The following is a 221,667-nucleotide window of genomic DNA, read 5'->3' as shown; positions in this document are numbered from 1 at the left end:
ATCGGCACCACGTCGTTGTCGATCGTCTTCGGCAGGCCGACAACGGTCAGGTCGTAGTCGTGCTCGTGCAGGTACGCCGCGAGGTCGGCCGCGGTCGTGTTGGTGTCGTCGCCGCCGATCGTGTGCAGGACGTCGACGCCGTCGGCGACCAGCCGCTCGGCCGCCACCTGCAGGGCGTTCTGCCCGTCGGCGATCAGGCCGCGCTTGACCAGGTCGGCCGTGTTGGTCAGCTTGACCCGGCTGTTGCCGATCGGGCTGCCGCCGAACTGGTGCAGCAGGCCGGCCTTGGCGCGCACCTCGGGCGTCACGTCGACGTACCGGCCGCTGAGCAGGCCGTGGTACCCGTTCAGGTATCCGATGATCTCCACGTCCGGCGCCACGGCGGTGTAGCGCTGGATCAGTCCGCCGACGGCGGACGACAGGCAGGGCGCGAGCCCACCCGCGGTGAGAAGGGCAACTCTGCGGACGGGCTTGTCGGCAGCCATGGGTCGGGTCCTTCCGAAGGTCGCTGAAGTCGCTCACAGCGTAGTGAGGCAGACCACTTCCGGCGCTGGTCGGGGCCCACCAGGCGGACAGGGGCGACCGAAGTACCCGGCGCGTCCGACTTTGGTCTTCGATGCCGCCACGGGTCTACCGCCCGGTCGGCAGTGCCCGGGAGACTGCGGAGATGGGTCTGCAGCTGCGTGGCATCTCGTACGTTCCCGCGACCGATCCGGACGTCGTCCGGGGTGATCTGCGGGCGATCGCCGAGGAGCTGCACTGCGACACGGTGATGCTGATCGAGTCCGATCCCGAGCGGCACCGGGTGGCCGCGTCGTACGCGCTGGAGCTCGGGCTCGACGTCTGGATCCGCCCGTACGTCGAGGACCGGCCGCACCGGGAGGTCCTCGCACACCTGGCCCGGACGGCGGTGATGGCCGAGGACCTGCGGACGCGCTACCCAGGTCGCGTCACGTTGCTGGTCGGCAGCGAGTTCTCGCTGAGCGCGCCGGGGATGATCCCGGGCCCGCGGATCTTCCTGCGGATCCAGGTGCTGATCCGGTGGCGGCGCTTCTTCGACCGCCGGATCACCCGCAAGCTGGGCGTCCTGCTGAAGGCCGCGCTGGCGACCGCGCGGGAGTCGTTCCACGGGCCGGTCAGCTACGCGGCCGGCTACTGGGAGCAGGTCGACTGGTCCGGCTTCGACGTGGTCGGGGTGAACCTGTACCGCTTGGGCACCGACTCCGCGGCGTACGAGCGACGGCTTGATGCATTGGTCGAGGAGTCGAGCAAGCCGGTGGTGATCACGGAGTTCGGCTGCGGCTCGTTCGTCGGGGCGGACCGGCGCGGGCCGGGGTCGTTCCTGATCGTCAACTGGTTCGCCACGCCGCCGCGGGTCAAGGAGGGGTACCAGCGCGACGAGGCGACCCAGGCGGCGTACCTGGGCGAACTGATCGACCTGTACGACGAACGCGGCGTGCACGGGTGCTTCGTCTTCACCTACGCGATGCAGGACTTCCCGCACTGGTCCGACCCGCTGTTCGACCTGGACATGGCCGGGTTCGGGGTGGTGAAGGTCCCGGTCCGCGACACCGACCGGCGCGAGCCGAAGGAGTCGTTCGCGACGGTGGCCGGTCGGTACGCCGGCTCAGCGCAGCGGGACGGCGCGGGGCGGGACCGGGGTTGAGACGACGAACGAGCTGTTGGTCGAGCCATGCACGTTGAGCTTGTCCAGCAGGCCTTCCAGGGCGTCGATCGCGGGGACCTGGACGCGGATCAGGAAGCAGTCCTCGCCGGAGATCCGGTGGCACTCGACGATCTCGGGAGTCGCCTGGGCGAGCTCGATGATCCGCGGAATCTGCCCGGGCCCCGGCTTGAGCCGCACCCAGGCGGCCACCGGCAGACCGAGCGCGGCGGGATCCAGGTCGAGCCGGTAGCCGCGGATCACCCCCGACTCCTCCAGCCGCGTGACCCGCTCGCGCACGGTCGGCGCGGAGACCCCGAGCCGGCGCGCGAGCTCGGTCGTCCGCAGCCGCGGATCGGCGGTCAGCTCGGTCAGCAGCTGGGTGTTCAACTCATCCATCATCTTTGAAGCCTATCCGCCTTCGTTTCCGCAAGTCATTACGCCCTTTCACCTGCAAAACAGCATGTTGGTGGATGCTAATACTTTCTACCGTAGTCCCCGTGAAGAACTTGCTCGCCCCTGCCGCCACTGCCGTGACCGTCGTCCTGTGGGCCTCCGCCTTCGTCGCCATCCGCCACGCCGGCACGGAGTTTTCCGCCGGTCCCCTCTCCCTGGCCCGCCTCCTGGTCGGCAGCGTCCTGCTCGGCGTCTTCCTGCTCGTCCGCAGCAGCCCGCGGCCCGCCGTGCGCCGCTGGCCGGCCAAGAACGACTGGCCGCTGCTGCTGGCCTGCGGGCTGCTCTGGTTCGGCGTCTACAACCTCACCCTGAACGAGGCCGAACGCCGCCTCGACGCCGGCACCGCGGCGATGCTCGTCCACGTCGCACCCCTGCTGATCGCCCTGCTCGCCGGGCTCACGCTCGGCGAAGGCTTCCCCCGGCCGCTGGTGATCGGCAGCCTGGTCGCGTTCGGCGGCGTGGTGGTGATCGGCACGTCGACGTCCACCGGCCGCACGGAGACCTGGGGCGTCGTCCTCTGCGTCACCGCCGCCATCTCGTACGCCGTCGGCGTGGTCACCCAGAAGCCGCTGCTCAGCCGCCTCCCCGCCGCCGAGGTCACCTGGCTCGCCTGCACGATCGGCGCGGTCGTCTGCCTGCCGTTCGCACCGACCCTGATCGACGAGCTCCGGACCGCGAGCGCCGCGACGATCTGGTGGGTCGTCTACCTCGGCGCCTTCCCGACCGCCCTCGGCTTCACCACCTGGGCCTTCGCGCTGCGCCGCTCCACCGCCGGCCGCATGGGCGTCACCGTGTACGCCGTACCGGTCGTTGCCATCGGCCTCGGCTGGCTCTTCCTCGGCGAAACCCCGGCCGGCCTGGCGCTGGCCGGTGGCGCGCTCTGCCTCGTCGGCGTCGCGATCTCGCGCCGCAAGGACACCACTTCCCGAGTCAAGGAGACAGCACGATGAAGTTCGGACTCTTCGTCCCGCAGGGCTGGCGGATGGACCTCGTCGAGCTGAGCGACCCGATCGACCAGTGGGAGGCGATGACCGCGGTCGCCCGCGCGGCCGACGCCGGCCCCTGGGACTCGATCTGGCTGTTCGACCACTTCCACACCGTGCCCGAACCGGTCCGCGAAACCGTCTTCGAAGCCTGGACGGCCACCGCCGCGCTGGCACGCGACACGCACCGGGTGAAGCTCGGCCAGATGGTCGGCTGCAACGGGTACCGCAACCCCGCCCTCTACGCGAAGATGGCCGCGACCGTCGACGTGGCCAGCCACGGTCGCCTGTACGCCGGCATCGGCGCCGGCTGGTCGGAGCACGAGTGGACGGCGTACGGGTATCCCTGGACCAGCCTCAAGGACCGGATGGGCTCGTTCGCCGAGTCCGTCGAGCTGATCCACCGGCTGTGGACCGAGGACGACGTCGTCTTCCAGGGCGAGTACCACTCGGTCGACAAGCCGTTCGTCGAACCGCGGCGCAAGCCACCGCTGTGGATCGGCGGCGGGGGCGAGAAGGTGACGCTCAAGCTGGTCGCGCAGTACGCCGACGCCTGCAACTTCGGCACCGGCGTCGTCGACACGATCAAGCACAAGCTCGCCGTCCTGCGCCGGCACTGCGACGCGGTCGGTCGGGACTACGACACGATCGTGAAGTCGACCAGCATCAACGTGTTCCCGGTCGAGGCCGGCGCCGACCCCGTCACCGCGACGGCGAAGGCTCGGGGGCGCTACACGCTGGAGGAGTTCGGCGCGATCGGCAACGGCGGTGGGCTCGAAGGGCTGCGGGCCGAACTGGTGACCGCCAAGGAGCTGCGGGTCCAGCTGGAGCAGCTGGCGGAGATCGGGATCGAGTACGTGATCGCGTACATCCCCGGCGTCGCGTACGACCGCGAACCGCTGCAGCGGTTCGCGGAGGACGTCGTACCGGCGTTCAGTTAGGGCTTGATGCCGCGGAGGTGGGCGTGGACGCCGCCGTACACCTCGGTCTTGGGCAGGAGGGCCTTCGGGACCTTGGTGACGACGCTGTAGTTGGCGTCGACGACGTTGGCCAGCGGGACCTCGCTGATCTGGCTCAGCAGCTGGTACGCGTCCAGCTTGTCCAGGCCGTACAGCTCGCCGAGCCAGCCGACCATGTCGACCTGGCCGGCGCGCCAGGCGTCCTCCAGCGGGCGGCTCGACCCGACGACGGCCAGGTGGTCGTCGGTCTCGAGCCGCGGCCAGGCCGGGCCGGGGGTCTTGATCAGGTCGACCAGCATGACCACGTTCATCGCGCCTTCGACCGCCGTACCGCAGGACTCGCCCTCGCCCTGGCGGTAGTGGCCGTCGCCGACCGAGAACAGGGCACCTTCGACGTTGACGCGCAGGTAGCACGTCGTACCGGCCTTCATCTCGGGCGTGTCCATGTTGCCGCCGAAGTAGTCCGGTACGAGGGAGGAGCGGACCTCGAAGGCCGCCGGGGCGACCCCGACCGTGCCCAGCATCGTGTTGACCGGGAGCGCGAGCTCGAAGTCGCTGCCCTGGGCCTGGAAACCGACGGTCTGGTTGGCGGCGTCGACCTCGTAGATCCAGGTCCGCTCCGGCAGCGGGTCCTGCAGCGTGGCCGTCTTGTCCGTGCTGGTCAGGCCGCCGAAGAACGGGATGGTCGCCGACGCGCCCCAGCTGCGCGCCGGGGTCAGCTCGACGAAGTGCAGCGCGAGGGTGTCACCGGGCTCGGCGCCCTCGACGTAGAACGGACCGGTCTGCGGGTTCACGAACGGCATGTTCAGGCTGGCACTGGCCAGGTCCTCGGTGCTGCGCAGGCGGCCCGAGAACGCGTCCTCGGTCCAGAGCCGTAACAGGGTGCCGGGGCTGACCCGGCGTACCGGGGCGGCACCGCCGAAGGTCCAGGTGAGCTGCTCGGCCTCGGGGGAGAACTCGACGATGTCCACGCGGAAAAGCTACGCCTGGTGATCGCTCCTTCGCGACTGATCAGCGGGTTCTCAGCCGTTTCTCAAACTGACGGCCTAGGCTCGTGCGACGGAGCAACTTGACGGATTCGAGCGGGGAGCGAGCGATGCGGGTACTGGTGGTGGACGACGACCGGGCGGTCCGGGACTCGCTGCGCCGTTCGCTGGAGTTCAACGACTTCGAGGTCGTGACGGCCTCCGACGGCGCCGAGGCGCTCGCCGTGATCGGCAACGTCGAGCCCGACGTGGTCGTGATGGACGTGATGATGCCGCGCCTCGACGGGCTCGAGACGACCAAGGCGTTGCGGGCCGCAGGCAACAACGTGCCGATCCTCGTGCTGACCGCGCGGGACGCGGTGGCCGACCGGGTCGACGGACTCGACGCCGGCGGCGACGACTACCTGACGAAGCCGTTCGCGCTGGAGGAGCTGCTCGCGCGCCTGCGCGCCCTGCTCCGGCGCAGCGCGACGCCCGGTGAAGGCGGACCGCGCGGCGAGGTGCTGCAGTACGCCGACCTCGTGGTCGACGTGGACGCGCACGAGGTCCACCGCGGCGACGTGGCGATCCAGCTGACCCGCACCGAGTTCTCGCTACTGGAGCTGCTGATCCGCAACCCGCGCAGGGTTCTCGAGCGCGCCGTCATCCTGGACGCGGTCTGGGGCTACGACTTCCCGACCACCGCCAACTCCCTCGAGGTCTACGTCGGCTACCTGCGCCGCAAGACCGAGGTCAACGGACTGCCCCGCCTGATCCACACCGTCCGCGGGATCGGCTACGTCCTGAGGGACACGCCACCGTGAGCTCGCAACCTCCTGACTTCCCGTCGTACGGCGGGAGTGGGCGCATTCCGCCGACGCCGAGTCCTCGGCCGTCCTCCGGGCAGGGCGGGCCGGGCGGGCCCGGCTCGGGTCAGCCCGGCTCGGGTCAGCCCAGCTCGGGTCAGCCCGGACCAGGTCAGCCCGGGTCGGGTGCGTCGGGCCAGGGTCAGCCCGGCTCCGCACAAGCTGGACCGGGTCAGCCCGGCCAGGGGCAACCCGGCTCGGGGCAACCCGGCTCGGGTGGGCCCGGCTCAGGTGCGCCCGGCGCCGGCAGCGCCGTACCGAACGCCCCGAAGGCCTGGCTCAACGGCAACGGGACGCGGATGGCGGCGACCGCTGCCCGGACGCAGAGCTGGTGGCAGGAGAAGCTGCACCGGCTGAGCCTGCACGCCCGCGTCACGCTGCTCGCCGCGGTGGCCGTCGGCTTCGCGGTCGCGCTGGTGAGCATCTCGGCGTACGTGACGGTGCGCCAGCAGATGTACCAGAACCTCGACAACAGCCTGGTCGACCGCGCCGGACAGGCGGCCAACCGTGGCATCCTCACCAACCTGGCGAACCTGCAGGAGGTCTCGCCGGAGGCCCTTGGACTGAGCGACATCAAGCTCGGCCTGCTGGGCGCGGACGGCCAGCAGTTCGGCTCCGACCCTCAGTACCTGCCGCCGATGGGACAGGCCGAGCACGACGTCGCGGTCGCACAGGACAACGAGGCCAGCATCCGTACCGTCGGTGTCCGCAACAGCGGACACGTCCGCGTCATCGCCGTACCGACGCAGTTCTGTCCGTACAAGGGCGTCAGGTGCAGCCCCGACGAGGTCGAACCAGGCGCGCTGGTGGTGGCCCAGTCGCTCGCCCCGATCGACCAGACCCTGCACAACCTCGGGATCGTGCTGTGGGCGTTCGGGCTGGTCGGCGTGATCGGCGCGGCGCTCGCGGGCAACGCGATCGCCCAGTCCGGACTCAGGCCTCTGGTGCGGTTGACAGGTGCGGCCGAGCACGTCGCCCGGACCGAGGAGCTGCGCCCGATCCCGGTGACCGGGTCGGACGAGATCTCCCGGCTCGCGCTCGCGTTCAACGCGATGCTGCAGGCCTTGGCGCGCTCCCAGGACCGGCAACGCCGGCTCGTCGGCGACGCCGGTCACGAGCTGCGGACACCGCTGACGAGCATCAGGACCAACCTCGACCTGCTCGCGCAGGCCGACAAGCGCGGCGGGCTGCGACCGGACGACCGGCAGCAGCTGCTGGACGACGTACGGGCGCAGATGGACGAGCTGACCACGCTGATCGGCGACCTGACCGAGCTGGCGCGCGACACCCCGCAGGTCCGCGACGCCGAGCTGATCGAGCTGTCGAACGTGGTCGAGGACGCCGTACTGAAGGTACGCCGGCGCGCGCCGGGCCTGGAGTGGGACGTGCAGCTGGCGCCGTTCCCGGTCTGGGGCGACGAGCGGCTGCTCGGTCGCGCCGTGACGAACCTGCTCGACAACGCCGCGAAGTACAGCACCCCCGACGCGTCTCCCGCCGACGACGAGCCACCGTCCCGCGTGATCGTGCGCCTGCGCGACGGCGTACTGACCGTGACCGACAGCGGCCCCGGCATCGCCGAGGCCGACCTGCCGCACGTCTTCGAGCGCTTCTACCGCTCCAGCGAAGCCCGCAGCCGCCCCGGCTCCGGCCTCGGCCTGGCCATCGTCAAGCACGCCGCCGAGCAGCACGGCGGCATGATCTACGCCCGCAACGCCCCCGGCGGCGGAGCCCAGTTCACCCTCTGGCTCCCCCACGCCGCCACCCAGTCCCGCTAAACACCCGCCCCCCAGGCGAGGGGACTCGCCCCAGGCGAGGGGACCCTCCAGGCGAGGGACCCGCCCCAGGAGAGCACCTCTCCCGGGGATGCTGCTCACAACACTCCTCTTTCCGGCCGGAGCGACCTCAGCCCGCGCGGACCTCTCCGGCCGCATCGCCGCCGACCTCAGCCGCGCGTCTCCTCACCCATCGAAAGAAGGAAAGGAGAGGACGGCGAGTGTTCCGCCCGAGCTCAGCACCCCGAACGAACCCTTCTTCACAGGTTCGTCACAGGTTCCTCAGCGGAAGCTCAAGGAGTTCTTTGGCTGCTCTGACGGGATCTTCAGGGCTCTCTCAGGTCCGGCGCCCATGGTTGACCCATGACCGAGAACCAGCCGCACCAGCCGCAGGACCAGCCCGGGAACGACACCCCGGCGCAGGGTTCGACGTACGGGAACCAGGCTCCGCAGGGGACGCCACCGTCGTACGGCGCGAGTCCGCAGGAGCGTACTCAGCAGCTGCCGACGACGGGCTACGGCCAGCACTCGCAGCAGCAGTACGCGCCGCAGGGCCAGGGGCGCTACCAGAGCGGTCAGTTCGGTACGTCCGGGGCGCATCAGGGGGCGTCGCCGGGTACCAACTGGCCGCCGCCGTTCGGCCCCCAGCAGCCGGCTGAGCCGGAGCCTCCGAAGCCCAAGCGGCGCGGACTGGCTGTGGTGGCGCTCACCGCGCTGCTGGTCGGGACCGCCGGCGGCGTGGGTGGTGCGGCTGTGTACTCGGCGACGAACGACTCCAGCACGACCTCGTCGGTGACCGCCCCGCTGAACGGCGGGCAGGCCGCCCCGGTGGCAGCGCCGAACGGCTCGGTGCAGCAGGCCGCGGGCAAGGTCCTGCCGAGCGTCGTGAAGATCGCCTTCACCACCTCGCAGGGCTCCGGTACCGGCTCGGGGATCGTGATCAGCAAGGACGGCCTGATCGCCACCAACAACCACGTGGTGGCCGGTGCCGGTCAGGGCGGCAAGCTGAGCGTCATCCTGAACGACGGCCGCGCGGTCTCCGCGACCGTGGTGGGCACCGACCCGCTGACCGACCTCGCGGTGATCCGCGCCGACGCCAAGGACCTGACGCCTGCCGCTCTCGGCAGCAGCGGCAACCTGGCGGTCGGGCAGGGTGTGGTCGCGATCGGTTCGCCGTTCGGCCTCGACGCCACCGTGACGAGTGGGATCGTCTCGGCGCTCAACCGCCCGGTCACCTCGGGCGGCGAAGAGCAGGACAGTACGACGGTCTTCCCAGCCATTCAGACGGACGCCGCGATCAATCCGGGTAACTCCGGCGGCGCTCTGATCGACCTCGCCGGCCAGGTGGTCGGAATCAACAGCGCGATCAAAACCGCCGGAGGATCGGGACAATCCGAAGGCGGAAACATCGGCCTGGGCTTCGCAATCCCGATCGACCAGGCCAAGCCGATCATCGACGAGCTGGTGGCCAAGGGCAAGGCCACACATGCGCGGCTCGGAGTGCAGGTCGGCGACGCGCAGTCCTCCGACGGGCTCACACAAGGAGCAACCCTCGGCGAGGTGACGTCCGGCGGTGCGGCGGACAAGGCCGGCCTGAAACGCGGTGACGTGGTCACCGCGATCGACGGCAAGGCGATTGCGTCAGGGGACGCGTTGGTCGCCGCGGTCCGTTCGCACCGCCCGGACGATGAAGTGACGATCACCTACAACCGCTCCGGCCAGAACGGCCAGACGGCCAAGGCGAAGCTCGGCTCCGACAACGGCAACCCCACGGGGTGAACTCCGGTGCCGGGGGCCCCTCCTCCCCCGGCACCCGATCCACGAACCGGGACTCCGGCCGCCCACCGAGCGGCCGGAGTCCCGTTCTGCTGTTCGAGGCGGGTTTCCGACATGTCGTGGCAGTCGGCGGGCGCAGCACCTACGGTGGAGAAACGAAAGGTCACTGCGTATTGGACTGAGGAGCGCCCATGAACCGACGGATCGGCACCGTGTTCGCGAGTGCGATGGCAGCCGGGGTGCTGCTCGCGTCGGCCGGGTTGGTGGCTCAGGCCGGCCAGTCCTCGGTCCAAGCAGCCTGTACGGCGGCCGCCTGGGCCGAGGGCATCAGCTACGCGGCCGGCGCCAAGGTGAGCTACCAGAACCGTTCGTACGCCGCGCGCTCCGCGCACACCGCCCCGCCCGGCTCCGGCTGGAACCCGCTCGCGGCCCCCTCTCTCTGGCTCGACCAAGGCGCCTGCGACAGCACCCCACCGACGACCCCGCCCACCACGCCACCCACGACCCCACCGACCACCCCGCCGGGCCAGGCCGCCTGCGCAGTGAAGTCCCGCCCAGCAGGCAAGGTCCTGCACGGCTACTGGGAGAACTGGGACGGCGCCTCCAACGGCGTCCACCCGCCGTTCGGCTGGACGCCGATCACCGACGCCCGGATCGGCCAGCACGGCTACAACGTGATCAACGCGGCATTCCCGGTGATCCTGTCCGACGGCACCGTGAAGTGGGAGGACGGGATGGACGCGACCGTGAAGGTCGCGACGCCTGAGGAGATGTGTCAGGCGAAGGCCGCCGGGCAGACCATCCTGCTGTCGATCGGCGGCGCGACCGCCGGGATCGACCTCAGCTCGTCCGCCGTCGCCGACCGGTTCGTGGCGACCGTCGTACCGATCCTCAAGCAGTACAACTTCGACGGGATCGACATCGACATCGAGACCGGCCTGTCCGGCAGCGGCAACATCAACCAGCTGTCGCCCTCGCAGGCCAACCTGATCCGGATCATCGACGGCGTGCTGGCCCAGATGCCGTCGAACTTCGGCCTGACGATGGCGCCGGAGACGGCGTACGTGACCGGCGGCAGCGTCACCTACGGCTCGATCTGGGGCTCGTACCTCCCGATCATCAAGAAGTACGCCGACAACGGCCGCCTGTGGTGGCTGAACATGCAGTACTACAACGGCAGCATGTACGGCTGCTCCGGCGACTCGTACTCCGCGGGCACCGTGCAGGGCTTCGTCGCCCAGACCACCTGCCTCAACAACGGCCTGGTCATCCAGGGCGTGACGATCCGCGTCCCGTACGACAAGCAGGTGCCCGGCCTCCCCGCGCAGAACGGCGCCGGCGGCGGCTACCTGGCGCCGTCCCTGGTCACCCAGTCCTGGAACAGCTTCAACGGCCAGCTCAAGGGCCTGATGACCTGGTCGATCAACTGGGACGGCTCGAAGAACTGGACCTTCGGCGACAACGTCAAGGCACTCCAGGGCCGCTGACGGCTAATTGTGTCGCGGGCGGACCGACGGACACGTACGGTCCGCCCATGACGTTTTCTCGCGAACGGCCGCCATTTGTCGCTGACGAACGGACCCAGTTGGTCGGCTGGCTGGATCAGCAGCGGGCACTGGTCCGGTTCAAGTGCGAAGGGCTGGCCGAGGCCGACGAGAAGCGGGTGGTGCTGCCGACGTCGCCGATGATGACGGCGGCCGGGCTGGTCTCGCACATGCGGTGGACCGAGCACTGCTGGTTCGAGGTGGTGTTCCTGAACGGCTCGGCGGCGGAGAACCCGCAGTTCGACGAGTCGTTGCCCGAGGACGCGGACATGATGCCGGAGGCGCCGCTGCGGCAGCTGCTGGACGAGTTCGAGGCGCAGTGCGAGCGGTCCAACGCGATCATCGCGGCGCACTCGCTGGACGAGACCGGCAAGCATCCCGGGTTCAAGGCCGGGCAGGCGACGCTGCGCTGGATGGTGCTGCACATGATCGAGGAGACCGCGCGCCACGTCGGCCACCTCGACACGATCCGCGAGCTGCTCGACGGTGAGAAGGGGTATTACTAGTCGAGTGACGATCGACGTACGGCGAAGTGGCGACCGGTTCCTGACCGAGGAGGACTGGCTGGAGTCGCGGCACTCGTTCTCATTCGGGCCGTACTACGACCCGCGCAACGTCGGGTTCGGCGCGCTGCTCGTGCACAACGACGAAGTAGTTGCCCCCGGCACCGGGTTCGACACGCACCCGCACCAGGACCTGGAGATCGTCACCTGGGTCCTGCGCGGCGCGCTCGTGCACCAGGACTCCGAGGGTCACAGCGGCATCGTCTACCCGGGGCTCGCGCAGCGGATGAGCGCGGGCAGCGGGATCCGGCACTCGGAGAAGAACGACGCGGGCGAGCCGGTCCGCTACATCCAGATGTGGGTCCGCCCGGACGAGCTCGACCTGACGCCGTCGTACCAGCAGGCGGAGGTCGAGCTCCGCACCGGCGAGCTGATCCCGATCGCGTCCGGCCTCCCGAAGCACGCGAGCACCACAGCAGTGAAGATCAACCAGCAGGCCGCCGGAATGTCGGTCGCCCGGCTCAACCCGTACGACGCCGTGCAGCTGCCCGTCGCGCCGTACGTGCACGTCTTCGTTGCCCTCGGCACCGTCACGCTCGAAGGTGCCGGTGAGCTCCACGAGGCCGATGCCGCCCGCATCGTCGCCGCCGACGGCCAAAAGCTCAGCGCCGGCGCCGAGCCGGCCGAGATCCTGGTCTGGGAGATGCGCTAAGCGGTCTGCTGCGACATCGTCCAGACATGCTGCAGCGGCCCGCCGTTCTCGGCGAAGCCCTCGACGAACTGGCTCATGTGCTGCTGCCAGCGCTGGTCGACCGGGTCGTTCGCGAGCTGGGCCACGGCGGCCTCGAAGTCGTCGCACTCGACCAGGTGGAACAGGTCGCGGCCGCTGCGCCAGATGCTCCAGTCGGTGATTCCGGCGTTGTTCATCACCACGATCAGCTCGGGCCAGACCCGGGCGTGCTCGATCGCGTAGGACTCTTCGGTACCGGCGATCAGCCGGCTGTGCAGGGCGAGGCGGGTCACAACCGGGGAGAATACGCCCCGCAGTGATCGAACCGTTACCCGGTTCGCCGGCGATCGCCTCGACGTGACCTGGCGGTACTGGCAGGTTGAGTGCCTTCCGGTCACCGATTCCCCGCAGGAGCCCGCATGGCCGATCGCACCGCCCCCTGGCCGGCCGGTACGCCGAACTGGGTGGACCTGGCCGCAACCGACGCCCGCGCCGCGACCGAGTTCTACGCCGGCCTGTTCGGTTGGCGGTGCGAGCACCAGGTCAGTCGCGACTACTGGATCTGCCGCGTCGACGGCGAGGACGTCGGCGGCATCGGCGGCAAGCACCCGGGCACCGAGGCCCTGCCGAGCCGCTGGACGACGTACCTGGCGACCGAGCACGTCGACCGGACCGCGGCCGCGATCACCGAGGCCGGCGGACGGCTGTTGCTCGACCCGACCGACGTCTCCCTGCACGGCCGGATGGCGATCGCGACCGACCCGAACGACGCGATCTTCGGCCTCTGGCAGGCCACCGACCACATCGGCACCGGCCGTGGTTCCGAGCCCGGCATGCTGGTGTGGAGCGAGGCCCTCAGTCACGGGTACGACGAAGCGAAGGCCTTCTACACCAAGGTCTTCGGCTACCGCCTGGAAGAGATCGGTACGACGAAGGACTTCGGCCCCGGCGACCAGTACGTCGACGCCCGCTACGCCGCCCTCTACGCCGCCGGTCGCCCGGTCGCCGGGACCGGCGAGTTCCACCCGGACACACCCGCCGAGACCCCGGCGCACTGGCTCCCGTACTTCGCGACCGCCGACCTCGACGACACCGTCGCCCGCGCCCGGCGCACCGGCGGCCGACTCGCCAACGCGCCGCTCGACACCGACTTCGGGCGGGTCGCCGTACTGACCGATCCGGAGTCCGCGGTGTTCGCGGTGATCCAACTGGCGGTCTGAACCAACCGGACGGCCCACCTGCGCGTCGTACTGCTGTGGCCCGTCTGAGTATTTCCCCCCTCGTGGCAGGCTGGGCACACGCCGAAGACTGTTCGGAGTGTCAAACCGTCGCCGTGCGAGAGTGGAGATCGTGAAGCGAACTGCCATCGTTTGTCTGAGTGCCCTGCTGGTCACTGCTGGTTGTTCCGACAGCAAGTCCGGCGACGGCGGGAAGGCCGACCCGAACGACGAGAAGCAGGCCTCCGCCGAGGTGGTCAAGGCGTTCGCGGCCGGCTGGGTGAAGGCCTGGGCGCCGGACGGCAAGCCGACCGAGGCCGCCGCGCTGACCGACAACCCGGCCACCTTCGGCCCCCGGCTCGACGACGTCGACACCGCGCTGGTCGCGCAGTCGGCGACCGTCACGCCGCAGGGTGAGCCGAACTGCGCCGACGACAGCAACTGCACCCAGGACCTGGCCGTCGAGGCGGTGCTGCGCGGCATCGGCACGATGAAGTGGACCAGTACGGCGGCCGTCGTGAAGACCGGCGACGCCTGGAAGGTCAAGGCCTCCGGCGACACGATCTACCCCGGTCTCGGCGAGGCCAACTACCTCAAGCGGGTCCGTAGTGTGCCGGCCCGGGCGTCGATCCTGGACCGGACCGGCAAGCCGCTGACCACGAACCGCCCGGTCGTCATCGTCGGGGTCGCCTCGGGCAACAAGGCGACCGCGGCGACGTACGCGGCCTTCACCAAGAACCTCGACGTCGACGGCACCAAGCTGTGGAACCGCGCGAAGGCTGCCCCGGCCGGTCAGTTCATCGACGCGATCACGATCCGCGCCGAGGAGTGGGACAAGCTCCGCCCGAAGATGGGCAACCTGCCCGGCGTGCTGACCATGGGCGGCACCCAGTCGCTGCCGGAGAGCTCGACCTTCGCCCGCTCGGTGATCGGCACGATGAAGACCGCGACGGCGGAGACCCTGAAGAACGCGGGCCCGGCCGCCTCCAGCCAGGACCAGGTCGGCACCACCGGCCTGCAGTACTCGATGCAGCAGCAGCTGGCCGGCACGCCCGGCGGCCAGGTGAACCTGCGCGACGGCAAGACCAAGATGGTGATCAAGGAGGTGTTCAAGCAGGAGGGCAAGGCCGGTACGTCGGTCCGCACCACGCTGGACACCAACCTGCAGCGCGCCGCCGAGGCCGCCCTGGCCACGAGCAAGCTGCCCGCGTCGCTGGTCGCCGTCCAGGCTTCGACCGGTCAGATCCTGGCCGCCGCGAACGGTCCGACCGCGACCAACTACAACCGCGCGTTCCAGGGCCACTACGCGCCCGGTTCGACGTTCAAGATCGTCACCTCGGCCGCGCTGATGGGCGCCGGGCTGACCCAGGCCTCGCCGCTGCCGTGCACGAACACGATCAACGTCTTCGGCAAGTCGTTCAAGAACTACGACGGCCTCGCGCCGTACGGCAACGGCACGATGGAGAAGGCGTTCAACCAGTCCTGCAACACCGCGTTCATCTCCCAGCACGGGCGGCTGGCCAAGGACGGCATGACCAAGGCGGCGGCGATGTTCGGTCTCGGTCAGGAGTCGAAGACCGCGATCCCGTCGTACGTCGGTGAGGTCCCGGCGCCCAAGGACGACGTCGCCGAGGCCGCGTCGATGATCGGCCAGGGCACCGTGACGGCCAGCCCGCTGGGCGTCGCGCTGATCGGCGCCACGGTCAAGCACGGTACGGCGATGAAGCCCGTCCTGGTGATGGGCAAGGACCCGGCGGGGCCGGCGGCGGCACCGTTGCCCCCGGCCACGGCCAACGCGCTGCGCGCGATGATGCGGAGCACCGTCACCAACGGCACCGCGTCCGCACTGGCCAGCACCGGTGTCGCCTCCGGCAAGACCGGAACGGCCGAGGTGGTGTCGAACGGCAAGGTGATCACCAACGGCTGGATGGTCGGCTTCCGCGGTGACGTGGCGTTCGCGGTGATCGTCGAGGGCGGCGTCTCCGGCGGCAAGGCCGCCGGCCCGGTCCTGAAGAACTTCCTCACCCGCTTCAAGTAATCCCCGGATTCGTAGGACGACGGCCGCCTGGGAAACCCGGCGGCCGTCGTACGTTTAGAAGCTGAGGATCTCTTGGATCGCGGACTTGAGGTCCGAGCCGTCGAGCGTGACCAGCTCGAGGTCGGTCGGGAAGCCCGGCGAGTGGAACAGCCGCAGGTCCCGGTGCTTGCCCGCGGTCTCCAGTACGGTCCGGATGAAGCGTGCGTTGCCGAGCTCGTCGATCCGGCCGTTGGCGCAGACCTGGTCCAGCGCGGCGGTCAGGCCGGCCGTGGCGTCCGGAGTCATGTGGTCGCCGCGGCTCTCGACCAGCCGTAGCGCGATCTCGCGGAGCTGGTCGGCGGTGTAGCGCGGGAAGTCGATCCGGGTCGAGAAGCGGCTGCGCAGACCCGGGTTCGCCTCGAGGAACTCGGCCATCGGCTCGGAGTACCCGGCGACGATGACGACCAGGCGGTCGCGGTCGTCCTCCATCCGCTTCAGCAGCGTGTCGATCGCCTCGGTGCCGAAGTCGTTGGTGCTGGTGCCCTTCTTCTTCAGCGCGTAGGCCTCGTCGATGAACAGCACGCCGTCGAGCGCGGAGTCGACCACCTCGTTGGTCTTCACCGCGGTCTGGCCGATCCACTCCGCGACCAGGCCGGACCGGTCGGTCTCGATCACGGTGTCCGCGGCGAGCAGCCCGAGCGCGCAGTACAGGCGGGCCACGACGCGAGCGACCGTGGTCTTACCCGTCCCAGGCGGTCCCGCGAAGATCAGGTGGCCGCCCAGCTTGGCCGTGGGCAGGCCGCGTTCGGCGCGCATCAGGCCGGCCCGGACCTGCGCGGCGACGGCGGAGACCTGCTGCTTGACGTCCTGCATGCCGACGTTGCGGTCGAGCTCGTTGAGGATGCCCTGGACGGCGCCCCAGTCCGGCTGGCGGTGCAGCGCGGGCGCGGACGGCGAGCCGCGGCGGATCACCGGCGCGACGGGCGACGTCGTACTGGTGCGGGTTTCGGTACGCCGGGTGCTGAGCCGGACGTTGGAGTCGGCCAGCGCCTCGGCGACCTGGCGGTGGGAGTTGTCGCGCTCGTAGACCCACTCGAACTGGCGGATCGCGTTCTGCTCGCGCTCGGTGCCGCGGTAGACGAAGCCGAGGTAGTACTCCGCGTCGACGGCGACGAACGAGTTGAGCTGCTGGCCGGCCGCTTGGCGCAGGATCGTCTCGGCCTCGCTCCACTGCTCGACGGTCGCCAGCAGCATCCCGAGCCGCAGCTGCGCCTCGACGCCGAGGTGCCCGTCGGTGGGGATCCGGCGCAGGATGCCGATCGCGCTCTCGAACTCCGAGCGGTTCATCGCGACCGCGGCCTCGAGGAAGTTGCGGCGCAGGTCCTCGATCACCTGACCGGTGGCCTCGGCCGCTCCCGCCGCGTTGCCCGCGCCGAGCCGCCGCAGCGCCTCCGCGTGCCAGACGTGGTCGGTCGTCTCGAGCGAGTGGGTGAACCACCAGCCGGCCCGGAACGACGAGCTGAGCCGCCGCTTGTCGGCGTCCCGCTCCTCACCGAACCGCTTGACGCCCGCGACCAGTTTGTCGAGCGCGGTGTCGGCGTCGCCGCCGGCCGCGTGGAAGCCGAGCCAGGCGTCCGTCATCCCCGGGTCCAGCTCGACGGCCTTGGTGAAGTTCTCCAGCGCCGCCGGCTTGTCCACCGTCGCGGCCTTCTCGTCGGCCTTGGCAAAGCCCAGCTGCCGCGCCCCACGCACCCACAGACCGCGAGCACGCCGCCGCGCCAGCAGCCCCGCGGACTGCTCCGCCATACCCACACTCCCTCGTCAGCCGACCGGTTTGCATCCTCTCACCACGGTGGTTCCTAAGAGTTTCCGGCGGTCACTGTGTGGGTTCCTGAGAGTTCGCTGAACTCGCCTCGTCACGGGCTTTTCGTCACTTAGGGTGGTGCGATGGAGAGCCTGAACTGCCCCAAGTGCCGGGGCGCTATGCGGACGTACGAGCGCAGCAACGTCACCGTCGACCAGTGCACCGAGTGCCGCGGCATCTTTCTCGACCGGGGCGAGCTGGAGAAGCTGCTGGATGCCGAGCTGGCCTACAACGCGCCGCAGCAGACCCGCGCCCCCGAGCCACGCTACGAAGAGAAGCGGTACGAGGAGAAGCGGTACGACGACCGCCGCCACGACAGCGACCGCCGCTACGACGACCGCAACAAGTACGGCCAGCAGCGGAAGAAGAAGTCCTTCCTCGACGACCTGTTCGGCTGACCGGCTAGCGGTGCCGGCCGTGGAGCGCGGGTTCGCGCTCCTCCTCGGTCGTGCCGCCCCAGACGCCGTACATCTCGCCGACCATCAGCGCGTGCTCGCGGCACTGCAGCCTGACCGGGCAGGTGCCGCAGAGCGACTTCGCGAGCAGCTCGCGGGCGTGCTTGCGCAGCCCACGTTCGGACTCGGCGGAGAAGAACAGCTCGGGGTTCACGTCCCGGCACGCGGCGTGGTCGTGCCACGCCCAGTTCTCGATCATCGCCGACGGCAGGCCGTCGGGCGCCTTGGTGACCGCCCCGGCGGGCGGTTTACGCCTCATGAGGGCGTCCTCAGCAGCAGACGGTAGACACTCACCTTCAATCGGTACCCGCCTGCAAACGCTCACCCAGCGTGTTCCCGGCGGCTACGGACCGACCACCAGCCGCACGTTGGTGCTGCGCTGGCTGATCACCTTGATCGTCACCCCGACGTGCGGCACCTTCACGCCGTACGACGGCACCTTCGACGACCAGAACTCGTCGCGGTCGTCGAACGTCGGTACGGCGTCCGCCCCGGCGAAGTGGTTCTTCTTGCCGCTCACGGTCAGGTCGAACGAGTCGGACTTCTGCAGCCCGAACGTCGAGTCGTAGCTCTGCAGCGTGCTCTTCCAGAACCCGCCGGCCGGGTTCGGCCGCAGCGTCGGGTTCGCGTCGATCGGCAGCCACTGACCCTGGCCCGGGTGCACCGCGGTCTCGTTGTCGGACTGCGAGGTGTCCCAGTACGAGACCAGCAGGCCGTCCTGGTACGGGAAGTGCTCGACCCAGTTCGGTCGCGGGTTGCCGACGAAGTTGTACGGGCCGGTCTGCAGGTAGCGGTTGAACGAGCTGTACGTGTAGTTCGACGCCAGGTAGTAGTGGTCGTGCTCGGTGGTGACGGTCTGGCCGGCCGCCTGGAAGCCCTTCGCCGTCCAGCCCGCGGCGCCGCTCTCGGCACCGTCGGTGACCAGCGCCTGCCCGTTGGCGGTCAGCTTGATCTCGTCGGCGAAGAAGCCGAGCTCGTGCGTCGCGGCGTCGGTCGCGTACCGGAACCGCAGGTCGACCGTCTTCCCGGCGTACGCCGAAAGGTCGAACGTCGCGGGCTTCCAGCCGCCGGAGTTGCCGTCGATCCCGTTCGCCTCGGCCGCCTTGGTGATGCTGCCCGGGATCGCCTTGAAGCCCGAGCCGTCGTTCACCTCGACGTACGCGTAGTCGCAGGCGTCGGCGCCGCAGTCCTCGATCCGCCAGTTCGCCTGGAACGCCAGCGACGCCTTGCCGGCCGGCAGCGTCACCTTGCGGGTCAGCGTGTTGTCGAGCTTGTCGCCGGTCCCGCTCCACCACGACTTCGCGCCGGCCGCCGGAGCAACCAGCTGCTTGGTCAGCTTCTTCTTCGGCAGTGAGACGACCAGCCCCTGCGGCCGGGTCGAGTTGTACTCGTGCGGGCCGAGCTCGACCGTCTTGGTCTGACCGGCCTTGACCGTCACGTGGTCGAGCCAGCCGAGCTGCAGCTTGTCCCAGGTGCCGAGGTCCTGCGGCTTGAGCCCGATCCCGACGTCACCCTTCGCACCGGACCGCGACTGCGACATCACGCTCCACCAGTTCACCGGGTTCTGGCTCGGCCGGCCCGACGTGTCGTAGTGGTCCGGCAGGCCGAGGTCGTGACCGTACTCGTGCGCGAAGACGCTCAGGCCGCCGTTCTCCGGCTGGATCGTGTAGTCGCCGACCCACAGACCGGTGGTGCCGACCTGTACGCCGCCCAGCTTGTTGGTGGTCGGGCCGCTGGAGGTGTTCTGGTCGGCGTACCAGCGGTGGGACCAGATCGCGTCCTCGCCCTGGTGCGGATCGCCGTCGGCCTGGTCACCGCCCGCGTGCACGATCTGGAAGTGGTCGAGGTAGCCGTCCGGCTCGTTGAAGTTGCCGTCGGCATCGAAGTCGTAGCGGTCCCACTGGTCGTAGGACTGCAACGTGCTGCGGATGTCAGCGGCGGACTTGCCGGCCTTCTGCTGCAGCGTCACCCACTGAGCGACCGCGTCGGTGATCAGCGCCCAGGTGTTGCTGCAGATCGTGTCGGCGCACGGCGTACCGTTCGACCGGCCGTACCGGGCCTCGTTGTAGGGCACTTTCACCCAGTCCGAGACCGTGCCGTCGACGCTGTACCGGCCCGACGACTGCTTCTCGTAGTACGTCTTGACCGACTCGCCCTTGCCGAAGTACAGGTCGCGGTAGTGCTGCGCGGAGTAGTCGGCCTGCCAGACCGTCGAGTTGTCGGTCTTGCGGTCCGGCGCCGGGATCGCGTTGTGCACCGGTCCGTCGTACGTCGTCGGCCCGGCGGTGTCCGGGTCGGTGTCGCGGTCGGGGAAGTCCGGGTGCCGCTGGGTGCCGAACTCGGCCAGGATGACGAAGATCTTGTCGGTCTTCTCGCGCGCCAGCTCGACGTACTGGGCCTTGCGCTGCTCGGCGAACTTGATCCGGCCGAGGCCGTCCCGGCCCGCCGGACCGGCGATCTCCTGGCCGACCTTGACCACCTTGCTCGGGCCGCGCTGCTCGGCCTTGGCCGAACCGTTGAGCACGCCGTTCAGCGCCGCCTCGCGCAGCTCGCGGCGCTTGTCCTCGAGCGGGTTGGCCAGCTCGTCGGTGTGCGCGCCACGGCTGCCTTGGGAGGCGACGGGCCCGGCGCCCGGCGCCGTACCGGCGGTGTCGGCCGCGGCCGATCTCGGCGGCAGTTGCCCGATGCCGATCGCGACGGCCGCCGCGAGAACACCGACCGCCGTGGTGCGTACGGGTGAGACGCGCACGATTGCTCCTCCTGGTGGCCAAAGGCAACTACCTCGGCAGACACCCTATGAGTACTGTGCGTGACGGAGCGGGCTGTGAACCAACAGAGCGCTGACCGCAACACGATCGCCATCTGGCCGCCCGAGGACTATCGTCGGCGAAATGAGCACCCCGCCCCCGGTCACGTTGCGCACGATGACCGACGCCGAGTACGCCGCCTGGCAGGACCGCAACGCGCAGTCCTTCGCCGCCGGCATCGGCCCGCTGCGCGGCCTGGACGACGACGCCGCGATCGCGTTCGCCCGGGCCGAGGTCGACAAGCTGCTCCCGAACGGCCTCGGCACCGACAAGCACCTGCTCTGGTCGGCGTTCGCCGAGGACGGCACGTTGGTCGGCAGCCTGTGGATCAGCGTGCTGACCCCGGTCCCGTACATCTACGGCGTCGAGGTGACCGAAGCCCAGCGCGGCAAGGGCTACGGCCGCTCGATCATGGTCGCCGCCGAAGAGGAGTGCCGGCTCCGGGGCCACAGCCAGCTGGACCTGAACGTCTTCGGCAACAACGCCACGGCGATCAACCTGTACGAGTCGCTGGGCTTCGAGACCGTCAGCCAGATGATGCGCAAGCAGCTCTGAAGCCCGCCTTCAAATCTTCCCCGGACCAAGGAGCTCACGCCCGACTCAGCGCCCGACGCCAAGGTCCTTGATCGCGTCCAGGTGCTGCGGAATCCACCCGAGCTCTCGCCGCGCCCGCTCACCGGTCATCCGCTGATCCAGCGCGAACGCTGCGCGCCGGCGCGGTCACCTCGTGGCCGTGCTTCACCAGGGTCTCGATGACCACCGCGCCGATGTAGCCGGAACCACCGGTCAGGAACACCTTCATGCTTTCTCCTTTGCTCACTGTCCACGCTGCTGTTGTTCGGTGCCGGATCTCCAAGACCTGTTCGGTCGCTTGTGATACCCCTGAGGTATGACCGCGGACTGGTGGTTGCTGCACGTCGACATGGACCAGTTCATCGCGGCGGTGGAGATTCGGCGGCGGCCTGAGCTGCGCGGGCTGCCGGTGGTGGTCGGCGGGTCCGGCGATCCGCAGCAGGCCCGGCAGGTGGTGGCGACCGCGTCGTACGAGGCGCGCGCGTACGGCGTCGGGTCGGGGATGCCGTTGAAGGCGGCGTACAAGAAGTGCCCGGACGCGGTGTTCCTCCCGTCGGACCCGACCGCGTACGACGCGGCCTCGACCGAGGTCATGGACGTGCTGAGGTCGTTCCCGGTGATCGTCGAGGTGTGGGGCTGGGACGAGTGCTTCGTCGGTGCGACGACCGCCGACCCGGAGGCGCTGGCTCTGGAGATGCAAGCCGCGGTGCTGGAGCGGACCGGGCTGACCTGCTCGATCGGGATCGGTGACAACAAGGTGCGCGCCAAGCTCGCGACCGGGTTCGCGAAACCCGGTCCCGACCAGCGCGCCGGCGACGGCGGGACCTTCCGCCTCACGCAGGAGAACTGGGCCGACGTGATGCACCACCGCCCGGTGCGCGACCTGTGGGGCATCGGCGCCCGGATGTCGCAGAACCTGAACGACCTCGGCCTGCAGACCGTCGCCGATCTGGCCGCCGCGGACCTCGACGGACTGCGGGAACGCTTCGGCCCCAAGATGGGCTCCTGGTACGGCGCCCTCGGCCGCGGCCTCGGCGACACCGAGGTCACCGACGTACCGCGCGAACCCGTCTCCCGCAGCCACGAGGTCACTTACCCGGAGGACCTGTCCGACCCGGTCGAGATCCAGGACAAGGTCCGCGAGCTCGCCGAAGAGCTCACCCGCTCGGTCGTCGCCGAGGGCCGCTGGATCCAGCGGGTCCACGTGAAGGTCCGCTTCATCACGTTCTTCACGCCGATCAAGTCACGCAAGCTCCCCGCCCTGACGCAGGACCCGGCGGTCGTGGCTGACGCGGCACTGACCGTCCTGGCCAAGTTCGAACTACGCCGGCCGGTCCGGCTGCTCGGCGTACGGGCTGAGTTCGCACCGCCACCGGACTAGCCTTCACCCGGTGAGTACCCAACTCGGCCTGCTGCTGTCCGTCGGCCCGCTGGCACTGATCGTCCTCTCCGCCCTCGCGTTCCGCCTGCTCGGCCCTGGCCGCTCGTCGAAGCAGCCGACCGCTGCGGCCGTGGCGGCCGTGGCGGCCGTGGCGACGATCGACCCGGTTCGTCTCGACCTCGCCCGCTCGATCGCCGGCACGATGCTGGCCCCGCACCTGGTCCCCGACGACAACACCCTCACCCAGGTCCTGCTGCTGCGCGACAGCCGCAAACCCACCCATGCGGCGAAGCTCCTCAGGTCCCGCACCGGCGCCCCGCTGAGCGACACCCGCCGTCTGCTCGAACGCCTCCCCTGAGTTCCCGCGACGGCCGCCGGCACGCTCGTCCCGCCGAGGTTCGGCTGTTCGCGGCGAGCGCTCCCCGTACGACGCCGGCCGGCCACAGCGCGTTGCCGATCAGGTTTGCCGCCGACCTCGTTGAGTTCTCCCCCGTCGCTGCCCCGTCAAAAGTCCCCGGCGTCATCGGGAAGTAATCGGGTGGTTCGGTTGCTGTGGTTACTTGATCGTTCATCCATTACCGGGAGACACCTGATGACCAGCAAGGCTGAGGACGCCATCGGCGCCCTGCGGACCGGTTACGACACCCTCGCCGAGTTCGTCGGTGGGCTCCGGCCGGACGACCTCGTGCGCCCCTCCGGCGCGAGCGAGTGGAAGGTCGCCGACGTGCTGAGCCACCTCGGCAGCGGCGCCGAGATCGGCCTCGCCACGCTCGAAGGCGCGCTCGACGGCACCGGCCCCCGGGCGGGTGACTTCAACACGTCCGTCTGGGACCGCTGGAACGCGATGAGCCCCGCCGACCAGGCGGCCAACTTCCTCACCGCGACCGAGAAGCAGATCCAGCGCTACGAAGGACTGGACGACGACCAGCTCGCCAACCTGCGGATCGACTTCGGCTTCCTGCCGGAACCGGTCGACGTGGCGACCGCGGTGGGGATGCGGCTGACCGAGTTCGCCCTGCACAGCTGGGACGTCCGGGTCGGCTTCGACGCCGACGCGGCGCTCGCTCCCGAGTCCACCGAGATCCTGCTCGACAGCGTGGGCCGCCTCCTCAGCTGGGCCGGCAAGGCCGACCAGTACGACGGCAGCCTCGTGCTGACGGTGAACACCACCGCCCCCGACCGCACCTTCGGCCTCAGCATCGCCGACACCGCGGAGCTCACCGACACCCCGGCCTCCGCCGACGGCGTCCTGAACGCCCCCGCCGAGTACATCGTCCGCCTGATCACCGGCCGGAACGCCCCGGAGCACACCCCGGCATCCGTCACGCTGACCAGCGAAAAGATCACCCTCGCCCAACTCCGCCCGGTCTTCCCCGGCTTCTGACCCACCGTCGCGCGGACTGCCCACCGACCAGCCCGCGCGACGCGGTCAGTCACCCCAAGCCGTACGCACGCCGACCAGCCAGCGCGACGCGGCCAGTCACCAAGCCGTACGTACGCCGACCCATCTCGCCGACGCCCCGCTCGCGCCCGCGGTGGCCGGCCCCGCCGTGAAGTTCCCCCGCTGACGACCTCGCCTCACGCCAGCCCGAGCTCCGAGCCGAATTCCAGCTCCGGCTCCGGGCTCCGGGTTCCCGGGCTCGGGCTCGGGCTCCAGCTCCGGCTCCAGCTCCGGCTCCAGCTCCGGCTCCAGCTCCGGCTCCAGCTCCAGCTCCGGCTCGGGCTCGGGGCTCCAGCTCCAGCTCCGGCTCGGGCTCGGGCTCGGGCTCCGGCTCCGGCTCCGGCTCGGGTTCCGGCTCGGGTTCCGGCTCCGGTCGACACCGTCGCCGGGTTCACCCTCCGAAGTGTGGGTTCTACGACCTCATGCAGCCGGAGAACCCACAACTTGATCGGTTATCCCGCAAAAGGGCGGTCGCTCAGAAGGCGACTTGGCACCGGGCAAGGGATAGGCCGGCGATGAGTGGCGGCCCATCGGCGACGGGCAGCGACTGGCTGCTTGCCCCGTTCCGGTCACCGGCTACCTGACAGCCGGCCACCGAGCGCGGAAGGCAGCCGCCGGGCACCGGCGACTGGCGGGCTACATGTTGGCTGCGCCTACAAGTGGTACGTCCGTCGCGCCGTCTCGCCGAACACCTGATCGCGCTCGGCGGTACTCAGCCCGGCGGTCAACTGCTCGGCCGCGTCGACCACCTGACCGTACGTTGCCGCCAGCAAGCACACCGGCCAGTCCGAACCGAACATCACCCGGTCCGGCCCGAACGCCTCCAGCACCACCTCGGCGTACGGCTTCAGGTCCGCGACCTTCCAGTCCGTCCACGATGCCTCGGTCACCATCCCCGAGAGCTTGCAGGTCACGTTCGGCTCGGCCGCGAGATCCCGCAGCCCAGTGGCCCACGGCTCGAGGTCCCCGCCGACGACCGGCTTCGAGATGTGGTCGACCACGAAGCTCAGCTCGGGCAACGCACGGACCGTCTCGACCGCGGCCGGCAGCTGCGGCGCCTTCGTGAGCAGGTCGTAGACGAGCCCAGCCTCCGCCACCGCCGCCAGTCCACGCCGTACGTCGGACCGGTTGAGCCACTCGACCTCGGGCTCGTCGTGCACCTGGTGCCGAATCCCCTTCAACCATTGGCCGTCCGGACGCCCAAGCAGCCCGGCCAGTGCTTCCTCGACGTCGTCGGCCGTCAGGTCGACCCACCCGACCACGCCCGCCACCAGTTCGTTGCTGGAAGCAACAGCCAGGAACTCCGGCGTCTCGGCAGCCAGCCCAACCGTCTGCACCAGCACGGTCTGCGTGACGTCGGCCGCCGCGGCGAGCGGCGCCAGGTCGTCCACGAGGAAGTCGCGCCGGATCGGATCCATCTCCGGTCCGACCATCCAGCTCTGCTCGCGGACGCTCAGGTCCCAGACGTGGTGATGGGCGTCGACCCTGCTCATGCGACCACCTTCTCGGCGTGGATCAGGCGGATGACCTGCTGGCTCATCCGGTCGTAGTCGTGATTGTTGGCGACCTCGCCCTGGACCCGGTGGTCCCCCATCACGACGACCCGGTCGGCCAGCGTGATCATCTCGGGCAGGTCGGACGTGATCAGCAGGATCGCCAGCCCGTTCGCGGCCAGGTCCCAGATCAGCGTGTGGAAGGCGTCCTTGGTCCGGACGTCGATGCCGACGGTCGGTTCGTCGATGATCAGGATCTCGGTCTGCGCGGCGAGCCACTTCGCCAGCGAGACCTTCTGCTGGTTCCCGCCCGACAGCGTGCCGGCGAGCTGGGCCGGTGACGCGATCCGGATGCCGAGCTGCTCGACGTACTGGGCGACCAGCTCCGACTCCGCCTTGGCCGGGACGTATCCCAGGAGCTTGCGCAGCCGGTCCCAGACCGTGACGGCGATGTTGCGGCTGACGGACTGCTCGAGGAAGACGCCTTCTTCCTTACGGTTCTCGGTGACGTACCCGATCTTGTGGTTGTGCAGCGCGTCCCGCACGTTCTTGATCCGCACCTCCTGGCCCCGGACCCGCACCACGCCCGCCGTGATCCGGTCCAGCCCCAGCAACGCCTTCGCCAGCTCACTCCGCCCGGCGCCGACGAGCCCGTACAGCCCGACGATCTCCCCCGGCCGCACGGTCAGATCGACATCGGCATGACCGGTCGCCGTCCCGACGCCGTCCAGTTCCAGCAGCGGATCGACCGAGCGATCAACGGTCCTCGGCGGCAGGCTGAGGGCCTCGTGGACCCGGCCCACCATCAGGTCGACCACCTGGTCACGCGTCAGGTCGGACAGCGCACCGGACTCCAGCACCGACGAGCCGTCGCGCAGCACGGTGACGGTGTCGCAGATCTGGAAGACCTCTTCGAGCTTGTGGCTGACGAACAGCACCGCCCGCCCGTCGTTCTTCAGCTTGTCGACCACCCGGAACAACCGCTCGGCCTCGTTCGGCGTGATCGACGCGGTCGGCTCGTCGAGCAGCAGCACGCGACTCTCCACCGACAGCGCCTTCGCGATCTCCACCAGCTGGGCCTGCGCGACCGACAGCTCGGTCACCGGCTGATCCGGATCGATGTCGAGCTCCAGCTCCGCCAGCCACCGCGAAGCCTCCGAGCGGATCGCCGCACGATCCACCAGCCCGCGCGACGTCGGCAACTTCTGGAGCAGGATGTTCTCCCCGACGGTGAAGCCCGGGATCAGGTTGCGCTCCTGGTGCACCACACCGATGCCCGCCGACGCCGACTCGTGCGGCGACCCGAAGGTCACCTCCGACCCGTCGAGCAGCAGCCGGCCGCCGTCCGGCCGGTACAGCCCGGTGATCACCTTGATCAGCGTCGACTTGCCCGCGCCGTTCTCCCCGAGCAGCGCATGCACGGAGCCCGCCTCCAGCGAGAGCGTCACCGCGTCGAGCGCCCGGACACCCGGGAACATCTTGTCCACCTTCTCCGCCACGAACAACGTCATGAGACACCTCCGGCCACGGCCGCGTCAGGCGCCTTCACGACCGTACGACGAAGCTGACGCCGCGTCCGCACCTGTCCGAGCACCACCGACCCGAGCACGACCGACCCGACGACGAAGTTCACCCAGCTCGGCTCGAGCGAGAACTCGGCCCGGGCCGTGTCGACGAAGCGCACGATGAACGCCGCCAGCACGGTCCCCAGCACGACAGCGGACCCACCCGTGAGCAACGCACCGCCGATGATCGGCGCCGCGAACGACGGCAGCAGCCAGTCGCCACCGATGCTCTTGTTCACGCCCGGCGAGGACGCGACGGTCAGGATCGCCGCGACCCCGAGGATCGCCCCGGACAGCGTGTGCGCGAGGATCACCGACCGGTCGTTCGAGATCCCGGACAGCCGTGCGGCGATCGGGTTCCCACCCGAGGCCAGCAACTGCCGCCCAGGCACCGTCCGCCGCAGCATGAGGGCCAGCAGCCCCGCAACCGCCAGCGCCACCAGGAAGATCAGCGGCAGTACGCCGAACAACGCGTGCGACCCGAAGCTCTTCAGCCCCGTCGGATAGGCGTCGACCGTCCGCGTCCCGACCAGCCGGTACTGCACGCCGAGCAGCACCGTCATCGTCGCCAGCGTGACGATGAACCCGTTGATCCGCGTCAGCACGACGAGCAGCCCGTTCGCCAGGCCGGCCGCCGTCGCGAGCAGGAAGCCGAACAGCAGCGCCAACGGCACCGGGACTCCGTGGTCGGCCATCATCACTCCCATCGCGGCTGCTGCGAATCCCCCGACGGCGCCGACCGCCAGGTTCAGTTGGCCCACTGCGAGGACCACCATTTGAGCTAACCCGATCAGCACGGGCACGGCCAGGAACTGAAGCAGCACTCTGAGGGAATTTGCTGAGAGCAGGTCACCGTGCGACGCGATCACCAGACCGACGAAGAACACCCCGCAGATCACCAGCAGGGTCATCTCGGTCGACTTCACGAAACGCCTCATCGTTTTCGCACCTCCTGCCGCTCCGACAGCACGGTCCTGACCCGGTCGGTGCTCAAGGCAACGAGCAGGATCAGCCCGAGGTAGATGTTCAGGCTCTCCAGCCCGACCCCGAGCAGGTCGAGCCCCTTACGGATCACCGAGGTCAGCGCGGTCCCGAGCAGCGTGCCCCAGACCGAGATGAACCCGCCGGCCAGCAGCGTCCCGCCCAGGATCGGCCCGAGGAACGACGGCAGCATGAACTCCTCGCCGATCGTCGCCTTGATCGACCCAGTGCTGACCGCGAGCATGAAGCCGGCCAGCGCCGCCAGGCAGCCCGACATCGCGTGGGCGGTGATGACGCGCCGCGCGGTCGGGATCCCGGACAGCTCGGCCGCCTTCACCGACGTACCGGTCATCAGCAGCTCGCGGCCGAGCTTGGTCCGGCTGTAGATCCAGCCGACCACACCCATCGCGATCACCGCGAACAACGCGAGCTGCGGGACGGCCGGCGAGCCGCAGACGTTGCCGATGCAGATGTCGGCGAGCGAGTAGTTGCGCATCTCCCGCATGCCGTCCGGCTTGGTCACGAAGGCCGCGTTGTCGGTCAGCCCGGTGTAGACCAGCGGAATCAGGCCGAGCAGCAGGAAGTCCAGCGCCAGGGTCACCACGAACGAGTTGACCCCGGTCTTCGCGATCACCCAGCCGGCCAGCGCGCCGATGGCCGCGCCGGCGATCAGGCCGACCAGCAGACCGGCGTACAGGCTGAAGTGCCACAGGTCGTACGAGATGCCGGTGATCATCATCGAGAACGCGGCCATCCGGCCGACGGCCAGGTTCATGTGCCCGATCGACAGCACGCACAGCTGCGCCAGCCCGACCACGGTGAACATGGCGATGTCCCGCAGCAGCGGGAAGATCACCAGCTGCTGGTTGAAGAACGCAGGACGCAGTACGCCGAACAGCACCGCCAGCAGCACCACCAGCACGAGCAGACCGACCCGCTGGTTGGCCCACCAGGGAGTCCGACCACCCCGGGGAGCTACCGGCGGCTGGTCCGGCTCCTGGAGCGCCGCGGTGGCGGTCTCCGAGACCGGTGCGCTCACGAGACCCGCCGGTCGTCGATGGCGTCCCGGTCCCAGTCGATGCCCAGGCCCGGGGAGTCCGGCGCGACAGCGTGCCCGTCGGAGATCTCCATCTCGGTCCGCGTGATCGCCCGCAGCTGCGGGATGTGCTCGACGTACCGCCCGTTCGGTACGGCGGCCGTGAGGCTGACGTGCAGCTCCATCAGGAAGTGCGGGCAGACCTCCAGGTTGAAGGCCTCGGCCAGGTGCGCCACCTTCAGCCACGGCGTGATGCCACCGACCCGCGCGACGTCGACCTGGACGATCCCGGCCGCGCCTGAGGAAACGTACTCCCGGAACTGCGCGACCGAGTACATGGATTCGCCCACCGCAACAGGGATCGAGGTCGATGCGGCCAGCCGCACGTGCCCGCTGAGGTCGTCAGCGGGCAGCGGCTCCTCGAACCAGCTCAGGTCCAGCGGCTCGAACGCGGCAGCACGCCGCTTGGCCTCCGGGTACGTCATCGACTGGTTGGCGTCGACCATGATGTCCAGCGCAGGACCCACAGCATCCCGTACGGCGTGCAGCCGCTCCACGTCCTCGTGCAGCCGGGACTTGCCCACCTTGAGCTTCACCCCGGGCCAGCCGGCCTTCTGGGAGGCCAGCGCACCCGCCACCAGCTCGTCGGTCGACAGGTGCAGCCAGCCGCCCTCGGTGTCGTACAGCGGGACGTTCCGTCGGAAGCCACCGGCCAGCCGCCAGAGCGGCTCACCGGCCCGGCGGCAGCGCAGGTCCCACAGGGCGGTGTCCACGGCGGCCAGTGCGAGCGACGTGATCGCACCGACAGTGGTCGCCCGGGTGGACGCGAACAGGTCGTACCAGAGCCCCTCGACGTTGCGGGCGTCCGCACCGACCAGCCGCGGCAGCAGGTGGTCGCGCAGCATCGCCAGCACCGCCGTACCGCCGGTACCGATCGTGTACGAGTACCCGAGGCCGGAGCCCCCGTCGGAGGTCTCCAGCTCGACGAAGATCGTCTCCTGCTTCAGGAACGACTGGACCGCGTCGGTCCGGACCGTCTCGACCTCGAGATCGACCAGGAGGGCCTCGGCGCGTGTGATGGTCACTGGCAGCTCAGCTGGCTCTGGAACTCGGTCTGGAGCTCCTTGGTCTTGGCCTTGCGCTCGTCGTCGTAGGTGTCCACGTTGTCCTTGGTCACCACGAACGAGCCGGAGTCGACGATCACGCCGGGCGTCTTCATCGTGCACTGCTTGGAGCCCAGCAGCGCGAGCAGCCAGCCACCGACGTACGCCTGACCGACCGGGTTCTGCGCGACGGTCGCCGAGACGCCGCCGGACTTGATGCCGGACAGGATCTTGGCGTCGTCGTCGATCGCGACCACCTTGATCGGCAGCTTGCTGCCGGCCACCCCGTCGGCCGCGGCCACCGCCGGGTTGTACGCCGTGGTGACGATGCCCTTGATGTCCTTGCCCTTGGCCGCGAGCAGGTCGGCGACCGAGCGCTGCGCGGTCTGCAGGTCCTTGTCGATGTCGGTGACCACCGGCAGCTCGGTCACCTTGCCACCGGTCTCGGCGACCGCCTTCTTCACGCCGGCGATCCGGCGCTGGGTGTTGGAGTCGACGTTGTTGCCGGTCAGGTGCACGATCGTGCCCTCGCCGCCGATCGCGTCGATGGTCGCCTTGGCCGCCTTGTACGCCGCCGCCTCGACGTCGGTGGACAGGCAGAAGTCGGCCGAGTTGGTGTCACCGGCCGGGCAGGAGGCCAGCGAGCCGACCGCGAAGCCCTTGGACTTCAGGTCCTCGAAGGTGGTGTTGATGTCGGTCGGCGACACGCCGAAGATACCGAAAGCGTTGAAGCCCCGCGCGGCCAGCGAGCTGACCACGTTGTTCTGCTTGCTCTGGTCCCACTCGCCGGTCTCGTCGAAGGTGACGTCGCCGAGCTTGAACTCGGTCTTGTCCAGCTCCGCGGTGGCCTTCCACGGCTGGAAGTAGGGGTGCGCGCCTCCCGGGATGAGCGCCAGCTTCACGCTGGAGGCGTCCTTGAGCGTGACCGGACCGCCGGTGGAGCCGGCCGACGCGTCGTCGCCCGCCGTACCGCTGCCGGTGTCGCTGGTGTTCTTGGTGCTGCAGCCGGTGGCTGCCAGGGCGACGACGGCCAGGCCGGCAACGGCGGTCTTCCACGACGCGGGCCTGGGCAGGTACGTGGGCATTGGGCGCTCCCTCAAAGATCCTATAGGATATTGCGTAGCTGATGCTGCCGCTTCACACTGAAGGCGTCAAGACTTCCGGCGGTAACGAAACGCGTCAGGCAGAATGGGCTCGGGAGGAACAGTGACGGATGCGCATGTGGGTCTGGCGGGGCAGCTCACGCGCCTGCCACAACGACAGGTACTGAGCGACGACGTCTACGAGACGGTCAAGGGCCTGATCATGGACAGCGTGGTCGCGCCGGGCACCCGGCTGAACATCGACGCGCTGACCCGGGAGCTGGGCATCTCCCAGACCCCGATCCGCGAGTCGCTGGCCCGGCTGGAGTCCGACGGCCTGGTGATCAAGGAACCCCTGCGTGGGTACCGGGTCTCCTCCACGCTGACCCGGGCCGAGTTCGAGGACCTCTTCGAGTACCGGCTGCACATCGAGCCGTGGGCCGCCGGCCGGGCCGCGGAGCGGACGTCGGCCGAGGACCTGGTCCGGCTCAAGGACGAGATGCTCAGCTACACCGAGGTCCCGGAGCGGCCGGACTACGACTCGTACAAGGCGATGGCCGGGCACGACCAGCGCTTCCACGACCTGGTGCTGGAGCTGTCCGGCAACGAGACGGCCCGGCAGTCCTTCGCCCGGACGCACTGCCACCTGCACCTGTTCCGCCTGTACTACGGCGGCGGCATCGCCACCCAGGCGCTGCGCGAGCACAAGACCGTCGTCACCGCGGTCCGCAAGGGCGACCCCGAGCAGGCCGCCGCGGCGATGCGCGCGCACATCGAAGCCTCACGGGCCCGCCTGCGGCCCGTGTTCGACCAAGAATGAATCCGCTCTAAGGAGATTTCGTGGAACTGCTGCGCCTCGGCGCGGTCGGTGAGGAGCGCCCGTACGCGCGCGCCACCGACGGCACCACCTACGACCTGAGCTCCGTCACCGCCGACATCGACGGCGCCTTCCTGGCCGCCGACGGCATCGCCCGGGCCCGCGCCGCGCTGGAGGCCGGTTCGCTGCCGGCCGCAGACGTCGAGGGCCTGCGGACCGGCGCCCCGATCGCCAAGCCGGCCGCGGTGGTCTGCATCGGCCAGAACTACGCCGCCCACGCGGCCGAGTCCGGGGCCGAGCCGCCGAAGGAGCCGATCGTCTTCTTCAAGCACCCGAACACCGTCGTCGGCCCGTACGACGACGTCCTGGTCCCGCGCGACAGCCGCAAGACCGACTGGGAGGTCGAGCTCGCGGTCGTGATCGGCAAGACCGCCCGGTACCTGACGTCCGACGCGGAGGCACTGGCCTGCATCGCCGGCTACACGGTCTCCAACGACGTCTCCGAGCGCGCCTTCCAGCTGGAGGTGTCCGGCGGCCAGTGGTCGAAGGGCAAGTGCTGCGAGACCTTCAACCCGCTCGGCCCGGTGCTGGTGCCGGCCGACGAGGTCGGCGACCCGCAGGCGCTGGACCTGAAGTCGTTCGTCAACGGCGAGCCGCGGCAGGCCTCCAACACCCGCGACATGATCTTCTCGGTCGCCGCGCTGATCCGCGACCTGTCGCAGTACATGACGCTCGACCCGGGCGACATCGTCAACACCGGTACGCCGGAAGGCGTCGCGCTGTCCGGCCGCTTCCCGTACCTGGCGCCCGGCGACGTCGTCGAGTGCGAGATCCAAGGCCTCGGCCGGCAGCGCCAGGAGCTTCGCCAGGCCTGACCTTTGTCCGCCCCGCCGCCGTATTGCGGTGGCGGGGTGGCCCACCGGTACGGCATGGTCTGGCCATGACTTCGATGGTGAGAACGGTGACGTTCGACGCGGCCGACCCCTGGGGGCTGGCCGGCTTCTGGTTGCAGGTGTTCGACGTGGAGCGGCCGGACGACGACCACCCCGACGACCCGTACGCCGCGGTGAACACCGAGACCGTCAAGCTGCTGTTCGAGCGCAACAACGACCCGAAGCGGGCCAAGAACCGGGTGCACCTCGACCTGGAGCCCGACATCCCGCGCGACCAGGAGGTCGAGCGGCTGGTCGCACTGGGCGCGACGGTCGAGCACGACCACCGCGAGCCGAACGGCCTGGGCTTCGTGGTGATGCTCGACCCCGCCGGCAACGAGTTCTGCGTGCTCCGCTCGGCTGCCGAGCGCGCGGCGACTAGCTAGTCGCCGGCTGGCTCGGCGGCCGGCTCTGACTAGCTGACGATCTCCGGAGTCTGGCCGGAGAGGGTGACGCGCCAATCGCCGTCCCAGCCGTGCACGACGATGCCGTAGCCGTCGCGGCTCGCCGAGGCCCGGTGGTGCCCGCTCTCGACCGGCTGGACCTCCGCCTGCCAGCCGCGCTCGGTCAGCGTCGCCACAGCCGCCTCCACCTGGCCCACTGGGTCGACCACGGCCGGGTCGCCGTTCTCCACGGTGATCAGGCAGACCGACTGCGGCCCGTCGCCGTCCTCCAGCACGTGAGGGTTCACCGGGCCCACGTCGTGCGTGACGACGCCCTGCTGTCCCGGTACGGCGGCCGCCGCCACTGCGAGCAGCTCCTCGCGCAGGAGATCACGGGCCTCGGTCAGCGTCATCGGGTAGGTCCTTCCGGTTGTCTGGTGACGCCCGGGCGCGGCGCACGCCGTACCCGGGCTCCGTCGTTCACTCGGCCCCGGGCAGCTCGTCGAAGCTCATCGTCTGGGCGTTGGGATGCTGTGGCGAACGACGAACCGCGTCGAACCGGTTTGTCAGTGCAAGTTGAGTGACCAGGACGTGGCGTGTGCGGAAAGACCCACGGTCGCCAGCGGGCGGACGTCGACGTGCCGGAGCGACTCGGCCGGGGCCTCCAGCGCGTAGAGCACAGCCGCGCGGACCACCGCCGGGTGAACCACAGCAACGACCGTACGCCGGTCCGCATGGCCCGGGTCCTCGGTCAGGTCGCCCAGCCAGTCCGCAACCCGGGCGATCAGGTCGTTGGCCGACTCCCCGCCCGGCGGAGCCGTGTGGGGACGCTCCAGCCACGCCGAGACCGCCGCGGTCTCCGTGGCCAGCAGCTCCTCCAGGTCACGCCCGGTCCAGTCGCCGTACTCGCGGTCGCGCAGTGCGCCGACCACCACCGGCTGCAGGCCGATCGCCTCAGCAGTCAGGATCGCCGCCGGCTCCGGGCCGCAGTACGTCGTACCGGCGTCGACCCGCAGGTCGCGGGCCGCCTCCAGGCTGGCCTGGTCCGGCGCGGGCTCTCCACCGAGTACGAGCCCGCGCAGACCAGGCGTCAGCGCGTGCGCGACGAGCGTCAGGGTTGTCGTCACGCGGCGACGGTCTCCTTGGTGACCTTGGAGTTACAATCCACCAACGCAGCGTAACCGAATCCCAGCACGGTCCACAGCACCGCCTGCGTGCCGAGCGAGGCGAACCGGAACTGCCACAGCAGCGTCGCCGGGAACGACCCGGGCACCTCGTTGATCGACGGCAGGATGAGGTACGCCGCGACGATGGTCACCCCGAAGGCACCGCCGCCGGCTGCGAGCCGGATCCAGGGCGCGTCGCCGAAGCGCTGCGCCCAGCGGGACGCCGCGACCCCGGCCCAGACCGCGAGCAGGCCGATCACGAGCGTCAGCAGGTAGGTCACGGTGCGCTTGGTGATCGTTTCCGGGTCCCCGACGGCCGGCGGGTTCGGTGGGTACTTGAGGAACGGCACCAGCACGATCCCGACGAAGCCCGCCGCGGCCAGGCCGAGGGAGGCGTAGGAGTCGCCGTCGGTGCGGAGCCGGCGGCGGAGCAGCGCGAAACCGACGGCGAAGATGCCACCGAGCGCTACGCCGTACAGGCTGGTGGCGAGGAAGAGCCCGAAGCGCTGGCCGTCGCGGCTGACCAGCGGCGCCTCCTCTTCGGCGGCGGGGGCTTCAGCGGCGGGTTCCTCGCCGTGGGTGTGCGCGGCGCCGCCGGCCTCCTCGATCGCGATCGCGGCGTCGATGTGCGGTTCGCCCATCACGTACGCGAAGGTTCCGGCCAGCAGGCCGGCGAAGAGGCCGACGATCAGCCCGCGCACCAGGAGATTTCCGAAAGTACGCATGACGGTCCTGTCAGTTGTTCAAGCCCGAGCGGGTCGGGAACGGGGAGCGGAGAAACCGCAGGACGTCAGTGGCAGGGCACGCCGAGCAGGTGCCGGCCGTCGTGCATCAACTCGTGCAGGTACATGCCGGACTGCGAGATCGCGCCCTGGTCGAAGGCGACCAGGTAGGCCAGCATCAGCAGCACGCCGATGGTGAGCAGGGCGACCGCGAGCAGACGCGGGGAAACAGCCGGTACGGCGACCGAGCGGGCAGGAGCAGGCATCTGAGACCTCCTGGGGAATTGCGCGTCCCCATTGGAAAGGCTGCTGGTGCCCGAGCGTCCTGACTCACGAGCAGCTGCTCGCTCACAGTGGCGCGGCCGTACCGGTCTCTCACCGGTTTCCCTCATGGCACCGCAGGTTGACCTTTGAACGGTAGCGGCAGGGTTCGTGACGGGTCAACGGACGGCGGCGCGGCGGGTGATCTTCCCCACCTGTCGCGCCCGGCTCCCGCCTGACACCTAGCCTGACTGCATGCCGTCCACTCATCATCTGGTGGCCTTCGCCGTCACCGCGCTGATCGTCATCGTCGTACCGGGTCCGAGCGTGCTGTTCATCGTCGGCCGCGCGCTGGCCGTCGGCCGCCGTGAAGCGATGCTGACGATGCTCGGCAACACCCTCGGCGCCGCGTTCCTGCTGGTCGCCGTCTCGCTCGGGCTCGGGACGCTGATCGCGGCGAGCGCGATCGCGCTGACCGCGGTGAAGCTGGCCGGAGCGGCGTACCTGATCTACCTCGGCATCCACGCCTTCCGCACCCGCAAGTCCTTGGCGTCGGCCCTGGGCGCCGAGGCGCGACCGGCGAACACCCGCCGCGTCCTCCGCCAGGGCTTCCTGGTCGGCGTGACCAACGCGAAGACGGCGGTCTTCTTCGCCGCCGTCCTCCCGCAGTTCGTCGACCCCGCGGCCGGCGCGGCCACGCTGCAGATCCTGCTGCTGGGCCTGGTCTTCATCGCGATCGCCCTGCTCTCGGACACGGTCTGGGCGGTGGCCGCCGGCTCGGCCCGGGACTGGTTCGCCCGATCGCCCCGCCGCCTGGAGTTGGTCGGCGGCGCCGGCGGCCTGATGATCGTCGGCCTCGGCGCGAGCATCGCGGTCAGCGGCTCGAAGGACTAGTACACCCTTGTACGGCGGGCGGCCAGGACGCCGAGCAGGGCCAGCGCGGCGGGCAGCCCGAAGGCGGTCAGGAAGGCCGTCGTCGGCGAGTGCGGCTCGATGGCCGCGAAGAGTGAGCCGCCGATCGCCAGGACCGTTGCTGTCAGCAACGAGTCGCTGAGCTGCAGGGCCGAGCTGTTCGCGCCTTGCTGCTCGAGCGTGGAGTACTCGAGGACCAGCACCGACACGGTCGGGAACACCGTTCCCATGCCCAGTCCGGCGAGCGCCCAGCCGAGGATGCCGACGACCACCGGTACCCGGTCGTCGAGCGTCGCGGCCGCGATCGCGATGCCGAGCAGCAACGAGACCATGCCCGCCTGCAGGAACACGTGGTGCTCGAACGGCTGGTTCGGCCGACCCCGGTACCACGACGCCGCGGTCCAGCTCAGCGCGCTGACGGTCAGCACCAGGCCGGCGAACGCCGGCGACAGCCCGCGCTCCCGAGTCAGCATCAGCGGCAGGAACACCTCAGCGCCGAAGCCGGCCGCCGCGACCAGCCCGCGCAGCGCGATCACCGACGGCAGCCCGGCGCGGATCGTGAACGTCCCCTTCGGCAGCAGTTTCGGCGCGAACACGACCACCGCGGCCAGACCGACCGCGATCAGGATCAGCTGGACGGCCCCGTGCTGCTGACCGCCGTAGTGCAGCAGTCCGACGCCGAGCGCGGCGCCAACGGCGTACCAGGCCCGCTGGCTCCAGAGCTTCCCTGAGCGCGTCACGTGCTCACCCTTGGAGAGCCCCGGCCGCATGATCAGCGCCGCCGGAACAGCCAGGACCGGTACGGCGAGGAAGACGATCCGCCAGTTGGCGTGCTCGACGATCAGCCCGGCGATCGCGGGGCCGACCAGCGACGGGACGACCCACCCGGTCGCGAACGCGGCGAAGATCCGCGGCCTGAGCTCGGCCGGGTAGAGGTGCCCGACGACGACGTACAGGGCGACCGTGAGCAGACCGGCGCCGAACCCCTGGATCACCCGCCCGACGACCAGGACCTCCATCGTCGGCGCGAGACCGGCGATCACCAGGCCGGCCAGGAACCAGCCGGTGCCGTGCCAGAGCGGGCGAGTCGGGCCCTTGAGGTCCGACCAGGTGCCGGAGACAACCATCGCGACGACGCCCGAGGCGAGCGGTCCGCCGAAAGCCAGCGCGTACAGCGACAGGCCGTCGAGGGCCTGCGCGACGGTCGGCATCGCGGTCGTCACGGCGAGGGACTCGAACGCGACGAGCGTGATCAGCGCGACCATCCCGACGGTCAGCGCACGGTACTGCGGGGCGAGAACTCCGGGCGGGCGAGGCGCCGCGATCGACGTGGTCATGCCGAGAACTCTCTGACTTCAAGCACACTTGAAGTCAACTGCTCGGCTACAGAACAGCGGCCAGCACCAGCGCGAGGATCGGCGGCACCGCCTGGATCGCGGCGGACTTGGCCATCCGGCGGTCCGAGCCGATCAGGACGAGCCCGGCGCCGAGCATGCACGCGCACGAGAACAGCGCGATCGCGTGCCCGCGGTCGCCGCCGGCGATCAGACCACCGATCGCACCGGCCGCCAGGAACAGGTTGTAGAACCCCTGGTTGAACGCCCACGGCCGCGCCGCCTCGGCCTCCGCCTCGGTCCTGACCAGGAAACGCTGCTGCACGCTCGGCTTGCGGAAGAGCACGCTCTCCAGGGCGAAGAAGAGTACGTGGAGGATGCCGGCCAGGGCCACGAAGATCTGCGCGACGGTGTTCACCTGCGAACGGTACCGCCCGGATGCCTCCGGCAACGCGACGTCACGGGTGACGAGTTCGTGCCGATGCCCCGTACGGCGCGTTCGGCGGCTCGGCGCGCTACTTCCAGTCGGTCGCGAAGGCGCGGGCCGGGTTGGTGACGAAAATCTGCTCGACCACGTCCTCGCCGAGCCGGCGGGTGAGCCTCGGGCGGAGATTCGTCAACAGGTAGGGCATTCCCGGGCCCTCACCGGTCGCGAGCCGGGCCCGCGCGGTCGTCGTGTCACCACCGAGCAGCAGTTGATCGGCGTACCCGGCCTCGACGAGCGCGGCCAGACAGTCGACCATCCGCCAGTCGGTGGCGTGATTGGTCCGCGACGGCCCGTCGAAGGCGAGGAATGCGCCGCGCGCCGCCAGCTCCTGGTGGACCTGGTGGTCGGGAAAGCGGTTCAGATGCCCGAGCACGATCCGATCCGGAGCGACGCCGTGCTCTTCCAGACGATCCAGTACGACGCCCGCTCCGGTACCCAGCTCGTGGTGGATGCCGATCGGCGCTCCCGTCGCCCTTTGAGCCTCGGCCGCCGCGTCCAGCACCCACGAGGTGTGCTTGTCGAGCCCGTGGAACCCGCTGGCGATCTTGATCATTCCGGCGCGCACCTGACTGTCGCCGATGCCCTCGGTGAGCTCCTGCACGAACAGCTCGGCCAGGTCCTGCTCGGGTAGTTCGGCGTAGTGCTCGGCCCGGTGCAGTCCGGTCGCGGCGATCACCTTGACGTCCGACTCCTGGGACAGCCGCGGCAACAGGCCGGCCCGACGGCCTAGTCCGTGCGGCGTCCACTGGACGATCGTCCGTCCACCGGCCTCGGCGTAGAGCCTGGCCTCCTGCACGGCGGCGTCGTAGTCGTCGAGCTCTTGGCCCGGCAGCATGACGCTGCGGAAGAACAGGTGGTCATGAGCGTTGCAGACGCCGAGCTCCTCGGCTTCAACGTCACCCAGCACGGTCCGTACGACGGCCATCGGTTCTCCCCTCAGAACAAGACAAGGCCCAGGTTGCCACGGGCATCCTGGGCCTTGTCCATCGAGTTTGCCTGAGGTCAGCGACCGCGTCGGCCGCTGCCCGCACGGGTGCCGGCCGAGAAGGCCGCCGCACCAGCCGGACGGGCACTGGCGCCCGGAGTCGTGGTGCTGTAGCTCTTCGGCGCGCTGCCGGAACCACTCCGGCCGGCTGCGCCGCCGCGGGCTCCACCGGTGCTGCGCTTTCCGCCGGAGGCGCCACCGCGGGCTCCACCGCCGGAGCCGCCACGGCCACCACCGTTGCCCGCGCCACGAGCCGCCGGAGCGGACTGGCCCGGACCGGAGGCCGAGCGTCGGCCACGGCCGCCGCGTCCCCGTCCGGCGGACTCGCCACCGGAACGGCGTACCTGGTCGTTGTCCGGCTTGACCGTCGGCTCGACGTAGGTGCGCTCACCCGGTGCGAGCTCGGCCAGCAGCGGGTCACCGACCCGCAGCTTGGTGACCTTCGGCGCGATCCCGGCCTTGCGGGTCAGGTCGCGGACGTCGCTGACCTGGTCGTCGGTCATCAGCGTGATGACCGTGCCCTCGGCCCCGGCGCGCGCCGTCCGGCCGGAGCGGTGCAGGTACGCCTTGTGCTCGATCGGCGGGTCGGCGTGGATGACCAGCGAGATGTCGTCGACGTGGATGCCGCGGGCCGCGATGTCGGTGGCGACCAGCGTCCGGGCGGAGCCGTCGGAGAAGGCCTCCAGGTTCCGGGTGCGGGCGCCCTGGGACAGGTTGCCGTGCAGCTCGACCGCGGGCACACCCTGGGCGATCAGCTTCTTGGTGAGCGACTTGGCGCCGTACTTGGTCCGGGTGAAGACCAGCGTGCGGCCAGGGGCCGCGGCCAGGTCCACCAGCACCGGGAGCCGGCTGTCGGCCTGCAGGTGCAGGACGTGGTGGGTCATCTTCGAGACCGGCGACTGCGCCGAGTCGACGCTGTGCGTGGTCGGGTTGCGCATGAACCGCTTGACCAGCACGTCGACACCGGCGTCCAGCGTGGCCGAGAACAGCAGCCGCTGGGTGTTGGCCGGAGTTGCCTCCAGCAGCCGCCGTACGGCGGGCAGGAAGCCGAGGTCGGCCATGTGGTCGGCCTCGTCGAGCACGGTGATCTCGACCTGGTCGAGCTTGGCCTGACCGGCCTTGACGTGGTCCTCGAGCCGGCCGGGGCAGGCGACGACGATGTCGACGCCCTTGCGCAGCGCGGTGATCTGCGGGCCGTGGCCGACGCCGCCGAAGATGGTCATCGTGCGCAGCCCGAACGCGTCGGTCAGCGGCGTGATCGAGGCCTGGATCTGGGTGGCCAGCTCCCGCGTCGGCGCCAGGATCAGCGCGCGCGGCTGGTTCGGCCGGCGGCGGGTGCCGCTGGACGCGAGCCGGGCGATCAGCGGCAGCACGAACGCGTAGGTCTTGCCGGAACCGGTCCGGCCGCGACCGAGCACGTCCTTGCCGGCCAGCGAGTCCGGCAGCGTGGCGGCCTGGATCGGGAACGGCTTGGTGACACCGGTCTTGGCCAGCGCGGCGACCAGCTCGGCCGGCAGGCCGAGGTCGGTGAAGGTCAGGTCGTCCGGGACCACGAGCGGCTCGATCTCGTCGTACTGCTCGTTGCTGGTCTGGACGTTCTGCACCGCGGGGGTCTTCTTGCCGCCGCGGCGGCGCTCACCTTGTGTGCGGTTCTCGTTGCTCTGTGCGGTGTTCTGACCGGTCCGGGCAGCGCCGGCGGCCGGTGCGGATTGGTTGCCGCTGGCACCTGAACGGCGGCGGCGTCGAGGGCGCGCCGGTCCGTCCGGGCGAGCGGACGTTGTTTCGGGCGTGGGCATGGGGCGGCTGACCGCCATCTGGTACTCCAAGAAAGTCGAAAAGGGTCGTCCTGCCCGGCGCGGCATCACAGGCCGCGGCGCGTGGGGGTCGACTGCCAAATGGTCCGAGGCAGAACTGGGCGGACCGTCAACTACCAGCATACGGCATCGTGGTTCGCCTCCCCAGGGACTTCGAGCGTTGTACGGTCCTGGCTGTGACGACCGACACCTCCGCGCAGTTTCGTGCCGACCCGCCGTCGACCGGTGACGAACGCGCCATGCTGCAGGGATTTCTCGACTTCCACCGGGGCACGCTGCTCTGGAAGGTGTCCGCGCTGAGCGGCGAGGAGCTGGCCCGGCCGTCGGTCGACCCGTCGGGAATGACACTGATCGGACTGGTCCGGCACCTGACCGAGGTCGAGCGGTACTGGTTCCACCTGTCGCTGGACGGCCGCGTGGACGCGCTGAAGTTCTGGACCGACGAGCACCCGGACGGCGACTTCGACCTGGTGTCCCCCGCCGAGGCCGAAGCGGACCTCGCGACGTTCCACCAGGTGGTCGCGGAGTCGGACGCGATCGCCCGTGGCTACGAGCTGGACCACGTGTTCACCCGGCCGCGTGGTGGCGAGGAGTTGTCGGTGCGCTGGCTCTACATCCACATGGTCGAGGAGTACTCGCGGCACAACGGCCACGCCGACCTGCTGCGCGAGCGGATCGACGGTCTCGTCGGCGAGTGAGCTCGGCGGCCTACCTGATGCGGTGGCCGTGGAGGATCACGGCGGCCGGCGTCGCGAGCGTCTCGGGGTGCTCGCGCGGGTCCTCGTCGTACGTGACGAGGTTGCCACCGTCGTCGAGCAGGCCAAGGTAGTCCCAGGCCTTCGTTGTGGCCGCCGCCATCGCCTGGGTGACGTCGAGACCGTGCTGGGTGAGCAGCTCGATCTCCCGCGCGACCGAGCCGACGACATCCGATCCAGTCAGCACCGTCACGCCGTACCGCTCGGCCAGTTCGAGCATGCCGGTCAGGTACTTCGCGGTCGTGAGGCGGCGCTCCCGGCGCTCCAGGGTCTCGTTGGGACGCGCGTCGATCGAGGCGGACAGGGTCGGCGTCCAGGCGCCGCCACGGGCGCCAAGAATCTCCAGGTCCTGCTCGGTGATGCTGGTGCCGTGCTCGATCGAGTCGACTCCGACCCGGATCAGGTCGCTCACGATCGCGCTGTTGGTGTGCGCCGCGACCCGCCCACCCTTGGCGTGCACAGCGCCGACCACCTGCTCGACCAACTTGATCTCGTACGTCGGCTCGATGGCGCTGCCGCGGATCGGACCCTCCGGACCGACGGCGGGGAAGTCGGCGACCAGCTTGACCCAGGTCGCGCCGTCGTCCAGCTCGGCCTCGACGGCGGAGAGCAGCTCGTCGGCCTCGACCGGGTCGTGCATGCGGGGGAAGTACCGGCCTTTCGGCGCCAGGAACCGGCCCGCGGCGAGCACGATCGGCCGGTCCTCCCGGGGTGAGCGCGCCAGCTCGAGCGTGATCTCGCGCTGCCCGCCGACGTCGCGCACCGCGCTGACCCCTGCCTGGGCGAGCTGATCGAGGCGGGCGACGGCCTCGGCCTCACCGCCCGCGAGCAGCGGCCCTTGCTCGTCGGCGGCGACGGTCAGGTGACAGTGCGCGTCGACCAGTCCCGGGAGCGCGAACCGGCCGGGCAGTTTCTCCTGGTCCCCGGTGCCGAACCTCAGGCGGACGGACTTGTCCACAGGCAGCGAAACTCCGTCGAAGGTCCAGGTCGTCATCCTCGTATCTTCTCTGGCAAGAGGGCCCGAAGAGCCTTCTGAGCGGCCGTTCGAGGAGGCAAGATGCAGTCATGCGGGAGAAGGACCTGGACAAATGGGTCGGGCGGTACCGGCGCGCCTGGGAGTCGAACGACCCCAAGGACATCGGCGCGCTGTGGACCGAGGACGCCGTCTTCTTCCGGCGCCCCGACGAGGAGCCGGTGCACGGCCGGGACGCGATCGTGCGCGCCTGGCTGGAGGTCGCCGACGCCGCGGGCGAGACCACCTTCGAGTACGAGGTGCTCGGGTTCGGCGACGGGGTCGGGTTCGTCCGCGGCTGGACGACGTACCTGACCAACCCGCCGACCTTGTTCAGCAACCTGTGGGTGATCCGCCTGGACCGGAGCGGACGCGCCCACGAGTTCACCGAGTGGTGGATGCAAGCGCCGTGATCCGGCGTACTGTGGAGAACCGGCACGCAGGGTGCCACCGGTCCGCGGGAAGGGCTCAGCCCACCTGAGCGGTCGAGGTCGTGCACCACCGGGGTGCCTGATCAGCTCATGTGTGCTGACGGGTCTCCCGAGCCCACCTCCTTTCTCGCCTGACGACGCGGACAGCAGGCACACAGAGAGGAGGTCGCCATGCCGACCCGCCGTCTTCCCGATGACCCCAACCTCGAGCACCTGCGCAACCAGGCCAAGACCCTGCTGAAACAGGTCCGCGCCGGTGATCCCGAGGCGCTCGCGCTGGCCACCGAGTTTCATCCGGCGACATCCGAGCGATCCGCGGCCGAGCCGGTTCGTGGTCTTGCCGACGCGCAACTGGTGATCGCCCGGAGCTACGGCTTCCCCAGCTGGCCGCAGCTCGGCCGGCACCTGGGGATCGTCGAGCGGTACACGCGGTCACCGCACCGGGAGCCCACCGGTGGTCCGATCGAGACCCTCGGCCAGCGCGGCGACGAATTCCTCCGCCTGGCGGCGCTGCACTACGGGCAGGACGACCCTCAACGTTCCGACACAGCAGGTGCTCTCCTGGCCCGCTTCCCTGAAGTTGCCGTCAGCAACATCTTTACGATGGTGGTCGCCGGTGACGTCGGCGCTGTCCGCGCGGAGCTCGCCGGACGGCCGGAGCTGGCTCGGCACCAGGGCGGACCGTTCAGCTGGGAGCCACTGCTCTACCTGACGTACTCACGCCTGGAGGTCGCTCCCGAGGCTCCGCTGGAGATCGCTCGTCTGCTGCTGGAGCACGGCGCAGATCCCAATGCGGGTTTCCTCTGGGCGGGTCTGCCGTCGCCCTTTACTGCGCTCACCGGTGCGTTCGGCCGGGGCGAAGGAAATCAGCCTCCACACCAGAGCCGGTTGAAGTTGGCACGGCTGCTGCTGGAGGCCGGCGCCGATCCGAACGACAGCCAGACGATGTACAACTGCGGGCCCGGCTGCCCACCGCCGTACGACGACGACCATCTGCGGATCCTGCTGGAGTTCGGGCTGGGTCGGGGCGACGGTGGCCCGTGGCATCAACGCCTGACCGTGGCGCATCCGACGCCGCGCCAGTTGCTGGAGGACGAGCTGGTGTTCGCCTCGTCGGCGGGGCTGGTGGATCGGGTGCGCCTGGTGCTGGCGGCGGGAGTGGATCCGGACGGCCGAGGGACGGAGCATCCGGTCTTCTTCGGGCACCGAGCGTTCGAGCTGGCCGCGGTGCACGGGCACACCGCGATCGTCGAGCTGCTCCGGCGGGCTGGAGCGGCGCCGCTGGACGACGTTCACGAGCTCTTCCAGGCGGTGATGAGCGGTTCGGTGGGTGAGGTCGAGCCGGCGCTCGCGGCGCGGGCGGTCCGGCGCAATCCGTACCTGCCGAACCGTGCGGCTGAGCTTGGCCGGACGGAAGCCCTGCAGCCGTTGAAGGATCTCGGGTGGGACCTGCATCCGCGGGGCATGGCGACTCCGTTGCACCAGGCGGCGTTCCACGGACACTTGGCGACGGTGCGGAAGCTGATCGAGCTCGGCGCCGATCCCGCTGCACTGGATCCCAGTTATCAGAGCACTCCGCTGGGCTGGGCCGCGCACAGTCACCAGCAAGAGGTGGTCGACTACTTGACCGCCTTGGGTTCGCCCGGTCTACGGGCTGACGGCAAGGAACAGGAAGGCGCTGAAGACCATTAGGTGAGTGACTCCCTGCAGCAGGGTGGCCCGGCCGGTCGCCAGGGTGAGCTGACTGATCACGACCGTCAAGGCGAACAGCACCATCTCGGTGCCGCTGAGCCCGAGCACGAGCGGACCGTCGAGCCAGATCGACGCGAGCGCGATCGCCGGGATGGTCAGCCCGATGCTGGCCAGCGCGGAGCCGAGCGCGAGGTTGAGGCTGGTCTGCAGCCGGTTCCGCAACGCGGCCCGGACGGCGGCGACCGTCTCCGGCAACAGGACAAGGAGAGCGATGATCACACCGACCACGGCCACCGGAGCCCCGGCCGACGCGACCGCGTCCTCCAGCTTCGGCGACACGGTCTTCGCCAGCCCGACCACGGCGATCAGGCACAGGAACAACATCCCGAGGCTGACCAGCGCCACCCGCCCGCTCGGCGCGGCAGCATGCGTCTCCTCGTCGTCGTCCTCTCCCTCGACGATCTCGGCCACCACGTCGGCGCCGACCTCTGCATCAGCTTCTGGTACTTCACGCCTTGCCTGGGTGCGCGGTGCTGCCACGACGGCTTCGTTCTCGACCGGAAGGAAGTAGTCACGATGACGAATCGTCTGGACGAACACGAACACGCCGTACATCACCAGCGAGACGACTCCGGCGAACGCGAGCTGCGCGCTGCTGAAGGTCGCACCGGGCGTGCTGGTCGTGAACGTCGGCAGCACCAGGCTGAGCGTGACCAGCGCGGTGATCACCGCCAGGGCACTTCCCGACGCGTGCACCCGGAACTGCTGGGTCCGGTGCCGCAACGACCCGACGACGAGCGAGAGCCCGAGGATGCCGTTGCAGGTGATCATCACCGCGGCGAACACGGTGTCCCGCGCCAGCGACGCGGCCTTGTCACCACCCGACGCCATCAGCGTGACGATCAGCGCGACCTCGATCACCGTCACGGCGAGCGCGAGGATCAGCGTGCCGAACGGTTCGCCCACCTTGTGCGCGACCACCTCGGCGTGGTGCACCGCCGCGATCACCGCGGCCCCGAGCCCGGCGCACACGAGCACCAGCAGGACCGTCCCGAGATCCCGTCCCCAGGACAGCACCAGCACCACGAGCGCGAGTGGGGGCACGGCCAGACTCCAGCGCGGCAACCCATGGACCACGGAGTTCGTCATCCCCCGAGATTCTATTCGCTGAACAACAAACCAGTTGGCATCTACCGCCTCCGCCGTGATCCTTTTCGCATCGATCCGGTCGCCGAGGACACTCCGGGAGGTAACGACGTGCGGTCCCACTGGAAGGTTAAGACGGAGTTGGCGTCGTCGGCGTCCCAACGAACGGGACCGCCGGTGGTCCCGGCCGACAGGTAGGAGGAGCACAGTGACGGTAGAGATCAGGGACGCCCGTGCGGAGGACTGGCCGGCCGTCCTGCCGTTCTTCCGGGAGATCGTCGACGCCGGGGAGACCTACGCCTACGACCCGGCGCTGACCGACGCCCAGGCCCGCGACCTGTGGATGTCGCCGTCCAGTGCGCCCAAGAGCCGCACCACGGTCGCGGTCGATGCCGACGGCACCGTTCTCGGCAGTGCCAACATGTACCCGAACCGTCCTGGCGCCGGCGCCCACGTCTCCAGCGCCAGCTTCATGGTCGCCGGCGCAGCCCGAGGCAAAGGCGTCGGCAGAGCCCTCTGCCAGGACATGATCGCGTGGTCCACCACAGAAGGCTTCCGAGCCGTCCAGTTCAACGCCGTGGTCGAAACCAACACCTCAGCAGTCCGCCTCTGGCAGTCCCTCGGCTTCACCATCATCGGCACAGTCCCCGAAGCCTTCGACCACCCCACCCACGGCTACGTAGGCCTCCACGTCATGCACCGCCCGCTCGACTGGACCACCGCCGCCAAGCGTCTGTCCACCCAGCGGCAGCAGGATGACGCCGGCCGCGACGACCGGACCGGCCAGTTGACTCACCCAGCGAGCCCCGGCCGACCTGACGGAGACGCTGCGGCAGGTGTTCGGGGGTAGTCACACGCCCTAACCGGCGGACCACCTGCTGCACGGATCGTGCCGGTGGTCGGTGCCGTTCGACGAGCAGGGGCGCCTGGCTGGCTCGGTTGGTCAGAAGGAAGTCAGCTCCTCGGCGGTGAAGGCTCGGGGGACGCAGAACTCGTCGCCTCCGGGCAAGGCGCCACTCCGCACCTTGGGCAGTCAGGGGGTTCGCAGTGCCAGGGCGGTGCGGGATGCCTGGGCTGCAACGCCCGCGATGCTCGAGGTGATGAAGGAACCGCCGCCGGCCAGGTCGCCGACCACGTGGACGCGTGGGTCGGCCGGGACCACCCCGCCGGTCGGGTGGAGGGCGGCCAGACCGGCGTCCGCCAACGACCGGACCAGCTGCTGGGCCGTGCCGGAAAGCGCCTGCGCGGGCGAGTTCACGGCGTTGACGACGACGTGCGCGGTGCGTTGGCCTCCGGCGTCCCGCACCCGGAACCGGCCGTTCACGGGTTCGATCGCCTCGACGCCGGAAGAGACGGTGAGCTGACCGGAGTCCAGCAGCCGCATCAGGACGATCGCGTTCGCCGGGACCATGGGCGAGGCCACGCTCGTCGCCGTACGAAGATGACGCCGCAGCCAAGCGCGGTCAGGCTCGCGCAACAGACGCCAGGCGTACGGGCCGACGGTGTGTGCCGTTTCCTGCAGCACGCGGCGTCCGATCCGGGGGTCGTCGACCGCGGCGAGCTGCTGCCGGAGACGGTGGACCGGATCGTCCGTCCGAGTACTGCGAAGTTGGGCCACGAGGTCGCCGAAGTCCTCTCTCGCGTCGGCGAGTTCCGCGCGCAGCAAGCCGACAAGGTCGTCGAGCGCGAGATGCCCCCTGCTGCCGTGCAGGCCGGCCACCCGCTCGATGGTCACCTGGGTCGGGCGCCGGCCGTCCGGGCGCTGCCAGACGTACGGGAGCACTCCGCCGCGCGACAGGAGTGTGATCTCTCCCGGATACCGGTGTGCCGCGAGCGCGACGACGACGTCGACGGCGGTCAGTCCGCTGCCGACGACCGCAACGTTGTTGCCGGCGGCAATCTTGTCGAGCGTCTCGGCGAGTGGATAGGGATCAGCCGTGAAGCCCGCTCGACCGGTCAGCCCGTACGGGTCCGGGGGTGTTCCCCCGCCTGTGCACAGCGCCACCTGACCGGCCTCGTACTCCTGCCCGTCGTCCGTACGGAGGACCAGGCGGGTGCCGGAGCGGACGGCGACGTCCGTCACCCGCGCGGCGACGACGCGCACGGACCAACCCTGTTCACCCAGAGCCGCCACGGCCTTCTCCGCCGAGTGGACCAGGTACTCACCGTAGAGCGCGCGCGGGACCAGCGGCTGACCGAGGAGCGGGTCGAGGTGGTCGGCGCCGCGTTTCCCCAGCCAGGCCGCGAAGTGCCCGAAATCCCTGGCCCGGACCGACATGAGCGCCGGTGGCGTGTTCACGAGCACAGCATCCAGGTCCGGACCGTACGGCCGTCCACGCCACAGGTACGGCGACGGCTCGAAGACCGTGATGGTGCCGCCTACCGTGCCAGTGCCTTCGGTGACAGCGAGCGCATCCAGCAGGCTGACGGCCGCCGCGCCTCCCCCGACGATCGCGATGTCCATGATCTCCCTCTCAGTTGGTCGTGTGCCACCGAGCCTGTCTGTCCTTGCCGGGGCGTCCTATCCCCCGCTGACGGGCAATCCGCACGGAACAGCCCCCTCGAACGAGGGGTTCCACGCGGTGTGGACGACAGGGCAGACTGGATCCGAAGGCGCGAAGGACCGGCAGGCTGATCAGTCGAGGGGACGTGCATGACCGAACGACACCGACCGGTGCTCGCGGCCGCCGAACGCGCCACCGACGCACTGGACCTGTTCAGCCGCGTCTCGGCCGGGCTGCGGCGGCTGGTGCCCTTCCACTCGGCCGTCTGGACCGCCGCCGACCCGGAAACCGGCCTGATCACCGCACCGATGCTGGTGGAGAACCTGGGCACCGGCGAAGGCTGCGCCGCCTACTGGCACAGCGAGCTGCTGGACGAGAACGTCCTGCCGTTCCGCGACCTGGCCCGCGCCGCCGTACCAGCTGCGGGGTTGCGCGCGGCTACCGGCGATCTGCCCGCTCGCAGCGCCCGGTTCCGGCGTCTGCTGCAGGGCCAGGGTGTGTACGACGAACTGCGCGCCGTCCTGCGGATCGGCGACCGGCCGTGGGGCCTGGTGAGCCTGTTCCGCACCACCGACGCTTTCCATCCGCAGGAGACCGCGCTGCTCGCCGACCTGTCCCGCCCGCTGGCCGAGCGGCTGCGGACTCTCACCCGGCCGCCCGCGGCCGCGCGCAGGACGGACTCCCCGGCGCCCGGCCTGATCCTCTTCGACGAATCCGGCGAAGCCGTCTCGGCCAACGACGAGGCCCGGCACCACCTCGCACGGCTGCCGAAGGGGCCCTCGTTCCCCACTCAGCTCGGGCTGAAGCTCCCGATCTGGGTACTCGGTACGGCGCTCCAAGCCCGCGCCATCGCCGACGGCCGGGACCACGGCAGCGCCCGCGTGCGCATCCAGACCACGGACGGCCGCTGGCTGACCTGCCACGCCTCATGCCTCACCGGGCCCGGCGGCCGGCCCGGCCCGGCGGCCCTCGTCCTCGAGCCCGCGACCCCCGCCGACCTGGCGGTGCTGGTCGCCGAGGCGTACGGCCTGACCCCGCGAGAGCTCCAGATCACTCAGCTCACCGCTCGCGGGATGACCACCACCGAGATCGCCACCACGCTGTTCATCTCGCCGCACACGGTCCGCGACCACTTCAAGACGATCTTCACCAAAGCCGGCGTCTCAAGCCGGGGCGCGCTGGTCGCCCGCCTGTTCACCGACCACTACTGGCCCGCGCTGCCGGAACCGACACAGCTCGGGCGCCCCGGGCAACCACCTGCCCAGGCCCGGATCGGCTAGTGGAGCGGCTGCTCGATGGCAGCCGGACGGCGGAGCGGTGGGTCAGCTCGGCCGGCGGGCAGCAGCTCGCCTGGCCCGCTCACCCGGTCATCCGACTCAGTCGGGGACGCTCGGTCAGAAGGAGGCGAGTTCCTCCGCGGTGAAGGCTCTCAGGACACAGAACTCGTTGCCTTCAGGGTCGGACATGACGATCCAGGAGGCTTTGTCGTCCTGGCCGATGTCGACCTTCTTGCCGCCGAGGGACTCGATGCGGGCTACTTCGGCGGCCTGGTCCTCAGGGCGGAGGTCCATGTGGAGGCGGTTCTTGAGGGTCTTGGTCTCGTCGGCGGGGACCCGGAGGAACAGGATGTCGGGGACGATGCCGTCCTCGGCGCTGCCCGCCGGAGGCTCCAGGACCCACTCCTTCTCGTGCTCGGAGGTGATGCGCCAGCCCAGCACCTCGGCCCAGAAACGCGCCTGGGCGGCGGGGTCGATCGCGTCGTAGTTCACACACTGCACCCGGATTCCCATGGCGGAACCTTCTCATCCGGCAGGTCCGGCTCTCCTGAGGGGAGAGCGAGCCGGCCCAGCGCGCGTGTCCTCAGGCGAGGAAGAAGCGGTACGTGATGGGTAGCTCACAGAGGGGTGTGGAGAGAGGGGTGGCGTGTTTGGATCGGGGGATGGAGACGCGGGCGCGGCGGTTGTGGCGGGTGTTGGAGCCGGTTCATGCGGTGACGTACTTTGCGCCGGAGACTCGGCGGGCGACGGACGCGCTGGGGTTGCGGGGTGGGTGGATGAGTTACTTCGCCTGCCGGGCGGCGCCGTTGGGAGCGGTGGGGCCGGCGGTGGTGGCGGCTGCGTTCTACAACTTTCATCCGGAGATGGTGGCGCGGGCGATTCCGGACGCTTGGGGGTATGCGTCGCCGGAGCAGTTGGTCGACGTGCGGCTGGAGGCTGTGGACAAGGCAGTACGGCGGTTGCTGCCTGACGTGCTGACCAGTACGACGGTGCGGCGGGCGGCTGAGTTGGCGCGCGAGGCGGCCGAGGTGGCGCCGACGGCCGGACGGCCGCTGGCGGCGGCGAACGCCGTACTGGAGTGGGCTGATGAGCCGCACCTGGTGCTTTGGCAGGCGACGACGATCCTGCGGGAGTCGCGGGGTGACGGACATGTGGCGGCGTTGATCGCGGCCGGGCTCGGTCCGTGTCAGGCGAATCTGACGCTGACGGCGTCGGGTGGGCCGTCGAAGGACGTGTACCAGCAGAGTCGGCGGTGGAGTGATGCCGAGTGGGCCGCGGCCGAGGAGGACCTTCGGGAGCGCGGGCTGCTGAGTGACGACGGCGTACTGACGGAGCGCGGGCATGCCGTACGGCGTGAGGTGGAGGACACCACCGATCGGCTGGCCGAGCAGGGGTGGCGGGCGCTGGGTGACGAGAAGGCCGATGAGCTCGAGCGGGTGGTTCGGCCGATGAGCACATTGGTGATGTCGTCCGGGCTGATCCCGCCGGACAACCCGATGGCGCTCCGGTGGCCGGAGTCCGAGCTCGCCTGACCGCAGGGCTCAGCGCTTCGGCTGGCCTCGCCAGGTGACGTACAGGAGTGAGACGCCGAGGGCGGCGACGATGGGGCCGGCGACGGCCCAGAAGCTGCTGCCGGTCATCGAGCTGCCTTTGAGGTAGCCGAGGCCCTGGAGTGTCCAGACCGCACCGGCGACGGTCAGCAGCACACCGAAGGCGCTCGCGACGATCTTCTTCACAGCAGGACGACCTTTCGACCAGAGGAGGCGGCCGGGGATGCAGAACTCGCCGGACGAAGGGAGCCTAGCGGGCGAGCTTCGCGGCCATCAGTTGGATGGACGCCGACAGGTCCTCGCCGCTCGGCGCACGCTCGGGGTCGAACATCGTCAGAGCGACCACCCCGAGCAGCAGCGCCTGCAGGAACGAGCCGGTCTGCTGCGCGGTCGCCTCGTCTGCGCCCGACTTCGAGGCGGAGGCAGCGTCGCCGGTCGGTTCGGCGTCGAAGGCGCCGAAGAGTGTGGCCAGCCCCTCGCGCGCCTCGACCTGCATCGCCGAGACCGCCTGCAGCAGGTCGGGCAGCTGTGATCCCTGACTGAGGATCTCGAACTGCGTTGTCCACAGGGCCCGGCTCGCGGGGTTGGACAAGCTGTCACCGACCAGCGCCCAGATAGCGACAAACCGCTCCTCAGCCGCACCAGCCCGCTGCGATCCGCCACGCTCTTCACCGTCCTCGGGCGCGCCGTCCCCGGGCACGCCGGCCCGTCGTTCGCGGTCGTCGGCTGGATCCGCGCTCATCGTGCGGGCGAGTTCGTCGCCCCATTCACCGAGGGCCTGGCGCATTGCCTCGTTGAGGAGGGCGTCCTTGGAGCCGAAGTGGTAGCCGATCGCGGCCAGGCTGACGCCGGCGGCGGTGGCGATGTCCCGTGCGGTGGTCCGGGTGTAGCCCTTCTCCCGCAGGCAGGTCTTGGCGCCCTCGATCAAAGCCTCGCGATTGCCCATGCGGCGATCCTAGCGAGAAAGCTCGCACAGACGTCTTGCACAGTTGTCTAAGACTTTCGTACAGTCGAGGCATGACGACAATCCTGATCTCCGGCGCCAGCGTCGCCGGCCCGGCCCTGGCGTACTGGTTGCAGCGGTTCGGCCACAGCGTGACCGTGATCGAGAAGGCGCCCGCGCCCCGTCCCGGCGGGTACGCCGTGGACTTTCGCGGCGCGTCCCTCGAGGTGCTCGACCGGATGGGCCTGCTGGCCGCGGTCGAGGCGCGAGCCACCCGGATGGGCGGCATGGACTACGTGAACGAGTCCGGCAGGACCGTCGCCCGGACCTCGCCGACCGCGTTCAGCGGCGAGCTCGAGATCCTCCGCGGCGACCTGGTCGAGATCCTGTACGACGCCACGCGCGACGGCGTCGAGTACGTGTTCGGCGACTCGATCACCCGCCTGACCGAGGACGCGGACGGCGTCCTGGCCGAGTTCGAGCACGGCGCGCCGCGCCGGTTCGACCTGGTCGTCGGTGCCGACGGCCTGCACTCCACCGTCCGGCGGCTCGCGTTCGGGCCGGAGCAGAGCTTCCGCCACGATCTCGGGTACGCCGTCTCGGTCGTGACCGTGCCGAACCACCTCGATCTCGACCACACCGGCCGCCTGCTCAGCCTGCCCGGCAAGACCGTCGGCGCCTACTCCGCGCACGAGAACACCGAGGCGAAGGCGCTCTTCTACTTCGCCACCGAAGCGACCGAAGGCCCGGCCGTCGACCGCCGGGACACGGCAGCCCAGCGGCAGCTCGTCGAGGACACGTTCGCGGGCATCGGCTGGGAGGTCCCGCGCCTGCTCAGCGAACTGCGCACCGCCGACGACTTCTACTTCGACTCGATCAGCCAGATCAAGCTGGACAGCTACTCGCGCGGCCGGGTCGCGCTCGTCGGCGACGCCGGCTACTGCGCCTCACCGCTGTCCGGGATGGGCACCAGCCTCGGCATCGTCGGCGCGTACGTGCCGGCCGGCGAACTGCACACCGCGAAAGGTGACTACACGAGGGCGTTGGCGGCGTACGACGAACTGATGCGCCCGTTCGTCGCGGCGTGCCAGAAGCAGGCGGTCGACGGCGCCCGCTGGTTCATCCCCGGCAGCCGGGCGTTCCTTGCCCTGCGCAACCTCACGTTCCGGCTGATGCCGTACCTGCCGTGGCGCAGGCTGATCGACGAGCTGCCGTTGAAGGTCGGCAACGCCGTCGAGCTCAAGCGGTACGAAGCCCGTCTTCCGCTGCCTGCCGCACAGCGTCGGTGAGCGCGTCCAGGACCGGTGAGTCGAGCTTCCAGTACTGCCAGTACAGCGGTACGTCGACGTACTTGCCCTGGGCAACCTCCACCAGCGACCCGGCCGCCAGCTCGGCCTCGACCGCCTCTTCCTCGATCATCCCCCAGCCCAGCCCGAGCCGGATCGCCCGGACGAACGGGCCGGGCGCGGGGATCGAGTGCAGCGGCGGGTCGAGCCGGCGGCGGGTCACCTTGCGCATCAACCGGTGCTGCAGCATGTCCTTGGTGTTGAACACCAGCAGCGGCGCCTCCCCGAGCGCCTCGGCCAGTGGCCGACCCGTCAGCCAGCGTTCGGCGTACGACGGTGTGGCGATCGACAGGTACCGCATCCGCCCGAGCGGCATGACCCGGCACCCCTGCACCGGCCGCGGTTCTGCAGTGACGGCGGCGAGCACCGAGCCGGCGCGAAGCAGCTCGGCCGAGTGGTCCTGGTCCTCCTGACGCAGGTCGAACGCCGTCACCAGCTCCCGCGGTACGGCGAGCAGCGCCGGCAGGAACCAGCCGTTCAGCGAGTCCGCGTTGACCGCGATCGGCAGGCGCAGCCCCTCGACCGTGCCCTTCACCGCGGCGATCGCCTCGACCTCGAGCAGCGAGACCTGCCGGGCCAGCCGCAGCAGCGCGTCGCCCGCGGCCGTGGTCCGGGCGGGTTTCCCGCGCTGGATCAGGACCTGACCGACTCTGCTCTCCAGCGCCTTGATCCGCTGGCTGACCGCCGACGGCGTGATCCGCAGCCGCCGGGCCGCCAGGTCGAAGCTGCCCTCGTCGATCACGGCCGCGAAGGTGTCGAGCTGGGACGAGTCGATCTGCATGTGAAGTGATGCTAATGGCAGTGAAGAACCTTTAGCTGGTTTACCGGCACCGATCTTCCTACGGTCGAGAGGTGAACCTCCTGGCCGGCTTCGCCACGACCCTGTCCATGATCGTCGCCATCGGCGCGCAGAACGCCTTCGTCCTGCGCCAGGGGCTGCGCCGGGAGTTCGTCCTGCCGGTCGTCCTGATCTGCGCCCTGTCCGACGCACTGCTGATCACCAGCGGCATCGCCGGCCTCGGCGCGCTGCTCACCGGCAACCCCACCGCACTGACCATCACCAAGTACGCCGGTGCGCTCTTCCTCTTCGGGTACGCCGGAGTTGCGGCCCGTCGGGCGTTCCGGCCGAGCACGCTGACCGCCGCCGACCACGCCCCGGTGGCGCTCCGCAGCGTGCTGCTGACCTGCCTCGGGTTCACCTACCTCAACCCGCACGTCTACCTCGACACCGTCGTACTGCTCGGCTCCCTGGCCAACCAGCGCGGCACCGACGGACGCTGGCTCTACGGCATCGGCGCCGTCACCGGCAGCTTCTTCTGGTTCTTCTCGCTCGGCTACTTCGCTCGCAAGCTCGGCCCGGTGTTCGCCCGCGCCCGCGCCTGGCAGTTCCTCGACGGCGGCATCGCGCTCGTGATGACGGCCCTCGGCATCTGGATGGTGCTCCCCTGAGCTCCAACAATGGGTGGATGGACGTGACTGTGCTGTGCGACGCCGTGGCGGTTGCTGGAGTCCGCCGGCGTCGGGGCTGACGAGATCGACACGGTGATCCTTACGCATGTCCATACCGACCATGCGGGTTGTGGACGGCGGGTGTCGGTGGCCGGGCCTGACGCTGCTGCCGACACCAGGGCACACGCCTGGACATCAGTCGGTGCTCACCGACCGGGCACTGATCGCTGGGGACGTGCTGGGCGTGCCTGTCTCGGCCGCACACTTCAGCTGCGATCAGCGGTAGCCAGTGGTGTCGGCGGGCTTGCCGGGGTCCTGGACCTCGACGATGTACCGCCAGGCGTCCGGCTGGCTGCCGTCGACGTCCGTGAAGCCGTAGACCTTGGCGAGCTGACCGCTCGACAGGGACTGCTGGTTCCATCGCGCGACGTCCGGGTCGGCCGCGAGCGCGGCGACCGCTCGGCCGACGAACAGGGGACTCTCGGAGATCGCGAAGTGCGGCACCTTCTCGGTCGCGTCCCGCCAGCTCTCCTCGGTGACCTCGAAGCCTTCGAGCATCGCCTCCGACCGGAGCCAGCCCGGCGTGAGCGACAGCGCGGTGCCCCCGTGCGGCGCGAGCTCGTGCGCGAGAGCGAAGGCCATCCGGTTCACCGCCGCCTTGGCCAGGTCGTAGAAGAACGAGACCCGGTAGTTGGTCGCGTTGTACTCGTCGGTGCCGTCGGTCATCTCGATCACCAGACCGCCCGGTTGCTTGATCAGCAGCGGCATCGCGAAGTGACTGGTGATCGCATGCGTCTCGACCGCGAGCCGGAAGGTCCGCAGCCCGACGTCGAGCGACGACTCCCAGACGGACTTGTCCCACTCCATCGTGGTCAGGCCGAAGATGTCGTTGACCAGGACGTGCAGCGCGCCCTGCTCCCGCTCGATCCGGGCGATCAGGTCGCGGACCTGGTCCTGCTCGAGGTGGTCCACCTGGACCGGGATGCCGTGGCCGCCCGCCCGGTCGACCTGCTCGGCGGTCTCCTCGATGGTCTCCGGCCGCTGCATCTCGGACTGCTGGGCGCGCGTGGTCCGGCCGGTGACGTAGACGGTCGCGCCGGCTTCGCCCAGGGCGACCGCGGTCCCGCGCCCGGCGGCGCGGGTGCCTCCCGCGACGAGTGCGACCTTGCCTTCCAGCGGCTTGCTCATTCCCACCATCCTTTAACCATACGTTGTACGATTCCGCTACCATACGGCGTATGAATACTGCTGGCAAGCCGGGTCGGCCGCGGGCCGGGGCGGAGCGGCTGAGCCGGGACGCGATCCTGACGGCCGCGCTGCGGATCGTCGACGACGAGGGCGTCGAGGCGATGACGATGCGCCGGCTGGCCGGGACGCTCGGGGTGAACCCGATGTCGATCTACCACCACCTGCCGAACAAGGCGGCCGTGTTCGCCGGGCTTGCGGAGCTGGTGTTCGCCGGGCTCGACGCCGTGCAGCCGCGGCCCGGGGTGTCGTGGCAGGAGGAACTGAGGGACGCGGCGCGGGCTTACCGGGCCGCGCTGCAGGCGCACCCGAACCTGGCGCTCCAGGTGCTGTCGGATCCGTCAGCGGTGTCGGACGTCGTGGTGGTGACGGTCGAGCCGTTCTACCGGGCGCTCGACCGGGGCGGACTCGCGCCGCGGGCGATCTTCGAGACGGTGAACACGCTCATCGACTTCGTGCACGGGTTTCTGCTCGGCGAGCTGACGGTCCGGGCCGCGACCTTCGACCTGGCGCCCGATCTGGTCGACCGGGTGGAGAAACTGCCCGAGGACAAGGCGCCGACGTTGAGCCGGGTCGTGCTCGCCCTCGGGCGGGACGGACTGCACTACGACTTCGACAGCGGGTTCGAGTCGGCGTTGACGGTCTGGGTGAGCGGTGTCGAGTCGACCTTGCGCTGACCCACCTTCAGGCGGGAGATCGCGACGCCGAGCAGGCAGAGCGCGCCACCGGCGTACGCGAGCGCCGCGGGTGACTCGCCGAGCAGGAGCCAGCCGAGGAAGATCGTGAGCGGCGGCACCAGGTACGTCGTCGCGCCCATCCGGCCGGCGCTCGTCCGCGCCAGGGCGTAGGCCCAGGTGGTGAAGGCGAGCGCGGTCGGGAACGCGCCGAGGAACACGACCCACCAGATCGTCGACGGGCGCGCGTCGGCGGTCTCGCGGACCAGTGCCGGGGCGAACGGCAGGCAGCTGATCGCGCCGATCGTGCAAGCGAACCAGGTGACCTCGAGCGCGGGAAGCCTTGCGAGCAAGGGTTTCTGTGCCACGACGCCGATCGCGTACGCGATGGCGGCCGCGATGCAGAGGACGATTCCCCAGGTCTCGGCCTGACCGCTGGACGACGACGTGCCGATCAGCAGGACGCCGGCGAACGCGACCGCGCTGCCGATCACCAGACGCCGCGGGAAGCCTTCGCTCAGCAGCAGGCCGGCCAGTACGGCGATGAGCAACGGGCCGATGTTGACCAGCATCGCCGCCGTACCGGCGTCGAGACGTTGCTCGGCTTCGTTGAGCGCGACGTTGTAGACGCCGAACCAGAGCAGGCCGCAGACCAGCAGCAGCTTCCAGTCCCGCTTGGCCGGCCAGTGGCGGGGGCGGGTGAAGACGAGCGCGCCGAGCAGGACGCTGCCGACCAGGAGGCGCCCGAGGGACAGCGCGCCGGCGGAGAACTCGTGGCCGACGTGGCGGATCGCGACGAAGGCCGAGGCCCAGAGGACGACGGTGATCGCCGCTGCGCCTGCGGCCAGAGCGCCTTGCCGGCGGTCCGTCACTGCCGGCTCCAAGCTGTCGTGGTCATGGGCCGACCGTAAGTGCTCGATTGTTCGGCGGACACCGAATTCCCCTTCCGCTGGGTTCTTCTGGTGGAACGGGTCAGGGGGTCGTCGTGTGAGTTGACTCCTTCTCCGGTGGTGGGGGCAGGGCTTTCGGGGTGATGAGGGCGGTGAGCAGGACGGGGACGGTCAGGCCGGCGACCAGGACCGGCAGGCTGACCCAGACCGCGCCGAGCGCGAATCCGGCGTACACGGAGACCGCGAACACCTCGGCGAAGAAGCCGGACACCGAGGTGACGGTCGCCCGCGCGGGACCCTCGATGGCGTCCTGCAGACGAGCGTCCGCGACGACGATGACGAGCTGCATCACGCCGTACCCGAGCGCGATCGGAACGAACCCCGCCGCCGTCCCGCTCAACGATCCCCAGGAGATCAGGCCCGCCGTTGCTCCCAGCCCCACCGCGAACACCGCCGCCGGCAGCCGGTACGCCGGTCCGGCCAGCGCGCCACCGATCGCCTGTGCTGCGACGGTTCCCGCAATCAGCAGTGGAACCAGGGTGGTAGGCGCTCCTACTCCCCTGGCCAGCAAGGGGAAGTACTCGTCGAACGCCAGGAAGCCACCCAACAGAGCAACCAGTCCCACCGCCCGCCGAACCACCCGGCTGGTGGCAGCTTCCCCCAGCCCGGCACGCAACATCGCGAGATACCTCTGGAGCGCACCCCGCCAACCACCGTCCGCCTCTTCCGGATCGGTTTCGTCGGCTGAGACTGCTCGGACGGCTTCGGGGAGGGAGGCGGCTACTAGTAGTTGCGCTAGGCAACTGAGGACGCTGAGGAAGCCGACCAGGAGGTAACCACCCAAGGCGAACAAAGGGATCGCCAGCAGGGTGGCGGTCAGGTTGGCGACCAGGGCTGCCGATCTGGCCTTGCCGAGGAGGCTTGCGTACTTGCCGCTCGTGCCGCGCGCGGCCAGTTCGTCGTACACGAAGGCTTCGTAGGTGCCGGAGATCAGGGCGGAGCCTGCTCCCCAGAGGATGAAGCCGAGCGCGAAGGCGGCGTACGACGGCACGGTGATCCACGCCGCGTACCCCAGGCCGGTCAGGGCAGGGCCGAGCATCAGGAGTTTGCGGCGGGAGAAGACGTCGGCCAACGCACCGGACGGGATCTCCAGCAGGAACGCCGTCGCCGACCAGATGATGAACAGGGTCGAGATCTCGGTGGGCGTCAGCCCGTGATCCTCGAACAGCAACTGGTACAGCGGATACAGCGGGATCAGGTCCTGCAACGCCTCGTAGGCGACGATGCGGGCTGCAAGCCGATCTCGGAGGCGGTCAGGGCGTCAAAGGAAAGGGTTCGGATATCTCATGCTTAGAAAATACCCGCGTCCTCACTCGGCGAGAAGCTCTTTTGTTCCGGGTGTGGACAAGTGCAGAACCTGGTAGCGGGTCCCCGGCACGATCCCTGGTTCGCCGCTCCACAGCGTGAAGTGCACGAGCTCCCAGCGCGACGGATCCACGGCGATCGCGGAGCTGTGCACCCCGGGCAGCTCAGCGGTCGACCGCAGTGATTCGAGGGCCTCCGCCACCGGCCCGGCCGGATCCACGTCCGGCGGCAGGCCCCACGTGTTCCTCGTCGCGGCCACGGCGGGCTGGTCGGCGTCCGGCCCGGGCAGCGAGTCCACGCCCGTCCAGTGCCGCACACTCGGCCGCCCGAACGACTGGCAGATCCCGGTGAAGAACCCGCCGCCCCACAGGAACCGCGCCATCCCGGCCGAGTCGTTCCACAGGTAGAACGGCGCGTACTGGTTCACCGCCGCGCCGTTCGCCTGGTCCTGGATCAGGTACGCCTTCAGCCCGAGCCCGTCGAAGTCGTCGGTCGCCGCACCCCGCTCCACCACCCGGCGCCGGATGATCCCCATGTCGTAGTCCGCCGGCAAGGTCACCTCGTACTGCATCGCGTCCACGGCCCGCTCCCTCTCGGTCGACATCCCGAACATACTAGTAGGTACAGAGCTAATTGCCGCGCGCCCGTCCACACTTTCGGCCAGGCTTGCGCCATGACGAGTGATCGGATCTGGTCGAAGCTCCCCGCCGGGACCCGGGAGGCGCTGGTGGACGGCCTGAGCCCGTCCGACCTGCAGAGCGCGTTCCTCGACGTGAGCCGTGAGCGGGCCGCGAAGCTGACTCCGGCCCGGGTCCTCGACCGTTGGCGCAACGACCGCTTCGTTCAGCCGTCGCAGACCGATCCGCGGGCACTGGCCCGGACTCAGGCCCGGCTGTGGGACCTGCTGCCGGACCGGTTCGCCGGCGTCGAGCTGTCACCGGTCACACCGCTCGGCACGTGCTCGGTCGTGTCCAACATCCACCAGAACATGGTCCTGAGCACCATGCGGAACACCGAGGTCGCCAGTGACCCGACCAACGAGCTCGCGCTCGAGGCCGCCGTACGACGACGTGCTGGCGCTGAGCGCGTCGACCTGGCGACCTGCCAGCGGGTGGTGCGGGCTCAGGTGAACAACGCGCCGGGGATGTCCGCGCACTTCGAGCTGTTCGCGCTGGTCTCGTCGGCGCGGGACACCGGCTCGGGCCGCACGGAGGCGGAGCTGCTGCTGGATCACCTGCGCTACTGGTACGCCGTACTGGGTGAGAAGGCGGACCTCACGTTCACCATGTTCACGCCGAGCGCGGTCCGGGAGCGGATCGACGACACCGTACGGCCCGGGCTGCCGGTGGAGTTCGTGGAGGACACCGAGCGCACCAAGGGCGCCGGCTACTACGCCGGTACGGCGATCGGAGTGGGGGTCGGCGGCAACGAGCTGGGCGACGGTGGCTTCACCCGCTGGACCGCTGACCTGCTGGGCGACGCCAAGGAGCGCTGCCTGATCTCCTGTGTCTCCACCGAGGGCCTGACAGCGCTCAGCGCAGCTTGAGCAGCCCGGCGTCGGTCGGCGTGAAGCCGCACGCGTCCAGGTAGAAGCTCTTGAGGTGCGGCTCGAAGTCGACGTGCAGCCACTCGCACCCGGCAGCCCGCGCCTCGTCGGCCGCACGGGCGACCAGCTGCGAGCCGAGGCCCTTGCGGCCGTGGTCCGGGTGCACGGCGGTGTCCAGGACGAAGGCGTGGACACCGCCGTCCCAGCAGACCTGCACGAAGCCGATCAGCTCGTCGTTGTCGAAGGCACCTACCCAGGTAAGCGCGTGCCGCTCCAACCGGGCGGCCCAGGGATCAGCGGTGCCGGGCGGAGACCCGAAGGCCAGCGCATGGAGCGTCGACAGCGCCTGATCGTCGACAGGGAATCGCACGACTAGTTCCACTAACGCCCCTCGGTGCTGATCAGTACGACGGTGCTCTCGGCGGACAGGTCCAGCGAGTCGCGTGCGGCCCGCAGGCCGGCCAGCGTGGCAGCGCCGCTGGGTCCGGACGAGATGCCCAACGCTACAAGATCTTCCGAAGCCCGTAGGGCGTCGGCGTCTTCCACTGTGACCGCCGCGTGGAGTCCGTCGCGCAGGACCGGCCAGGCCAGGCTGGACGGCGTACCGCAGTTCAGGCCGGCCATGACCGTGCTGCTGGTTTCTACTGTCACCGGGTGACCGGCGAGCAGGCTGCTGGTGATGCAGGCGGCGCTGCTGGGCTCTACGCCGAGGACAGTGCCGCAGTGCGTGACTGCTGCCTGGGCTACTGAGCCGACCCCCATCGGTACGACGACCAGGTCGGCGGGCACGTCGATCTCGTGGAACAGGGTCGAGTAGCCGTCGACGATGTACTGCGGGACCACCTCGTAGCCGGGCCAGGCGGAGTCCTGGATCAGGAGGCGACCTGGAGTGATGGAGTCAGCCGCGGCGAGCACGGCGTCGTCGTACGAGGTGGGGAGGACGGTGACCTCGGCGCCCTCGAAGCGGATGGCGTCGGCGGCGGCTGCGCTGACCACGTCGGGGACGAAGACGTGGGAGCGCAGGCCGAGCATGCGGGCGCGGCGGGCGACCGCGCGGCCGTGGTTGCCGTCGGTGGCCGTGACCAGGACCTCGGTGTCGGGCTGGAGCGCGCGGTGGATCGCCCACCAGGCGCCGAGCGCCTTGAACGCGGGCAGGCCGAGTCGCTGCGACTCGTCCTTGACCAGCACGCGGCCGAGACCGAGCTCAGCAGCCAGGGCCGGTACGTCGTGCAGCGGTGTGGGCGCGTAGTCGGCCAGGCTCTGGTGGAACGCCAGGACGTCAGCAGGTGCGGGCGTCGTACGGCGTGAGCTCGACCGGTCGGACCGGTAGAGCACCGGCTAGGCGACCAGGGCGAACGTCTGCGCGGTGGTCGAGTACGACGACTGGGGGCCGGAGGTCCCGATCCGCTGCGGGGCGGACTCCTGAACCCGGATCGCCGCCGTCTGCAGACGGACCGGCAGCGTGGAGCGGACCGCGGTCGCCAGGTCGAACTGCACCTCGGCCAGCAGGTCGGACAGCTCCAGGTCGAGCGCCCGGCAGATCGCGGCCAGGATCTCCGACGAGGGCTCCTTGCGGCCGCGCTCGATCTCGGACAGGTACGGCACCGACACCTGGGCCACCTCGGCGAGTTCGCGCAGGGTGATGCCCCGCTCGCGCCGCAGCCGGCGGAAGACGTTCCCGATCACCTGGCGTAGCAGCACGTCTGGATCCTCCTCGGCTTCGTGGTCCTTGTACCGAGTGTGCCATCCCCGGCGGGTCTGCGGTGGGCAGATCTGCCACGGGCAGATTCCGGCGACGGGTGGCCCGGCCGGGGCCACGCTGGAGAGCATGAGCGAGAACCAGCGAACCACCGACCTCGACCAGCACATCTACCAGCGGCTGCTCTGGCAGCGCATCGTCGTCCTGCGCGACGAGATCAAGGACGAGAACGCCAACGCGCTGTGCGCCCAGCTCGTGCTGCTGAACGCCGAGGACCCGAAGGCGGAGATCTCCCTCTACATCAACTCCCCCGGCGGCTCGGTGTCGGCCGGGCTGGCGATCCTCGACACGATGAACTTCATCGGCAACGAGGTCTCGACGTACGCGATGGGGCTGGTCGCGTCGATGGGACAGGTACTGCTGGCCTGCGGTGCGCCGGGCAAGCGGTTCAGCCTGCCGCACGCGCGGATCATGATGCACCAGCCGTCCGGCGGGATGGGCGGCACGGCCAGCGACATCAAGACCCAGGCGGAGCAGTCGCTGCTGGCCAAGCAGCAGCTGGCCCAGCTGCTGAGCGAACGGACCGGGCAGTCGGTGGACCGGATCACCGAGGACTTCGACCGGGACCGGTGGTTCACGCCGGAGCAGGCGCTCGACTACGGCATCGTCGACCGGGTGCTGACTCAGGCGGTCAGTGTCTGATCGGCCGGCCGGTGGCTGATCCGGCCGGCCGTCGTACTGGCCGGAGCCCGCTCCCCCGAACTGCGGGCCCCGGCGGCTGCTAGGCCAAGGCCTGGTCGAGGTCCTTGACCAGGTCCTCGGGGTCTTCGAGGCCGATGCTGAGGCGGAGTAGGTCCTGGTCGGGCTTGGCGTCCTCAGCGACCAGGCGGTGGGTCAGAGCGGCCGGGTGCTGGATCAGCGTGTCCACACCGCCCAGAGACACCGCATGGGTGATCAGCTCGAGCCCGGCCAGTAGCTGGTCGGCCCGGCTCGTCCGGAAGGCCAGTACGGCGCCCGGCCCGCTCTGCTGACGCCCGACCAGCCCGTGCGGGTCGCACTCGGGCAGACCGGGGTAGTAGACCTTGTCCACAGCCGGGTGGGTGCTCAGCCAGTCAGCCACCTTCGCCGCACCGGCCTGCTGAGCGCGGACGCGGACCGGCAGCGTCTGCAGTCCCCGGTGCAGCTCGTACGCCGCCAGCGGGTAGAGCAGAGCTCCGGTCACCGCACGCATCTGGCGGATCCTGGCGACCCACTCCGCCGGCCCGGCGACCAGGCCGCCCATCAGGTCGCCGTGGCCGCCCAGGTACTTCGTCGCGGAGTGCAGCACGAGCGTGGCGCCGTGCTGCGCGGGCTGCTGGAGCACTGGGGTCGCGAAGGTGTTGTCCACAGCCACCGGTACGCCGGACGCCTGGCGGACCACGCCGGCGATGTCGACGAGCTCCACGGTCGGGTTGGCCGGGGTCTCGATCAGGACGAGCCCGGTGTCGGGGCGGAGCGCGTCGGCGATGGTCTCGGTGGTGGCCCAGCTGACCGTCGTACCGAGGAGGCCTGTGGACAACAGGTGGTCCGAGCCGCCGTACAGGGGACGGACGGCGACGACGTGCGGCTTGCCAGCGGCGACCGTGGCGAGCAGGACGGCGGCGAGGGCTGCCATGCCCGTGCTGAAAGCGACTGCGCCGTCGCAGGTCTCCAGCTCGGCCAGGGCGGTTTCGAGGCGCGCGACGTTCGGGTTCCAGAGGCGCTGGTAGACGAGGCTGCCCGCGCCGGGGTCGCCGCCGGCGGCCATCCGGTCGTACGCGGCGCCACCGGACTGCAGGTCGGTGAGCGGGTACGTCGTACTGAGGTCGATCGGGGGGACGTGCACCCCGAGGGCGGTCAGGTCGTCACGGCCGGCGTGCACGGCGCGGGTGTCCATCGTGGCCTCCTTCGGTCCGACTGCGGTGCGGCCAGGGTGGAATCTTCTGCGAGTTTGGGGCAAGAGTTCCGAAGAAAATTCGTCCACAGGCTTGTCCACACGCTGTGGATTCTGTGGATGGCCTTTACAGTGAGGTCATGCCGAAGGATCGCCGGACCCCCGGACCGGCCCCCCGGCCGATCCCCGCGGGGCTCGACGAGGTCGACCTGGAGCTCGTCCGGCTGCTCACCGCGGACGGCCGGATGCCGAACAACGCGCTCGCCGAGGCCACCGGGATCGCGCCGTCGACCTGCCTGGCGCGCGTGCGCGCGCTGCGCGACCGCGGGGTGATCCGCGGGTTCCACGCCGACGTCGACCTGGCCGCGCTCGGGCGGCCGCTGCAGGCGATGGTGGCGATCCGGATCGGCGCCCACTCCCGCGACGAGATCGACCGCTTCCGCGCGATGGTCCCGCGGCTCCCCGGCGTCCTGTCGCTCTTCCACGTCAGCGGCGCGAACGACTACCTGCTGCACGTGGCGGCCGAGTCGCCCGACGCGCTGCGCGACTTCGTGCTCGATCATCTGACGGCGGATCCCGCGGTGGTTCACGCGGAGACCAGCTTGATCTTCGAGCACGTCCGTCCGTGAACAGGCCTGTGGATAACTTGCCCTGTGGATAACTTCCGTCAGGTGAGGTCGGGGTCGATAGGTTCTTGGTCGACCTGGTCCCGTGCTGGGGGTCGGCGAGTCCCGAGGCGGTTCAGCGGGTGCCGCTTCACCCGTCGCGGCGGAACGGTCTGGTAGTCGCCCTGCGGCGAGGTCGGACGGGAGGTTGCTCGTCCATCGACGGCTGGGTTCCTCGACGACTGGTCCCTTGTGTGGCGACTGGTGTGTTGTACGGCGTCAGTGGCCCAACAAGAGAGCAGTCGCCGAGCAGGCGGGGATTGGTCGGCACTCCTGGTTCGCGCAGCTTCTGCTGGGCTACCCGGTTTGGGTGGACCCATTTGGTCGCCGTTGCTGTGGAGCAGGTGGTGGCCCCCGGGAGGGAGGGCTATGTGCAGCTGCCCCCGAAAGGACATGCGTGAGAGCCGGGTGCCGGGCTCAGGGGGCCGAGGGGCTGGGGGCCGAGGGGTTGAGGGCGAGGGGTTGGGGGCCGAGGGGCTCGTGGGTGGGGGGCTCGGGGTTAGGGGCCGAGGGATGGAGGCCCACGGGTCGAGCCAGCGGGCGTCCCCGCCATCGGAGGAAGGAGCCGACGGCGCCGCGGAGCCGAGGCGATGCGAGCAGGCGGCGGCCACGGGATCGGAGCCCCACGGGCCGGAACCAGCGGGTGTCCAGCCGCGGGAAGGGACCCGACGGCACCAGGGAGCCGAGGCGATGCGAGCAGGCGGGGACCACGGGATCGGAGCCCCACGAGCCGGAACCAGCCGGTGTCCAGCCGCGGGAAGGGACCCGACGGCACCAGGGAGCCGAGGCGATGCGAGCAGGCGGCGGCCACGGGATCGGAGCCCCACGGGCCGGAGCCAGCGGGGGTCCGACCATGGGATGTGAGCCCACGGCGCTGGGGCCGACCGCAGGTGGGGGGCGAGGGTGAGGGCAGCCGTGGTGTGACGGCTGCCTGGGAGTCGCCGGTACCGGGCTAGCGGGGTTTCAGGCCCCAGGCTTCGGCGAGGAGGGTGTGGGAGTGGCGGCGTTCGGCTGGGTCGTGGATCGAGGTGGTGATGATCAGTTCGTCGGCGCCGGCGGCGTTGGCTCGGCGGCCCAGATCTGCGGCTACCTGGTCGGGGGTGCCTACGGCGACGCCGTCGGTCCATTGGGAGACGGCGGCCTTCTCGTCCTCGGACCACGGGTAGGCGGCGGCCTCCTCGGGGGACGGGAGGGGGCCGGGGCGGCCGGAGCGGAGGTTGAGCATGGAGAGGGCGTTGGCCTGGGCGAGCTGCTGGGCGCGTTCCTCGGTGTCGGCGACGATGGCGGCGAGGGCGAGGATCGCGTGGGGCTCGGACTGGTGGGCCGACGGTTGGAAGATCTCCTTGTACTTGCCGATCACGCCGGCGGGGTCGAGCGTGCCGAAGTGGCCGGCGTAGGCGAAGCCGGTGCCGAGGATCGCGGCGGCCTGGCCGCCGTACGTGCTGGAGCCGAGGATCCACACCGGCGGGAGCGGCACGTCGGACGGCTGCGCACTGATCGGGGCGAAGGGGTGGTCGGCGGGGAAGCCCTCGGCGTACGCGCGCAGCTCGGCGTACTGGTCGGGGAAGTCGTCGGCGGCCAGTGCCTCGCGACTGCGGCGGAGTGCCAGGGCGGTGCGCTGGTCGGTGCCGGGTGCGCGGCCGATGCCCAGGTCGATCCGGCCGGGGTGCAGGCCGGCCAGGACGCGGAAGGTCTCGGCGACCTTCAGCGGGGAGTGGTTCGGCAGCATGATACCGCCGGAGCCGACGCGGATCGTCGAGGTGACGGCGGCGACGGCCGCGATCATCACCTCGGGCGTCGAGCTCGCGACGCTCGGGATGTTGTGGTGTTCGGCCAGCCAGAAGCGGCTGTAGCCGGCCGCCTCAGCGGTCTTCGCCAGTTCGAGCGTCTCGTGCAACGCCTCCGACGGCTTGGTCCCGGTCGGCACGGGAGACAGGTCGAGCACGGACAGCGGCATCACTTCACTCGTCACGTACAACCCCAACCGGCCGGCCCGCCGACCTATTCCACCGGCTCGCCGTCCACCGTCACATCCGTACAACCGTTGAACGTGTACGACGCCTCGCCGCCCGTGATCCGGTTGCCGGTGAAAACCAGCCCGCCGACGCTCTTCGCGCGCAGCACTTCGCCGTCGCCGGTCAGCTCGAACTCGTTGTCCTCGATCCGTACGCCGCGGTGCACCGGCTCGCCCTCGACCTGGTTGGTCGGGTCGAACCAGATCACCGGCGTCGCCGGCCGCAGGAACCGGTTGCCGCGTACGACGAGATCGCGGACCGGCCCCGACTCGTACCACTGGTGCGCGTCGGCCGCCACGTAGACGCTCGCCATGCTCATCCCGTCGAACACGTTGTCCTCGATCACGCTGCTCCCCCGCGTGGTCAGCAGCACGCCGCGGGTCGGGATGTTGCGGAACGTGTTGCCGGCGATCCGCACCGACGGCGTGTAGGTGACGTTCTCGACGACGTGGGCGCCGGGCGCGACACCAGCCGGTACGGCGCGGTCGAGCGTGATCGTCATCGTGGTCAGCGGTTTGCTGCTGTCGACGCCGGTCGGGCCGTCGACCGCGGTGACCGTCGCCTGACCGACGCCGGCCATCGTCAGCTTGTCGACCAGCTCGACGACGTCGCCGGGGTGGAACTGTGGAAAACCTGCCGTCTCGTTGTGCAGGTAGCGCAGGTCGAGCCGGTCGCCGGCGACGGCCGCGACCTCGACGTACGTGCCGTGCACGTTGATCGGGTCGTCGTGCGCGCCGTCGAACAGGTTGCCGGTGATCGTCACTGTGCCGCGCACGCCCGACATCTGCAGGATGTCCGCGAACGCCGCCGTGCTGCGGCCGATCGAGCGGTCGGCCCGGAACTCGTTGTCGGTCACGCTGATGTCGGTGCTGAGCTGGCCGACGATGCCGAAGCCGTGCAGGTAGCCGGCCTTCAGGTTTGTCACCGTGACCTGCGACGACTCCCAGATGAAGCCGGCCGCGGTGTCGCGGGTGGGTTCGCGCAGCTGGTAGACGAGGCCCTCGTCCTCAGGAACGACCGCGGAGTTGTAGTCGACGCGCACGCGGTGATCGCCGAGATCGGTCATCCCGGCGACATCTTCGAAGAGCGGGTTGGGCCCGCGCCAGGTGCGCTGGGCGACCGGGTCGTGGAGCTGGGAGTACCACATCTCGTCGGTGGTGTGGCGCCAGTACGGCGTACCGGTGGCTGGGCTGGTCTCGCCCACGAAGGTCAGTACGTCGCCGACCACGTAGGGGTTGCCCGGCGGGATGCTGAGCATCCGGTACCCCGGCCCCGCCTCCGAGACAGTGACGTCGACGACCTTCGGCGCCGAGTGGTCGAAGGCGAAGTTGCTGATCGTGACGCGCTCGGATCGAACCACGGCGAACAGCCCCAGCAGCCCGTGCAGCTGGAAGCTCGACCCGTCGCCGTCGATCGTGAGGTCCGCGAAATCCTCCACCAGGAAGGCGAAGCGCTTGAGGCGGTGGGCCTGATCGGCGCCGACGGTGTTGGAGATGTAGAACTCCCGCTCGACCGCGGCCTCCGGATAGAGCTGGTAGGTGCCCCGCGGGAACACCAGCCGGACCGGACCGTCCAAGGTCCTCGCATGGGCCAGCGCGGCAACGACCGCGGGAGTGCTGTCCTTCACGCCACCGCTGTCCGCACCGAAGGCGGTGATGTCGACCAGAGTCACAAGGGTCTAGCTAATCAGGCCGGGTACGGCGTCGCCGCGCGGGCGTCGCGGAGGGCGCGGGCCCACCAGGCGAGCTGGTCGAGCAGAGAACGAGCTGCCGCGGCGGTCGCGAGGTCGTCGAGCTCCTCGGGCTCGTTCGATCCCGGGAACTGCTGGAAGCTGAGGGTCTCGCGGACGGTGACGGCGTGCAGCTCACCGAAGACGAGCCGGAGCTGCTCGGCGGCGCGCAGCCCGCGCGAGCGGCCGCCGTACACGACGAAGCCGATCGGTTTGCCGTACCAGGGCTCGCGGACGGTGTCGATCGCGGTCTTCAGGTCGCCGGGGTAGGCGTGGTTGTACTCGGGCGCGAGGATGACGACCGCGTCGGCCTGCGCGATCCGCGGCCGCAGGTCGTCGGTGACCGAGAGGTCGACCAGGTCGAGCTTGAAGTCGTCCCTGCTCTCCACCTGACGGCTGAACCACGTCATCAGCGCCCGGCAGAACGGACTGGCCTCGGCGCTGCGGACGAGGAGGGCCAGACGGAGCGGGTGAACGGTCACGTCGTACGACGGTAGTACTTCAACAACGCTTGAGGTCAAGCCGCTCGATGGGACTGCCTCGTGTTCACGGCGGCGAAATGCCGTAAAATCGTCGATTTGTGGCGTCCAAGAGAAATGCTTCCGGAAGCCAACGCGGTGCATTTTATCACGAGGGGTTGGAATTGCAGAATCCGGTGCAGTCGGAACAGGTTCACCTGGCCACGTTCTACGCGGCGCTGGACCGTGAGCGCGCCCAGGCCGAAGCTCGCCGCGAGGGCGAGCAGGTGGCCGGGACGCGGAACGCGCAGGCCCTGCACCAGCGTGACGGCCGGGTCCGCGACCTCAACGCGCGGCTCGCTCGGCTGAACGCGGCCGAGGAAGGCCTGTACTTCGGCCGCCTCGACGACAGCGACGGCGAGGTCCTGCACCTGGGCCGGATCGGCCTGCACGACGAGGACTACGAACCGCTGCTGGTCGACTGGCGAGCGCCCGCCGCCCGCCCGTTCTACGTGGCGACCGCGGTGCACAACCAGGGCGTCGTACGGCGGCGGCACATCCAGAGCCGGCTGCGCAAGGTGGTCGACGTCCAGGACGAGCAGCTCGATCTCGGCCGGACCGCGGAGGGCGAGTCGCGGCTCGGCACCGGGGTGATGGGCGAGGCGGTGCTGCTGAAGGCGCTCGAGGCTCGTCGGACCGGGACGATGGAGTCGATCGTGCAGACGATCCAGGCCGACCAGGACCGGATCATCCGGTCCGAGCTGCCGGGCGTGCTGGTCGTCCAGGGTGGTCCGGGGACGGGAAAGACCGCCATCGCGTTGCACCGGGCCGCTTACCTTCTGTACACCCATCGCGACCAGCTGGAAAAGCGCGGAATTCTGGTCGTCGGTCCCAATCCGACATTCCTGAAGTTCATCGGGCAGGTGCTGCCGTCGCTCGGTGAGGACGGTGTTCGACTCGTCACACTGGCCGAGCTCTACCCCGGCCTGACCGCGACCCGGCCGGAGTCCGCGGAAGCGGGCGAGGTGAAGGGCCGGGCGGTGATGGCCGAGGTGATCGAGCAGGCGGTCGCGAACCGGCAGTGGGTGCCGAGCAAGCCGCTGGAGGTGACGGTCGACCGGACCGTGCTGCGGCTCGACCCGGCGACCGCCGAGGACGCGCGGACCAGGGCACGCGAGCGGCGGCTGACGCACAACCAGGCCCGGCCGTTCTTCCTGACCGAGATCGTGGACGCGCTCGTCGACCAGTACGCCGAGATCATCGGCGCCGACCCGCTCGGCGGCGAGAACCTGCTCGACGAGTACGACCTGGCCGAGCTGCGCAAAGAGGTCATCGCCGAACCGGCCGTCCAGGAGCTGCTGCACCGCCTCTGGCCGAATCTGAGTCCCCGCGAGCTGCTCGTCGACCTGTACGGCGACGAGCGGCGCCTGGCCGAGGCCGCTCCGCAGCTGAGCGAGCTGGACCGCGAGCACCTGCTCCGGTACGGCGACGACTGGAGCCCGGCCGACGTACCGCTGCTCGACGAGGCGGCCGAGCTGCTCGGCGACGACGGGCAGGAGGTGGCCCGGCTGAAGGCGGAGCGGGCGCGCGCCATCGCTTACGCGCAAGGCTCTCTCGACGTACTGAGTGGATCGGGTTCGACGGACTTCGACGAGGACGACGAGTCGGAGGTGCTGACCGCGCGGGACATCCTGGACGCCGAGACCCTGGCCGAGCGGTTCGAGGCGGACGACGACCGGACGCTGGCCGAGCGGGCCGCGGCCGATCGGCGGTGGACGTACGGGCACGTGATCGTCGACGAGGCGCAGGAGCTGTCCCCGATGGCGTGGCGCGCGATCGCGCGGCGGTGCCCGCTGCGGTCGATGACGCTGGTCGGCGATGTCGCGCAGACGAGTGCGGCCGGCGGCGGCACGAGCTGGCGGCAGGCACTCGCGTCGACCTTCGGCGACCGCTGGCGGCTGGCCGAGCTGACGATGAACTACCGGACGCCGGCCGAGGTGATGGAGCTCGCCGGGCACGTGCTGCAACTGGTGGACCCGACGGCGAAGGCGCCGGAGTCGGTGCGGTCGACCGGGGTGAAGCCGTGGCACGTCGACGTCGTACCGGCTGATCAGGCGGCGTACGTCAGCAAGGTCGCCGGCGAGGAGGTCCAGCACGGGCAGGTCGGCGTGATCACGTCGCGGCTCCGGCTGGAGCTCGTCCAGGAGGCGGTCGGCGATCTGGCCGACGTCACGGTCCTGACGGTCGCCGGCGCGAAGGGCCTCGAGTTCGACTCCGTCCTCGTGGTCGACCCCGAAGGCATCATGCTCGAGTCACCCCGCGGCCTGCGCGACCTGTACGTCGCGCTGACGCGGTGCACCCAACGCCTCGGCGTGATCGGCGAACTGCCCGAGGTACTGGCCGAGTCAGCTGCGTGGGACGTCAGGAGTTAGTGGTCGGCGCAGCACTTCTGCTGGTGCTCGGCCTCGAAGGGGATGAGGACGCCGCCGGCAGCCGGTTGGACCTGGAGGATGACCTGCCCTTCGCGGCGGAGGGGGCGGACGAAGTCGCGGGTGTCGATGATCGATTCGTCGGTGATGGTGAGGCCGCCTAGGGCCTCGACGTAGTCGATGCCGGCCTTGGCGCGGAGGTCCGCGGCGGTCTGTACGCCGTGCGCGTGCTCGCGGCCGGGCCACCGGACCAGGCGGCCGGTGCCCAGGGCGGTCTCGACCGCGGCGACGTACGCGCCGCGGACGAGGGTGCTCGGGCCGGCCAGGTCGGGGGCGGTCGCGCCGGGGTGGGTAAAGGCCGAGCCCGCGCCGTGGTCGGTGCACCAAGCGCGGACATGGTCCTCGAGCTCGTCCGTCGGCGCGGTGATCGAGACGGCGAGGTGCGGCGTCTCGCCCCCGGTGATCAGGTGCGTGCACGCGATCACCAGCATTTCGGGGGTCAACCCGCGAGATGCGCCCTTGGCCCCCCGAATTTCGGTGGGCCAAGGGTCCATTTCATGGGTTAACCCACGAAATGGCACCGGGGACGGCGCCGGGCCGAGCAGTTCGTGCAGAACGTGCTCGGCCGCGGCGGTGTCGCGGCTGCCCGCGTCGACGGCGATGATCACCTTTTGGGAAGGACCCAGATCGGGTTCGTGTAGAACCACAGGTCCGCCCACGGGTCGGCGTCGCCGACCACGTCGAGCTGCGGGCCCGCCGGGTCGATCCCCGCACCGAGGTAGCCCGGCTGGCTGCGGTTGCCGTCGGTGCCACGAATCCGCACGTAGAACGGCTCCTCGGCCCGGCCCAGCGGCAGGACCAGCTCGAAGGTGCCGCGCTTGCCCGAGGTGTCCCACTGCCGGACGACCTTCGTGTCCGGGGCGGTGAACGTGTCGCGGTTGCTGACCGTGCCCTTGACCGCACCGCGGATCGCGTCGACCCGGTTCAGCTTCGGGACGAAGTTCGACCAGTTCGGCATCGTCTGGGTGCTGATCCGGACGACCAGCTCGACCGCGCGGCCGCGCCGTACGGTCAGCGCACCGCCGAGCGGCTCGCCGTACCGCTGGCCGGCCTCGCGGACCTCGACCTCGACGCCCTTGGCGAGCATGCCGTGGTCGACCCACATCCGGCCGGCCCGCAGGCCTTCCATCACCGACAGGTAGTCGCGGCGGTCGGCGCCGACGTGGGTGCGGCTGTAGTAACCGGGGAAGAAGTCGGCGGCGGTCCGGTTGACCGTGCCGCTGTAGACCGGGTCCATGTAGCGCCCGTCGCGGTCGAACTGCGCCTGGTCCGAACCGTCGGGACGGCGGGAGGTCTCGTTCCAGTTCACGTGGCTGTCGGAGTTCGCGCTGACCCACCACGGCTTGCCCTCGGCGAGCAGGCTGTCCCACAGGCCGCCGACGGTCGCGGTCATCCAGTCGAAGCCGCCCCAGGTTCGGTACGACTCGGCCGGGTAGCCGGCGAACGAGTTCGCGCTCGGGGCGTTGCCGTAGAGGCCGCGGGCCCCGCCGGCGCCGATCGAGGCCGGCAGGCCACCGGCCTGGTGGCCCGGCGCGCCCTCGAAGCCGATCGCGATCCGCGGGTCGGCGTCGCGCCAGTTGCGGATCTCGTGCGGGCTGTCGATGCCGTTGCGGGCCGGGTGGTTGGCCAGGAACAGCGCGTCCTGCACCCGGCGGCGGTCGACCTGCTGGCCGAGCCACTGGATGCCGGAGACCGCGAGCTGCTCGTTGGCCGGGGTGTTGCCGCTCGCGTTCTTCACGCTGCCGTCGTAGCTGTTCTCGAACTGCTTGAGCACCTCGACCTCGCGGCTGCCCGGCGCGACGAACACGGTGCCGTGCTCGGCGGCCGGGATGTTCCACTCCAGGCCCTGGAAGATCAGCGTGTTCTTCAGCTCGGTCCGGGCCGCCTTGATCTGCGGGTTGACCAGGTCGACACCGATCCGGGCGTGGGTAGCGCCGCCGTGGTCGGTGATGACCAGCCAGTCCAGCCCGTACGCCGTGGCGTGGCGGGCCTGGTCGATGACGCGGTACATGCCGTCCGAGCTCAGCTGGGTGTGGATGTGGTGGTCGCCGGCCAGCCAGACGTTCGGGCGCTTGTGCTGCTGGAAGATCCAGCCCGGCACGTTCTTCGGCGCCGCGGCGGCGGCCGCCTGCGCGCCGGTGACGGCCAGCGCCGCCGTACCGCCGAGGATGCCTGCCGAGCGCAGCAGCGAGCGGCGGCTCACCTCCGACGGCGAGAGGTCGGTGTCCGGGATCGACTCGTCCAGCGCGGCCAGCGTCGCGGCGTCCAGCTCGGTGTTCGGGTGGTGGTGGTCGTGACCGTGCCCCTGGCCGTGACCGTGGCCGTGCCCCTGGCCGTGATCGTCGTGATCGTGGTCGTGGGTGTGTCCCATCGTGCGTCCTCTCGGATGGCGGAATCCGGCGTGATCATCGCCTGTGTTCATGACGTGTGGGTGTTCTCCCGATGAACCGTCGGCGCCGGTGGTTGCCCTGTCCCCCTTGTTTTGCGACCATGTCGCGTTTGCCGCTAATCCATGGACAGAACCCCACCTGACGGCTTCACTGGTGGTCGGGGGGAATCATGGGGAACTCGGCCGCACGTTTCACGGCAGGGAGCGCGTTCCTGGCCGCCGTCGCGGGGATGACGGCCGGCCTCGTCGCCGTACTGGTCACCGGGCTCGTCGTCCTGGCGATGCACGAGCCCGAGGCCGACGCCTCGCGGGTCCAGGCCGTCGCGCCCGCCCGGGTCGTCCAGCCGACCCCGATCGCGACCGTCCCGGTGACGCCCCGGCCCACCTCGACCGCCGCGTCGGTCAAGGCGTTCGGGGACGTCCGGGAGCTGCCGGACGGCCTGCTCTGCCGGGACCTGAAGCAGCGCGGCTACGGCTACGGCGCCACCGTCGAGTACTGGAAGACCCAGCAGCAGCCCCCCCGAATGGATGCCAACCGCAACGGAATCCCCTGCGAGCAGCTGTACGCCGGGACGGAGGTCGACGCGTTCTGGCGGCAGTGAGCCCCGCCGAGCCCTGGACAAACACGGAAAGTGATGGCTGCATGGTCCGCAGGGGGGAAGGTCATGCAGAGAACACAACAGAAAGTGATCAAACGCTTCACCGAGCAGGGCAGCGCGACCTTGGTCGCGCTCGGCGGGGTGGCCGTCGGCGTCATCGCGGTCCTGCTCGTCTGGCTGGTGGTGCTGACGATGAACAAGAACGAGCCCGCGCCGGACAGCAGCGCGCCGGCTCGCGACGCGGCCGCGCCTGCTCCGGCGTCGGCGCCGTCGGTCGCGGCACCTTCGGTCGCGGCACCGACGGCGACCGTGACGATGGTGCCACGGCCGAGTGCGTCAGCGGCGCGGCCTGGGGACGTGCGGGGGCTGGCGGGTGGGTTGTTCTGCCGTGATCTGAAGGCGCGGGGGTACAGCTACGTCGCGGCGATCGACTACTGGCGGGTGCAGGGGCAGCCGAACCAGATGGACGCCGACCGGAACGGGATTCCCTGCGAAACGGTGTACTCGCGGGCGGACGTCGGGCAGTACTGGCGGGGTCGGGAGGTGCGGACGGTGGCGTCGGTGCCGGTCGGGCTGCTGTGCCGCGACCTGGTGTCGATGGGGGCGTCGTACGGGGACTCCGTCACCTACTGGTGGTACTCGGGCATGCCGAGCAGGATGGATGCCGACGGCAACGGGATTCCCTGTGAGACGGTGTATCCCGCCGTGGTGGTCAACGCGTTCTGGCGGCAGTGAGGGTGCGGCTCGCGGTGGTCTTCGGTACGGCGGCCGCCGGGGTGACGGCGGCCGGGCTGCTGGCGTTGTCGGGGCTGGGATTGCTGGATCGGGCGGCGGTGGAAGCGCCTGCGAAGACGGCGGCGCCACAGGTGAGTGCCAGTACTGCGCCTGGACCGAGTGTCGCGGCGACGCCGGACGCGGAGGTCGGGGCGACGCCGAGTCCGAGCACGGTTGCGACGAGCCCGCACAAGAAGGTGACACCGAGCCCTGTGCGGCTCCCGCCGATCAGGTACGTGTTCCCGGTGCAGGGGTGCGTGGCGTCGGCGTCCCAGGCTCACCACGACTACCCGGCGGCGGACATCTTCGCCAAGGCCGGTTGCCGGTTCGTCGCGCCGGTGGACGGGCGGGTGGACGAGGTGACGCGGGTGGACCGGTGGGATCCGAAGACCAACGTCGGTGCGGACCGGGGTGGGCTCGCCGTGTCGGTCGTCGGGCGGGACGGGGTCCGGTACTACGGCTCGCACCTGTCGTCGATCGCTGCGGGGATCCGTCCAGGGGTCGAGGTCCGGGCGGGTCAGGTACTCGGCCTGACCGGCCGGACCGGCAGTGCGCGCTCGACGCCGGCGCATCTGCACTTCGGGATCAGCTGGCCGACCGCGGCCGGGCGGTGGTGGATCCGGCGCGGGGCGGTGCCGCCGCAGGGGTTCCTGAGCAGCTTGGACAGAGGGAAGCCGGCGACGCCTGCGGGAGTGGTCGGGAGAGCCAAGGCGGCGTACGGCGTGGATCGCGGGTGCCGCGAGTACTGCTAGCGAAGCGGCCGGCAGAAGGTACGGAGGTCGTCGAGGTCGCTCTGCGGCACGGCGATCCGGAACGCGTCGATCATGGCCGGACGGTGCCGACGGCGCCGGCGAGCAAATCGATGCCTTCAGCAACTGCTTGCTCGGTCAGGCTGCCGTAGCCGAAGACCAGGCCGGGTGGGCCCGGCGGGGTGAACCAGTACGGCGTGAGCGGGTACACGCCGACGTCCCGGGCGCGCGCCGCGTCGACGACGGCCTCGGCGGGCAGGTCGGGCGGGAGCCAGGTGAGCAGGTGGAGCCCGGCGGAGACGCCGACCGGTTCGAAGTCGGGGAGCCGGTCGGCCAGTTGCGTGACCAGGAGGTCGCGGAGGTTCCGGTACCGCGGGCGCATCCGGCGCAGGTGGCGGTCGAACTCGCCGCGGGCGACGAAGTCGGCGAAGGTCAGCTGGTCGAGGACCGACGAGCCGCGGTCGTCGGTCAGCTTCGCGGCGGCAAGCGGCTCGACCAAGGCGTCGGGGAGAACCAGCCAGCCGAGGCGGAGGCCGGGCGCGAGCGTCTTGCTCGCCGTACCGGCGTAGACGACGCGGTCGGGGGCGAGGCCCTGGATGGCACCGATCGGTTCGCGGTCGTAGCGGTACTCGGCGTCGTAGTCGTCCTCGAGGATCAGGGCGTTGCGGCGTACGGCCCACTCGACCAGCGCGGCGCGGGTCTCGGGCGACGCGACCGCGCCGATCGGCATCTGGTGCGCCGCGGTGACCAGCACGAGGTCCGCGCCGGATCGGTCAAGGGCCGCCACGTCCACGCCGGAGTCGAGGACCGGTACGCCGACCACCACCAGCCCGGCGGTGACGGCGACGTCGCGCAGGTCGTAGTCGGACGGGTCCTCGAGCGCGATCTTCCGGTAGCCGGCCGCGGCGAGGACCTGGAAGAGCAGCCGGGAGCCCTGGGCGAAACCGTGGCAGATCAGCATGTTCTCCGGCCGGGCCGACGTACCGCGGACGCGGTTGAGGTAGTCGGCCAGCGCCTCACGGAGGTCGGGCGCGCCCTGGCCGCTCAGGTAGGAGAAGGTGCGGTGCGGGGTCTCGTTCAGGACCCGGCGGACGGATCGCAGCCAGGCCGCGCGGGGGAACTGCGTGACGTCGGGACGGCTGTACTTGAAGTCGATCCTGGGCGGGCCGGCAGGCTTGTGGTTGGCGCGAGTCGACGGTTGCGCACGCGCTGTCTGCGCGACCTGGGTGTAGCCGCCGGTCCGGCTGACCAGGTAGCCCTCGGCGACGAGCTGCTGGTACGCCTCGACGACGACGCCGCGGGACAGGCCTAGGTCGTTCGCGAGCGCTCGCGACGACGGCAGTACGGCGTCCGCGCGCAGCAGGCCTTCGCGGATCCGCTCGCGGATCCCGGTCTCCAGCTGCTGGTGCAGCGGCACGGCGCTGCCGCGCTGGATCTCGACCAGCAGCTCACCGGTACCGGAACCGGTCCTCGAACGGCTCATGGAATTGGACCTTATCCGCGCTGCGGGGCGCTGTCAGGGTGATTGCACCAGCACTTGTGGACAAGGAGCCCTGCCATGATCACGACCGAGATCCAGCTGCCGGTGATGTTGCAGGCCGGCGATCCGGGATACGACGAAGCACGCACGGTGTGGAACGCGATGATCGAGCGGCGACCCGCGGTGATCGCCCGGTGCGCCTCGACCGCGGAGGTCGCGGCGGCGGTGCGGTACGGGCGGAGCCGGTCGCTGGAGATCGGGGTGCGCTGCGGCGGGCACAACATCGCCGGGCTGGCGGTTCCGGACGGCGGGCTGATGATCGACCTGACGCCGATGGGCGCCGTACGGGTTGATCCCGTACGGCGGTTGGCGTGGGTGCAGGGCGGGGCGTTGCTGGGTGAACTGGATCGGGCCGCGCAGGAGCACGGGCTGGCGACCACGGCCGGGAACGTCTCGCACACCGGGGTCGGCGGGCTGACGCTGGGCGGCGGGATGGGCTGGCTGGCTCGCCGGTACGGGTTGGCCTGCGACAACGTCGTCTCGTACGAGGTCGTCACCGCTGACGGGGAGGTCGTGCGGGCGGCGGCGGACGAGAACCCGGAGCTGTTCTGGGGGCTGCGTGGCGGCGGTGGGAACTTCGGGATCGTGACGTCGTTCGAGTTCCGGCTGCACGCGGTCGGGACGTCCACCGTGGTCGCCGACTTCGCGTTCTCGGCGGACGAGGGGTTCGCGGTGCTCGCGGGGTGGCGGGAGCTGAGCGCCACGGCGCCGCGAGAGGCGACGTTCACGGCGTACGTGGCCGGGGACGTGGTACGGGTCGGCTTCGTGTGGGTCGGGGATCCAGTCGCGGGTGCGTCGTTGCTGCCGGCCTTGCGTGGGTTGGGGTCCGTTGTCGAGGAGGACGTGCGGGAGATGTCGTACTTGACGCTCCAGACTCGGGACGACAACGTGCAGGGGCACCGGTACCGGCGGTACTGGAAGGGGCACTACTTCACGTCGCTGCCGGACGAGGCGCTGCGGGCGTTGCTGCGGAACCCGGGGATCGGCGCGAGCCTGCAGTCGTACGGCGGTGCGATCGCCGACGTACCGGACGCCGATGCGGCATTCGGTCACCGCGACACGGCGTTCGAGTTCGTCACCGCGACGCGGTGGGAGGATCCGGCCGATGACGCGGAGCGGATCGCGACGGTGCGCGCGTACGCCGCCGGGCTCGAGCCGTACGCGAGCGGTGCGTACGTGAACACGCTCAACGGAGAGCCCGTACGGCGTGCCTTCCCGGCGGCGAAGCTCGCGCGGCTGCGGGCGCTGAAGACGGTCTGGGACCCGGCGAACGTGTTCCACCTGAACCAGAACATCTCGCCCAGCTGAGCGCTACTTGTTCGCGTAGTACTCGGGCTTCATCTGGATCAGCTGGACGTAGTTGCCGTCGGGATCGGTGAGGGTCGCGAACTTGCCGATGCCGCGGTCCTCCGGCTCGACCAGCCACTCGACGTCCAGGGTGCGCAGGTGGTCGGCGCCGGCCTCGATGTCGTCGACGGCGAAGTTCACGATGAACCGGCCGGGCTCGGGCGCCGTCGCGGCGACGTCGTCGCGGTGCTCGATCACCAGGCCGAAGCCGCCGAGATCGAGGTTGCCGTAGCCGTCGACGCCGGCGTGGAAGGCGTCGCGGTACCAGGTCTTCAGCCGCTCGGGGTCGGAGCTGCCGAGCAGCATGCTGTTCAGAACGGGCCGGGCCATCGTGGTCTCCTCGGGTCGTGGGTCGGTCACACCGGGAACGTCGGAGACCAGGGCCGTGCTTCGACGGCGGTGCACGAAAGAACCGCCCACACCCGGCTTTGTGGGCCGTGGTGCGGGCGGTTCGTCGTACTCGTGGTTCGCACTGGGTCGATCAGGTCGTGCTGCGTCAACAGGGAGTGCGCAGTACGTCGGTTCGGTCTTCAGCGCGGGGCTACGTCCCACATGCGCTCGCCGGGCAGGGGGTCGGGGAGCCGGTCCACGGCGGGCATCGGGTCGTTGGTGACCCGCAGTCCGGCGAAGCGACGGCTCATGGCGTGGGCGTACCGCTCGGCCAACGCCGGTTCGGCGTTGTAGTCGGCGATCACGTGCTCACCGAACCAGACTCGGACGCGTCGGCGCTCGGACGTCTGGGTGGCGGTGGCGGTTGTCACTGGTCCTCCTGGCAGATCTGAGGGGTTGTCGGCCTTCGACGCGGAGCGAGCGCGATGACGGTTAGCCGTGTGTTCACCGTCACGTCAGGTGCAACGCACGACCTGGAGCCGAGGTCACGCTTCGGTCCCGATTTCTCAGAAAGAAAAGTGGATTTTCTGATCAGTTCGCTCGAACGAATGTTCCTTTGTCCGGAATTCACAGCTCAATTCGCTGAACCGCAATCGGAACAGGTGTTCGATTGTTGGGTGGGTCGGAATTCACAGCGATTCCTCAGGAACGACACGCCGAACTGTCAGCGGGGGTCCGTAGGCTGGAACGGTGACCATCGAAGAGACGGGGACCAGGGCGCTGGCCGTGCCCGAGCGGGACGTGCCGTTGAGCGGGATCGCGACGGTGCAGACCGAGCAGCTGATCGGCGACGTGGGGGACGCGCTGCGTCTGCTGGACGCCGTGGAGCGGGTTCGGGGACACGCGCACCCCTTGATCCTGGGGCTGCAGGACGCGGTCGGGATGAAGATGCCGGCGGCGCTCGTGCTCAGCGCGATCTCCAACGGGCGGGACTCGGCGGCGGCTGTCGCCGAGCAGGTCGGGACGACGACCGGCGAGGCCGAGCTGGCGATCGCCGAGCTGGCCGGGCTGGGGCTGGTGAAGACCGAGCCGGTGCTGATGGTGACGGGGATGGGCCAGGCGCGGTTGTCGCAGCTCGACGCGTTGACCGTGCGGGTGCTGGACGTGATCACCGGGATTCTCGGGCCGGCGGATGCCGCACAGTTGGTGCGGCTGCTGCACACGGTGGCCGACGGGCTGGAGACGGCCACGGTGACCGCGGCGGTCGGTCAGGTGGTTCCGCAGGCCCTGCACAACTGAGATGTCGAGAAGGCGAACGTGCTGCCGACGTACCAGGAAAACCAACTGGTAGGAGGCGGACATGTTCGGAAAGACGCAGGCGTTCAGCGGGTTCTCGGTGGACGACGTCCCGGCGGCCAAGGAGTTCTACACCGGGACGCTCGGGCTCGACGTCGACGAGGAGCACGGGATGCTGCAGCTCAAGATCGCGGGCGGGCATCCGGTGCTGGTCTACCCCAAGGACGATCACACGCCGGCCGCGTACACGACGCTCAACTTCCCGGTCGCGGACATCGCCGCGGCCGCGCGGGAGCTGGCCGCGCGCGGCGTGACGTTCGAGCGGTACGACGACGGCCAGGACGAGCTCGGCGTGCTGCGGACCGAAGGCCCGCCGATCGCCTGGTTCAAGGACCCGGCGGGCAACGTGCTCTCGATCATCGAGGAGTGATCAGGTCCCCGGGATCGGGTCGTCGTACTTGCCGAGACGCCCTTCGTAGCGGCGTCCGTCCTGGTACGGCCAGGCGTACGGGGTGCAGCCGTGCAGGCCGAGGGTCTGCTGCTGCATCACCGGCGCCGGCCGACCAGCGGCCGGGCAGAGCTCGTGGGCCTCGCCGAGGCGATGGCCGGTCTCGTGGTTCAGCATGTACTTGCGGTACTCGGTGAGCGAGGCGCCGTAGTTCGGGACGCCGTTCACCCAGCGCGCGATGTTCAGTACGACGCGCTGCCCGATCCGGCAACTCGTGTAGTGGTCGTAGCCGCCACCGCAGAGCACGTCCCTGGTCGCGGGCGTCACGAACATCAGCTTGAAGCCGGGATCCTGACCAGGCCCGACCTGCCGGAAACGCCACTTCCCGCCGGCCGTCCAGCCCTGCGGAGCGCCGTACGTCGTACGAACGAAACGGCCCAGCTCGGTCTTGTCGATGCCCTTGATGCCGTTCTCGAGGTCGATCTCGAAGGTGAGCAGGCGCCCCTCGGTGCCGATCGTCTCCGGAGAACCGGGAAGGACCGCGTACGACGCCCCGCCCCGCTCCGGGTAGGTGATCGTCGGAGCCGGCAGCGGGTCGGCGGGCTTGGCCGGAGTCTGTGGGCTGCCCTCGGCAGGCGTGCTGCCGGCCTCGCTCGACTGCGACACCGCGACCGGCGCGCGATCGGGCAGGTCGCGCCGCGCGAACGGGCTGGCCGGTAGTTCGAACAGGCCGACCACCACGAGTGCCGCGACGACACCCAGGCCGACGATCCTCACCGTGCGCATCTGCTGGGACTCCTCACCGCGCCCCAGGGGTGAGCGCGTCCTCACCTGTACTTGTCTGTTCGGGCAAAAACCCTTCTCCACCGGCGGGTGGACCACGGAAATCCCCCTGCTGGATTTGGTACAGCCGTGTTAGTTTGAGCGAGAAACAGCACGGGTGTGTCAAATACTTGGGAGTCAGTGATGAGACGTTGGGTGACAGGTCTGGCGACGGCCGCGGTGGTGGCCGCGTCCACACCGGCGACGGTCGCGTGGGGTGCCGGTACGACGAACGCCGAACTGCGCGCGGACGTGAACCGCGACGGGCTGGTGACGCGGGCGGACGAGGCCGGTGAGGGGTCGTGGTCCGGTCAGCGCGGGGCGATCTTCCTCGCGAACGTGGACGACGACGAGCGGCGCTGCTCCGTCGACCCGGCCACGCTCGAGGACCCCGGCCCGGCCGTCGACACGAAGCTTGCCGCGTGCAACGACTCGGCGGACGAGCGGATCAACGGGCCGCGGGACCTGAAGGACCTGGCCCCGCTGGACGTCCCCGCCGCGCGCGGACTGAGCCGGTCCGCGACCGGCCGGCTGGACGTCGTACCGGCGGACAAGGCGCGGATCTTCGCGGACGGTCAAGTAGCCGAGGAGTTGAGCGCCGACCAGCTGCGCCGTGGGGTGCGGCTCGGGCTGGAGGGGCGAGACGTCCTGCGCGACCGCGCGAAGTGGGACGGGACGATCACGGTCACGCTGACCGTCACCGATCACGGCCGGACCGCGACCGATGTCGTGAAGCTGCGGGTCGCGCCGCTGATGCTGCAGAACGATCTGCAACGGGCTGAGACCATCCTGGCGGGCAAGCCCAACCAGGGCGGCGGGGGCGAGTTCCCGTACCCGCCGGGTGTGCCGGGCGAGTGGGACGCGTTCGCGAAGACGCTCGGCAAGGCGACGCGGTCGAGCGGCGCGAAGCTCCAGTACGTGCAGGGCACGCCCAACGGCTGGAAGGACATGTGGTTGCAGGACACGTTCGAGCCGGCCACCGCGAGCATGCCGGCGGCCGGCGGTGCGCACACGATGCGCGTGCTGATCCGGTCGGGCAACGTGTGGGACTTCGGCACGCCGGAGGAGCCGCTGCCGACGCCGCGACCGGCTGGACGGCTGCTGTTCCGCGATCTGCGCGGGCCGGACGTCGGCGTCGTGCAGGAGCTGAGTCCGACCGCTTCGCCGGATGCCGACGACCTGCTCAACATGGGGGGCAACATCGAGACACTGCCGCCGTACGCCGGGTACCCGAACGGGCGGGTCCTGTACGGCGCGGGCGAGCGGAAGCCTGATCCTGGGTTCCTGGAGCTGGTGACCGGGCAGGGGTTCCAGGATCCGGTGCGGGTGGACACGTCCTGGCTCGCGATCGGGCACGCGGACGAGACGACGCACGTCGTACGGGCCGACAACGCGCGGGGATGGACGCTGGCGGTCGCGGATCCTCGGCTGGCCGAGAAGCTTCTCCGGGAGGCCCAGCGCGCGGGCGCCGGGAACGAGAAGCTGTTCGCCGACACCAACTCGCCGCGCAAGCCGACGGTCGACGAGATCCTTGCTGATGGCAAGCACTTGGCGAACAACCGCGCTGCCGCCGAGCACATCGACGAGCAGCTGGCGATTCTCGTGAAGGCGACCGGGTTGCGCTCCGACGAGCTCGTGCGGCTGCCGGTGTTCTTCGAGGCGCACCCGGAGCTGCCGGGGCTGCGGGCGATGACGCCGGGGCTGATGAACGGACTTTCGCTGACCGACCGGCAGTTCGCGGCGCCGGATCCGCACGGGCCGAAGGTGGGCGGGGTGGACGTCTTCAAGGCGACCGCGGAGCGCGCGCTCCGGCGTACCGGCGTACGGGTGCACTGGGTCGAGAACTTCTTCTGGTCGCACCTCGGCGGCGGTGAGGTGCACTGCGCGACCAACGCGCTGCGCGACACCCGCGGGAGCGACCGGTGGTGGTTGGATCAGGTGTGACTCTTTCGATCAGCACGCCGGACGGACGCATCGTCGGCTACAGCCTGTACGGCGATCCGGACGGCGTGCCGGTCGTCTTCCACGTCGGCACCCCGAGCACGCGGCAGAGGCGGCCGGACGTCGTACGGGCGACTGCGGACAGTGGGATCCGGCTGCTGACGTTCGACCGGCCCGGGTACGCCGAGTCGACGCGGCAGGTCGGGCGGAGGGTGGCCGACGTGGCCGCTGACGTGCGGTTGCTCGCCGATGCGCAGGGGTGGGAGCGGTTCGCGGTGGCCGGTGGGTCTGGTGGCGGGCCGCATGCGTTGGCTTGTGCGGCGTTGATGCCGGAGCGGGTGGTGCGGTGTGCGGTGGTGGGCGGGATCGCTCCCGCGCCGGCCGACGGGCCGGAGCCGACCGAGGAGGCGCTCAGGCCGGGGACGGAGCAGACCGCGCGGGAGATCATGGCGCTGATCGAGGCGGGTGGACCGGAGATCCCGCCGGGGCCGAACGAGCCCGCGGGTCCGCCGGCGTTGGAGGATCCCGCGGCGATGGCTCGGGTGCGGGCGACGTTCGTGGACAGTCACGACGGGTGGATCGACGACAACCTGGCGTTCGCCCGGGACTGGGGGTTCGCGCTGGGCGCGATCGCGGTGCCGGTGAGTCTGTGGTTCGGGTCGGCGGGTGAGCGGGACCGGCAGCAGGCTGCTCAGCTGGCGGCGGCGATTCCGTCGGCGGAGACCTTCGAGTACGTCGGCGGCCACATCCAGAACGACACGGAGTACCGGCGGATGCTGGCCTGGCTCAGCGCGTGATGCGGAGGCGTTGGGCCGGGTAGCGGCTCTCGACGAAGCCCAGGGAGCGGTAGAGCTGGTCGCCGTACTGGGTGGCGTGAAGCTCGATCTGGCCGGCCGGGGTCTCGTCGCGGAACCAGTCGAGCAGGGCGATCACGCAGGCGCGCGCCAGACCGCGGCGGCGGAACTCGGGGTCGGTGCTGACGTTGTAGAGGGTGCCTCGGGCGACGGAGAGGTCGTTGGGCCCTGGCGCGTGGGAGTTGAGGTGGCCGGTGGCACCGGCCACCACGCCGGCCGCCGGGTCGTCGACGACGAAGGTCGCGAAGCGCTCGGTCGCCGGGAGTTGCTCGGTGAAGTAGCGCAGGGCCACAGCTCGCCACGGTGCGTTCTCGTCGCCGACGTCCGTGCCCATCGCGTCGAGCATCAGCCCGCGCAGGCGGACGAGTGCTTCGGCGTCGTCGGGTGTGGCTCGGCGTACCTCGATGTCGGCCACGGGGACGATTCTGCCGAACTTTCCGGTCCCGGCCGGAATCGAACCAATGGGCGCTGATCAGGGGCGGCGCCCACCGCCCTGCCGCCGAGCACCGAGTGGAGCCATGTCCCCGACCGCAGCCAGAGCACGCCGAGCCAAGCCCCGCACCAGCCGCTCGCACCGCGCGTCGGGCGCGCTGGCGATCGCCGTCCTCGGAGTACTGATCCCCGGTACGGCGTACCTGGCGGCCGGTCGTAAACGGCTCGGCGCGGTGATCACCACGCTGAGCGTCCTGCTGTACGGCGCCGCGGCGTACGTCGTGCTGCTCCGGCGCGACGACGTGATCCAGTGGGCGCTCGACCCGAGCGTGCTGACCGGGATGATCGCCGGACTGGTTGTGGTCGGGCTGTTCCTGGTCGTCGTGCTCGTCACGTCGTACAAGATGCTGCGGCCGCTGCAGGCCGGCGTACTGGCTCGGTTGGGCGGTGCGCTCGTGGTCGGCCTGGTCTGTTTCTCGATCGCGTCCGGCTCGGCGCTCGGCGCGCAGAACCTGGTCGCGCAGCGCAGCCTGGTGACCAAGGTGTTCGCGGGCGAGAAGTCCAAGAGCGGAACCGCGCCGAAGATCGACCAGAAGGACCCGTGGGCGACGTTGCCCCGGATCAACCTGCTGCTGCTCGGCGCGGACGACGGCGAGGGCCGCAAGGGCGCGCGGGCCGACACGGTGATGGTGGCCAGTATCGACACCCACACCGGCGAGACCTCGCTGATCTCGATGACCCGGAACTTCATGCGGATGCCGTTCCCGAAGGACCACCCGCTGCACAAGGTGTTCCCGACCGGCTACTGGGACCCGTCGGACCCGCACGAGGAGCAGCCGGAGTACTACCTGGACGCGATGTACCGCAACGTCCCACCCAAGTACGGCGACCTGCTGGGCGAGAGCGACAACAAGGGCGCCGACGTGCTGAAGCTGTCGGTCGGTGAGGCGCTCGGGCTGAAGCTGCACTACTACGTGCAGATCAACCTGGCCGGGTTCGAGCAGATGGTGGGCGCGCTCGGCGGGATCACGGTGAACATCAACTACCCGGTCCCGGTCGGTGGCGACGACGACAAGCACATCCCGCCGGGCCGCTACCTGCAGCCGGGGCCGGACCGGAAGCTGAACGGGTTCGACGCGCTGTGGTTCGCGCGCGGCCGGTACCAGGTGCCCGGCGCCGACCTGGCCCGGCAGGCGCGGCAGCGCTGCACGATCAAGGCGATCGTCGAGCGCGCGACCCCGCAGAACGTGCTGACCCACTACCAGGAGATCGCGGCGGCCGGCGAGCAGCTGATCCGGACCGACATCCCGCAGACCCTGCTCGGCGATCTCGCCGGTCTCGGCGCGAAGGTGAAGACGGCGAAGATCCGCAACATCGACCTGGACAAGAAGAAGAACTTCCCCAGCGGCCAGAACCCCAACTACGCGGGCCTGCGCGCCATCGTCGAGAAGGCGCTGTCCGGTACGCCGGCAACGCCTCGGCCGACGACCCCGCCGGCGACGAAGCCGACCGGCAAGCCGTCTCCTTCGGGCGACCTGTCGGACTCCTGCGCGTACAACCCGACGAACTAGCTGGACAACGCCTCGCCCGGAGGACTCCCTCCGGGAGGAGAATGGGAAGGTGGTGAAGATGGTGGACGTCGCGCGGCGGGCCCGGGTGTCGGTGACGACGGTTTCGCACGTGCTGAACGACACCCGGTTCGTGGCGCCGGAGACGCGCGAGGCGGTGCTGGCGGCGGTCCGGGAGACCGGCTACGTGCCGAACACGGTGGCCCGGTCGCTGGTGATGTCTAAGACCGACACGATCGGGCTGGCGCTGTCCTCGATCTCGAACCCGTACTTCGGGGAGCTTGCGCACCACCTGCAGGCCGAGGCGGAACGGCGCGGCTACTCGATCCTGATCGCGGACACCCACGACGACCCGGACCGCGAGCAGCTGGTCGTGCGCGACCTGCACGAGCGCCGGGCCGACGGGATCATCATCGCCGTCTCGGCGCGGCCGGACGCGACGCTCGACTACCTGCGGCAGCGCAACGTTCCCGTCGTCCTGGTGGACCGGATGATCGGTTCGGAGCTGGACGAGGTCGGGACCGAGAACGTCGAGGCGACCGCGCGGCTGGTCGAGCACCTGACCGGGCTCGGGCACACCCGGATCGGCATCGTGGCCGGGCTGCCCGGCGTCGCGACGTCCGAGGAACGCATCGTCGGGTACCGGCTCGGCCTGGAGCGGGCCGGTCTCGCGTACGCCGCGGAGCTGCGCACCGACGGGGCCTCGGACGCCGTACCGGCGCAAGGCGCGACCGCGCGGCTGCTCGCGCTGGACGATCCGCCGACCGCGCTGATCGTCGCGAACAACCAGATGACGATCGGCGCGATGCGGGCGCTGCGGCAGGCCGGGGTGTCGGTGCCGGGCGACCTGGCGCTGGTCGCGTTCGACGACTTCGAGTGGGCCGACCTGTTCGAGCCGCGGCTGACGACGATTGCGCAGCCGCACGCCGAGCTCGCGACGCGCGCGCTGGAGCTGATCACGTCGCGGATCGCCGAGCCGGAGCTGCCGGCCCGCTCGATCCGGGTCGAGCCGAGGCTGGTCCACCGCAACTCGTGCGGCTGTCAGACCACCTGAACCTGGTACTTCGGCAGCTCGGGGTGCAGGAAACCCAACAGCTGCAGGGCTTCGGCCTCGGCGGCCAAGCGATCGTCAGCAACCAGTACGACGTCACCGCCGCCGTTGTCGTCGAGCAGCTCGATCACCAGCGTCGCGGTGTCGTCGGTGACCTCGACCTTCCACATCCCGCGGACGAACCCGTCGACGAGCAGCGTGGACGCGATGTAGTCGCCGTCGCACACGCGCACCCGCTGCTCGTTCGTCATCATCCGGGTCCGGTCGTGAAACCCCACGATCAGGTTGTCGAACTCCGGCAGGAACCGGACCGGCGCGGGCGTCTCCGGATCCGGCCGCGGTGCGGCGGGCAGGTCGAACAGCTCGCCCCCACGCTCGGTGCGGAAGGTCGCCAGCTGGGGCCGGAGCGAGTCCACGACCTCGCCCAGCCGGCTCAGTCCCGACCAGGCATGGATGTCGCGCAGCGTCGCCGGGCCGAAGGCGGCCAGGAAGACCAGGATCAGCGCTCCCGGATCCCGCTCCCCCGGCGGTACGCCGAGCCAGTCCTCGGCGAGGGCGAACGGGGTCTGACCGCGCTTACGTCCCCACAAACCGTCCGGCGGCGGGTGAACGACCGGCGCCAGGTACTGGAACGACCAGCCGAGGTCCGACGCCTGGTGGTTCGGCCAGCGCTCCTGCAGCCTTTTGCCGAGCTGCGACCGGGTCAACGTGGCACCGCGCAACGCCGACGATCCCAGCGCGGCCAGCTCGTCCGGGTCCACGCCCTCCGTGCGACGCCCCCAGATGGTGCGCTGGACGCGGGCGAGAACGGGATCGAGCACCGGGCGAAAGATCTGGAAGTCGGCGGCCGTGACCAGGTGCTGGGTGCAGCGCATCAGGCAGGACCGGACCACCTGCTTGCTGTGAAGGAGATCGGCCAGGTCGTCGGTTGTGAAGTCGGTGAGGCGGGCCCAGAGGCCGATGTACGGGTCTTTGGAGGTTTGGGCGTTGAGGCCTGCCAGGGCGTGGACTGCGTCGAGGGCCGGGACTTGGTGGCGGGCGAGCAGGAGTTGGCGGGCGAGGGTGGCTCGGTTGAGTGCTCGGCGGTCCAAGACGTCCATGGGGTCAGGCGTAGCGGACGCCGAGGCCGCCATCGACGGTCCAGTTGGCGCCGGTGACGAACGCTGCCGCGCCCGAGGCGAGGAAGCAGACGACTTCGGCGACGTTCTCCGGCGTACCGATGCGGCCGAGCGGGTGCACCGACAGAGCGGTGTCGCGGGCGCCGGGGATGGTGTCGAAGAACTCCTCGAGCAGGTCCGTGGCGATGAAGCCGGGGCTGACCGCGTTCACCCGGACCTCGTGCGGGGCGACGTCGAGGGCGAGGCTGCGGGTCATCCCGACCAGGCCGGACTTCGCCGCGGCGTACGGGAACATGCCGGCGGTGGTCAGGTTCGAGTGGATCGAGGCGATGTTGACGATCGCGCCGTGCCGGTGCGCGATCATCGCCGGCAGCACCTGGCGGGCCATCAGCCAGGCGCCCTTGAGGTCGACGTCGAAGACGCTGTCCCACTCGTCGACGGTCATCGCGGTCGCGTCGGCGTACGCGTTCTTGCCGGCGTTGTTGACCAGCACGGTGATCGCGCCGAGCGTGCCGGTCAGGTCGTCGACCGACGTACGGACCGAGCTCTCGTTGGTGATGTCGCCGACCACGGCGGCGACCTTCGCGCCGGTGGCGGCGATCTCCTCGGCGGTCGCGGCGAGCTCGTCGGGGAGGATGTCGAGCAACCCGACCGCGGCGTCCTCCTCGGCGGCCTTCAGGGCGATCGCCCGGCCGATCCCGCGGGCCGCTCCGGTCACCAGTACGACCTCGCCGGTCAGACGTCCAGCCACTCCAGCCTCCTCCATCGGTGTAGACGCAGCCTATGTGGAGGGGCTCAGGCTCGGTAGGTGCCTGCCTCGGCGGCTGCTGCCGCGTCGGTGGCCCAGCGGTCTGCCTCTTGCTCGGTCATCGGCTGTCTGCGGAGCGCCAGCTGGTGGAAGAGCGGGGAGGTCGCGGCCATCAGCACGCGGTCGGGATCGGTGGTGGCGGGGAGCTCGCCGCGGGCGATCGCGCGGGTGATGACGACGGCGCTGCGGCGGTAGCGGTCGTCCCAGAAGCGGGTCAGAGCTGCTGCGGCGGCTGGTGCGCGGAAGGCGGCGGCGATGACGGCGCTGGTGGGCGCCGTACCGGCCAGTGATGTGTGGAGCTCACGGTTCAAGGCGATCAGGTCCGTGGTGAGGGCTCCGGTGTCGGCGGGGGTCCAGGTGTCGTCGCGGCCGGACTCGAGGAGGTCGACGAGCAGACCGTCGACGGTCTTCCAGCGGCGGTAGATGGACGTACGGTGGACGCCGGAGCGGGCCGCGACGCCGTCGACGGTCAAGCCGTCGTAGCCGTGCTCGGTCAACTCCTGCTCGACCGCGGCCAGCACTTCCGCGCGCACCCGGGCACTGCGGCCGCCGGGGCGCCGGCCCTCGGGGAAGGGGGTTGCGTCCACCACCGCGTTCATGGTTTCATCTTAACGCAACATTCGTCGCCTTTAGGAGTAGCCCGTGATCCTCTGACCCGCCGATGTTCCGGTGGCCGCACCCGGCCGACCGTTTGAACCGCGCGTCAGGAGGACCCGTATGTCTACCCAGCTGTCCGTGCACGACCTCACCAAGTCCTACGACCACCGGGTCGTGCTCGACCAGATCGACTGCGCGTTCCCGCCCGGGCGGATCAGCGGACTGATCGGCGAGAACGGCTCCGGCAAGTCCACGCTGCTCCGGCTGCTCGCCGGCGTCGAGCCGCCCGACGACGGGTCGGTCACGCTCGTCGCCGACGGCGGGTTCGGCTTCCTCGCCCAGGAGAACCCGCTGCCGCTGCACCTCGACGTCGCCGCGGTCGCGGACCACGCGCTGGCCGACCTCCGCGCACTCGAGGCCCGGCTGCGCGAGCTCGAGGCATTGCTTGCTGAGGGCAACGATTCCTCGTTGACCGAGTACGGCGAGGCGCAGCAGGCGTTCGAGGCGCGCGAGGGGTACGACGCCGACGCGCGGCTGGCCAAGGCGATGCACGGCCTCGGGCTGTCCGACCTGCCCGGCGACCGCCGGCTGGCCGAGCTGTCCGGAGGCGAGCTCGCGCGGTTGCACCTGGCCGCCGTACTGGCTGCTTCGCCGGAGGTGCTGCTGCTGGACGAACCGACCAACCATCTGGATCTGTCAGGGACCGTCTGGCTGGAGGAGCACCTGCGGTCGAGGCCCGGTACGACGGTTGTCGTCTCACACGACCGGGCGTTCCTGGAGCGGGTCGCGTCGACGCTGTTCGAGGTGGACGGAGACACGCACCGGATCACCCGGTACGGCAACGGCTACGGCGGCTACCTCGCGGAGAAGGCGGCCGAACGGGCCCGGGCCGAGCAGACGCGGCAGCTGTGGGAGGACGAGGTCACGACGATGCGGGCGACCGTGGGGACGACCGCGGACCGAGTGGCGTACGGGCGACCGATGAAGGACAACAACAAGGTCGCCTACGACCGCGCGACCGGCCGGGTGAACGAGGCGGAGCGGAGCAAGATCCGCAACGCGAAGGAGCGGTTGCGGCGATTGGAGGCCGATCCGCCGCCGGTTCCGGCCAAGCCGTTGCGGTTCGCGGTATCGCTGCGGACGGCAGGTGGGGTCGAGGGCGAGCAGGCGGGTCCGGTCGGCGGGAACGCTGCGCAAGCGACGAGCGGCCCGCTGCTGGCGGCCGAGGGCGTCGCTGTCGAAGGGCGGCTGCGGCCTGTGTCGGTCGAGGTTCCGGTCGGTGGCCGGTTGCTGATCACCGGCGCGAACGGCGCGGGCAAGTCGACGCTGCTCGACGTGCTGGCGGGGCAACTGACGCCGGATCGCGGAACGATCGAGCGGCGCGGCCGGCTCGGCTACCTGGCGCAGGAAGTCGTCGAGGCTCGGCCGGACGAGTCACTGCGCAAGGCGCTCGCGCGGCATCGCGGTGCGGGGTCGTTGGGCTTGTTCCGGCGGGACCAGCTGCAGACCCGGGTCGGTGCGTTGTCGACCGGCCAACGGCGCCGGCTCGCGCTCGCGCGGCTGCTGACCTCCCAGTACGACGGGATGCTGCTCGACGAGCCGACCAACCACCTGTCGCTGGTCCTCGTGGAGGAGCTCGAGGCCGCGCTCGACAGCTATCCCGGTGCACTCGTCGTGGTCACCACGACCGTCGTTTCATCTCACGGTGGCGCGGCGACATCCACACGATCGAGGAGGATTCCCTTGTCAGTCAGTGAGTTCACGCAGGGCGTACCCGGTGCCGGCCCGTACGGCGTGGCGCTGCGCGGCGCGGAGGTGTGGACGACGCTCGTCCACGCCGGCGCGCTCGCGCGGCTCACCGACGGCGAGGTGCGCGAGATCGACCTCGGCGCGCCGGACAGCCGGCCGAGCGTGATCACCGCGACGCCCGACGGCCGGCTGTGGTTCACGCGCTCCGGCGACAACAGCCTGGGCTGGTACGACGGCGACGCCGGCGCGACGGTGAAGGTACCGAGCGGTTCGCCGTACGGGCTTTGTGTCGGGCCGGACGATGCCGTCTGGTTCACGGTGATGGACGCCGACGTGATCGGGCGGGTCGGCGCGGACGGTGCGGTGACCGAGTTCCCGATCGGGACCACGGGCGCGTTCCCGGCGCTGATCACGAGCTTCGGCGGGGACCTCTGGTTCACGCTCAACGCCGGCAACGCGATCGGGCGGATGACCGTGGACGGCGTGGTGACGACCTATCCCCTGCCGACGGACGCGGCCGGGGCGGTCGGGATCAGCGGCGGGCCGGACGGCGTGTGGTTCGTGGAGATCCTGGCCGGGCAGGTCGGGCGGATCGACGCCGACGGGGTGATCACCGAGGTGCCGTTGCCGGATCGCGAGGCCAAGCCGCACGCGGTCGTGGCGACGGCCGACGGCGGGTGCTGGGTGACGTTGTGGGGTTCGGGTTCGGTGGTGCGGCTCGATGCGGGCGGCGGCGTCCGGGAGACCGTTGCCCTCGGCGACGAAGCCGAGCCGCACGGGCTCGCGGTGGCTCCGGACGGGTCGGTGTGGGTGGCGCTGGAGCGGGGTTCCGTTGCTCACGTTCAGCCTCAGGAGTGAGGTGATTCACCCGTTGGAGGGAGGTGCTCCGCAGCGCCGAAGAGGAGTGTGGAGACATGACCACACTGGTGGCGGTGCGGACCCATCCCCGACTGCGGGATGTGCTTCTGGTCGGGCGGCCGGCGTTCTGGATCGTGTCGGTCGTGCCGTACTACGTAGGGATCCTGCTGGCCACGCACCGACTGGTTCCGCCGGTCGACGCCTGGCCGCGGCTCCTGCTCGGCGCGGTGGTGATGGGCCCGCTGCTCTGGCTGGCGGTGCTCGCGATCAACGACGCGTACGACCTGCCGGGTGACCTGCTCAACCCGCGCAAGTCCAAGTCCCCGCTGCTCGACGGGCGGGTGACGGTCGACGAGGCGAAGAGGCTCGCGGTGCTGGCCGGGCTTGCTTCGTTGGCGGTCGGCGCCTTCGTCGGGTGGGTGTTCACGGCCGGTGTGCTGTTCGCGCTGCTGCTCGGCTGGGCGTACAGCGTTCCACCGCTGCGGCTGAAGACCCGCGCCGGCTTCGACGTCGGCTCGAACTCGCTGGCCCTGGGCGCGTTCGGCCCACTCGCGGGCTGGGCCGCGGTCACTCCCGACCTCGGCGGCTTCCCCTGGGTGATGGCGCTGCAAGGGACCCTCGCCGCGATCGGGCTCTACCTGCCGACCACACTGGCCGACCTGCCCGCCGACCGCGCCGCGGGGTACCGGACGATCGCCGTCCGGCTCGGCGCGCGGACGACGTACCGGATCGGCTACGCGGCCTGGATCGCTGCGGCGACGCTGTCCGTCGTACTGGCGGCGCTCGATCACGTGATCCCGCGCGGCATGCTGGCCCTCGAGGTGGTGATGGTGCCGGTCCTGGTCGTCGCCTACCGCCGCCTGATCGGCCCGCACCAGACCTTCCGGCAGGTCATCGTGCTCGCGAGCCTGTTCCTGTTCCCCTGCGGGACGTTCGCGCTCACCTACACGGGCGTCCTCACATTCTGAGCGGCCGGCCCGTTCCATCGGTATGGACTGGACCCAGGACCTCAACGATGTCGGTTGCGCGCTGACCCCGCCGCTGCTGATGCCCGAGCAGTGCCGTGAGATCAGCGGCTGGTACGACGAGGTCGAGCGCTTCCGGACGACGATCGACATGGCCCGCTACCGCTTCGGCTCAGGCCAGTACCGGTACTTCGCCCATCCCCTGCCCGAGCTGGTGACCACCCTGCGGGCCTCGTTCTACGAGCAACTGCTGCCGGTCGCCCGCGACTGGGCGGACAAGCTCGGACAGCCGGCACCCTGGCCCGACTCGTTCGAGCAATGGCTCGACGACTGCCACCGCGCGGGGCAGGAACGGCCGACGCCGATCCTGCTCAAGTACCGCGCCGGTGACTGGAACGCGCTGCACCGAGACCTGTACGGCGACCTGGTGTTCCCGCTGCAGGTGGTGATCGGGCTGGACCGCGCCGGCGTCGACTACGAGGGCGGCGAGTTCCTGCTGGTCGAGCAGCGGCCGCGGGCTCAGTCGCGCGGGACGGTGACGACGTTGCCGCAGGGTCAGGGATTGATCTTCACGACCCGCGATCGGCCGGTCCGGTCGACGCGCGGCTGGTCGGCGGCGCCGGTGCGGCACGGAGTAAGCACCGTACGGTCAGGGCTTCGGCACACCCTGGGGCTGGTCTTGCACGAGGCTGCCTGACGCTGTCGGCCCGGAGAAGTGGTGGGAGATCCGCGCATGCATCGGCTTGCGGGTCAGGGCCGCCTGGAGCTCGGCGAGGTAGGACTCGAGGGGAACGGGGAGCTCGTCGTCGAGGGCGGCCATCGCCGTCGTTGTTGCCTTCCACTCGGCTTCGATGAGCGGGAGCAGCGCCTCGGTGCGCGGCGTGAGGTGGACGACGCGCTGCCGCGCGTCGGTCGGGCTGGGGCGCTGCGTGGCGAAGCCGGACTTGGTGAGCTGCGCGACGGTCTGGCTGGCGGCCGAGTGCGTCACGCCGACGGCGTCGGCCAGGGCCCGCACCGAAAGGGGGCCTTGGGCAACCAAGGTGCGGACGATCGGCGAGAAGCGCGGGCGGTAGTCGGCCAGGTCGAGCTCGCGGTAGAGCTGCGCGACGTCGCCGTCGAGCTGCTCCAGCAGGTGCCGCAGTTGGGTGCCGATCGCTCCGTCCATGCTGGGAGTCTAACAGCGCTGTTATAGTTGCTGCATGATCGCTCACGGGATGCTGGAGGTCGGCGACGGGCACCAGGTGTACTGGGAGGTCCGCGGCAATCCCGACGGGAAGCCGGCGGTCGTCGTGCACGGCGGGCCGGGGTCGGGCGCGGGCGCCTTCTGGCTCGACTACTTCGATCTGACCGAGTACAAGGTCGTGCTGCTCGACCAGCGAAACTGCGGCCGCAGTACGCCGGACGCGGGCGACGACGAGGTCGACCTCAGCACCAACACGACCTGGCACCTGATCGCGGACCTGGAGCAGCTGCGGCAAGAGCTCGGCATCGCCCAGTGGCTGGTGCTCGGGGCGTCGTGGGGCGCGACGCTTGGCCTCGCGTACGCCGAGCAGCACCCGTCGTCGGTCTCGGAGATCGTGCTGTTCAGCGTCACCAACACGACCCGGCGCGAGGTCGACTGGCTGACGCGCGAGATGGGCCGGGTGTTTCCCGAGGAGTGGCGGCGCTTCCGGGACGGCGTACCGGAGGGTGAGCGGGACGGGAATCTCGCGCTGGCGTACAGCCGGCTGCTGCACGACCCGGACCCGGCGGTGCGGGAGCGCGCGGCGCGGGACTGGTGCACCTGGGAGGACACGCACATGTCGACACGCGGGCAGGGGATCCAGCCTGACCTGCAGAACCGGGATCCCCGGTTCCGGTTGCGGTTCGCGCGGCTGGTGACGCACTACTGGGGGCACGCCGCGTGGCTGGACGAAGGCGTGCTCGCGCGGGAGGCGGGCAAGCTGGCCGGGATCCCCGGCGTACTGATCGTCGGACGGCTCGACTTCAGCAGCCCGGTCGAGGCCGCGTGGAACATGACGCAGGGCTGGCCGGACGCCGAGCTGACGATCGTCGAGGACGCCGGCCACGGCGCCGGCGCGACCGTCGGGGACCTGGTGAAACAGTCGGTGGCCCGCTTCGCCCAGCGCAGCTAGTCCAGCCGGCGTTTCTGCGGGTACGGCGTTTCGCCGCGGGTCAGTTCGTCGACGTACCGGGTGATCCACTTCGTCCGGGTCTCCGGCCGCTTGGACGTCTGGAGCCGGTAGAGGATGGCGAACCTGTTCTGCTGGGTGAGGATCGCGAACATCGCCTCGGCGGGCGGTGACGCGGCCAGCGCCTCGGCCAGGTCCGCGGGGACCTCGCGGGTCGTCGCTTCGCCGTACGCCGCGTCCCAGCGACCGTCGGACTTCGCGCGGTCGACCTCGGCGACGCCGGCCGGTCGCATCCGGCCCTCGTCGTGCAGCCGCTGGATGATGCCGACGTTGCGCTTCGACCAGTTGCTGCGCGGGCGCCGCGGCGTGTAGCGCTGCTTGAAGGTGCGCTCGTCCCGGCTGACGCGCTGGCCGTCGATCCAGCCGTGGCCCAGCGCCTCGTCCAGCGCCTGGTCGTAGGTCAGGCTCGTCGGGTCGGTGATCCCCTTCTTCGCCAGGACGAGCCAGATGCCGTCCGAGGTCCGGTGCTCGGCGGTGAGCCAGTCGTGCCAGGCGGCCGCGTCGGCGAAGGCGTGCTCTTCCATCGGTGTGCTCCTCATGAAGCTGCGGCGGTGTAGCGGGCGGCGAGAGCGGCGGCGGCAGCCTTCAGGTCGGGCGGGCCGACGAACTCGAGGTCGCAGTCGAACATGCCGAAGGTGGCGGCCAGGCCGGTCCAGGACCAGCCGGGCAGGATGAGTCGGCAGGTCGTCGGGGTGATCTCCTCGACCACGGCGTCGCGACCGGCCCAGCGGGCGATGTCGGAGGCCTTCGCCTGGAGGATCGCCTCGCCCTTGCACGGCCACTCCCCCCGTCCGGTGAAGCGGGACGAGATGTACGTCGCGACATCGGGCTCGGGCAGCTCACGCGGGGTGAAGCGCGGACCGGTCGGCGTCTTCGGCTGCATCCGGTCGACCCGGAACGTCCGCCAGTCCTTCCGGTCCAGGTCCCAGCCGACCAGGTACCAGCGCCCGCCCCAGGTGACCAGGTGGTGCGGCTCGACCTTGCGCGGTGGCACCCACTCCCCCTCCGCAGCGCCCGGCGACGCGTAGTCGAAGCGCAGCACCTCGCGCGCCCGGACCGCCGTACCGATGGCGATCAAGTGCTCCGAGTCCACCTTGGTCCGCTTCGAGTCGGCCCACCGATCGACGGTCGTGACCTGCAGCGCGTCGACGCGCTGCCGCAGCCGGGCCGGCATCACCTGGCGGACCGTGGCCAGCGCGCGCAACGCACCCTCCTCGATCCCGGTCACCGTCGTCGTCGCCGTCTGCAGCGCGACCGCGACGGCGATCGCCTGGTCGTCGTCGAACAGCAGCGGCGGCAGGTCGGCCCCGGCGTCGAGCCGGTAGCCGCCGTCCGGTCCCTTGCTCGCGCGGACCGGGTAGCCCAGGTCGCGCAACCGGTCGACGTCGCGGCGGACCGTGCGGGGACTCACCTCCAGCCGCTCGGCGAGCAGCGCACCCGGCCAGTCGCGGCGGGCCTGCAGCAGGGACAGCAGCGCGAGGAGTCGTGCGGAGGTCTCGGACATGACTTCAGATTGCCAGAAGTACCGGCCAGAACCTGTCCTCTTCTGCTGGAAATGTCCTCCCCAGCAGCCCCCGACGAAGGAGACCGACCGTGATCAGCACCGCTCAGCTCACCAAGGATTTCGTGGTGAGCCGTACCGAGACCGTGCACGCGGTCCGCGGCATCACCCTGGACGTCCAACCCGGCGAGCTCGTCGCCGTGCTCGGCCCGAACGGCGCCGGCAAGACCACCACCCTGCGGATGCTCACCACCCTGATCGCCCCGACCTCCGGCACCGCGACCGTCGCCGGGTACGACGTGACGTCCCACCCGTCGCAGGTCCGCCGGCAGATCGGGTACGTCGGCCAGGGCAACGGCGCCGGTCACCAGCACCGCGTCGGCGACGAGCTCTACGGCCAGGGCATCATCTACGGCCTCGACCGCCGGGCCGCGAAGCAGCGGGCCGCGGAACTGCTCGACGGTCTGGAGCTGAAGGACCTCGCCCAGCGCAAGGTGTCCGAGCTGTCCGGTGGTCAGCGCCGCCGGCTCGACGTCGCGATGGGCCTGGTGCACGCGCCCGGTCTGCTGTTCCTGGACGAGCCGTCCACCGGTCTCGACCCGCAGAACCGGGCCAACCTGTGGGACCACATCCTGCGGATGCGCGAGCAGTACGCGATGACGATCGTGCTCACCACGCACTACCTGGACGAGGCGGACTCGATGGCCGAACGCGTGGTCGTGGTCGACCACGGCGAGGTGATCGCCGACGACACGGCCGAGGCGCTCAAGACCCGGCTGGCGGGCGACCGGCTCGCGCTGACCGTTGCTCCCAGCAACCAAGCTGAGCTGCGGCGGCTGGCGGACAAGCTGCCCGGCGCGCGCGAGTTCGAGGTGTCCGACGACCAGGTCAGCCTGCGGGTGACCGACGGACCCGCCGCGCTGCCGATCCTGCTCGGCGCGGCGCAGCAGTACGGCGTACCGGTGGCTGCTGCTCAGGTCCACCGCCCGACGCTCGACGACGTGTTCCTCAACCTCACCGGTCGCAGCCTGCGCGACGCCAACGGAAAGGCCGCCTGATGACCACCTTGACTGTTCCTACCGTGACCGCACCCGCCGCCCGGGTGACCGATCGCAACCTGTTCCGCGACATCCGGATCGTGATGGTCCGCGAGCTCAAGCCGGTGCTGCGGGACCCGTTCTCGTTGCTGTTCGGGATGATCCAGCCGCTGATCTTCCTGGCATTGTTCGGACCGCTGCTGGCCGGGTCGATGGGCGGCACGCTGGACGGCGGCGTCTGGCAGTGGTTCGTGCCGGCGATCCTGGTGATGACCACACTGTTCGGCACGTCGGCAACCGGGTCGAACCTGCTCTTCGAGTTCCAGACCGGCGCGCACGAACGAATGCTGGTCACACCGCTGAGCCGCTCGTCACTGCTGATCGGCCGGGCCCTGAAGGAGATGGTGCCGCTGTTCGGCCAGGCCGTGATCGTGATCGCGGTGATGGTCCCCTTCGGCTTCGACCTCCACCTCGACGGCGCGATCGTCGGCCTGATCCTGCTCGCGGCCTTCGGCATCGGCCTCGGCTCGTTCAGCTACGCCCTGGCCATCGCCGTCCGCAAGCAGGACTGGATGTTCTGGGTCGTGCAGCAGACGTTCCTGTTCCCCCTGATGATCCTCTCCGGCATGCTGCTCCCCCTGGAAACCGGCCCGGAGTGGATGCGAGTGGCCTCGAAGTTCAACCCACTGTCGTACTTGGTCGAAGCCGAGCGGACGCTGTTCGCTGGGGATGTCTGGTCGTCGGCGGTGCTGTGGGGCTTCGTGGCAGCGATCGTCACCGGGGCGCTTGGGTTGACGGTGGGAATCCGCACGATGCTGAAGTCGGCCGACTGACGTCAGCGAAGCGCGGTCAGTTCGTCGAGGGCGCGATGGCCGCGCTGGACCACCCCTGGAACGACATCGTGGTACCCGTGACGGATGGGCCATTCGAGCTGGACGAGGATCTGGGTTGCTGCGAGGACCGCTGCCCCGTCCCAGCCGACCAGGTCGAGAATTCTCGTCCGCAGCCGTCTTCGGACACCGTCCAGCTGAGGATCCTCGAAGGTGTGCCACTGGAGGGTGTTGAGATCAGTCGCCCGCGTGCCGCTACCGGCGTTCCCGATGTCCACGACCGCCACCACCACTCCGTCACGGACCAGGACGTTGTCGGGCTTGAAGTCGGCATGGACCATGTCGGGTGCCTCTCGTGGTGGTGGAACGTCACCACACAGACGCCGCACGCGCTCGACCAGGACCGACACCACGGAGGAGTAGTTCGAGAGTTCGGCGACAGCCCTCGACAGACTCGGAGCCAGATCTCGACCGAACTCCTGACCGGCAGCGAGCCGCCAAGCGTACGACCAGTGGTCGTAGGGCTCGGAGGCTTGGCCGGCCTGGAGTTCGTTGATCTCCATCAACTGCTCGACGACGGACGGGGTCAGCTCTGGCGCGGGGGCCGCGTCGACGAACTCCATCAGATGCCAGACATGAGTGGCCGTGGCCCCCACCCCGAGGCACGCCGGGGTGGGGTAGCCGCGGGTCCGCATGTGCTCGATGATTCTTTGGGCTCGTAACACCTCGTCCAGCTGGTCGGGGTGTGCCCGGGGCCATGCTTTGAGCACTGCGTCCGGCCTTCCGGCCAACTGGATGCGCAAGGCCCCCACATCGAAGCCTCCGGGCAGACGACTGAGAGGTGTGGCCTCTGTCCCGACCACCCTGGCGATGTCGTCCAGTACCTCAGCCGGCAACTCCACGTTCGCCACCTAACCAGATCCTGCTGTTTTTCTCTGTTCTTTTCTTCAGCGCAGGTGGGCGGCTGTCACCTTGTTGAGGTGGATCAGGACGTCGTACGACGCGGCGAGGGCTACCGGGGAGTCGGGCCAGGGGTAGGCCGTGCCGATGTCTCGGGTGGGGCGCTCCTGCTGGAGCCAAGCCTTGGTGGTGCGCGGGAGGGTGCGTAGGTCGACGTAGTAGTCGCGGTAGGCGACCTTGTCGAGGGTGTGCTCGTTGTTGCCTGCCGCGGCGGGGGCGATCGTGAACTTGCGGATCGCGCCGTTCACGTCGTTGACGTCGCGGGCGTTGAACGAGCCGTGGTCGAAGCTCAGGCCGATCGGCACGTACCGCTTGCCGAGTTGCTCGCGGAGGAACTGGCCCTGGATCTTCGGGTACTCGGCCGGCATCGACGAGGTCAGGGCGACGTGCCCGTTGTGGGCGCCGAGCAGGACCTTGGCGCCGGTGTGGCGGGTCCACCAGACCGTGTTCGCGGCCATCGTCTCGTCGCGGAACAGCATCGCCGACGGCAGCACCTTCGGGTCCTCGATGTCGTACGAGACGAGCTTCGCGACCTGCCAGGCGGCGCGGGCATGCTGCGCGGCCCAGGTCTGTGCCTCGGTCTTCGGCAGCGACTCGACCGCGGCGAGCGCCTGGCGGGTCGCCGCCTCGGTCTTCTGCCGTTCCGCGAGCGGCTTCGCGACCAGCTCGGTGAGGAAGTCCGCGGCGTTCGCGTCGGACCGGATGCCGGCGTACGCGCTGGTGAGCTGCGGGACGAGCGACGGGCGGACCTTGCCGGCGTACGCCGTGACGAGGTCGAGCGTGGCGGGCGAGATGTAGCCGAGGTCGTCCCCGACGAAGTGCAGCTTGCGGGCGTGGGTCTGGTTGTAGGACCGCATCCACTCGATCAGGTCGAGGTACTCCTCGGCGTTCCAGAACTCGTACGACCCCTGGAACTCGTGCTGCATGATCGCCCGCGGGTCGCCGACGCCGTGCACGACGTACTGGTCGAGCGCGACGCCGGTGCTCCAGCTCGCCTCCAGCGCGAACGTGGTGAACCCGCGCTGCTCGACCAGCGCCCGGAAGACGCGGTGCTTGAGGGTGAAGAACTCGCTGGAGTTGTGCGTCGCCTCGCCGATGCCGACGACCTGCGCATCACCGACCATCCGGACCAGCGGCCGCAGGTCGTTCAGCTGACCGCTGGCCTTGGTGGAGAGCAACGGGTAGGCGGCACGGTTGAGCGCCGGGACCGGGTTCTGGGTGACTGCGTCGACCGCGCTGTGCGGCGGCGCGACCACGGCGGTTGCCGCGGGCAACGCGGCGGCGCTGAGCAGGGCGGCAGCCGTCAAGGCGGCGGCAACACGGCTGTTTCGCTTCATCGGAGGTCCTTCGGGAGAGTCGGAATCTGGTGGTTCCAACCCTTCCGTCCGCGGCCCTCCCACCCCATCCCGTCCGCGCCCGGATCGGTGGTGGAGCAGGCTCTACCCCTGGAGCTTGTTCAGGGTGTCGCGGAGGCCAGCTTCGGCCTCGTCGCCGAGCTTGGTGAAGGGGGCCTTGAGGAACGGCTCGGCCAGGCGGGCTAGGCCCTTGAAGGTGAAGTCGGCGCGGTAGGTGACGGTCGTGCGGTCGCCGTCGGCCTGGAAGGTCATCGTGTCCAGGGCGGTGATGGTCTTGTTCTGGCCGCGGATCTGGAACAGGCGGTTCGGGTCGAGCTGCCGCACGACGTACTCGAGCTCGGTCTGCTTGCCGTTGAACGTCGAGACGTTCTGGTACGTCGTACCGGGGCCGCCGTCGCCGGAGACGCGGGTGGTGCGGACCGTGCCGGGGTCCCACTCGGTGGTGTTCTCGAAGTCGGACAGGTAGCCGAAGACGGCCTCGACCGGCCGGTCCACGGTGACGGAACGCTCGACGGTGATCACCTTGCCCACGCTACCGGGCGCACAAGTTTTGCAGAATCTTCAGGCGATCGGACGGTCGGTCAGCCGGTCGTGATCGCGAGGATCGCGGGGACGGCGGCGTCCCAGGTCGGGGCGGGCAATTCGTGGCCGGCGCCGGGGAGGAGGACGAGGCGGGCGTCGGCGATCTCGCGGGCCAGCGCCTCGCCGTGGGCGGGTGGGAAGAGCGGGTCCTCGGTGCCGTGCAGCACGAGGACCGGGACCTTGATCTCGCCGAGCCGCGGGCGCATCGGCGGGGTGTCGTCGTCGGGCAGGCTCCAGTGGTTGGTGACCTGCGACTCGAGGTTGGCGGTGCGGGCGATCATCGCGCGGAGCAGCTTGCGGCGGGCGGGTTCGTCGTACGGGAGGGTGCCGCCGTACAGCTTCTCGTCGGTGACCAGCTGGTCGAGTGCGGCCTCGGGGTCGGACCAGTCGGTCGGCGGAGCCTGGGTGCTGAAGCTCTCGCGGATCCGGTCGGCCGGGGGCGGCAGGTCGTCGCCGAGCGGGCTGGTCGAGGCGAGCGTCAGGGTGCGGACGCGGTCGGGGAAGTCGAGGCCGAGCTGCAGGGTGATCCCGCCGCCCATCGAGAGGCCGACGAGGTGCGCCCGGTCGATGCCGAGCGCGTCCAGGATGCCGATCGGATCACGGACCAGGTCGGTTCCGTCGCACGCCGGCTTGCCGGGCGGGGAGGTCGCCGAGCGGCCGGTGTCGCGGTGGTCGTAACGGATCACGTACCGCGGCCCGGCTGCCAGCAGCTCGCAGAACGGGGTCTCCCAGTAGTCCATCGAGGCGGCTGCGCCGTGGATCAGCAGCACCGGCGGGTCGGCCGGGTCTCCGAAGGTCTCGACGCAGAGGTCGACACCGTTCACGGGCAGCAGCTGCTCGGTCATCCCAACTCACCCCACCACTCGTCGATCGATGGGGCTCAGTAGAGCACCTCCGTGGGTCGCTCACCGCCCGGCCGGCATCTGCCAGCCGGGGTTCGGCGCCCCACCCTGGTAGGCCTGGCCGCGGGCCGCCTCACCCTTCGTCACCACACCGGTGGCCAGCCCCAAGCCGAAGGCGATCACGCTCAGCGTGCAGGCGACGGCGCGCAGGTTGTTCGCCGGGTTCCACTTGGCCAGGTAGCTCGTCCACTCGGCGGCACCGGCGGCCGACAGCGGGTCGACCGCGGCGAGCTGGTCGTTCAGCGGGATGTTGATCGCAAAGCTGACCACCATCCCGACCAGGTAGAGGGCGCTGCCGGCCACGACCCACCACTTACCGGGGGTGTCCCGGACCAGGGTCAGCACCGGGAGGGCCAGGCAGAGCAGGGCGGTGCCGCAGAAGATCAGCAGGAACAGCGGGTTCTGGATGCGGACGTTCATCAGGTTCATCGCGGCGGCACCCTGGCCGGCCGGGAGTCGTTGCAGGGAGCTCATCACCGCCGTACCGAAGGCGAAGAACACGCCGGCCATCAGGGCGCTGCCGACCAGGCCCGTGAGCGTGAGGATCTTGGTCATGCCGACCACAGTCCCGTCCGCGCGACCTCGGCGGCCCAGTCGGAGAAGTCCCGCGGCGCCCGGCCGAGGATCTCCCGTACGGCGTCGTCGGAGACGTACTCCGACCGGTGGTGCCGGATCACCGCGAACAGGTCGCGCACCGACTCGGCGTCCTCGCGCGGCAGGCCGATCTTCATCAGCTCCCCGACGTGCTGCTCCGGGTCCAGGTCGACGTACCGGATGTCCCGGCCGGTCGCGGTGGACAGCACGGCCGCTACCTCGGCCATCGTCAGCGTGCGCGGGCCGGACAGCGTGTAGTGCTTGCCGGAGTGCGACTCGTCCAGCAGGACGGTAGCGATCACGTCGCCGAGGTCGTTGGTGTCGACCCATGCCTCGGCGCCGGTGCCGGCCGAGACCCGCAGCTCGCCGGCCAGCACGTGCTCGAGCAGGAAGTCCTCACTGAACCCCTGCATGAACCACGCGGGCCGGATGATCGTCCAGTCCGCGCCGCTGTCCCGTACGGCGTTCTCCAGCTCGACGCTGCTCTCGTAGACGGCGAAGTCGCGCCCCGGACTGCCGACGCCGCGACCGGACAGCAGCACCACCCGGCGAAGCCCTTCGGCGGCCGCCTGCTTGACGAAGCGCCCGGCCTGCTCGAGCCCGGTCGGCCCGACCGGCGGTGCCAGGTACGCCGTCCCGACGCCGGCCGCGGCGCCGGACCACGTGCTCTCGTCGTACCAGTCGAAGCGCGGCTCGCTGGACCGCGAGGCCAGCCGGACCGGGACGTCGCGCTGGTGGAGCCGATCCACCACGCGCCGGCCGGTCTTGCCCATACCACTCAGGATCAGAATCGGTGTCGTTGTCATGGCTTAAGTTCACCGGCTAGCACTGAGACAAACCATGGTTGTCGGGCGCATTCCGATGTCTGAGAGTCTCAGCTAGGGTGGCGGCATGGATGTTCTCGACGACCTGCTGGCCGGCACCCGGGCGCGCGGCGGGGTGTTCAACCTGACCGTGCTCGACCCGCCGTGGGGAGTGCACATCGTCGACGAGGCGCCGCTCGCGCTCGCCACGCTGATCCGCGGCGCGGCCTGGATCCTGCGCGACGGTCTGGACCCGGTGCGGATGAACCAGGGGGCCGTCGCCGTGCTGTGCGGGCCTGAGCCGTACGTCGTGGCGGACGCCCCGGAGACCGCGGCGCAGTTGCGGATCCATCCCGGCGGGATCTGCGAACCGTTGCCTGGGGCACCTATTGACTACAGCGCGCGACTCGGTGTCCGGACCCACGGTGGCCGGCCGGAGGGTGAGGCGATGGTTGTCAGTGGCACCTATCAGCTCGAGGGCGACGTGAGCCGGCGGTTGCTGACCGCGCTGCCGCCGGTGCTCGTCGTACCGGCCGAGGACGTCACCGGGCCGGTGATGGAGATGGTGCTCGGCGAGATCCAGCGCGACGAGCCGGGACAGCAGAGTGTGCTCGACCGGTGGCTCGACCTGGCGCTGATCACGACGCTGCGGGCGTGGTTCGCGCGGCCCGAGTCGCATGCGCCGGGGTGGTACCAGGCGCAGGCTGATCCTGTTGTGGGGCTGGCGTTGCGGTTGCTGCACGAGGATCCGGCGCACCCTTGGTCGGTGGTCGAGCTGGCCGACCGGACTGGGGTTTCGCGTGCCAGCTTGGCGCGACGTTTCACCGCTTTGGTGGGCGAAGCGCCGATGGCCTACCTGACTGGGTGGCGGATCACGCTTGCGGCTGATCTGCTGCGGGAGACGAACCAGACGGTGGAGTCGATCGCTCGCCGGGTGGGCTACGCGAACGCGTTCGCGCTGTCCGTTGCGTTCAAGCGGTTGCGCGGAACGAACCCGACGGCGCACCGCCGCGCTGCGCCCGCCGCCTGAGGGCCACTTTGTGCACCGGTCAGCCGAGAAATCGCGCTCCGGGCGGCTGAATGGTGCACAAGGTGGAATCTCGGCGGGGTGGGGCGGGGCGTGGGCGGGGTGGGCGGGGGGCGTGGGCGGGGCGGGGTTGGGGTGGGCGGGGTGGTTAGGCCGTGGTGGTGTCGATGAAGGCGAGGGCCTGGGGCCAGGCGAGGTGGAAGGCCTCGGCGTTGACCGGCTTGTCGTGGCGGTCGCGGTTGGTGAAACCGTGGTCGGCGCCGGGGTGGAAGAGCGCGACGGTGGCACCGGTCGGGCGGGTCTGGAGCGAGGTCTGCAGGGTCTCGAAGTCCGCGACCGGTACGGCGGCGTCGGCGCCGGGGTAGCTGACCAGGACCGGGGCGGTGATCGCGGCGGCGTCGGCGATCGCGTCGTACGTCTGGTTGGGGCGGAGCTGCGACGGGACGGTGGGGTGGAACGCCGTGACGTTGGCCAGGCGGTGGTCGCGGGCGCCGAGCAGGATCGCGAACCGGCCGCCGAGGCACCAGCCGCTGACGCCGGCCTTCGAGGCGCCGAGATCGCCTAGCAGGTGGTCCAGGAGCTGGGTCTGCTCGGCGAGTGCCGCGTCGTCGTCCATCCGCAGGAGCAGCTCGTGCAGTTCGTCGACGGTGGAGTCGTCGGTACTGCGGCCGTGGAACGGGTCCCAGGTCAGCGCGGTGATCCCGCGACCGGCGAGCTCGTCGGCCCAGTCGCGGATCTGCTCGCCGATCCCGGTGATCATCGGGAGCAGCAGCATGCCGGGGCCGTGCGCGCGGCCGGTGGAGAGGTAGGCGGTCAGACTTCCGACGGAAACGTAGTCACCCATGCGCGCAAACTACCGCGCGGGCGGCGCGCGGCGGCGCGGGCGGCGCGGGCGGCGCGGGCGGCGCGGGCGGAAGAGCGAGCGCAGAGCGGGAACGCAAGCGGGGTTGGGGTGAGCGGGGTGCGCGCGATGGGTCGGCCGCGGTGGGCCGGGTGCGCGCGATGGCGGGCGCGACGGGTCAGCCGCGATGGGCCGGGTGCGCGCGCTGGCGGGCGCGACGGGTCAGCCGCGGCGGGCGGCGAGCATGCGGAGTCCGGCGGCGTTGACCATGGCGAGGATGATCGCGGCGAAGACGACCAGGGCTACTTCTGCGGGGAGGAGGGCGATGCCGAGGCCGATCGCCAGGACGGGGAGGGCGAGGCCGGCGTACGCGATCAGGAAGAGGGCTGCGAGGACCTCGCCGCGGGACGTTGCGTCGGCGAGGCCGGCGGCGGTGGCGACCGCGGCGCGGAAGACCAGGCCTACGCCGGCGCCGGCGACGATGCCGCCGATCACGAACAGGGCGAGGCTGGGGATCACACCGCCGGCGGCGATGCCGACCAGGCCGACCGACATGGAGGCCAGGCCCAGTTGCAGCTGACGCGTCCGGGTGAGCCGGACGAAGACGACCTGGCTGGCCGCGCCGGCGATGAAGACCGCGAAGGTCACCACTCCGGCCAGCAGTCGCGACGTGTGGTGCAGTGTGCCCGCGAGGAACGTCGGGGCGAGCGACGTGAACAGCCCGAAGATCGCGAACGCCGCGAAGGCGCCTGCCGCGGTCGCGAAGAACAGCGGCTTCGCGGCCGCGGGCAGCGCGACCCGCTGCGGCCGGTACGCCGGACGCGTCTCGCGCCGCTCGACGGTCTCGGGCACGAGCGCGATCCCGACCGCGCTGATCACGAGCAGCACCAGGAACACCTCGTACGGGCGCTGCAGCGGGCTGCCGACGTACTGGGCGAGCAGTCCGCCGACCAGCGGACCGAAGGCGAGGCCGCCCAGGTTCACCATGCTGGAGATCAGCGCGGACCGGCTCGGGTCCTCCTCGGGCCGGGCGATCTTGCGCAGCTCGGACAGGTGCGCCGTCGCGGTCGCGGTCAGGATGCCGACGCCGATGCCGGACACGAACCGCGCGATCAGCAGCCCGGGGACCTCCGGCCAGAACAGGAAGATCAGCGCGGCGACCACCTCGGCCAGTACGGCGAGCAGCGCGACCCGGCGCCGCCCGAGCCAGTCGCTGACGTGGCCGGCGAGGTAGAGGCTGGCCATCACGCCGACCGCGTAGGCGGCGAAGATGACCGTGATCAGGAACGTCGGGAAGCCGTCGCGCTGCTGGTAGAGCGCGTACAGCGGCGTCGGCACGGTGGAGAACGCCATCGTGGTGAGGAAGGCGGCGGCGATCGTCCAGAACCCCGGGCCGTGGGTGAAACGGACCTTGGTGCCGACGGCGTCGACCGCCCGCGGCTCGGTGAGAGTTGTCATGTCTTCAGGTTGCCCCTGGAGATCTATCGAGGCAAACGAAGATTCTTGCGCACTCTTATCGTTAGTAGCGATAATCAGGGAATGGACTCGAGACAGCTGGAGTACTTCGTCGCGGTCGCCGAGGAGCTGAGCTTCACCCGCGCGGCGCAGCGGCTGTTCACCGTCCAGTCGACCGTGTCGGCGGCGGTCCGCGGGCTGGAGAACGACCTGAAGACGACGCTGTTCGACCGCTCGACGCGGCGGGTGAACCTGTCGCCGGCCGGCCAGGCCCTGCTCCCGGAGGCGAAGGCCGCGCTGGAGGCCCTCGACCGGGCGCGGGCCGTCGTCGAGGAAGCGTCGACCGGACTGCGCGGCAGCGTGCGGATCGGCACGATGACCCGGCTCGGACTGGTCGATCTGGCCGATCTGCTCGGCGCGTTCTACCAGCGCTATCCCCTGGTCGACGTCCAGGTGACGACCTCCCCGACCGGATCGACCGGCCTGGCGGACGACGTACGGCACGGACGGCTGGACGTCGCGCTGGTCGGGGCGAACCGGTCCGACCTGGTCGGGCTCGAGCCGCGTGAGCTGGCGACCGTCGGGTTCGTCGTGATGGTGCCGACGGCGCACCGGCTCGCGGGGCGGACCGGCGTACGGCTGGAGGAGCTGAAGGGTGAGCGGTTCGTCGACCTGCTGCCCGGGTTCGGGAACCGGACCAACGTCGACCGGGCCTTCGACGCGGCCGGGATGCCGCGGCGGGTGCAGGTCGAGGTGCCCGACCTGACGACCGTGCCGGAGTACGTCCGGGCGGGGTTGGGAGTGGCCGTCGTACCGGATCTCGGGCCGGACCACCCCGGCGTCACCCGGCTGCCGTTGACCGGGATCGAGCTGACCTGGACCCTGTCGGCGATCACGCTGAGTGGCCGGCCGCCGAGTCGCGCGGTGGCCGCGCTGCTCGACCTGATGGCGGACGGTGTTCGTCCGGGCGAGGGACGCTACTAGCGGAATGCCGGCAGACCTGTAGGCGTTCTGGTCTACAGCTTTTGGTGATGTATCACCGACAAGACACCCAGGACCTGGGCGCCTTTGCCAAGGATCGTCCGGCACGTTCCTGCCGGCGGAGGAAGGAAGTGCGTGATGGCAACTGTCTCGTTCAAGGGCGCGACCCGGGTCTACCCCGGGAACGACACCCCGTCGGTGAACCAGCTGGACCTCGACATCTCCGACGGCGAGTTCATGGTGCTGGTCGGCCCGTCCGGCTCGGGCAAGTCGACCGCGCTGCGCATGCTGGCCGGTCTGGAAGAGGTGAACGAGGGCGCGATCTCCATCGGCGACCGCGACGTCACGAACAGCCCGCCGAAGGAACGCGACATCGCGATGGTCTTCCAGAACTACGCGCTCTACCCGCACATGTCGGTCGCCGAGAACATGGGCTTCGCGCTGAAGATGCAGGGCATCCACAAGGACGACCGGGCCAAGCGCGTCGCCGAGGCGGCCAAGCTGCTCGGCCTCGAGGAGTACCTCGACCGCAAGCCGAAGGCGCTCTCGGGTGGTCAGCGTCAGCGCGTGGCGATGGGCCGCGCGATCGTACGGAACCCGCAGGTCTTCCTGATGGACGAGCCGCTGTCGAACCTCGACGCCAAGCTGCGCGTCCAGACCCGCACCCAGATCGCCGAGCTGCAGCACCGCCTCGGCGTCACCACCGTCTACGTGACCCACGACCAGATCGAGGCCATGACGATGGGCGACCGCGTCGCCGTGCTCAAGGACGGTCTCCTGCAGCAGGTCGACACGCCGCTGAACCTGTACGACGCGCCGAAGAACCTGTTCGTCGCGGGCTTCATGGGCTCGCCGGCGATGAACCTGATCGAGTCCGAGATCGTCGACGGCGGCGCGAAGATCGGCGACTTCGTCGTACCGGTGGAGCGTGCGCTGCTGACCAAGGCCGGTGCCGACAAGACCGTGTGGCTGGGCATCCGCCCGGAGTCGTTCCACATCGCCGACGAGGGCCTGCCGGTCCGCGTCTCGGTGATCGAGGAGCTCGGCTCGGACGCGTACATGTACGGCAACGCGGAGCACACCAGCACCCAGCAGCACATCATCGCGCGGGTCGGTACGCGGACGCTCGCGGAGACCGGTTCGCTGGTGCACCTCGCGCCGGAGCCCGGCAAGCTGCACCTGTTCTCCACGACCACCGAGGAACGCCTGAGCGCCTGACCTCGTTAACAGCTCGTAGTACGGCCTAACGGCTCGACACGTACTACGCCACTCGGCCCCGGAGCGGTTCGCCGCCCGGGGCCGTGGTGGTTCCAGGGCGCACGCGGAGGGACTCGCCCCGCTCGTAATTCTGTTGACCGCGCCTGAGCGGTGACCTTGGCTTGGGCTCGTGACGATCGAGCGCACCAATCCCCCGACCCTGCACCCGACCCCCGGCTACCACCACGTGACGACCGTCGAGGCGTCCCGCCTGGTCTTCCTCGCCGGCCAGTGCCCGCTGGACTCCACCGGCGAGCTCGCCGCCGAGGACCTGGAAGGTCAGACCGCCCAGGTCATCAGCAACATCCTCACCGCGCTCGAGACCGCCGGCGCTCGCCCCGAGGACGTCGTCCGGACGGTGATCTACGTCGCCAGCCAGGACCGCGACGACCTCGGCGCTGTCTGGGCCTGGCTCAACGACTCCCCCTTGGCGCCCGCCTTCACCACCGCCAGCACCCTGCTCGGCGTCGCCCAGCTCGGTTTCACCGGCCAGCTCGTCGAGATCGACGTGACCGCCGCCTTGTAGCCGGGGATGGGGTACCGAGCGACAGGACATCTTCAGCTCGCCGGCCCACCGCCCAACGGACTTACGCCTGATTCTGTCCGTCCCAGCGGCCCCGGGCGGGAGACGTCCTGTCGGTCGGTACCCGACCCACGTCCGGACACCCGCAGCAGGCCAGGCAGCGCCGCCGGCCATCCTCAAGTCCCACTTTGGGCACCGGTCAGCCATCGGGGAACCCTGGAAATGGCTGGGCTGTGCCCAAAGTCGCGCCTTGGGGCACCGGCTATCACGCTGTGGTGTCCCGATGTACTGGCCGAGTGCGGCTAGCCGGGGACCTGGGCGGTGAAGCGGGGGAAGGACCAGTAGTCGAGCTTCGGGTTGGTGAAGCCGGCTTGTTCGAGGCGGGCCGCGAAGGTGAGCGGGTCGATCGGGACGGCGCGGTCGTGGTCGTTCATGCTGCGGAAGTGGTTGCCGTCGAGGGCGTTCAGGCCGGCGAAGGTCGCGCCGGGGCGGAGGACTCGGTGGAGCTCGCGGAGGGCGGCGTCCTGGGTGCGGGGTGAGCGGAGATGCATCAGGGACAGGAAGACGGTGGCAGCCGTGAAGCGGTTGTCGTCGAAGGGGAGGTGCAGGGGGTCCACGTCGACGATCTCGGTGTGGGGAAGCTCGGCTGTGCGGGCGCGCAGGTCCGGGGTGAAGGCGGGGTCGAGCTGCGCGACCGTGAGGCGGGGAGCTGCGGCGCGGAGGGGCTCGGCGGCGTCGGCGGGGCCGGCGTCGAGGTGCAGCGGGTCGTTGCCCAGGGCAGCGACTTCGAGCAGCTGCGGGACCCAGTCGGCGACGATGCCGTGGCGGAAGTCGTCGCTGGTGTAGGTCTTGAGGAACGGCTCCCGGACCTGGACGCGCGCGCCGTTGGCCTCCGGGGTCGAGCAGGTCCAGCGCACCCCTTCGCCGCGGACCTCCAGGTCGACGTCGACGAAACCGGCCGCCTCCAGCCGGTCGGCCAGCGTGATCGGATCGACCGGCACGCAGATGTCGCCCTCGTGCAGCCGGAAGAACCCGGGCCCGGCCAGGCTGTCCGTCCCGAAGAACACGCCGCCCGGCCGAAGCACCCGGGCGATCTCGGCGAACACCTGGTCTTGCTGCTCGCGCGACGGGATGTGGTGCAGCATCGTGAAGCACGCCGCCGCGTCGTACCGGTCGTCCGGCTCGTCCAGCTGCGTCGCGTCGCCCTGCTTCGCGTGCACGCGCGGGTCGTCCTGGAACTGGTCGATCAGCGCGGCGGCCAGCTCCACGTCGTACTCGACGGCGGTGACCTCGAAGCTCTCCCGCAGCACCCGCGTCGCGGCGCCCGGGCCGGACCCGATCTCGAGCAGCCGTCCGCCGAGCGCGATCCGCTCCAGCGCCCACGGCACGACCGTGTTCCCGAGGTGGGTCATCCAGTAGTCCGACGAGCAGAGTTCGAGGTGCGCCTTGTTCATGGCTTCACCCTGCTCCGGCCGGGCGGACGCGACCAGCGGGTGAGCCTCAGATCACATGGTTCGGCTGGAGCAGGCCGGTCGGGTCGAGCTTCCGCCTGAGCGTCTTGAGGCGTTCGAGGTCGGCGGGCTCGTAGGCCTCGGCGATCTGGTCGGCGTCGAGCGGGCCCAAGCTGAAGTTGAGCTGCCGGCCGATCGACGTCCACGGCTCCAGGATGCCGCGGTGCAGCTTGGTGAAGTCCTGCTCGCCGGGTGAGAGCACGGTCAGCGCGTACTGCGCCTCGCGGCGACCGACCGCGTTCGGGATCGCGGGCGGACGGGACAGCGCACCGCCGAGGTGACGGATGCCGACGACGCACATCGCGCCCGCCTCCGGGCCGGCCAGCTTGGGGATCGTCGACAGCGCGACCGGGTCGAGGTCGGCGAGCAGGATGTTCTGGGCGCGGTAGCCGTGCGGCTGCTCGGGCTCGGCGAAGATGCGGCCGGACTCGGCGTACGGGATCTCGCCGAAGGTGTCCATCACCGGCTCCCCCAGCGCGCGCAGCGGCGCGATCAGCTGCTCGGCCTGGTCCAGGTCGCTGAGGATGCAGAGCTGGAGCTGCGCGATGTGCTTGCCGCGCAACGGCGCCGGGACCATCGGGATGTCCGGCAGGACCAGGACGCCGACCGCCGAGGTGACCTCCTCAGGTACGGTCGCGGTCCACTCACTCCAGGTCTGCAGTACGTCGGGAGTGGCCGCGAGGTCGTAGTACAGGCTGCCGCCCGCGACCGTCGCGACGTCGAACAGGTCGATCTCCAGCTCGGTCACGATGCCGAAGTTGCCGCCGCCACCGCGCAGCGCCCAGAACAGTTCCGCGTCCTCCGGCGTCACGGACCGCAGCTCACCGTCGGGCGTGACCAGGTCGATCCGACGTACGTGGTCGGCGGCGAAGCCGTACTTGCGCGCCATCAGCCCGAGCCCGCCGCCGAGCGTGTACGAGATCGCGCCGACGCCGGGGAAGCTGCCGGACAGCGGCGCCAGCCCGTACGGCGCGGTCGCGGCGGTCACCTGCTGCCAGGTCGCGCCCGCCTGGATCGTCGCGGTCTTCTGCTCCGGGTCGACAGTCACACCGGCGAAGGCGGTGGTGGCAACGAGCACGCCGTCGGTCGGCGTCGTGTGGCCGTGCCCGCTTGCCCGGACCGCGAGCCGCAGCTCGTGGTCGCGGGCGTAGCGCACCGCTTCCTGGATGTCGGCGGCGCTGGTCACGGCGAAGATCCGCGTCGGCCGGTGCGGATCGCGGCGCTGGAAGCCGCTGCGCTGGTTGTCGTAGCCGTCGGTTTCAGGGGTCCAAGTCTTCATGCCGCCGACCGTAGACGGCGTTCCGGACAGAAGTTGTCCTCAAGCTGTGGATATCTTTGTGGATATGAACGACCTGCCGGGACGACTGCTGCGGCTGCTGTCGCTGCTGCAGTCGCGCCGGGAGTGGTCGGGCGCCGAGCTCGCAGAGCGGCTGGGCGTCACGGACCGGACGATCCGCCGGGACGTCGACCGGCTGCGCTCGCTCGACTACCCGGTCGTCGGGACGACGGGGACGGCCGGTGGGTACCGCCTGGTGTCCGGGCGCGCGATGCCGCCGCTGGTGCTCTCGGACGACGAGGCGGTGGCCGTTGCGGTCGGTCTGGCCGGCGCGGGCAGCGGTGGGGTGACGGGGATGTACGACAGCTCGATGAGCGCGCTGGCGAAGCTGTCGCAGGTGCTGCCGCCGAGGCTTCGTCCACAGGTCGCGGCGGTCGGGGCGGCGTCGGTGGTCGCCCGCGCGGATCTGCCCCGGGTCGATCCCGGCCGGCTCGCGGTGCTCGCGGCCTGCTGCCGGGACCTGGAGATCGTTGCCTTCGGCTACGAATCACGGCACGGCGAAGCGACCAGCCGGCGGGTCGAGCCGCACCAGCTGGTCGCGCTGGTGGGGACCTGGTACCTGCTCGCCTTCGACCCGGACCGCGACGACTGGCGCAGCTTCCGGGTCGACCGGATCAGCGACGTCCGGCCGAGCCGGCATCGGTTCGTCCGACGGGAGATCCCGGCCGCCGACGCCGCGACGTACCTGGCCGAGTCGTTCGCGGCGGCGACGTACAAGCACTCGGCGGTGCTGCACGTCGAGCTGTCGGAGGTGGCGGTCCGGGAAGGCTTCTACGGCTGGTGGCTGCCGGGCACCGTCGTACCGACCGGGCCGGAGTCGTGCGTGCTCACGCTGAGCGCCGACTCGGCCCAGCTGCTGATCCAGTACGTCGCCGGAGTGGTTGCCCTAGGCGCCGACTTCACGCTGGAGGCGCCGCCGGAGACGGCCGCTCTCATCCGCTCCGTCGGCGCCCGCCTCGCGCCCTAGGCGGTGATCAGGCCGATGCCGAGCGTCAGGGCGCCGACGGCGAGCGCGGTGGCGCCGAGCCAGAGGACGGCGATGAACTTGTTCGGCTGGGTGACGTTCTTGCCGGCGGACGAGGCGAAGAAGCCGCCGGACATCAGGATCGCGGCGACCGGCAGCGCGAGCCGGCCGACCCACAGCCAGAAACCGCTGAGGCTGGTCAGGTCGACGTACAGCAGGCCGACCAGGCTGAGGATGACCAGCACCCCGGCGTGCGCGTGGCCGGCCCGGGCGAAGGCCTTCTGAAAGTCGGTCATCGGCACCTGGCCGCGGGCGATCTTGGTCAGGAACCAGCCGCCGAACTCGATCGTGACGATCGTCAGCAGGATGACCCCGGCGATCGTGCGGGACGGGTCGGACATGTTTTGGGCTCCTTCAGTGGGTTTCGACGAGCTCGCGCTGCGGCGCGGCGGACGGCGTACGGGCTGATCGGGCGGCCCAGACGGCGACCGCGATGTAGACGACCTGCTCGGGGATGCGTTGCCACAGCGGCGTCGCCTCCCCGTTGGCGAACGAGATCTGCTCGACGGCCTCGTAGATGTTGGCCGGGAGCAACGTCACGAACAGCGCGGCGAGCGACCAGCCGGCCGCCCAGCGGGTGGCGGTCAGGACCAGCCCGAGCGCACCCAGCAGCTCCAGTACGCCGGTCAGGTAGACCATCGCGTCGGCGTACGGGACGAACGGCGGGACGATCCGGACCATGTCCGCGTGGTTGGGCATCACGGTCACGCCGGCCGGGACGAAGTGGGCGCTCGCGGTCAGCACCAGCATCACCGCCAGCCCGTGGGCCGCGGCGACCGGCCAGCGGGTGAACCGGCGGACGCCGAGCGCGCCGAGCCCGCGGAAGACCAGCGTCGCGACGACGAGCACGACATCGATCAGCATCTTTGACTCTCCCCTCAGATGGATAGTCGGACTATCCGTTAATGGATACTGCTACTATCCATCACAGGTCGAGGGAAGGCAAGGCGGATATGCGGATCGCGGAGTTGAGCCGGCAGTCGGGTGTCCCGGTGCCGACGATCAAGTACTACCTGCGGGAGGCGTTGCTGCCGCCCGGTGAGCTGACGAGCCCGAACCAGGCGTCCTACGGCGAAGCGCACCTCCGCCGGCTGCGGCTGATCCGGGCGCTGATCGACCTCGGCCAGGTGCCGGTCGCGCGGGTGAAGGAAATCCTTGAGGGGCTGGACTCCGACTCGATGCCACTGCACGACCAGATCGGGCGCGCGCACCGCGCGATCACCCCGACCCGGACGCCGACCGCCGCCACCGAGGACCGTACGGCGGCCGCCGTACAGGTCGGCGAGCTGATCGCCAGGCGCGGCTGGAAGGTCGAGTCCGACGCCCCCGCGCTCACCACGCTGATCGAGACCGTCGCCGCCCTGCGCACCCTCGACCAGGACCACCTGGTCGACTTCCTCGACTCCTACGCCGACGCGGTCGAGAAGTTCACCGCCCTCGAGGTCGCCTCGGTCACCGCCCGCACCGACCCCGACCAGATCGCCGAGAGCGTCGTCATCGGCACCATCCTCGGCGAAACCCTGATCGCGTCGCTGCGCCTGCTGGCCCAGGAATCCATCTCCGCCGACCGCTGGCGCGACGCGACGGAATCGCTGTCTGACTGAACAGGGGACTCGAACGGTCTTCACCCGCATTCGAGGGTGCGCGGGTCCGCGATATGTTCAGCCGCGGCCGTTTGCCGCTCTGGTGGTCGAGGCGAACGTGGACCGACAGTGGCGCGATCGAGTCGAAGGGGCACTGACGGCCGGCCATTGCGCGGATCCAGACGGGCCGAGGTAGGAATATGGCGGAGCGATGATGCACCAGTCGACGGACCTCCACTGGCGACGCTGGCCGATTCCACGCCGCCGGAGTTCTGGCGAACTCTTCGTGCAGGAAGCCTCCGCGGTGCACTGGCATCAACGGGTGCGTTTGTGCGAACCCCCGAGTGCCCGACTGGCCCGAAGGGTCAACCTTCGTAGCAACCCAGGAGCCCTGACGCGACTCGTGCTTAAGCCACGTCGACCACACACGAGGAAGCGCCCCAAGGTGGACATCGTTGCGTTGGAACACTCGCCTGTATTCGCCCAGCACGGTCCGCGAGCGTCGAGACATCGACAGTCTCGTCTCCCAGCGCCCTTGGCTGGTTCGCTCCTACCTTGTGGCGGAACGATGAGACTCCTACCGTGCCCGCAGATCGGCGCCCACGAGCCCCTAGACTGTGAATTCTAGAGTCGGGTGCGGGGGTGACATTGGTGATTGCGGGCGACCTCGATCTGGGCCTCGAGCTGCGGACCGTTCTGGCATGGCTAAAGTCCGTGGAATGTCCCGACCTTGTCGACGAGGACGACGTCCCCGGCACTAGCGAGAACGAACGTCAGCGCCTGGCCGCGCTCGGCGGTCTGGCGAAGGCAATGTTGGACGAGCCGTCGCTGAGCGACGGTCTCGATGCGCTCTCGAGTATCCCGGAGCTCAAGGGGTGGATCTCACGGGGCCCCACACCGCCACCCGAGGTCATTGAGGCCGGTTTGCGGTTGTCGGGGAGTAGTGAGCATGTCGCGGCGCTTTACTCCTCGACAGTTGCCTCCGGCCACCGGCGGCGGCTGGGGACCTTCTTCACGCCTCCGGACGAAGTCACCCGCATGCTTGCCGCATGTGCTGAGGAGGGAATCACTCCGGCCACTGTGGTCGACGTCGGCGCTGGTGTTGGTATCTTCTCGGTCGCCGCTGCCAAGCAGTGGCCAGGCGCAACAATCGATGCCGTCGACGTCAACCCGGTCACGCTAGGGCTGTTAGGTGTTCGCGCGGCGGCTGAGTCTCTGCTCGCGACGTCTCCAGAGACGCCCGGGGTGCGCCTGCGTTTGGCTGACTTCGTCCGGTACGTAGGCACCGAGTATCCGACGTTACCCGGGCCGCGGCTTGTACTGGGAAACCCGCCCTACACCCGGCTGCAATTGCTGCCCCGTGATGATCGAGAGCGGCTCTTAGACGCAGCAAGTGGACTATGCGGGTCGCGTGCCTCCTTATCGGCCTTGATGACCGCGGCGGCGATCAACCAGCTTGCCCCCAAGGACGCCGTGTGTCTCCTGCTCCCGGCGCAATGGCTCGAGGCCGACTACGCCGATGGACTGCGCCGATGGATCTGGACGCAGACCAACCGGTCAGTGCGTCTGACGCTGTTCGCCACCAGGCTGTTCAAGGAAGCGCAGGTCGACGCCGTCTCGCTGCTGATCAGCCCCGAGAGGGACAGCGACCAGCCGATGATCACATCTCTGCCCGACGGCGGCCGGCATCAGGTGGATCGATCGATCCCGTGTCCCGCCCAGTGGCGTTCGCTCTTTCCAGACGAGAGCTCAACAGGCCCGGTCATGCAGCCCGCGAAAACTGTCCCACTCTCGACAGTGGCCCGGATCGTGCGCGGCACGGCCACCGGCGCCAACGCATTCTTCTTGTTGACCAACGAGCAGCTCACCGAGCGTCCGTTGCCGGCGAAGGTGCAGGTGCCACTGGTCCGACGCCTACGCGATCATCCTGGCGACAGCGTGGATGAGGCCGGATTGGCAGCCCTTCCCGAACGCGACCGCCGGTGGCTGTTCCTTGCCCAACGCTCCGATCTGAAGGATGCGGACGTCAAGGCGTACGTCGACTACGGCACGGACGAGGGGTACCCGAGCAGGTATCTGTGCGCCTACCGTCGCGAATGGTTCGACCTGTCGACCGAAGTGGTCGTCCCCGACGTAATCGTGGGTCCTTCATCGAAGACCAGCTTCCGGTTTGTGGTCAACGATGCGTCCGCTCACATCACTAACAATCTCTATGGCTTGTCCTGGAAGCCCGAGGTCCTATCGGGTACAAGAACCGCGGTACTGGCCTGGTTGCGCGGGCCTCAGGGTCAGGCGGCGATCCAGGCACGGGCCCGCAGCCACGGTGACCAGTTGAGCAAGATCGAACCACGTGCGCTCAACGCTCTGCCGATTCCCCACGATCTCGTGCGCGAACTACCGATCAACACCCCGTCCCCGCAGCCCACGCTGTGGACCTGATCGGGGTTATGGCTGCTGAGCTTGATCGCTGACCGGTAATCGAGCGGATCTACTCTACGCCGTGCCGAAGGTGTCGAAGTCCGGCAGCAGCACAAGGGCGGTGCGGGCGGCCTGGGTGACCGCTCGGTTGCGCTGCTCAACCGACATCGGCTCGGGTAGGTCGGTACCCTCCGTGCTGTCGCGACGTGCCTTCTCGAAATCGGCCTCCTGTCCCCAGATATCGGCCACCGCCGAGCCGACCGCGACTGCATACCGTTCCTTGCGCACCTCGGCGGTGTCGTCGCTCTTAGCCTTCACCACACGCGTGCGGTAGCCCGCCCAGTCCTTGAAGTCCTGGTTGAGAACCACGGTCGGCACTGTTTGGATGGACTTGTAGGCCGCATAAGCGGGGTCGTGCTGCGCCAACGCACTTCCAGGCATGTGCTCAAGCTTGCCGGCAACCTTGTCGCTGCCATCAAAGTTGTTTCGTCCACCCCAGATGAACGCCACTGACCCATCGGGCTCCAACTTCGGGGCACTCGTCCCGCGACGCTTCTCGGGAATCTCTGTCACGACCTCGACCTTGGTGGTCCAGTTCAGCACTTTGCTCGTGCCATCGTCACTGAACCAGGCCAGATCGAAGTCGATGCTGTAGGTGCCCGGGGTCGTGTCGGGTGCGACCAGCAACCCGACCCGCATGCGGCCTCGTCTCAGGTCGCCGAGAGTATATGTGCATTGGTCGAACGGGCCTGACGCGCGCGGCGTGATCTGGCCCCGGGTCGGAACGAAAGCGTCATGGGCGTTAGCCCGCAGGAACACTGATGCCCGGCCGCCGGGGATGACTGTGACCTCTTCGGGGCCCTCGAAGTAGGTCGGTTCATTGTAGAGATTCTCTAAAGGTGCAGGCGGAGTCGTCGGCTCCTCCTGAGGCCCACGGCCGGTTTCTCGGATGCCAGCAGCCTTGATCGAAATGGCCTTGTTGAGCTTCTTAAGGAAGGCGCTGCTGACACCCTTGCCTGCTGACTTCAGGGCTTGAGAGACCAGCTTCTCCTCCATCTCCTGCAGGTCAGGGTCGTTGTGGAGTTCGTCGGCCACGGCCCGCTCTAGCTCGCGGGCCTCGGTGCTGTGGCGAGTCTGGGTGCGAAAGGTGTCGAAAATCCGGGCGCGCGTTTTGAGGTCGAGTTCGTCGCAATCGATCTGGACCAGGATGCTCTTGGCCACCCGCTGCTTGTCGGGAACGAGCTGGATGAGCTTGGCCTGATCCCAGTTGTGATGGACCTGACCGTTGGTGGTGAACAAGACGACGTAACCCTTCGCGGCCCGGCGGCGACGGGCGTCGATGCCGTCGAAGAGCCACCAGCGCAGACGAACGCTGCCGACGCCTGGGACCTGGATGGTGGTCCAATCGGTCACGGCCAGGGTCTTGTCGTCAGACTTCCGGCCCGCCGCGCGTGCCAGGCGGCGTCCGAGTCCAGCAACGGTCGAGGGACCGCGACGGTTCACGGGCCGTACGTTGGCGTCGCCAGTACGGGCGTCCTGGAGTGCGTAAGGAAGCGTCGGAGCGAAGAGAATAGTCTCCCCGTAGGCGTAGATGGACTCCTCGTACTCCCAGTTCTGGGTGCCGATTCGGTCACCTTGGAAGTTAACGTGGGCAACGTAGGTGCCAGGCTCGAAGCCGGGGTAGTCAATCGCGAGAGCTGTATAGACGCGGCTATATTCATCGACGAGGTAGCGGAAGTACTCCAGCCGACGTGTCGGGGTGTCGACGAGCCGCACTACGGCGACCGAAATCTTGTCCTGCTCGTGCTCGCCGAGCATGCTGGGCTGTTTACGGCTGACCACGATGGTGGCGTCGCTGTACTGGGAGGTCGAGGATCCGCCCTTGCCAAAAACCCCGTGCAGCCAGGGAGTATCTAGTTTATTAGAGCCGTGGAGGGACAAGATCGTGCTAGGCATCTCCTCGCCGGTCAGCCCAATGCCTCGGTCACGGAAGGCGATGGTAGGCCGTCTGGCGGGGTCGTCGGAGTTCAGCAGACTGACCCGCAGGTTGTCTGCGACTACGGTCCGCTGTTCATCGGTCAGGGCGTCAACACCGTCGGGGGCATCGATTAGGACCTTAGCCGCCTCTCCCGGGCTACCCCATGAGCGGTCGGCACGGCCGTGAGCCGCCCGCAGGAGGTAGGCGTCGAACATGTTGGTAATACGCTCCATGAGGAGGGCGGCCGGCTCACCAGCCGAGGACACCGAGGACCAATTAACCGGGTTGTCGCCCAGATCTCGCTCCTTAACGCCTGGCAGTGCTGCACGCAAGGCGCCCTCAAGCCGGTCGACATCGGCGCCCGTGCGCGCTGCCAGCGCGAGGTCGACAATCTGGTCACCCATCAGTCTTCACTCCTTCCATGACCACCTGGTGGCCGAGGTCAGTCAGTTCGTAGCGTCCATCGACGAGTTCGGGACGCACCAGACCCCACTCGCGACCACGTGAGATGTAGCCCATACAGTTCGTGTCGGCCTGAGTTCCTGGCCATTGGGGAAACAGATCAGTCAGGTCGGCGCGGGTCGGCCGTCCTTCCAATGCACGCAGCACCTGGAGCCACGTGGCATGTTCCTGTGATGCCACAGCCTGTAGGTGGCGTAGCCATCGGCGCGCGGCCTCGGCTGACTGTGGTACCTGATGAGTTAGGCCGGTCGCTGCGAGCTCACGCAGCAGCTCCACCGCCTCGGGGGTGGGGCGAACCTCTGCCGGCTCGCCTGCGACTCCGATAAGGCCCATCAGGAAGGCCGGCCCCTGCCCAGAGCGTGGCGCGCCAACGGCCGTACTCAGGAACCGGTCCTCGGACGCTTTTGCCTTGGCGCCATCACGCGGGAACCCGACCGCCGCCTTCACTGCGGCGTGACTGTCGGCGTCCTGCTTGCGCAACCAACGGCCAGCCTTTTGGGCCCGCTCGCGCAACTGCTCGAAGTACTTCGTCCACTCCAACCCATCGGCGGCGTTGACCATCAAGTCAGCCAGAACCCATAGAGTCGGCAGGTCCCTGTTATGGAGGCCGAAGTTGTGCCCTTCTTGGACCAACCGCGGCGCAGTCGGCGGTGTTGCCTCCAGAGCGGCCTCCACCTGCCACTCGCTTCCGTCAGGCTCAGTTGCCATCCGCACCCGGGCCTGAATCGAGAGACCTTCCTCGGCAAGGCGGTCCCACACAGCCTCGGTGACGAACTCGTTGCGGTCGAAGTACGCCCCACGGCTAGCCAGAATCGCCTCGTCCATGTCGCGGACCAGCTGGGCGGGCAGCCGCAGCTTCAATAGCCGCGCGCCTTCACCCGTCCGATCGGCTTGACTGTCGCTCATATACGGGACTATACGCATCAGTGGTTCCATATACAAGCCATTGCCTCAATATACCGCCATATATGGCAATCTAAGGTTGTCTGAATTGCTAGCACTGCTCTTACGAGGGCCGAGCATCACAGTCTTGGTTAACGCGACCCACCACCTCCGGCGCGGAGGCCGAGGCGCCGGCAAGAAGAGAAGCTGCGCTTCGGCCAGGCTCTGGCGCCGGCAGTGATTTCGACGTGCTGCTCAATCAACTCGGTGCGTCTAGACAGATGTACTCAGCCGTCGTGGGCCATGTCGACGAAGCGGGAGTAGTGGCCCTGGAAGGCGACGACGACCTCGGCGGTGGGGCCGTTGCGGTGCTTGGCGACGATGAAGTCGGCCTCGCCGGGGCGGGTGGACTCGCGTTCGTAGGCGTCCTCGCGGTGCAGCAGGATGACCATGTCGGCGTCCTGCTCCAGCGAGCCTGACTCACGCAGGTCGGACGTCATCGGGCGTTTGTCGGATCGTTGCTCGGAGCCACGGTTGAGCTGGCAGATGGCGACGACGGGGAGCTCGAGCTCCTTGGCGAGCAGCTTGATCGAGCGGGAGAACTCCGAGACCTCGAGCTGGCGGGACTCGACCTTCTTGCCCGACGACATCAGCTGCAGGTAGTCGATCACGATCAGGCGCAGGTCGTGGCGCTGCTTGAGGCGGCGGGCCTTCGCGCGGATTTCCATCATCGTGAGGTTCGGGGAGTCGTCGATGAACAGCGGGGCCTCGGAGACCTCGCCCATCTTGCGGGCCAGGCGGGCCCAGTCCTCGTCGGTCATCTTGCCGTTGCGCATGTGGTGCAGCGGGACCTTCGCCTCGGCCGAGAGCAGCCGCATGGTGATCTCGTTGCGGCTCATCTCCAGCGAGAAGATGCACGAGGTCAGGCCGTGCTTGATCGACGCGGAGCGGGCGAAGTCCAGGCCCAGCGTCGAGTTGTGGGTCGGCACCATCGTCTTGCCGGCCAGGTACAGGTGGTCGGGGTTGTCGACCTCGACACAACGGACCGGGACGGAGGCGACGGGCTCGACGCGCTCGACCCGGCGGTCGGGCTCACCGAGCACGCCGGTGGTGACTCCGTGACCGGCGATCTCCCGCGGCGCTGACCGCGGCACCGCCGGGGTCAGACCCGCGTACGCCGACATGGCGCTGTGCAGGTCGAGTGTCGTGCAGACGACGGGCTGGCCGCCGTCCTCGACGACCCACTGGTGCTCGGCGTCGGCGACGATCGTCGTACCGTCGGAGAAGGTCAGCTGGTAGCAGGGCCGGTCGTCCATCACGTCGGTCGCGGCGACCACGCGGGTCGGACGGCCGTCGGCGTCGAGCAGCACGTCACCGGTGGCGACCTCGCCCATCGTCGTCCAGCCGGACGGCGTCGGCAGCGGGGTGTCCAGCGCGAGTGCCTTGCCCATCGCGGGACGCGCGGCGACGATGATCATCTGGCCCGGGTGCAGCCCGTTGGTCAGCTCGTCGAGGTCGGTGAAGCCGGTCGGGACGCCGATCATCGCGTCACCACGGGAGTCGATCGCCTCGATCTCGTCGAGGGCGCCTTCCATGATGTCCTTCAGCGGCGCGTAGTCCTCGGTGGTCCGCTTCTCGGTGACCTGGTAGATCTCGGCCTGGGCCTCGTCGACGACGTCGTCGACCTCGCCCTCCCCGGCGTACGCGAGCTGGACGATCTTGGTGCCGGCCTCGACCAGGCGGCGCAGGATCGCCTTCTCCCGGACGATGTGCGCGTAGTAGCTGGCGTTGGCGGCCAGCGGCACCGAGGCGACCAGGGTGTGCACGTACGGCGCACCGCCGATCCGGGCGATGTCGCCGCGCTTGGCCAGCTCGGCGGCGACCGTGATCGCGTCGGCCGGCTCGCCCCGGGCGTACAGGTCGGTGATCGCGTCGTAGACCGACTCGTGCGCCGGCCGGTAGAAGTCGGTGCCACGGACGGTCTCGATGCTGTCGGCGATCGCGTCCTTGCTCAGCATCATCGCGCCGAGCACGCACTGCTCGGCGCCCAGGTCCTGCGGCGGGGTGCGGTCGAAGCCCATCGCCGGGTTGCGTTCCTCGTTCCCGCTGTCCGGTCCTGCGCGGAACTCCGCAACGCTCACTGCCCCGACCTCCTCGTCCGCCCACCGACCCGCCCAACGGGTCGAACACGTGATCGAACCGTATCCGGCGTCGCCGACAGTTTTCACCGAACCACCCAAGCCCCCGAGTCGGGCGGACGGCGTCGGTCACGCGACGGTACGCCCGAACCGCCGTGAGCAGGTAGCCGAGTGTCCACAGGGGGTGTGGACCACCTGTGGGAAACCCCGGGAAGTCCTGTGCACAGGTTGGGAACAACCCTGTGGATATCTGTGGGGAAAGCTCTCGAACATCCCTCTGACCTGCGGTTTCGTGAACTCACAGGTGTGGAGAAGAAAAAGATTCGAGACAGTTCGGTCCGGTGCGTTGTGCACAGCCCTCGCCAGGCACAATGAGGCCTATGCGCCTTACCAGCAGCCAGGACCGGGAGATCCTCCGGCTGGCGGTGCCGGCCTTCTTCGCCCTGGTCTCCGAACCGCTGATGCTGCTGGCCGACTCGGCCATCGTCGGCCACCTCGGGACACCGCAGCTCGCCGCCCTGGGGATCGCGGGCACGATCCTGCAGACCCTGGTCGGCATCTGCGTGTTCCTCGCGTACGGGACGACGTCGGCCGTCGCGCGGCGGATCGGCGCCGGCGACCACAAGGGCGCGCTGGCCCAGGGCATCGACGGTCTCTGGCTCGCGCTGCTGCTGGGCGTCGTACTGGCTGTGGTCGGGATCCTGCTCGCCCCGGCCGCGATCGGCGCGTTCAACCCGTCGCCGGACGTCGCGGACCACGCGGTGGTCTACCTGCGGATCAGCTGCTTCGGCATCCCGTCGATGCTCCTGCTGCTCGCGGCGACCGGCGTACTGCGTGGTCTGCAGGACACCAAGACGCCGATGATCGTCGCGATCACGGCCAACCTGCTGAACATCGTGCTCAACCTGATCCTGGTCTACGGCCTCGACCTGGACATCGCCGGATCAGCACTCGGTACGGCGCTCGCCCAGACCGCCGCCGGCGTCGCGCTCGTCGTGGTCGTGGTCCGCGGGGCCCGGCGCGACGGCGCCAAGCTGCGGCCGGACTTCCCCGGCATCCGCGCCTCGGCCCACTCCGGCGTACCGCTGGTGGTCCGCACGCTCACGCTGCGCGTCGCGATCATCCTCGCCACCTTCGTCGCCACCTCACTCGGTACGACGTCCGTCGCGGCCCACCAGGTCGCGTTCACGCTCTGGTCGTTCCTGGCCCTCGCGCTGGACGCGATCGCGATCGCCGCGCAGGCGCTGACCGGCCGGTCGCTCGGCGCGGGCGACGTCGAGGGGACGCGCGCGATCACCCGCCGGATGATGTGGTGGGGACTCTGGTCGGGCGTGGTCGGCGGTCTCGCCCTGTGGGGCCTGCACACGATCTACGTGCCCTGGTTCACCGAGGACCCGGCCGTGCGGGACTCGCTGTCCGCGGTGCTGCTGGTCGCCGCGCTCTGGCAGCCGGTGAACGGCGTGGTGTTCGTGCTCGACGGCGTACTGATCGGCGCCGGCGACGGCCCGTACCTGGCAGTCGCCGGCGTGATCGCGCTCGTGCTCTACGTCCCGCTGGCGCTGAGCGTCATCTGGTTCGACGGCGGGGTCGTGGCGCTGTGGTGGGCCTTCGGCGGGTTCATGCTGCTCCGCCTGCTGACCCTGCTCACCCGCGAACGCCGGGACGCGTGGCTGGTCACCGGCGCGGTCCGCTGACCGCCCTCGGCTAGGAGATGCCGACCGCGTCGCGGACGCGGTCCAGCACGACCTTGGCGCGTGCCCGCGCCCGGACGGCGCCGGCCTCGAGCAGGTCGTCCAGGTCGCTGCCCGGTGCCATCAGTTCGTCGTACCGGGCACGGAGCGGGCCGATCTGGGTGTTGATCACCTCGAACAGCTCGTTCTTCAGGTCGCCCCAGCCCATCCCGCCGGCCTCGAGCCGCTTCCGGGTGTCGGCCAGCTGCTCCGGCGACGCGAACTGCTCGAAGATCAGGAACGCCGACGAGCTGTCCGGGTCCTTCGGCTCCTCGACCGGCGTGCTGTCGGTGGCGATCTTGCGGACCAGCTTCTTCAGCTGGTTCTCCGGCGCGAACAGCGGGAGCGTGTTGCCGTAGCTCTTGCTCATCTTGCGGCCGTCGATGCCCGGCAGCGTCTTGGCCGCGTCGTCCTCGGGCAGCACCAGCCGCGGCACCTTCAGGTTGTTCTCGCCGAAGAGGTGGTTGAACGTCCCGGCGATGTCCGCGGCGTACTCGACGTGCTGCGACTGGTCCTTGCCGACCGGTACGACGTCGGAGTCCATCAGCAGGATGTCGGCCGCCATCAGCACCGGGTAGTTGTACAGACCCATGTTGACGCCCGCGTCCAGGTCGGGCTTGCCGGCCTCCGCGTTCTTGTCCCGGGCCGCCTTGTACGCGTGCGCCCGGTTCATCAGGCCCTTCGCGGCCACCGTCGACAGCACCCAGTGCAGCTCGAACGTCTCCGGTACGTCGGACTGCCGGTACATCGTGATCCGGTCGGTGTCGAGACCGGCCGCGATCCACGTTGCCGCCACCGAGCGGGTGTAGTGCCGCAGCTGCTCGGCGTCCCGCAGCACGGTCAGCGCGTGGTAGTCGGCGATGAAGTACATCGCGTCGTAGGAGTCGGCCAGCTGCAGCGCCGGCCGGATCGCGCCGATCAGGTTGCCGAGGTGCGGGTCGCCGGTCGGCTTGATCCCGGTCAGCGACACCGGACGTGCGGATTCCATAGCCATATCTCTATTCTCCCAGAGCCTGTCGGCTGCTGGATCAGACGCTGCGCAGGTTCGGCTCGCGTTGGTCGTAGAAGAGCCCCTCCGGCGGCGGCACCGTCACGAGCGGGCGGGCGGTGTACTCGCTGTGCGCTCCACGGCAGCCCGCGAACGGGCCGTCCGGGTTGAGCAGCACGTGCATGTGCGGGTCCGCGTGGTCACGCCACCAGACCGACATCCCGGTCGCCGGGTCCAGCCGCAGGTGCTCCCAGGCGCGCCAGATCGAGTCCAGCCGGCTCAGCGCCTCAGCGTGCCGGAACCATTCGGGGCACCAGACGAAGGTCTGCCCGAGCCGCCGGGCGTACAGATAGACCAGCCGGTCCTCCACGAAGGCCGCGACGTGCGGGTAGTACAGCTCCATCACGTCGTCGTCGTCCATGGCTCCACTCCTTCGGGCTACCTGTCAGGCGAACGGTGCGACCACCTCGGTCGCACCGCTGGATTGCACACCCTATTCTCACCCGCGCCGGTCGTTGGGGTTGGGCGGGCTCCACTGCGCCTGACCCCACTGCTGCTGGGACGGCTCCGGGGCCTGCGGCTGGTTGGCGGGCGTTGCCGGCCAGGTCGCCTGGGCCGGGCCGAGCGGGTTGTGCTTGGCCTTCTGGCCGGCCGCGATCCACGGGTTCGACGCGCTGCCGGCCGGGCCCGCGGTCGACGCCGACCCCGGGTCGAACTGCGCCAGCGAAGCGCGCACCGACGCTGCGTCGGGCCGCGCCATCCACGGGACCGTCTTGACCATCGTGGCCGGCGTACCGGAGGCGAAGACCACCGCACGGCCGGGCGGCATCGAGGTCAGGTCGGAGACCTCCATGATCGCGTGCCGCTGGACCTGGCTGCTGTGCGAGCGCTTGCCGCCCTCGTACGAGACCGTGTTCGAGCTGATGTCGTACTCGCCGATCAGCTTGCTCAGCCGCTCCAGGAACGACGAGTCGGACACACCGCCGCCGTACACCCGGATGTTGGCCGAGGACCACAGCTTCTCGATCCCGTGCTCGCCCCAGCACTCCACGCCCTGCGCCCAGGACTGCAGGATCGTCATCAGCACGATGCCGCGGGAGCCGAAGTGGCTGTAGAGGTCGGGCAGGTTCTTCCAGCGGCAGACGTTCGCGGCCTCGTCGAGCACGCCGACCAGCGGAGTGGGCAGCCGGCCCATCGGGCAGGTCTTGGCGTACTCCTCGGCCGCCTCGACGATCGCGACGGTGAGGCCGGCGACCAGCGGGCCCGCCGTACCGGTGCCTTCCTTGGACAGGCTGTACAGGGTGCCACCGCCGCGGACGAACTCGTGCGGGTCGAACTGCGGCCGGTTGTCGGCCGGGCCGTTCGGATTCACCCAGCCGGCGACCTTGCGGTTCAGCAGGAACTGCACGTTCGGCTGGGCGGTGCCGAAGACACCGGCCCGCTGCTTGTCCGGCAGGCTGTAGAGGCTGGCCATCTGCTGCGCGGCCAGCTCGTAACCCGGCTCGTGGTCGAGGATCCGGGCCGGCTCGTCGTTCAGCTGGTCGCTGAGCCACAGGTAGACCTGGTTGATCGGCCGCTTGGCCAGCGCGGCCGCGAGCAGCAGGCCGGCCAGCAGGTCGGCCGCCACGGTGTCGAAGTAGGCGTCGGAGCGGGCGCCCTCCTGGCGCTGGCTGCTGACGATGTGGTCGGCGAACTGCCGGGCCTTCACCTCGTCGGTGACGTAGCTCAGCGGGTTCCACCACCAGGTCGGCTCCTCGTCGGCGACACCCTGGGGGTCGAACACCCAGACCTGCCCCTTCGCGCTGCGCGGGCCGCGGCTGGCGTCGACGATGTCGCGCTTGTTCGACGTGGCGATCACGGCACCCGGCGCGTCCAGGATGGCCGGTACGGCGCGGGTCGTGGTCTTACCGGTCCGGGGTCCCCAGATGTCGATGTGCATGTCCTCCCACGAGCCGAACAGCTCGAGGTCGTCCCGTACGGTCCGGCCGATGAAGATGCCCGGTCCCGCGTGTCCGGCGCCGAGCCGGTTCGCGGTCTCCTGGGCACCTTCGCGCAGCACCTTGCGCAGGTCCTTGCGGTTCGACATCAGGAACGCGTGCCGGTCGACCCGGGACTTGCTGCCACCACGCCGGCGCAGCAGCATGAACCCACCGACGCCGACCGCTGCGACGACCAGGATCTCCACGATCAGTACGGCGGTCGCGGCCCCCGGCCACTCGTAGTCGCCGGTGAACAGGTCGATCGGGACCGAGAACGGGTTGCCGCCCGGCTTCTTGTCACCGCTGATCGCGGCCCCGAGCGAGGCCGCGACCCAGGACCCGACCGAGATCAGCGCGACCAGGCCGATCAGGACGAACAGCGAGATCGCCTCGGGCGAGATCGAGCTGCCGCCGGTGCTCTTGCGTCCCTGTGCCATCAGTCGTCAACTCCGCTCCGGGCGACCACCCGGGTGGTGGGGTCGGGCGGAGGCAGCTGCGCCGGGTCGTCGAAGGTGTACTCGGCGACCACCTCCTCGGTCCCGTCGTCGGCGACCTCCACCTTGAGCGGGCGGCCGTCGGCGCCGGTCTTCCAGAGCTTGTTGGTGTCGTTGATCTCGCGCTCGACCGAGGTCAGCCCGACGTGCACCGGGATGCCCGGCCGGCCACCGACCTTGACCAGGAAGTTGCCTCGGCCGGGCGGTGCGGCCTCCTCGCCGGTGGCGGGGTCCCACGCGGGCGGGTCCTGCCAGCCGATGAGCATGTTCTGCTCCTCCTGCGACATCGGCACGACCTCGGTCAGGTTCTCCATCTCGGCCCGCGGCAGCCCGCCGCAGATGACCATCCCGGACCGCTCGACGAAGCCCTTGGCCTTCATCCGGTCCTCGGGGTGCTCCAGCGCCAGCAGGTCGGACATGGTGTGCGAGATCATCGCCATCCCGACACCACGCTGCCGGTTCAGCCGGGTCAGCGCGTCGACCCGGTCGACCAGACCGCGCCCGGCCCGCAGTACCCGCCAGAGCTCGTCGAGGATGACGAAGTAGTGCCGCCGGGGCTCGAGGCCCGCATCGGCCAGGGCCTGCGAGACCGCTACCGCACCGAACCCGTACGACCAGCAGGCCAGCAGTACGGCGGCCTGCAGGTTGGTCTCGGAGTCGTCGATGTTGGACACGTCGAAGACGACCGGGCGGTCCATCTGCATCGGGTTGTCGGTCTGCTCGGAGAAGATCTCGCCGAGCCGGCCGCCGCCGACCAGACCGATCAGCGAGGCCTCCAGGCCTTCGGTGATCTGCCGGTACCGGTCCAGGCTGCCGCGGTCCAGGGTGACGTTGCGGACCCGGTCCGGTGCGTCCTGGACGACCTTCAGCAGGTCGCGCAGCACCGGCGTTCCCTCGTGACGCTCGTCGAGCACCTTGAGGGCCTCGTCGATGATGGTCTCCTCGCGGTCCGTCGGCGGGGCCGAGCGCATGATCGAGATCAGCGCCGAGACCATCGTCTGCCGGCGGCCGTGCGCGTCGGCCTGGATCGCCTGCCGGGCCGAGCCGGTCAGCCGCAGCGCGGCCTTGCGGGACTCCCCCGGGTCGAGCACGTTCAGGTGGCCACGGCCGCGGCCGAGCTCGATCACCTGGCCGCCGAGCGCCTCGATCAGGTCCTTGTAGTCGGGCTTCAGGTCGCCGAGGACGAGCGGCATGACGCCGTACCCGGCCAGGCCGAGCGCCATCCGCCGGGTGATCGTCGACTTGCCCAGACCCGGCTTGCCGAGCACGAACATCGACGGGTTCGAGATCAGCTTGGCCCGCATGAACCAGCTGATCGGGTCGCAGCACATGGTCGCGCCGGACAGGATGTTGCGGCCGATCGGCACCCCGACCATCGGGCTGCCGGTGCCGGACGCGAACGGCCACATGCCGCACACCTGCACCGTCGTACCGCGCCACTCGGCCGGTGCCTGCAGGTACGTCGAGTAACCGCCGCCCATCCCCGGCCAGCCGCGCGGCATCGGGCGGCGGCCGCCGCGGCTCGGGTCGACCGGCTTCTTCTTCTTGCTCACGAGCTCTCCCGTCGACTCACAGCGCTTCCCGAAGACCGGCCGGGACCGACAGGTGGCTCTGCATCACGACACCGAGCGGCAGCCCGGCGACGAAGGCGGAGTCCTGCGACCCGTACGCCGGCCGCAGCAGCACGCGGGCGGTGGCACCGAGGTTGTCGATCGCGGCGACCATGTCCGGCAGTTGCTCGGCGGTCATCACCGTGCCGGTGACGACCATGCCGAAGTTGACCAGGCCGGCGCCGCGGGCCTCTTCCTGCGCGGTCCGGTCGGCGGCCCGCGCCTCGGCCATCGAGCGGGCCGACGGGCGGGTCGACGCGGTCGCGCGGAACGACGCGTTGCGCTTGTCGGCCTCGACCATCCGGGCCGCGGTGGCGGCGTCGAGCGGCCGGTACAGCAGGGTGACGCGCTTGCGGTCGATGTCCGGGTGCGGCCCGACCAGCTGCGACAGCACCGAGGAGAACACCTCGCCGCGCGGCGCCTGGGTCATCTGCCACGTCATCGACCAGGCGCTGTCGTGCCGGTACTTCTCCCAGAACGCCTGCGCGCCGGCCGGACCGACGTCGGTCCACTGCAGCTCGGGCGCGATGCCCTGACCACGCGCCTCGTCGATCAGCACCGCGGCGGCCGGGTCGTAGGCGATCCGGATGGTCTCGCACAGCTCCTGGGCGGCCACCGGGCGGGCGGCCCCCGCGCCGGTCGAGTTCAGGCTCTGGGTCAGCGCGGGCAACCGGGACGCGAGCTCGCGGCCCATGTCCTCCTCCTTGCGGCGCTTCCCGTTGCGGTCGGTGCCCTTGAAGGTCAGCGCCACCCGGGCCGACACCAGCGCCGAGCCCTCCGGGTAGGTCTGGATCACCTCGGCGAGCATCGCGCGGGCGATCGCCGGCGTACCGTCCTGCATGTTCTGCGAGACCTCACGGCGCAGCCGGATCCCGGTGTCCGGCGCGGTCTCCACGGTGACCGAGGCGGCGACGATGCCCGGCTCGTGGCCCAGCGACGCCAGCCACTGGCCCCAGTGCGCCACCCAGACGTCGATCTGATCCTCGTCGACCAGAGACGCGCCGTCCGGCTCGGCGTTGATCACCACGGTGAAGTGTCGGGTGCTCGGGTAGAACAGCAGCGCGAACGGCCGGCCGTAGGAGTCCTGGTACTCGCTGAGCTGGGAGGCCGCGGCGAGGCCTGGGAGCTGGAACTTGCCCCACGCCGTACGGCCGAGTGGTCCGGATCGGTAGACGTTGTGCCTGGCCATCTTCGCTCGCTGCCATCCAATTCGGGTCGAGAGCCTCTGCAGGGCGGAGTGCCCGTGCTTGTCCTTGGTCATCAGCAGCAGCAGCGCGGCACCGACGATCGTCAGCGAGACCAGCGCACCACCGATCCCGCTGGTCAGCGTGGCGATCATCGTGACCACGAGGCCCATCATCATGATCGCGGTGCCGAGCGTGCCCAGCCCGGCGATGCCCGCCGAGGCGGGCGCACGCCAGTTGCCGTACGTCCTCGGCGCCGTTCGTACGTTGTCAGCCGCTGCCACTTGGTCCCTCTTCGTCCGCTCCGCTGGTTGCTTCATTGATCACGGCGTCGTTGGTTTCCTTGACCTTCGCGGCGACCGCGGCGGCGGCCACCACCGCGAGGCCTACCGGACCGGCCGCGGCACCGGCCGCCGCGCCACCACCGGCGGCCGCGCCACCCGCTGCGCCACCCGCTGCGGCGCCACCACCCGCGGCCGCGCCACCACCGGCCGCTGCGCTACCACCAGCACCAGCACCGGCACCGGCACCTCCGCCGGCTCCAGCTCCGGCCCCAGCACCGCCTCCGGCACCGCCGCCCGCACCACCACCGGCACCGCCGCCTCCGCCGCCGCCTCCACCCCCGCCGCCGCCGCTACCGCTTGCCTGCCCGGAGTTCTGGGCCCCACGGGGCCCCGAGCTAGGCGCGGACGAGTTGCTGCTGCTGGAGCGGCCGACGTTGCGCGCACCGCTCGGGCCGTCGCTCTCGCTGGAGGCGCTCTTGGACGCCTGGTCGGTGAGCTTGTCCGCGCCGACCATCTTGGCCGCGATCCCACCGGCCCCGGCCGCACCCGCGGTCGCCGACACCATCGGCGCGATGAACCGCATCAGCGCGGGCATCGCGAACAGTGCGAGCACCAGCATCGTGACGCCGGTGACCATGTTCATGATCGCGGTCCCGGGATCCTGCTCGACGAAGGCGAGCGGACCGTTGCGCTCGCCCTCCTCGAAGGCAGCCCCGGTCAGCTTGATCGCGGTGGCGTAGATCAGCGCCGCCACCGGTTTGTACAGGATGAAGGCGACCAGCCAGCCCAGGATCCGTTTGAACCAGGCCTTGCCCATCTCGGTGTTGGTGGCCGCCGCCGCGAGCGGCAGCACCCCCAGCAGCAGGATCAGCATCGCGTAGCGGATCACCATCAGCACCACCTGGATCACCGACGCGAGCAACGTCAGGATCGCGATCGCGATCATCAGCCCGGGTCCGAGCAGGCCGCCCTGGGCGACCGACAGCCCCATCAGCACGATCATCGCGTCACCGAAGGCCTGCGGGTTCGCGGCATCGATCGAACAGGTCCAGCCGGTGGTCGCGTCGACGTCCAGCGCGGTCCCGACGATGCACTTGGAGAAGGTGTCGCCGATGCTGATCAGCAGCTGGGCGACGGCGATCGCCAGCGTGGACGCCACCACCAGCGTGATCAGGGACCTGAGCAGGTCCTTGGCCGAGTCGCCGCGCTGCGACCAGGCCAGCTGGGCACCGCCCACGATCAGGCCGACGATGGCGGCGAAGACCGCGAGCCAGCTGGTGCGCTCCCAGATCCAGCCGACCGTCGCACTGGCCGGCGCGCCCTGGGCGTCGCCGACGGCGGGGGTGTCGATGAAGACCCAGAAGGTGCCGATCGTCGCCATCACCTTGCCGACGGCCTCGGCCAGGGCACTGAGAATCGGATCGAAGATCAACTTAATCATCGCCTCGACTGCGGGGGTGAGGGCCTTCAGGAGGAAGTCCCGGATGCAGGCTTCCCACCCGTCGTCGCACAGGAGTGCCAGCATCTCAGCTCCCGGTCTTCGGTGAGACGAAGCGCAGGATGGCCGGCAGCGCGACGACGGCCAGCATCATCATCGCGACCCCCGTGATGACGGCCAGCGTCTTGTCCGGCGCGCCCGCCGGGGTACCGATCAGGAGGATGGCGGCCGCGTAGATGATCGCCGCGATCGGTTTGTAGAGGATGAACCCGGCCAGCCAGGCGACCGCCCGCTTGAACCACATCATCCCGGCCTCGGTGTTGGTGGCCGCCGCGGTCAGCGGCAGCACGCCGACGAGCAGGATCAGCATCCCGTACCGGATCACCATCAGCGCCAGCTGGATGATCGACGTGATCACCATCAGGATGCCCATCGTGATCACCAGCATCAGCTCGAGGTCCTGCTTGAGCGGATTGACCATGATCGTGCCGATCCGCGTGGAGAAGTCCGAACCGCCGACCGCCTCGTCGACGATCCACTCCGAGAACGCGTCGGCGATCTCGATCAACGCCGCCGCGAACGCGACCGCGCCGGTGGACACCACCACCATCGTGATCAGGCTCTTGACGATGTCGCGGACGGCCTCGCCGCGCTGCGCGAGCGCCATCCGGATCCCACCGATGATCACCGAGAGGGTGGCGACGAAGATCAGGATGAACAGCGTGCTGTCCTGGACGAACGAGACCGCGCTGTTGTTGCCGAACTGCGGGGTGTCGATGTCGATCCAGAGCGTGCCGACCGCCTTCATCACGCTCTCGACGGCCTTGATCACCACGGCCTTCAGCGCCTCGAAGAGGAAGTCGAACAGGCTGCCGATCACCCCGTCGAGCTGGGACCTCAGGTACGTCGCGATGCAGTCGCCCCAGTCCCAGGGCGCCCAGGAACAACCCAGCACGATCATCAGGCGCCTCCGAACCGGACGTAACCCTCGAGCGACTGCAGCACGTCCGGCGCGACCTCGCCGTTGAAGCTGCCGTCGGGCTGCAGCATCAGCTTCCAGTCGTTGTTCTGCCACAGCAGCGTCACCGGCAGGCCGGCCACCTTCTGGCTGTCCAGGCGGACCGCGACCGAGACGATCGCCCGGTTCGGCAGGTAGTCGACCACCTTGAAGCCGGCGAACTGCGAGGTCTGGGCGGTGTTGCGCGGCGTCGGTGAGGTGCGAGCCGCCTTCAGCGCCAGGTTGCGACCGTCGCCCGGAGCGATCCGGTTGCGCAGCACGGCTTCGGTGAGCTGGGGGTTGCGGATCTGGCCCAGTGTCACCATCGCGGCCAGTACGGCGCCGGTCGGCGAGTGGGCGAAGCAGGAGCGCAGCCCCTTGGCGTCCTCGAGCGCCGGTCCGCCCTGTGGCTGCAGGGGGATCAGCATGTTGGTCTCGAACTGCCAGCTGACCGCTTCCGGCGCCTCGCGCGGAATCCGCTGCGGCGGGTTCTTGGCCCGGCAGCCGCCGGTGCCGTTGGGCGTCGCCGGGACGGACGGCGTCCGCGTGGCCGTCGGCGGGTCAGGGGTCGCGGGCGGTTCGGTGGGCTGGTCCGTCGGGCCGTCGGTCGGCCCTTGCGTGGGCGTGACCGAAGGACTCTGCTGACCGGACGGCGCACCGTTGCCGTTACCGACCACCAGCCAGACCACGAGGCACACGACGACCGCCCCGATGACGATCCCCGAGGCGACGAACCCGCGGCTCTCCCAGATCGGGGCGTCGTCGCCGTCGTCCCCCGACCCGGAAGAGTCGCGTCCACTGAACCAGGCCATGGCGGATCAGCCCTTGGACGAACCGTGCAGAGCGGTGCGCGGTGTGGTCGTCATCAGACGATGGTGTTGACCAGCGCCGACGCCGTACCGATCACGATGCAGCCCGCGAGGACCCAGCCGAGGCGGGCCGCGTGCTCGCCGCCCTCACCGCGGCGCTGGCCGATCGCCATCATGGCGCCCGAGATGATGACACCGAGGATGCAGACCGCGATCGCGACCCCGGTCACCCAGTCGGTCACCGTCGAGACCTTCTTCTGGACGTCGCCCGGCAGTGCTTCACGGAGCGGGAGCAGCATCATGACCTTGGTAGCCAACAACAACATGAACAGAGCCTCTCAGTACGGGGCGGGGTAGTCCGCTGGATGTGACGCGCGAAGAGCGTAGATGGATTCGAGAACTTCGAAAACCTCGTCGGGGGTGTTGTCAGGCGTGGGATCTTCCCCCCTTCGCCACTCCTCGATCCAGGGAATGTCCCACACTCTGGGAACACCGCCGCCGACGATGTCGGCGAAGTCGTCCAGCACCCGTGGCAGCCGGCCGGGGGCGTCCGCGATCAGCACCAGGCCCAGGACGGCGATGCCCTGGACCACGCCGGAGGCCCACTCGATCGCCGCGCGCTGCGCCGCGCGCAGCCCCGACCCGTGCGTCCGAGCGACCAGCACGACCGGGGTCGGCACCGGCGGCGGCGGGACCGGCCAGCGGTGACCCGCCGCGCGCGTGCCCGGCAGCAGCTGCGACATGGTCGACTCGCCCGCGCCGCCGTGCACACCGACCCACCACAGGGTGTCCGCGGCGGGGATGGCGAACTTGGGCAGCCGCTGGTCCTCGGCGGGCGCGGGCACACCATGCTGAGGTGCCGACGGTCCCCGCGGACCCACCTCGGGGACAGGGCCAGGCGCGGACGGCTGCGGCCCGGCCGGCAGCGGTTGCTGCGTCGTCCACGGGTTGTGCTGCGGTTGCGTCATGACCCCTCCTCTCGCGGCGTGTCACAGGCTGTCGCCCACAGTATTGTCTCGCTAACGGGGTACACCGGTGTGACCCATCCACAGGCGAGGATGTTTCTACCCCCTTGTCGGGGTCAGTCGAGCCTGACCGGCTCGGGGCTTGGCATGCCTGGGCGGCTGCATGTGTAGCGGGGCGGTGGCCATGCTAGAACGAGACCCCGTGAAGCCGACGATCGAGGGAGTTCCGTGGCCTGGATGAGTGGTGACCGTGGCTGACAAGGGCATCCCTTCCTGGCCGAAGGTCACGATCCGGCTGTACGACGACCACAACGCCGAGGTGAAGATCGCCGGGCGCAGCCACCCGGTGAACCACCACGACCCGCGGCAGGCCGCGATCGCGCTGATCGCCGAGCGGGCCAGTCAGCTCGGCCGGCCCGTGAAGGCGACCGCGGTCGACTCCGACGGCTCGTCGTGGCCGCTGGTGGTCCACCCCGACGGCACGGTCGACGCGATCGAAGTGGCCCCGAAGGCCAAGCCGATCTGGCCGATCGTCGCGGCCGCCGCACTGGCCGTCGTCCTGATCGGCGGTACCGCGTTGTACCTGCTGGTCCTGCGGGAACCGGCCGCGCCGAAGCCGCCCGCGGCCAACCTGCTGCCGGAGCTGCCGGCACCGAAGATCGTGCCGGACCAGTTCATCGCCCGGCCGGCCCCGCCCGGCTGGACCACCAGCGCGAGCTGGACGATCGACATCGCCGAAGGCTCCGCACCGGCCGTGTCGCCCGACGGCAGCGAGGTCGCCGTCCTGACCGAGGACCAGAAGCTCGTCGTCCTGGACAGCAACGGCAAGGTGCTGTGGCAGGACGAGGTGCCGAGGGACGCGACCAATCCGGTCTATACCACCATCGACTCCAAGCCGGTGCTCGCCGTCTCGACGCCGAAGGTCCTGCGCTACTACCCCGGCGACGGACTCGAGCCGACCGAGATCGACCTGCCGGACAGCGCCGAGGTGCAGTTCTTCGGCAGCTCCCCGCTGATCACCTTCGGCGAGGGGGACGCGAGCGTGATCAGCAACGGCACCCTGCACACGGTGGAGGGCCGGCCGCGCTTCTCGACCGTACTGCTCGCCGAGGGCGACAAGGCGCTGATCGCCCGCTACGGCGGCCCGCTGTACTGGAGCCAGGCCGGCAAGGATCTGCAGCAACTGACCCTGAAGCCGCCGCCCGGTGGGACCGGGATCAACCACATCGCGATGGCCAGCGCCGGGCGCGCACTGGTCGTCTGGAACACCAAGAAGGCCGACGTGGTGATCCCGACGGTCAGCTCGACGGCCGACGGGTCGGTCGCCGCGGCCTGCCCGCAGGTGGACCAGAACCGGGTCGAGAACTGGCAGTGGGTACCGGACCAGACCGGCAAGGTCGCGGCGTACGGCGAGTGCGTGATCGACTTCACCGGCCGGAAGACCAGTCTTCTCGACGATTTCGAACCGCTGTCGATCACCGGTACGACGATCTACGCGAATGCCGACAACACGCTCTCGTCGATCGTTCCCGGTGGTGGCAAGCTGACCCCGCTGCCGAAGAACGCCGCACGGCCGTGGGGGGTCGCCGGAAACCGGGCGATCGTTGTGCACGGCACCGTTCTCTACGCGCTGGACAAGAAATGAACGCGCCGAGGCATGCCAGGCGGTGGGTGGCCGCCGGCGCGGTCGCGCTGATGGTTGCGGTGGTGCCGGTGTCCGCGGGGGCGGCGGGACTGGCCGACGAGCCGAGCCCGCCCAGTTGGCCGACGGTCGCTCCGCCCACCGATTCGTCCGGCCGGTCGGACCCGCAACCGGTCACCCGACCGACCGTCGAGATCGCCGAGACCGCCCAGGGCAGCGACCCCCGCCCGACTACCTGGCCGACCCCGGAACAGCAGTAGGGCCCGGGACACAGCAACGGCCCGGAACTCCGTGGAGTCCGGGCCGTGCTGGTGTTTCAGGTGTTGCGGGTGCGTCAGACCGCGACGACGTCGAGGCGGACCGTGGCGGCCACCTCGGGGTGCAGCTGGATCGAGACCTGGTGCTTGCCCGTGGTCTTGATCGGCGAGCCGATCGAGATCGCGCGCTTCTCGACCAGCGGGCCGCCGGCGGACTTGATCGCGCCGGCGACATCCGCCGGGGTGACCGATCCGAACAGGCGGCCGGTGTCGCCGGCCTTCACGTCCAGCGTGACGCCGAGCTGCTCGAGCTGGTTCTTGACCTCGCTCGCGTGCTCCTTGCCCTGGATCGCCCGGGCGTCACGCGCCCGCTTGATCGACGTGATCTGCTTCTCGGCCCCACGGGTCCAGCCAATGGCCAGGCCGCGCGGAACCAGGTAGTTGCGGCCGTAGCCGTCCTTCACCTCGACGATGTCGCCGGGGTTACCGAGGCCTTCGACCTCCTGCGCAAGGATGAGCTTCATGTCTCAGACCTCCCTCAGCGAGCCGTGCTCGTGTACGGCAGCAGGGCCACCTCACGAGCGTTCTTGATAGCGATGGCCACGTCGCGCTGGTGCTGCACGCAGTTCCCGGTCACCCGGCGGGCGCGGATCTTGCCGCGGTCCGAGATGAACTTGCGCAGCAGCGCGGTGTCCTTGTAGTCGACGTACGTCGTCTTGTCCTTGCAGAAGCCGCAGACCTTCTTCTTGGGCTTCCGGATAATTTTGGCCATTGTGGTGCTCTCCTCCTAGCAGAGCCCGGCACGGGTGCCGGAATGGTCGCAGTGTCAGTGCTGGATCCTGTGACGGATCAGAACGGAGGCTCCTCCATGGAACCGCCGCCCTGGCTCGCCCAGGGGTCGTTCTGCGGAGCGGCGGCCGACTGTCCGCCGCCACCGCCTCCACCCTGCGGGGACGCCCAGGGGTCGTTCTGCGGGGCCTGGTTTCCACCACTGTTGCCGCCACCGCCGAACCCACCACCGGAGTTACCGCCACCGCCACCACCGAAGTTGCCGCCGCCACCTTCGCCGCCACCCGAGCGCGAGGCCCGGGTCACCTTGGCGGTGGCGCTGCGCAGACTCGGACCGACCTCGTCGACGTCGATCTCGAAAACCGTGCGCTTCTGGCCCTCACGGTCGTCGTACGAGCGCGACTTGAGCCGGCCCTGGATGATGACGCGCATTCCCTTCTGGAGCGACTCGGCCACGTTCTCCGCGGCCTGCCGCCAGACGGAGCAGCTCAGGAACAGCGACTCGCCGTCCTTCCACTCACCGGACTGCCGGTCGTACGTCCGCGGTGTCGACGCGACGCGAAAGTTCGCGACGGCGGCACCGGACGGGGTGAACCGCAGTTCAGGGTCGTCGACAAGGTTGCCGACCAGTGTGACGACGGTTTCGCCTGCCATTACCGTTCCTCCTGCATTCGGGTGTGACTGTGTCTACAGCTATCAATAGCGGCCGAGGCCGACAGTACCGATGCTGCTGACGACCCCAGGGTCAGCGCTGGTCCGGTCGGAGGACCTTGGTGCGCAGGATCGACTCGTTCAGCGTGAGCTGACGGTCGAGCTCCTTCACCACAGCCGGCTCGGCGGTCAGGTCGATGATGGCGTAGATGCCTTCGGCCTTCTTCTTGACGTCGTAAGCAAGCTTGCGACGGCCCCAGATGTCGACCTTCTCGACCGTTCCACCTTCCTTGCGGACGATGTTCAGGTACGTGTCGAGCGAGGGCTCGACCGTGCGCTCTTCGAGCTCAGGGTCGAGAATCACCAAAACTTCGTAATGACGCATGCGCGAACTCCACCTCCTTCGGACTTGGCGGCCACGGTCTCTCCGTGGCAGGAGGGCGATGCGAACACCTGGGCCCGGCAATTGCCGCCGAACCCAAGCAAGCAGCCCGGTCGATGGACCGGGCCACACCAGAAGAATACCAGCGCGCGGACCGCCTCTTGACCATATCCACAGGCCTCAGCCGCGGGCGCGCTCCGGATCCGGAGCCGTGGTTCTCACCGTACGTCGTCGCGCGACCACGACGAGCAGGGGCAGCGCGATCACGACCGAGCCTGTGGACAACAGGCGGAACCCGCCCTCGGCGAACACCCCGGTGGACGCGGCGGTGGCCAGGGCGGCGACCGCCCAGACCCAGGCCTCGGCCCGGCTCTCCAGCCTGGTTGCCGCGGCCGGTGAACCGGCCGACCGGCGCAGCGATGCGCTCCCGCCCAAGTAGCAGAGGTTCCAGCCGTAGCCGAGCAGGAACAGCACCACGGTGAACGTCGGGCCGTGCAGAGTCATGGCCGTCGCCGACACCATGACGGTCACCAGTCCGGTCAGCATCACCGGCCGAGGACCGGCGCGGTCGATCCACCAGCCGGTGACCGGTGACAGCGCGAACATGCCGAGCGTGTGGAACGACAGCATCAGGCCGAGTGCGCCGAGACTCTGCCCCTGGTGGTGGGCGTGCACCGGTACGGACGTCGTCATCGCCACCATGACCAGGTGACCGACGAGCATCACGCCGACCGGGACCAGCGGCGTACGAGGCGCCGGTAGGTCGGGGGCCGCGTCGACCGCTGCCGCCGCCGGCTGCGGGCGGATGCGGCTGGCGGCGAGCAGCGCCGAGAACGCTGCCGCCACGGCCAGCAGGAACGGACCGGACAGCGCCGGGAGACCTGCTGAGGTCGCGGCGGCCTGAGCTGGTTCGAGCAGGAACGGGCCGCCGACTGCGCCCGCCGTACTGGCCCAGACGACGGTGCCCATGGCAGCTGCTCGCCGTGCTGGTGCGGCCGCGTCGGCTGCGGCGTACCGGGACAGCAGGCTGGCTGCGTTGCCGGCACCGAGCAGGAACATGCCGGCGAAGAGCAGGAGCACCGGCGCACCGACAGCGGCCAGTACGGTCAGGGCCGCGCCCGCTACCGAGATGCCGTAGCCGGTGCGCAGCGCCTGCGCCCGTCCGTGCCGGGCACTCCATCGCCCGACCGCCACCGCGCCGGCCGCCGTACCGAGAACTCCCGCGGTGTTCGGGAGACCGGCCAGTCCGGCCGACAGGTCGTCGGCGACCAGGATCGTGCTCACCGCGCTCGCGGCAACCATGGCGGCGTTCATCAGGGCGGCGGCGACCACGAGCGGAATCAGCATGCCGTCAACGCTAGAAAGGCCTGCACCACGGAAGAATGGCCGATGCAAGGCGTTGGGCCTTGTCCACCGGCGATGTCGAAGGTGTTGTGGACGGATGACCTTTCAGCAGCGAAATCTGGACGCGACCGACTGGCAGATCCTGGGTGAGCTGCAGGCCGACGGGCGGCTGTCGTACAACCAGCTCGGCAAGCGGGTGAATCTGTCGCCGCCCGCCGTGGCCGACCGGGTACGGCGGCTGGAGGAGGCCGGAGTGATCTCCGGTTACCGGGCGGAGGTCGACGCGGCGCGGGCCGGGCAGCCGCTTTCGGCGTTCGTCCAGATGCGGTGCAGCACCGGGCGGTGCCTGCTGAAGACGACCCGCTCGGAGGACTTCCCCGAGGTGCTGGAGATCCACAAGCTGAGCGGCAGCTCCTGCACGATGCTGCGGGTCCGGGTGACGTCGATGCAGCACCTGGAAGGACTGTTCGAGCGGCTCGGGGAGCACGGTGAGCTCAACACGCACGTGGTGCTGTCGACCGAGTTCGAGGGGCGCCCGGTCCAGCCGCCGGCCACCGAGACCCGGCCGGTCACGCGGTCGGCGGGCTGGTCGTGACGGAGTTGTCGGTGGGCGGTTCTAGGGTGGTGCCATGAGTTTTCAGCTTGGGGCGCACGTCGATCAGGAAGACCCGCTGGCCGAGGCGGCCGACCGGGGCGCGGACCTGGTGCAGTTCTTCCTGGGCGACCCGCAGGACTACAAGGCACCGAAGCTCGCGTACGCCGACGGCGAGGACGCGCTGCGCGAGCGGGCCGAGGCCGCCGGGGTCGCGCTGTACGTGCACGCGCCGTACCGGCTGAACGTGGCGAACACGAACAACCGGATCCGGATCCCGAGCCGCAAGCTGCTGCAGCAGACGCTCGACAAGTCCGCCGAGATCGGCGTCAAGGGCGTCATCGTGCACGGCGGGCACGTCGGTGACGAGGACGACCCGGAGGCCGGTTTCGACAACTGGCGCAAGTGCATCGAGCGGGCCGAGCTGCCGGTGCCGCTGCTGATCGAGAACACCGCCGGCGGCGAGAACGCGATGGCCCGGCAGCTGGAGCGGATCGAGCGGCTGTGGGAGGCGGTGCAGGCGTCGGGCAACGACCGGCTGGAGAACGTCGGCTTCTGCCTCGACACCTGCCACTTCCACGCGGCCGGCGAGGAGCTGCCGACGATCGTCGAGAAGGTGCTCGCGATCACCGGCCGGATCGACCTGGTGCACGCCAACGGCTCCCGCGACGAGTTCGGCTCGGGCGCGGACCGGCACAGCAACTTCGAGCAGGGGCACATCGACCCGGCCGACATCGTCGCGGTGGTGAAGGCCGCCGGCGCCCCGGTCGTGGTCGAGACGCCGAACGCGGACAACGGCCAGAAGACCGATCTCGACTACCTGCGCTCCCACCTGAACTGACCCTTCCCGGTACGCCGTGCCGCGGCGTACCGGGAACGGTGTGATCAGCCGGCGGTGGTGTAAACCGAGAACCCCGGCGGGGTCTCGCCCGCACCCTTGCCCAGCGGATCGGCGATCTTGCCCGGGAACTGGTGCAGCAGGCGACCGGTCTGGTCGTAGGCGAAGACGGCGAAACCGAAGCGGGCCGGGTTCGTCGGGCCTTCCGGCTCCCCGGCGTAGGGCACGCCCTTCAGTTGGGCGGCGGCCTTGGTCCAGCCGTCGCGGTGCTCGACGTCGGCGTACCAGGCCTTCGTGCCGCTGGTGAAGATCACCGTGTGCACCTTGGCCGTCGGGAAGGCGGCACTCAGCTTCGGCCCGCCGGCGGCCCGCGCCACCCCCAGCGAGGAGTGCAGCGCGTCCCACCCGCCCTGGGCTTTGACATCCGTACGACCGGGCACCGCGGCCGGACGCTCGTTCTGGAACACGAACTTCGACTTCGCGGCGACCGCCTCCGGCCCGGCCGCTGCTCGCGAGACCGTGCCCTGCGCGGCCTTGGCCGTCTCCTGCGGTGCCGCCGCCTGCTCGGTCCTGGCCGCGGCCACCCCGGCGAACCCGGCGGCGCCGGCTCCGGCGATCACCAGCCCTGCCATCGCGATCCGCGCGGTCCGGAACTTCTTCGATCGCATCTGTGCGTCTCCTGCTCGTCGAGTGCGTTGGACGGGCTCAAAACGCGATCGGCGCCGAAAAGGTTCTCCTGGTTCAGCACCCTCTGGTCTGCAGCGGGCAACCCTTCGGGTTGACTTTGTAGCTCCGCACCAGCTTGCCCCGGGCATCGAGCAGGTCGACCACGACGGGAAAATCGGCCGGTGGTTGCAGTCGCAGGAGACGCTGCATGATCCAGTACCTGCCGGTGAGCTTCGCTTCGGCCTGGGAACCGTAGTGGAAGCGGTAGCGGATCCGTGCGACTCCGTCGGGCAGGACGCCGGCCGACCAGTAGTAGCGCATCGGCCTCCCGTTCACCTTGACGACGTTCATCGCCGTCTCGAAGTCCGAGCCCGACGTGCTCGCCGGCGGCCGGGCCTTGGTGACAACGGCGCTGCCGCTGTCGGCGACGGTGTCGCAGCCGATCAAGACCTCCGAGTCCTTCAGCACGAGCACCTCCCCCGGTACGCCGGGCAGCGCGCTGCGAGCGACTACCTCCAGGTCCGGGGCCAGACCGTCGCGGGCGCGGGCGGACCGGTCAGCAGCCGCCGTGATCTCCGTACGGCAGGCACGCTCGACCGCGTCCATCGGCTTGGCCGACGGTGTACTTGCCGGTGGCAACGGGTCCGAGCCAGATCCGTTCACCTTCGTGAGCACCCCCGCGGCCACCAGGACCGAAGCCGCCACCACGACGACCGTCACGCGGCGCCGCCGCCGCTGCCTCCGGCGATGGCCGGCGATCAACTTGGCCGGGTCGAGCGGCTCGAACGCGTTCGGTTCGGCGTGCAACGCCCGGGTCAGGTCCTCGGCTCTCATCTCTGCTCTCCGATCAGGCTCGGGTCGAGCGACGTCGTACGAAGTTTCCGGAGCGCCCGGTAGGTCACGCTCTTCACCGTCCCCACCGCGAGCCCGAGCACGGCGGCGGTCTCCTTCTCACTCAGATCCTCGAGGTACCGCAGTACGACGACCGCTCGCTCGCGAGGGGTGAGGACGGCCAACGCACTGGTGATCGCCAGACTCTCCACCATCGCGCCGGCACCGTCCGGCGCCCCGACCCGCGTGGACTGGTCGAGCTCGGTCGAGCCGCCGACCGGCTGCTCCCGCCACATCCGGCGCCGGAGCCAGGACACGTGGTGGTTGGCCACCGCCCGGCGGACGTACGCGTACGGGTCCCCCGCACGCGCCCGGTCCCAGTGCGGGTAGGCCTTCTCCAGCGCGGTCTGCACCAGGTCTTCGGCCTGCCCCTTGTCGCCGCACAGCATCCAGGCGAAGTGCAGCAGCCGGGCCGACCGCGCGTGCACGAAGGCGGTGAAGTCCTCGTCCCGATCCATGCCCGTCCTGTTCGCCGACGTACCTGTCCGGGCTCTGAACGCGATCGGGGGGTGAAAGGTTCTGGTGCCGACCAGATTCTTCAGGCCTGGTCTTCGGCCGGCTTCAGGTTGTAGAGCCAGTACGTGATGCCCCACGGCAGCAGCAGCGCCAGGGAGCCGGTGTCGCGGGCCGGGATGAGCACGTCGGCGCCGACCGCGGCCACCACGGCGATGGTGGAGACGTGGAAGAGCGTCAGGCTGCCGACCGCGACTCGGCGCAGCGCCAGGCGGCCGGTCGCGCACGCGACGTACAGGGCGGTCAGTGCCAGGACCAGTACGGCGGCCAGGGTGACGCCGATCCACGCGGCGGCGCCGTACTGGCTGTTGGACTTGCTGATGTCGGCGGCGAGGAACAGGGCGACCACCAGGCACAGCGCCGCGCACACCCAGTAGAACGTGCTGGTGCGGTCGGTCGTCGCTTCGGCATCCGCCATGCGCCGGACCGTACCGCAACGCTCAGGCCGTCTCCGGCACTGGCTCGGCCCGGGCGGCACTTCGCCACGGCAGGACGGCGGCGCTGACCAGGCAGCAGATGCCCGCGACGAGGAAGGTCGGCCGCAGCCCGATCAGCCCGGCCAGCACCCCACCGACCGCCATGAACGCCGGCTGCACCGCCCGCGAGGTGACCGACCAGGCGGTGAACACCCGGGACATGTGGCTGTCCTCGGTCGCGTCCATCCGGTACGTCGCGAACGACGGGTTGAACGCGCCGGCCGCGAAGAGCAGGCCGGTCTCCGCCACGAACAGGATGATCAGGCCGTCCACCCCCGGCGTCGCCAGCGGGAACAGCAGCAGCCAGGGCGCTCGCAGTACGCCGAACACCAGCAGCATCCGGTGCAGCCCGAGCCGCCGCGTCAGACGCGGCGCGAGCCAGGCCCCGAGCACGCCACCGGCGCAGGGCACGCCGAGGACCACGCCGTACTGCCAGGCGGGCATGTCCAGGTCGCGCAGCATGAACACCGCGAGCAGCGGCGACGTCATCATCACCGGCCCGCCGAAGATCTGCGAGTTGAGGAACAGCACCCGGAGACCGCGCCGGCGCCAGATGTAGCGCCAGCCCGTCGTGAGGTCGCGCTTGCCGTGCCGCTCGGCCGGCACCGGCTCCGGCGTACGGATCCGGCTGATGCCGAACGCCGACAGCAGGAACGAGATCGCGTCGAGCGCCAGCGTGAACGTCGCGCCGATCAGCCCGATCAGCACACCACCGACCGGCGGGCCGACGCTGAGCGTGATCCAGGTGGTCTGCTCGAACCGGCCGTTCGCCTCGGTCCGCTGCTCGGCCGGGACGAGCGCCTTCAGGTGGGCACCACTCGCCGCGGTGAAGGCGATCAGCGCGGCGGCGTGCAGGATGCCGACGGCGCAGAGCTGCGCGTAGGTCAGGACGTCGAGCGCGGCGCCGACCGGGATGCTGATCAGTACGGCGAAGCGCACGAGGTCCGCGACGATCATCACCGGCCGCTTGTGCCGCTGCTCGATGAAGTCGCCCATCGGCAACGCGAGCGCCGCCCCGGCCACCGCCGACAACGCCGCCAGCAACGCGACCTGGAACGTGCTGACGTCGAGCACGAGCACCGCGATCAACGGCAGCGCCCCGAACCCGACGGCGCTCCCCGCGGCACTCAGCGTGTAGGCGACCCAGAGACGACGGAAGTCCACACCCAGTGACGGCATCCGGAGAGCGTAGAAGCCGCCACCGACAGAAAGTCAGCGAAGGTTGAGACCACCGTCGAGCAGGATCACCTCGCCGGTCAGGTACCTGTTCGCGACGACGGCGGCGATCAGGTCGGCGACGTCCTCGGGCTGCGCGGCACGACCCATCGGGCTCCGGGATCTCCACAGCTCCTGCGCCTCGGTCCAGGTCGCCGTCAAGGGCGTGTCGACGAGCCCGGGCGCCACCGCGTTCACCCGGACCTCGGGACCGAGCGCAGCCGCCAGCAGCTTGGTCACGTGGTTGAGCGCGGCCTTGCTGGCGGCGTACGCGATCGAACTGCCCTTCGGCCGTACGCCGGCATGGCTCGTCACGTTGACCACACATCCCTCGGCCGCCCGCAGCGCCGGCAGCGCCGCCGTGCACAGCAACCACGGCGCGATCAGGTTCACGTCGAGCACCTTGCGCCAGTCCGCCGCGCTCAGCCCCTCGAGCTCGGCGTGCGGCACCGGCCAACTGATCCCCGCGTTGTTCACCAGTACGTCGAGCCGCCCGTGCTCGGCCAGCACCGCCGGCACCAGTCCCGCAGCCTGCTCGTCGTCGGCCAGATCCGCCTGCAGGTAACTCCCCCCAAGCTCCGCCGCCAACGCCTCCCCCGCCTCCCGACTGCTCCGTGAGTGCACCACCACAGTCATCCCGTCCGCCGCGAACCGCCGTACGGTCGCCGCCCCGATCCCCGACGCCGACCCCGTCACCAAAGCAACTCGCATGCCACTCACCCTAGGGAAACCGACTGGCCGGTATTTATTGCCAGAGTTAAGTAATGACAATAGGTTCGGGGTATGACCCTCCGAAAAGTTGTCAGTTTCGCAGCAATCGCCCCGCTGCTGGCCTTCGCCGTGGCGGCGCCGGCTGAGGCGAAGGCACCGCATCCGCAGCCGTTCATGGGATGGAGCAGCTGGAGCATCGGTTCGACCAAGGCGCCGGGGTACGGCGGTGACTGGATGGACGAGGCCCGGATCAAGAAGACCGCGGACACGATGGCGGCCAAGCTCAAGCCGGCCGGCTACCGGTACATCAACCTCGACGCCGAGTGGAGCAAGACCCGCGGCGACTGGCAGGCCAACAGTGACGCCAACGGCATCCCGAGCGCCGACCCGGTCCGCTTCCCGAACGGCATCAAGCCGGTTGCCGACTACGTGCACAGCAAGGGCCTGAAGCTCGGCATCTACGGCGCGATCGGCCTGGAGAAGAAGATCTACGACAACAACGTGCCGATCGCGGGCACGAACTGCACGGTCCAGCAGATCACCGTCCTGCCGCTGACCACGGCGAACAAGTGGGACGACAACTGGATGATCGACTACAGCAAGCCGTGCGCGCAGGCCTACATCGACTCGGTGATCCGGAAGTTCGCCTCCTGGGGCATCGACTTCCTCAAGATCGACGGGATCCTGCCGTCCAGCGTGGCCGAGATGGCGGCCTACTCGAAGGCGATCGACAAGGTCGGCCGGAAGATCTGGCTGAGTGGCAGCGCCTGGCCGGTCGACATCGCGGCCGCCGAGGGCCTGCGCCCGTCGGTGAACGGCGTCCGGATCGACACCGACGTCGAGTGCTACTGCGACACCACGGCGACCTGGGAGAGCTCGGTCGACGACCGCTGGACGGATCTGCCGAACTGGCTGCGGCACCTGCGGCCGAACTACCTCGGCGACCTCGACTCGATGCCGATCGTCAACAACACCGGCACCGGGCTGCAGGACGGCATCAACGACACCGAGCGGCAGTCCGTGATGACGTTCTGGTCGATGGCCTCCTCTCCCCTGTACGTCGGCGGCGACCTCCAGAACATCGACGACCAGGCCGTCAGCATCCTGACCAACCCCGAGGTGATCGCGCTCGACCAGTCCGCCGTACTGCCGACGCGCGTCACCGCGGGCGACCTGCAGGTCTGGAAGAAGGTCGTGCACGGCCGCACGTACGCCGCCGTCTACAACCTCGGCTCGACGCCGGCCGACATCAAGGTCGACTTCAAGGCGCTCGGCGCCGGTCACCTGCGTACCGTCCGCGACCTGGTGGCGCGGAAGAACCTGGGCCTGGCCTGGAACAGCTGGACCGCCGAGGACGTGCCCGCGCACGGCTCCCGGCTGATCCGGATCGGCTGACGCCGTACCGGGTGGGAGCGTGATCACCGTGCGGATGTGTCCGCTCGGCTACGGTCTAGCGCTCCCGCCCGGTAACCTGACCGACCGTGAGTGACTTGAGCATCCGGACCATCTCGGCCGACGAGCACGCCGCCTACCTGGCCGCCCAGCCGTCGGCGAGCTTCCTGCAGACCCCGGGCTGGGCGGCGGTGAAGAGCGAGTGGAAGGCCGAGTCGCTCGGCTGGTACGAACCGTCGAACCCGGGCGAGCTGGTCGGCGTCGCGCTGGTGCTGTACCGGCAGATGCCGAAGGTGAAGCGCTACCTGGCCTACCTGCCCGAGGGCCCGGTGATCGACTGGGACGCGATCGACCTCGGCCGCTTCCTGCGCCCGCTCGCGGCGCACACGGCGGAGCAGGGCGCGTTCGGCCTGCGGATGGGCCCGCCGGTCGCGACCCGGCGGTGGACCGCGAAGACGATCAAGGACGCGATCGCCGGCGGCCAGCAGCCGAAGCTCGGCGACGTCCGCGCGGACGTGATCGAGCCGTCCGGCGCGACCGTCGCGGCGCAGCTGCGCGCGCTCGGCTGGAAGGCGCCGAAGGTCGGCGAGGGCTTCGCAGCCGGCCAGCCGCAGTACGTGTTCCAGGTCCCGTTGGCCGGTCGTAGCCAGGACGACCTGCTCAAGGGCATGAACCAGCTCTGGCGCCGCAACATCAAGAAGGCCGACAAGCTCGGCGTCGAGGTCACCCTCGGGACGCCGGAGGACCTGAAGGCCTTCCACCAGCTGTACGTCGAGACGGCCGAGCGGGACCACTTCACGCCGCGGCCGCTGCCGTACTTCGTCAAGATGCAGGCGGCGATGGCCAACCAGCCGGCCGACGTCTGCGACTTCCGGCTCTACAACGCCTACCACGAGGGGGACCTGGTCGCCTCGACGATCTGGGTCCGGGTCGGCGGTCATTCCTGGTACTCCTACGGGGCCAGCTCGACCGCCAAGCGGGACGTCCGTGGATCGAACGCGATCCAGTGGCGGATGATGTCGGACGCGCTCTCCGCGGGCGCGACCGTGTACGACCTACGGGGCATCACCGACACCTTGGACCCGAACGACTCGCACGTCGGGTTGATCCAGTTCAAGGTCGGCACCGGCGGCGAGGCCGTCGAGTACGTCGGTGAGTGGGACCTGCCGTTGAACAAGGCGCTCTACACCGCATTCGACCTCTACATGAGACGGCGTTGACACCATGCCCCTGACCCTGCACATCGACTCCGATCGGTGGCGCGACCATCTCCGTTCCACGTGGAACGCCGACATCATCCCGGTGGCCAAGGGCAACGGGTACGGCGTGGGCAACCCGCGGCTGCTGGCCGAGTCGCGGGCCCTCGGCGCGAAGACGGTCGCGGTCGGCACGTACAACGAGGTCCCGCCGGACTTCAAGGACGACGTCGTGGTGCTCTCGCCGTGGCGCTCGTTCCTGGAGGTCCCGCAGGGCAAGAACGTGATCCACACGGTCAGCCGGCTGGCCGACCTGGTCTCGATCCCGGCCGGCAGCCGGGTACTGATCGAGGTGCAGACCTCGATGCGCCGGCACGGGATCGGCGCCCGCGAGCTGCGCCACACGATGCTGCTGAACGCGCTCGACCGGATCAAGTTCGAGGGCTGGTCGCTGCACTTCCCGATGGGCGCCGGCGGTACGTCGGCCAACATCCGTGAGGCCGCGGAGCTCGGTAAGCAGGCGCGCGCCGTACGGCAGGGGCCGTTGTGGGTGTCGCACGTGCCGGCGCAGAAGCTGGCCGACATCGGCGAGAACGTGAAGCTCCGGATGGGCACCGGCCTGTGGCTCGGTGACCGTGGCGCGTTCACCGTGCGCGCGACCGTGCTCGACGTCCACTCCGTACGACGCGGCGAGCGCGTCGGCTACCGCCAGCGCCGGGTGACCGGCGACGGCCACATCCTGGTCGTCTCCGGCGGTACGGCGCACGGCGTCGGCCTGGAGGCGCCGACCGCGGCCGCCAGCGTCCGGCAGCGCGCGATCGCGGTCGCCAAGGGCAGCCTGGACGCGGCCGGGATGGCGCTGTCGCCGTTCACGATCGAGGGCAAGCAGCGCTGGTTCGCCGAGCCGCCGCACATGCAGGCGAGCATGCTGTTCCTGCCGTCCTCGGTGGCCCCGCCGGCCGTCGGCGACGAGGTCGGCGTCGACGTCCGCTACACCACCACGATCTTCGACAAGGTCTCGATGGACTGAGTCCTCTTGACTTCAGGTGCACCTGAAGTTGCAGCGTGGTCGTATGGGCGAAACGACATTCCTGGACCGGATCGAGCAGACACCCGGTGCGGCCGAGCTGCGGGCCGCGTCGTACCGGATGCTGGCGCTCGCGCCGGGCGAGACGTGTGTGGACGTGGCTTGCGGCTGCGGTCATGCGGCGGCCGAGCTTGTCGAGGCCGGCGGCAAGGCGATCGGCGTCGACAGTGAGGCCGCCGCGATCGCGGTCGCCGCGGCGCGGATCCCGAGCGCGATGTTTCACGTGGCACATTCCGACGAGTTGCCACTGGCGGACGGGTCCGTCGACGCGTACCGCGCGGCCCGGCTGTTCCACCTGCTCGAGGACCCGCTGCCGACTCTGGCCGAGGCGTACCGGGTCCTGCGGCCTGGCGGGCGCGCGGTCCTCGTCGGTCAGGACTACGGGTTCCTGCTGATCGACAGCAGCGACCAGGACCTGACCGACGTGATCCTGCTCGGTCTGGAGTCCCGCTCGGTCGCACCGCGGGCCGCCCGGAGCTTCCGCGACTGGCTGCTCGACACCGGGTTCCACGACCCGGAGGTGGTGGTCCACAACCAGGTCGTGACCGGTCACGACGTGATGGCCAAGCAGCTGGAGATGGCCGCCGACGCGGCGGTCGACCGGGCGCTGATCACGCGGGACGACGCCGACGGCTGGCTCGCCGAGCAGAACGACCGGGCTCGGCGCGACCGGTTCCTCGCCGTACTGCCGACGCTGCTGGTCGCCGCTACGCGCTGACCGACCAGCGGGGCGTCGTACGGCGAGAGGCCGCCGGCAAGCGGTAACTTGCTGAACAGAGTGCGACGAAGTCTTGACCCGGGGTGATGTCGGTAGGGAGGATCACTGCGGACGCGGGCTGACAACCTTGTCATCGGGGCCGCGTGACCACCAGGGTGCTCGCGTTCGGCGGGTGCTTTTCTGCCTGCGAGGAGCGAGATGAAACTCCGCCGCCCACTGGGGCTCGTCACGTCTCTGGGGCTTGTTGTGACAATGTCTGCCATGACGTCAGCGAGCGCCTTCCTGCCCACCTCCTCCCAGGCGCACCAGCAGCCTGTGGTGAGTGGGGCTTCCTACTTCACCTCCTTCGAGCCGGGGCAGCCGCAGCCTGGCTACACCGACACGGTCGAGACCGGGCCGGACGGGAAACCCCGCACCGGTGGGGTCGAGGGCCCGACGCCGACCGGGATCGGCGGCAGCGAGATGGACAAGGTCACCAAGGTCGCGGCCAGCGACGAGAACGCCGAGGGCGGTGAGATCGCCAGCAACGTCGCCGACGGGGACAAGTTCACCAAGTGGCTGGTGTTCGCGCCGACCGGCTGGCTGACCTACCAGACGTCGACGCCGATCACCTTGCGCAAGTACGCGTTGACGTCGGCCAACGACGCCGAGGACCGGGACCCGAAGAACTGGACCGTCTCCGGCTCGACCGACGGCACCACCTGGAAGGTGCTGGACACCCGGACCGACGAGTCGTTCGAGAGCCGGTACCAGACCAAGGAGTACGCGCTCACCAACGAGACGCCGTACAGCTTCTACAAGCTCGGCATCACCGCGAACCACGGCGAGGACATCATCCAGCTCGCCGACTGGTACCTGTCCAACGGCGCCCCGCTGCCGCCTCCTGGTGAGGTGGCCGAGTCGCGCCTGGACTCCGGCCCGACCAGCGCCTACAACGCCCGGGCCCGGGTCGGCTTCACCGGCGTCAAGTCCTTCCGGTACGCCGGGCACCAGACCGCCGAGGGTCGCGGCTACACCTGGAACAAGGTCGCCGACGTCGATCTCAAGGTCGGCAAGGACACCCGGCTGTCGTACAAGATCTTCCCCGAGCACGTCGAGGGCGACCTCAGCTACCCGAGCACGTACGCCGCGGTCGACCTGGCCTTCTCGGACGGGACCTACCTGAGCGACCTGAAGGCCAAGGACCACCGCGGTTTCGGGCTCAGCCCGCGCGGCCAGGGCGACGGCAAGGGCCTGTCCACCAACCAGTGGAACAACATCGAGGCCGACCTCGGCAAGTACGCCGCCGGCAAGACGGTCAAGCGGATCCTCGTCGGCTACGACAAGCCCGCGGGCCCGGCCGACTTCCGCGGCTGGATCGACGACGTCCGGATCGCCAAGGCGGAGAACCCGGACGACGCGGCCCGCAAGACCGCCGCGAAGCACCCGTCGGAGCTGGCGATCACCACGCGTGGCACGAACGCGACCGGCGGGTTCTCGCGCGGCAACAACATCCCGGCGACCGCCGTACCGCACGGTTTCAACTTCTGGACCCCGGTGACGAACGCCGGCTCGACGTCCTGGCTGTACGACTACGCCAAGGGCAACAACGAGCAGAACAAGCCGGAGATCCAGGCGCTGTCGATCAGCCACGAGCCGAGCCCGTGGATGGGTGACCGGCAGACCTTCCAGGTGATGCCGTCGACCGCGGCGAAGCCGACCGCGGACCGCGAGGCCCGCGGGTGGGCGTTCAGCCACGACAACGAGATCGCGCGGCCGTACTACTACGGCGTCACCTTCGACAACGGGAACGCGCTCGAGGTCGCTCCGACCGACCACGCGGCGATGCTGCGGTTCAGCTTCCCGAAGGGCCAAGCGTCGCTGGTCTTCGACAACGCCAACAACAACGGCGGCCTGACGCTCGACCCGGCGACCGGCGTCGTGACCGGCTTCAGCGACGTGAAGAGCGGGCTGTCGACCGGCGCCGGCCGGCTGTTCGTGTACGGCGTGGTCGACCAGAAGGTCGTTGCCTCTGGCAAGCTCGCGGACGGTGGCGGCGCGAACGTCGGCGGGTACTTCGGCTTCGACAAGAAGGTCCAGCAGGTCCAGCTCCGGATCGCCACGTCGCTGATCGGGACCGCGCAGGCGAAGAAGAACCTGGAGCTCGAGCTCGGCGCCGACAGCAAGTTCGACAAGGTGAAGGCGGCGGCGCAGAAGCTCTGGGACGCCAAGCTGCACACGATCGAGGTCGAGGGTGCCACCGCGGACCAGCTGCACTCGCTCTACTCGAACCTGTACCGCCTGTTCCTCTACCCGAACAACGGCTCGGAGAACACCGGTACGGCGAAGAAGCCGGTGATCACCTACGCGTCGCCGGTCTCGCCGAAGGTCGGCACCGACACCCCGACCGCGACCGGCTCCAAGCTGGTGGCCGGGCAGACCTACGTGAACAACGGGTTCTGGGACACCTACCGCACCGTCTGGCCGGCGTACAGCCTGTTCGCGCAGGACACCGCCGACGACCTGGTGAACGGCTTCGTCCAGCAGTACAAGGACGGCGGCTGGATCTCGCGCTGGTCCTCGCCGGGCTACGCGAACCTGATGGTCGGCACCAGCTCGGACGTCGCGTTCGCCGACGCCTACCTCAAGGGCATCAAGGGCATCGACGTCCAGGCGGCGTACGACGCGGCGCTGAAGAACGCGGCGGTCCGCCCGCCGACGGAGAACGTCGGCCGCAAGAGCCTGGACCTGTCGGCCTTCAACGGCTACACGGCCAACACCACGGCCGAGGGCTTCAGCTGGTCGATGGACGGCTACATCAACGACTACGGCATCGCGAACATGTCCAAGGCCCTGTACGACGCGGCGAAGAAGAGCGACCCGCGCAAGCAGGAGTACCTGGACAACTACGACTACTACCTGAACCGGGCGCGCAACTACGTGACCCTGTTCGACCCGGCGCTGGGCTTCTTCCAGGGCAAGGACGCCGTCGGCGTCTGGGGCAACTCGCCGACCACCTTCGACCCGCGCGACTGGGGTCACGACTACACCGAGACCAACGCCTGGAACATGGCGTTCTCGACCCCGCAGGACGGCGCCGGCCTGGCCGCCCTGTACGGCGGCCGCGACGGGCTGGGCAAGAAGCTCGACGAGTTCTTCTCCACGCCCGAGGACGCCACCCACGTCGGCGGGTACGGCGGCACGATCCACGAGATGCTCGAGGCGCGGGACGTCCGGATGGGCCAGTACGGCCACAGCAACCAGCCGTCGCACCACATCGCCTACATGTACAACTTCGCCGGGCAGCCGGCGAAGACGCAGGAGAAGGTGCGCGAGGTGCTCGACCGGCTGTACCTCGGGTCGGAGATCGGCCAGGGCTACCCGGGCGACGAGGACAACGGCGAGATGTCGGCCTGGTACCTGTTCAGCATGCTCGGGTTCTACCCGCTGCAGGTGGGCTCGCCGTCGTACGCGATCGGTTCGCCGCTGTTCACCAAGGCGACCGTGAACCTGCCGGGCGGCAAGAAGCTGGTGGTCAGCGCGCCGAAGAACAGCGCGAAGAACCTCTACGTCAAGGGCGTGAAGGTGAACGGCAAGAAGTGGTCCTCGACCGCGCTGCCGCACGACCTGATCGCGCACGGCGGCAAGATCGAGTTCGAGATGACCGACAAGCCGTCGAGCTGGGGCACCGGCCGCAACGACGCGCCGCCGTCGATCACCAAGCCCGGTGAGGACCCGAAGACCTGGCGCGACTCGACCGAGGACGAGGGTGCGGTCACCGCGGCCGGTGGCGTGGACGTGTCCGCGCTGACCGACAACGACTCCAAGCAGCAGGTCACGCTGACCGGCGCCACGCCGACCGTGACCGTCACGCTGCAGCAGGGCCGTCCGGTGACGATGTACACGCTGACCAGCGGGACCACTGGCGCCGCGCCTTCGGGCTGGACGCTGGAGGGCTCGAACGACGGGACCAAGTGGACGACCGTGGACAAGCGGTCGGGCCAGACGTGGGCCTTCCCGTCGTACACGCGGTCGTTCAGCGTGGCCCAGCCGAAGACGTACACGCAGTACCGGTTGGTGCTGACGCCCGCGGCCGGAGCGACCGGGGTGACGCTGTCCGAGCTCGAGCTGCTCGGCACGCTGAAGGGCATCGAGGCGGGCACGCACCCGAGCGACCAGCGGGTCGCGGAGACCAAGCCGAGCCCGACGCCGTCGCAGTCGATCGAGCGCAACTTCGGCTGAGATGCGACGGAGGGGCGGGCCACTGGGTGGCCCGCCCCTCCGGTACGAACTCTCCGGCGGAACCTGCCCCTGAGAGGTTCCGCCGGACGTGGTGCGAAGAGAAGGGAGGGGTGGCGACCCCGCCCGGCCTGCCACCCCTTCCACTCGTACTGACGATCGGGCTGCCGGATAGGTTGCCCGGGAGTTCAAGAGTCCATATCGCGAGATGGAGGCGGGATGAGGGAGTCGGCGGACGAGTCTCGGGCCGGGGCCGGGCTGCCGGCGCGGAACCTCGCCGGGCTGCCGCCGCAGGAGCTCGCCGGCGTGCCGACGCGGGAGCTTGCCCGGCTGCGGCTCCGGGCGGAGCAGCGGCTGCGCGACGGGCGCCACCAGGACCTGCTCGGGCTGGTGCCCGAGCTGCGCGGCGACACCGAGTGGTGGGCTCACCTCTGGGCTCCTGGCGCGGCGCTGGCTGCGGCCCGCCTCGGCTCACCGGATGCCTTGGCGCTGCTCGAGGAGGCGATTGCGGGCGGGTTCGGCCAGCCGGAGCTGTTCGACGGTGAGCTGGAGAAGGCATTCGGTACTGCGACCGAGTGGCCGGCGTTGGAGCGGCGGATGCTCGACAACCTGCCCCTGCCTTCGCTGGAGCTGACCGACTGGCCTGATGCGGCGCCGATGCTGCCGCTGGAGCTCTACACGATCGCACCGGAGCGGCTGGCGGGTTTGCTGGAGCGGCTGCCTTCGCCTGGGGAGTCGGCCTGGGCTACCGCCCGTCGGCTACTCGACTGGGTGCACAGGAGCTGGCAGCACGCGAACGACCACGTGGACGACCCGGACGCGCTGACCGTGCTGGAGCGGGTGGACGCCGGCGAGCGGTTCGCCTGCGTCGAGTACTCGATCGTGCTCAGCCAGGCGCTCAACGCCGTACAGATCCCGTCGCGCCGGGTCGACCTGCGCCAGCACGCGCACCACACCGGAGTCGGACGCGGGCACGTCGTCAGCGAGGCGTGGATCGACGACCTGGACCGGTGGGTCGTGCTGGACGGCCAGAACGGCTCGTACTGGGCCGACGACGCCGGTACGCCGCTGGGCGTGCGGGAACTGCTGGCGCTGGACACCCCGCCACGCTTCGTTGGTCCGGTCGGTGCGGCGAAGGCTGCGGCCTGGTTCACGTACTTCGGCTCGGCGACCACGACCGGCGCCACCTGGACGGCGCCGCCCTTCGCGCCGGTCTTCCAGGGCTCACGGGTGATCGAGACGCCGCGGCTCGTCCGGGACGGCGGACCGGCGTACCCGCAGCTCTCGGCGCTCGCGACCGGGCTCGGTGGGACGGTGGAGCGGCCGGTGGTCCGGTTCCAGCACTTCCACCCGTACGGCGTAGGCATCCGGCTGCACCTGCCCGGCGGCGATCTGGTCGACGCGGACGAGTGGGCGCTGGACCTGACGCCAGGGGCTCACGAGCTCGCCGTTGCCGTCGTCACGCCGTACGGGGAGACGGCTCGGCAGCGCTTCACCTACGTGGTGAGGTAGTCCTCAGCCGGACCAGCGGCCGGTGAAGAAGGCCGCGGCCCAGATGGCTCCCAGTGGTATCGCCAGGCCGAGGTAGAACTTGCCCAGCCAGGGTCTGCGGTGCAGCAGCACCGCCAGCCCGATCCACAGCGGCCACCACAGCAACGTGGCCCGGGTCAGCGAGTACACCCAGTACGACGTGACGAACGCCGCCACCGTCGCCCCGACCCAGGCGGCCTCGCCCCAGGAGCGGCGCCAGAGCAGCCAGGCGAGCAGGATCAGTCCGACCAGCAGCGCGACCAGCTCGGCCCGGAACATCCAGGTCCAGTCGGTCCGGTCCGCCGGGAAGTGGCCCTTGGTGGCGGCCTCGAAGGTGTGGGCGATCGAGGTCCACGGCCAGGTGAACTCGCGGGCCCAGCCCTTCTCCTGCGCGTCCTGCCAGGCGAACCAGGAGCCGTGGATCTGCTTCAGGTACGCCATGAAGCCGAGCACCGGCACGGCCGGCAGCGCCAGCCAGGGCAGCGACCGCCAGTCCCGCTTCTTCGACGTGACGAACTCGACGCACAGCGCGAAGATCAGGAACAGGCCGGACACCCGGACCGTCGAGGCCAACGCGACCAGGATCGCCGCCCGGGCCCACCGCCCCTGCCGAGCCGCCAGCCAGGCCGGGAACGCGAACGCGCAGAACAGGGCCTCCGTGTACGGCGCGGCGAGGAAGACGCCGACCGGCGCGGTGAACCAGACCAGCGCCGCGGTCGGCCCGAAGTCGCGCAGCTCGGGGAACTCGTACCGGGCGAGCTTGGCCAGCCAGACCCCGGCGACAGCGCTCGCGATCGCCGAGACGAGGATGCCGCCCCCGACGTACCCGATGCCGAGCCAGCTGGCGGTGCGCATCAGGACGGGCAGGCCGGGGAAGAACGCCGCGAGCGGTGCACCCGACGGTTCGCCGTTCGCGTAGCCGAACTCAGCGATCGCCTTGAAGTGCCAGACGTCCCACTGCCACCACGCGTGCCAGACGTTCGGGTAGCTGTCACCGCGGTTGAACAGCAACGGCGCGGACAACGCCAGCAGGAAGATCCCGGCCCGGGTGATCAACCACCAGGCGAGCGCCTCCCGGCTCAGCTGCTCGGGCCACCACTGCCGGATCCCGGCGACACCCGTCTCGCGAGCCCGCCGAGCCCGCTTCGGCTCCCCGGCCGTTCGCTCGAACACACCCCCATCGTGCCCCATCGGCACCGAACCGGCTCGGTTCAGGTCCACCGGCACGGCCGGGACGGCAACTGGACCGCACCCCTGAGGGCGCGGTCCAGCTGGTTCGTCCGAGCTACTGGTTGTTGCCGTTGTTGCCGTTGCCTCCGCCGCCACCGCCGCCTTCGCCGCCGCCCGGTGGATCGTTCGGTCCGGTCGGGAAGCCGATCGTCGGCCGGGTGGGCCGGGTCGGCTTGGTCGTCGGCGGGTCGTCCGGCGAGCTCGGCGGCGAACTCGGTGGAGTGCTCGGCGGGGTCGACGGCGGCGGCTCCGACGGAGAGCTCGGCGGCGTGCTCGGTGGCGTGCTCGGCGGGGTGTTGCTCGGCGACGTCGGGGTGTACGTCGGCGTCGGGCTGTCCATCGAGTCGGGGTTCGGCTCCTCGAACTTCACCTCGTCCGAGCTGCCCAGGGCCGGCTCCATGTAGGCCAGCCAGGTCTTCAGCGGCCAGTTGCCACCGAAGAAGGCCTTGTCGTCGCTGAACGGGTCGAGGTCGCCTTCACCGGTCTTGCCGGCCCGGTAGAGCACGGAGGTCGACAGGTTCGGCGTGTAGCCGGTCCACCAGGAGGTCAGCGTGTCGTCGCCGTCCTTACAGCCGTCGCACTTGGCGTTAGCGGCCCGGTGCTCGACGGCCACACCACCCGCCGTACCGGTCTTGCCGGCCACCTCGCGGTCGAGCTTCTGCGCGCCCTCGCCGCTGCCGCCGTCCTCGGTCACGCTCATCAGCGCGAAGTTGACCTTGGCGGCGAGCTCCGCGTCGAACTTCCGTTCCGGCTTGTACTTGTCCTTCTGGTTGAAGTTCTTCGCGTTGCCCGGCGTGGTGACGGACTTGATCGTGTGCACCGGCGTGTACATCCCACCGGCCGCGAACGTCGCGTAGGCGTTGGCCATCTCGACGGGCGAGGCGTACGGGTCCGGACCGAGCACGGTGGACGACTGGTTCCGGCCGCGCTCGAGCGCCGCCGTCTTCGGGATGCCGGCGGCTTCGGCCGCGTCGACCACCTTCGACGGTCCGTCTTCCATCTGCTTGTCGACCAGGTCGTAGAACGCGGTGTTGATCGACAGCTTGGTGGCCTTGAGCAGCGTCACATCGGCGCCGTAGCTGCGGTCGAACTCGTTGTTCTTCTCTTCGCCGTTGATCTCGATCGGGCTGGTGCCCTGGAACGTGTCGTAGAGGCTACGGTCGTCCTTCAGCGCGGCCGCGACGGCGAACGGCTTGAACGACGAGCCCGGACGCGCGCGCAGCCTGGCCCAGTTCAGCTCGCTCTTGAGGAAGTCGTTACCGCCGTACATGGCCACCAGCTCGCCGGTGCCGGGCCGGACGGACGCGAGACCGACGTGCAGGCCGGCGTTCTTCTCCGGCAGTTCCTTGGTGCCCGCCCGGACCGCCTCGTTCTGCTTCCCGTACTCAAAGGTCGTGACCACGCGAAGGCCGCCACCACTGATCTCCTCAGGCGTGTAGCCGAGGGTCTCCAGCTCTTCCTTGGCCATCGCGAGCAGGTAGCCCTTGGTGCCGGCGAAGCGACCGGGCTTCTTGGGCTTGTCCAGCTTCGGCACCGCCTTGCTGTACTTCACGTAGTCCGCCTCGGTGATGGTTCCACCGATCCGCATCCCGTCCAGCACGTACCGGTAGCGCTCGAGGATCCGCTTCTGCGCCACGGCCTTGTCCGGGTCGAAGTAGCTCGGGTTGTTCAGCACGGTCGCCAGAAGCGCCGTCTGCGGAATGGTGAGCTTCTTCGGGTCCGACTGGCTGAAGTACGCCTCACCGGCGGCACTGATGCCGTAGGCACCCTCACCGAAGTAGATGGTGTTCAGGTACCCCTCGAGGATGTCCTTCTTGTCCGTCTGGCGACTCAGCTTGGTCGCGATGAACAGCTCGGAGAACTTCCGCGCGAAGGTCCGCTCCTGGGTCAGGTACATGATCTTCACGTACTGCTGGGTGATCGTCGAACCACCCTGGAGTTGCTGGCCCCGCGCGATGTTGAACGCGGCCCGGGCCATCCCCGACGGCGAGACGCCCGGGTTCGTCCAGAAGGTCCGGTCCTCGGCCGCGATGATCGAGTCCTGGACCGTCTTCGGGATCTGTTCCAGCGGGACGGACTTGCGGTTCTGGTCGAAGAACGAACCCAACTCGTGCTCGTTGTCCGAGTAGTACACCGTGGTGGTGTTCATCTGGAACTTCTTGTTCGGGTCCGGGATGTCCGTGGTCTGGTACCCGATGAAGAAGGTGGCCGCCGCCCCGATCACACCGAGGAAGAACAGAGCCATCAACCACCCGGCCACCCGCAGCGCCCAGTGTTTCTTCCGGCGCGCACGGGACGGGGCGGCCTTGCGACGAGCTTCACTCACTGTCCAGTCCTCGACGATCTCGCGGAAGTCATTGGCCCCCAGACTAGAGGGGATGTGGTAACGCGCCCTAAACGATCACAGAGAGTACCTAGCCGGTGACGTGCGGCGCCAGCAGCGTGACGGCGAGCAACGCTGCCGGGAAGCAGGCCAGGAAGAGGGTGAAGGTGTAGCCCATGATGTCGCGGGCCTTGAGGCCGAGGATCGCGAGCGTGGGGAGCATCCAGAACGGCTGCAGCAGGTTCGCGCTGGCCTCGCCGAGGTCGTAGACGACGACCATCCAGCCGGCGTCCACCTTGAGCTGGTTCGCCGCGGCCAGCACGTACGGCGCCTCGATCACCCACTTGCTGCCACCGCTGGGGACGAAGACGCCGAGGATGCAGGAGTAGATCGCGACCAGCGGCGGGAAGAAGAACTGCGTGCTCGCCTGCACCAGCCAGCCGGCGAGGCGTGCCGAGATGCCGGTGTAGGCGATCATGCCGAAGATCCCGCCGTACAGGGGAAACTGCAGCAGGACGCCGGCCGCCGCCGGTGCGCCGTCGCGGACCGCGCGCGCCATCCGCCACGGCCGCCAGTGCAGCAGCATCGCGAGCAGGAAGAGGATCAGGTTGACCGTGTTCAGGTCGAGCGCGTTGAAGAAGTCCTTGCCGTCGAAGTACCGGACCAGGTAGACCGCGCCGAGCAGCACCACCAGCAGACTGAACAGCGGCGAGTGCTCCAGCCAGTCGCCCGGCCTCCTCGCCTCGCCGTCTCCCCGCTGCCCGTTGTACGCGGAGCCTCGGCCGATCAGCGGCTTGAGCTCGATCCCGAGGTGCTCGGCGGTCTTGGAGTTGTCCCCGCCGGGTGCGACGAACCACGCCATCGTCACGCCCACGGCGTACACGAAGATCGTTGCCACGATCGCCTGCCAGGTGAAGATCGTGTCGCTGAGCGGGATCACTCCGCTCGCGTGGCCGGCCGCCTTGATCACCTCCTGGACCGGCGCCGGGCTGCTGCTCGGGCTGGCGACCTGCAGCGCGGCCGAGCCGGACAGTCCCTGCGCCCAGACCGTGCCGAGCCCGAGGAACGCCATCGCGCCGAGCGCCCGGTAGTCCGCCTTCGGCACGTTGCGCGCCACCTCGCGGGCCAGGATCGCGGCGAAGATCAGGCTGAAGGCCCAGTTCAGGTACGACGCGAGCATGGCGACCGCCGCGACGAAGGCGACCGCGCCGCGCGGTGACTTCGGGATCCGGGCCAGCCGCGTGATCAGGCGCGCCACCGGACCGCTGGTCGCCACGGCGTACCCGCCGATGATGATCATCGCCATCTGCAGCGTGAAAGTGATCAGGCTCCAGAAGCCCAGGCCCCAGGCGTCGACCAGGCCGAAGCCGTGCGTCGCGGCGGGATCGTCCGGGCGTTTCAGCAGCGGCTCACCGGTGACCAGCCCGAACAGCAGCACCACGAACGTGCCGACCAGGACGAACCCGAACGCGTCGGGCAGCCACTTCTCGGTGAACGCGGTGAACCGCAACGCGACCCGGGCCAGCGGGCCCTCGCCCACGACCTCGTGCTTCGCGTGCTTCCCGTGACTGTCGGCCATGACGCTCCGCTCCTGACTCACGACGCTGTGTGTCAGGTGAATTAACGCAGATCAGCGCCTGACGTGACAGGAACTCGGGCGCGCGTCGTACCGGCATAGCACGAACGAGGTGACAAAGGTCGACTTTGTCATGAGTTGTCGTCGCGACAACCAGCTGCTTACAGTGGCGGGGCGATGTATCGAGTCGATACATCAGGTCATGACAAACTGGACCGAGGGAGGTGGGTCATGGGAAACCGCAGTGGGGTCCTGGAGCTCGCCGTACTCGGTCTGCTGCACGAAGCGCCGATGCACGGTTACGAGCTCCGCAAGCGCGTCAACGCCCAGTTCGGGTGGGGACGGGTGCTGTCGTTCGGGTCGCTCTACCCGTGCCTGAAGGCGATGCTCCGTAGCGGCCTGATCGCGACCGAAGCCGGTACGCCGGACGGCCGCCGGCCCAAGATCGTCTACTCGATCACCGCCGACGGGAAGGACCACTTCGCGCACGCCATGCACGACGCCGGTCCGTCGGCCTGGGACGACGACACGTTCGGGGTTCGGTTCTCGTTCTTCGGCCGGACCGACCCGGCCACCCGGTTGCGCATCCTCGAGGGCCGCCGGGCCCGGATGGAGGAGCGGCTGGCCAACTTCCGCGCGGCGATGAGCCGGACCGCGGAACGGGTCGACACGTACACCCTCGAGCTGCAACGGCACGGCCTGGAGTCGGCCGAGCGCGAGGTCCGCTGGCTGAACGAACTGATCGACGGCGAACGCCGGCAGCAACAGCCCCCAGACCAGAAACCGCCTGCAACACCCCCCAATTGAAGGAGTTCCAGATGACTTCGATCCGCGTAGCGATCGTCGGTGTCGGCAACTGCGCCAGCTCGCTCGTCCAGGGCGTGCACTACTACCGTGACGCCAAGCCCGACGAGCGCGTCCCCGGTCTGATGCACGTCCAGTTCGGCGACTACCACGTCCGCGACGTCGAGTTCGTCGCCGCGTTCGACGTGGACGGCAAAAAGGTCGGCCTCGACCTCGCCGACGCGATCGGCGCCAGCGAGAACAACACGATCAAGATCTGCGACGTCCCGCCGAGCGGGATCACCGTGCAGCGCGGTCACACCCTCGACGGCCTCGGCAAGTACTACCGCGAGACGATCACCGAGTCCGACGCGGCGCCGGTCGACGTCGTGGCGGCGCTGCGTGAGGCGCAGGTCGACGTCCTGGTCTGCTACCTGCCGGTCGGGTCGGAGCAGGCGGCGAAGTTCTACGCGCAGTGCGCGATCGACGCGAACGTGGCGTTCGTGAACGCGCTGCCGGTGTTCATCGCCGGGACGAAGGAGTGGGCGGACAAGTTCACCGCGGCCGGCGTACCGATCGTCGGCGACGACATCAAGTCGCAGATCGGCGCCACCATCACCCACCGGGTGCTGGCCAAGCTGTTCGAGGACCGCGGCGTCACCGTCGACCGGACCTACCAGCTGAACGTCGGCGGCAACATGGACTTCAAGAACATGCTGGAGCGCGACCGGCTGGAGTCCAAGAAGATCAGCAAGACCCAGTCCGTCACCTCGCAGCTGGTCGACGACATCGACCCGCGCAACGTGCACATCGGCCCGTCCGACTACGTCGCCTGGCTCGACGACCGCAAGTGGGCCTTCATCCGGCTCGAGGGCCGCAACTTCGGCGACGTCCCGCTGTCGCTGGAGTACAAGCTCGAGGTCTGGGACTCGCCGAACTCGGCCGGCATCATCATCGACGCGATCCGCGCGGTGAAGATCGCCAAGGACCGCGGCATCGGCGGCCCGATCCTGTCCGCGTCGTCGTACTTCATGAAGTCGCCGCCGGAGCAGTACGCCGACGACGTCTGCCGCGACCTGGTCGAGAAGTTCATCAAGGGCGAGGTCGAGCGCTGATCTGCCGCCGGCCGGTGTCACTCTGACGCCGGCCGGCACTATCTTTTCCTCGTGCGACTTCATGTCGGCTGCGCGCAGTGGACGCACGCGGCCTGGGACCTCGGCTCCAAGGAACGCCTGCGCTCGTACGCCTCACACTGCACCGCCGTCGAGGGCAACACGACCTTCTACGCGACGCCCTCCCGCAGCAGCGTCGAGAGCTGGGCGGCGCAGACTTCGCTCGACTTCCGCTTCGTGGTGAAGCTGCCGAAGACCATCACCCACGAACGCCGCCTCCGCAGCGCCGACGCCGAGGTCAACGCCTTCCTCGCCGCGATGGAACCGCTCGGCCCCCGCGCGCACGCGTTCTGGATCCAGCTCCCGGCATCGTTCGGCCCGAGCGACCTCGGCGCGCTGGCGACCTTCATGCACAAACTCCCCCGGGCGTTCCGGTACGCCGTGGAGGTGCGGCACCGCGACTTCTTCACCGACGACCGCGCCACGGCCTCCCTGGAGCAGGTCCTGGGCCGGACCGGCGCCGAGTGGGTGCCTTTCGACACGATGACGCTGTTCGGCCGCCCGGCAACGAGCCTGGTCGAGCGGGAGGCCTGGATGAACAAGCCGCGCGTCCCCCGGCGTACCCGAACTCTGACCGACCAGCCGATCGTCCGGTACATCGGACGCGACTCGGCCGAGGAGACGGCGGCCGGCTGGCAGGGCTGGGCCGACCTGTGCGCCGAGTGGCTGCGGGAGGGACGGTCGCCGACGGTCTTCGTCCACACCCCTGACAACGCGCTCGCGCTCGGGCTGGCGCGGCGGTTCCACGACGACGTACGGGCCCGCGTGCCGGAGCTGGAATCGCTGCCAGAACCCGTGCAGACCGCGCCTCCGACGCTGTTCTGATCCGCTTTCTTCGCCAGAGGTTCAACCAGCGCGACATTCGTGTCTCGCCGCGGGAGCCCGTTGTGCCCTAGGTTTGTTCACTGTGAGGTACGACGAGTTCCGCTCTGCGTATGACGCCGTCCAGCAGGCGTGTGTCGACGCACGGCTGGACGTGGATGGCTTGGCCGCCGAAGTAGGCCGTCTGGCGGTGCTGGCCGACCAGGTGGAGCTCCGCTCCGAGCGGGAGGAGGCGGCGTCCGACCTGGCGTCGCTGACCGATCTGCTCGAGATGGTCCGGCGGAACACGCCGCCGCCCGCCTCCCCGGCGTACGAGAAGGCCTTCCAGGAGGCGTCCGCGCTGACCGCCGAGGCGAACGCCGCCGACGGCCCGGTCACCGAGCGGATCAAACTGGCCCAGCGGGCGATCAAGAAGATCCGCACGCTGGCGGACCGGGTCGAGGATCCGGGTGAGCGATTCACGCTGCTGAAGATGACCGAGCCGCTGGTCGTGCTGGCCGACGGGCTCGAGCACTCGCGCTGACGTCGTTATCCACAGCCTGGTAACTCGTCGCTGAATCGCGGCGCTTTCTCCGTACCTTCCCTGGCGAGACCTCACCTCGCCTGGAAGGACCCCCATGGAAACCAACGAGCCGTACGGCGACCGCCTGGCCCGCACCGAGTGGCTGATCGCCGAGCTCCGCCACCGCGCCGAGACCTGCGAAGACCCGAACGAGCGCACCAACCTGAGGCGTTCGGCCGATGCCCTGGTCCGCCTCGCGACGTCCCTGCGCCCATGACCGCGATCCAGCGGGTCAGCAACGACCCGGGCTCCGACCAGATTCAGTCCGCCCTGCGGCAGCACAACTCCGGCCGCGTCGTCCCCTTCGCCGCTCCTCACACCCTCGCCGAGCTGCTCACTCAGCACGTCCAGACCGCGCTGTCCCTGTCCGGCGCCGACCGCTCCGCCTGGAACGGTCAGATCGTCGAGGCCGGCGAAGGCATTCTCGGCCTGGCCCATTGGGACGGCACGCTCCACCTCGACCGCGAGTTCATCCTCGCCCCGCTGCACGACCTGTACGCCCGCGCCGGCGAGGCACGCCCCACCACCACCCTCGCCCGCTACCGCGACGCCTTGCTGACGCTCCTTCACGAGCAGTCCCACTTCCTGGGTCCCCACGGCTCCACCCAGGAAGCCGCCCGCGCCGCCTTCCGCACTCCCGGCGCCAAGGCCCTGGAGGAAGGCGTCGCCGAAGCCTGGTCCCACACCCACCTGGACGCCTACCTGCGCCTCCTGTCCGTCCCCCACCACGCGCCCGGCATCGAGCGCGTCGCCACGCAACCGTCGTACCAGGCCTACGTCCCCGCGACCCTCGCCCTGACCAACTACCTGGACCACCGCCGGCACCATCCGCCCGGCTCCACCCTGACCCTCCTCAACCGCCAAACCACCGAAGGCCAGTGGCCGCTGGTCACCGACCTCCTCTACCGCTCCACCACACTCCCCCGCCTGGTCCCCCACACCGAGGAGCCCGAGATCCGCCACACCCTGGAGACCCACCTCCGCGACGCCTTCCAGTCCCTGGAAATCCTCCAGCTCACACCCCAGGCCATCGCCGCCCACCGTTCCCACAGCACCCTCCAGACCGCCCTGAGCACCCTCGACCAGAAGCTGGAGCGCCTGGCCACAGCCTTCACCCGCACTCAGCAATCCCCCGCCAACACCGTCGAGCGGTCGCGGACACCCCAGTCACCCGACGACAGTTTCGAAATGACCCGCTGATGCCTGCCATCCCACCGGGCGCGGACTCAGTGAGGCCGGGAGCTGTCTGGGGTGTTGCCGGTGGCGCGATCGAGCGCGGTCAATCAGGCGTCAGCAAGCTGCTCGGGCGAGTCCTCCGGCGTGGCTCGACCGGGCAGGCCTGATCCAGTCTGACCAACAGAGCCCAGCAAGCGCCGCTCCTGCACACGGGGCGCGTGCGCTCGGTGTCACCCGCCGCGGTAGGTCGTACCCGCCGGTGGATGTTGGTCTGAGGTTGATGCACCAGCGAGTGGCCCTCGAATCAGCCCTCATCGCCAGAGCACGGGCTGGCAGAACGGCAGGCGGAGTCGGCGGTCAGCTCATCGGTCTGTTGATGGCACGGGAGGCGGGCACGACCGGCGGAGTCGGCAGGCAGCTCATCGGTCTGTTGATGGCACGGGAGGCGGGCACGACCGGCGGAGTCGGCGGGCTGGCGGTCTGTTGGTGGTGGCTGATTGGTGGGGCGCCTCGCCCCGAGCACGGGCTCGGGGCGAGGCGGTCTGCGGGTGATCGGCCGAGACCTGCGAGGCGAACTGCTACATCGACTCCCCCGGGTGACACATTCGACGGCACGGTCGGCGCAGGGGGCGATCTGGAGGTGGTCAGGCCGCGGGGGCGGGGCGTGGCTCAGGTGGGGTTGATGGCGAGGGTGTAGGCGCCTCGGCTGCCGTAGGTGGAGTAGCCGGTGGTGGCGGGGTCGGCGTTGGCTGTGTTGTCGAGGCGGAGGTAGTAGGTGCCGGGCTGGAGTTCGGTGGTGATGGTGGCGTCCAGGCCGGTGGGGGTGCCGGCGTCGGACTGGCCGGAGGCGGGGTTTGCTGAGGCCATGGGGGTGCCTGCGGAGTTCAGGAGGTCCAGCTGGGCGTCCAGGTTGGCGCCGGTGGGGGCCGGGGTGACGGTGGCGGTGTAGGTGCCGGCGGTTGCGACGTCGACGCGGAAGACGTCGGTGTCGGTTTCGGTGGTGATCACGCCGAGGGCCGGGGTGCCGATCGTCAAGGCAGTGGCGGTTTCGGGGGTGTCCGCGTGGTCGTCGGGGCGAAGGGGGAGGCCGTGGGAGCTGATGACGGTGTAGTCGTCCTCGGTGTTGTTCGCGCCGGCGTACTCGCCCTTGCTCCACTGGCTGATGGCTCGGTAGTAGCCGACGCCCATGATCGGCGCCCAGGCGCCGTGGCCCTCGTAGTAGCCGACCGTCGCGGTGCCGTCGTGGCCGAGGCCGACATTGTGGCCGGCTTCGTGGGAGGCGGCTTCGGCGAGGTTCTTGGCGCCGGTGCCGACGCCCTTGGTGAAGACCAGAGCGGGTTGGTAGTAGTCGTGCTGGCTCGCGGCGTCGTACACGCCGATGTAGGCGACACCACCGCACCCGCAGCCTGACTGGTACCAGGTGTCCGGATCGATCAGCACCCGCGTGCCGTACTGCTCGTCCGCGGCGTCCGAGCGGTTGATCGCGTCCTGCGGCGGTTCCTGCGTGGTCACGTCGACGTCGAACGGCGCGTAGTCCTCGGCGACCCGTGCCCAGACCTCGTGCACGACGTCCTGCTCGGCGGTGCTGAAGACGGCGGGATCACCATCGGTGTCGTACGGCGAAACGTTGACCGGGTCGATGCCCTTGTCCGCGTTCCACGCCGTACCGGTGATGCTGTGGCCGTCGAAGTCGAGGTAGATCACCCGGTTCGCGCCGGCCTTGCTGTGCAGCTCGAACGCCGGTCCTTCAGCGGCACGCGCCGAAGCCGAGGCCCAGCGGGGCGAGGCTTCCTCCGTCTGCTGCGCGGACGTCAGCGCGGGTTCCTGGAAGAAGAGGTGACCGGTCCGGTCGAGCCTGCTGGTCGTGTCGGCCAGCGTGTCGCGCACCTTCTGCACCGACAGACCGTTGCCTTGGGCAATCTCATCGAGTGGGTCGACCGCCGCACCGGCGGGGTTTCCACCCACCAGGGCCAGCGTGCTGAGAGCGACCGCGCCACCAGCGGTCAGTGCGAGCGTACGACGGTACTTGTTCCGCATCCGGAATCCTCCTCAAGGATTCCCCCCAGTTCCCCCGTGGCCCGGGGCGCCCCTTCACCAGAAGAAGGGCGCCCCGGGAGTTCAGCGAGATCAGCCGGCAGTGACGCGCACCGAGTACGCGCCGCGGCTGCCGTACGTCGAGTAGCCGGTGTTCAGCGGGCTGGCGTACCCGACGTTGTCGACCCGCAGGTAGTACGTACCGGCTGCGACCTGCTGCGTCAGGGAAGCGCTCAGACCGGTCGGCGTACCGGCGTTGGTCTGACCCGAGGCCGGGTCGGCCGTGGCGACGACCGTGCCGGCCGAGTTCAGCAACTGGAGCTTGATGTCCAGGTCGGCGCCGCTGGCGGCGGCGTTCGCGGCGAACGTGTACCGCCCGGCGGCGAGGTTGGCGACCCGGAAGACGTCGACGTCGCTGTCGTTGGCGTAGACACCGGCAACGGTGGAACCGACGGCGAGCGTGGTCGCGTTCGCGGTGTCGTTGCCGTGGTCGTCGGCGCGCAGCGCGAGCCCGTTCTGGCCGGCGACGGCGAAGTCGTCCTCCTTGTTGTTCGCGCCGGTGTACTCGCCCTTGCTCCACTGGCTGATCGCCTTGGAGTAGCCGACGCCCATGATCGGGGCCCAGGCGCCGTGGCCCTGGTAGTACCCGACCGACGCGGTCCCGTCGTGGCTCAGCCCGATGTTGTGGCCGGCCTCGTGCGACGCCGCCTCGGCGATGTTCTTCGCGCCGGTGCCGACGCCCTTGGTGAAGACCAGGGCCGGCTGGTAGTACGCGTGCCGGCTCGCCTCGTCGTACACGCCGACGTACGCGACACCGCCGCAACCGCAGCCCGACTGGTACCAGGTGCCCGGGTCGATCAGGACCCGCGTGCCGTACTGCTGGTCGGACGAGTTGGACCGAGTGATCGCGGCGTCGGCCGGCGCCTGCGTGGTCACGTCGACGTCGAACGGCGCGTAGTCCTCGGCGATCCGGGCCCACACGTCCCGTACGACGTCCTGCTCGGCGGTGCTCCAGTTGCTCGCGCTGCCGTCGGTGTCGTACGCGCCGACGTTGACCGTGGTCGGCTTGCCGCCGGTGTTCCAGGCGGTACCGGTGATCGTGTGGCCGTCGAAGTCCAGGTAGACCACCCGGTTCGCGCCGGCCTTGCTGTGCAGTTCGAACGCCGGACCGGCCGCCGCGGCGGACCGCACCGGCGTCTTGGCCCAGCGCGGCGAGGCGGTCGACTTGGCCAGCTCGGCCTTGGTCGCCGCGGGCTCGCGGTAGAAGAGCTTGCCGGTCTTGTCCAGCCAGCTGGTCTTGTCGGTGGCCAGGATCTGCTGGAGCTTCTGCTCGGCGATCCCGTTGCGCTCGGCCAGCTCGGCCAGGCGCGGCTGGAGCTTGCCCAGCGCGGCCTTGCCCTGGAGCTGCTCACCGATCACCTGGTCGAGCGGGGCGGGGCCGGGCTGCTGCGCGTCGGCCTGGTTGCCGGCCACCACGGCCAGTGCTCCGAAGACGACGGCGCCGGCTCCGACGAGAGCGCCGGTACGGCGGATCCTGCTCTGCATGGGGGTCCTCCTCAGGGACTCCTCGGGCGCCGTTCGTGTCGCGGGCGGCGTCACGAACGGTCCCTGCCTCACGTGCGGTGGGCGTCTCCGCACGGTGCGTAGCCTGCCTGAAGGGTTGCCGCGCTGTATACGGTTCTGACGCGGAATTAACCTTTCTCGGCAGTTGACGGTCAGAGCACGAGGACCTGGCGGATCGACGTCCCCGCGGCGAGCTGGTCGAAGGCCTCGTTCAGGTCACCCAGAGCGACCGTCGAGGTGAGCAGCTTGTCGACCGGCAGCCGGCCCGCCTGGTACAGCGCGATGTAGCGCGGGATGTCCCGGCTGGGCACGGCCGAGCCCAGGTACGAGCCCTTGAGCGTGCGTTCCTCGGCGACCAGCGAGACCGCCGGGATGCTCAGCAGCTGGGACGGGTGCGGCAGGCCGACCGTCACCGTGGTGCCGCCGCGCCTGGTCGCTTCGTACGCCTGGGTGAGGACGGCGGCGCTGCCGACGGTCTCGAAGGCGTAGTGCGCGCCGCCGGCCGTGGTCTCCTTGACCTGCTCCACCACATCGTTGCCTCGGGCATCGATCGCGGTGGTGGCACCGAGCTCGAGCGCGAGGGCGAGCTTCGCCGGTACGACGTCCACGGCGACGATCGGGTGCGCTCCGGCCAGTACGGCGCCCAGCAACGCCGACAGCCCGACTCCACCGAGGCCGAACACGACCGCGCTCTGCCCCGGCTGGACGCGCGCGGTGTTCACGACCGCGCCGACGCCGGTCATCACCGCGCAACCGAACAGCGCGGCGATCTCCGGCGGCAGGGACGGGTCGATCTTGACCGCCGAGCGGGCCGAGACCACCGCGTGGTCGGCGAATCCGGAGACGCCGAGATGATGGTGCACGCCGTCCAGCCGCTGCGGGCCGCCGAGCAGGGTGCCGGCGGTGTTGGCCGCGGCGCCTGGTTCGCACAGCGCCGCGCGGCCTTCCGCACAAGGCCCGCAGATCCCGCAGGCCGGGACGAAGGCGAACCCGACGGTGTCCCCCGGCGCGAATTCCGCGGACTCCGACCGGACGACCTCGCCGGTCGCCTCGTGCCCGAGCAGCATCGGCATCACCCGCGGGCGGGAGCCGTCGATCACCGACAGGTCGGAGTGGCACAACCCGGCGGCGTGCACGCGGACGAGCAATTCGCCGGGACCAGGATCGGCCAACGAGACCGATTCGATCCGCAGCGGCCGGGACTCGGCGTACGGCTTGGGCAGGCCCATCTCCCGCAGTACGGCGCCCTGCACGATCATCAGGCGATTCCCTCCAGCGCGGTGCGCAGCTCGTCGGGCAACGGAACCGGCCGCCGGTCGGCGCGACCGACGAACACGTGCACGAACCGTCCGATCGCCGCCGGTTCGGCAGCACCCGAGCGGAACAGCCCGATCTCGTACGTCACGCTCGAGTTCCCCAGCTTCGCGACCCGCAACCCCGCGTCAACGGTGTCCGGGAAGGCCAGCGACGCCTTGAACGTGCACTGCGACTCCACGCACAACCCGATCACCGGACCCCCGTGGATGTCGAGCCCACCGGCCCGGATCAGGAACTCGTTGATCACGGTGTCGAAGAAGCTGTAGTACTCGACGTTGTTGACGTGCCCGTACACGTCGTTGTCCTTCCACCGCGTGGTGATCGCGAGGAAGTGCGGGAACGCGCTCCGATCCACCCGGCCACCATAAGGTGCTGCGATGACCTACGTGCTGATCCCGGGTGGCGGCTGTACCTCGTACCACTGGCACCCGTTGACCGACGAGCTGCGCCGGCGTGGGCACCGCGTGATCCCCGTCGACCTGCCCTGTGACGATCCGTCGGCCGGTCTCGGTGAGTACGCCGACGCGGTTGCCACGGCGATCCGGGCCGCCGGGAACGGGCAGCCCGTGACACTGGTCGCGCACTCGCTCGGCGGGCTGACCGCACCGCTGGTCTGCGCGCGGGTCGACGTCGAGCTGCTGGTGTTCGTCGCGGGGATGGTGCCGCTTCCTGGCGAGTCGGGCGTGGACTGGTGGGTCAACACCAACTGCCCGATGAGTGAGGACGAGAGTGTCGACACCTTCTTCGACGACCTGCCGGCCGAGCTCGCCGAAGCGGCGCGGCGCGAGTTCCGGGAGCAGTCGGGGGCACGACTGGGTGAGCCGAGTCCGTTGCGCGCCTGGCCCGACGTGCCCGTGCGGGCGGTGATCGCCCGGGGCGATCTGCTGTTCCCGCCGGAGTTCCTGCGGCGGGTGACCGAGGAGCGGCTCGGGATCAGTCCTGACGAGGTGTCCGGTGGGCATTTCCCGATGCTCGGGCACCCTGGCGAGCTGGCCGACCTGCTGGAGTCCTACCGCAACCAACCTACGGTGGCGTAACTTACGGTGCCGTAGGGTGGGGGGAATCCGCCGACGAAGGGAAGCCTCGGTGTCCGACAAGCTGGTGACGAACCTGCTGCACGAGCTGGAACCTGTCGTCGAGGAGAACCTCGAGCGACACCTGGCGATCACCAAGAACTGGAACCCGCACGACTACGTGCCGTGGAGCGAGGGGCGCGACTTCGCGTTCCTCGGGGGTGAGGACTGGGAACCGGAGCAGTCGCGGCTCGACCCGGTGGCCAAGGTCGCGATGATCACCAACCTGCTGACCGAGGACAACCTGCCGTCGTACCACCGCGAGATCGCCACGCAGTTCGGGCTGGACGGCGCGTGGGGGACGTGGGTCGGTCGGTGGACCGCCGAAGAGGGCCGGCACGGGATCGCGCTGCGGGACTACCTGGTGGTGACTCGCGGGGTGGACCCGGTCGAGCTCGAGGTGGCCCGGATGGCGCACATGACCGTCGGGCACGAGGTCGACAAGAACATGCTGGAGGCGATCGCGTACGTCAGCTTCCAGGAGCTGGCCACCCGTGTCTCGCACCGCAACACCGGCAAGGCGACCGGCGACCCGATCGCGGACCAGCTGCTGGCCCGGATCGCGACCGACGAGAACCTGCACATGATCTTCTACCGCAACCTGGTCGCCGCCGCGTTCGAGCTGGCGCCGAACGAGACGATGCGGGCCGTCACCAACGAGGTCGCCGAGTTCTCGATGCCGGGGGCCACGATGGAAGGCTTCGCGCGCAACTCGGTGACGATCGCGAAGGCCGGCATCTACGACCTGCGCCTGCACCACGACGAGGTGGTCGCGCCGATCCTGCGCAACTGGAAGGTCTTCGACCGCGACGACCTGAGCGGCGACGGCGCCAAGGCGCGCGACGAGCTGGCCGAGTTCATGGCCGCGCTGGACGCGCAGGCCACCAAGTTCGTCGAGCAGCGCGACCGGCTGCTGGCCCGCCAGGCAGCCCGCGCCGCCGGCTGAGCGAGCACGCCCGTACGACGTACTAGCGCCCCTGCGTCGGAACTCGCCCAAGGCAACTTCCGATGCGGGGTACTAGGGTCGCCGCATGACTGATCGGCTGCCGAACGCTGTGATCCTCGAGAAGCTCGCCGTGAAGCTGGCGGCGGCCTCGCGGCGGGAGTGGCACGTCGACGGCGAGCTCGTCCGCGGGCCGGGCACGGTCGGCGTGACGCTCGGCGAGGACCACACCGACGACCCCGGTCACCTCGACCTGAACTTCGTCCTCAACCTGGACCGGCCGGACACGACGACGCTGGCCGACTGTGTCGCCGGGTACGGCGACTCGGTCGAGGACTCCGTCGACCGGGCGATCGACCTCTGGCTCGGTACGACGGGCAGCGCGGTCTTCGAGCTGCTCGTCCAGGACGGCTCGTACGCCGGGCACTTCGCCGCCGACGACCCGCGTGGTTTTCCCGGCTGGCACCTGATCCACGGCGGCATCGTCGGCTGGGGCAGCGGCGACGAGCACCAGGCGGTCCAGCTCTGGGCCGCCGACCACCTGCTCGCCCCGGCTCTCGCGCCGGTGCTCACCAAGGACCTCGAGCTCACCGGCGGTCAGCTGATCGGCATCAAGGTGTTCTTCGGCGGCCGCGAAGGCTCGGAGACCGCCGAGGTCAGGGTCAACGGCGAGGTCCACGACACGGCGAGCGCCGCACTCACCGAGCTGGACTGGCCGCGGCCGGCCGAGGACCTGAGCTACGCGCGGACGTTCCTCCTGCTGGTGCAGACCGCCTGAGGCTCAGACTGATTGCTGGAGGGCAGCTGCCAGGCGGGGAACCTGAGCGGCGGCGTCGGCCGGCTTCCCACTGATCCGGACCATCGGCAGCACGTGCTGCGAGAGTCCGGCGACCGGGTGCCCGAGATCCACCAGCGCCGACTCCAGCGCACCCACCAGGCGATCGGGTTGCCGCCAGGTGCCGAACCACCAGACGACGTTGTCACGGTGCGGGGGCTGGGGGCTGAACATCCCGGCCTCGTCGACGCGTTTGCGCCGGGCGATCGGACCGAGCACCGCGACGAAGGCCACCGCGTTGAAGGCCCAGACCGCGGTCCGTCCGGTGGCGAGCGAGGTCGACGGGCGCAGCATGCTGGACAGCTTCCACCCCGGCCGGACCGCCGTGATCGAACCGACGGCGAACCGGTCGAACGGCACCACCGTGGGGCGCAGGAACGGCGCGAACGACCCGATCAGCAGGCCGCGCTCGAGGACCACGACTTTCTCGCCGCCCAGGAAGCAGAGGATCAGCAGCATCATCGCCAGCCAGAGGGGGACCGTCGCGAGTGCCTCGACGACCGTGGCCGTACCGATGATGGCGCCCACCGTGGCGAAAGCGATGAAACCGACGGTGATCGCCCACGCGTTCGGTGACGGCGGGTTGGCCTCGACGTGCCGGATCCGGCCGAGCTCCGGGAACTCCGCGGCGATCCGGCGCACCTTCCGCGACTCCCGATCCCCGGTCACCGCTGAAACGCTCATCCCACGAACAGCCTTCCTCTGGAGTCGTCGGCCTCAGTCTCCCAAGGTGCGGGGGCCAGCTACGGGTGCACGCTCCCGAAACGCCGGGCGGAAGCGCTCTGCTGGGCCAGTCGCCGTAGCGCGAGGAGCACCGGACCGCCGAGGGCGGTGAGCAGGACGGTTGCCTCGACCGTCCCCTGCCGGTCGTCCGGCGAGAGGTGACTGATCTCGGCATCGGCGATCACAGCCGCGGCGTTGGCGTAGGTCTCCAGGAGGTCGTCCTCGAGGTGGTAGCCGACTCGTTCCAGCGCGTCGAGCGCGCCGGCGAGCAGCACGCGGTCCGGCGATTCCGAGTAGACCTGCCAGTCGTACGCCGCGACGAGCTCGTCGACCCGGAGCCGGGACTCGACGGTCGCGGTCAGGTCGTCCGGGATCAGCGCGCCGTGCGCGGCACCGAGTACGTCGTGCAGCTCGCGAGACTCCTCGTCCACCTCGGCGAGCACGCTTCGGACGCGGGCCAGCGACAGGCCGCCCGACTCGACCAGCGCGCGGATCAGCCGCAGCCGGCGGACGTGCTTCTCGTCGTACCGGCTTCTGGTCGCGCCGACCGCTGCACCCGGCGGGAGCAGGCCCTCGCGCAGGTAGTACTTGATCGTCGCCACCGGTACGTCGCTCTGCCGCGACAGCTCCGCGATCCACATCTGACCCCCTCTTGACTTTTGGAGAGTATCACTCTCCAATATTAGGGAGTTGAACTATCCAAAAAAGGGGATCACGATGATCGAGGGACGACAGACCGCGGCGTACGACGGGGACCTGGTGGTCTTCCTGCTCGGGATGCGGGTGAACAAGCTGCGCGCACTGCGGCAGTGGCTGCCGGTGGCGAAGTCGATGGGCCCGATGCTGCACGACCTGACGACGGACCCGGACAGCGGGCTGCTCGGCTTCCGCTCGTTCCCGAGCCTGCGCAGCATCACGATGGTCCAGTACTGGGAGTCGACCGAGAAGCTGCAGGCGTTCGCCAACGATGCGCAGCGCAGTCACCGTCCGGCCTGGACCGAGTTCTACAAGCACGCGTACAAGGGCAACAACGTCGGCGTCTGGCACGAGACCTACAAGGTCCCGGCGGGGCAGTTCGAGACGATCTACGCCAACATGCCGCTGCTCGGCCTCGGCAGGATCTCCGGCGTCGTCCCGGTCAGCCGCCGGGGGAACACTGCGGCGGACAGGCTCGCGCACCGGTAGAACTACAGTGCAGGCGTGCAGTTCATCCGGGATCTGGGCAGGCTGCTGCGGCGGGGTGACTTCCGGCGGCTGTTCGCCGTCCGGCTCAGCTCGCAGTTCGGCGACGGCGTCTTCCAGGTCGCGCTTGCGTCGTACGTGCTGTTCTCGCCCGAACGGGCGCCCGACGCGGCAGCGATCGCGGGACTGTTCGCAGTCGCGCTGCTGCCGTACTCGGTGCTCGGGCCGTTCACCGGCGTCCTGCTGGATCGCTGGTCGCGGCGGCAGATCCTGTTCGGCGCGAACGTCACGCGTGCCGCTCTTGTCCTCGTCGTCGGTGCGATCGTTGCGGTCGGCAATGCGGGCGTGCCGTTCTACCTGGCCGTTCTGCTGACGCTGGGAGTCAACCGGTTCCTGCTGTCCGGGCTCTCGGCCGGGCTGCCGCACGTGGTCGACTCCGACGAACTGGTGATGGCCAACGCGGTCACGCCGACCTCGGGCACGGCGTCCTTCCTGATCGGTGGTGGCGCCGGCGCCGGAGTGAAGCTGCTCTTCGACTCCGACCTCGCAGTACTCGGTACGACGTCCGCCGTCTACCTCGTCGCGGCCCTGCTCGCGTTGCGGCTCGGCCGCAACCAGCTCGGCCCCGAGCTCAGCGGTGACGAACCCGGCCTGGGCGAGGCGGTCCGCAGCATCGCCAAGGGTCTCGTCGACGGTGGCCGGCACCTGCGCGAACGCCGCCAGGCCGCGCTCGGCCTGGCCGCGATCGGATCGCTGCGGTTCTTCTTCGGGCTCGTCACGGTCGCGATGATCCTGCTGTACCGCAACGAGTTCTACGGTCCCGACCAGCTCGACCAGGCGTTCGGCGCGCTCGCGCTGGCGACCGGGTCGGTCGGCGCCGGGCTGTTCCTGGCCGCGCTGGTGACGCCGTGGGCGACGCGGGTGATGACGCTGCGGCGCTGGATCACCGTGCTGTTCGTGGCCGCCGCTGTGGTCACGGCGTTTCCCGGCGGGCTCTACACGCAGCCGGCGGTCGTCGTCGCCGGGTTCCTCACCGGCTTCTGCGCGCAGGGCGTGAAGATCAGCGTCGACACGCTCGTGCAGACGCAGGTCGACGACGTGTACCGCGGCCGGGTGTTCTCGCTGTACGACATGATCTTCAACGTCGGGCAGGTGTCAGCGGCCGCGCTCGGCGCGCTGATCCTGCCCGACGACGGGAAGTCGTACCCGGTGCTCGGTTTCATCGTGCTCGGATTCCTGCTCAGTGCCTTCGTCTACGCCCGGCTAAGCGCCCCGGAGCGCGGTGATCGGCTCGATGGCGGAGGCCTTCCAGGCCGGGTAGGTGCCGGCGAGCAGCCCGATCAGGGCGCCCAGTAGCGGCGAACCGAGCGCCAGCGACGTACTGAGGATCGGTGTCCAGTCGCGGAACCACGAGACGCCGATCGTGAGCAGCACGCCGACCGCCGTACCGAGCAGGCCGCCGAGGAAGCCGACGATCACGCTCTCGACGAGGAACTGACCGGCGACGTGTCGTCGGGCGGCGCCGAGTGCGCGGCGCAGGCCGATCTCGGAGACGCGTTCGAGCACCGAGAGCAGCGTGACGTTCGCGATGCCGAGGCCGCCGACGAGCAGCGCCACCGCGCCGAGCAGGAGGAACAGGGCGTTCAGATCTGACTCGACGCCTTGGCGGACGCCGCCCTGGACCGGCGGAGCGTCGACCTTGAGCGCGCTCGGGGTGTTCGGGGCGATGGCCACCGGTGCTTGACCGGCGATCAGTTGGGCCGCGCCGACCTGGGTCTTGATCTCCAGTGCGTCCGGCGACTCCAGCGCGTACGCCGTCTTCGCGGCGCCGTTCGGCATGATGACGCCGTCGAGCAGCTCGGCCCGGCCGGAGACGCCGTCGAGGATGCCGATCACGGTGTAGGCCTGGTCGCCGATGAACACCGCGGGCTGGGAGTCGACGCGGTTGATGCCGAGCTTCTCGGCGGCATGCTTGCCGAGGACAACGACTTTGTCGGCACGGTCGTCGTGGCCGGTGTCGAAGAAGCGTCCGGTCCGCAGCTGCGCTCGGACAGCGTCGAAGAGGCCGGCGGATCCGGCCATCACCTGCAGGGAGTAGCCGTCCTTGCCGATCCCCGCGACGCTGCGGACCAGGTCGTCGCCGACGTCGAGCATGCTGAACAGGCCTGCTGCTTCCACGCCGTTCAGCCGCTTGATCCGCTCGGGAGCGTCCCACGGCAGCTGGGTCGCGGCCTCACCTTCGGCTTTGTCGTCAGGCTGTACGACGACCCGCGTGGCCGCGGCGAGATCGAAGCGCTGAGTGATCTGGCCGGCCGCGGTTTGCCCGAGTCCTACAGTCCCAACCAGGGCAGCAATCCCGAGCACAGTGCCGAGAGTGGTGAGGACCAGGCGGGTTGGACGAGCCGAAACTCCTGCCAGCGCTTCATCCAAGAGATCTCTGAGTGCAGGACCTCCGGTCAGGCGCTTCTTTCTCTTTCCGGGGGTCACCACTGGAGGGTCCCGTCGACGATGCGGACCTGGCGCTGGGCGCGTCGGCTGACGTGGTCGTCGTGGGTGATCACCGCGAGCGTCATGCCCTCGGCGTGCAGTTCGTCGAAGACCTCGAGGATCGCTTCCGCGTTGGCGGTGTCGAGGTTTCCGGTCGGCTCGTCGGCGAGCAGGAGACTCGGCTCGGCGACCAGCGCGCGGGCGATCGCGACGCGTTGGCGCTCACCACCCGACAGCGTGCGCGGGCCGAACTCCATCCGGTGCGCGAGCCCGACGCGTTCGAGCGCGACGCGGGCGCGGGCCATGCGTTCACGGCGCGGGACGCCGACGTAGACCATCGAGAGGGCGACGTTCTCCAGCACCGTCCGGTGGTCGAGCAGGTGGAACGACTGGAAGACGAAGCCGATCCGCTCTCCCCGCAGTACGGCGCGCCGCCGCTCGCGCAGACTGGACGTGTCCACCCCGTCGAGCCGGTAGACCCCGTCGCTCGGGTTGTCGAGCAACCCCAGCAGATGAAGGAGTGTCGACTTGCCGGACCCGGAGGGGCCGACGATCGACAGGTACTCCCCCGCACGAATCGTCAGGTCGATGCCCTTGATCGCCCGCACTTCCGGAGGCCCTGGAAAGAAGCGGCGGACCCCGATCATCTCCACCACAGGAGCAGGCAGTGCGACAGCCGTCGCCACACCGCCGCCGATGCGACCTACATCCGCCGTCATGTGCCCACCACCACTTGGTCGCCCTCGCCCAGCTTGGCGTCGCCGGTCGCGGCGACCTCGGCGAACCCGTCTGCGGACAACCCCACCTTGACCGGGACCAGCTCGACCTTCCCGTCGCGCAGCACCTCGACGCGTGACGAGCCGTCCGACCCGGCCGACAGCGCGGCGACCGGTACGGCGAGCACCTTGCCGTTCGTGCTCTTCACCGGGATCGTGACCCGGACGTTCGCCTCGCGCAGCCGTTCCAGCTGGGCGGCGGTCAGCGACTTCGGTGCCACCACCACGTCGTACTGGTCGGCGTTGCGGCTGATCCGCCGGACGGTCGCCGGGATCACCGTGCCGTCGCCGAGGTCGAAGCTCGCGGCCATGCCGGTCTTCAGCTGCTCCTTGGTCTGCGCGTCCACCTTGACCGTGACCACGAGTGAGGCGCCGCTGACCGACATCACCACGCCGTTGACCACACCACCGCGCTCGACCTTCACGTCGTCGACCCGGCGCGGCAGCGACTTCACGAACACCACCTCGGAGACCGGCAACGGCGTACCGGACTTGAACTCGGCCTCCTCGAGCTCGTCCTGCGCGTCGTCGAGGTTCTCCGCCGCGTCGTCGACCTGTCCCTGCTCGACGGTGAAGTCCTTCTTGCCAGGTGTCGCCTTGGCCTGCTTCAACGTGGCCTTGGCCTGCCGGAGCGCGTTCTTGGCCTGGTCGACCGCCTTGTCGGCGCCGTCGACCGCCTGGGTCAGCTGCTCCTCGGCCTCCGGCGCCTCGTACCCGGCCGCCTCGTAGAGCTGCTCGACCGCGTTCGCCGTACCGCTGTCGTACTTGGAGTCGACCGTGCCCGGGTCGAAGCCCAGCCGGTCCAGCGTCTGCTCCAGCTGGAGCACGTCCGGCCCCCGGCTGCCCGGACTCAGCGTCCGGTACATCGGCAGTACGCCGGCCAGCCCGATCACCGGCCGCCCGGCGATCTCCAGCAGCACCTTGCCCTCCTTGATCGTCGAGCCGACGGCCGGCACCTTGCCGGTCACCACCGCGGGCGTCTTCAGCCCGCTGGTCTCGACCCGGACGTTCACCGCTCCGTCGAACGACGTGTCACCGCGGCCCACCACCTTGCTCGCCAGCGCCTTCTTCTCCACCGGCACGGTGATCTGGGACGCCTTCGGCGGCGCGGTCTTCGCGGCCGCGTCCTCCGGCGACTGGATCCGGCTGCCGGCGGCGACGCCGACCCCGAGCGACATCGCCGCCACCGTGGACACCCCGACCAGGACCCGCCGTCGCGACTTGGGTGACGCGCTCACCGCTCGGCCATCGCGTCGCGGTACTGCTCGAGCTCGGCCTTGTGCTGCCCGACGAACTCCTTCTCGTGCTCGGTGCCGGCCGCCTTGTACGGCGCGTCGTACGTCTTGGCCTTGCAGCCCTGGTCGACCTTGGCGAGCTCGATCTCGAACTTGCGCAGCTCGGCGAGCTTGGCCGCGTCGACCTTGTCCAGCGACGGGGCGCCGACGACGACGGAGGGCCCGCCCTTGGTCGGCTGGTCCTTCGCACCGGTCAGCTCGTTGAGCTTGGTCGAGACCTGGTTGCGGGCGTCGTCGACCTTCTTGAACCCGGCGTGCCCGGCGTCGGCCATGCAGTCGGTCCAGGCGCTGGTCGCGTCGACGACGCGCTGGTCGCTGTCGACCCGCTTGCGCAGCGCCTCCAGGTCCTTGAACAGCGACTCGAACTTGCTGAAGTCGGCCATCTTGTCGTCGCCGCTGCCGTAGACCTCCTCGCCGGCCTTGCCGCGGCAGCCCAGGTCCTGGGCGGAGGGACGCTCACCGGGCTTGACGGCCTTGACCATGCCTCCGCTCGTCGCCAGCTCGCCGTTCAGCGCCTTGTCGTAGGCCTTCTGCGCGTTCGGCGACAGCGCCTTGCGGATCTTGGCGTTCGGGTCGGTCTCCGCGCCGTCGCCGGCCGGCTTGCCCCAGTCGATGGTGCTGATCCCGTAGCCGTACTGCTCGGCGAACTTGTCCGGCGGCAGGTTGAACGCGTCGTTGAACTTGGACTTCTCGTTCGACTCCGGCGCTACGGCGACGTACTCGAAACCGGCCGTCTTCATGCAGGCCGCGGTCGCGTCCTCCATCTTGCGCTGCTGGGCCAGCTGCTCCTCGGTCGACCCGCCACCACCGGCCCGGGTCACCCGCACCATGCCGCCGTTGCCGCCGCTGCTGAAGCCTTCGCCCATGTACTCCGCGAGCGGGCTCTTGTCGTCGTTGCCCACCGGTTCCTTGTCGGCCTCCGGGGAGTTGACCGCCCCGCAGCCGGCCAGGGCCAGGACCGCTACCAGCGAGAGTGCTTTGCGTGAGTTCTTCATGGCGGTGAGCCTGACGGCGCGGCGATGAAGAACCTGTGAAGGAGCGATCAGCACCCGATGCTCTCAGCCGATCTTCATCGGATTCTCATGAACGTCAGTCATCGTCGTGGACATGCCAGCCCGGATTCTTGTTGCCGAGGACGACCGGAAGCAGGCGGAGCTGATCCGGCGCTACCTCGAGCGCGAGGGTCACCTGACGGTCGTGGTGCACGACGGGCGGGCGGCCATCGACGAGGCGCGCCGGCGCAGTCCCGACCTGCTCGTGCTCGACGTGATGATGCCGAAGGTCGACGGCCTGGACGTCTGCCGGGTGCTGCGCGCCGACACCGGCAACGGGGCCGACGTCCCGATCATCATGCTCACCGCACGCTCGACCGAGGACGACCTGCTGCTCGGCCTCGACCTCGGCGCCGACGACTACCTGACCAAGCCGTACAACCCGCGCGAGCTGGTCGCCCGGGTGCGGACCGTGCTGCGACGGACCCGGGTCCGGTCCGAGGGCGAGGTGTACCGGGTCGGCGACCTCGAGATCGACCCGGTCCGGCACGAGATCCGCCTGGCCGGTGAGCTGATCGAGGCGACGCCGGCGGAGTTCAAGATCCTGGCCTGCCTGGCGGCGTCGCCGGGCCGGGCGTTCTCCCGGCAGCAGCTGCTGGAGCACGCGTTCGGCTTCGACCACTACGTGTTCGACCGGACCATCGACGTGCACGTGATGAACCTGCGCAAGAAGATCGAGGCCGCACCGGGCAACCCGAAGTACCTGCGCACGGTGTACGGCGTGGGCTACAAGCTGGCCGACAAGGTGGTGTCCTCCGATGCGTCGTAGCGTCCTGGTCCGGTTCCTCGGGCTCTCCCTGGCGGTCGCGCTCGGCGCGGTGATCGCGACCGCGGTGATCGCCACCTACAGCACGTCCGAGCAGCTGCAGGGCGAGATCGACACGAACATCTCCCAGCTGGAGGTGGACACCCGGATCTACGCCGACCTCAGCGACTACGCCTCCGACCACGCGTCCTGGGACGGCGTGGACAAGCTGGTCCACCAGCTCGCCGACGAGACCGGGCGCCGGGTCGCGCTGACCGACGCGGACGGCTCGGCGATCGCCGACTCGGCCAGGATGCTCGGCGCCTCACCGGATCTCCCGTCGGTGCCGGCGGCAACGATCGACGCCCGGAACCAGGGCGGTGGCGCGCTGCTCCGGGCCCAGGCGGTGGCCGGGGTCTCGGTCCGGTCGATGGCCCCGGTCACGAAACCGGCCATGACGGCCGCGTTCCCGGCCGGCTTCGGCCCGTACAAGTCCTGGGGCCTGACCGAGCAGGAGCTTCGCGACCGCGAGCAGCTCGCCCAGCAGGCGGCCGCGTGCTTTCGCGCGCGGGGCGTCACCGCGACCGTGACCAGTGGTGGCGACCTGGCCCCGCAGCTGATGGTCGAGAACGGCAAGACCCCGGACGGCGTCGCGGTGATGTCGTTCACCGCGGCCGACTCCGTCCAGCCCGACGAGTGCGTTCCGCCCGGCCTGGACGCACCGAGCGCGAAGGCGATCCAGGTCAACGCCGATGAGGTCCGGCGGACCGAGACCTGCCTGAAGGCGGCCGGCGAGCCGTACCAGCTGACCCGGCAGGACGGGCTCGGCGCTGTCATGCCGCCCGACCGCGAGAAGCAGGTGTCGTCGGAGTTCGTCGACTGTACGACGACCGCCCGCTCCGAGGCGCTGGCGCCGTACGTCGCTCCGGCGGCGAAGCTCTACCTCGGGTCGAAGAGCACCTTCAACGTGTTCTCCACCGAGGGCCTCCTGCGGACGGCGGCGACCGCGCTCGGCGTGCTGCTGATCGCGGCGGTGGTGATGATCTTCACCGGCCGGCGCCTGGTCCGGCCGATCCTCGCACTGACCGGCGCCGCGCAGCGGATGACGAACGGCGACCACGCGGCCCGCGTCCCGGTTGCCGGCAAGGACGAGGTGGCGCGGCTCGGGCACGCGTTCAACGCGATGGCCGAGTCGATCCAGCAGCACGACCACCAGCGCAAGGCGATGGTCAGCGACGTGGCGCACGAGCTACGCACGCCGCTGGCCAACATCAAGGGCTACCTGGTCGCCTCCGAGGACGGCGTCGTACCGCTCGACCGTGAGCTGGTCAGCTCGCTGCTGGAGGAGACCGGGCTGCTCGAGCACCTGGTCGCCGATCTGCAGGACCTCGCCCTGGCCGACGCGGGCATGCTCCGGATGCATCCGGCGACGCGTGACCTGGCCGAGGTGGCCGATCAGGTCGTCGCCGCGCACCGCCCCGCCGCCGAGGCCGCGGGCATCACGTTGACCGCGGCAACCACCGGCGTGGCCCCGGCGGTCGTCGACAGCGCCCGCATCCGGCAGGCGCTCGGCAACCTGGTCTCCAACGCGATCCGCTACACGCCCGACGGCGGCCGCGTCGTCGTCGGCGTCCGCCGCTCCGGCGACGACTACTTGCTCACCGTCACCGACAGCGGCACCGGCATCGCTCCCGAGCACCTCCCCCACCTCTTCGACCGCTTCTACCGCGTCGAGCACTCCCGCTCCCGCGCCACCGGCGGCAGCGGCCTCGGCCTGGCCATCACCAAGCACCTGGTCGAAGCCCACCAGGGCACGATCTCCGCGACCAGCCGGCCCGACCACGGTTCCACCTTCACGATTCACCTCCCGGCCCGTCAGGGATCTTCCGCCGGCGGTGACCCGCTGCGACACTGAGCCGTGAGTTATCCGCCGCCACCGCCACCGCTGAACTACGCGCCGTACGGCGGGCCGCCGAAGAAGAACCGGGCCGGACTGGTCATCGTCCTGCTGATCGCTGTGGTCGTCGCCTGCGTGGGCGCGGCCGGGTACATCGCGTACGACCTGGCCAGCGGTCGCGACAAGGAGCCGAAAGCAACCGAGCAGGCGGACAGCACCCCCGTCGCGCCGCCGTCGGCGAAGCCGACGCCGGTCAAGCCCTCGGTGACCAAGCCGGTGGTGAAGCCCACCGCCAAGCCGACGGTGAGGCCGACGGCGCCCAGGCCGACGAACACGGTCGCGAGGCCTCTGCAGGCGCAGGCGGTGGCCCTCACGTTCGTCGCGAACCTGAACGCCGGCCGACCCGCTGTGGCGGTCGGGCTGGCCTGCGTCGACACCAGGGACTTCGTGCGGACACTGGTCGACAGGATGATCGCGTCGCCGACGAATCTGGTGATCGGCGCGCAGAGCGGGTCCGAGCCGACGCTGGTGTTTCAGCTCAGCGGCACGACCAAGGGCAAGCGGGCCTTGGGTGTCGTCCTGGTCAACACCAGCGCGGCCCCCTGCGTCCAGGTGATCAACGTGGGGACGTTCTAGCCAGCGCTCGGGCGGTGTCCAGCAGGTTGTCGCCGGTGGGCAGCGTGGCGATGATCGGAGTGTCGAGGCCGTTGTCGACGTACGCCTGGATCTTGGCCTTGCAGTCGTCGGCCGAGCCGTGCACCACCAGGTCGTCGATCACCTCGACCGGTACGGCGGCCATCGCCGCGTTCCGGTCGCCTGCGGCGATCGCCGCGCGCATCGGGCCGAGTGCCTCACCGCGACCGAGCCAGTCGTGGAAGGCCGAGTAGCCGGGCACGGTCAGGTACGTCGCGATCAGGAAGCGCCCGATGTTGCGCGCCATCTCAGCGTCCTCGGTGACGCAGACGAAGATCCGTGCCGCCAGCTCCTTGCCGTCGCCGAGCTCGGCCCGCACCTGCTTCACGTCGCCGGCCGACAGCCAGTTGGTGATCGCGCCGTCGGCCTCCCGCCGAGCCAGCTTCAGCATCTGCGGCCGAAGCGCCGCCAGCATGATCGCGGGCGGTACGTCGGGCGCCTTCTCCAGCCGGAACCGCTGGATCGTGAAGCTCTCGAACGCGCCGTCCACCTTCTCCCCGGCGAACGCCTGCCGCAGGAACCGCAGCACGTCCCGGGTCCGCGCCAGCGGCGGGTCGTACGCGATCCCGTTCCACCCGGTCACGATGGTCTCCGACGACGCCCCGATCCCGAGCACGAACCGCCCCGGCGCGAGATCGGCCAGCGCGGCCGCGCTCATCGCCAGCGCGGCGGGCCCGCGCGTGTGCACCGGCACGACGGCCGTCCCCAGCCGCAGCTTGTCGTCCCACTCCGAGGCGAGCACCAGCGGCGTGAACGCGTCGCTGCCCGCGACCTCCGCCGACCACAGGTCCGTGTACCCCAGCGAGGCCAGCTCGCCGATCAGCGCCTTGTGCTCACGCAGCGGCACCCCGGTCAGCGGAACAGTCAGTCCCAGACGCATCAGATCAGTCTCCTCAGCACCGGCAGCGGTGCGACCTTCATGAACCTCGCCAACGGCTCCCACGGCCAGGCCGGCACGTAGGCGCGTCCCTTCTCCGCCTCGATCGCGGCCACCATCGCGCGAACGCCGACCTCGGTCTCGACCATGAACGGGGTCTGCTGCACGTGGTCGTTCAGCTCGGACTTCACGTAGCCCGGGCAGATCGCGCTGACCTTGATCGGCTTGCCGAGCAGCTCCATCCGCAGGCCCTCGGCCAGCGAGCTGACCGCCGCCTTGCTCGCGCCGTACGCCGTCAGCGAGCGTGGCAGGCCGCGCACTCCGGCGACCGAGGTGATGAAGACCAGGTGGCCGGTGTTCCGCTCCCGGAACAGCTCCATCGCCGCCTCGGCCTGGGCCAGCGCGGCGACGTAGTTGGTCATCGTGGTCTCGAGGTTCGCGTCGAACCGGCCGGTGCCGACCGGCGTGCCCTTGCCGATCCCGGCGTTCACGATGATCCGGTCGAGGCCGCCGAGCTCGGCGTCGAGCGCGCGGAACACCGCGAACACCTGGTCGTGATCGGTGACGTCGAGCTTGCGGACGACGACGGTCCGGTCCGGGTGGGCCTTCGCCAGCTCGTCGCGCAGGTCGGTCAGCCGGTCCTCGCGGCGGGCGGTCAGCGCGAGGTCGTGGCCCTTGGCGGCGAACTGCCGAGCCATCTCGGCGCCGAGCCCGGAGCTCGCGCCGGTGATCAGGATCGTGCGTCGTCGCATCGCGGCCCTATCTGTAGGTCAGTTCGTCGGTGCCGTCGAGATGTCCGTGCTCGTTGTAGCTGACCACGGTCAGCCCGCTGCGCCCGGACACCACCTTGGTGATCGCGGTGTTGATCGTCACCGGGTTCAGCCGCAGCCAGAGGGCGTCGCCACCGGACCACAGCCGGCCCACCACGGCCGCGATCGGCCCGCCCGAGGTGAACACCAGCACGGTCTCACCTTTGCCGGTCCGCGCGGCGACCCGTCGTACGGCTGCTTCCGAACGGTCGCAGAAGTCGGTGAAGCTCTCGGTGTACCCGTCGCCGCCCTGCGTCCAGCGCTCGGTCGCCGCGCTGAACATCTCCTGGAACGCCCGCGTCGGGTGCCCGGTCCGGGCCAGGTCCGCGAGCAGCACCGCACGACGCTTGTACGCCGGTTTGTGCGCGACGATCACCTGGTCGTGGTCGAACTCGTTGAACCCCTCGTCGACCTCGACGTCGGTCGCCAGTCCGGCAGCGGTCAGCGCGAGCGACGCCGTCCGGGCGTGCCGCTGCATCGCACCCGTGACGACGAGGTCGGGCTTCACCCCGCGCGCGGCCAGGGTCTCGCCGAGCCGGACGGCCTGCCGCTCACCGAGCGGGGAGAGCCGGTCGTAGTCGCTCTTGCCGAACGACGCCTGCGCGTGCCGGATCAGGTAGACGGTGCCCATTCAGCCCTTCCGGATGATCTGGCGGCAGCGGCGTTCGAGCAGGTTGACCGGGAGCCAGAGGTTCTTGAAGCGTGGGTTCCGGGTCTGTTTGTGGTGGTAGCGGTAGTAGATCTGCTGCGCGATCACGGCCAGCCGGAACAGGCCGAACACCTCGTAGAAGGCCCAGTTGCCGCGATCCAGCCCGGTCTGCGCACAGTAGTGGTCGACGATCTCGTCCCGGCTGATCATGCCCGGCGCGTCCGACGGTTGCAGGCGGAACCGCCGGAAGGCCCAGTCGTCGCCGGCCTGCACCCAGTACGCCAGGCCGCTGCCGAGGTCCATCAGCGGGTCGCCGATCGTGGCCAGCTCCCAGTCCAGTACGCCGATCACCTTCAGCGGATCCTCGGGATCCAGTACGACGTTGTCGAGCCGGAAGTCGTTGTGGATCACGCGGGAGCCGACGTCGGCCGGCCGGTTCGCCTCGAGCCAGGTCATCACCTTCTCGGCGCCGGGCACGTTCCAGGTCTTCGCCTTGCGGTAGCGCTCGGACCAGCCGTGTACCTGGCGCTCGACGTACCCGTCGCCGCGGCTGAGATCGGCGAGACCTGCCTGTGCCGGATCGACCTGGTGCAGGGCGACCAGCGTGTCGATCAGCGTGAAGCCGAGCTGCCGGGTCTGCTCCGGCGTCAGGTCGACGCCGAGCGACGACCGCCGCGGGATCGTGCCGGCGATCCGCTCCATCACGTAGAACTCGGAGTCGAGCACCGTGGTGCCGGTGCTGTGAGCAACCATCTTCGGGACGTACGGGAAGACCGGCGCGAGACCGGCCTGGATCCGGTACTCGCGGCCCATGTCGTGCGCGCTCTTCGCCTTGGTCCCGGCCGGCGGGCGGCGCAGGATCAGGTCGCGGCCGGCGTACCGGAGCAGGTACGTCAGGTTCGACGCGCCACCGGAGAACTGGCGGACCTCGGGGAGCCCGTCGGGCAGGTCGGTGTGCGTGCGCAACCAGCGGTCGACCACGGGGACGTCGAAGGAGTCCTCGTCACGAACGGCGCGAGCTCCCTCGACAGCGTCCGTCGCCACTACCGCTCTCCGGCCGACGGCACCTGATCTCCGGTCTTCGCCTCCGCGCGCTGCCGGGCGCGCGCGGCGATCTTGCGCATCTGGCGGTCGTACAGCGGGCGGGCGAACCGCTTGGTCCGCCAGGCCAGCAGCGCCGGCCGGTCCGGGATGATCAGGAACTGCTTCTTCTTCACCCCGGCGATCACCACCGCCGCGATGTCGTCCGCGGTCCGCGGCGACCTCTCGATCAGCCGGCGCGCGGAGTCACTCATCGCGGTGTCCGCGCCCTGCAGCGAGTCGGCCAGGTTGGTCTTGAAGAACGACGGGCAGACCACGGACACGCTCACGTCGTACGGGTGCAGCTCGTGCGAGAGCGTCTCGGACAGCGCGACCACGGCGGCCTTGACCGTGTTGTACGAGCTCATCATCGGCGGGTGCACGAGCCCGGCGGCGGAGGCGGTGTTCACGATGTGGCCGGACCGCTGCCGCTTGAACACCGGCGTGAACGCGCGGCAGCCGCGGACCACGCCCATCAGGTTGATGTCGACGACCCGGTCCCACTCGGCCAGCGTCTCGACGTCGATCCGGCCGCCGGTGGCGATCCCGGCGTTGTTCACCAGGATGTCCAGCCCACCCCAGGTCTGCTCGACCCACTCGGCCGCGGCGTCCCAGTCCTCCGCGCTGCGCACGTCGAGCTGCCGGTACGACGCGCCGGCCGGCGGCGTCAGGCCGTCCGCCACGTCGGTGCTCAGGACCTGGTGGCCCTCAGCAACAAAGCGCTCGACCAGGGCGAGGCCCAGCCCGCTCGCTCCACCGGTGACCAGCACCCTGCTCATTCGGACTCCTTGTACTTCGCCAGCTCGATCCGCGCCACCACTCCACGGTGCACCTCGTCGGGCCCGTCCGCCAGTCGCAACGCACGGGCGCTCGTCCAGGCCGCGGCCAGCGGGAAGTCGTCGGACAGCCCGCCGCCGCCGTGCAGCTGGATCGCCAGGTCGATCACGTCCTGCGCCATCCGCGGGACGGCGACCTTGATCTGGCTGACCTCGCTGAGTGCGCCGGCCAGGCCTTCGGTGTCGAGCAGGTGCGCGGTCTGCAGGACGAGCAGACGGGCCTGGTTGATCGCGATCCGCGCGTCGGCGATCCGCTCACGGTTCCCACCGAGGTTGACCAGCGGCTTGCCGAACGCCGTCCGGCTCAGCCCACGCCGTACGGCGAGCTCGAGCGAGTGCTCGGCGAGACCGACCAGGCGCATGCAGTGGTGCACGCGGCCCGGACCGAGCCGGCCCTGGGCGATCTCGAAGGCGCGGCCGGTGCCGACCAGGACGTTCGCGGCGGGGACCCGGACGTTCGTGAACGAGACCTCGCCGTGGCCGTGCGGTTCGTCGTACCGGTGCATGGCGGGGAGCAGGCGCTCGACCTTCACGCCGGGGGTGTCACGCGGGACCAGGACCATCGTGTGCCGCGCGTAGCGGTGCGCGTCGGGATCGGTCAGGCCCATGAAGATCAGCAGCTCGCAGTCCGGGTGGCCGACGCCGGTGCTCCACCACTTGCGGCCGTTGATCACGACCTCGTCGCCGTCCAGGACCGCGGTCGCCGCCATGTTGGTCGCGTCCGACGACGCGACGTCCGGCTCGGTCATGCAGAACGCGGACCGGATCGTGCCGTCGAGCAGCGGCTCGAGCCAGCGCTTCTTCTGCTCGGCCGTGCCGTAGCGCAGCAGGACCTCCATGTTGCCGGTGTCCGGGGCGTTGCAGTTGAACACGTACGGCGCGAGGAACGACCGGCCGGTCAGCTCGGCGATCGGGGCGTAGTCGAGGTTGCTCAGCCCTTCGCCGTACTGCTCGTTGCCGGGCTCGGCGGGCGGGAGGAAGAGGTTCCACAGACCCTGCTCGCGGGCCTTGGCCTGCAGCTCCTTGAACGCCGGCTGCGGCTGCCACGGGTCGGCGGCCGCTTGCGTGGCGGCGTGCAGCTCGGCCTCGACCGGCTCGATCTCGGTCCGCAGGAAGTGCTCGACCTGCTGGATCAGCTCTTGCGCCCTTGCGGACGGTTCGAACCCCATCATCACTCCTCGCGCTGGACGGACCGACGGTCTTGACCGTAGCGCACGTTCTAAGCAATGCTCAATAGCGTGAGTCAGGGCGGTGGAACCGAGTCGACGCCGGACGCGCCGACGCAGAAGGCCGGCGTCCCGGCGACGCCTGCGCGGCGGCGGCTGAGCGCGGACGACCGCCGCAAGCAGCTGGTCGGCATCGGCCTGATGATGCTGCGCGCGCAGCCGATCCACGAGCTGTCGATCGACGCCGTGGCCGCCGAGGCGGGCATCTCCCGCGGCCTGCTGTTCCACTACTTCCCCACCAAACGCGACTTCTACATCGCGGTCATGCGCGCCGCCGGCCGCCGCCTGCTGCGGGTCACCAAGCCCGACGCGTCGCTCCCGCCGGCCGACCAGCTGCGCCAGATGCTGCTCGCGTTCGTCGCCTTCGTGAGCCGCCGGCGCGACTCCTACATCTCCTTCGTCCGCGGCGCGGCCGGCGGCGACGTGTTCGTCGTCGAGGTGTACGCCGAGACGCGCGCGGCGCTGACCGCCCGCGTGCTCACGCTGCTCGACCAGGACGCCGAGGACCAGCCGTCGTCACCGGTCAGGCTGACCGTCCACGCCTGGCTCGCGTACGTGGAGGACCTCGCCATCGAGTGGTCGGGCCTCCCGGAGGCCGAGCGCCCGTACTCGGCCGAGCAACTCGTCGACCGCATGTTGAGCGCTCTGAAAGCCCTCAGCTAGCGGGGCCCGTGGAGTCGCGGACGACCAGTTCGGTGGCCAGCTCTATGTGGAGGGCTTCGACCTCGTGGCGGTCGAGGAGGCGGATCAGGAGGCTGACGGCCATGCGGCCCATCTCCTGGAGCGGCTGCCGGACGGTGGTGAGCATCGGTGAGGTCGCGCGGCTGACGTCGATGTCGTCGAAGCCTGCGATCGAGAGGTCGTGCGGGACGCGCAGTCCGCGCTGGGCCGCGGCTTGGAGCGCACCGACCGCGGCCTTGTCGTTGAAGGCGACCAAGGCCGTTGGCCGGCTGGGGAGGTCGAGCAGCTCGCCGGCTGCGCGGTAGCCCTCTTCGGTGGTCGGTTCGACGTACCGGACGAGGGACGGATCGGGGAGAGAGCCGGCGTCGGCCAGTGCTGCCGCGTGACCGCTGAGGCGGGCTTCGCTGGCGAGCCACTCGCGAGGGCCCGCGACGACGCCGATGCGGCGGTGGTCGAGGCCGGTGAGGTGGGCGGTGACCTGGCGGGCGCCGGAGAAGTGAGCGGCGGAGACCGAGGCGATGTCGCGCGGGAGTGGCGTGCGGGGGTCGACGACCACGAAAGGAAGCCGGCGCGCCCGCAACCGCAGGAGCTCGTCCGCCGACTCGGGCGGAAGGATGAGGATCGCGCCGCCGAGGCCGGGCTCGCCGGCCGGACCAGCGGTGCCGGGCGCCGGAGGCCGCCGGCCGCTCGCGAGGCGGGACAGGACCGGCTCCCCCGCCACGCCCTGCCCGGCATGGAGGACCAACTGACGGCCGTGGCGGTCGAGGGACTCGGCGATCGAGGTGACGATCAGGCCGAAGTAGTCGGTCAGCAGGTAAGGGCAGCGCACGTAGACCGCGCCGGCGGCCGGCTTCGGCGTACCGCCGCGCGGGCTGGGAGCCCGCAGCCCCAACTCCTCGACCGCGCGCTCGACCAGGGCCCGGGTCTGCGGGGCGACGCTGCCCTGCTGGTTGAGCACCCGGGAGACGGTCGCGATCGACACGCCCGTGGCCGCCGCCACGTCGCGGACCGTCGCGCGACCGCTAGGCATTTGTTACATCGTGTTGTTTCACGCTCGGCACCTTAGCCTGCCGCCTCAGGATCTTGACAGAGGTCGGCACTGCGGAGTTTCCTGAGGCAGTTTGTTGCAGCCGTGTTTCATCGGGGGACGACCTGAGGAGTGCGATGAGAACACCGGCAATCGCCGCCGCCCTGGCGCTCGCCACCGCGTCACTGACCGGCCCCGCCGCCGCGGCGCACCGGCCGCCGACCGAGCAGGCCCGCGTCTGGGTGACCACGCCCGACCGCGCCGAACTGCTGCACGAGCGGGCGCCGGTCGCGTTCGCCAAGGGGGACAGCAAGCAGACGACGATCACGGTCGACCCCGGTACGACGTACCAGACCGTCGACGGCTTCGGGGCCTCGATCACCGACTCCTCGGCCGCCGTGCTCTACCAGCTGTCGGCTGCGGACCGCGAGAAGACGATGCGCTCGCTGTTCGACCCGCAGCAGGGCATCGGCGTCAGCTTCCTGCGCCAGGTGGTCGGCTCGTCCGACTTCACCGCGCAGCCCGAGCACTACACGTACGACGACGTCCCGGCCGGCCAGACCGACTTCCCGCTGCGCCACTTCAGCATCGCCCACGAGCAGCGGCAGATCCTGCCGTTGCTGCGCCGGGCCAAGCAGCTCAACCCCGCCCTGAAGGTGATGGCCACGCCGTGGAGCCCGCCGGCCTGGATGAAGACCGGCGACTCGCTGGTCGGCGGCCGGCTGAAGGACGACCCGAAGGTCTACAACGCCTACGCGCGCTACCTGGTGAAGTTCGTCAAGGCGTACGCCGCGGCCGGCGTACCGGTCGACTTCCTGTCGATCCAGAACGAGCCGCAGAACCGCAAGCCGACCGCCTACCCGGGCACCGACATGCCGGTCCGCCAGGCGGCCGCGGTGATCGAGCAGCTCGGCCCGATGCTGCGCGCGGCCAGCCCGCGGACCAAGATCCTCGGCTACGACCACAACTGGACCACGCACCCGGGCGACGTCGAGAACACCCCGCCCGGCGAGGATCCCGAGACCGACTACCCGTACCAGCTGCTCAGCTCGCCGGCCGCGCGCTGGATCGCCGGTACGGCGTACCACTGCTACTCCGGCAGCCCGGCGGCGCAGACCGCGCTGCAGCAGGCGTTCCCGGAGAAGGGGATCTGGTTCACCGAGTGCTCCGGCTCGCACGGGCCGGACGACACTCCGCCGCAGATCTTCCGCGGCACGCTCACCTGGCACGCCCGCACGCTGATGCTCGGCACCACCCGCAACTGGGCGAAGTCGGTGGTCAACTGGAACATCGCGCTGAACGCCGACGGCGGTCCGCACAACGGTGGCTGCGACACCTGCACCGGTCTGGTCACGCGGCAGGCGGACGGGTCGGTGACCACCGACGCGGAGTACTACACGATCGGCCACCTGTCGAAGTTCGTGAAGCCCGGCGCGCGGCGGATCGGCTCCACGTCGTACGGGACGACCGGGTGGAACGGGCAGCTGATGTCGGCCGCGTTCCGCAACCCCGACGGGTCGACGGCGCTGGTCGTGCACAACGAGAACGACGAGCCGCGCGCCTTCGCGGTCGCGGTCGGCGACAAGTCCTTCGAGTACACGCTGCCGGGCGGCTCGATCGGGACCTTCGTCTGGGAGCGCGACCTGCGCTCGGAGTACAAGGCGGTTCCGCTCGCTTCGGCGACGGCGTCGGTCGGCGCGGACCTCGCCGCTCTTGCCGTCGACGCCGACGGCTCGACGCTGTGGCAGAGCAAGGAGGCGATCGCGTCCGGTCAGTCCGTGCAGGTCGATCTCGGCACGGCCCGGACGGTACGACGGGTCGCGCTCGACAGCGGTGGCACCATCGGCGACTACCCGGGGACGTGGCAGTTGTCGTACAGCAACGACGGTACGACGTGGCGCCCACTGAAGACCGGCACCTCGAACGGTCAGCTCACGAACGTGGACGTCTCGCCGACGCGGGCCCGCTACCTGCGGATCACGTCGACCGGCGCGGCCGACCACTGGTGGACCTTGGCGGACGTGCGCGTCTACAGCTGAGCCGACCGGCCCCCACCGCCCGGGGGGCCGGTCTCACACCTCCGCGGCCGCCAGCCGGCCGGCGATCCAGCCGGCCGTGGCGGCCGCAGTTTCGTTGTCCCGGGCAACTACCTGCAGCCCGACCGGCAGGCCGCGGACCGGCAGCGGCACGCTGATCGCGGGGAAGCCGGTGAGGTTACCCAGGCGTGTGTTGCGCATCAGCTGGACGCGGACGGCGGTCGAGTCCTGCAGGTCCGCGACCGCCGAGATCAGCGGCGCGACCAGCGGCACGGTCGGCAGCACGACGGCGTCGTACCGGTCGAGCAGGGTCTTCACCTGAGCGCGGATCGTCTCGGCGTCGCGGCGTGCCTGGACGTAGCGCCAGGCGGGAATCTCCGCGGCCTCCTTCAGCCGGAGCCGCACGTCGGGCTGGTACGCGTCCGTGTCGCGTCCGGCGTGGTTGGCGACGGCTTCCGGACCCTGCAGGTCGATCGCCGTCCGGGTGATGCCGTCGGGAAGATCCACCGGCTCGGTCATGGCTCCTGCCGTTTGCAGGCGCGCGAGCCCGGCGGCCCAGGCCTCGGCGACCTCGGCGTCGTACTCGCGGTTGGTGACCACGCCGAGCCGCGGCGGGGTCACAGAAGGGGCTGTAGGCAACGAATTCGTCAGCGCGGCGAGTGCGTAGGCGGCGTCGGCGACGGTCGCGGTGAGCACCCCGAGGTGATCGAGGCTCTGCGCGAGCGGGAAGACCCCGTCGGCCGGCAGCGTCCCGTACGCCGGCTTGAAGCCGACCACTCCGCACAACGCGGCCGGGATCCGCACCGACCCGGCCGTGTCGGTCCCGATCGCCAGCGGAACGATGCCCGCGGCCACCGCAGCTCCGGCGCCCGAGCTCGAGCCTCCGGTCATCCGCTCCGGGTCGTGCGGGTTGCGGCACGGACCGGCGCGGTTCGACGTACCGGTGCAGCCGTAGGCGAACTCGTGCGAGTGGCTGAGCCCGATCACGATCGCCCCGGCGGCGCGCACCCGTCGTACGATCTCGGCGTCGTGGCGGCCGACCTCGTCCATCGCCGCCGATCCACAGCGGAAGGGCAGGCCTTCGACCTCGACGATCTCCTTCACCAGCACGGGTACGCCGGCCAGTGGGCCCTGGCGATCGTGCCAGGCAGCAGCCGCCTTCGCACCCTCCTCGTCCAGATGCACGACGGCGTTCAGAGCGGCCGTCTCGCGCGCCCGGGCGACGGCCTGCTCGACCAGCTGGGCCGGGTCGAGCTGACCGGAACGAACCTGGGCGGCGATCTCCTCGAGCGAAAGCACCCGGCCAATCAGAGCACGTCAGGCGCCGATCTGCCACGGCTGGTGACCCTGAGGTAGTAACCGTCGGCATCGAACAGGCGGAAATCGCGCAGACCCCATTGCTGCACCCGCGGCTCGCCCTCGACCGGCCAACCACTGGCCACAACCCGCGCGTACTCCGCGTCCAGATCGTCGACCTCGAGCACGAGCTCGGTCCCGGACGGCATCCGCCGGTGCGCGGGGTCGACCACCTCCGACCGCTCTCCGATCCCGATCCGCGCCGTCCCGCGCCCCATCCAGAGGTAGTCCGGCTGACGGTTCAGCTCCTCGAAGCCGAGCACCCGCCGGTAGAACTCACCGGCCGCCTCCAGGTCCCGCGCGAACACCTCGACCCGCAACGTCATCACCATGCCGAGGATCCTGGTCGCTCAAGCTCGCTTGAGGTCAAGCCACCTCGATCGTTGAGCTGCCCTGGCCGTCCGCAGCTGGTAGCTGGTGCTGACTCCGGCATCGGCGTGCAGCTTGAAAGGTAATGATGAATGGGGGAAGACCTCAGCGCGACTGTTCGGTGACGCAGCGTCGGCCTCAGCTCAGGTCGAGGACCAGGTCCGCGCCGTCGCGGTGGAAGCCGAGCTTGTTCAGGTAGGAGGCGGACTCGCGCATCCGGCGCGGCGCGACGACCTGACGGAATCCGTGGTCGGTGAACACGTCGCTGCGCCGGTAGACGAACTCCCCCGGGGTGAAGTCGCGGTACTCGGGCAGCACGTAGTCGAGGTCGATCTGGGCGCGCCCCTCGCCGGCGTCGTGGGCGAGGACCACTCCGACGGTGCGCTCACCGCGCTGGACCAGGAACGCGTACGGCGCGGCGGAGACGGTGAAGTCGGGGTTGAAGCGGCTGATGTCCTTGGAGTGCGCGTCGAGCACGTGCTTCAGGTAGGTGTCACCGGCACCGACCTGCAGTACGGCGTACTCGGAGGTGTCGTGCCGGTGCCGGAGCAGGCGGTAGAGCTGGAAGACGTTGATCACCGCGAGCACCGCGTTCATCCCGACCATCGGCCAGACGCCGATCACCAGGTTGAAGGCGACCAGGACGATGCAGCCGACCAGGTTCAGCAGGCGCAGCCGCAGGATCCGGGTCTGCAGCAACGACACGACCACCAGGGCCGAGCCGCCCCACCCGATGATGCTCCACAAGTCCATGGCCGGAGAGTAGACCAGCCTGGCCCGTGGACTACTTTTCGTTCCACGTGGAACGGCCGGTCAGGCGTCGGTGTTCTTGTCGAAGCCGGTCAGCGGGACGTAGCTGGTCCACGGCCCGAGCGCGAAGTAGCCCTGCCCGTACGGCGTGACAGCGGCGCCGGCCTGCCAGTACGGGACTCGCCGCAGCCCGTACCGCACGTACCGGACCTCCGGGTCCTCACCGGCGCGCACCCGGGCGGCGTCCTGGGCGCAGGCCGGAACGGTCCGGGTGCCGTACTTCGGCTGCGTCCACACGATGTCGGTCGTCGACGGGCCGTGCTGGGGATTGAAGAAGCACGGCACCCGGCGTCCGGGGACAGGCTCGCCCGCGGCGCGCGCCCGGACGCAGACGATCGCGTACCGCCCGGTCGCCAGCGCGTCGGTCACCGCGCTGATCCCCTCGGCGGACCGGATCCCCTGGGCCGCGCGCTGCGCCGCCTCGTACGCGTCGAGCGCCACCTGGAAGTCAAGGCGGCCGTCCGCGTCGAGCTCGTGCCCGGTCACGCGGGCGTCGAGGCGTGCGAGCTCCTCACCGAGCAGCGTGATGTCCTCGTCGACGAGCCGCCGGATCTCGGCCAGCTCCTCGGCGTCGCCGTGCCGGGCGCTGCGCCGGTCCCAGACGTACCGGGCCAGCAGCACCACCCCACCGCCTCCCAGGGCGGCCAGCAACCACTCCATCCACAGAAGTTGCCGCCCTGTGGACAGACCTGTGTACAACTCGGAGGCCACGATCAGATCACCCCTGATCAGGTCAGTCGCGCGCGGCCCACCAGGCGAGCAGCGCCTCGCGGGCGGCGTCGGCGCCGATCTCGCCCTCGTCCATCCGCAGCTCCATCAGGAACTTGTACGCCTCGCCGACCTCGCGACCGGGCCCGATCCCGAGGATCTCCATGATCTGGTTGCCGTCCAGGTCGGGCCGGATCGAGTCCAGCTCCTCCTGCTCGCGCAGCCGGTCGATCCGCACCTCGAGATCGTCGTACGCCGAGCGCAGCGCGTCGGCCTTGCGCTTGTTCCGGGTCGTCGAGTCGGCGCGGGTCAGCACGTGCAGCCGGCTGAGCAGCTTGCCCGCGTCGCGGACGTACCGGCGGACGGCGGAGTCGGTCCACTCGCCGGTCCCGTACCCGTGGAAGCGCAGGTGCAGCTCGACCAGCTTGCCGACCTCGTCGATCTGGTCGTTGCTGAACCGCAGCGCCCGCATCCGCTTCTTGGCCAGCTTCGCGCCGACCACGTCGTGATGGTGGAAGGTGACCTTGCCGTCGCCCTCGAACTTGCGGGTCTTCGGCTTGCCGATGTCGTGGATCAGCGCGGCGAACCGGACGACGAAGTCCGGCGCCTCGATGCCGTCCTTCTTCAGCCGCGGTTCCAGGTCGATCGCCTGGTCGAGCACGGTCAGCGAGTGCTGGTAGACGTCCTTGTGCCGGTGGTGCTCGTCCAGCTCGAGCCGCAGTGCCGGCAGCTCGGGCAGCACGTGGTCGGCCAGCCCGGTCGACACCAGCAGGTCCAGACCGACCCTCGGGTACGGCGCGCAGACCAGCTTCTCCAGCTCGTCGCGGACGCGCTCGGCCGACACGATCGTGATCCGCTCGGCCATCGCGGTCATCGCCTCGACCACCGCCGGGTCGGGCGTGAAGGCCAGCTGGGCGGCGAACCGGGCCGCCCGCATCATCCGCAGCGGGTCGTCGGAGAACGAGTCCTCCGGGGAGCCCGGCGTCCGGATCACCTTGTTCGCGACGTCCTCGAGACCGCCGTACGGGTCGACGAAGCGGTGCGACGGGAGCAGCACCGCCATCGCGTTCATCGCGAAGTCGCGACGGGCCAGATCCTCTTCGAGGGTGTCGCCGTAGGCCACCTCGGGCTTGCGCGAGGTGGGATCGTAGGACTCCGAGCGATAGGTGGTGATCTCCAGGACCCAGTCGTCCTTGCGGCAGCCGATGGTGCCGAAGGCCTTGCCGATGTCCCAGACGTGATCGGCCCAGCCGGTCAGCAGCCGCTGGACGACGTCGGGCCGGGCCGAGGTGGCGAAGTCGAGATCCTTGCTCCCACGATCGAGGAGAATGTCGCGGACAGGACCTCCGACCAGCGCGATCTCGTGGCCGGCCGCGTCGAAGCGGGCACCCAGCTCGTCGACCACCGGGGCGATCTTCAGCAACGCCTGGACGCCTTGCCGCTGGATGGCGGACAGCGATCCGGAGGAGCGTGACTGGTCGGGAGTAGGAGACACGGGGAACTAGGTTACGGTGACGGCGTGTTCAGACGGCGACTGAGGCTCTGCGCGAGCGTGGGCGCGAGCCTGGTGATCGCTGCGTCGGTGGCGGCCCAGCCGGCCCCGGACGCGGTCGCGAGCCCCGCGGCGGACGACCCGGTGGTCGACGTCTCCGTCGACTCGTTCACCCCGGCCACGCCGAGACCGGGCGACCAGGTGACGATCACCGGCCGGGTGACGAACACCAGCTCGGCCACCCTGGGCAACCCGCAGGCCGCGGTCTGCGTCGTCGACAAACGGCTGGACTCGCGCGCCCAGCTGGCCGCGATCCCGACCGAGGCCGACAAGCCGGTCAACGAACGCGACGACTGCGTCGGCCTGAACAACTCCGACTCCACCACCTTCCAGGAGTACGGCGCCCCGCTGGCGCCGAAGGCGACGGTCGCGTTCCGGCTCGTGGTGCGCTGGTCGGACTGGGACCTGAGGTCCGACGAGCCCGGTGTCTACACGGTCGGTGTCCGCTTCCGCGGCGACTACACCAACGACGACACCCGCGAGACCGGACGCGTCTCGGTCGGCCTGGCCCGGACCCTGATGCCGGTGATCCCGAAGACGCCGCTGCCGCGCAAGGTGAGCACCGCCCTGGTGATCCCGCTGCGGCACCGCCCGACGCTCCTGTCCGGTGACCGCTTCGCGAACGAGTCCCTGGCCGAAGCGCTGGCACCGGACGGTGAGCTCGGCCGGCTGCTCGCGATCGGCAGGGCCCAGAAGGTCACCTGGCTGGTCGACCCGGCGATGATCGACGAGGTCAAGCGGATGGCCGCCGGCTACAAGGTCACCATCGACGGCCAGACCCAGCCCGGCAAGGGCCAGAAGGTGGCCGCCGCCTGGTTCAGCGCCTTCAACGCCGGCCGCACCCGCAACCCCGTGGTGATGCTCCCGTACGGCGACCCGGACGTCGGCAGCCTGATCGACGGCGGCGCCCCGCTGCGCGACCTGGTCGGCCAGGCCCGGACCGCGACCGAGCGGTTCAACCTCGGCGGCCCGCAGTACTTCCAGTCCGGCCTTTGGCTGGAGAACGGCTCGGCCAGCAGCCGCAACCTGGCGGCCGGCTCGACCGGGTACGCCGGGACGAAGCCCGACGACGTCAACCTGGTCCCCAGCTCCGCGTGGACTCCCGACGCCCGCCCGTCGCTGGCCCCGAGCCCGATGTACGACGTGTCGACCCCCGAGGGCCCGGTGAAGAGCGTCCGCACGGTGATCGCCGACTCGGCGCTGACCGCCGGCGGCCCGGACCCGTCGAACGCGGCCGACCCGGTCCAGGTGCGGCAGCGGTTCGCCGCCGAGACCGCGCTGCTGGCGTCGACCGGCAAGGGCCAGGTCACCGTCGTCGCCCTGCCGCCGCGCGGCTGGGACGAGACCGGTCAGGCGACGGCCGCGCTGGCGAGCGCGTTGACCCTGCCGTGGACCACTCCGGTCGGGCTGGACGTCTTCTACCGCAACGATCCGCGCCACCCGCAGGCCAAGCCCGTCATGAGCAAGGGCCCGAACGCGCCGCGGACGACGCCCGGCCTGACCGCGAACCAGCTGCAGCAGGTCAAGTCGCTGACGACCGCGACCTCGACGTACGTCTCGCTCCTGACCGACCGCGAAGGCGCCGACGAGAGTCTGCGCCGCGCGCTGCTGCGCAGCACGTCGACCAGCTGGCGCGGCTTCCCCGACGAGTCGCAGCGGTTCGCGACGTCGGAGCTGAGCACGGTGAACTACCTGCTCGGCAAGGTCCACCTGGTCACGAACGCCGGGGCCAACGGCCGCGAGCTCAAGGTGAACCTGTCCGGCAGCAAGGGCACGTTCCCGCTGACGATCGCGAACGAGCTGACCGTCTCGGTCCGGGTCCGGGTGGTGGTCCGCTCGGTGAACCGGACCGACCTGCGGATCGACCCGGTGCAGATCAAGACCCTGCCGCCGGGCCAGAAGGCGACGTACCAGATCGACGCGAGCGCCGAGCAGAACGGCCTGATCCGCGCCGAGGCCCAGGTGGTGTCGGTCGATGAGCTGCCGGTCGGCAGCTCCCGCGAGCTGGTCATCCAGGCCGCGCAGTACGGCAGCGTCGGCTGGATCCTGGTCGGCTCCGCGGTCGCCCTGCTGTTCGGTACGTCGGCCGTCCGGATCTACCGCCGCGTGCGCTCCGAGCGCCGCAACCCGACACCGGAGCCCGGTGACGACCCGTTGCACCCGGCCCCGATCGACCCGGCCGCGCTGGCGCTCGACGAGCCGCGCAACGGCCTCGACGCCGACGACCCGCACCCGGACGAGCCGAACCCGCCGGCCCCGGTCGAGCCGCTGCGGGTCACCCCCGAGAGTCTGAAAGAAGGAGTCGGGTCGAAGGATGGCTGACCGCACCCTGCGTTCCGCGGCGGTGATGGCAGCCGGGACGGTGCTGTCCCGCCTGCTCGGATTCGTCCGGATCGCCCTGCTCGCGGCCGCGATCGGCTCCGCGCTGCGCAGCGACATCTTCACCGCCGCGAACACCATCCCGAACAGCCTCTACATCCTGCTGGCCGGCGGTGTGTTCAACACCGTGCTGGTCCCGCAGCTGGTCCGCGCGATCAAGAACCACGACGACGGCGGCCAGGACTTCACCAACCGGCTGCTCACCTTCGGCTTCGTCGTCCTGGCGGTCGTCACCGTCGGCTGCGTACTGCTCGCGCCGGTGATCGCCGAGCTGTACCTGCCGGACGAGCTGCACGACCCGTCCCGGGCGGCCGAGAAGGCGAACATGATCATGTTCGTCCGGCTCTGCCTGCCGCAGATCTTTTTCTACGGCGCGTTCGTGCTGGTCGGCCAGGTGCTGAACGCGCGGCGCCGGTTCGGCCCGATGATGTGGGCGCCGATCGCGAACAACATCGTCGCCTGCGGCTCGATCGTCGCGTTCCTGCTGATCTACCGAACCGGCGACACCCCGCCGACGTACAGCACCAACGAGGAACTGCTGCTCGGTCTGGGCCACACCGTCGGCATCGCCGTCCAGCTGCTCGTCCTGCTGCCGTACCTGCGGGCCAGCGGTCACCACTACCGGCCGAAGTTCGGGCTGCGTGGCACCGGCCTCGGCCACACCGCGAAGCTCGGCCTGTGGACGGTCCTGTTCGTCGCGGTGAACCAGGTGACGCTGGTCGTCGTCACCAAGCTCGCGATCGCCGGTAGCGCGACCGAGACCCCGGGCGCGAAGGCGGGTCTGTTCGCGTACAGCACGGCGATGCTGATCATCCTGGTCCCGCACGGCATCGTCACGGTGTCGCTGGCGACCGCCGCGATGCCGCAGATGTCCTCCCTGGCCGCCGACGGCGACGTCACCGAGGTGGCCCGGCTGTCGGCCCGGTCGATCCGGCAGACGCTGGCGATCGTCGTTCCCGCGGCGGCCGCGATGGTGGCCTTCGCGCACCCGATCGTCTCGGTGATCGCCGGGTACGGGTCGGGCAAGAACAACCTGCCGTTGATGGCGTACACACTGATGACGCTCGCGCTCGGCCTGGTGCCGTACACGGTGCAGTACTTCCAGCTGCGCACCTTCTACGCGTTCGAGGACACCCGGACGCCGTTCTTCCTGCAGGTCGCGATCGCCACCACCAACATCACCGCCGCGCTGGTCGGCGTCCGCGTGCTGCTGGACCAGGAGAACCTGCGCTACAGCGGTGTGATGCTCGGCGCGGCGTACGCGCTGTCGTACCTGGTCGCGGTGGTGATCTCGCGGCGGGTGCTGTCCCGCAAGGTGCCGCGGGTGCACGGCGCCGGGATCGGGCTGCCGATGCTCGCGATGGTGATCGCCGCGGTGATCGGGGCCGGGATCGGCCGGGCCGTGCTGTCGCTCGTGAACGCGCAGGTCGAGTGGAGCGGGCCGGTCGCCTCGGTGCTCCAGCTCGGCATCGGCGCCGTCGTGATGCTGCCCGTGTACGTCGGGGTGGCCCGGGTCCTGCGGATCCACGAGGTCACCGACGTGGTGTCCATGGTCACATCGAAGCTGCCCGGAAGGCCCCGCCGCTCCTGATCCCACGCTGCTTGTGCACTCGTGCCCGGCACATCGGTGGGGCAGGGCACTAGCATGGGCCCTGCGATCGGACCGCCATCCGCTCGCGGCCGGGTCCGCGCGACCGGATCCGGAGCGGAGACGCAGGCCGACCAGTGCATCGAGGAGGGCGAGAGACGCCGTGTCGAACCAGACCGTCAGTCCTGGTGCCCTGCTCGCCGGCCGCTACCGGATCGCCGAGCTGCTCGCGGAGATCGACGGTGCGCGGGTGTGGCGGGCAGTGGACGAGGTGCTCAGCCGAGCGGTCGTCGTAGACGTCCTCCCGGCGGGCGACCCCCGGACCAACGTCCTCTTCGACGCGGCCCGGCGGGCCGCGGCCGCGAACGACCCCCGTTTCTTGCGCGTGCTCGACTGCGACGTCTTCGAGGGCGTCACCTACTGCGTGCGCGAGTGGGCCGGCGGGCGGCCGCTGGAGCGGATGCTCGGCACCGGACCGTTGACCGGCCAGCAGGCCGGTTGGCTGGCCCGTGAGGTCTCCGAAGCGCTCGAGAACCTGCACCGCACCGGCCACTCGCACGGCTCGATCAGCCCGGCCACCGTCGTGGTCACGGACGCCGGCGCGATCAAGGTGGTCGGCCTGGCCACCGAGGCCGCGCTGCGCTCCACCGGTCCCGGTACGCCGGAGCAGGACGTCCGCGCGCTCGGCGAGCTGCTCTACTCGTCGCTGACCGGCCGCTGGCCCGGCCCGGCTCCGGCCTGGGGGCTGCAGCCCGCACCGGTCGAGCACGGCCGCCTGCTCAGCCCGCGCCAGGTCCGCGCCGGAGTGCCTCGCTCCCTCGACGACATCGCCGACCGGCTGCTCGGTGACCCGCCCCGGCACCACGCCGCGGCGATCACCAGCGCGGCCGGACTGTCGGCCGCCCTGTCCGGCGTCGTCGGCAGCTCGCACGAGCCGCCGAGCCAGATGGACGAGACGGTCGCGGTCGCCCGGCAGAACGGCAGCATCGACGACGCCACCCAGGTCGTCCCGGCCTCGCCGCCGCCCGCGCTCGACCCGACCCCGCCGCGTGCCCACAGCAACGGCCAGGCCCAGCCGGCGTACGCGTCGACCCAGGAGACCCGGCCGGTACGACGCCAGCAGCCCTCGCAGAACGGCGGCGGCCGACGGCGGCCACCGGCCGACGAGCCGCGCCGGCGCGGCAGCTGGGGCGGGCGGATCCTGATCCTGCTCGCGGTCCTGGCGCTGCTGTCCGTCGTACTGATGGCGCAGTTCCTGGTCAAGGGCGCCATCAACAAGGAGCAGAGCGGCAGCGAGACGACCCCGGACGCGCCGCAGAGCTCGGGTCCGCCGCCGTCGACCGGTGCGGCCGCCACGATCGTGGCCGCCAAGGACTTCGACCCGGAGCCGAAGGGCAACGGCGAGGAGCACCCCGAGGACGTGCCGAACACGTACGACAAGAAGGCCGGCACGACCTGGACGACGATGTCGTACAAGAACCGGCCCGACCTCGGCGGGACCAAGCCCGGCGTCGGCATCGTCTACGACCTCGGTGAGGTGACCGCTGTGTCGTCGGTGACGGTCGGGCTGGTCGGCGAGGGCACCGACCTGGAGCTGATGGTGCCGGAGGAGGACCCGAGCACGTCACCGGCCGCCGTCAGCGGCTGGAAGTCGGTGGCCAAGGCCGCGGACGCGGGCGAGTCGGCGGAGCTGAAGCCGGCCCAACCGGTCGAGTCGCGGTACGTTCTGGTCTGGCTGACGAAGCTGCCCAAGGAAGGCGGCGGGTACCGCGGCGAGATCTCGGAGGTCAAGATCCAGAAATGACCTCCGACACGACCCGGATCGGTCCGCCCCTCAGCCCGGGCGCGGGCCCTGTGCCGCCGCAGGGCTACGAGGCGATGGACGACCACGAGCTGCTCCGGCTGCACGTGGCCGGCAACCCCGACGCGTTCGGGTACCTGGTCAAGCGGCACCGGGACCGGATGTGGGCGGTCGCGATCCGGACCCTGGGCGAGCCCGAGGAGGCCGCCGACGCGCTGCAGGAGGCGTTCATCTCGGCGTTCCGCCGGGCCGACTCGTTCCGCGGCGACGCCAAGGTGACCACCTGGCTGCACCGGATCGTCGTGAACGCCTGCCTGGACCGGATCCGTCGCCGGCAGGTCAGGGCCGCCGACCCGCTGCCGGAGGACGAGGACCGCGCCGCCGAGCTGGCCGGCCCGGTCGAGGACGACCCGGCCGAGGTGGGCGAGCGCCGGCTGGACGTCCTGAACGCGCTGAAGCAGATCAACGAGGACCAGCGCAGCGCGCTGGTCCTGGTCGACATGGAGGGGTACTCGATCGAGGAGGCGGCCGCCATCCTCGGCTGCGCGCCGGGCACGGTGAAGAGCCGTTGCGCGCGCGGGCGGGCCAAGCTGCTGCCGCTGCTGCGGCACTGGCAGACCACACGGGGTGGCAGCGGGGACGACGTACCGGCGGTCAAGAAGACCGCCGCAACGAGTTCCGGAACGGTGGGAACCGAATGATCGGGTCACCCGTCGAAGCAGAGTCGCCTACCCGCGACCTGTCCGCGCACCCCGACCGGAGCACTCCACCGATGATCACACCGTGCACGTACTACGGCACGTCCCGCAAGGGGGCGGATCCGAGATGACCGACGCCGGTCTGCCGACCAGTGAGCACCTCGAGCACCTCGACACCGACACCATCGCCGACCTGATCGAGAACCTGCTGCCCGCTCCGGAGGCGCACAGCGCCCGGGAGCACGTGAAGGCCTGCCCGGACTGCCAGCAGACGTACGACGCGCTGCTGCAACTGACCGAGGACCTGGCCGACGAGGGCCGGATGGACATCCCGATGCCGGCCGACGTGGCCGAGCACCTGAACGCCGTGATCGCCTCGGAGTCCGTGCTGCGCGCGTCGACGGTCGGCGTGCACTCGCTGGTCCAGCTCCGCGAGGAGCCCCGGCGGCACCTGCCGAAGCTGCTGCTCGCGGCGGCCGCTGTGGTCGTGATCGCGGGTGCGGGCGTCGTCGGCGTCGTACTGGCCACCGCGGACCACTCGACGGAGGGGGCTGCCGGGATCGGCAATCCGACCTCTGTGCCGAGCATGACCACCGACCAGGTCGGCCCCGACGCCCAGCGCTGGCTGGACGGGTCCAACGGGCCGGTCCTGCACGGTGAGGCCGAGGAGCTGGCCTGTGCGCGGCAGTTCGCCTCCACCCAGCCGAACTCCGAGCTCCGCTTGGTGCAGCCCGTGACGGTCGACGGCAAGCGGTCGACGGTGATCGGGCTGCCGGGTGAGTCCGCGGGTGAGGTGCGGGTGTTCCTGGTGACCGGATGTAGCGGTTCCGGCGGGATCGCGACGCCCTTCTACGACACGACTGTCACACTGCGCAATCGCTGATTCCGTACGGTGAGCCCCTGGCTTGTCGTCCGGCCGCGGTGGGTACCGTGGGAATGGTCGGCCTCTAGGATCCGTTGAGTACGACGTCCAGTCTCTTCGGAAGCTAGGAAGGCCATTCGTGAGCGACACAGCCGTTCGCAACGTGATCATCATCGGCTCGGGCCCCGCGGGTTACACCGCTGCGGTGTATGCCGCGCGGGCGCAGCTGGAGCCGCTGGTCTTCGAGGGCTCCGTGACCGCCGGTGGTGCGTTGATGACGACGACCGAGGTGGAGAACTACCCGGGCTTCGCCCAGGGCATCATGGGCCCGAACCTGATGTCGGAGATGCGTGACCAGGCCGAGCGTTTCGGTGCCGAGCTGGTCCCCGACGACGTCGTGAGCGTGGACCTGACCGGTGACATCAAGTCCGTCACCGACTCGGCCGGCACCGTACACCGCGCCAAGACCGTGGTTCTGGCGATGGGCTCGGGCTACCGCAAGCTCGGCCTGCCGAACGAGGAGGCCCTGTCCGGTCGTGGCGTGTCCTGGTGCGCGACCTGTGACGGCTTCTTCTTCAAGGCGCACGAGATCGCCGTCGTCGGTGGTGGCGACACCGCCATCGAGGAGGCGACCTTCCTGACCCGGTTCGCCGACAAGGTGACGATCGTGCACCGTCGCGACGAGCTGCGCGCCTCCAAGATCATGGCCGAGCGCGCGTTCGCCAACGACAAGATCGAGTTCGCCTGGAACTCCGCGGTCTCGGAGGTCCAGGGCGACGGCAAGCTGACCGGCGTGCAGCTGACCGACACCGTCACCGGTGAGAAGCGCGACCTGCCCGTCACCGGCCTGTTCATCGCGATCGGTCACGACCCGCGCTCGGAGCTGGTCAAGGGCCAGGTGCACCTGGACGAGGACGGCTACGTGCTGGTCCAGCCGGGCAGCACCGAGACCAACCTGCCGGGCGTGTTCGCCGCCGGCGACCTGGTCGACCACACCTACCGCCAGGCCATCACCGCGGCCGGCACCGGCTGTTCCGCGGCCCTGGACGCCGAGCGCTTCCTGGCCACGCTGGAGTACGCCGACAGCCAGTCGGCAGCGGCCGCCGCGGCCACCGAGCCTGTCTCGGTCTGACACACACCACCTCGAGTACCAACCCTTAAGGAGTTCGCCGTGGGCGAGAAGATGAACGCCGTCACCGATGCCGAGTTCGACCAGACCGTGCTGAAGAGCGACAAGCCGGTGCTGGTGGACTTCTGGGCCGAGTGGTGCGGCCCGTGCCGTCAGGTCTCCCCGATCCTGGAGGAGCTGGCGCAGGACCACAGCGACAAGCTGACCTTCCTGAAGATGAACGTGGACGAGAACCCGGTCACCCCGAGCAACTACCGTGTCACCGGTATCCCTACCATCAACGTCTACGTGAACGGTGAGCTCGCCAAGTCCATCGTCGGCGCGAAGCCGAAGGCTGCGCTGCTGAAGGAGCTCTCTGACTTCACGAGCTGATCTGCCTGATCTGCCTTCCTCGGAGGGCACTTTCCGCCGCACGGCAAGGAGTCTTGATGGAAGCCAGCAACGGCGCCCGGATCTACCGGATCGGTGACAGCGGCGAGGCGGTGGCCGAGATCATCGGCAAGCTGCAGCGTCTCGGCCTGCTGGCACCGGGCGACCACTTCGTCTACGACGAGGCGACCGCTCGCGCCGTACGGGGTTTCCAGCAGCAACGCGGGCTGATGATCGACGGAGTCGTCGGCCCGCAGACGTACCGGGCGATCGACGACGCGCGCTGGCGGCTGGGCGACCGGCTGCTGACGTACGTCGTGTCGCACCCGTTGACCGGGGACGACGTGCTCGCGCTGCAGGCCAAGCTGCAGGAGCTCGGGTTCGCCGTGGCGCGGGTGGACGGCATCTTCGGTGCCGACACCCAGCGCGCGGTGACCGAGTTCCAGCGCAACATGGGCCTGCCGGGCGACGGCACCTGCGGCCCGTCCACCTTCAAGGCGCTGCAGCGGATCCGCCCGATGGCCACCGGCGGTCGCCCGGACGCGCTGCGCTCGGCGGAGGCCGTGCGTGCCGCCGGACCGCGGCTGTCGGGCAAGACCGTCGTGATCGACCCGGGCCACGGCGGCTTCGACTACGGCTGGGAAGGCTTCGGGCTGCGGGAGTCCGACGTGGCCTACGACCTGGCCGCCCGGATCGAAGGGCGGCTGGGCGCGACCGGCGTACGGGCTTATCTGTCGCGTGGTCGCGACCAGGGGCCGGACGAGTTGGCCCGGGCCGCCTTCGCGAACGAGACCGACGCGAACCTGTGCGTCTCGCTGCACACCGACGGCTCGGCCAACCCCGAGGCGCAGGGTGTCGCGACGTACTACTACGGCGCCGACCTGCACGGGACGTCGTCCAGCATCGGTGAGCAGTTCGCCGGCCTGGTCCAGCGCGAGATCGTCGCCCGCACCGACTTGCTGAACTGCCGCACCCACCAGAAGACCTGGGACCTGCTGCGGCGCACCCGGATGCCCGCCGTCCGGCTCGAGATCGGCTACGTGACCAATCCGCACGACGCGTCCCGGCTGGCCGACGCCGACTTCCGCGACGTGGTCGCCGAGGCGATCGTGGTCGCGATCCAGCGGGTCTACCTGCCGCCGGAGCAGGACGCCGCGACCGGCATGCTGCGCTTCGGTCAGTTGACTGTCTGAGCTGTGCGAGAGCCGCCCCACCTGCTGGTGGGCGGCTCTTTTTCTGCTCCGACGATCAGTTTTCTGATCGCTCCAGGGCGATCGTCGGCAGGATCCGGTCGAGGCGCCGCGGGAGCCACCACGCGTGCCGGCCGAGCAGACGCAGGACCGCCGGTACGACGACGCAGCGGATCAGCAGCGCATCCACCAGTACGGCGGTCGCCAGGCCCAACCCGAACTGCTGCAGCATCCGGTCCGGGCTGAGCAGGAACGCCCCGAAGACGACGATCATGATCGCGGCCGCCGCGGTGATCACGCTGCCGGTGTTGGCCAGGCCCTCGCGAACCGCCTGGAGCGGATCGCCGGTCCGGCGCCACTCCTCGTGGATCCGGGAGATCAGGAAGACCTCGTAGTCCATCGAGAGCCCGAACACGATCGCGAAGATCATCACCGGCACGAACGCCTCGATCGGCCCGGGCTGCGCGCCGAACCAGCCGTGCTGGAAGACCAGGGTGATGACGCCGAGCGCGGCGCCGATGCTGAGCAGGTTGAGCAGGGCCGCCTTGAGCGGGATCAGCACCGAGCGGAACACCGCCAGCAGGAGCAGCGCGGACAGCCCGACCACGACCAGGACGAAGATCGGGAGCCGGCTGCTCACCGCGTCGGCGAAGTCGACCGCGGCCGCCGTGGAACCGCCGACCAGGTACGTCGCCTTCGTCTCCGCGGCGACCGACGGCAGGGTGCTCTCCCGCAGCGTACCGACCAACCGGTTGGTTGCTTCGTCCTGCGGAGCCGAGGTCGGGAAGACGAGCATGGTGGAGACCACGCCGTCAGGACTCGGCAGCGGCGGAGTCACCGCGGCGATCCCGTCGTGCGTGGCCAGCTTGCGGTTCAGGGCGTCGGCTGCGGCGCGGTCGCCTTCGGTGACGACGATCAGCGGACCGTTGACGCCCGGCCCGAATCCCTGCGCCAGCAGGTCGTACGCCTTCCGGCTGGTCTTCGCCGGGTCGTCGGTGCCCGCGTCCGCGAAACCGAGCCGGAGATCGAGCGCGGGCAGGCAGAGGACGACGAGGGCGGTGACGCCGAGCAGCAGCGGTGTCCAGGGGCGGCGCTGGACGAGTCCGGCGAGCTTGCGCCAGCCCTCGCCCGGCGTACGGCGTGCTTTGGCGGCGTGCCTCAGGACGCTGCGCTCGATACGCCTGCCGAACAACGTGAGCAGGGCGGGAAGGAGCGTCACCGCGGCGAGCATCGTCATCAGGACGGTGAGCGTGACGCCGAGTGCCATGCCCTGCAGGGATCCGAGGCCGAGCGCCAGCAGACCGAGCAGGGCGATGACGACTGTGCAGCCGGCGAAGAGGACCGAGCGGCCCGCGGTGTCCAGGGCGATCTCGGCCGCGCGCCCGCGTTCCACGCCGTGCCGGAGCTCGCTGCGGTAGCGGGAGAAGATCAGCAGCGCGTAGTCGATGCCGACGCCGAGACCGACCAGCATCATTACCGGCGCGGTGTAGTCCGGCACGGTGAACAGGTGCGACGCGAGCACCAGCAGGCCGAGCGTGCTGCCGACGGCGAAGACCGCGGTCAGCAGTGGAAGAGTTGCCGCTAGCAACGATCCGAAGAGGAACACGAGGATCACCAGCGCGGCCAGGATGCCCGCGCCTTCGGCGGCTCCCCCGGCGCTCTCCGCCGCCGCCCGCACGACGTCGCCGCCGAGCTCGACCTGAAGCCCTTGCTGCGCGGCGTTCTGGGCCTCGGCGATGATCGCGCGGACCGCCTCCGGGTCGGTGCCGGTCCCGTCGAGCGTCACCGTCGAGTACGCCGTACGGCCGTCCTCCGCGAGCGCGCCCTGCCCGGCGTACGGGTCGGCGACGTCGGCGACGTGGTCCAGGCCGCGGACCTTGCCGAGCATCGCGTCGACCCGGGCCTTGGTGGCCGGCTCGTCGAGGTCCCCGGCCAGCACGATCTGGAGCTCGTCGGCAGTGCCGCGCGGCTGGTGCTGGTCGAGCACCTCGAGCACGCGCTGGGACTCGGTCCCGGGCAGCGAGTTGTCGTTCTCGTACGCGCTCCCGACCAGCATCGAGGCGGCCGTGACCGCGACCAGCGCGAGCACCCACAGCCCGACGGCCGGGCCGGCGTGACGTTGAGCCCAGCCGGCGATGCGGTGGAGCAGCCCGGGCCTGCCCGCGGTCGGGGGCCGGACGGGAGTCTGGACGGTCATCGTGTCTGCCTCGCTTTGCTACATGTAGCCATTCTACGTATGTGATGACGACGGTAGCAGCCGTATGGGTAGACTGGCTACATGAAGGCGGATGCGCTGCGTGGACACCTCGACCCGATGATCCTGGCGGTTGTCGAGCACGAGCCCCTGCACGGCTACGCGATCATGGAGGCGCTCCAGGAGCGCAGCGGCGGAGCCGTGGACCTACCGACCGGCACGCTCTACCCGGCGCTGCGCCGGCTCGAGCGCGCGGGCTACCTGGCCAGCGAGTGGAGCACAGTGAGCGGGCGGAAGCGCCGGACGTACCAGCTCACGTCAGCGGGGCAGAAGATGCTCGTGAACGGGCGGGGTGAGTGGGAGACGTTCCGGACGGTCATCGAGGGCGTGCTGCGGCCCAGGACTTCCTAGGGCGTGTCTGGCAATTCCCACCCTAGGCCAGTCGCAGGCAGCGCTGGGCGGAGTACGAGACCAGCAGCAGCGGCAGCAGGACGAACCCGGCGACGACGCCGAGGCCGGCCAGGTTCGAGCCGCCCAGCTCCGTGCTGAACCAGCCCATCAGGACGGCGATCGTGCCGACGGCCGCGGCGCTGACCAGGGCGAACACCGCTGTCGCGCGTGCCACCCGGTCCCGCAGCCACGGGTAGCGCAGGCCGAGACCCGTACCGACGACGGCCAGGGCCCCGCCCGCGATCGACAGCATGCCGGTCGCCATCACCGACCGGTTGAGCAGGTCGAGCCACGGCGTGGTGCCCTCCGGCTGCTGCGTCCACGCCCAGGCGCCCTCCCGCCACACGATCGGCTGGACGATCATCACCAGGAACAACATGAATGCCGTACGACGGCTCTGAGCGATCCCGAGCTCGGCGCGGTACCCCGGAACCACGTCAGCCAGGTCACCGAAGTCGTCGACCGCGCTGCGTTCCGCCTCGAGGCGCTGCAGCCCGCCCGCCTCGTACGCCTCGGTGGCGTCCTCCAGGCTGTCCCGCGCCTCGGCCATCAGGTCGGCGCGGCACCGGCGGGGACCACCGAGCGCGCGACTGAGATCGGCCATGTAGACGTCGACAGGACTGGACACGGTTACCAGTATGGGGAAACGGCGCCCGGATCACGTCCGGGTGACCACTGATCCTTCCCTGGTTGCGCGGCGCTTACGGCGACTACGGAGCACGAAGTAGCCGACGTACGAGATGACCAGCAGCGCGAACCCGACCTTCTCCGCGATCGGGGTCGCGCCCTCCGGCCAGAGCCGGCCGTCCAGGTAGTGCGCGATGTAGCCGCCCTCGTACGGCACCTCGCCGCCCTCGCGGCGGAAGTGCTTCTCCACGCCGGTCAGCGGGCAGGCGAAGTCGAGCGTGACGTTGACGATGTTGTAGACACCGACCGCCAGGTGCGCCCAGATCACCCTGCGCCAGCGCCAAGCGATGAAGCCGCCGATCACGAAGAACAGCAGGAAGGCGCCGTGCAGCACCATCATCAGGTCGGCGAGCAGCCGGTCGATCATGCCCGGGCCTTTCTGTGCTGGTGGGCGAGTGTCTCGCACCCGGCGCCGGTTGTGAACCTCAGCCCGGTGCGTGCTCGAGGCGCTGGGGCTCCTTGACCTCGCGCACCGTGACCGGCCGCGGAGCCGGAGCCTCCGGCCTGATCACGCCCCAGACCCGCTCGACGGCCGCCTCCATCTCGCTGCGCCACGTCACGGTCGACCGCAGGTCCATTCGCAACCGCGGGTTGCGCGGGTGCTCCCGTACGACGCCGAAGCCGACCGCGTGCAGGAAGTCCGTCGGCCAGACACACCCCGGCCCGTCCCAGCGCGAGTCGCCGAACGCCTCGACAGCGCGGAAACCGCGCTTGAGCACGTCCTTCGCGACCGCCTGGACGAGCAGCTTGCCGAACCCCATCCCGAGGTAGCGCGGCAGGATCCGCCCGGTCGCCAGGACGACGGCGTCCGGGCTGACCGGCGCCGTCGGGAACGCCTGGATCCGCGGCAGGTTGGCGGCCGGGCCGTAGATCACGTAGCCGGCCGGCTGCTCGTCGACGTACAGGAGGAAGCCGGCCGAGCCCCAGTCGAGCAGCAGCTGGGACAGCCAGGCTTCCTTCTCCAGCTCGGAGTCACCCGTGCGGTTCGCCGTCCGGGCGGCCACCGGGTCGAGCTCCCAGAACACGCAGGCCCGGCACGGTGCCGGGAGCTCGCCGAGGTTGGCGAGCGTCAACGGTTCCAGCCGGCGAGCCATCAGATCGCCTGAGGACTCGTCGCCGTGATCATCGGGCCGCCGGTGCCGGAGTCCGCGCGCCGGGAGTCTGTGCCGCTTCCGGAGCGACGTACCGCTGCTGCACCTTGCCGGCCGGCTGCCGTCTGAACAGCTCGCCCGCGAACCCGGCGAGCAGGCCCAGAACCAGCCCACCGAGTGCCAAACCGAACGCCTTGCCCACGCTCATTCCGATCCTGCCTTCCGCGGTGCTGCCAGGTCGCGCCACGTGAGGTGTGACCGGCCGCCGTCTCAGCTGCCAGTCCGCGGCATGGTCGAACCTGCCCCTATAAGGCATGGTAGTGAGAGGAAGCGCCGATCGGTATCCACGCGCCCGGATACCACGGCGTAGCCTTGAGACTTCCCCCTCGAGTCCCTGGAGCCGCTCCGTGAGTGCAGACCTGCCCGACGTCCGGCAGACCCGTCTCGACAACTACGTCGACCGGTACGCAGCACGGACCAAGGGCATGACCGCATCGGAGATCCGGGCCCTGTTCTCGGTCGCCAGCCGGCCCGAGGTGGTCTCGCTGGCCGGTGGCATGCCGAACATCGCCGGCCTGCCGCTCGACGTGGTGGGCTCCGCGGTGCGCGACCTGGTCGTCGACCACGGCGCCACCGCGATGCAGTACGGCTCCGGCCAGGGTGACCCGACGCTACGCGACCAGATCTGCGACGTGATGCGGCTCGAAGGCATCGACGCGCACCCGGACGACGTGGTGGTCACCGTCGGCAGCCAGCAGGCGGTCGACCTGGTGACGCGGGTGTTCTGCGACCCGGGCGACGTGGTGATCTGCGAGGCACCGTCGTACGTCGGTGCGTTGGGCGTTTTCCGCGCGTACCAGTGTGAGGTCGTGCACGTCGCGATGGACGACGACGGCGTCGTACCGGAGGCGCTCGAGCAGGCGATCGCCGCCGTGCGCGCGGCCGGCAAGCGGATCAAGTTCTTCTACACGATCCCGAACTTCCACAATCCGGCCGGTGTGTCGCTGTCCTCGGAACGGCGTGGGCGGGTGCTGGAGATCTGCCAGCGCTACGACCTGCTGGTGCTGGAGGACAACCCGTACGGCCTGCTCGGCTTCGACGGTGAGCCGCGGCGCGCGCTGCGCGCGGACGACCGGGAGGGCGTGATCTACCTCGGGTCGTTCTCGAAGACGTTCGCGCCGGGCTTCCGCGTGGGCTGGGCGGTCGCTCCGCACGCCGTACGGGAGAAGCTTGTGCTCGCGCAGGAGTCGGCGACGCTGTGCCCGCCGGTGTTCAGCCAGCTGGCGATCTCGTCGTACCTGACCCGGCACGACTGGATGGGGCAGGTGAAGCAGTTCCGTGAGATGTACCGCGAACGACGGGACGCGATGCTCGCGGCGCTGACCGAGAAGATGCCCGCGGCAACGACCTGGACGAAGCCGGACGGTGGGTTCTACGTCTGGCTGACGCTGCCCGAAGGCCTGGACGCGAAGGCGATGCTGCCGCGGGCGGTCACCGCACGGGTCGCGTACGTGCCCGGAACAGCCTTCTTCACCGACGGTTTCGGCTCGCAGTGCATGCGGCTGTCGTACTGTCACCCGACGCCCGAGCGGATCACCGAAGGCGTCGCCCGGCTGGCCGCGGTGATCAACGAGGAGCTCGAGCTGCGGCAGACCTTCGGGCCGCTGACGCCTGGCGCAGGCCACGACTACGACGCTCCGGGTCCGGAGCTGAGCTGATGCGTCGCGCGCTAAATCCGTGCAGGGATCTTCGGGCGGCCCGTGGGTCCGCCCAGCGGTAGCGGTACCGTTCCCATGGGCCTCGGGACCGGCGCCGAGCCGGAATCGCCCACGAGTGATCGGGAAAGTTCTATGAGTGATCTGGGTCGAGTGCTGGTACTTGCCGGCGGTCTGTCGCACGAACGGGACGTGTCGCTGCGCTCCGGCCGCCGCGTCGCGGACGCCCTGCGCAGCGTCGGTGTCGAGGTCGAGCAGCGCGACGTCGACGCGAACCTGGTCGAGCGCCTGCGCAACGACCCGCCCGACGCGGTCTTCCCGGTCCTGCACGGCGTCACCGGCGAGGACGGCGCCCTGCGCCAGGTCCTCGACCTGTACGGCGTCCCGTACGTCGGCGCCGACGCGGCCGCCTGCCGGACGGCGTTCGACAAGCCCGTCGCGAGCACGATGGTCCGCTCCGCCGGGCTGCGGTCGCCGGAGTCGGTGGTGCTCGGCCACGACACGTTCCGCGAGCTCGGCGCCGCGGCGTTGATGGAGGCAGTTGTCGGCCAGATCGGGTTGCCGCTGGTCGTGAAGCCGGCGCGTGGTGGCTCGGCGCTGGGCGCGTCGATCGTGCGGACGCTGGATGAGCTGCCGTCGGCGATGGTCAACTGCTACGCGTACGGGCCGGTCGCGCTGATCGAGCGGTACGTCGACGGGACCGAGGTCGCCGTCACGGTGGTCGACACCGGCGACGGGCCGCGGGCGCTGCCGGCGGTGGAGATCCAGCCGGACTCGGGGTTCTACGACTACGAGGCGCGGTACACGGCGGGGGCTACGCAGTTCGTCGTACCGGCTCGGCTCGATGCTGCCGTCGCGGCTGCTTGTGCTGACGCGGCGGTGACGGCGCACAAGGCACTCGGGTTGCGTGATCTGTCGCGGTCCGACCTGGTCGTCGACGCCGAAGGCGTGCCGTGGTTCCTCGAGGTCAACGTGGCGCCGGGCATGACGGAGACGTCGCTCGTCCCGCTCGCTGCCGAGGCCGCCGGGATCGAGCTCGGTGTCCTGTGCCGCGATCTGCTGGCCGCGGCCGCTGCTCGTTGAGCTTCTGATGACCGTTGCGCCGCCGACCGATCCCGCTCCCGTGAGTACTGACTCCAACCGTCCTGTGTGGCGGACGGCACTGACCCCTCATTGGTCTGCCCTGCTACTGCTGGCGCTGGCGATCGCTGCTGTGATGTCAGTGCTGGGGGTTTGGCAGCTCGACGTCTACCGCTCGAAGACCGCCACGGCCACCGCTGGTCGTGCTGCGATCCCTGCTGTGCCGCTGCATTCGCTCTTCTCCATCGACGCCGGCCTGCCGGCTTCCGCGGTCGCGCGTCGGGTCACGGTCACCGGTACGTGGGCCTCGCCCGCCGATCAGATCTACGTCTCCGACCGCTTGCACGAGGATCGAGACGGCTTCTGGGTCGTCACTCCCCTGCTGCTGAACGACACCGGCTCTTCTGCCACGGGCGCCGTGATGGTCGTTCGGGGCTGGGTTGCTTCGGTCGACGACCCCGCCGCCAAGGCGCCCACGGGCCCGGCGACTTTGACCGGCGGCATCGCCTCTTCCGAAGCTCAGGACTCCTCCGGCGACGTCAACAAGACCCGCGTCCTGCAGTCGCTGCGGATCCCGACGATCGTCCACATGGTCGACTACCGCGTGTACGACGCCTTCGTCGTCCAGACCGCCAGTGATCCCAGCACCCCCACCGCCGGCACCTCTTCCGCCGGCCTGACTACGGTCGAGCCGCCGTCGCCGCCGACGGACCACGCCGGACTGCGCAACGTCGCGTACGCCTTCCAGTGGTGGATCTTCGCCGCCTTCACCCTGTGGATGTGGGGCCGCATGGTCCTCGACGCCCACCGCTCAGGTGATCCCGACCACCAGCCCCCGAACCCTGAGGACGCAAGCGGTACCGTTTCTGCGTGACCTCCCCCGCAGATCCCGCCACCAAGCCGTCCCTCCCGGCCGCGACCCAGGGCGCCCTGACCCGCTACCGAGCCATCGCTTACGTCGTAGGCGTCATGCTCCTGGTCCTGGTCTTCGTCGCCATGCCGCTCAAGTACTTCGGCGACAACCCAGCGGTGATGAACGTAGTCGGCCCGCTGCACGGCTTCCTCTACGTTGTGTACCTGCTCTTCTCGTTCGACCTGGCTCGCCGGGTCCGCTGGCCTCTGACCCGGCTGGTCCTGGTCGCGCTCGCCGGCACGATCCCGTTCCTGTCGTTCTATGCCGAGCGCAAGGTTCACCACGACCTCACTCGCTGACACCTGTTTCACGTGAAACGGGACACCGTAAAGCGCTAAATCAATTTATCGACATAGCGCGATGAGCTCGGCGGATTGTGCTGCCGAGCTGGATCGGCTCTGAGAACGACACTGTGAGCCCCGCTGAGGTGCTCAAAAAGTTCTGTGAGCGGCATCCTAAGCCGTCTCGCCCCTGGCCGCCGGCGACGTCGATCGCCCCAGATCGCTCTCGATGCGACCTCCGACGCCGGAAAACCAGTGTTCTGGCGGCAGCTACTCGGCCTGCTTGTTGGGATCCATCAAGGTGACGATCCGCTCGAGGTCGTCGATGGACGCGAACTCGACGGTGATCTTGCCCTTGGTCTTCCCGAGGTCGACCTTCACCCGGGTCTCGAAACGGTCGGACAGGCGATCCGCCAGGTCCACCAGTCGCGGAGCCACCGGCTTGTTCCGCCGGCGCGCAGGAGTCGGGTCGTCGGCCGACATGTCGCCGATCGCGACGATCTCTTCGACCGTACGGACGGAGAGCCCTTCAGCCACGATCCGCTGAGCGAGCCGCTCGATCGCGTCCCCGCTCGGCAGCCCCAGCAGGGCCCGCGCGTGACCAGCCGACAGGACCCCGGCGGCCACCCGCCGCTGAACCGAAGCGGGCAACTTCAGCAGTCGCAGCGTGTTGGAGATCTGCGGCCGGGACCGCCCGATCCGGTTCGCCAGGTCCTCCTGCGTACATCCGAAGTCGTCCAGCATCTGCTGGTACGCCGCCGCCTCTTCGAGCGGGTTCAGCTGGCTCCGGTGCAGGTTCTCCAGGAGCGCGTCCCGCAGCATCACGTCATCCGAGGTGTCCCGCACGATCGCCGGAATGGTCTCCAGCCCGGCTTCCTGCGTCGCCCGCCAGCGACGCTCCCCCATCACCAGCTCGTACTTGTCGTCCCCGAGCCGCCGCACCACGATCGGCTGCAGCAGCCCGATCTCCTTCACCGAGTGCACGAGCTCCGCCATCGCGTCCTCGTCGAACACACTCCGCGGCTGCTTCGAGTTCGGCGAGATCTTCCCGACCTCGATCTCCGCGAACTCAGCCCCCGGCACCGCCGCCAACTCAGCCCCACCCGCCGAACCAGAGATCTCCGGCGTGACCGGCGGAGCCCCCGGGATCGAGTTCGACTTGCTCCCCAACGTCGCGCTCCCAGGAGCCGGGTTACTCGGAATCAACGCCCCAAGTCCACGCCCAAGCCTCGTGTTCATACCGCTCCTCGCGTCAGCTACCACCGAATCCACCGAGCACTACAGAAGGAGCAACCCACCCACCCCAACCACCGCAACGGTAACCGGTGACACCGCAACCAACGCCCACACCCCCACCCTCCCGTGTCGCCGTTTCTCCCGGCTTCTCCGTTCCACGTGAAACCCCACGCCCACTCCCCACCCCAAACACCCTCCGGGGTCAACCCTCACCCGCGTTTCACGTGGAACGCCCAATAGCCAAACGACACACCCCAAGCCCGACTGGTCCGCACTCCAGCTCCATCTCCCACCGCAACGGCTCCGACGTCGCCCCTACTCCACACCGGACCCACGCCCTCGTTTCACGTGAAACACCTCAACCGACCCCGACTCCCACCTAGCCCCTGCGCAGTCCGGCCCTGCATCGCCCGGCCCTTGCCGGCCATTGCCAATCCAGCCCGGCCCGGCCTACGCCCAGCGCGGCACGACGCGACGCGACGCGACACGACGCGACGCAGTCTCCACCGCAGTTCCGGCAGCGTTCCACCTTCGTCCCGACCCCCGTCCCTCCGTACCCTGCCGCCTTCCCCTCGCTCCTCCCGGTCCTCTCCCCCACACGCCCTCGGCACCCGCCGGCCCGCACACCACCCGATCCACGTTCCACGTGAAACGGCCCCACCCGACAACCGAGTACGAAATCCGCATCGTCTCCCACGCACGCCAGCAACCAGCGCGAGCCTCCTCCACAACCGCACCGACGACAGCAGTAGCCGTCGTCCACCAAGCCAGGGCGAGCCCACCCCAGTCCTCATCAACGCCCCGCTCTCCCGCCCACCGCCCCGTCCCCGTCCCCGTGCCCGTTCCTCATGCCCGTTCCTCGTGCGGGTCCTCGCGCCCGTTCCTCGTGCGCGTCCTCGCGCCCCTTCCTCGTGCGCGTCCTCGCGCCCCTTCCTCGTGCGCGTCCTCGCGCCCCTTCCTCGCGCCCGTTCCCCGTGCCCGTTCCCCGTGCCCGTTCCCCGCGCCTCATCCCCATCCCGGTCCCGGTCTCCCATCCCCATCCCCATCCCGGTCTCCCGTCCCCGCCCCGGTCCTGTCCCCGGTCCCGTCCTCGCCTCCCGCCACCGCCCCGTCCCCCTGCCGGTCTCGTGCCACACCCCCCCGTCCTCGTCCCCCGTCCTCGTCTCCAGACCGCATTGCGCGTGGCCGCTGCGGCAGCAACACCACGCCTCGTACCCGGCCGCATGACCGCCGGGCTGTAGTTCGGCCCCGGATAGCGGGCGAGGCGCAACCGCCTACCAGCGGGAGTGGTCCAACAGCTCAAAGCCCAACCCCGCGCACCTCCCTGGACACGGTCCCATGCCCCCAGCCCGGCCAACTCGTCCCGCCCCGGCTCATCTCGGCCCCGACTCAACCGCGCGCCGACTCGCCCCGGCCCGAGCTACCCCCTCTCGAGCTGCCCCGGCCCCTGACCAGGCCAAGCCCGCCCGACCTTAGCGTCGCCCGCCTCAGCCCAGCCCCAGAAGCCAACCCACTTGAGATCACCCCCGAACCCATCGCACCCGCACCCGCACCCGACAGCACGTCACGACCCCGCCTACTCGGCACCTAGGACTCGCTCAAGTTCGCATAGTCGACATATCGCCTCAACCCACACGCCCCCATCGACCACCGACCGTTCGCCGCGGCACGCCACGACGCCTGGGCCAGGCACCTGAGCTCGGCCACGCCCGCGTCGGAGCCGACGCCGAGGTGAAGGCGAGTGCCGAGGCCAAGAGCGGATGCCAACGGGCGCCCGCGTGAACGAGGGCGCCCGCGTGAACGAGGGCGAGCACGTGAACAAGGGCGAGCACGTGAACAAGGGCGAGCACGTGAACAAGGGCGAGCACGTGAACAAGGGCGAGCACGTGAACAAGGGCG

216 protein-coding genes, 1 pseudogene and 1 riboswitch (1 of these 218 cut by a window edge) are annotated in these 221,667 nt (G+C 69.9%); of the genes and pseudogenes, 97 read left to right on the top strand and 120 right to left on the bottom strand.

The annotated features are described in order from the left end of the window. Positions 1-485, bottom strand: partial view of a pyrophosphate--fructose-6-phosphate 1-phosphotransferase gene (locus tag ACLQ2O_RS03935; RefSeq protein WP_425827234.1) — the 5' portion only. Its footprint begins 727 nt before the window's first position; the window shows 485 of its 1,212 coding nt (coding positions 1-485); its start codon is at positions 483-485; its stop codon lies beyond the left edge, outside the window. Between the two features lie 182 nt (positions 486-667). Here ACLQ2O_RS03935 and ACLQ2O_RS03930 point away from each other — a divergent pair, with 182 nt between their 5' ends. Further along, positions 668-1,666, top strand: coding sequence for a hypothetical protein (locus ACLQ2O_RS03930; protein WP_425827232.1), 999 nt, complete (start codon positions 668-670; stop codon positions 1,664-1,666). Here the strand turns inward: ACLQ2O_RS03930 and ACLQ2O_RS03925 are convergent. Beyond that, positions 1,628-2,065: an Lrp/AsnC family transcriptional regulator gene (locus tag ACLQ2O_RS03925; protein ID WP_425827230.1), complete on the bottom strand. Its 438-nt coding sequence runs from the start codon at positions 2,063-2,065 to the stop codon at positions 1,628-1,630. The genes ACLQ2O_RS03930 and ACLQ2O_RS03925 overlap by 39 nt on opposite strands. Positions 2,066-2,163: 98 nt before the next feature. Here ACLQ2O_RS03925 and ACLQ2O_RS03920 point away from each other — a divergent pair, with 98 nt between their 5' ends. Together ACLQ2O_RS03920 and ACLQ2O_RS03915 are read left to right on the top strand one after the other, a co-directional pair. Next, positions 2,164-3,069 (top strand): DMT family transporter, encoded by a 906-nt coding sequence (locus tag ACLQ2O_RS03920; RefSeq protein WP_425827228.1) that lies wholly within the window; start codon positions 2,164-2,166, stop codon positions 3,067-3,069. After that, a complete protein-coding gene (locus tag ACLQ2O_RS03915; RefSeq protein WP_425827226.1) occupies positions 3,066-4,043 on the top strand; it encodes an LLM class F420-dependent oxidoreductase in 978 nt (325 codons plus the stop codon). The genes ACLQ2O_RS03920 and ACLQ2O_RS03915 overlap by 4 nt, the downstream gene beginning before the upstream one ends. On the opposite strand, the gene ACLQ2O_RS03910 is transcribed toward ACLQ2O_RS03915, so the two are convergent. Then, positions 4,040-5,032, bottom strand: a complete 993-nt coding sequence (locus tag ACLQ2O_RS03910) for an acetamidase/formamidase family protein (RefSeq protein WP_425827224.1) — start codon at positions 5,030-5,032, stop codon at positions 4,040-4,042. The genes ACLQ2O_RS03915 and ACLQ2O_RS03910 overlap by 4 nt on opposite strands. Before the next feature lie 125 nt (positions 5,033-5,157). On the opposite strand from ACLQ2O_RS03910, the gene ACLQ2O_RS03905 reads away from it, so the two are divergent. The 6 genes from ACLQ2O_RS03905 to ACLQ2O_RS03880 all read left to right on the top strand — a co-directional run bounded on the left by ACLQ2O_RS03905 (position 5,158) and on the right by ACLQ2O_RS03880 (position 12,199). Beyond that, positions 5,158-5,850: a response regulator transcription factor gene (locus ACLQ2O_RS03905; RefSeq protein WP_184800369.1), complete on the top strand. Its 693-nt coding sequence runs from the start codon at positions 5,158-5,160 to the stop codon at positions 5,848-5,850. Beyond that, the gene (locus ACLQ2O_RS03900; protein ID WP_425827222.1) at positions 5,847-7,667 is read left to right on the top strand and encodes a sensor histidine kinase; all 1,821 of its coding nucleotides are present in this window, start codon (positions 5,847-5,849) and stop codon (positions 7,665-7,667) included. Before ACLQ2O_RS03905 ends, ACLQ2O_RS03900 begins: the two co-directional genes overlap by 4 nt. A 360-nt stretch (positions 7,668-8,027) precedes the next feature. Then, positions 8,028-9,443, top strand: coding sequence for a S1C family serine protease (locus ACLQ2O_RS03895; RefSeq protein WP_425827220.1), 1,416 nt, complete (start codon positions 8,028-8,030; stop codon positions 9,441-9,443). A gap of 188 nt (positions 9,444-9,631) precedes the next feature. Further along, the gene (locus ACLQ2O_RS03890) at positions 9,632-10,927 is read left to right on the top strand and encodes a glycosyl hydrolase family 18 protein (protein WP_425827218.1); all 1,296 of its coding nucleotides are present in this window, start codon (positions 9,632-9,634) and stop codon (positions 10,925-10,927) included. 47 nt (positions 10,928-10,974) lie between these two features. Further along, positions 10,975-11,490, top strand: coding sequence for a DinB family protein (locus ACLQ2O_RS03885; RefSeq protein ID WP_425827216.1), 516 nt, complete (start codon positions 10,975-10,977; stop codon positions 11,488-11,490). A gap of 4 nt (positions 11,491-11,494) precedes the next feature. Continuing rightward, positions 11,495-12,199: a pirin family protein gene (locus ACLQ2O_RS03880; protein WP_425827214.1), complete on the top strand. Its 705-nt coding sequence runs from the start codon at positions 11,495-11,497 to the stop codon at positions 12,197-12,199. Here ACLQ2O_RS03880 and ACLQ2O_RS03875 read toward each other — a convergent pair. Then, positions 12,196-12,510 carry an L-rhamnose mutarotase gene (locus ACLQ2O_RS03875; protein ID WP_425827212.1) on the bottom strand — a complete coding sequence of 105 codons (315 nt, stop codon included), beginning with the start codon at positions 12,508-12,510 and terminating at the stop codon, positions 12,196-12,198. The two genes, ACLQ2O_RS03880 and ACLQ2O_RS03875, sit on opposite strands and share 4 nt — an antisense overlap. A 126-nt stretch (positions 12,511-12,636) precedes the next feature. Here ACLQ2O_RS03875 and ACLQ2O_RS03870 point away from each other — a divergent pair, with 126 nt between their 5' ends. Together ACLQ2O_RS03870 and ACLQ2O_RS03865 are read left to right on the top strand one after the other, a co-directional pair. Then, positions 12,637-13,437 carry a VOC family protein gene (locus tag ACLQ2O_RS03870; RefSeq protein WP_425827210.1) on the top strand — a complete coding sequence of 267 codons (801 nt, stop codon included), beginning with the start codon at positions 12,637-12,639 and terminating at the stop codon, positions 13,435-13,437. Positions 13,438-13,567: 130 nt separating this feature from the next. Beyond that, the gene (locus tag ACLQ2O_RS03865) at positions 13,568-15,472 is read left to right on the top strand and encodes a penicillin-binding transpeptidase domain-containing protein (protein ID WP_425827208.1); all 1,905 of its coding nucleotides are present in this window, start codon (positions 13,568-13,570) and stop codon (positions 15,470-15,472) included. Positions 15,473-15,526: 54 nt separating this feature from the next. On the opposite strand, the gene ACLQ2O_RS03860 is transcribed toward ACLQ2O_RS03865, so the two are convergent. After that, the gene (locus tag ACLQ2O_RS03860) at positions 15,527-17,257 is read right to left on the bottom strand and encodes an AAA family ATPase (protein WP_425827206.1); all 1,731 of its coding nucleotides are present in this window, start codon (positions 17,255-17,257) and stop codon (positions 15,527-15,529) included. Between the two features lie 141 nt (positions 17,258-17,398). Between ACLQ2O_RS03860 and ACLQ2O_RS03855 the strand changes: the two genes are divergently transcribed. Beyond that, positions 17,399-17,713, top strand: a complete 315-nt coding sequence (locus ACLQ2O_RS03855) for a zf-TFIIB domain-containing protein (protein WP_425827204.1) — start codon at positions 17,399-17,401, stop codon at positions 17,711-17,713. Between the two features lie 4 nt (positions 17,714-17,717). Here the strand turns inward: ACLQ2O_RS03855 and ACLQ2O_RS03850 are convergent, their stop codons facing one another. Then, complete coding sequence (locus tag ACLQ2O_RS03850) at positions 17,718-18,029, bottom strand: WhiB family transcriptional regulator (protein ID WP_184800389.1); 312 nt, start codon at positions 18,027-18,029, stop codon at positions 17,718-17,720. A gap of 84 nt (positions 18,030-18,113) precedes the next feature. Then, a complete protein-coding gene (locus tag ACLQ2O_RS03845) occupies positions 18,114-20,519 on the bottom strand; it encodes an immune inhibitor A domain-containing protein (RefSeq protein WP_425827201.1) in 2,406 nt (801 codons plus the stop codon). 142 nt (positions 20,520-20,661) lie between these two features. Here ACLQ2O_RS03845 and ACLQ2O_RS03840 point away from each other — a divergent pair, with 142 nt between their 5' ends. Then, positions 20,662-21,132 (top strand): GNAT family N-acetyltransferase, encoded by a 471-nt coding sequence (locus tag ACLQ2O_RS03840; protein WP_425827199.1) that lies wholly within the window; start codon positions 20,662-20,664, stop codon positions 21,130-21,132. 118 nt (positions 21,133-21,250) lie between these two features. Here the strand turns inward: ACLQ2O_RS03840 and ACLQ2O_RS03835 are convergent, their stop codons facing one another. Further along, complete coding sequence (locus ACLQ2O_RS03835) at positions 21,251-21,379, bottom strand: NAD-dependent epimerase/dehydratase family protein (RefSeq protein ID WP_425827197.1); 129 nt, start codon at positions 21,377-21,379, stop codon at positions 21,251-21,253. Between the two features lie 87 nt (positions 21,380-21,466). Here ACLQ2O_RS03835 and ACLQ2O_RS03830 point away from each other — a divergent pair, with 87 nt between their 5' ends. From ACLQ2O_RS03830 to ACLQ2O_RS03820, 3 genes are all read left to right on the top strand, one after another. After that, positions 21,467-22,531: a DNA polymerase IV gene (locus ACLQ2O_RS03830; protein WP_425827195.1), complete on the top strand. Its 1,065-nt coding sequence runs from the start codon at positions 21,467-21,469 to the stop codon at positions 22,529-22,531. A 10-nt stretch (positions 22,532-22,541) separates the two neighbouring features. Then, positions 22,542-22,889 (top strand): hypothetical protein, encoded by a 348-nt coding sequence (locus ACLQ2O_RS03825; protein ID WP_425827193.1) that lies wholly within the window; start codon positions 22,542-22,544, stop codon positions 22,887-22,889. Between the two features lie 234 nt (positions 22,890-23,123). Then, positions 23,124-23,915, top strand: coding sequence for a maleylpyruvate isomerase family mycothiol-dependent enzyme (locus ACLQ2O_RS03820; RefSeq protein ID WP_425827192.1), 792 nt, complete (start codon positions 23,124-23,126; stop codon positions 23,913-23,915). 710 nt (positions 23,916-24,625) lie between these two features. Here the strand turns inward: ACLQ2O_RS03820 and ACLQ2O_RS03815 are convergent. From ACLQ2O_RS03815 to ACLQ2O_RS03790, 6 genes are read right to left on the bottom strand one after another with little or no spacing between them, the layout of a single operon-like run. Continuing rightward, positions 24,626-25,465, bottom strand: coding sequence for an amidohydrolase family protein (locus tag ACLQ2O_RS03815; RefSeq protein ID WP_425827190.1), 840 nt, complete (start codon positions 25,463-25,465; stop codon positions 24,626-24,628). Beyond that, positions 25,462-26,976 carry a sugar ABC transporter ATP-binding protein gene (locus tag ACLQ2O_RS03810; protein WP_425827188.1) on the bottom strand — a complete coding sequence of 505 codons (1,515 nt, stop codon included), beginning with the start codon at positions 26,974-26,976 and terminating at the stop codon, positions 25,462-25,464. Before ACLQ2O_RS03810 ends, ACLQ2O_RS03815 begins: the two co-directional genes overlap by 4 nt. Continuing rightward, positions 26,973-27,968 carry an ABC transporter permease gene (locus ACLQ2O_RS03805; protein WP_425827186.1) on the bottom strand — a complete coding sequence of 332 codons (996 nt, stop codon included), beginning with the start codon at positions 27,966-27,968 and terminating at the stop codon, positions 26,973-26,975. The genes ACLQ2O_RS03810 and ACLQ2O_RS03805 overlap by 4 nt, the downstream gene beginning before the upstream one ends. After that, the gene (locus tag ACLQ2O_RS03800; RefSeq protein WP_425827184.1) at positions 27,965-29,050 is read right to left on the bottom strand and encodes an ABC transporter permease; all 1,086 of its coding nucleotides are present in this window, start codon (positions 29,048-29,050) and stop codon (positions 27,965-27,967) included. Before ACLQ2O_RS03800 ends, ACLQ2O_RS03805 begins: the two co-directional genes overlap by 4 nt. Then, positions 29,047-30,132, bottom strand: coding sequence for a mandelate racemase/muconate lactonizing enzyme family protein (locus ACLQ2O_RS03795; RefSeq protein WP_425827182.1), 1,086 nt, complete (start codon positions 30,130-30,132; stop codon positions 29,047-29,049). The genes ACLQ2O_RS03800 and ACLQ2O_RS03795 overlap by 4 nt, the downstream gene beginning before the upstream one ends. Then, positions 30,129-31,235: a sugar ABC transporter substrate-binding protein gene (locus tag ACLQ2O_RS03790; protein WP_425827180.1), complete on the bottom strand. Its 1,107-nt coding sequence runs from the start codon at positions 31,233-31,235 to the stop codon at positions 30,129-30,131. Before ACLQ2O_RS03790 ends, ACLQ2O_RS03795 begins: the two co-directional genes overlap by 4 nt. Positions 31,236-31,356: 121 nt before the next feature. Here ACLQ2O_RS03790 and ACLQ2O_RS03785 point away from each other — a divergent pair, with 121 nt between their 5' ends. From ACLQ2O_RS03785 to ACLQ2O_RS03775, 3 genes are all read left to right on the top strand, one after another. Beyond that, a complete protein-coding gene (locus tag ACLQ2O_RS03785) occupies positions 31,357-32,052 on the top strand; it encodes a GntR family transcriptional regulator (protein ID WP_425827178.1) in 696 nt (231 codons plus the stop codon). 20 nt (positions 32,053-32,072) lie between these two features. After that, positions 32,073-32,924 carry a fumarylacetoacetate hydrolase family protein gene (locus ACLQ2O_RS03780; RefSeq protein WP_425827176.1) on the top strand — a complete coding sequence of 284 codons (852 nt, stop codon included), beginning with the start codon at positions 32,073-32,075 and terminating at the stop codon, positions 32,922-32,924. Between the two features lie 65 nt (positions 32,925-32,989). After that, the gene (locus ACLQ2O_RS03775) at positions 32,990-33,367 is read left to right on the top strand and encodes a VOC family protein (RefSeq protein ID WP_425827174.1); all 378 of its coding nucleotides are present in this window, start codon (positions 32,990-32,992) and stop codon (positions 33,365-33,367) included. A gap of 29 nt (positions 33,368-33,396) precedes the next feature. On the opposite strand, the gene ACLQ2O_RS03770 is transcribed toward ACLQ2O_RS03775, so the two are convergent. From ACLQ2O_RS03770 to ACLQ2O_RS03755, 4 genes are all read right to left on the bottom strand, one after another. Then, positions 33,397-33,777, bottom strand: a complete 381-nt coding sequence (locus ACLQ2O_RS03770) for a hypothetical protein (RefSeq protein WP_425827172.1) — start codon at positions 33,775-33,777, stop codon at positions 33,397-33,399. Positions 33,778-33,930: 153 nt separating this feature from the next. Then, positions 33,931-34,491: a histidine phosphatase family protein gene (locus ACLQ2O_RS03765; RefSeq protein ID WP_425827170.1), complete on the bottom strand. Its 561-nt coding sequence runs from the start codon at positions 34,489-34,491 to the stop codon at positions 33,931-33,933. Further along, the gene (locus tag ACLQ2O_RS03760; protein WP_425827168.1) at positions 34,488-35,255 is read right to left on the bottom strand and encodes a CbtA family protein; all 768 of its coding nucleotides are present in this window, start codon (positions 35,253-35,255) and stop codon (positions 34,488-34,490) included. The genes ACLQ2O_RS03765 and ACLQ2O_RS03760 overlap by 4 nt, the downstream gene beginning before the upstream one ends. Before the next feature lie 65 nt (positions 35,256-35,320). After that, positions 35,321-35,518, bottom strand: coding sequence for a CbtB domain-containing protein (locus ACLQ2O_RS03755; RefSeq protein ID WP_344178119.1), 198 nt, complete (start codon positions 35,516-35,518; stop codon positions 35,321-35,323). A 33-nt stretch (positions 35,519-35,551) separates the two neighbouring features. Next, positions 35,552-35,687: riboswitch (cobalamin riboswitch) on the bottom strand. A gap of 81 nt (positions 35,688-35,768) precedes the next feature. Between ACLQ2O_RS03755 and ACLQ2O_RS03750 the strand changes: the two genes are divergently transcribed. Next, positions 35,769-36,407, top strand: a complete 639-nt coding sequence (locus ACLQ2O_RS03750; RefSeq protein ID WP_425827166.1) for a LysE family translocator — start codon at positions 35,769-35,771, stop codon at positions 36,405-36,407. Here ACLQ2O_RS03750 and ACLQ2O_RS03745 read toward each other — a convergent pair. From ACLQ2O_RS03745 to ACLQ2O_RS03730, 4 genes are all read right to left on the bottom strand, one after another. Further along, complete coding sequence (locus tag ACLQ2O_RS03745; RefSeq protein WP_425827164.1) at positions 36,404-37,762, bottom strand: MFS transporter; 1,359 nt, start codon at positions 37,760-37,762, stop codon at positions 36,404-36,406. The genes ACLQ2O_RS03750 and ACLQ2O_RS03745 overlap by 4 nt on opposite strands. Positions 37,763-37,808: 46 nt before the next feature. Continuing rightward, complete coding sequence (locus tag ACLQ2O_RS03740; protein WP_425827162.1) at positions 37,809-38,177, bottom strand: DUF1304 domain-containing protein; 369 nt, start codon at positions 38,175-38,177, stop codon at positions 37,809-37,811. Positions 38,178-38,274: 97 nt separating this feature from the next. After that, the gene (locus tag ACLQ2O_RS03735; RefSeq protein ID WP_425827160.1) at positions 38,275-39,171 is read right to left on the bottom strand and encodes a phosphotriesterase family protein; all 897 of its coding nucleotides are present in this window, start codon (positions 39,169-39,171) and stop codon (positions 38,275-38,277) included. Between the two features lie 77 nt (positions 39,172-39,248). Beyond that, positions 39,249-40,835, bottom strand: a complete 1,587-nt coding sequence (locus tag ACLQ2O_RS03730; protein ID WP_425827158.1) for a DEAD/DEAH box helicase — start codon at positions 40,833-40,835, stop codon at positions 39,249-39,251. Between the two features lie 386 nt (positions 40,836-41,221). Here ACLQ2O_RS03730 and ACLQ2O_RS03725 point away from each other — a divergent pair, with 386 nt between their 5' ends. Further along, entirely contained in the window at positions 41,222-41,743 is a 522-nt protein-coding gene (locus ACLQ2O_RS03725) for a DinB family protein (RefSeq protein WP_425827156.1), read from the top strand. A 10-nt stretch (positions 41,744-41,753) separates the two neighbouring features. On the opposite strand, the gene ACLQ2O_RS03720 is transcribed toward ACLQ2O_RS03725, so the two are convergent. Next, positions 41,754-42,794, bottom strand: coding sequence for an amidohydrolase family protein (locus ACLQ2O_RS03720; RefSeq protein WP_425827154.1), 1,041 nt, complete (start codon positions 42,792-42,794; stop codon positions 41,754-41,756). A gap of 71 nt (positions 42,795-42,865) precedes the next feature. Here ACLQ2O_RS03720 and ACLQ2O_RS03715 point away from each other — a divergent pair, with 71 nt between their 5' ends. Together ACLQ2O_RS03715 and ACLQ2O_RS03710 are read left to right on the top strand one after the other, a co-directional pair. Next, positions 42,866-43,225 carry a YybH family protein gene (locus tag ACLQ2O_RS03715; RefSeq protein ID WP_425827152.1) on the top strand — a complete coding sequence of 120 codons (360 nt, stop codon included), beginning with the start codon at positions 42,866-42,868 and terminating at the stop codon, positions 43,223-43,225. Between the two features lie 189 nt (positions 43,226-43,414). Further along, positions 43,415-44,935 carry an ankyrin repeat domain-containing protein gene (locus ACLQ2O_RS03710; RefSeq protein WP_425827150.1) on the top strand — a complete coding sequence of 507 codons (1,521 nt, stop codon included), beginning with the start codon at positions 43,415-43,417 and terminating at the stop codon, positions 44,933-44,935. Here ACLQ2O_RS03710 and ACLQ2O_RS03705 read toward each other — a convergent pair. Next, entirely contained in the window at positions 44,891-46,084 is a 1,194-nt protein-coding gene (locus ACLQ2O_RS03705) for a calcium:proton antiporter (RefSeq protein ID WP_425827148.1), read from the bottom strand. The two genes, ACLQ2O_RS03710 and ACLQ2O_RS03705, sit on opposite strands and share 45 nt — an antisense overlap. A 205-nt stretch (positions 46,085-46,289) precedes the next feature. Between ACLQ2O_RS03705 and ACLQ2O_RS03700 the strand changes: the two genes are divergently transcribed. Beyond that, the gene (locus tag ACLQ2O_RS03700) at positions 46,290-46,931 is read left to right on the top strand and encodes a GNAT family N-acetyltransferase (RefSeq protein ID WP_425827146.1); all 642 of its coding nucleotides are present in this window, start codon (positions 46,290-46,292) and stop codon (positions 46,929-46,931) included. A gap of 183 nt (positions 46,932-47,114) precedes the next feature. Here the strand turns inward: ACLQ2O_RS03700 and ACLQ2O_RS03695 are convergent, their stop codons facing one another. Further along, positions 47,115-48,545, bottom strand: a complete 1,431-nt coding sequence (locus ACLQ2O_RS03695; protein ID WP_425827144.1) for an FAD/NAD(P)-binding protein — start codon at positions 48,543-48,545, stop codon at positions 47,115-47,117. Positions 48,546-48,734: 189 nt separating this feature from the next. Here ACLQ2O_RS03695 and ACLQ2O_RS03690 point away from each other — a divergent pair, with 189 nt between their 5' ends. After that, positions 48,735-49,865 (top strand): LuxR C-terminal-related transcriptional regulator, encoded by a 1,131-nt coding sequence (locus ACLQ2O_RS03690; protein WP_425827142.1) that lies wholly within the window; start codon positions 48,735-48,737, stop codon positions 49,863-49,865. A gap of 114 nt (positions 49,866-49,979) precedes the next feature. Here the strand turns inward: ACLQ2O_RS03690 and ACLQ2O_RS03685 are convergent, their stop codons facing one another. Continuing rightward, complete coding sequence (locus ACLQ2O_RS03685) at positions 49,980-50,375, bottom strand: VOC family protein (protein ID WP_425827140.1); 396 nt, start codon at positions 50,373-50,375, stop codon at positions 49,980-49,982. A 95-nt stretch (positions 50,376-50,470) separates the two neighbouring features. On the opposite strand from ACLQ2O_RS03685, the gene ACLQ2O_RS03680 reads away from it, so the two are divergent. Further along, positions 50,471-51,394, top strand: a complete 924-nt coding sequence (locus ACLQ2O_RS03680) for an SCO6745 family protein (RefSeq protein WP_425827138.1) — start codon at positions 50,471-50,473, stop codon at positions 51,392-51,394. Between the two features lie 9 nt (positions 51,395-51,403). Here the strand turns inward: ACLQ2O_RS03680 and ACLQ2O_RS03675 are convergent, their stop codons facing one another. Next, positions 51,404-51,598: a hypothetical protein gene (locus ACLQ2O_RS03675; protein ID WP_425827136.1), complete on the bottom strand. Its 195-nt coding sequence runs from the start codon at positions 51,596-51,598 to the stop codon at positions 51,404-51,406. A 64-nt stretch (positions 51,599-51,662) separates the two neighbouring features. After that, positions 51,663-52,358: a TetR/AcrR family transcriptional regulator gene (locus ACLQ2O_RS03670; protein ID WP_425827134.1), complete on the bottom strand. Its 696-nt coding sequence runs from the start codon at positions 52,356-52,358 to the stop codon at positions 51,663-51,665. Positions 52,359-52,429: 71 nt separating this feature from the next. Between ACLQ2O_RS03670 and ACLQ2O_RS03665 the strand changes: the two genes are divergently transcribed. Further along, positions 52,430-53,644, top strand: a complete 1,215-nt coding sequence (locus ACLQ2O_RS03665) for an FAD-dependent monooxygenase (RefSeq protein WP_425827132.1) — start codon at positions 52,430-52,432, stop codon at positions 53,642-53,644. Here the strand turns inward: ACLQ2O_RS03665 and ACLQ2O_RS03660 are convergent. Continuing rightward, complete coding sequence (locus ACLQ2O_RS03660) at positions 53,595-54,482, bottom strand: LysR family transcriptional regulator ArgP (RefSeq protein WP_425827130.1); 888 nt, start codon at positions 54,480-54,482, stop codon at positions 53,595-53,597. The genes ACLQ2O_RS03665 and ACLQ2O_RS03660 overlap by 50 nt on opposite strands. A gap of 71 nt (positions 54,483-54,553) precedes the next feature. Here ACLQ2O_RS03660 and ACLQ2O_RS03655 point away from each other — a divergent pair, with 71 nt between their 5' ends. Further along, positions 54,554-55,150 (top strand): LysE/ArgO family amino acid transporter, encoded by a 597-nt coding sequence (locus tag ACLQ2O_RS03655; RefSeq protein WP_425827128.1) that lies wholly within the window; start codon positions 54,554-54,556, stop codon positions 55,148-55,150. 276 nt (positions 55,151-55,426) lie between these two features. Here ACLQ2O_RS03655 and ACLQ2O_RS03650 read toward each other — a convergent pair whose 3' ends face one another. Then, complete coding sequence (locus ACLQ2O_RS03650) at positions 55,427-56,338, bottom strand: SDR family oxidoreductase (RefSeq protein ID WP_425827126.1); 912 nt, start codon at positions 56,336-56,338, stop codon at positions 55,427-55,429. Positions 56,339-56,388: 50 nt separating this feature from the next. On the opposite strand from ACLQ2O_RS03650, the gene ACLQ2O_RS03645 reads away from it, so the two are divergent. Next, a complete protein-coding gene (locus ACLQ2O_RS03645) occupies positions 56,389-57,072 on the top strand; it encodes a TetR/AcrR family transcriptional regulator (protein ID WP_425827124.1) in 684 nt (227 codons plus the stop codon). Here the strand turns inward: ACLQ2O_RS03645 and ACLQ2O_RS03640 are convergent. The 3 genes from ACLQ2O_RS03640 to ACLQ2O_RS03630 form a co-directional block, all read right to left on the bottom strand. After that, positions 57,000-57,941 (bottom strand): DMT family transporter, encoded by a 942-nt coding sequence (locus ACLQ2O_RS03640; RefSeq protein ID WP_425827122.1) that lies wholly within the window; start codon positions 57,939-57,941, stop codon positions 57,000-57,002. The two genes, ACLQ2O_RS03645 and ACLQ2O_RS03640, sit on opposite strands and share 73 nt — an antisense overlap. A 100-nt stretch (positions 57,942-58,041) precedes the next feature. Beyond that, on the bottom strand, positions 58,042-59,226 hold the full coding sequence (locus tag ACLQ2O_RS03635; RefSeq protein ID WP_425827120.1) for an MFS transporter: 1,185 nt from the start codon (positions 59,224-59,226) through the stop codon (positions 58,042-58,044). A 102-nt stretch (positions 59,227-59,328) separates the two neighbouring features. Then, a complete protein-coding gene (locus ACLQ2O_RS03630) occupies positions 59,329-59,928 on the bottom strand; it encodes a DUF4865 family protein (protein WP_425827118.1) in 600 nt (199 codons plus the stop codon). 69 nt (positions 59,929-59,997) lie between these two features. Between ACLQ2O_RS03630 and ACLQ2O_RS03625 the strand changes: the two genes are divergently transcribed. After that, positions 59,998-60,870 (top strand): hypothetical protein, encoded by an 873-nt coding sequence (locus ACLQ2O_RS03625; RefSeq protein WP_425827117.1) that lies wholly within the window; start codon positions 59,998-60,000, stop codon positions 60,868-60,870. Here the strand turns inward: ACLQ2O_RS03625 and ACLQ2O_RS03620 are convergent. From ACLQ2O_RS03620 to ACLQ2O_RS03610, 3 genes are read right to left on the bottom strand one after another with little or no spacing between them, the layout of a single operon-like run. Continuing rightward, positions 60,857-61,240, bottom strand: coding sequence for a GNAT family N-acetyltransferase (locus tag ACLQ2O_RS03620; protein WP_425827115.1), 384 nt, complete (start codon positions 61,238-61,240; stop codon positions 60,857-60,859). The genes ACLQ2O_RS03625 and ACLQ2O_RS03620 overlap by 14 nt on opposite strands. An 11-nt stretch (positions 61,241-61,251) precedes the next feature. Beyond that, positions 61,252-62,205, bottom strand: a complete 954-nt coding sequence (locus tag ACLQ2O_RS03615) for a pyridoxal-phosphate dependent enzyme (protein WP_425827113.1) — start codon at positions 62,203-62,205, stop codon at positions 61,252-61,254. Positions 62,206-62,208: 3 nt separating this feature from the next. Further along, positions 62,209-62,571, bottom strand: coding sequence for a helix-turn-helix domain-containing protein (locus ACLQ2O_RS03610; RefSeq protein ID WP_425827111.1), 363 nt, complete (start codon positions 62,569-62,571; stop codon positions 62,209-62,211). Between the two features lie 127 nt (positions 62,572-62,698). Here ACLQ2O_RS03610 and ACLQ2O_RS03605 point away from each other — a divergent pair, with 127 nt between their 5' ends. Then, the gene (locus tag ACLQ2O_RS03605) at positions 62,699-63,271 is read left to right on the top strand and encodes a ClpP family protease (protein WP_425827109.1); all 573 of its coding nucleotides are present in this window, start codon (positions 62,699-62,701) and stop codon (positions 63,269-63,271) included. Between the two features lie 79 nt (positions 63,272-63,350). Here the strand turns inward: ACLQ2O_RS03605 and ACLQ2O_RS03600 are convergent, their stop codons facing one another. Continuing rightward, entirely contained in the window at positions 63,351-64,484 is a 1,134-nt protein-coding gene (locus tag ACLQ2O_RS03600) for a trans-sulfuration enzyme family protein (protein WP_425827107.1), read from the bottom strand. Between the two features lie 137 nt (positions 64,485-64,621). Here ACLQ2O_RS03600 and ACLQ2O_RS03595 point away from each other — a divergent pair, with 137 nt between their 5' ends. Further along, positions 64,622-65,110 (top strand): Lrp/AsnC family transcriptional regulator, encoded by a 489-nt coding sequence (locus ACLQ2O_RS03595; RefSeq protein ID WP_425827105.1) that lies wholly within the window; start codon positions 64,622-64,624, stop codon positions 65,108-65,110. A 988-nt stretch (positions 65,111-66,098) separates the two neighbouring features. Here the strand turns inward: ACLQ2O_RS03595 and ACLQ2O_RS03590 are convergent. From ACLQ2O_RS03590 to ACLQ2O_RS03580, 3 genes are read right to left on the bottom strand one after another with little or no spacing between them, the layout of a single operon-like run. Continuing rightward, positions 66,099-67,118, bottom strand: coding sequence for an LLM class flavin-dependent oxidoreductase (locus ACLQ2O_RS03590; protein ID WP_425827103.1), 1,020 nt, complete (start codon positions 67,116-67,118; stop codon positions 66,099-66,101). A gap of 29 nt (positions 67,119-67,147) precedes the next feature. Continuing rightward, positions 67,148-68,833: an alpha-1,3-galactosidase-related protein gene (locus ACLQ2O_RS03585; RefSeq protein ID WP_425827101.1), complete on the bottom strand. Its 1,686-nt coding sequence runs from the start codon at positions 68,831-68,833 to the stop codon at positions 67,148-67,150. A 14-nt stretch (positions 68,834-68,847) separates the two neighbouring features. Further along, positions 68,848-69,372, bottom strand: coding sequence for an NADPH-dependent FMN reductase (locus tag ACLQ2O_RS03580; RefSeq protein WP_425827099.1), 525 nt, complete (start codon positions 69,370-69,372; stop codon positions 68,848-68,850). Positions 69,373-69,545: 173 nt separating this feature from the next. On the opposite strand from ACLQ2O_RS03580, the gene ACLQ2O_RS03575 reads away from it, so the two are divergent. Continuing rightward, positions 69,546-71,780, top strand: coding sequence for a HelD family protein (locus ACLQ2O_RS03575; RefSeq protein WP_425827097.1), 2,235 nt, complete (start codon positions 69,546-69,548; stop codon positions 71,778-71,780). On the opposite strand, the gene ACLQ2O_RS03570 is transcribed toward ACLQ2O_RS03575, so the two are convergent. Both ACLQ2O_RS03570 and ACLQ2O_RS03565 read right to left on the bottom strand, forming a co-directional pair. Continuing rightward, the gene (locus tag ACLQ2O_RS03570) at positions 71,777-72,268 is read right to left on the bottom strand and encodes a hypothetical protein (protein ID WP_425827095.1); all 492 of its coding nucleotides are present in this window, start codon (positions 72,266-72,268) and stop codon (positions 71,777-71,779) included. The genes ACLQ2O_RS03575 and ACLQ2O_RS03570 overlap by 4 nt on opposite strands. 173 nt (positions 72,269-72,441) lie before the next feature. Continuing rightward, the gene (locus tag ACLQ2O_RS03565; protein WP_425827093.1) at positions 72,442-74,208 is read right to left on the bottom strand and encodes a histidinol-phosphatase; all 1,767 of its coding nucleotides are present in this window, start codon (positions 74,206-74,208) and stop codon (positions 72,442-72,444) included. A 188-nt stretch (positions 74,209-74,396) separates the two neighbouring features. On the opposite strand from ACLQ2O_RS03565, the gene ACLQ2O_RS03560 reads away from it, so the two are divergent. From ACLQ2O_RS03560 to ACLQ2O_RS03550, 3 genes are all read left to right on the top strand, one after another. After that, positions 74,397-74,828 carry a hypothetical protein gene (locus ACLQ2O_RS03560; protein WP_425827091.1) on the top strand — a complete coding sequence of 144 codons (432 nt, stop codon included), beginning with the start codon at positions 74,397-74,399 and terminating at the stop codon, positions 74,826-74,828. A 63-nt stretch (positions 74,829-74,891) separates the two neighbouring features. Then, complete coding sequence (locus ACLQ2O_RS03555) at positions 74,892-75,560, top strand: hypothetical protein (RefSeq protein ID WP_425827089.1); 669 nt, start codon at positions 74,892-74,894, stop codon at positions 75,558-75,560. Next, positions 75,557-76,351 (top strand): M23 family metallopeptidase, encoded by a 795-nt coding sequence (locus tag ACLQ2O_RS03550; RefSeq protein ID WP_425827087.1) that lies wholly within the window; start codon positions 75,557-75,559, stop codon positions 76,349-76,351. Before ACLQ2O_RS03555 ends, ACLQ2O_RS03550 begins: the two co-directional genes overlap by 4 nt. Positions 76,352-76,421: 70 nt before the next feature. On the opposite strand, the gene ACLQ2O_RS03545 is transcribed toward ACLQ2O_RS03550, so the two are convergent. Further along, positions 76,422-77,831, bottom strand: a complete 1,410-nt coding sequence (locus ACLQ2O_RS03545; RefSeq protein WP_425827085.1) for a PLP-dependent aminotransferase family protein — start codon at positions 77,829-77,831, stop codon at positions 76,422-76,424. A 75-nt stretch (positions 77,832-77,906) separates the two neighbouring features. On the opposite strand from ACLQ2O_RS03545, the gene ACLQ2O_RS03540 reads away from it, so the two are divergent. After that, positions 77,907-79,196 (top strand): FAD-binding oxidoreductase, encoded by a 1,290-nt coding sequence (locus ACLQ2O_RS03540; protein ID WP_425827083.1) that lies wholly within the window; start codon positions 77,907-77,909, stop codon positions 79,194-79,196. Positions 79,197-79,199: 3 nt separating this feature from the next. On the opposite strand, the gene ACLQ2O_RS03535 is transcribed toward ACLQ2O_RS03540, so the two are convergent. Together ACLQ2O_RS03535 and ACLQ2O_RS03530 are read right to left on the bottom strand one after the other, a co-directional pair. Next, positions 79,200-79,595, bottom strand: a complete 396-nt coding sequence (locus ACLQ2O_RS03535) for a VOC family protein (protein ID WP_425827081.1) — start codon at positions 79,593-79,595, stop codon at positions 79,200-79,202. Positions 79,596-79,765: 170 nt separating this feature from the next. Beyond that, positions 79,766-79,996: a hypothetical protein gene (locus ACLQ2O_RS03530; protein ID WP_012924486.1), complete on the bottom strand. Its 231-nt coding sequence runs from the start codon at positions 79,994-79,996 to the stop codon at positions 79,766-79,768. A 319-nt stretch (positions 79,997-80,315) separates the two neighbouring features. Here ACLQ2O_RS03530 and ACLQ2O_RS03525 point away from each other — a divergent pair, with 319 nt between their 5' ends. Continuing rightward, positions 80,316-80,864 carry a MarR family transcriptional regulator gene (locus tag ACLQ2O_RS03525; protein ID WP_425827078.1) on the top strand — a complete coding sequence of 183 codons (549 nt, stop codon included), beginning with the start codon at positions 80,316-80,318 and terminating at the stop codon, positions 80,862-80,864. Positions 80,865-80,925: 61 nt separating this feature from the next. Continuing rightward, a complete protein-coding gene (locus ACLQ2O_RS03520; RefSeq protein ID WP_425827076.1) occupies positions 80,926-81,291 on the top strand; it encodes a VOC family protein in 366 nt (121 codons plus the stop codon). On the opposite strand, the gene ACLQ2O_RS03515 is transcribed toward ACLQ2O_RS03520, so the two are convergent. Beyond that, the gene (locus ACLQ2O_RS03515) at positions 81,292-82,095 is read right to left on the bottom strand and encodes a DUF3152 domain-containing protein (RefSeq protein ID WP_425827074.1); all 804 of its coding nucleotides are present in this window, start codon (positions 82,093-82,095) and stop codon (positions 81,292-81,294) included. A 180-nt stretch (positions 82,096-82,275) separates the two neighbouring features. Here ACLQ2O_RS03515 and ACLQ2O_RS03510 point away from each other — a divergent pair, with 180 nt between their 5' ends. After that, positions 82,276-84,075 carry a protein-arginine deiminase family protein gene (locus tag ACLQ2O_RS03510; protein ID WP_425827072.1) on the top strand — a complete coding sequence of 600 codons (1,800 nt, stop codon included), beginning with the start codon at positions 82,276-82,278 and terminating at the stop codon, positions 84,073-84,075. Continuing rightward, on the top strand, positions 84,072-84,869 hold the full coding sequence (locus ACLQ2O_RS03505; protein WP_425827070.1) for an alpha/beta fold hydrolase: 798 nt from the start codon (positions 84,072-84,074) through the stop codon (positions 84,867-84,869). The genes ACLQ2O_RS03510 and ACLQ2O_RS03505 overlap by 4 nt, the downstream gene beginning before the upstream one ends. On the opposite strand, the gene ACLQ2O_RS03500 is transcribed toward ACLQ2O_RS03505, so the two are convergent. Beyond that, entirely contained in the window at positions 84,859-85,341 is a 483-nt protein-coding gene (locus ACLQ2O_RS03500) for a GNAT family N-acetyltransferase (RefSeq protein WP_425827068.1), read from the bottom strand. The two genes, ACLQ2O_RS03505 and ACLQ2O_RS03500, sit on opposite strands and share 11 nt — an antisense overlap. Before the next feature lie 103 nt (positions 85,342-85,444). Here ACLQ2O_RS03500 and ACLQ2O_RS03495 point away from each other — a divergent pair, with 103 nt between their 5' ends. Next, positions 85,445-86,929, top strand: a complete 1,485-nt coding sequence (locus ACLQ2O_RS03495; RefSeq protein WP_425827066.1) for an LCP family protein — start codon at positions 85,445-85,447, stop codon at positions 86,927-86,929. 58 nt (positions 86,930-86,987) lie between these two features. Further along, the gene (locus ACLQ2O_RS03490; protein WP_425829059.1) at positions 86,988-87,980 is read left to right on the top strand and encodes a LacI family DNA-binding transcriptional regulator; all 993 of its coding nucleotides are present in this window, start codon (positions 86,988-86,990) and stop codon (positions 87,978-87,980) included. Here the strand turns inward: ACLQ2O_RS03490 and ACLQ2O_RS03485 are convergent. Genes ACLQ2O_RS03485 through ACLQ2O_RS03475 form a run of 3 tightly spaced genes read right to left on the bottom strand, consistent with a single transcriptional unit; the run spans position 87,968 to position 90,502 of the window. After that, positions 87,968-89,077 carry a winged helix DNA-binding domain-containing protein gene (locus tag ACLQ2O_RS03485; protein ID WP_425827064.1) on the bottom strand — a complete coding sequence of 370 codons (1,110 nt, stop codon included), beginning with the start codon at positions 89,075-89,077 and terminating at the stop codon, positions 87,968-87,970. The two genes, ACLQ2O_RS03490 and ACLQ2O_RS03485, sit on opposite strands and share 13 nt — an antisense overlap. Positions 89,078-89,081: 4 nt before the next feature. Then, positions 89,082-89,846 carry an SDR family NAD(P)-dependent oxidoreductase gene (locus tag ACLQ2O_RS03480; RefSeq protein ID WP_425827062.1) on the bottom strand — a complete coding sequence of 255 codons (765 nt, stop codon included), beginning with the start codon at positions 89,844-89,846 and terminating at the stop codon, positions 89,082-89,084. Positions 89,847-89,890: 44 nt separating this feature from the next. Continuing rightward, a complete protein-coding gene (locus tag ACLQ2O_RS03475) occupies positions 89,891-90,502 on the bottom strand; it encodes a TetR/AcrR family transcriptional regulator (protein WP_425827060.1) in 612 nt (203 codons plus the stop codon). A gap of 118 nt (positions 90,503-90,620) precedes the next feature. On the opposite strand from ACLQ2O_RS03475, the pseudogene ACLQ2O_RS03470 reads away from it, so the two are divergent. From ACLQ2O_RS03470 to ACLQ2O_RS03455, 4 genes and pseudogenes are all read left to right on the top strand, one after another. After that, a pseudogene (locus tag ACLQ2O_RS03470) lies at positions 90,621-92,257 on the top strand (ABC-F family ATP-binding cassette domain-containing protein). A gap of 37 nt (positions 92,258-92,294) precedes the next feature. Continuing rightward, positions 92,295-93,107 (top strand): virginiamycin B lyase family protein, encoded by an 813-nt coding sequence (locus ACLQ2O_RS03465; protein WP_425829058.1) that lies wholly within the window; start codon positions 92,295-92,297, stop codon positions 93,105-93,107. 56 nt (positions 93,108-93,163) lie between these two features. Next, positions 93,164-94,075 carry a UbiA prenyltransferase family protein gene (locus tag ACLQ2O_RS03460; RefSeq protein WP_425827058.1) on the top strand — a complete coding sequence of 304 codons (912 nt, stop codon included), beginning with the start codon at positions 93,164-93,166 and terminating at the stop codon, positions 94,073-94,075. A gap of 22 nt (positions 94,076-94,097) precedes the next feature. Further along, positions 94,098-94,769 (top strand): 2OG-Fe(II) oxygenase, encoded by a 672-nt coding sequence (locus ACLQ2O_RS03455; RefSeq protein WP_425827056.1) that lies wholly within the window; start codon positions 94,098-94,100, stop codon positions 94,767-94,769. Here the strand turns inward: ACLQ2O_RS03455 and ACLQ2O_RS03450 are convergent. Further along, on the bottom strand, positions 94,722-95,237 hold the full coding sequence (locus ACLQ2O_RS03450; protein WP_425827054.1) for a MarR family winged helix-turn-helix transcriptional regulator: 516 nt from the start codon (positions 95,235-95,237) through the stop codon (positions 94,722-94,724). The genes ACLQ2O_RS03455 and ACLQ2O_RS03450 overlap by 48 nt on opposite strands. A gap of 34 nt (positions 95,238-95,271) precedes the next feature. On the opposite strand from ACLQ2O_RS03450, the gene pip reads away from it, so the two are divergent. Then, positions 95,272-96,207: a prolyl aminopeptidase gene (gene pip, locus ACLQ2O_RS03445; RefSeq protein WP_425827052.1), complete on the top strand. Its 936-nt coding sequence runs from the start codon at positions 95,272-95,274 to the stop codon at positions 96,205-96,207. Here pip and ACLQ2O_RS03440 read toward each other — a convergent pair. After that, positions 96,204-96,788 carry a YdeI/OmpD-associated family protein gene (locus ACLQ2O_RS03440; protein WP_425827050.1) on the bottom strand — a complete coding sequence of 195 codons (585 nt, stop codon included), beginning with the start codon at positions 96,786-96,788 and terminating at the stop codon, positions 96,204-96,206. The two genes, pip and ACLQ2O_RS03440, sit on opposite strands and share 4 nt — an antisense overlap. An 11-nt stretch (positions 96,789-96,799) precedes the next feature. Next, the gene (locus ACLQ2O_RS03435) at positions 96,800-97,768 is read right to left on the bottom strand and encodes a helix-turn-helix transcriptional regulator (RefSeq protein ID WP_425827048.1); all 969 of its coding nucleotides are present in this window, start codon (positions 97,766-97,768) and stop codon (positions 96,800-96,802) included. An 89-nt stretch (positions 97,769-97,857) separates the two neighbouring features. Between ACLQ2O_RS03435 and ACLQ2O_RS03430 the strand changes: the two genes are divergently transcribed. Both ACLQ2O_RS03430 and ACLQ2O_RS03425 read left to right on the top strand, forming a co-directional pair. Beyond that, positions 97,858-98,823 (top strand): ATP-binding cassette domain-containing protein, encoded by a 966-nt coding sequence (locus ACLQ2O_RS03430; protein ID WP_425827046.1) that lies wholly within the window; start codon positions 97,858-97,860, stop codon positions 98,821-98,823. Continuing rightward, entirely contained in the window at positions 98,823-99,635 is an 813-nt protein-coding gene (locus ACLQ2O_RS03425; RefSeq protein ID WP_425827044.1) for an ABC transporter permease, read from the top strand. Before ACLQ2O_RS03430 ends, ACLQ2O_RS03425 begins: the two co-directional genes overlap by 1 nt. Positions 99,636-99,637: 2 nt before the next feature. Here the strand turns inward: ACLQ2O_RS03425 and ACLQ2O_RS03420 are convergent, their stop codons facing one another. The 6 genes from ACLQ2O_RS03420 to ACLQ2O_RS03395 form a co-directional block, all read right to left on the bottom strand. Beyond that, complete coding sequence (locus ACLQ2O_RS03420; protein ID WP_425829056.1) at positions 99,638-100,495, bottom strand: phosphotransferase family protein; 858 nt, start codon at positions 100,493-100,495, stop codon at positions 99,638-99,640. Positions 100,496-100,579: 84 nt separating this feature from the next. Next, positions 100,580-101,929 carry an erythromycin esterase family protein gene (locus ACLQ2O_RS03415; RefSeq protein WP_425827042.1) on the bottom strand — a complete coding sequence of 450 codons (1,350 nt, stop codon included), beginning with the start codon at positions 101,927-101,929 and terminating at the stop codon, positions 100,580-100,582. A gap of 102 nt (positions 101,930-102,031) precedes the next feature. Beyond that, complete coding sequence (locus ACLQ2O_RS03410) at positions 102,032-102,469, bottom strand: SRPBCC family protein (protein ID WP_425827040.1); 438 nt, start codon at positions 102,467-102,469, stop codon at positions 102,032-102,034. A gap of 59 nt (positions 102,470-102,528) precedes the next feature. Then, on the bottom strand, positions 102,529-103,374 hold the full coding sequence (locus ACLQ2O_RS03405) for an alpha/beta fold hydrolase (RefSeq protein ID WP_425827038.1): 846 nt from the start codon (positions 103,372-103,374) through the stop codon (positions 102,529-102,531). 60 nt (positions 103,375-103,434) lie between these two features. After that, positions 103,435-103,986, bottom strand: coding sequence for a DUF1772 domain-containing protein (locus tag ACLQ2O_RS03400; protein ID WP_425827036.1), 552 nt, complete (start codon positions 103,984-103,986; stop codon positions 103,435-103,437). Then, on the bottom strand, positions 103,983-104,831 hold the full coding sequence (locus ACLQ2O_RS03395; RefSeq protein ID WP_425827034.1) for an NAD(P)H-binding protein: 849 nt from the start codon (positions 104,829-104,831) through the stop codon (positions 103,983-103,985). The genes ACLQ2O_RS03400 and ACLQ2O_RS03395 overlap by 4 nt, the downstream gene beginning before the upstream one ends. An 85-nt stretch (positions 104,832-104,916) precedes the next feature. Between ACLQ2O_RS03395 and ACLQ2O_RS03390 the strand changes: the two genes are divergently transcribed. Beyond that, a complete protein-coding gene (locus ACLQ2O_RS03390; RefSeq protein ID WP_425827032.1) occupies positions 104,917-105,858 on the top strand; it encodes an AraC family transcriptional regulator in 942 nt (313 codons plus the stop codon). A gap of 145 nt (positions 105,859-106,003) precedes the next feature. On the opposite strand, the gene ACLQ2O_RS03385 is transcribed toward ACLQ2O_RS03390, so the two are convergent. Continuing rightward, a complete protein-coding gene (locus tag ACLQ2O_RS03385) occupies positions 106,004-106,699 on the bottom strand; it encodes a dienelactone hydrolase family protein (RefSeq protein WP_425827030.1) in 696 nt (231 codons plus the stop codon). A 219-nt stretch (positions 106,700-106,918) separates the two neighbouring features. Further along, positions 106,919-108,154, bottom strand: coding sequence for an MFS transporter (locus tag ACLQ2O_RS03380; RefSeq protein ID WP_425827028.1), 1,236 nt, complete (start codon positions 108,152-108,154; stop codon positions 106,919-106,921). An 81-nt stretch (positions 108,155-108,235) separates the two neighbouring features. Between ACLQ2O_RS03380 and ACLQ2O_RS03375 the strand changes: the two genes are divergently transcribed. The 3 genes from ACLQ2O_RS03375 to ACLQ2O_RS03365 all read left to right on the top strand — a co-directional run bounded on the left by ACLQ2O_RS03375 (position 108,236) and on the right by ACLQ2O_RS03365 (position 110,915). Further along, positions 108,236-109,135, top strand: coding sequence for a LysR family transcriptional regulator (locus tag ACLQ2O_RS03375; protein ID WP_425827026.1), 900 nt, complete (start codon positions 108,236-108,238; stop codon positions 109,133-109,135). 135 nt (positions 109,136-109,270) lie between these two features. Continuing rightward, positions 109,271-110,350 (top strand): ABC transporter ATP-binding protein, encoded by a 1,080-nt coding sequence (locus tag ACLQ2O_RS03370; RefSeq protein ID WP_425827024.1) that lies wholly within the window; start codon positions 109,271-109,273, stop codon positions 110,348-110,350. Positions 110,351-110,519: 169 nt separating this feature from the next. Next, positions 110,520-110,915, top strand: a complete 396-nt coding sequence (locus ACLQ2O_RS03365) for a RidA family protein (RefSeq protein ID WP_425827022.1) — start codon at positions 110,520-110,522, stop codon at positions 110,913-110,915. A gap of 299 nt (positions 110,916-111,214) precedes the next feature. Here ACLQ2O_RS03365 and ACLQ2O_RS03360 read toward each other — a convergent pair whose 3' ends face one another. Further along, positions 111,215-112,366, bottom strand: coding sequence for a class I SAM-dependent methyltransferase (locus tag ACLQ2O_RS03360; RefSeq protein ID WP_425827020.1), 1,152 nt, complete (start codon positions 112,364-112,366; stop codon positions 111,215-111,217). Positions 112,367-112,412: 46 nt separating this feature from the next. Beyond that, positions 112,413-113,702, bottom strand: coding sequence for an FAD-binding oxidoreductase (locus ACLQ2O_RS03355; RefSeq protein WP_425827019.1), 1,290 nt, complete (start codon positions 113,700-113,702; stop codon positions 112,413-112,415). Positions 113,703-113,766: 64 nt separating this feature from the next. On the opposite strand from ACLQ2O_RS03355, the gene ACLQ2O_RS03350 reads away from it, so the two are divergent. Continuing rightward, entirely contained in the window at positions 113,767-114,726 is a 960-nt protein-coding gene (locus ACLQ2O_RS03350) for a helix-turn-helix transcriptional regulator (protein ID WP_425827017.1), read from the top strand. Here the strand turns inward: ACLQ2O_RS03350 and ACLQ2O_RS03345 are convergent. Both ACLQ2O_RS03345 and ACLQ2O_RS03340 read right to left on the bottom strand, forming a co-directional pair. Beyond that, positions 114,723-115,124 (bottom strand): hypothetical protein, encoded by a 402-nt coding sequence (locus ACLQ2O_RS03345; protein ID WP_425827015.1) that lies wholly within the window; start codon positions 115,122-115,124, stop codon positions 114,723-114,725. The genes ACLQ2O_RS03350 and ACLQ2O_RS03345 overlap by 4 nt on opposite strands. 13 nt (positions 115,125-115,137) lie before the next feature. Continuing rightward, positions 115,138-115,647 carry a DoxX family protein gene (locus ACLQ2O_RS03340; protein ID WP_425827013.1) on the bottom strand — a complete coding sequence of 170 codons (510 nt, stop codon included), beginning with the start codon at positions 115,645-115,647 and terminating at the stop codon, positions 115,138-115,140. A 41-nt stretch (positions 115,648-115,688) separates the two neighbouring features. Here ACLQ2O_RS03340 and ACLQ2O_RS03335 point away from each other — a divergent pair, with 41 nt between their 5' ends. Further along, the gene (locus ACLQ2O_RS03335) at positions 115,689-116,387 is read left to right on the top strand and encodes a MerR family transcriptional regulator (protein ID WP_425827011.1); all 699 of its coding nucleotides are present in this window, start codon (positions 115,689-115,691) and stop codon (positions 116,385-116,387) included. 621 nt (positions 116,388-117,008) lie between these two features. Continuing rightward, positions 117,009-118,805: an Eco57I restriction-modification methylase domain-containing protein gene (locus ACLQ2O_RS03330; RefSeq protein ID WP_425827009.1), complete on the top strand. Its 1,797-nt coding sequence runs from the start codon at positions 117,009-117,011 to the stop codon at positions 118,803-118,805. A gap of 54 nt (positions 118,806-118,859) precedes the next feature. Here the strand turns inward: ACLQ2O_RS03330 and ACLQ2O_RS03325 are convergent, their stop codons facing one another. The 3 genes from ACLQ2O_RS03325 to dnaB all read right to left on the bottom strand — a co-directional run bounded on the left by ACLQ2O_RS03325 (position 118,860) and on the right by dnaB (position 124,247). Beyond that, a complete protein-coding gene (locus ACLQ2O_RS03325; protein WP_425827007.1) occupies positions 118,860-121,166 on the bottom strand; it encodes a hypothetical protein in 2,307 nt (768 codons plus the stop codon). Then, complete coding sequence (locus tag ACLQ2O_RS03320; RefSeq protein ID WP_425827005.1) at positions 121,159-122,130, bottom strand: hypothetical protein; 972 nt, start codon at positions 122,128-122,130, stop codon at positions 121,159-121,161. Before ACLQ2O_RS03320 ends, ACLQ2O_RS03325 begins: the two co-directional genes overlap by 8 nt. Before the next feature lie 263 nt (positions 122,131-122,393). Next, complete coding sequence (dnaB, locus tag ACLQ2O_RS03315) at positions 122,394-124,247, bottom strand: replicative DNA helicase (RefSeq protein WP_425827003.1); 1,854 nt, start codon at positions 124,245-124,247, stop codon at positions 122,394-122,396. A 377-nt stretch (positions 124,248-124,624) separates the two neighbouring features. Between dnaB and ACLQ2O_RS03310 the strand changes: the two genes are divergently transcribed. After that, positions 124,625-125,938, top strand: coding sequence for an MATE family efflux transporter (locus tag ACLQ2O_RS03310; protein WP_425827001.1), 1,314 nt, complete (start codon positions 124,625-124,627; stop codon positions 125,936-125,938). A gap of 10 nt (positions 125,939-125,948) precedes the next feature. On the opposite strand, the gene ACLQ2O_RS03305 is transcribed toward ACLQ2O_RS03310, so the two are convergent. From ACLQ2O_RS03305 to ACLQ2O_RS03260, 10 genes are all read right to left on the bottom strand, one after another. After that, positions 125,949-126,962 carry a tryptophan--tRNA ligase gene (locus ACLQ2O_RS03305; protein ID WP_425826999.1) on the bottom strand — a complete coding sequence of 338 codons (1,014 nt, stop codon included), beginning with the start codon at positions 126,960-126,962 and terminating at the stop codon, positions 125,949-125,951. Positions 126,963-127,002: 40 nt separating this feature from the next. Then, on the bottom strand, positions 127,003-127,383 hold the full coding sequence (locus tag ACLQ2O_RS03300) for a DUF4913 domain-containing protein (RefSeq protein ID WP_425826997.1): 381 nt from the start codon (positions 127,381-127,383) through the stop codon (positions 127,003-127,005). Between the two features lie 78 nt (positions 127,384-127,461). Beyond that, positions 127,462-129,378: a TraM recognition domain-containing protein gene (locus tag ACLQ2O_RS03295; protein ID WP_425826995.1), complete on the bottom strand. Its 1,917-nt coding sequence runs from the start codon at positions 129,376-129,378 to the stop codon at positions 127,462-127,464. Beyond that, a complete protein-coding gene (locus ACLQ2O_RS03290) occupies positions 129,378-130,988 on the bottom strand; it encodes an ATP/GTP-binding protein (protein WP_425826993.1) in 1,611 nt (536 codons plus the stop codon). The genes ACLQ2O_RS03295 and ACLQ2O_RS03290 overlap by 1 nt, the downstream gene beginning before the upstream one ends. A gap of 16 nt (positions 130,989-131,004) precedes the next feature. Next, complete coding sequence (locus ACLQ2O_RS03285) at positions 131,005-132,513, bottom strand: SCO6880 family protein (protein WP_425826991.1); 1,509 nt, start codon at positions 132,511-132,513, stop codon at positions 131,005-131,007. Then, positions 132,500-134,038 (bottom strand): hypothetical protein, encoded by a 1,539-nt coding sequence (locus ACLQ2O_RS03280; RefSeq protein ID WP_425826989.1) that lies wholly within the window; start codon positions 134,036-134,038, stop codon positions 132,500-132,502. Before ACLQ2O_RS03280 ends, ACLQ2O_RS03285 begins: the two co-directional genes overlap by 14 nt. A 1-nt stretch (position 134,039) precedes the next feature. Beyond that, on the bottom strand, positions 134,040-134,912 hold the full coding sequence (locus ACLQ2O_RS03275) for a hypothetical protein (protein WP_425826987.1): 873 nt from the start codon (positions 134,910-134,912) through the stop codon (positions 134,040-134,042). Continuing rightward, positions 134,912-135,760 (bottom strand): hypothetical protein, encoded by an 849-nt coding sequence (locus tag ACLQ2O_RS03270; RefSeq protein WP_425826985.1) that lies wholly within the window; start codon positions 135,758-135,760, stop codon positions 134,912-134,914. Before ACLQ2O_RS03270 ends, ACLQ2O_RS03275 begins: the two co-directional genes overlap by 1 nt. Before the next feature lie 53 nt (positions 135,761-135,813). After that, positions 135,814-136,083: a TrbC/VirB2 family protein gene (locus ACLQ2O_RS03265; RefSeq protein WP_425826983.1), complete on the bottom strand. Its 270-nt coding sequence runs from the start codon at positions 136,081-136,083 to the stop codon at positions 135,814-135,816. 12 nt (positions 136,084-136,095) lie between these two features. Beyond that, entirely contained in the window at positions 136,096-136,725 is a 630-nt protein-coding gene (locus tag ACLQ2O_RS03260; protein WP_425826981.1) for a DUF6668 family protein, read from the bottom strand. Between the two features lie 241 nt (positions 136,726-136,966). Between ACLQ2O_RS03260 and ACLQ2O_RS03255 the strand changes: the two genes are divergently transcribed. Beyond that, positions 136,967-138,367, top strand: coding sequence for a hypothetical protein (locus ACLQ2O_RS03255; RefSeq protein WP_425826979.1), 1,401 nt, complete (start codon positions 136,967-136,969; stop codon positions 138,365-138,367). Further along, entirely contained in the window at positions 138,364-138,624 is a 261-nt protein-coding gene (locus ACLQ2O_RS03250; RefSeq protein WP_425826977.1) for a hypothetical protein, read from the top strand. Before ACLQ2O_RS03255 ends, ACLQ2O_RS03250 begins: the two co-directional genes overlap by 4 nt. A gap of 74 nt (positions 138,625-138,698) precedes the next feature. Here the strand turns inward: ACLQ2O_RS03250 and rplI are convergent, their stop codons facing one another. The 5 genes from rplI to ACLQ2O_RS03225 form a co-directional block, all read right to left on the bottom strand. Then, a complete protein-coding gene (rplI, locus tag ACLQ2O_RS03245) occupies positions 138,699-139,145 on the bottom strand; it encodes a 50S ribosomal protein L9 (RefSeq protein ID WP_425826975.1) in 447 nt (148 codons plus the stop codon). Positions 139,146-139,159: 14 nt separating this feature from the next. Beyond that, the gene (rpsR, locus tag ACLQ2O_RS03240; RefSeq protein ID WP_425826973.1) at positions 139,160-139,393 is read right to left on the bottom strand and encodes a 30S ribosomal protein S18; all 234 of its coding nucleotides are present in this window, start codon (positions 139,391-139,393) and stop codon (positions 139,160-139,162) included. Between the two features lie 77 nt (positions 139,394-139,470). Next, positions 139,471-140,064, bottom strand: coding sequence for a single-stranded DNA-binding protein (locus tag ACLQ2O_RS03235; RefSeq protein WP_425826971.1), 594 nt, complete (start codon positions 140,062-140,064; stop codon positions 139,471-139,473). 91 nt (positions 140,065-140,155) lie between these two features. Continuing rightward, the gene (gene rpsF / locus ACLQ2O_RS03230) at positions 140,156-140,446 is read right to left on the bottom strand and encodes a 30S ribosomal protein S6 (protein WP_425826969.1); all 291 of its coding nucleotides are present in this window, start codon (positions 140,444-140,446) and stop codon (positions 140,156-140,158) included. A gap of 177 nt (positions 140,447-140,623) precedes the next feature. Then, entirely contained in the window at positions 140,624-141,790 is a 1,167-nt protein-coding gene (locus ACLQ2O_RS03225; RefSeq protein ID WP_425826967.1) for an MFS transporter, read from the bottom strand. Between the two features lie 94 nt (positions 141,791-141,884). On the opposite strand from ACLQ2O_RS03225, the gene ACLQ2O_RS03220 reads away from it, so the two are divergent. Beyond that, on the top strand, positions 141,885-142,382 hold the full coding sequence (locus ACLQ2O_RS03220) for an Lrp/AsnC family transcriptional regulator (protein WP_425826965.1): 498 nt from the start codon (positions 141,885-141,887) through the stop codon (positions 142,380-142,382). 34 nt (positions 142,383-142,416) lie between these two features. Next, positions 142,417-143,220: a deoxyribonuclease IV gene (locus ACLQ2O_RS03215; protein ID WP_425826963.1), complete on the top strand. Its 804-nt coding sequence runs from the start codon at positions 142,417-142,419 to the stop codon at positions 143,218-143,220. Positions 143,221-143,264: 44 nt separating this feature from the next. Here ACLQ2O_RS03215 and ACLQ2O_RS03210 read toward each other — a convergent pair whose 3' ends face one another. The 6 genes from ACLQ2O_RS03210 to ACLQ2O_RS03185 form a co-directional block, all read right to left on the bottom strand. Next, the gene (locus ACLQ2O_RS03210) at positions 143,265-143,885 is read right to left on the bottom strand and encodes a hypothetical protein (protein WP_425826961.1); all 621 of its coding nucleotides are present in this window, start codon (positions 143,883-143,885) and stop codon (positions 143,265-143,267) included. 73 nt (positions 143,886-143,958) lie between these two features. After that, complete coding sequence (locus tag ACLQ2O_RS03205; protein WP_425826959.1) at positions 143,959-144,717, bottom strand: hypothetical protein; 759 nt, start codon at positions 144,715-144,717, stop codon at positions 143,959-143,961. Further along, complete coding sequence (locus tag ACLQ2O_RS03200) at positions 144,714-145,232, bottom strand: SigE family RNA polymerase sigma factor (RefSeq protein ID WP_425826957.1); 519 nt, start codon at positions 145,230-145,232, stop codon at positions 144,714-144,716. The genes ACLQ2O_RS03205 and ACLQ2O_RS03200 overlap by 4 nt, the downstream gene beginning before the upstream one ends. A gap of 80 nt (positions 145,233-145,312) precedes the next feature. Continuing rightward, on the bottom strand, positions 145,313-145,705 hold the full coding sequence (locus ACLQ2O_RS03195) for a hypothetical protein (RefSeq protein ID WP_425826955.1): 393 nt from the start codon (positions 145,703-145,705) through the stop codon (positions 145,313-145,315). Between the two features lie 22 nt (positions 145,706-145,727). Further along, on the bottom strand, positions 145,728-146,942 hold the full coding sequence (locus ACLQ2O_RS03190; RefSeq protein ID WP_425826953.1) for an MFS transporter: 1,215 nt from the start codon (positions 146,940-146,942) through the stop codon (positions 145,728-145,730). 33 nt (positions 146,943-146,975) lie between these two features. Continuing rightward, positions 146,976-147,689, bottom strand: coding sequence for an SDR family NAD(P)-dependent oxidoreductase (locus tag ACLQ2O_RS03185; RefSeq protein WP_425826951.1), 714 nt, complete (start codon positions 147,687-147,689; stop codon positions 146,976-146,978). A gap of 72 nt (positions 147,690-147,761) precedes the next feature. Here ACLQ2O_RS03185 and ACLQ2O_RS03180 point away from each other — a divergent pair, with 72 nt between their 5' ends. The 6 genes from ACLQ2O_RS03180 (at position 147,762) to ACLQ2O_RS03155 (ending at position 157,812) form a co-directional block, all read left to right on the top strand. Beyond that, positions 147,762-149,084, top strand: coding sequence for a glycoside hydrolase family 27 protein (locus ACLQ2O_RS03180; protein WP_425826949.1), 1,323 nt, complete (start codon positions 147,762-147,764; stop codon positions 149,082-149,084). 86 nt (positions 149,085-149,170) lie between these two features. Then, positions 149,171-150,301 carry a lipid II:glycine glycyltransferase FemX gene (locus ACLQ2O_RS03175; protein WP_425826947.1) on the top strand — a complete coding sequence of 377 codons (1,131 nt, stop codon included), beginning with the start codon at positions 149,171-149,173 and terminating at the stop codon, positions 150,299-150,301. Between the two features lie 4 nt (positions 150,302-150,305). Next, the gene (locus ACLQ2O_RS03170) at positions 150,306-151,307 is read left to right on the top strand and encodes an alanine racemase (RefSeq protein ID WP_425826945.1); all 1,002 of its coding nucleotides are present in this window, start codon (positions 150,306-150,308) and stop codon (positions 151,305-151,307) included. Between the two features lie 43 nt (positions 151,308-151,350). Beyond that, positions 151,351-152,082, top strand: coding sequence for a methyltransferase domain-containing protein (locus tag ACLQ2O_RS03165; protein ID WP_425826943.1), 732 nt, complete (start codon positions 151,351-151,353; stop codon positions 152,080-152,082). A 261-nt stretch (positions 152,083-152,343) separates the two neighbouring features. Then, positions 152,344-156,303 (top strand): GH92 family glycosyl hydrolase, encoded by a 3,960-nt coding sequence (locus tag ACLQ2O_RS03160; RefSeq protein ID WP_425826941.1) that lies wholly within the window; start codon positions 152,344-152,346, stop codon positions 156,301-156,303. Between the two features lie 216 nt (positions 156,304-156,519). Beyond that, entirely contained in the window at positions 156,520-157,812 is a 1,293-nt protein-coding gene (locus tag ACLQ2O_RS03155) for a transglutaminase domain-containing protein (protein ID WP_425826939.1), read from the top strand. A gap of 3 nt (positions 157,813-157,815) precedes the next feature. Here ACLQ2O_RS03155 and ACLQ2O_RS03150 read toward each other — a convergent pair whose 3' ends face one another. From ACLQ2O_RS03150 to ACLQ2O_RS03140, 3 genes are all read right to left on the bottom strand, one after another. Continuing rightward, on the bottom strand, positions 157,816-159,003 hold the full coding sequence (locus tag ACLQ2O_RS03150) for a mannosyltransferase family protein (protein WP_425826937.1): 1,188 nt from the start codon (positions 159,001-159,003) through the stop codon (positions 157,816-157,818). A 112-nt stretch (positions 159,004-159,115) separates the two neighbouring features. Continuing rightward, complete coding sequence (locus ACLQ2O_RS03145) at positions 159,116-161,386, bottom strand: transglycosylase domain-containing protein (RefSeq protein ID WP_425826935.1); 2,271 nt, start codon at positions 161,384-161,386, stop codon at positions 159,116-159,118. Positions 161,387-161,474: 88 nt separating this feature from the next. Next, positions 161,475-162,962, bottom strand: coding sequence for a short-chain fatty acid transporter (locus ACLQ2O_RS03140; protein WP_425826933.1), 1,488 nt, complete (start codon positions 162,960-162,962; stop codon positions 161,475-161,477). A 228-nt stretch (positions 162,963-163,190) separates the two neighbouring features. On the opposite strand from ACLQ2O_RS03140, the gene ACLQ2O_RS03135 reads away from it, so the two are divergent. From ACLQ2O_RS03135 to ACLQ2O_RS03110, 6 genes are all read left to right on the top strand, one after another. After that, entirely contained in the window at positions 163,191-163,766 is a 576-nt protein-coding gene (locus ACLQ2O_RS03135) for a helix-turn-helix transcriptional regulator (RefSeq protein WP_425826931.1), read from the top strand. A gap of 11 nt (positions 163,767-163,777) precedes the next feature. Next, a complete protein-coding gene (locus ACLQ2O_RS03130; protein ID WP_425826929.1) occupies positions 163,778-164,857 on the top strand; it encodes an inositol-3-phosphate synthase in 1,080 nt (359 codons plus the stop codon). Positions 164,858-164,908: 51 nt separating this feature from the next. After that, positions 164,909-165,739: a DUF72 domain-containing protein gene (locus ACLQ2O_RS03125; protein WP_425826927.1), complete on the top strand. Its 831-nt coding sequence runs from the start codon at positions 164,909-164,911 to the stop codon at positions 165,737-165,739. A gap of 160 nt (positions 165,740-165,899) precedes the next feature. Next, complete coding sequence (locus ACLQ2O_RS03120; RefSeq protein ID WP_425826925.1) at positions 165,900-166,259, top strand: hypothetical protein; 360 nt, start codon at positions 165,900-165,902, stop codon at positions 166,257-166,259. A gap of 94 nt (positions 166,260-166,353) precedes the next feature. Further along, positions 166,354-166,515, top strand: coding sequence for a hypothetical protein (locus tag ACLQ2O_RS03115; RefSeq protein ID WP_425826923.1), 162 nt, complete (start codon positions 166,354-166,356; stop codon positions 166,513-166,515). Next, positions 166,512-167,498, top strand: coding sequence for a hypothetical protein (locus tag ACLQ2O_RS03110; RefSeq protein WP_425826921.1), 987 nt, complete (start codon positions 166,512-166,514; stop codon positions 167,496-167,498). The genes ACLQ2O_RS03115 and ACLQ2O_RS03110 overlap by 4 nt, the downstream gene beginning before the upstream one ends. A 645-nt stretch (positions 167,499-168,143) precedes the next feature. Here the strand turns inward: ACLQ2O_RS03110 and ACLQ2O_RS03105 are convergent. From ACLQ2O_RS03105 to ACLQ2O_RS03090, 4 genes are all read right to left on the bottom strand, one after another. After that, positions 168,144-169,511 carry a pre-peptidase C-terminal domain-containing protein gene (locus tag ACLQ2O_RS03105; protein WP_425826919.1) on the bottom strand — a complete coding sequence of 456 codons (1,368 nt, stop codon included), beginning with the start codon at positions 169,509-169,511 and terminating at the stop codon, positions 168,144-168,146. A gap of 90 nt (positions 169,512-169,601) precedes the next feature. Continuing rightward, positions 169,602-171,053: a zinc-dependent metalloprotease family protein gene (locus ACLQ2O_RS03100; protein WP_425826917.1), complete on the bottom strand. Its 1,452-nt coding sequence runs from the start codon at positions 171,051-171,053 to the stop codon at positions 169,602-169,604. A gap of 170 nt (positions 171,054-171,223) precedes the next feature. Beyond that, positions 171,224-172,330: a zinc-dependent alcohol dehydrogenase family protein gene (locus ACLQ2O_RS03095; protein WP_425826915.1), complete on the bottom strand. Its 1,107-nt coding sequence runs from the start codon at positions 172,328-172,330 to the stop codon at positions 171,224-171,226. Beyond that, positions 172,330-172,743, bottom strand: a complete 414-nt coding sequence (locus ACLQ2O_RS03090) for an acyl-CoA thioesterase (protein WP_425826913.1) — start codon at positions 172,741-172,743, stop codon at positions 172,330-172,332. The genes ACLQ2O_RS03095 and ACLQ2O_RS03090 overlap by 1 nt, the downstream gene beginning before the upstream one ends. A 22-nt stretch (positions 172,744-172,765) precedes the next feature. Between ACLQ2O_RS03090 and ACLQ2O_RS03085 the strand changes: the two genes are divergently transcribed. The 3 genes from ACLQ2O_RS03085 to ACLQ2O_RS03075 all read left to right on the top strand — a co-directional run bounded on the left by ACLQ2O_RS03085 (position 172,766) and on the right by ACLQ2O_RS03075 (position 175,182). Continuing rightward, a complete protein-coding gene (locus ACLQ2O_RS03085; RefSeq protein ID WP_425826911.1) occupies positions 172,766-173,425 on the top strand; it encodes an alpha/beta fold hydrolase in 660 nt (219 codons plus the stop codon). A 49-nt stretch (positions 173,426-173,474) separates the two neighbouring features. Beyond that, a complete protein-coding gene (locus ACLQ2O_RS03080) occupies positions 173,475-174,407 on the top strand; it encodes an acyl-ACP desaturase (RefSeq protein ID WP_425826909.1) in 933 nt (310 codons plus the stop codon). A gap of 85 nt (positions 174,408-174,492) precedes the next feature. After that, a complete protein-coding gene (locus ACLQ2O_RS03075; protein WP_425826907.1) occupies positions 174,493-175,182 on the top strand; it encodes a DUF6348 family protein in 690 nt (229 codons plus the stop codon). 3 nt (positions 175,183-175,185) lie between these two features. Here the strand turns inward: ACLQ2O_RS03075 and ACLQ2O_RS03070 are convergent, their stop codons facing one another. Further along, positions 175,186-175,923 carry a hypothetical protein gene (locus tag ACLQ2O_RS03070; RefSeq protein ID WP_425826905.1) on the bottom strand — a complete coding sequence of 246 codons (738 nt, stop codon included), beginning with the start codon at positions 175,921-175,923 and terminating at the stop codon, positions 175,186-175,188. Between the two features lie 59 nt (positions 175,924-175,982). Continuing rightward, positions 175,983-176,603, bottom strand: a complete 621-nt coding sequence (locus ACLQ2O_RS03065) for a MerR family transcriptional regulator (RefSeq protein WP_425826903.1) — start codon at positions 176,601-176,603, stop codon at positions 175,983-175,985. Positions 176,604-176,679: 76 nt separating this feature from the next. On the opposite strand from ACLQ2O_RS03065, the gene ACLQ2O_RS03060 reads away from it, so the two are divergent. Continuing rightward, positions 176,680-177,147, top strand: coding sequence for a DUF4188 domain-containing protein (locus ACLQ2O_RS03060; RefSeq protein ID WP_425826901.1), 468 nt, complete (start codon positions 176,680-176,682; stop codon positions 177,145-177,147). A gap of 15 nt (positions 177,148-177,162) precedes the next feature. Continuing rightward, the gene (locus ACLQ2O_RS03055) at positions 177,163-178,500 is read left to right on the top strand and encodes an MFS transporter (RefSeq protein WP_425826899.1); all 1,338 of its coding nucleotides are present in this window, start codon (positions 177,163-177,165) and stop codon (positions 178,498-178,500) included. Here ACLQ2O_RS03055 and ACLQ2O_RS03050 read toward each other — a convergent pair. The 4 genes from ACLQ2O_RS03050 to ACLQ2O_RS03035 are packed head-to-tail and all read right to left on the bottom strand — an operon-like array spanning position 178,408 to position 182,697. After that, entirely contained in the window at positions 178,408-179,631 is a 1,224-nt protein-coding gene (locus ACLQ2O_RS03050; RefSeq protein ID WP_425826897.1) for an ABC transporter permease, read from the bottom strand. The genes ACLQ2O_RS03055 and ACLQ2O_RS03050 overlap by 93 nt on opposite strands. Then, entirely contained in the window at positions 179,628-180,350 is a 723-nt protein-coding gene (locus ACLQ2O_RS03045) for an ABC transporter ATP-binding protein (RefSeq protein ID WP_425826895.1), read from the bottom strand. The genes ACLQ2O_RS03050 and ACLQ2O_RS03045 overlap by 4 nt, the downstream gene beginning before the upstream one ends. Continuing rightward, positions 180,347-181,645 (bottom strand): peptidoglycan-binding protein, encoded by a 1,299-nt coding sequence (locus ACLQ2O_RS03040; protein WP_425826893.1) that lies wholly within the window; start codon positions 181,643-181,645, stop codon positions 180,347-180,349. Before ACLQ2O_RS03040 ends, ACLQ2O_RS03045 begins: the two co-directional genes overlap by 4 nt. Next, positions 181,642-182,697, bottom strand: coding sequence for a hypothetical protein (locus ACLQ2O_RS03035; protein ID WP_425826891.1), 1,056 nt, complete (start codon positions 182,695-182,697; stop codon positions 181,642-181,644). The genes ACLQ2O_RS03040 and ACLQ2O_RS03035 overlap by 4 nt, the downstream gene beginning before the upstream one ends. Positions 182,698-182,809: 112 nt before the next feature. Between ACLQ2O_RS03035 and ACLQ2O_RS03030 the strand changes: the two genes are divergently transcribed. Genes ACLQ2O_RS03030 through ACLQ2O_RS03020 form a run of 3 tightly spaced genes read left to right on the top strand, consistent with a single transcriptional unit; the run spans position 182,810 to position 186,032 of the window. After that, on the top strand, positions 182,810-183,523 hold the full coding sequence (locus ACLQ2O_RS03030; protein WP_425826889.1) for a response regulator transcription factor: 714 nt from the start codon (positions 182,810-182,812) through the stop codon (positions 183,521-183,523). Continuing rightward, positions 183,513-185,414 carry a sensor histidine kinase gene (locus tag ACLQ2O_RS03025; RefSeq protein ID WP_425826887.1) on the top strand — a complete coding sequence of 634 codons (1,902 nt, stop codon included), beginning with the start codon at positions 183,513-183,515 and terminating at the stop codon, positions 185,412-185,414. The genes ACLQ2O_RS03030 and ACLQ2O_RS03025 overlap by 11 nt, the downstream gene beginning before the upstream one ends. A gap of 3 nt (positions 185,415-185,417) precedes the next feature. Beyond that, a complete protein-coding gene (locus ACLQ2O_RS03020) occupies positions 185,418-186,032 on the top strand; it encodes a hypothetical protein (RefSeq protein WP_425826885.1) in 615 nt (204 codons plus the stop codon). On the opposite strand, the gene ACLQ2O_RS03015 is transcribed toward ACLQ2O_RS03020, so the two are convergent. Genes ACLQ2O_RS03015 through ACLQ2O_RS02990 form a run of 6 tightly spaced genes read right to left on the bottom strand, consistent with a single transcriptional unit; the run spans position 186,013 to position 191,509 of the window. Then, complete coding sequence (locus tag ACLQ2O_RS03015) at positions 186,013-186,969, bottom strand: LLM class F420-dependent oxidoreductase (RefSeq protein WP_425826883.1); 957 nt, start codon at positions 186,967-186,969, stop codon at positions 186,013-186,015. The genes ACLQ2O_RS03020 and ACLQ2O_RS03015 overlap by 20 nt on opposite strands. After that, on the bottom strand, positions 186,969-187,718 hold the full coding sequence (locus ACLQ2O_RS03010; protein ID WP_425826881.1) for an SDR family oxidoreductase: 750 nt from the start codon (positions 187,716-187,718) through the stop codon (positions 186,969-186,971). The genes ACLQ2O_RS03015 and ACLQ2O_RS03010 overlap by 1 nt, the downstream gene beginning before the upstream one ends. Positions 187,719-187,725: 7 nt before the next feature. Further along, entirely contained in the window at positions 187,726-188,406 is a 681-nt protein-coding gene (locus tag ACLQ2O_RS03005; protein WP_425826879.1) for a histidine phosphatase family protein, read from the bottom strand. Continuing rightward, positions 188,407-189,468, bottom strand: a complete 1,062-nt coding sequence (locus tag ACLQ2O_RS03000) for a phosphotransferase family protein (RefSeq protein WP_425826877.1) — start codon at positions 189,466-189,468, stop codon at positions 188,407-188,409. Further along, positions 189,468-190,283 carry an SDR family NAD(P)-dependent oxidoreductase gene (locus ACLQ2O_RS02995; protein ID WP_425826875.1) on the bottom strand — a complete coding sequence of 272 codons (816 nt, stop codon included), beginning with the start codon at positions 190,281-190,283 and terminating at the stop codon, positions 189,468-189,470. The genes ACLQ2O_RS03000 and ACLQ2O_RS02995 overlap by 1 nt, the downstream gene beginning before the upstream one ends. Further along, positions 190,280-191,509 (bottom strand): acyl-CoA dehydrogenase family protein, encoded by a 1,230-nt coding sequence (locus tag ACLQ2O_RS02990; RefSeq protein ID WP_425826873.1) that lies wholly within the window; start codon positions 191,507-191,509, stop codon positions 190,280-190,282. Before ACLQ2O_RS02990 ends, ACLQ2O_RS02995 begins: the two co-directional genes overlap by 4 nt. A 69-nt stretch (positions 191,510-191,578) precedes the next feature. On the opposite strand from ACLQ2O_RS02990, the gene ACLQ2O_RS02985 reads away from it, so the two are divergent. Next, entirely contained in the window at positions 191,579-192,229 is a 651-nt protein-coding gene (locus tag ACLQ2O_RS02985; protein WP_425826871.1) for a TetR/AcrR family transcriptional regulator, read from the top strand. Here ACLQ2O_RS02985 and ACLQ2O_RS02980 read toward each other — a convergent pair. Beyond that, positions 192,222-193,277 (bottom strand): LacI family DNA-binding transcriptional regulator, encoded by a 1,056-nt coding sequence (locus tag ACLQ2O_RS02980; RefSeq protein WP_425826869.1) that lies wholly within the window; start codon positions 193,275-193,277, stop codon positions 192,222-192,224. The genes ACLQ2O_RS02985 and ACLQ2O_RS02980 overlap by 8 nt on opposite strands. A 134-nt stretch (positions 193,278-193,411) precedes the next feature. Here ACLQ2O_RS02980 and ACLQ2O_RS02975 point away from each other — a divergent pair, with 134 nt between their 5' ends. After that, complete coding sequence (locus tag ACLQ2O_RS02975; protein WP_425826867.1) at positions 193,412-195,313, top strand: discoidin domain-containing protein; 1,902 nt, start codon at positions 193,412-193,414, stop codon at positions 195,311-195,313. A gap of 33 nt (positions 195,314-195,346) precedes the next feature. On the opposite strand, the gene ACLQ2O_RS02970 is transcribed toward ACLQ2O_RS02975, so the two are convergent. The 5 genes from ACLQ2O_RS02970 to ACLQ2O_RS02950 all read right to left on the bottom strand — a co-directional run bounded on the left by ACLQ2O_RS02970 (position 195,347) and on the right by ACLQ2O_RS02950 (position 200,009). After that, complete coding sequence (locus tag ACLQ2O_RS02970; protein ID WP_425826865.1) at positions 195,347-196,609, bottom strand: amidase; 1,263 nt, start codon at positions 196,607-196,609, stop codon at positions 195,347-195,349. An 8-nt stretch (positions 196,610-196,617) separates the two neighbouring features. Next, positions 196,618-196,998, bottom strand: coding sequence for a VOC family protein (locus ACLQ2O_RS02965; RefSeq protein WP_425826863.1), 381 nt, complete (start codon positions 196,996-196,998; stop codon positions 196,618-196,620). A 175-nt stretch (positions 196,999-197,173) separates the two neighbouring features. Continuing rightward, positions 197,174-197,788, bottom strand: coding sequence for a hypothetical protein (locus ACLQ2O_RS02960; protein WP_425826861.1), 615 nt, complete (start codon positions 197,786-197,788; stop codon positions 197,174-197,176). A gap of 60 nt (positions 197,789-197,848) precedes the next feature. Continuing rightward, positions 197,849-198,505 carry a hypothetical protein gene (locus ACLQ2O_RS02955; protein WP_425826859.1) on the bottom strand — a complete coding sequence of 219 codons (657 nt, stop codon included), beginning with the start codon at positions 198,503-198,505 and terminating at the stop codon, positions 197,849-197,851. 73 nt (positions 198,506-198,578) lie between these two features. Beyond that, entirely contained in the window at positions 198,579-200,009 is a 1,431-nt protein-coding gene (locus ACLQ2O_RS02950; protein ID WP_425829054.1) for a CCA tRNA nucleotidyltransferase, read from the bottom strand. A gap of 63 nt (positions 200,010-200,072) precedes the next feature. Here ACLQ2O_RS02950 and ACLQ2O_RS02945 point away from each other — a divergent pair, with 63 nt between their 5' ends. From ACLQ2O_RS02945 to ACLQ2O_RS02910, 8 genes are all read left to right on the top strand, one after another. Then, a complete protein-coding gene (locus tag ACLQ2O_RS02945; RefSeq protein WP_425826857.1) occupies positions 200,073-202,427 on the top strand; it encodes a DUF6049 family protein in 2,355 nt (784 codons plus the stop codon). Next, positions 202,420-204,075, top strand: coding sequence for a murein biosynthesis integral membrane protein MurJ (gene murJ / locus ACLQ2O_RS02940; RefSeq protein ID WP_425826855.1), 1,656 nt, complete (start codon positions 202,420-202,422; stop codon positions 204,073-204,075). Before ACLQ2O_RS02945 ends, murJ begins: the two co-directional genes overlap by 8 nt. 160 nt (positions 204,076-204,235) lie before the next feature. Continuing rightward, positions 204,236-205,876 (top strand): protein kinase family protein, encoded by a 1,641-nt coding sequence (locus ACLQ2O_RS02935; protein WP_425826853.1) that lies wholly within the window; start codon positions 204,236-204,238, stop codon positions 205,874-205,876. Further along, complete coding sequence (gene sigM / locus ACLQ2O_RS02930) at positions 205,873-206,574, top strand: RNA polymerase sigma factor SigM (RefSeq protein ID WP_425826851.1); 702 nt, start codon at positions 205,873-205,875, stop codon at positions 206,572-206,574. The genes ACLQ2O_RS02935 and sigM overlap by 4 nt, the downstream gene beginning before the upstream one ends. Positions 206,575-206,698: 124 nt before the next feature. Then, on the top strand, positions 206,699-207,454 hold the full coding sequence (locus tag ACLQ2O_RS02925) for an anti-sigma factor family protein (RefSeq protein ID WP_425826849.1): 756 nt from the start codon (positions 206,699-206,701) through the stop codon (positions 207,452-207,454). A gap of 118 nt (positions 207,455-207,572) precedes the next feature. Further along, complete coding sequence (gene trxB / locus ACLQ2O_RS02920) at positions 207,573-208,565, top strand: thioredoxin-disulfide reductase (protein ID WP_425826847.1); 993 nt, start codon at positions 207,573-207,575, stop codon at positions 208,563-208,565. A gap of 51 nt (positions 208,566-208,616) precedes the next feature. Then, the gene (gene trxA / locus ACLQ2O_RS02915; protein ID WP_425829052.1) at positions 208,617-208,934 is read left to right on the top strand and encodes a thioredoxin; all 318 of its coding nucleotides are present in this window, start codon (positions 208,617-208,619) and stop codon (positions 208,932-208,934) included. Between the two features lie 56 nt (positions 208,935-208,990). Continuing rightward, positions 208,991-210,124 (top strand): N-acetylmuramoyl-L-alanine amidase, encoded by a 1,134-nt coding sequence (locus ACLQ2O_RS02910; RefSeq protein ID WP_425826845.1) that lies wholly within the window; start codon positions 208,991-208,993, stop codon positions 210,122-210,124. A gap of 55 nt (positions 210,125-210,179) precedes the next feature. Here the strand turns inward: ACLQ2O_RS02910 and ACLQ2O_RS02905 are convergent, their stop codons facing one another. Continuing rightward, positions 210,180-212,318, bottom strand: a complete 2,139-nt coding sequence (locus tag ACLQ2O_RS02905; protein ID WP_425826843.1) for an MMPL family transporter — start codon at positions 212,316-212,318, stop codon at positions 210,180-210,182. Positions 212,319-212,399: 81 nt separating this feature from the next. On the opposite strand from ACLQ2O_RS02905, the gene ACLQ2O_RS02900 reads away from it, so the two are divergent. Continuing rightward, positions 212,400-212,726 carry a PadR family transcriptional regulator gene (locus tag ACLQ2O_RS02900; RefSeq protein WP_425826841.1) on the top strand — a complete coding sequence of 109 codons (327 nt, stop codon included), beginning with the start codon at positions 212,400-212,402 and terminating at the stop codon, positions 212,724-212,726. Positions 212,727-212,748: 22 nt separating this feature from the next. On the opposite strand, the gene ACLQ2O_RS02895 is transcribed toward ACLQ2O_RS02900, so the two are convergent. Genes ACLQ2O_RS02895 through ACLQ2O_RS02880 form a run of 4 tightly spaced genes read right to left on the bottom strand, consistent with a single transcriptional unit; the run spans position 212,749 to position 214,751 of the window. Beyond that, on the bottom strand, positions 212,749-213,393 hold the full coding sequence (locus ACLQ2O_RS02895; protein ID WP_425826839.1) for a permease prefix domain 1-containing protein: 645 nt from the start codon (positions 213,391-213,393) through the stop codon (positions 212,749-212,751). 30 nt (positions 213,394-213,423) lie between these two features. Beyond that, positions 213,424-213,819 carry a DUF2784 domain-containing protein gene (locus tag ACLQ2O_RS02890; RefSeq protein WP_425826837.1) on the bottom strand — a complete coding sequence of 132 codons (396 nt, stop codon included), beginning with the start codon at positions 213,817-213,819 and terminating at the stop codon, positions 213,424-213,426. A 58-nt stretch (positions 213,820-213,877) separates the two neighbouring features. Further along, positions 213,878-214,546, bottom strand: coding sequence for a GNAT family N-acetyltransferase (locus ACLQ2O_RS02885; RefSeq protein WP_425826835.1), 669 nt, complete (start codon positions 214,544-214,546; stop codon positions 213,878-213,880). Between the two features lie 28 nt (positions 214,547-214,574). Beyond that, positions 214,575-214,751 (bottom strand): hypothetical protein, encoded by a 177-nt coding sequence (locus tag ACLQ2O_RS02880; protein WP_425826833.1) that lies wholly within the window; start codon positions 214,749-214,751, stop codon positions 214,575-214,577. Between the two features lie 199 nt (positions 214,752-214,950). Between ACLQ2O_RS02880 and ACLQ2O_RS02875 the strand changes: the two genes are divergently transcribed. The 4 genes from ACLQ2O_RS02875 to ACLQ2O_RS02860 all read left to right on the top strand — a co-directional run bounded on the left by ACLQ2O_RS02875 (position 214,951) and on the right by ACLQ2O_RS02860 (position 218,550). After that, a complete protein-coding gene (locus tag ACLQ2O_RS02875; protein WP_425826831.1) occupies positions 214,951-216,261 on the top strand; it encodes a PLP-dependent aminotransferase family protein in 1,311 nt (436 codons plus the stop codon). Between the two features lie 132 nt (positions 216,262-216,393). Beyond that, on the top strand, positions 216,394-217,341 hold the full coding sequence (locus ACLQ2O_RS02870; protein ID WP_425826829.1) for a D-alanine--D-alanine ligase family protein: 948 nt from the start codon (positions 216,394-216,396) through the stop codon (positions 217,339-217,341). Positions 217,342-217,348: 7 nt separating this feature from the next. Continuing rightward, positions 217,349-218,212 carry an SURF1 family protein gene (locus ACLQ2O_RS02865; RefSeq protein WP_425826827.1) on the top strand — a complete coding sequence of 288 codons (864 nt, stop codon included), beginning with the start codon at positions 217,349-217,351 and terminating at the stop codon, positions 218,210-218,212. Further along, positions 218,209-218,550 (top strand): DUF3817 domain-containing protein, encoded by a 342-nt coding sequence (locus tag ACLQ2O_RS02860; RefSeq protein ID WP_425826825.1) that lies wholly within the window; start codon positions 218,209-218,211, stop codon positions 218,548-218,550. Before ACLQ2O_RS02865 ends, ACLQ2O_RS02860 begins: the two co-directional genes overlap by 4 nt. A gap of 252 nt (positions 218,551-218,802) precedes the next feature. On the opposite strand, the gene ACLQ2O_RS02855 is transcribed toward ACLQ2O_RS02860, so the two are convergent. After that, positions 218,803-219,771 (bottom strand): ParB/RepB/Spo0J family partition protein, encoded by a 969-nt coding sequence (locus tag ACLQ2O_RS02855; RefSeq protein ID WP_425826823.1) that lies wholly within the window; start codon positions 219,769-219,771, stop codon positions 218,803-218,805. Positions 219,772-221,667 lie beyond the last annotated feature (1,896 nt).

It is taken from the genome of Kribbella sp. DT2 (genome assembly GCF_049844575.1).
In the GTDB taxonomy this organism is placed as follows: Bacteria; Actinomycetota; Actinomycetes; order Propionibacteriales; family Kribbellaceae; genus Kribbella.
Note: the sequence above shows the minus strand (reverse complement) of the source record. Positions and strands in the feature narration are given on the sequence as shown.

Coding starts and splice junctions, on each gene's coding strand:
- ACLQ2O_RS03930 (WP_425827232.1), top strand. CDS start 668: ATGGGTCTGCAGCTGCGTGGCATCTCGTACGTTCCCGCGACCGATCCG.
- ACLQ2O_RS03925 (WP_425827230.1), bottom strand. CDS start 2,065: ATGATGGATGAGTTGAACACCCAGCTGCTGACCGAGCTGACCGCCGAT.
- ACLQ2O_RS03915 (WP_425827226.1), top strand. CDS start 3,066: ATGAAGTTCGGACTCTTCGTCCCGCAGGGCTGGCGGATGGACCTCGTC.
- ACLQ2O_RS03905 (WP_184800369.1), top strand. CDS start 5,158: ATGCGGGTACTGGTGGTGGACGACGACCGGGCGGTCCGGGACTCGCTG.
- ACLQ2O_RS03895 (WP_425827220.1), top strand. CDS start 8,028: ATGACCGAGAACCAGCCGCACCAGCCGCAGGACCAGCCCGGGAACGAC.
- ACLQ2O_RS03890 (WP_425827218.1), top strand. CDS start 9,632: ATGAACCGACGGATCGGCACCGTGTTCGCGAGTGCGATGGCAGCCGGG.
- ACLQ2O_RS03885 (WP_425827216.1), top strand. CDS start 10,975: ATGACGTTTTCTCGCGAACGGCCGCCATTTGTCGCTGACGAACGGACC.
- ACLQ2O_RS03870 (WP_425827210.1), top strand. CDS start 12,637: ATGGCCGATCGCACCGCCCCCTGGCCGGCCGGTACGCCGAACTGGGTG.
- ACLQ2O_RS03860 (WP_425827206.1), bottom strand. CDS start 17,257: ATGGCGGAGCAGTCCGCGGGGCTGCTGGCGCGGCGGCGTGCTCGCGGT.
- ACLQ2O_RS03855 (WP_425827204.1), top strand. CDS start 17,399: ATGGAGAGCCTGAACTGCCCCAAGTGCCGGGGCGCTATGCGGACGTAC.
- ACLQ2O_RS03850 (WP_184800389.1), bottom strand. CDS start 18,029: ATGAGGCGTAAACCGCCCGCCGGGGCGGTCACCAAGGCGCCCGACGGC.
- ACLQ2O_RS03840 (WP_425827199.1), top strand. CDS start 20,662: ATGAGCACCCCGCCCCCGGTCACGTTGCGCACGATGACCGACGCCGAG.
- ACLQ2O_RS03835 (WP_425827197.1), bottom strand. CDS start 21,379: ATGAAGGTGTTCCTGACCGGTGGTTCCGGCTACATCGGCGCGGTGGTC.
- ACLQ2O_RS03830 (WP_425827195.1), top strand. CDS start 21,467: ATGACCGCGGACTGGTGGTTGCTGCACGTCGACATGGACCAGTTCATC.
- ACLQ2O_RS03820 (WP_425827192.1), top strand. CDS start 23,124: ATGACCAGCAAGGCTGAGGACGCCATCGGCGCCCTGCGGACCGGTTAC.
- ACLQ2O_RS03815 (WP_425827190.1), bottom strand. CDS start 25,465: ATGAGCAGGGTCGACGCCCATCACCACGTCTGGGACCTGAGCGTCCGC.
- ACLQ2O_RS03810 (WP_425827188.1), bottom strand. CDS start 26,976: ATGACGTTGTTCGTGGCGGAGAAGGTGGACAAGATGTTCCCGGGTGTC.
- ACLQ2O_RS03805 (WP_425827186.1), bottom strand. CDS start 27,968: ATGAGGCGTTTCGTGAAGTCGACCGAGATGACCCTGCTGGTGATCTGC.
- ACLQ2O_RS03790 (WP_425827180.1), bottom strand. CDS start 31,235: ATGCCCACGTACCTGCCCAGGCCCGCGTCGTGGAAGACCGCCGTTGCC.
- ACLQ2O_RS03775 (WP_425827174.1), top strand. CDS start 32,990: ATGACTTCGATGGTGAGAACGGTGACGTTCGACGCGGCCGACCCCTGG.
- ACLQ2O_RS03770 (WP_425827172.1), bottom strand. CDS start 33,777: ATGACGCTGACCGAGGCCCGTGATCTCCTGCGCGAGGAGCTGCTCGCA.
- ACLQ2O_RS03760 (WP_425827168.1), bottom strand. CDS start 35,255: ATGCGTACTTTCGGAAATCTCCTGGTGCGCGGGCTGATCGTCGGCCTC.
- ACLQ2O_RS03755 (WP_344178119.1), bottom strand. CDS start 35,518: ATGCCTGCTCCTGCCCGCTCGGTCGCCGTACCGGCTGTTTCCCCGCGT.
- ACLQ2O_RS03750 (WP_425827166.1), top strand. CDS start 35,769: ATGCCGTCCACTCATCATCTGGTGGCCTTCGCCGTCACCGCGCTGATC.
- ACLQ2O_RS03745 (WP_425827164.1), bottom strand. CDS start 37,762: ATGACCACGTCGATCGCGGCGCCTCGCCCGCCCGGAGTTCTCGCCCCG.
- ACLQ2O_RS03735 (WP_425827160.1), bottom strand. CDS start 39,171: ATGGCCGTCGTACGGACCGTGCTGGGTGACGTTGAAGCCGAGGAGCTC.
- ACLQ2O_RS03720 (WP_425827154.1), bottom strand. CDS start 42,794: ATGACGACCTGGACCTTCGACGGAGTTTCGCTGCCTGTGGACAAGTCC.
- ACLQ2O_RS03715 (WP_425827152.1), top strand. CDS start 42,866: ATGCGGGAGAAGGACCTGGACAAATGGGTCGGGCGGTACCGGCGCGCC.
- ACLQ2O_RS03710 (WP_425827150.1), top strand. CDS start 43,415: ATGCCGACCCGCCGTCTTCCCGATGACCCCAACCTCGAGCACCTGCGC.
- ACLQ2O_RS03705 (WP_425827148.1), bottom strand. CDS start 46,084: ATGACGAACTCCGTGGTCCATGGGTTGCCGCGCTGGAGTCTGGCCGTG.
- ACLQ2O_RS03695 (WP_425827144.1), bottom strand. CDS start 48,545: ATGGACATCGCGATCGTCGGGGGAGGCGCGGCGGCCGTCAGCCTGCTG.
- ACLQ2O_RS03690 (WP_425827142.1), top strand. CDS start 48,735: ATGACCGAACGACACCGACCGGTGCTCGCGGCCGCCGAACGCGCCACC.
- ACLQ2O_RS03685 (WP_425827140.1), bottom strand. CDS start 50,375: ATGGGAATCCGGGTGCAGTGTGTGAACTACGACGCGATCGACCCCGCC.
- ACLQ2O_RS03680 (WP_425827138.1), top strand. CDS start 50,471: ATGGGTAGCTCACAGAGGGGTGTGGAGAGAGGGGTGGCGTGTTTGGAT.
- ACLQ2O_RS03670 (WP_425827134.1), bottom strand. CDS start 52,358: ATGGGCAATCGCGAGGCTTTGATCGAGGGCGCCAAGACCTGCCTGCGG.
- ACLQ2O_RS03665 (WP_425827132.1), top strand. CDS start 52,430: ATGACGACAATCCTGATCTCCGGCGCCAGCGTCGCCGGCCCGGCCCTG.
- ACLQ2O_RS03660 (WP_425827130.1), bottom strand. CDS start 54,482: ATGCAGATCGACTCGTCCCAGCTCGACACCTTCGCGGCCGTGATCGAC.
- ACLQ2O_RS03650 (WP_425827126.1), bottom strand. CDS start 56,338: ATGAGCAAGCCGCTGGAAGGCAAGGTCGCACTCGTCGCGGGAGGCACC.
- ACLQ2O_RS03645 (WP_425827124.1), top strand. CDS start 56,389: ATGAATACTGCTGGCAAGCCGGGTCGGCCGCGGGCCGGGGCGGAGCGG.
- ACLQ2O_RS03630 (WP_425827118.1), bottom strand. CDS start 59,928: ATGTCGACCGAGAGGGAGCGGGCCGTGGACGCGATGCAGTACGAGGTG.
- ACLQ2O_RS03625 (WP_425827117.1), top strand. CDS start 59,998: ATGACGAGTGATCGGATCTGGTCGAAGCTCCCCGCCGGGACCCGGGAG.
- ACLQ2O_RS03605 (WP_425827109.1), top strand. CDS start 62,699: ATGAGCGAGAACCAGCGAACCACCGACCTCGACCAGCACATCTACCAG.
- ACLQ2O_RS03600 (WP_425827107.1), bottom strand. CDS start 64,484: ATGGACACCCGCGCCGTGCACGCCGGCCGTGACGACCTGACCGCCCTC.
- ACLQ2O_RS03595 (WP_425827105.1), top strand. CDS start 64,622: ATGCCGAAGGATCGCCGGACCCCCGGACCGGCCCCCCGGCCGATCCCC.
- ACLQ2O_RS03570 (WP_425827095.1), bottom strand. CDS start 72,268: ATGCTGGTGATCGCGTGCACGCACCTGATCACCGGGGGCGAGACGCCG.
- ACLQ2O_RS03565 (WP_425827093.1), bottom strand. CDS start 74,208: ATGGGACACACCCACGACCACGATCACGACGATCACGGCCAGGGGCAC.
- ACLQ2O_RS03560 (WP_425827091.1), top strand. CDS start 74,397: ATGGGGAACTCGGCCGCACGTTTCACGGCAGGGAGCGCGTTCCTGGCC.
- ACLQ2O_RS03555 (WP_425827089.1), top strand. CDS start 74,892: ATGCAGAGAACACAACAGAAAGTGATCAAACGCTTCACCGAGCAGGGC.
- ACLQ2O_RS03545 (WP_425827085.1), bottom strand. CDS start 77,831: ATGAGCCGTTCGAGGACCGGTTCCGGTACCGGTGAGCTGCTGGTCGAG.
- ACLQ2O_RS03540 (WP_425827083.1), top strand. CDS start 77,907: ATGATCACGACCGAGATCCAGCTGCCGGTGATGTTGCAGGCCGGCGAT.
- ACLQ2O_RS03520 (WP_425827076.1), top strand. CDS start 80,926: ATGTTCGGAAAGACGCAGGCGTTCAGCGGGTTCTCGGTGGACGACGTC.
- ACLQ2O_RS03515 (WP_425827074.1), bottom strand. CDS start 82,095: ATGCGCACGGTGAGGATCGTCGGCCTGGGTGTCGTCGCGGCACTCGTG.
- ACLQ2O_RS03510 (WP_425827072.1), top strand. CDS start 82,276: ATGAGACGTTGGGTGACAGGTCTGGCGACGGCCGCGGTGGTGGCCGCG.
- ACLQ2O_RS03495 (WP_425827066.1), top strand. CDS start 85,445: ATGTCCCCGACCGCAGCCAGAGCACGCCGAGCCAAGCCCCGCACCAGC.
- ACLQ2O_RS03490 (WP_425829059.1), top strand. CDS start 86,988: ATGGTGGACGTCGCGCGGCGGGCCCGGGTGTCGGTGACGACGGTTTCG.
- ACLQ2O_RS03485 (WP_425827064.1), bottom strand. CDS start 89,077: ATGGACGTCTTGGACCGCCGAGCACTCAACCGAGCCACCCTCGCCCGC.
- ACLQ2O_RS03475 (WP_425827060.1), bottom strand. CDS start 90,502: ATGAACGCGGTGGTGGACGCAACCCCCTTCCCCGAGGGCCGGCGCCCC.
- ACLQ2O_RS03460 (WP_425827058.1), top strand. CDS start 93,164: ATGACCACACTGGTGGCGGTGCGGACCCATCCCCGACTGCGGGATGTG.
- ACLQ2O_RS03455 (WP_425827056.1), top strand. CDS start 94,098: ATGGACTGGACCCAGGACCTCAACGATGTCGGTTGCGCGCTGACCCCG.
- ACLQ2O_RS03450 (WP_425827054.1), bottom strand. CDS start 95,237: ATGGACGGAGCGATCGGCACCCAACTGCGGCACCTGCTGGAGCAGCTC.
- pip (WP_425827052.1), top strand. CDS start 95,272: ATGATCGCTCACGGGATGCTGGAGGTCGGCGACGGGCACCAGGTGTAC.
- ACLQ2O_RS03440 (WP_425827050.1), bottom strand. CDS start 96,788: ATGGAAGAGCACGCCTTCGCCGACGCGGCCGCCTGGCACGACTGGCTC.
- ACLQ2O_RS03435 (WP_425827048.1), bottom strand. CDS start 97,768: ATGTCCGAGACCTCCGCACGACTCCTCGCGCTGCTGTCCCTGCTGCAG.
- ACLQ2O_RS03425 (WP_425827044.1), top strand. CDS start 98,823: ATGACCACCTTGACTGTTCCTACCGTGACCGCACCCGCCGCCCGGGTG.
- ACLQ2O_RS03415 (WP_425827042.1), bottom strand. CDS start 101,929: ATGAAGCGAAACAGCCGTGTTGCCGCCGCCTTGACGGCTGCCGCCCTG.
- ACLQ2O_RS03405 (WP_425827038.1), bottom strand. CDS start 103,374: ATGACCGAGCAGCTGCTGCCCGTGAACGGTGTCGACCTCTGCGTCGAG.
- ACLQ2O_RS03400 (WP_425827036.1), bottom strand. CDS start 103,986: ATGACCAAGATCCTCACGCTCACGGGCCTGGTCGGCAGCGCCCTGATG.
- ACLQ2O_RS03395 (WP_425827034.1), bottom strand. CDS start 104,831: ATGACAACGACACCGATTCTGATCCTGAGTGGTATGGGCAAGACCGGC.
- ACLQ2O_RS03390 (WP_425827032.1), top strand. CDS start 104,917: ATGGATGTTCTCGACGACCTGCTGGCCGGCACCCGGGCGCGCGGCGGG.
- ACLQ2O_RS03385 (WP_425827030.1), bottom strand. CDS start 106,699: ATGGGTGACTACGTTTCCGTCGGAAGTCTGACCGCCTACCTCTCCACC.
- ACLQ2O_RS03380 (WP_425827028.1), bottom strand. CDS start 108,154: ATGACAACTCTCACCGAGCCGCGGGCGGTCGACGCCGTCGGCACCAAG.
- ACLQ2O_RS03375 (WP_425827026.1), top strand. CDS start 108,236: ATGGACTCGAGACAGCTGGAGTACTTCGTCGCGGTCGCCGAGGAGCTG.
- ACLQ2O_RS03370 (WP_425827024.1), top strand. CDS start 109,271: ATGGCAACTGTCTCGTTCAAGGGCGCGACCCGGGTCTACCCCGGGAAC.
- ACLQ2O_RS03360 (WP_425827020.1), bottom strand. CDS start 112,366: ATGAACAAGGCGCACCTCGAACTCTGCTCGTCGGACTACTGGATGACC.
- ACLQ2O_RS03355 (WP_425827019.1), bottom strand. CDS start 113,702: ATGAAGACTTGGACCCCTGAAACCGACGGCTACGACAACCAGCGCAGC.
- ACLQ2O_RS03350 (WP_425827017.1), top strand. CDS start 113,767: ATGAACGACCTGCCGGGACGACTGCTGCGGCTGCTGTCGCTGCTGCAG.
- ACLQ2O_RS03345 (WP_425827015.1), bottom strand. CDS start 115,124: ATGTCCGACCCGTCCCGCACGATCGCCGGGGTCATCCTGCTGACGATC.
- ACLQ2O_RS03340 (WP_425827013.1), bottom strand. CDS start 115,647: ATGCTGATCGATGTCGTGCTCGTCGTCGCGACGCTGGTCTTCCGCGGG.
- ACLQ2O_RS03335 (WP_425827011.1), top strand. CDS start 115,689: ATGGATACTGCTACTATCCATCACAGGTCGAGGGAAGGCAAGGCGGAT.
- ACLQ2O_RS03325 (WP_425827007.1), bottom strand. CDS start 121,166: ATGGGTGACCAGATTGTCGACCTCGCGCTGGCAGCGCGCACGGGCGCC.
- ACLQ2O_RS03320 (WP_425827005.1), bottom strand. CDS start 122,130: ATGAGCGACAGTCAAGCCGATCGGACGGGTGAAGGCGCGCGGCTATTG.
- ACLQ2O_RS03310 (WP_425827001.1), top strand. CDS start 124,625: ATGCGCCTTACCAGCAGCCAGGACCGGGAGATCCTCCGGCTGGCGGTG.
- ACLQ2O_RS03305 (WP_425826999.1), bottom strand. CDS start 126,962: ATGGAATCCGCACGTCCGGTGTCGCTGACCGGGATCAAGCCGACCGGC.
- ACLQ2O_RS03300 (WP_425826997.1), bottom strand. CDS start 127,383: ATGGACGACGACGACGTGATGGAGCTGTACTACCCGCACGTCGCGGCC.
- ACLQ2O_RS03295 (WP_425826995.1), bottom strand. CDS start 129,378: ATGGCACAGGGACGCAAGAGCACCGGCGGCAGCTCGATCTCGCCCGAG.
- ACLQ2O_RS03280 (WP_425826989.1), bottom strand. CDS start 134,038: ATGCTGGCACTCCTGTGCGACGACGGGTGGGAAGCCTGCATCCGGGAC.
- ACLQ2O_RS03275 (WP_425826987.1), bottom strand. CDS start 134,912: ATGATCGTGCTGGGTTGTTCCTGGGCGCCCTGGGACTGGGGCGACTGC.
- ACLQ2O_RS03270 (WP_425826985.1), bottom strand. CDS start 135,760: ATGGCCTGGTTCAGTGGACGCGACTCTTCCGGGTCGGGGGACGACGGC.
- ACLQ2O_RS03265 (WP_425826983.1), bottom strand. CDS start 136,083: ATGTTGTTGTTGGCTACCAAGGTCATGATGCTGCTCCCGCTCCGTGAA.
- ACLQ2O_RS03260 (WP_425826981.1), bottom strand. CDS start 136,725: ATGACGCAACCGCAGCACAACCCGTGGACGACGCAGCAACCGCTGCCG.
- ACLQ2O_RS03250 (WP_425826977.1), top strand. CDS start 138,364: ATGAACGCGCCGAGGCATGCCAGGCGGTGGGTGGCCGCCGGCGCGGTC.
- rplI (WP_425826975.1), bottom strand. CDS start 139,145: ATGAAGCTCATCCTTGCGCAGGAGGTCGAAGGCCTCGGTAACCCCGGC.
- rpsR (WP_425826973.1), bottom strand. CDS start 139,393: ATGGCCAAAATTATCCGGAAGCCCAAGAAGAAGGTCTGCGGCTTCTGC.
- ACLQ2O_RS03235 (WP_425826971.1), bottom strand. CDS start 140,064: ATGGCAGGCGAAACCGTCGTCACACTGGTCGGCAACCTTGTCGACGAC.
- rpsF (WP_425826969.1), bottom strand. CDS start 140,446: ATGCGTCATTACGAAGTTTTGGTGATTCTCGACCCTGAGCTCGAAGAG.
- ACLQ2O_RS03225 (WP_425826967.1), bottom strand. CDS start 141,790: ATGCTGATTCCGCTCGTGGTCGCCGCCGCCCTGATGAACGCCGCCATG.
- ACLQ2O_RS03220 (WP_425826965.1), top strand. CDS start 141,885: ATGACCTTTCAGCAGCGAAATCTGGACGCGACCGACTGGCAGATCCTG.
- ACLQ2O_RS03215 (WP_425826963.1), top strand. CDS start 142,417: ATGAGTTTTCAGCTTGGGGCGCACGTCGATCAGGAAGACCCGCTGGCC.
- ACLQ2O_RS03210 (WP_425826961.1), bottom strand. CDS start 143,885: ATGCGATCGAAGAAGTTCCGGACCGCGCGGATCGCGATGGCAGGGCTG.
- ACLQ2O_RS03205 (WP_425826959.1), bottom strand. CDS start 144,717: ATGAGAGCCGAGGACCTGACCCGGGCGTTGCACGCCGAACCGAACGCG.
- ACLQ2O_RS03200 (WP_425826957.1), bottom strand. CDS start 145,232: ATGGATCGGGACGAGGACTTCACCGCCTTCGTGCACGCGCGGTCGGCC.
- ACLQ2O_RS03195 (WP_425826955.1), bottom strand. CDS start 145,705: ATGGCGGATGCCGAAGCGACGACCGACCGCACCAGCACGTTCTACTGG.
- ACLQ2O_RS03190 (WP_425826953.1), bottom strand. CDS start 146,942: ATGCCGTCACTGGGTGTGGACTTCCGTCGTCTCTGGGTCGCCTACACG.
- ACLQ2O_RS03185 (WP_425826951.1), bottom strand. CDS start 147,689: ATGCGAGTTGCTTTGGTGACGGGGTCGGCGTCGGGGATCGGGGCGGCG.
- ACLQ2O_RS03180 (WP_425826949.1), top strand. CDS start 147,762: ATGACCCTCCGAAAAGTTGTCAGTTTCGCAGCAATCGCCCCGCTGCTG.
- ACLQ2O_RS03170 (WP_425826945.1), top strand. CDS start 150,306: ATGCCCCTGACCCTGCACATCGACTCCGATCGGTGGCGCGACCATCTC.
- ACLQ2O_RS03165 (WP_425826943.1), top strand. CDS start 151,351: ATGGGCGAAACGACATTCCTGGACCGGATCGAGCAGACACCCGGTGCG.
- ACLQ2O_RS03160 (WP_425826941.1), top strand. CDS start 152,344: ATGACGTCAGCGAGCGCCTTCCTGCCCACCTCCTCCCAGGCGCACCAG.
- ACLQ2O_RS03155 (WP_425826939.1), top strand. CDS start 156,520: ATGAGGGAGTCGGCGGACGAGTCTCGGGCCGGGGCCGGGCTGCCGGCG.
- ACLQ2O_RS03140 (WP_425826933.1), bottom strand. CDS start 162,962: ATGGCCGACAGTCACGGGAAGCACGCGAAGCACGAGGTCGTGGGCGAG.
- ACLQ2O_RS03135 (WP_425826931.1), top strand. CDS start 163,191: ATGGGAAACCGCAGTGGGGTCCTGGAGCTCGCCGTACTCGGTCTGCTG.
- ACLQ2O_RS03130 (WP_425826929.1), top strand. CDS start 163,778: ATGACTTCGATCCGCGTAGCGATCGTCGGTGTCGGCAACTGCGCCAGC.
- ACLQ2O_RS03115 (WP_425826923.1), top strand. CDS start 166,354: ATGGAAACCAACGAGCCGTACGGCGACCGCCTGGCCCGCACCGAGTGG.
- ACLQ2O_RS03110 (WP_425826921.1), top strand. CDS start 166,512: ATGACCGCGATCCAGCGGGTCAGCAACGACCCGGGCTCCGACCAGATT.
- ACLQ2O_RS03105 (WP_425826919.1), bottom strand. CDS start 169,511: ATGCGGAACAAGTACCGTCGTACGCTCGCACTGACCGCTGGTGGCGCG.
- ACLQ2O_RS03100 (WP_425826917.1), bottom strand. CDS start 171,053: ATGCAGAGCAGGATCCGCCGTACCGGCGCTCTCGTCGGAGCCGGCGCC.
- ACLQ2O_RS03095 (WP_425826915.1), bottom strand. CDS start 172,330: ATGATCGTGCAGGGCGCCGTACTGCGGGAGATGGGCCTGCCCAAGCCG.
- ACLQ2O_RS03085 (WP_425826911.1), top strand. CDS start 172,766: ATGACCTACGTGCTGATCCCGGGTGGCGGCTGTACCTCGTACCACTGG.
- ACLQ2O_RS03075 (WP_425826907.1), top strand. CDS start 174,493: ATGACTGATCGGCTGCCGAACGCTGTGATCCTCGAGAAGCTCGCCGTG.
- ACLQ2O_RS03070 (WP_425826905.1), bottom strand. CDS start 175,923: ATGAGCGTTTCAGCGGTGACCGGGGATCGGGAGTCGCGGAAGGTGCGC.
- ACLQ2O_RS03065 (WP_425826903.1), bottom strand. CDS start 176,603: ATGTGGATCGCGGAGCTGTCGCGGCAGAGCGACGTACCGGTGGCGACG.
- ACLQ2O_RS03060 (WP_425826901.1), top strand. CDS start 176,680: ATGATCGAGGGACGACAGACCGCGGCGTACGACGGGGACCTGGTGGTC.
- ACLQ2O_RS03045 (WP_425826895.1), bottom strand. CDS start 180,350: ATGACGGCGGATGTAGGTCGCATCGGCGGCGGTGTGGCGACGGCTGTC.
- ACLQ2O_RS03035 (WP_425826891.1), bottom strand. CDS start 182,697: ATGAAGAACTCACGCAAAGCACTCTCGCTGGTAGCGGTCCTGGCCCTG.
- ACLQ2O_RS03030 (WP_425826889.1), top strand. CDS start 182,810: ATGCCAGCCCGGATTCTTGTTGCCGAGGACGACCGGAAGCAGGCGGAG.
- ACLQ2O_RS03025 (WP_425826887.1), top strand. CDS start 183,513: ATGCGTCGTAGCGTCCTGGTCCGGTTCCTCGGGCTCTCCCTGGCGGTC.
- ACLQ2O_RS03015 (WP_425826883.1), bottom strand. CDS start 186,969: ATGCGTCTGGGACTGACTGTTCCGCTGACCGGGGTGCCGCTGCGTGAG.
- ACLQ2O_RS03010 (WP_425826881.1), bottom strand. CDS start 187,718: ATGCGACGACGCACGATCCTGATCACCGGCGCGAGCTCCGGGCTCGGC.
- ACLQ2O_RS03005 (WP_425826879.1), bottom strand. CDS start 188,406: ATGGGCACCGTCTACCTGATCCGGCACGCGCAGGCGTCGTTCGGCAAG.
- ACLQ2O_RS02995 (WP_425826875.1), bottom strand. CDS start 190,283: ATGAGCAGGGTGCTGGTCACCGGTGGAGCGAGCGGGCTGGGCCTCGCC.
- ACLQ2O_RS02990 (WP_425826873.1), bottom strand. CDS start 191,509: ATGGGGTTCGAACCGTCCGCAAGGGCGCAAGAGCTGATCCAGCAGGTC.
- ACLQ2O_RS02980 (WP_425826869.1), bottom strand. CDS start 193,277: ATGCCTAGCGGTCGCGCGACGGTCCGCGACGTGGCGGCGGCCACGGGC.
- ACLQ2O_RS02975 (WP_425826867.1), top strand. CDS start 193,412: ATGAGAACACCGGCAATCGCCGCCGCCCTGGCGCTCGCCACCGCGTCA.
- ACLQ2O_RS02965 (WP_425826863.1), bottom strand. CDS start 196,998: ATGGTGATGACGTTGCGGGTCGAGGTGTTCGCGCGGGACCTGGAGGCG.
- ACLQ2O_RS02960 (WP_425826861.1), bottom strand. CDS start 197,788: ATGGACTTGTGGAGCATCATCGGGTGGGGCGGCTCGGCCCTGGTGGTC.
- ACLQ2O_RS02955 (WP_425826859.1), bottom strand. CDS start 198,505: ATGGAGTGGTTGCTGGCCGCCCTGGGAGGCGGTGGGGTGGTGCTGCTG.
- murJ (WP_425826855.1), top strand. CDS start 202,420: ATGGCTGACCGCACCCTGCGTTCCGCGGCGGTGATGGCAGCCGGGACG.
- sigM (WP_425826851.1), top strand. CDS start 205,873: ATGACCTCCGACACGACCCGGATCGGTCCGCCCCTCAGCCCGGGCGCG.
- ACLQ2O_RS02925 (WP_425826849.1), top strand. CDS start 206,699: ATGACCGACGCCGGTCTGCCGACCAGTGAGCACCTCGAGCACCTCGAC.
- trxA (WP_425829052.1), top strand. CDS start 208,617: ATGAACGCCGTCACCGATGCCGAGTTCGACCAGACCGTGCTGAAGAGC.
- ACLQ2O_RS02910 (WP_425826845.1), top strand. CDS start 208,991: ATGGAAGCCAGCAACGGCGCCCGGATCTACCGGATCGGTGACAGCGGC.
- ACLQ2O_RS02905 (WP_425826843.1), bottom strand. CDS start 212,318: ATGACCGTCCAGACTCCCGTCCGGCCCCCGACCGCGGGCAGGCCCGGG.
- ACLQ2O_RS02900 (WP_425826841.1), top strand. CDS start 212,400: ATGAAGGCGGATGCGCTGCGTGGACACCTCGACCCGATGATCCTGGCG.
- ACLQ2O_RS02890 (WP_425826837.1), bottom strand. CDS start 213,819: ATGATCGACCGGCTGCTCGCCGACCTGATGATGGTGCTGCACGGCGCC.
- ACLQ2O_RS02885 (WP_425826835.1), bottom strand. CDS start 214,546: ATGGCTCGCCGGCTGGAACCGTTGACGCTCGCCAACCTCGGCGAGCTC.
- ACLQ2O_RS02880 (WP_425826833.1), bottom strand. CDS start 214,751: ATGAGCGTGGGCAAGGCGTTCGGTTTGGCACTCGGTGGGCTGGTTCTG.
- ACLQ2O_RS02870 (WP_425826829.1), top strand. CDS start 216,394: ATGAGTGATCTGGGTCGAGTGCTGGTACTTGCCGGCGGTCTGTCGCAC.
- ACLQ2O_RS02865 (WP_425826827.1), top strand. CDS start 217,349: ATGACCGTTGCGCCGCCGACCGATCCCGCTCCCGTGAGTACTGACTCC.
- ACLQ2O_RS02855 (WP_425826823.1), bottom strand. CDS start 219,771: ATGAACACGAGGCTTGGGCGTGGACTTGGGGCGTTGATTCCGAGTAAC.